General features: G+C 40.1%; 170 protein-coding genes and 2 tRNA genes (1 of these 172 cut by a window edge). 127 read left to right on the top strand and 45 right to left on the bottom strand.

What is annotated here, in order from left to right:
* Nucleotides 1–210: 210 nt before the first annotated feature.
* On the bottom strand, nucleotides 211–807 hold the full coding sequence (ruvC, locus tag ACS5PU_RS00005) for a crossover junction endodeoxyribonuclease RuvC (RefSeq protein ID WP_439457229.1): 597 nt from the start codon (nucleotides 805–807) through the stop codon (nucleotides 211–213).
* A 41-nt stretch (nucleotides 808–848) separates the two neighbouring features.
* Here ruvC and ACS5PU_RS00010 point away from each other — a divergent pair, with 41 nt between their 5' ends.
* Genes ACS5PU_RS00010 through ACS5PU_RS00020 form a run of 3 tightly spaced genes read left to right on the top strand, consistent with a single transcriptional unit; the run spans nucleotide 849 to nucleotide 4,082 of the window.
* A complete protein-coding gene (locus ACS5PU_RS00010; RefSeq protein ID WP_439457230.1) occupies nucleotides 849–1,826 on the top strand; it encodes a hypothetical protein in 978 nt (325 codons plus the stop codon).
* Nucleotides 1,804–2,940, top strand: a complete 1,137-nt coding sequence (locus ACS5PU_RS00015) for a glycosyltransferase family 2 protein (RefSeq protein ID WP_439457231.1) — start codon at nucleotides 1,804–1,806, stop codon at nucleotides 2,938–2,940. Before ACS5PU_RS00010 ends, ACS5PU_RS00015 begins: the two co-directional genes overlap by 23 nt.
* Entirely contained in the window at nucleotides 2,940–4,082 is a 1,143-nt protein-coding gene (locus ACS5PU_RS00020) for an ABC transporter permease (protein WP_439457232.1), read from the top strand. Before ACS5PU_RS00015 ends, ACS5PU_RS00020 begins: the two co-directional genes overlap by 1 nt.
* 471 nt (nucleotides 4,083–4,553) lie before the next feature.
* Here ACS5PU_RS00020 and ACS5PU_RS00025 read toward each other — a convergent pair whose 3' ends face one another.
* The 5 genes from ACS5PU_RS00025 to pgi form a co-directional block, all read right to left on the bottom strand.
* Nucleotides 4,554–5,003, bottom strand: a complete 450-nt coding sequence (locus ACS5PU_RS00025; RefSeq protein WP_439457233.1) for a ubiquinol-cytochrome c reductase iron-sulfur subunit — start codon at nucleotides 5,001–5,003, stop codon at nucleotides 4,554–4,556.
* Between the two features lie 38 nt (nucleotides 5,004–5,041).
* Nucleotides 5,042–5,986: a DUF5777 family beta-barrel protein gene (locus ACS5PU_RS00030; protein ID WP_439457234.1), complete on the bottom strand. Its 945-nt coding sequence runs from the start codon at nucleotides 5,984–5,986 to the stop codon at nucleotides 5,042–5,044.
* A 6-nt stretch (nucleotides 5,987–5,992) separates the two neighbouring features.
* Nucleotides 5,993–6,535: a YceI family protein gene (locus ACS5PU_RS00035; protein WP_439457235.1), complete on the bottom strand. Its 543-nt coding sequence runs from the start codon at nucleotides 6,533–6,535 to the stop codon at nucleotides 5,993–5,995.
* Nucleotides 6,536–6,573: 38 nt separating this feature from the next.
* Nucleotides 6,574–6,927: a hypothetical protein gene (locus tag ACS5PU_RS00040; protein WP_439457236.1), complete on the bottom strand. Its 354-nt coding sequence runs from the start codon at nucleotides 6,925–6,927 to the stop codon at nucleotides 6,574–6,576.
* A gap of 300 nt (nucleotides 6,928–7,227) precedes the next feature.
* Nucleotides 7,228–8,874, bottom strand: a complete 1,647-nt coding sequence (pgi, locus tag ACS5PU_RS00045; RefSeq protein ID WP_439457237.1) for a glucose-6-phosphate isomerase — start codon at nucleotides 8,872–8,874, stop codon at nucleotides 7,228–7,230.
* Between the two features lie 280 nt (nucleotides 8,875–9,154).
* Between pgi and ACS5PU_RS00050 the strand changes: the two genes are divergently transcribed.
* The 9 genes from ACS5PU_RS00050 (at nucleotide 9,155) to ACS5PU_RS00090 (ending at nucleotide 16,577) form a co-directional block, all read left to right on the top strand.
* Entirely contained in the window at nucleotides 9,155–9,664 is a 510-nt protein-coding gene (locus ACS5PU_RS00050; RefSeq protein ID WP_439457238.1) for a hypothetical protein, read from the top strand.
* Nucleotides 9,665–9,827: 163 nt separating this feature from the next.
* On the top strand, nucleotides 9,828–10,403 hold the full coding sequence (locus tag ACS5PU_RS00055) for a hypothetical protein (RefSeq protein ID WP_439457239.1): 576 nt from the start codon (nucleotides 9,828–9,830) through the stop codon (nucleotides 10,401–10,403).
* Nucleotides 10,404–10,922 carry an NHL repeat-containing protein gene (locus ACS5PU_RS00060; protein WP_439457240.1) on the top strand — a complete coding sequence of 173 codons (519 nt, stop codon included), beginning with the start codon at nucleotides 10,404–10,406 and terminating at the stop codon, nucleotides 10,920–10,922.
* A gap of 54 nt (nucleotides 10,923–10,976) precedes the next feature.
* Nucleotides 10,977–11,579 (top strand): DUF5034 domain-containing protein, encoded by a 603-nt coding sequence (locus tag ACS5PU_RS00065; protein WP_439457241.1) that lies wholly within the window; start codon nucleotides 10,977–10,979, stop codon nucleotides 11,577–11,579.
* Nucleotides 11,580–11,682: 103 nt separating this feature from the next.
* The gene (locus ACS5PU_RS00070; RefSeq protein ID WP_439457242.1) at nucleotides 11,683–12,987 is read left to right on the top strand and encodes an amidohydrolase; all 1,305 of its coding nucleotides are present in this window, start codon (nucleotides 11,683–11,685) and stop codon (nucleotides 12,985–12,987) included.
* Nucleotides 12,988–13,388: 401 nt separating this feature from the next.
* A protein-coding gene (gene prfB, locus ACS5PU_RS00075) for a peptide chain release factor 2 (protein ID WP_439457243.1) occupies nucleotides 13,389–14,463 on the top strand; the annotation gives its coding sequence in 2 pieces (ribosomal slippage) (nucleotides 13,389–13,448 and nucleotides 13,450–14,463; 1,074 coding nt in all).
* Nucleotides 14,464–14,520: 57 nt separating this feature from the next.
* On the top strand, nucleotides 14,521–15,066 hold the full coding sequence (locus tag ACS5PU_RS00080; RefSeq protein ID WP_439457244.1) for a hypothetical protein: 546 nt from the start codon (nucleotides 14,521–14,523) through the stop codon (nucleotides 15,064–15,066).
* Between the two features lie 2 nt (nucleotides 15,067–15,068).
* Nucleotides 15,069–15,980: an alpha/beta hydrolase gene (locus tag ACS5PU_RS00085; RefSeq protein ID WP_439457245.1), complete on the top strand. Its 912-nt coding sequence runs from the start codon at nucleotides 15,069–15,071 to the stop codon at nucleotides 15,978–15,980.
* A gap of 39 nt (nucleotides 15,981–16,019) precedes the next feature.
* The gene (locus tag ACS5PU_RS00090) at nucleotides 16,020–16,577 is read left to right on the top strand and encodes a hypothetical protein (RefSeq protein WP_439457246.1); all 558 of its coding nucleotides are present in this window, start codon (nucleotides 16,020–16,022) and stop codon (nucleotides 16,575–16,577) included.
* A gap of 34 nt (nucleotides 16,578–16,611) precedes the next feature.
* Here ACS5PU_RS00090 and ACS5PU_RS00095 read toward each other — a convergent pair whose 3' ends face one another.
* Nucleotides 16,612–17,739, bottom strand: coding sequence for a glycoside hydrolase family 18 protein (locus tag ACS5PU_RS00095; protein WP_439457247.1), 1,128 nt, complete (start codon nucleotides 17,737–17,739; stop codon nucleotides 16,612–16,614).
* Between the two features lie 12 nt (nucleotides 17,740–17,751).
* Nucleotides 17,752–18,615 carry a transglutaminase-like domain-containing protein gene (locus ACS5PU_RS00100; RefSeq protein WP_439457248.1) on the bottom strand — a complete coding sequence of 288 codons (864 nt, stop codon included), beginning with the start codon at nucleotides 18,613–18,615 and terminating at the stop codon, nucleotides 17,752–17,754.
* Between the two features lie 44 nt (nucleotides 18,616–18,659).
* On the opposite strand from ACS5PU_RS00100, the gene ACS5PU_RS00105 reads away from it, so the two are divergent.
* From ACS5PU_RS00105 to ACS5PU_RS00140, 8 genes are all read left to right on the top strand, one after another.
* Nucleotides 18,660–19,442: an O-methyltransferase gene (locus tag ACS5PU_RS00105; RefSeq protein ID WP_439457249.1), complete on the top strand. Its 783-nt coding sequence runs from the start codon at nucleotides 18,660–18,662 to the stop codon at nucleotides 19,440–19,442.
* A gap of 4 nt (nucleotides 19,443–19,446) precedes the next feature.
* Nucleotides 19,447–20,115: a DUF1345 domain-containing protein gene (locus tag ACS5PU_RS00110; RefSeq protein WP_439457250.1), complete on the top strand. Its 669-nt coding sequence runs from the start codon at nucleotides 19,447–19,449 to the stop codon at nucleotides 20,113–20,115.
* 580 nt (nucleotides 20,116–20,695) lie between these two features.
* The gene (locus ACS5PU_RS00115; RefSeq protein WP_439457251.1) at nucleotides 20,696–21,064 is read left to right on the top strand and encodes a BlaI/MecI/CopY family transcriptional regulator; all 369 of its coding nucleotides are present in this window, start codon (nucleotides 20,696–20,698) and stop codon (nucleotides 21,062–21,064) included.
* The gene (locus ACS5PU_RS00120; protein ID WP_439457252.1) at nucleotides 21,061–22,620 is read left to right on the top strand and encodes an N-acetylmuramoyl-L-alanine amidase; all 1,560 of its coding nucleotides are present in this window, start codon (nucleotides 21,061–21,063) and stop codon (nucleotides 22,618–22,620) included. Before ACS5PU_RS00115 ends, ACS5PU_RS00120 begins: the two co-directional genes overlap by 4 nt.
* A 9-nt stretch (nucleotides 22,621–22,629) precedes the next feature.
* Entirely contained in the window at nucleotides 22,630–25,077 is a 2,448-nt protein-coding gene (locus tag ACS5PU_RS00125; protein WP_439457253.1) for an N-acetylmuramoyl-L-alanine amidase, read from the top strand.
* Nucleotides 25,078–25,082: 5 nt separating this feature from the next.
* The gene (locus ACS5PU_RS00130; RefSeq protein ID WP_439457254.1) at nucleotides 25,083–27,458 is read left to right on the top strand and encodes an outer membrane beta-barrel protein; all 2,376 of its coding nucleotides are present in this window, start codon (nucleotides 25,083–25,085) and stop codon (nucleotides 27,456–27,458) included.
* A 14-nt stretch (nucleotides 27,459–27,472) separates the two neighbouring features.
* Nucleotides 27,473–27,703, top strand: a complete 231-nt coding sequence (locus ACS5PU_RS00135) for a hypothetical protein (RefSeq protein WP_439457255.1) — start codon at nucleotides 27,473–27,475, stop codon at nucleotides 27,701–27,703.
* Nucleotides 27,704–27,847, top strand: a complete 144-nt coding sequence (locus ACS5PU_RS00140) for a hypothetical protein (RefSeq protein WP_439457256.1) — start codon at nucleotides 27,704–27,706, stop codon at nucleotides 27,845–27,847.
* Nucleotides 27,848–28,451: 604 nt separating this feature from the next.
* Here ACS5PU_RS00140 and ACS5PU_RS00145 read toward each other — a convergent pair.
* Nucleotides 28,452–29,582 (bottom strand): BamA/TamA family outer membrane protein, encoded by a 1,131-nt coding sequence (locus tag ACS5PU_RS00145; protein ID WP_439457257.1) that lies wholly within the window; start codon nucleotides 29,580–29,582, stop codon nucleotides 28,452–28,454.
* Between the two features lie 705 nt (nucleotides 29,583–30,287).
* Between ACS5PU_RS00145 and ACS5PU_RS00150 the strand changes: the two genes are divergently transcribed.
* The 26 genes from ACS5PU_RS00150 (at nucleotide 30,288) to ACS5PU_RS00275 (ending at nucleotide 60,842) form a co-directional block, all read left to right on the top strand.
* Nucleotides 30,288–31,268 carry a deoxyhypusine synthase family protein gene (locus tag ACS5PU_RS00150; RefSeq protein ID WP_116169172.1) on the top strand — a complete coding sequence of 327 codons (981 nt, stop codon included), beginning with the start codon at nucleotides 30,288–30,290 and terminating at the stop codon, nucleotides 31,266–31,268.
* A 255-nt stretch (nucleotides 31,269–31,523) separates the two neighbouring features.
* Nucleotides 31,524–32,819, top strand: a complete 1,296-nt coding sequence (locus ACS5PU_RS00155; RefSeq protein WP_439457258.1) for a c-type cytochrome — start codon at nucleotides 31,524–31,526, stop codon at nucleotides 32,817–32,819.
* Nucleotides 32,820–32,867: 48 nt separating this feature from the next.
* The gene (locus ACS5PU_RS00160) at nucleotides 32,868–35,888 is read left to right on the top strand and encodes a TAT-variant-translocated molybdopterin oxidoreductase (protein ID WP_439457259.1); all 3,021 of its coding nucleotides are present in this window, start codon (nucleotides 32,868–32,870) and stop codon (nucleotides 35,886–35,888) included.
* Nucleotides 35,889–35,914: 26 nt separating this feature from the next.
* Nucleotides 35,915–37,387, top strand: a complete 1,473-nt coding sequence (gene nrfD, locus ACS5PU_RS00165) for an NrfD/PsrC family molybdoenzyme membrane anchor subunit (protein ID WP_147224653.1) — start codon at nucleotides 35,915–35,917, stop codon at nucleotides 37,385–37,387.
* A 2-nt stretch (nucleotides 37,388–37,389) separates the two neighbouring features.
* Nucleotides 37,390–37,926, top strand: a complete 537-nt coding sequence (locus ACS5PU_RS00170) for a DUF3341 domain-containing protein (RefSeq protein WP_412466272.1) — start codon at nucleotides 37,390–37,392, stop codon at nucleotides 37,924–37,926.
* On the top strand, nucleotides 37,898–38,503 hold the full coding sequence (locus tag ACS5PU_RS00175; RefSeq protein ID WP_439457260.1) for a c-type cytochrome: 606 nt from the start codon (nucleotides 37,898–37,900) through the stop codon (nucleotides 38,501–38,503). Before ACS5PU_RS00170 ends, ACS5PU_RS00175 begins: the two co-directional genes overlap by 29 nt.
* 16 nt (nucleotides 38,504–38,519) lie before the next feature.
* The gene (locus ACS5PU_RS00180) at nucleotides 38,520–39,743 is read left to right on the top strand and encodes a quinol:cytochrome C oxidoreductase (RefSeq protein ID WP_439457261.1); all 1,224 of its coding nucleotides are present in this window, start codon (nucleotides 38,520–38,522) and stop codon (nucleotides 39,741–39,743) included.
* Between the two features lie 69 nt (nucleotides 39,744–39,812).
* Nucleotides 39,813–41,045: a cytochrome c oxidase subunit II gene (locus ACS5PU_RS00185; protein ID WP_439457262.1), complete on the top strand. Its 1,233-nt coding sequence runs from the start codon at nucleotides 39,813–39,815 to the stop codon at nucleotides 41,043–41,045.
* A 116-nt stretch (nucleotides 41,046–41,161) separates the two neighbouring features.
* Nucleotides 41,162–42,949, top strand: coding sequence for a cytochrome c oxidase subunit I (locus ACS5PU_RS00190; protein ID WP_439457263.1), 1,788 nt, complete (start codon nucleotides 41,162–41,164; stop codon nucleotides 42,947–42,949).
* An 82-nt stretch (nucleotides 42,950–43,031) separates the two neighbouring features.
* On the top strand, nucleotides 43,032–44,090 hold the full coding sequence (locus tag ACS5PU_RS00195) for a COX15/CtaA family protein (protein ID WP_439457264.1): 1,059 nt from the start codon (nucleotides 43,032–43,034) through the stop codon (nucleotides 44,088–44,090).
* Between the two features lie 12 nt (nucleotides 44,091–44,102).
* Nucleotides 44,103–45,011 carry a heme o synthase gene (gene cyoE / locus ACS5PU_RS00200; protein ID WP_439457265.1) on the top strand — a complete coding sequence of 303 codons (909 nt, stop codon included), beginning with the start codon at nucleotides 44,103–44,105 and terminating at the stop codon, nucleotides 45,009–45,011.
* 15 nt (nucleotides 45,012–45,026) lie between these two features.
* A complete protein-coding gene (locus ACS5PU_RS00205; protein ID WP_439457266.1) occupies nucleotides 45,027–45,593 on the top strand; it encodes a cytochrome c oxidase subunit 3 in 567 nt (188 codons plus the stop codon).
* A gap of 31 nt (nucleotides 45,594–45,624) precedes the next feature.
* On the top strand, nucleotides 45,625–46,338 hold the full coding sequence (locus tag ACS5PU_RS00210) for a cytochrome c oxidase subunit 3 (protein ID WP_439457267.1): 714 nt from the start codon (nucleotides 45,625–45,627) through the stop codon (nucleotides 46,336–46,338).
* Between the two features lie 25 nt (nucleotides 46,339–46,363).
* Nucleotides 46,364–46,711: a cytochrome C oxidase subunit IV family protein gene (locus ACS5PU_RS00215; RefSeq protein WP_439457268.1), complete on the top strand. Its 348-nt coding sequence runs from the start codon at nucleotides 46,364–46,366 to the stop codon at nucleotides 46,709–46,711.
* On the top strand, nucleotides 46,711–47,406 hold the full coding sequence (locus tag ACS5PU_RS00220) for an SCO family protein (protein WP_439457269.1): 696 nt from the start codon (nucleotides 46,711–46,713) through the stop codon (nucleotides 47,404–47,406). The genes ACS5PU_RS00215 and ACS5PU_RS00220 overlap by 1 nt, the downstream gene beginning before the upstream one ends.
* A 72-nt stretch (nucleotides 47,407–47,478) precedes the next feature.
* Complete coding sequence (locus ACS5PU_RS00225) at nucleotides 47,479–48,021, top strand: DUF420 domain-containing protein (protein WP_439457270.1); 543 nt, start codon at nucleotides 47,479–47,481, stop codon at nucleotides 48,019–48,021.
* A gap of 223 nt (nucleotides 48,022–48,244) precedes the next feature.
* Complete coding sequence (locus ACS5PU_RS00230) at nucleotides 48,245–48,844, top strand: RNA polymerase sigma factor (protein ID WP_439457271.1); 600 nt, start codon at nucleotides 48,245–48,247, stop codon at nucleotides 48,842–48,844.
* A 61-nt stretch (nucleotides 48,845–48,905) separates the two neighbouring features.
* A complete protein-coding gene (locus ACS5PU_RS00235) occupies nucleotides 48,906–50,072 on the top strand; it encodes a FecR family protein (protein WP_439457272.1) in 1,167 nt (388 codons plus the stop codon).
* Nucleotides 50,073–50,411: 339 nt separating this feature from the next.
* Nucleotides 50,412–54,038, top strand: a complete 3,627-nt coding sequence (locus ACS5PU_RS00240) for a SusC/RagA family TonB-linked outer membrane protein (protein WP_439457273.1) — start codon at nucleotides 50,412–50,414, stop codon at nucleotides 54,036–54,038.
* 11 nt (nucleotides 54,039–54,049) lie between these two features.
* On the top strand, nucleotides 54,050–55,531 hold the full coding sequence (locus ACS5PU_RS00245; RefSeq protein WP_439457274.1) for a RagB/SusD family nutrient uptake outer membrane protein: 1,482 nt from the start codon (nucleotides 54,050–54,052) through the stop codon (nucleotides 55,529–55,531).
* A 5-nt stretch (nucleotides 55,532–55,536) separates the two neighbouring features.
* A complete protein-coding gene (locus ACS5PU_RS00250; protein WP_439457275.1) occupies nucleotides 55,537–56,967 on the top strand; it encodes a substrate import-associated zinc metallohydrolase lipoprotein in 1,431 nt (476 codons plus the stop codon).
* 10 nt (nucleotides 56,968–56,977) lie between these two features.
* Nucleotides 56,978–58,321, top strand: coding sequence for a DUF4302 domain-containing protein (locus ACS5PU_RS00255; protein WP_439457276.1), 1,344 nt, complete (start codon nucleotides 56,978–56,980; stop codon nucleotides 58,319–58,321).
* Between the two features lie 105 nt (nucleotides 58,322–58,426).
* The gene (locus ACS5PU_RS00260) at nucleotides 58,427–58,699 is read left to right on the top strand and encodes a hypothetical protein (RefSeq protein WP_439457277.1); all 273 of its coding nucleotides are present in this window, start codon (nucleotides 58,427–58,429) and stop codon (nucleotides 58,697–58,699) included.
* Between the two features lie 4 nt (nucleotides 58,700–58,703).
* Entirely contained in the window at nucleotides 58,704–59,102 is a 399-nt protein-coding gene (locus ACS5PU_RS00265; RefSeq protein ID WP_439457278.1) for a DUF983 domain-containing protein, read from the top strand.
* Between the two features lie 161 nt (nucleotides 59,103–59,263).
* A complete protein-coding gene (locus ACS5PU_RS00270; protein ID WP_439457279.1) occupies nucleotides 59,264–59,923 on the top strand; it encodes a DUF2461 domain-containing protein in 660 nt (219 codons plus the stop codon).
* Nucleotides 59,924–60,002: 79 nt separating this feature from the next.
* Nucleotides 60,003–60,842, top strand: coding sequence for an OmpA family protein (locus ACS5PU_RS00275; RefSeq protein ID WP_439457280.1), 840 nt, complete (start codon nucleotides 60,003–60,005; stop codon nucleotides 60,840–60,842).
* A gap of 260 nt (nucleotides 60,843–61,102) precedes the next feature.
* On the opposite strand, the gene ACS5PU_RS00280 is transcribed toward ACS5PU_RS00275, so the two are convergent.
* On the bottom strand, nucleotides 61,103–63,694 hold the full coding sequence (locus tag ACS5PU_RS00280) for a hypothetical protein (RefSeq protein ID WP_439457281.1): 2,592 nt from the start codon (nucleotides 63,692–63,694) through the stop codon (nucleotides 61,103–61,105).
* A 239-nt stretch (nucleotides 63,695–63,933) separates the two neighbouring features.
* Here ACS5PU_RS00280 and ACS5PU_RS00285 point away from each other — a divergent pair, with 239 nt between their 5' ends.
* The 4 genes from ACS5PU_RS00285 to ACS5PU_RS00300 all read left to right on the top strand — a co-directional run bounded on the left by ACS5PU_RS00285 (nucleotide 63,934) and on the right by ACS5PU_RS00300 (nucleotide 83,427).
* Nucleotides 63,934–77,403 (top strand): putative Ig domain-containing protein, encoded by a 13,470-nt coding sequence (locus ACS5PU_RS00285; protein WP_439457282.1) that lies wholly within the window; start codon nucleotides 63,934–63,936, stop codon nucleotides 77,401–77,403.
* Between the two features lie 36 nt (nucleotides 77,404–77,439).
* Nucleotides 77,440–78,441 carry a PorP/SprF family type IX secretion system membrane protein gene (locus ACS5PU_RS00290; protein ID WP_439457283.1) on the top strand — a complete coding sequence of 334 codons (1,002 nt, stop codon included), beginning with the start codon at nucleotides 77,440–77,442 and terminating at the stop codon, nucleotides 78,439–78,441.
* Between the two features lie 32 nt (nucleotides 78,442–78,473).
* Complete coding sequence (locus ACS5PU_RS00295; protein ID WP_439457284.1) at nucleotides 78,474–80,474, top strand: OmpA family protein; 2,001 nt, start codon at nucleotides 78,474–78,476, stop codon at nucleotides 80,472–80,474.
* Between the two features lie 139 nt (nucleotides 80,475–80,613).
* Nucleotides 80,614–83,427, top strand: coding sequence for a thiopeptide-type bacteriocin biosynthesis protein (locus ACS5PU_RS00300; RefSeq protein WP_439457285.1), 2,814 nt, complete (start codon nucleotides 80,614–80,616; stop codon nucleotides 83,425–83,427).
* Here the strand turns inward: ACS5PU_RS00300 and ACS5PU_RS00305 are convergent.
* Nucleotides 83,411–84,526, bottom strand: a complete 1,116-nt coding sequence (locus ACS5PU_RS00305; RefSeq protein WP_439457286.1) for a sensor histidine kinase — start codon at nucleotides 84,524–84,526, stop codon at nucleotides 83,411–83,413. The two genes, ACS5PU_RS00300 and ACS5PU_RS00305, sit on opposite strands and share 17 nt — an antisense overlap.
* Before the next feature lie 144 nt (nucleotides 84,527–84,670).
* Between ACS5PU_RS00305 and ACS5PU_RS00310 the strand changes: the two genes are divergently transcribed.
* The 4 genes from ACS5PU_RS00310 (at nucleotide 84,671) to ACS5PU_RS00325 (ending at nucleotide 85,580) form a co-directional block, all read left to right on the top strand.
* A complete protein-coding gene (locus ACS5PU_RS00310) occupies nucleotides 84,671–84,817 on the top strand; it encodes a hypothetical protein (protein ID WP_439457287.1) in 147 nt (48 codons plus the stop codon).
* 101 nt (nucleotides 84,818–84,918) lie between these two features.
* Nucleotides 84,919–85,065, top strand: a complete 147-nt coding sequence (locus ACS5PU_RS00315; protein WP_439457288.1) for a hypothetical protein — start codon at nucleotides 84,919–84,921, stop codon at nucleotides 85,063–85,065.
* Between the two features lie 101 nt (nucleotides 85,066–85,166).
* Nucleotides 85,167–85,313 carry a hypothetical protein gene (locus ACS5PU_RS00320; protein ID WP_439457289.1) on the top strand — a complete coding sequence of 49 codons (147 nt, stop codon included), beginning with the start codon at nucleotides 85,167–85,169 and terminating at the stop codon, nucleotides 85,311–85,313.
* 105 nt (nucleotides 85,314–85,418) lie between these two features.
* On the top strand, nucleotides 85,419–85,580 hold the full coding sequence (locus ACS5PU_RS00325; protein WP_439457290.1) for a hypothetical protein: 162 nt from the start codon (nucleotides 85,419–85,421) through the stop codon (nucleotides 85,578–85,580).
* On the opposite strand, the gene ACS5PU_RS00330 is transcribed toward ACS5PU_RS00325, so the two are convergent.
* Nucleotides 85,567–86,310, bottom strand: coding sequence for a LytR/AlgR family response regulator transcription factor (locus tag ACS5PU_RS00330; protein ID WP_439457291.1), 744 nt, complete (start codon nucleotides 86,308–86,310; stop codon nucleotides 85,567–85,569). The genes ACS5PU_RS00325 and ACS5PU_RS00330 overlap by 14 nt on opposite strands.
* Nucleotides 86,311–86,682: 372 nt before the next feature.
* Between ACS5PU_RS00330 and ACS5PU_RS00335 the strand changes: the two genes are divergently transcribed.
* The gene (locus ACS5PU_RS00335; protein WP_439457292.1) at nucleotides 86,683–87,057 is read left to right on the top strand and encodes a hypothetical protein; all 375 of its coding nucleotides are present in this window, start codon (nucleotides 86,683–86,685) and stop codon (nucleotides 87,055–87,057) included.
* A 24-nt stretch (nucleotides 87,058–87,081) separates the two neighbouring features.
* Nucleotides 87,082–87,576, top strand: a complete 495-nt coding sequence (locus ACS5PU_RS00340) for a type I restriction enzyme HsdR N-terminal domain-containing protein (protein WP_439457293.1) — start codon at nucleotides 87,082–87,084, stop codon at nucleotides 87,574–87,576.
* A gap of 762 nt (nucleotides 87,577–88,338) precedes the next feature.
* On the opposite strand, the gene htpG is transcribed toward ACS5PU_RS00340, so the two are convergent.
* The 6 genes from htpG to ACS5PU_RS00370 form a co-directional block, all read right to left on the bottom strand.
* Nucleotides 88,339–90,225, bottom strand: coding sequence for a molecular chaperone HtpG (gene htpG / locus ACS5PU_RS00345; protein ID WP_439457294.1), 1,887 nt, complete (start codon nucleotides 90,223–90,225; stop codon nucleotides 88,339–88,341).
* Nucleotides 90,226–90,404: 179 nt separating this feature from the next.
* A complete protein-coding gene (locus tag ACS5PU_RS00350) occupies nucleotides 90,405–90,797 on the bottom strand; it encodes a response regulator (RefSeq protein ID WP_439457295.1) in 393 nt (130 codons plus the stop codon).
* Between the two features lie 115 nt (nucleotides 90,798–90,912).
* Nucleotides 90,913–91,776: an N-acetylglucosamine kinase gene (locus ACS5PU_RS00355; RefSeq protein ID WP_439457296.1), complete on the bottom strand. Its 864-nt coding sequence runs from the start codon at nucleotides 91,774–91,776 to the stop codon at nucleotides 90,913–90,915.
* 350 nt (nucleotides 91,777–92,126) lie between these two features.
* Nucleotides 92,127–93,437: a TolC family protein gene (locus tag ACS5PU_RS00360; protein ID WP_439457297.1), complete on the bottom strand. Its 1,311-nt coding sequence runs from the start codon at nucleotides 93,435–93,437 to the stop codon at nucleotides 92,127–92,129.
* Between the two features lies 1 nt (nucleotide 93,438).
* Complete coding sequence (locus tag ACS5PU_RS00365) at nucleotides 93,439–96,549, bottom strand: efflux RND transporter permease subunit (protein ID WP_439457298.1); 3,111 nt, start codon at nucleotides 96,547–96,549, stop codon at nucleotides 93,439–93,441.
* 2 nt (nucleotides 96,550–96,551) lie between these two features.
* Complete coding sequence (locus tag ACS5PU_RS00370) at nucleotides 96,552–97,649, bottom strand: efflux RND transporter periplasmic adaptor subunit (RefSeq protein ID WP_439457299.1); 1,098 nt, start codon at nucleotides 97,647–97,649, stop codon at nucleotides 96,552–96,554.
* A 423-nt stretch (nucleotides 97,650–98,072) separates the two neighbouring features.
* Between ACS5PU_RS00370 and ACS5PU_RS00375 the strand changes: the two genes are divergently transcribed.
* The 8 genes from ACS5PU_RS00375 to ACS5PU_RS00410 all read left to right on the top strand — a co-directional run bounded on the left by ACS5PU_RS00375 (nucleotide 98,073) and on the right by ACS5PU_RS00410 (nucleotide 110,595).
* Complete coding sequence (locus ACS5PU_RS00375) at nucleotides 98,073–99,854, top strand: M61 family metallopeptidase (RefSeq protein ID WP_439457300.1); 1,782 nt, start codon at nucleotides 98,073–98,075, stop codon at nucleotides 99,852–99,854.
* A 216-nt stretch (nucleotides 99,855–100,070) separates the two neighbouring features.
* Nucleotides 100,071–100,664, top strand: coding sequence for an RNA polymerase sigma factor (locus ACS5PU_RS00380; protein WP_439457301.1), 594 nt, complete (start codon nucleotides 100,071–100,073; stop codon nucleotides 100,662–100,664).
* An 80-nt stretch (nucleotides 100,665–100,744) separates the two neighbouring features.
* Nucleotides 100,745–101,764, top strand: a complete 1,020-nt coding sequence (locus ACS5PU_RS00385; protein ID WP_439457302.1) for a FecR family protein — start codon at nucleotides 100,745–100,747, stop codon at nucleotides 101,762–101,764.
* Nucleotides 101,765–101,782: 18 nt separating this feature from the next.
* The gene (locus tag ACS5PU_RS00390) at nucleotides 101,783–105,274 is read left to right on the top strand and encodes a SusC/RagA family TonB-linked outer membrane protein (RefSeq protein ID WP_439457303.1); all 3,492 of its coding nucleotides are present in this window, start codon (nucleotides 101,783–101,785) and stop codon (nucleotides 105,272–105,274) included.
* Between the two features lie 11 nt (nucleotides 105,275–105,285).
* Complete coding sequence (locus tag ACS5PU_RS00395) at nucleotides 105,286–107,199, top strand: RagB/SusD family nutrient uptake outer membrane protein (RefSeq protein ID WP_439457304.1); 1,914 nt, start codon at nucleotides 105,286–105,288, stop codon at nucleotides 107,197–107,199.
* Nucleotides 107,200–107,223: 24 nt separating this feature from the next.
* Nucleotides 107,224–108,393 carry a DUF5000 domain-containing lipoprotein gene (locus ACS5PU_RS00400; RefSeq protein WP_439457305.1) on the top strand — a complete coding sequence of 390 codons (1,170 nt, stop codon included), beginning with the start codon at nucleotides 107,224–107,226 and terminating at the stop codon, nucleotides 108,391–108,393.
* A 22-nt stretch (nucleotides 108,394–108,415) separates the two neighbouring features.
* Nucleotides 108,416–109,471, top strand: a complete 1,056-nt coding sequence (locus ACS5PU_RS00405; protein WP_439457306.1) for a DUF4998 domain-containing protein — start codon at nucleotides 108,416–108,418, stop codon at nucleotides 109,469–109,471.
* A gap of 185 nt (nucleotides 109,472–109,656) precedes the next feature.
* Nucleotides 109,657–110,595: a hypothetical protein gene (locus ACS5PU_RS00410; protein ID WP_439457307.1), complete on the top strand. Its 939-nt coding sequence runs from the start codon at nucleotides 109,657–109,659 to the stop codon at nucleotides 110,593–110,595.
* 142 nt (nucleotides 110,596–110,737) lie between these two features.
* On the opposite strand, the gene ACS5PU_RS00415 is transcribed toward ACS5PU_RS00410, so the two are convergent.
* Nucleotides 110,738–111,202, bottom strand: a complete 465-nt coding sequence (locus ACS5PU_RS00415) for a hypothetical protein (protein WP_439457308.1) — start codon at nucleotides 111,200–111,202, stop codon at nucleotides 110,738–110,740.
* Nucleotides 111,203–111,458: 256 nt separating this feature from the next.
* Between ACS5PU_RS00415 and ACS5PU_RS00420 the strand changes: the two genes are divergently transcribed.
* From ACS5PU_RS00420 to ACS5PU_RS00475, 12 genes are all read left to right on the top strand, one after another.
* The gene (locus ACS5PU_RS00420; protein ID WP_439457309.1) at nucleotides 111,459–113,234 is read left to right on the top strand and encodes an AMP-dependent synthetase/ligase; all 1,776 of its coding nucleotides are present in this window, start codon (nucleotides 111,459–111,461) and stop codon (nucleotides 113,232–113,234) included.
* On the top strand, nucleotides 113,206–114,927 hold the full coding sequence (ggt, locus tag ACS5PU_RS00425; RefSeq protein ID WP_439457310.1) for a gamma-glutamyltransferase: 1,722 nt from the start codon (nucleotides 113,206–113,208) through the stop codon (nucleotides 114,925–114,927). The genes ACS5PU_RS00420 and ggt overlap by 29 nt, the downstream gene beginning before the upstream one ends.
* Before the next feature lie 142 nt (nucleotides 114,928–115,069).
* Nucleotides 115,070–116,788 (top strand): DUF885 family protein, encoded by a 1,719-nt coding sequence (locus tag ACS5PU_RS00430; RefSeq protein ID WP_439457311.1) that lies wholly within the window; start codon nucleotides 115,070–115,072, stop codon nucleotides 116,786–116,788.
* Nucleotides 116,789–117,007: 219 nt separating this feature from the next.
* The gene (locus tag ACS5PU_RS00435; protein WP_439457312.1) at nucleotides 117,008–118,330 is read left to right on the top strand and encodes a DUF6089 family protein; all 1,323 of its coding nucleotides are present in this window, start codon (nucleotides 117,008–117,010) and stop codon (nucleotides 118,328–118,330) included.
* A gap of 134 nt (nucleotides 118,331–118,464) precedes the next feature.
* Entirely contained in the window at nucleotides 118,465–118,899 is a 435-nt protein-coding gene (locus tag ACS5PU_RS00440) for a MarR family winged helix-turn-helix transcriptional regulator (RefSeq protein ID WP_439457313.1), read from the top strand.
* A 75-nt stretch (nucleotides 118,900–118,974) separates the two neighbouring features.
* Nucleotides 118,975–121,380, top strand: a complete 2,406-nt coding sequence (locus ACS5PU_RS00445) for a 3-hydroxyacyl-CoA dehydrogenase NAD-binding domain-containing protein (protein ID WP_439457314.1) — start codon at nucleotides 118,975–118,977, stop codon at nucleotides 121,378–121,380.
* A 134-nt stretch (nucleotides 121,381–121,514) separates the two neighbouring features.
* Nucleotides 121,515–122,690, top strand: coding sequence for an acetyl-CoA C-acyltransferase (locus tag ACS5PU_RS00450; RefSeq protein ID WP_439457315.1), 1,176 nt, complete (start codon nucleotides 121,515–121,517; stop codon nucleotides 122,688–122,690).
* A gap of 219 nt (nucleotides 122,691–122,909) precedes the next feature.
* Complete coding sequence (locus ACS5PU_RS00455) at nucleotides 122,910–124,703, top strand: acyl-CoA dehydrogenase family protein (protein ID WP_439457316.1); 1,794 nt, start codon at nucleotides 122,910–122,912, stop codon at nucleotides 124,701–124,703.
* A 312-nt stretch (nucleotides 124,704–125,015) separates the two neighbouring features.
* On the top strand, nucleotides 125,016–125,462 hold the full coding sequence (locus ACS5PU_RS00460) for an FKBP-type peptidyl-prolyl cis-trans isomerase (RefSeq protein WP_439457317.1): 447 nt from the start codon (nucleotides 125,016–125,018) through the stop codon (nucleotides 125,460–125,462).
* Between the two features lie 158 nt (nucleotides 125,463–125,620).
* Nucleotides 125,621–126,109 carry an FKBP-type peptidyl-prolyl cis-trans isomerase gene (locus ACS5PU_RS00465; protein WP_439457318.1) on the top strand — a complete coding sequence of 163 codons (489 nt, stop codon included), beginning with the start codon at nucleotides 125,621–125,623 and terminating at the stop codon, nucleotides 126,107–126,109.
* Nucleotides 126,110–126,112: 3 nt separating this feature from the next.
* Entirely contained in the window at nucleotides 126,113–127,021 is a 909-nt protein-coding gene (locus ACS5PU_RS00470; protein WP_439457319.1) for an FKBP-type peptidyl-prolyl cis-trans isomerase, read from the top strand.
* Nucleotides 127,022–127,168: 147 nt separating this feature from the next.
* Nucleotides 127,169–128,197, top strand: coding sequence for a hypothetical protein (locus ACS5PU_RS00475; RefSeq protein WP_439457320.1), 1,029 nt, complete (start codon nucleotides 127,169–127,171; stop codon nucleotides 128,195–128,197).
* A 100-nt stretch (nucleotides 128,198–128,297) separates the two neighbouring features.
* Here ACS5PU_RS00475 and ACS5PU_RS00480 read toward each other — a convergent pair whose 3' ends face one another.
* From ACS5PU_RS00480 to ACS5PU_RS00490, 3 genes are all read right to left on the bottom strand, one after another.
* Nucleotides 128,298–129,596, bottom strand: a complete 1,299-nt coding sequence (locus ACS5PU_RS00480) for a cryptochrome/photolyase family protein (RefSeq protein WP_439457321.1) — start codon at nucleotides 129,594–129,596, stop codon at nucleotides 128,298–128,300.
* A 62-nt stretch (nucleotides 129,597–129,658) separates the two neighbouring features.
* Nucleotides 129,659–130,198 carry a thermonuclease family protein gene (locus tag ACS5PU_RS00485; protein WP_439457322.1) on the bottom strand — a complete coding sequence of 180 codons (540 nt, stop codon included), beginning with the start codon at nucleotides 130,196–130,198 and terminating at the stop codon, nucleotides 129,659–129,661.
* A gap of 713 nt (nucleotides 130,199–130,911) precedes the next feature.
* Nucleotides 130,912–131,817: a TIGR01777 family oxidoreductase gene (locus tag ACS5PU_RS00490; protein ID WP_439457323.1), complete on the bottom strand. Its 906-nt coding sequence runs from the start codon at nucleotides 131,815–131,817 to the stop codon at nucleotides 130,912–130,914.
* A gap of 143 nt (nucleotides 131,818–131,960) precedes the next feature.
* Between ACS5PU_RS00490 and ACS5PU_RS00495 the strand changes: the two genes are divergently transcribed.
* The 4 genes from ACS5PU_RS00495 to ACS5PU_RS00510 all read left to right on the top strand — a co-directional run bounded on the left by ACS5PU_RS00495 (nucleotide 131,961) and on the right by ACS5PU_RS00510 (nucleotide 138,162).
* Nucleotides 131,961–133,235 (top strand): DASH family cryptochrome, encoded by a 1,275-nt coding sequence (locus ACS5PU_RS00495; protein ID WP_439457324.1) that lies wholly within the window; start codon nucleotides 131,961–131,963, stop codon nucleotides 133,233–133,235.
* A gap of 334 nt (nucleotides 133,236–133,569) precedes the next feature.
* Nucleotides 133,570–136,365 (top strand): 2-oxoglutarate dehydrogenase E1 component, encoded by a 2,796-nt coding sequence (locus ACS5PU_RS00500; RefSeq protein ID WP_439457325.1) that lies wholly within the window; start codon nucleotides 133,570–133,572, stop codon nucleotides 136,363–136,365.
* Nucleotides 136,366–136,455: 90 nt separating this feature from the next.
* Complete coding sequence (gene odhB / locus ACS5PU_RS00505) at nucleotides 136,456–137,682, top strand: 2-oxoglutarate dehydrogenase complex dihydrolipoyllysine-residue succinyltransferase (RefSeq protein ID WP_439457326.1); 1,227 nt, start codon at nucleotides 136,456–136,458, stop codon at nucleotides 137,680–137,682.
* 117 nt (nucleotides 137,683–137,799) lie between these two features.
* Nucleotides 137,800–138,162 carry a DUF2809 domain-containing protein gene (locus tag ACS5PU_RS00510; protein ID WP_439457327.1) on the top strand — a complete coding sequence of 121 codons (363 nt, stop codon included), beginning with the start codon at nucleotides 137,800–137,802 and terminating at the stop codon, nucleotides 138,160–138,162.
* Between the two features lie 170 nt (nucleotides 138,163–138,332).
* On the opposite strand, the gene ACS5PU_RS00515 is transcribed toward ACS5PU_RS00510, so the two are convergent.
* From ACS5PU_RS00515 to ileS, 5 genes are all read right to left on the bottom strand, one after another.
* Nucleotides 138,333–139,013, bottom strand: coding sequence for a 3-keto-disaccharide hydrolase (locus tag ACS5PU_RS00515; RefSeq protein ID WP_439457328.1), 681 nt, complete (start codon nucleotides 139,011–139,013; stop codon nucleotides 138,333–138,335).
* Nucleotides 139,014–139,067: 54 nt separating this feature from the next.
* Nucleotides 139,068–139,604, bottom strand: coding sequence for a DUF4269 domain-containing protein (locus ACS5PU_RS00520; protein ID WP_439457329.1), 537 nt, complete (start codon nucleotides 139,602–139,604; stop codon nucleotides 139,068–139,070).
* 464 nt (nucleotides 139,605–140,068) lie between these two features.
* Nucleotides 140,069–140,671, bottom strand: a complete 603-nt coding sequence (locus tag ACS5PU_RS00525) for a lipoprotein signal peptidase (RefSeq protein ID WP_439457330.1) — start codon at nucleotides 140,669–140,671, stop codon at nucleotides 140,069–140,071.
* Entirely contained in the window at nucleotides 140,671–141,054 is a 384-nt protein-coding gene (locus ACS5PU_RS00530) for a TraR/DksA family transcriptional regulator (RefSeq protein ID WP_039481375.1), read from the bottom strand. The genes ACS5PU_RS00525 and ACS5PU_RS00530 overlap by 1 nt, the downstream gene beginning before the upstream one ends.
* A gap of 30 nt (nucleotides 141,055–141,084) precedes the next feature.
* Entirely contained in the window at nucleotides 141,085–144,486 is a 3,402-nt protein-coding gene (gene ileS / locus ACS5PU_RS00535) for an isoleucine--tRNA ligase (RefSeq protein WP_439457901.1), read from the bottom strand.
* Between the two features lie 83 nt (nucleotides 144,487–144,569).
* On the opposite strand from ileS, the gene ACS5PU_RS00540 reads away from it, so the two are divergent.
* Both ACS5PU_RS00540 and ACS5PU_RS00545 read left to right on the top strand, forming a co-directional pair.
* Nucleotides 144,570–144,758, top strand: coding sequence for a hypothetical protein (locus ACS5PU_RS00540; protein WP_439457331.1), 189 nt, complete (start codon nucleotides 144,570–144,572; stop codon nucleotides 144,756–144,758).
* Nucleotides 144,755–145,027, top strand: coding sequence for an isoleucyl-tRNA synthetase (locus tag ACS5PU_RS00545; RefSeq protein ID WP_439457332.1), 273 nt, complete (start codon nucleotides 144,755–144,757; stop codon nucleotides 145,025–145,027). Before ACS5PU_RS00540 ends, ACS5PU_RS00545 begins: the two co-directional genes overlap by 4 nt.
* Nucleotides 145,028–145,126: 99 nt before the next feature.
* Here ACS5PU_RS00545 and ACS5PU_RS00550 read toward each other — a convergent pair whose 3' ends face one another.
* The gene (locus ACS5PU_RS00550; RefSeq protein ID WP_439457333.1) at nucleotides 145,127–147,478 is read right to left on the bottom strand and encodes an efflux RND transporter permease subunit; all 2,352 of its coding nucleotides are present in this window, start codon (nucleotides 147,476–147,478) and stop codon (nucleotides 145,127–145,129) included.
* Nucleotides 147,479–147,597: 119 nt separating this feature from the next.
* Between ACS5PU_RS00550 and recO the strand changes: the two genes are divergently transcribed.
* The 7 genes from recO (at nucleotide 147,598) to ACS5PU_RS00585 (ending at nucleotide 152,667) form a co-directional block, all read left to right on the top strand.
* Nucleotides 147,598–148,323 (top strand): DNA repair protein RecO, encoded by a 726-nt coding sequence (gene recO, locus ACS5PU_RS00555; protein WP_439457334.1) that lies wholly within the window; start codon nucleotides 147,598–147,600, stop codon nucleotides 148,321–148,323.
* Nucleotides 148,324–148,417: 94 nt separating this feature from the next.
* Nucleotides 148,418–148,495: transfer RNA gene (locus ACS5PU_RS00560), tRNA-Val, on the top strand.
* Nucleotides 148,496–148,643: 148 nt separating this feature from the next.
* Nucleotides 148,644–148,718: transfer RNA gene (locus ACS5PU_RS00565), tRNA-Val, on the top strand.
* An 849-nt stretch (nucleotides 148,719–149,567) separates the two neighbouring features.
* A complete protein-coding gene (locus tag ACS5PU_RS00570) occupies nucleotides 149,568–149,819 on the top strand; it encodes a GIY-YIG nuclease family protein (protein ID WP_439457335.1) in 252 nt (83 codons plus the stop codon).
* A gap of 282 nt (nucleotides 149,820–150,101) precedes the next feature.
* Nucleotides 150,102–151,013, top strand: a complete 912-nt coding sequence (locus ACS5PU_RS00575) for a UbiA family prenyltransferase (protein ID WP_439457336.1) — start codon at nucleotides 150,102–150,104, stop codon at nucleotides 151,011–151,013.
* Nucleotides 151,014–151,081: 68 nt separating this feature from the next.
* Nucleotides 151,082–151,708: a class I SAM-dependent methyltransferase gene (locus ACS5PU_RS00580; RefSeq protein ID WP_439457337.1), complete on the top strand. Its 627-nt coding sequence runs from the start codon at nucleotides 151,082–151,084 to the stop codon at nucleotides 151,706–151,708.
* A gap of 44 nt (nucleotides 151,709–151,752) precedes the next feature.
* Nucleotides 151,753–152,667 (top strand): NAD(P)/FAD-dependent oxidoreductase, encoded by a 915-nt coding sequence (locus ACS5PU_RS00585; RefSeq protein ID WP_439457338.1) that lies wholly within the window; start codon nucleotides 151,753–151,755, stop codon nucleotides 152,665–152,667.
* Nucleotides 152,668–153,119: 452 nt separating this feature from the next.
* On the opposite strand, the gene ACS5PU_RS00590 is transcribed toward ACS5PU_RS00585, so the two are convergent.
* Entirely contained in the window at nucleotides 153,120–154,574 is a 1,455-nt protein-coding gene (locus tag ACS5PU_RS00590) for an amino acid permease (RefSeq protein WP_439457339.1), read from the bottom strand.
* A gap of 397 nt (nucleotides 154,575–154,971) precedes the next feature.
* Here ACS5PU_RS00590 and ACS5PU_RS00595 point away from each other — a divergent pair, with 397 nt between their 5' ends.
* The 4 genes from ACS5PU_RS00595 (at nucleotide 154,972) to ACS5PU_RS00610 (ending at nucleotide 160,617) form a co-directional block, all read left to right on the top strand.
* Nucleotides 154,972–155,313, top strand: a complete 342-nt coding sequence (locus tag ACS5PU_RS00595) for a PadR family transcriptional regulator (RefSeq protein WP_439457340.1) — start codon at nucleotides 154,972–154,974, stop codon at nucleotides 155,311–155,313.
* Between the two features lie 11 nt (nucleotides 155,314–155,324).
* Entirely contained in the window at nucleotides 155,325–157,067 is a 1,743-nt protein-coding gene (locus tag ACS5PU_RS00600; RefSeq protein ID WP_439457341.1) for a PspC domain-containing protein, read from the top strand.
* 192 nt (nucleotides 157,068–157,259) lie between these two features.
* A complete protein-coding gene (locus ACS5PU_RS00605) occupies nucleotides 157,260–159,707 on the top strand; it encodes a TonB-dependent receptor domain-containing protein (protein WP_439457342.1) in 2,448 nt (815 codons plus the stop codon).
* A gap of 547 nt (nucleotides 159,708–160,254) precedes the next feature.
* On the top strand, nucleotides 160,255–160,617 hold the full coding sequence (locus tag ACS5PU_RS00610; protein ID WP_439457343.1) for a hypothetical protein: 363 nt from the start codon (nucleotides 160,255–160,257) through the stop codon (nucleotides 160,615–160,617).
* Nucleotides 160,618–161,620: 1,003 nt separating this feature from the next.
* Here the strand turns inward: ACS5PU_RS00610 and ACS5PU_RS00615 are convergent.
* On the bottom strand, nucleotides 161,621–162,697 hold the full coding sequence (locus ACS5PU_RS00615) for an FISUMP domain-containing protein (protein WP_439457344.1): 1,077 nt from the start codon (nucleotides 162,695–162,697) through the stop codon (nucleotides 161,621–161,623).
* Nucleotides 162,698–163,347: 650 nt separating this feature from the next.
* Here ACS5PU_RS00615 and ACS5PU_RS00620 point away from each other — a divergent pair.
* The 11 genes from ACS5PU_RS00620 to ACS5PU_RS00670 all read left to right on the top strand — a co-directional run bounded on the left by ACS5PU_RS00620 (nucleotide 163,348) and on the right by ACS5PU_RS00670 (nucleotide 184,068).
* Complete coding sequence (locus tag ACS5PU_RS00620; protein WP_439457345.1) at nucleotides 163,348–165,444, top strand: FUSC family membrane protein; 2,097 nt, start codon at nucleotides 163,348–163,350, stop codon at nucleotides 165,442–165,444.
* Nucleotides 165,445–165,964: 520 nt separating this feature from the next.
* Nucleotides 165,965–166,627, top strand: coding sequence for a GDSL-type esterase/lipase family protein (locus ACS5PU_RS00625; RefSeq protein ID WP_439457346.1), 663 nt, complete (start codon nucleotides 165,965–165,967; stop codon nucleotides 166,625–166,627).
* 672 nt (nucleotides 166,628–167,299) lie between these two features.
* Complete coding sequence (locus tag ACS5PU_RS00630; protein ID WP_439457347.1) at nucleotides 167,300–170,218, top strand: ligand-binding sensor domain-containing protein; 2,919 nt, start codon at nucleotides 167,300–167,302, stop codon at nucleotides 170,216–170,218.
* A 257-nt stretch (nucleotides 170,219–170,475) separates the two neighbouring features.
* On the top strand, nucleotides 170,476–173,622 hold the full coding sequence (locus ACS5PU_RS00635) for a SusC/RagA family TonB-linked outer membrane protein (protein ID WP_439457348.1): 3,147 nt from the start codon (nucleotides 170,476–170,478) through the stop codon (nucleotides 173,620–173,622).
* 10 nt (nucleotides 173,623–173,632) lie between these two features.
* Complete coding sequence (locus tag ACS5PU_RS00640) at nucleotides 173,633–175,162, top strand: RagB/SusD family nutrient uptake outer membrane protein (protein ID WP_439457349.1); 1,530 nt, start codon at nucleotides 173,633–173,635, stop codon at nucleotides 175,160–175,162.
* 86 nt (nucleotides 175,163–175,248) lie between these two features.
* Entirely contained in the window at nucleotides 175,249–176,655 is a 1,407-nt protein-coding gene (locus ACS5PU_RS00645) for a glycoside hydrolase family 30 protein (RefSeq protein WP_439457350.1), read from the top strand.
* Nucleotides 176,656–176,681: 26 nt separating this feature from the next.
* Nucleotides 176,682–178,433 carry a cellulase family glycosylhydrolase gene (locus tag ACS5PU_RS00650; protein WP_439457351.1) on the top strand — a complete coding sequence of 584 codons (1,752 nt, stop codon included), beginning with the start codon at nucleotides 176,682–176,684 and terminating at the stop codon, nucleotides 178,431–178,433.
* A gap of 19 nt (nucleotides 178,434–178,452) precedes the next feature.
* Complete coding sequence (locus tag ACS5PU_RS00655; RefSeq protein WP_439457352.1) at nucleotides 178,453–179,649, top strand: multiheme c-type cytochrome; 1,197 nt, start codon at nucleotides 178,453–178,455, stop codon at nucleotides 179,647–179,649.
* Between the two features lie 84 nt (nucleotides 179,650–179,733).
* Nucleotides 179,734–182,058 carry a TonB-dependent receptor gene (locus tag ACS5PU_RS00660; protein ID WP_439457353.1) on the top strand — a complete coding sequence of 775 codons (2,325 nt, stop codon included), beginning with the start codon at nucleotides 179,734–179,736 and terminating at the stop codon, nucleotides 182,056–182,058.
* An 11-nt stretch (nucleotides 182,059–182,069) separates the two neighbouring features.
* Nucleotides 182,070–182,876: a DUF4249 domain-containing protein gene (locus ACS5PU_RS00665; protein ID WP_439457354.1), complete on the top strand. Its 807-nt coding sequence runs from the start codon at nucleotides 182,070–182,072 to the stop codon at nucleotides 182,874–182,876.
* Between the two features lie 229 nt (nucleotides 182,877–183,105).
* Entirely contained in the window at nucleotides 183,106–184,068 is a 963-nt protein-coding gene (locus ACS5PU_RS00670) for a 2-hydroxyacid dehydrogenase (protein ID WP_439457355.1), read from the top strand.
* A 284-nt stretch (nucleotides 184,069–184,352) separates the two neighbouring features.
* On the opposite strand, the gene ACS5PU_RS00675 is transcribed toward ACS5PU_RS00670, so the two are convergent.
* From ACS5PU_RS00675 to mutL, 6 genes are all read right to left on the bottom strand, one after another.
* The gene (locus ACS5PU_RS00675) at nucleotides 184,353–187,082 is read right to left on the bottom strand and encodes a carboxypeptidase regulatory-like domain-containing protein (protein ID WP_439457356.1); all 2,730 of its coding nucleotides are present in this window, start codon (nucleotides 187,080–187,082) and stop codon (nucleotides 184,353–184,355) included.
* A 274-nt stretch (nucleotides 187,083–187,356) separates the two neighbouring features.
* Nucleotides 187,357–187,989: a nitroreductase family protein gene (locus ACS5PU_RS00680; RefSeq protein ID WP_439457357.1), complete on the bottom strand. Its 633-nt coding sequence runs from the start codon at nucleotides 187,987–187,989 to the stop codon at nucleotides 187,357–187,359.
* 504 nt (nucleotides 187,990–188,493) lie between these two features.
* On the bottom strand, nucleotides 188,494–189,603 hold the full coding sequence (locus ACS5PU_RS00685) for an endonuclease/exonuclease/phosphatase family protein (protein ID WP_439457358.1): 1,110 nt from the start codon (nucleotides 189,601–189,603) through the stop codon (nucleotides 188,494–188,496).
* Nucleotides 189,603–190,457, bottom strand: a complete 855-nt coding sequence (locus ACS5PU_RS00690; protein ID WP_439457359.1) for a rhomboid family intramembrane serine protease — start codon at nucleotides 190,455–190,457, stop codon at nucleotides 189,603–189,605. Before ACS5PU_RS00690 ends, ACS5PU_RS00685 begins: the two co-directional genes overlap by 1 nt.
* The gene (locus ACS5PU_RS00695; RefSeq protein WP_439457360.1) at nucleotides 190,450–191,181 is read right to left on the bottom strand and encodes a rhomboid family intramembrane serine protease; all 732 of its coding nucleotides are present in this window, start codon (nucleotides 191,179–191,181) and stop codon (nucleotides 190,450–190,452) included. The genes ACS5PU_RS00690 and ACS5PU_RS00695 overlap by 8 nt, the downstream gene beginning before the upstream one ends.
* A 262-nt stretch (nucleotides 191,182–191,443) precedes the next feature.
* A complete protein-coding gene (mutL, locus tag ACS5PU_RS00700) occupies nucleotides 191,444–193,279 on the bottom strand; it encodes a DNA mismatch repair endonuclease MutL (protein WP_439457361.1) in 1,836 nt (611 codons plus the stop codon).
* Nucleotides 193,280–193,908: 629 nt separating this feature from the next.
* On the opposite strand from mutL, the gene ACS5PU_RS00705 reads away from it, so the two are divergent.
* Together ACS5PU_RS00705 and ACS5PU_RS00710 are read left to right on the top strand one after the other, a co-directional pair.
* Entirely contained in the window at nucleotides 193,909–195,543 is a 1,635-nt protein-coding gene (locus ACS5PU_RS00705) for an amidohydrolase (RefSeq protein WP_439457362.1), read from the top strand.
* Nucleotides 195,530–197,347, top strand: a complete 1,818-nt coding sequence (locus ACS5PU_RS00710; RefSeq protein WP_439457363.1) for a serine hydrolase domain-containing protein — start codon at nucleotides 195,530–195,532, stop codon at nucleotides 197,345–197,347. The genes ACS5PU_RS00705 and ACS5PU_RS00710 overlap by 14 nt, the downstream gene beginning before the upstream one ends.
* A gap of 517 nt (nucleotides 197,348–197,864) precedes the next feature.
* Here the strand turns inward: ACS5PU_RS00710 and ACS5PU_RS00715 are convergent.
* On the bottom strand, nucleotides 197,865–198,827 hold the full coding sequence (locus ACS5PU_RS00715; protein ID WP_439457364.1) for an isopenicillin N synthase family dioxygenase: 963 nt from the start codon (nucleotides 198,825–198,827) through the stop codon (nucleotides 197,865–197,867).
* Between the two features lie 270 nt (nucleotides 198,828–199,097).
* Between ACS5PU_RS00715 and msrA the strand changes: the two genes are divergently transcribed.
* The 3 genes from msrA (at nucleotide 199,098) to ACS5PU_RS00730 (ending at nucleotide 202,127) form a co-directional block, all read left to right on the top strand.
* Complete coding sequence (msrA, locus tag ACS5PU_RS00720; RefSeq protein ID WP_439457365.1) at nucleotides 199,098–199,697, top strand: peptide-methionine (S)-S-oxide reductase MsrA; 600 nt, start codon at nucleotides 199,098–199,100, stop codon at nucleotides 199,695–199,697.
* Between the two features lie 194 nt (nucleotides 199,698–199,891).
* A complete protein-coding gene (locus ACS5PU_RS00725; protein WP_439457366.1) occupies nucleotides 199,892–200,245 on the top strand; it encodes a VOC family protein in 354 nt (117 codons plus the stop codon).
* Nucleotides 200,246–200,609: 364 nt separating this feature from the next.
* Nucleotides 200,610–202,127, top strand: coding sequence for a malate:quinone oxidoreductase (locus ACS5PU_RS00730; RefSeq protein ID WP_439457367.1), 1,518 nt, complete (start codon nucleotides 200,610–200,612; stop codon nucleotides 202,125–202,127).
* A gap of 445 nt (nucleotides 202,128–202,572) precedes the next feature.
* Here ACS5PU_RS00730 and ytxJ read toward each other — a convergent pair whose 3' ends face one another.
* Together ytxJ and ribH are read right to left on the bottom strand one after the other, a co-directional pair.
* Nucleotides 202,573–202,905 (bottom strand): bacillithiol system redox-active protein YtxJ, encoded by a 333-nt coding sequence (ytxJ, locus tag ACS5PU_RS00735; protein WP_439457368.1) that lies wholly within the window; start codon nucleotides 202,903–202,905, stop codon nucleotides 202,573–202,575.
* A gap of 324 nt (nucleotides 202,906–203,229) precedes the next feature.
* The gene (gene ribH, locus ACS5PU_RS00740; RefSeq protein ID WP_439457369.1) at nucleotides 203,230–203,721 is read right to left on the bottom strand and encodes a 6,7-dimethyl-8-ribityllumazine synthase; all 492 of its coding nucleotides are present in this window, start codon (nucleotides 203,719–203,721) and stop codon (nucleotides 203,230–203,232) included.
* Nucleotides 203,722–203,883: 162 nt separating this feature from the next.
* Here ribH and ACS5PU_RS00745 point away from each other — a divergent pair, with 162 nt between their 5' ends.
* Entirely contained in the window at nucleotides 203,884–210,249 is a 6,366-nt protein-coding gene (locus ACS5PU_RS00745) for an MG2 domain-containing protein (RefSeq protein ID WP_439457370.1), read from the top strand.
* 20 nt (nucleotides 210,250–210,269) lie between these two features.
* Here ACS5PU_RS00745 and ACS5PU_RS00750 read toward each other — a convergent pair whose 3' ends face one another.
* Together ACS5PU_RS00750 and ACS5PU_RS00755 are read right to left on the bottom strand one after the other, a co-directional pair.
* Nucleotides 210,270–210,944 carry a LytR/AlgR family response regulator transcription factor gene (locus ACS5PU_RS00750; protein ID WP_439457371.1) on the bottom strand — a complete coding sequence of 225 codons (675 nt, stop codon included), beginning with the start codon at nucleotides 210,942–210,944 and terminating at the stop codon, nucleotides 210,270–210,272.
* 317 nt (nucleotides 210,945–211,261) lie between these two features.
* A complete protein-coding gene (locus ACS5PU_RS00755) occupies nucleotides 211,262–212,770 on the bottom strand; it encodes a sensor histidine kinase (RefSeq protein WP_439457372.1) in 1,509 nt (502 codons plus the stop codon).
* 211 nt (nucleotides 212,771–212,981) lie between these two features.
* On the opposite strand from ACS5PU_RS00755, the gene ACS5PU_RS00760 reads away from it, so the two are divergent.
* The 8 genes from ACS5PU_RS00760 to ACS5PU_RS00795 all read left to right on the top strand — a co-directional run bounded on the left by ACS5PU_RS00760 (nucleotide 212,982) and on the right by ACS5PU_RS00795 (nucleotide 218,853).
* Nucleotides 212,982–213,329: a Spx/MgsR family RNA polymerase-binding regulatory protein gene (locus ACS5PU_RS00760; RefSeq protein ID WP_439457373.1), complete on the top strand. Its 348-nt coding sequence runs from the start codon at nucleotides 212,982–212,984 to the stop codon at nucleotides 213,327–213,329.
* Between the two features lie 68 nt (nucleotides 213,330–213,397).
* Entirely contained in the window at nucleotides 213,398–214,138 is a 741-nt protein-coding gene (locus ACS5PU_RS00765; protein ID WP_439457374.1) for a carboxypeptidase-like regulatory domain-containing protein, read from the top strand.
* 101 nt (nucleotides 214,139–214,239) lie between these two features.
* A complete protein-coding gene (locus ACS5PU_RS00770) occupies nucleotides 214,240–216,219 on the top strand; it encodes a M1 family metallopeptidase (RefSeq protein WP_439457375.1) in 1,980 nt (659 codons plus the stop codon).
* Nucleotides 216,220–216,325: 106 nt separating this feature from the next.
* Nucleotides 216,326–216,733 (top strand): RidA family protein, encoded by a 408-nt coding sequence (locus ACS5PU_RS00775; RefSeq protein WP_439457376.1) that lies wholly within the window; start codon nucleotides 216,326–216,328, stop codon nucleotides 216,731–216,733.
* A 13-nt stretch (nucleotides 216,734–216,746) separates the two neighbouring features.
* A complete protein-coding gene (locus tag ACS5PU_RS00780) occupies nucleotides 216,747–217,358 on the top strand; it encodes a class I SAM-dependent methyltransferase (RefSeq protein WP_439457377.1) in 612 nt (203 codons plus the stop codon).
* A gap of 20 nt (nucleotides 217,359–217,378) precedes the next feature.
* On the top strand, nucleotides 217,379–217,600 hold the full coding sequence (locus ACS5PU_RS00785; RefSeq protein WP_439457378.1) for a VF530 family DNA-binding protein: 222 nt from the start codon (nucleotides 217,379–217,381) through the stop codon (nucleotides 217,598–217,600).
* 187 nt (nucleotides 217,601–217,787) lie between these two features.
* On the top strand, nucleotides 217,788–218,186 hold the full coding sequence (locus ACS5PU_RS00790) for a hypothetical protein (RefSeq protein WP_439457379.1): 399 nt from the start codon (nucleotides 217,788–217,790) through the stop codon (nucleotides 218,184–218,186).
* A 208-nt stretch (nucleotides 218,187–218,394) separates the two neighbouring features.
* Nucleotides 218,395–218,853, top strand: coding sequence for a hypothetical protein (locus ACS5PU_RS00795; protein ID WP_439457380.1), 459 nt, complete (start codon nucleotides 218,395–218,397; stop codon nucleotides 218,851–218,853).
* Between the two features lie 13 nt (nucleotides 218,854–218,866).
* Here the strand turns inward: ACS5PU_RS00795 and ACS5PU_RS00800 are convergent, their stop codons facing one another.
* Nucleotides 218,867–219,772 (bottom strand): prohibitin family protein, encoded by a 906-nt coding sequence (locus ACS5PU_RS00800; RefSeq protein WP_439457381.1) that lies wholly within the window; start codon nucleotides 219,770–219,772, stop codon nucleotides 218,867–218,869.
* Between the two features lie 331 nt (nucleotides 219,773–220,103).
* Here ACS5PU_RS00800 and rpsL point away from each other — a divergent pair, with 331 nt between their 5' ends.
* The 6 genes from rpsL to ACS5PU_RS00830 all read left to right on the top strand — a co-directional run bounded on the left by rpsL (nucleotide 220,104) and on the right by ACS5PU_RS00830 (nucleotide 224,370).
* Nucleotides 220,104–220,517 carry a 30S ribosomal protein S12 gene (gene rpsL / locus ACS5PU_RS00805; RefSeq protein ID WP_008244597.1) on the top strand — a complete coding sequence of 138 codons (414 nt, stop codon included), beginning with the start codon at nucleotides 220,104–220,106 and terminating at the stop codon, nucleotides 220,515–220,517.
* Between the two features lie 17 nt (nucleotides 220,518–220,534).
* Nucleotides 220,535–221,002, top strand: a complete 468-nt coding sequence (rpsG, locus tag ACS5PU_RS00810) for a 30S ribosomal protein S7 (protein ID WP_025145241.1) — start codon at nucleotides 220,535–220,537, stop codon at nucleotides 221,000–221,002.
* A 130-nt stretch (nucleotides 221,003–221,132) separates the two neighbouring features.
* On the top strand, nucleotides 221,133–223,247 hold the full coding sequence (fusA, locus tag ACS5PU_RS00815) for an elongation factor G (protein ID WP_439457382.1): 2,115 nt from the start codon (nucleotides 221,133–221,135) through the stop codon (nucleotides 223,245–223,247).
* Nucleotides 223,248–223,385: 138 nt separating this feature from the next.
* A complete protein-coding gene (rpsJ, locus tag ACS5PU_RS00820; protein WP_008244591.1) occupies nucleotides 223,386–223,691 on the top strand; it encodes a 30S ribosomal protein S10 in 306 nt (101 codons plus the stop codon).
* 96 nt (nucleotides 223,692–223,787) lie between these two features.
* Nucleotides 223,788–224,033, top strand: a complete 246-nt coding sequence (locus ACS5PU_RS00825) for a hypothetical protein (RefSeq protein ID WP_439457383.1) — start codon at nucleotides 223,788–223,790, stop codon at nucleotides 224,031–224,033.
* A gap of 64 nt (nucleotides 224,034–224,097) precedes the next feature.
* Complete coding sequence (locus ACS5PU_RS00830; protein ID WP_439457384.1) at nucleotides 224,098–224,370, top strand: hypothetical protein; 273 nt, start codon at nucleotides 224,098–224,100, stop codon at nucleotides 224,368–224,370.
* Nucleotides 224,371–224,634: 264 nt separating this feature from the next.
* On the opposite strand, the gene ACS5PU_RS00835 is transcribed toward ACS5PU_RS00830, so the two are convergent.
* From ACS5PU_RS00835 to ACS5PU_RS00845, 3 genes are all read right to left on the bottom strand, one after another.
* On the bottom strand, nucleotides 224,635–224,829 hold the full coding sequence (locus ACS5PU_RS00835; RefSeq protein ID WP_439457385.1) for a YtxH domain-containing protein: 195 nt from the start codon (nucleotides 224,827–224,829) through the stop codon (nucleotides 224,635–224,637).
* 10 nt (nucleotides 224,830–224,839) lie between these two features.
* Nucleotides 224,840–225,217 (bottom strand): hypothetical protein, encoded by a 378-nt coding sequence (locus tag ACS5PU_RS00840; RefSeq protein ID WP_439457386.1) that lies wholly within the window; start codon nucleotides 225,215–225,217, stop codon nucleotides 224,840–224,842.
* Nucleotides 225,218–225,361: 144 nt separating this feature from the next.
* Complete coding sequence (locus ACS5PU_RS00845; RefSeq protein ID WP_439457387.1) at nucleotides 225,362–226,009, bottom strand: hypothetical protein; 648 nt, start codon at nucleotides 226,007–226,009, stop codon at nucleotides 225,362–225,364.
* A gap of 137 nt (nucleotides 226,010–226,146) precedes the next feature.
* Here ACS5PU_RS00845 and ACS5PU_RS00850 point away from each other — a divergent pair, with 137 nt between their 5' ends.
* From ACS5PU_RS00850 to ACS5PU_RS00860, 3 genes are all read left to right on the top strand, one after another.
* Nucleotides 226,147–227,490: a deoxyguanosinetriphosphate triphosphohydrolase gene (locus ACS5PU_RS00850; RefSeq protein ID WP_439457388.1), complete on the top strand. Its 1,344-nt coding sequence runs from the start codon at nucleotides 226,147–226,149 to the stop codon at nucleotides 227,488–227,490.
* A 276-nt stretch (nucleotides 227,491–227,766) separates the two neighbouring features.
* Entirely contained in the window at nucleotides 227,767–230,349 is a 2,583-nt protein-coding gene (locus tag ACS5PU_RS00855; protein WP_439457389.1) for a hypothetical protein, read from the top strand.
* Between the two features lie 5 nt (nucleotides 230,350–230,354).
* Nucleotides 230,355–230,686: the 5' portion of a gliding motility-associated C-terminal domain-containing protein gene (locus tag ACS5PU_RS00860; RefSeq protein ID WP_439457390.1), read on the top strand. The gene runs 172 nt beyond the window's last position; the window shows 332 of its 504 coding nt (coding positions 1–332); the start codon lies at nucleotides 230,355–230,357; its stop codon lies off the right edge, out of view.

A 230,686-nucleotide genomic window follows, 5' to 3' on the forward strand; every position in this document is an offset into this window, starting at 1 on the left:
GGCATAAAAACCTTGACGACATTTTAATGTGCCGCTACCGCTTTAGGTAATCTGATTAATAATTTAAGCAAATTAAATATTTGTAATCCTTAAAATAAAAGACCAATACAAATCTAAAGGACGACAACAAAAGGAGATGTCATTAAAATTGACTTCACGCCATTGCTTTAGCCCAGGCATCGGTCTGCAATAAGGAATTGAAGAAACAGCTTAACCTTTAAGCTTGCTATTTGCTTTTTTAACCCCGGTTACCTTGGTTTTATTATCACTAACAAAAGATTCCCAGCCCGAATAGGTTTTGGATTTACCCCCCGATGTAATTTTTTGGAACGAATGGCAAACGGCAACAGCCAGGCCATCGGTGGCATCTAAAAACTCTGGGGTTTCTTTAAAATTTAACAGGCGCTGCAACATGGCTGCAACCTGTTCTTTAGTGGCATTACCGCTGCCTGTAATCGATTGTTTTATCTTTCGGGGAGAATATTCGGTTACCGAGATATTTCTGGATAGCGCTGCAGCAATGGCAATTCCCTGCGCCCGCCCTAGTTTTAACAAAACCTGTATGTTCTTTCCATAAAAAGGGGCTTCAATAGCCAGTACATCAGGTTTATATTGATCGATCAGAACCACCGTTTTTTCGAATATCCGTTGTAGCTTAAGAAAAGGATCATCAAGATGGGTCATTTTTACCACCCCTAAACTAATCAGCTCCGTTTTATTTCCCTTTTCTAAAATTACGCCATAACCCATCACCGCTGTGCCTGGATCTATGCCCATAATAACCCGTTCCTTTTTTTCGTTCAACATTACAGCAATATTAAGCATATTTGCAAACTAAAAAGGTAATCTTGACAGGCAAGAACAAAAAAATATTATCACTTTTAATAAAAGCTGCAATTGTAATATTTGCTTTTTGGTTTATTTACCATAAGCTCGTTGCAAACAAAAATCTTCACAATTTTAGTACGCTGCTTACCGGTATTTCGCAGGTAGAAATTATTGCGGTAATCGGTTTGGTTGTACTGCTCATGTTTGTGAACTGGTTTTTGGAAGCCGGAAAATGGAAATACCTGATGAGCCACATCGAACCGATCACTTTTTATCGTGCTATCGAATCGGTTTTCTGCGGGTTAACGCTCGCCATCTTTACACCTAACAGATTGGGTGAATACGGTGGCCGGGTATTTTTCCTTTCGCCCAAAAGAAGAATTGTTGGCATTGTGGCCATGAGTGTGGGCAGTATCGGCCAGCTGGTGCTCACCAATGTGTTTGGCGCAATTGCCGCCTGCTTTTTTATATACCGCTTTATCCCGATTGACCGGGTACTTTTTATAGCAGTTGTTTTCCTTGCAGTGTTTTTCTGCCTGTTTTTCCTGATCTTTTATTTTAATATCCGATGGCTAAATGGCATTTTGCTATCGTTTAAGTTTACGCGGAAATACAAAAAGTTTTACAGCATCTTAGCCCGTTACCGCAAAAGAGAACTGTTTAAAATTATCATGTACTGTTTTGTACGTTATCTGGTGTTCAGCTCGCAATATTTTATCCTTTTTGTTTGGCTGGTGCCGGGCTTGCATTATGCGGATATTATCATGATGACCTGCCTGCTCTTTTTGGTCCAGTCGGCATTGCCATCGCTAGATCTTTTCGATGTTGGCATCAGAAGCGTTACTGCGGTAGAATTATTTAAGCATGTAACCGATCAACATGTAGCAGTTATTGCATGTACTGCAAGTATTTGGCTAATAAATATTATAATTCCTGCTATCTTAGGCACTTATTTCGTTTTTAAACTCAATTTTTTTGGAAATCTTAAATCTAATTAGTCTACTATCCGCTGCTTTAACCTTAATTTATGGTTTTTTGGTGCTTAACTTTATCAGGGGCTGGCATAGCTTAGTTTATTTCGTTCCCGAAAAATCAGATCCACAAACCAAGGTTTCTATTATTGTTGCTGCCCGTAATGAGGAGGCTAATATTGCCAAAACCATCAATGATCTGATTGCCCAGCAATATCCAAAAGCCTTAACAGAAATTATCATTATTGATGACCACTCTACAGACCGCACTGCTGAGATTGTAATTAGCTATGCAGCAGAAAAGGTTAAATTGATTAAGCTCAATGAAGATCGGGCCTTAAATTCGTATAAAAAGAAAGCCATACAAACCGCCATTGGAACCTGTTCGGGCGACCTCATCATCACTACCGATGCCGATTGCAGGATGGGCGAAAACTGGCTCGCTACCATTGTGGAGCTATATGAACAGAAAAAGTACAAGATGATTTCCTCTCCTGTAGCCTATTTTCAGGAAAAAAGCTTTTTTGAACGCCTGCAGTCTTTAGAATTTTTATACCTGATCGGTTTAGGTGCCTCAACCATTGGCAACAAACAGCCTTCCACCTGTAACGGGGCAAACTTAGCTTACGAGAAAACAACTTTTTACGAAGTGGGCGGCTTTCAGGGCATTGATGATCTGGCTTCAGGCGATGATGAACTGCTGCTGCATAAAATCGCATCCAAGTATCCGGATCGGATCGGCTTTTTAAAAAATAGGGAAGCCATTGTGTATACACACGCCAAAGAAAACCTGAGGGCCTTTATCCAGCAACGTAAACGGTGGGCATCTAAAAGTACCCGCTATAAAAATAAAGCCATTATTGTTTTGGGGGTACTGATCTGGATTTTTAACCTCAGCATCCTATCAAACTTTATTACCGGCTTATTTATTCCGGGTTTTTTAACCATTACATTTTACCAGCTATTGGTAAAAATGGTTTTAGAAACCTTATTTTTATGGAATGTGACCGGTTTTGCAAAAAGGCGCAGTTTACTCTTTTTAATTCCGGTGCTGAATGTGCTGCACATACTGTATATGGTTTATATTGGCATTGCCGGAAACAGCGGAAAATACGATTGGAAAGGCAGAATGGTTAGATAATGGATAACAGCCCATCAAAAAAAGTATGGTTAAAGTTTAAGCGCAATAAATTCGCTTTAGGCGGATTGGTGTTTATTTCACTTTTAATGGTGATGGGTATTTTGGGCTATCTGATTATGCCCGATGATTCGCCCAATGCAAATGTTCAAACCCTCCAGTTAAATAAGAAGAAACCCGGTAGCACATTTACGTTTTTAATTACCGGTACAAACCCAAAAATTGACCGGGTAAGTTTCTTTGAGAGGATGCTTTATGGGCAAACACCAAGCTTTAAAAGCATTCCGATTAGTTCGTACAGCATAAAGGACGGGGCGGTTTTTGTACAGGAATATATTGGCGATGATGAGAAAGCCAAAGCAACCAGATATGAACTAAAAGATTTATGTCCCAGCTGTATGCTTCCTGCTCAAAAAGGTAATATACAGGTCATCTTCGAAAAAAATAATATCTACAAACAAACCTATATTTTGGGTACCGATATTTATGGGCGCGATTTATTGAGCCGTTTAATTTTAGGTATCCGTGTTTCGCTATCTGTTGGATTAATGGCGGTATTGATATCACTTTTTATTGGGGTGAGTTTAGGTGCAGTAGCAGGTTATTTTGGTGGCCGTGTAGATGCTGCCATCAGCTGGTTTATGAATGTAGTGTGGTCTTTGCCTTCATTGCTATTGGTAATTGCCATATCGTTTGCTTTAGGGAAAGGTTTCTGGCAGATATTTATTGCTGTTGGACTCTCTACCTGGGTAGATGTAGCCCGCTTGGTAAGAGGGCAGGTAATGGCCTTAAAAGAGGTAGAGTTTGTAGAGGCCGCAAGGGCCTTAGGCTTTAGTACCAGCCGAACAATTATTAAACATATACTGCCCAATATTGCAGGGCCTATTTTAGTAGTAGCTTCTTCCAATTTTGCATCAGCCATCCTGTTAGAAACCGGCTTAAGCTTTTTGGGCTTTGGAGCACAACCGCCTATGCCCAGCTGGGGAAGCATGATTAAGGAACATTATGGCTACATTATCATGGATGCTGCTTACCTGGCCATTTTACCTGGTTTAGCCATTATGCTTACGGTATATGCTTTTAACGTTTTAGCTATCGGTTTATGCGATGCTTTCGATGTGAAGGGCCAAAATGTGACCGTTTAAGGGATTTTGGTTACAATATGCACGCTAAACCTATAATTATAGGTTTTCTCTCAATCAATATAACCGCCTCCGGTTCGTGTCTTCACGAAACGGAAGTGAACTGTTTTTGGTCATTTTTATCTAAATGTTCTTCTAATCTGCTATCAATAATATGTTTAAATCGGGCGTCATTCCCGCGTATGCGGGAATCTTTATGCGCAAGCGGGGTAGCGATCGTTTTAAGATTGCTTCTCCGAAAATCGGGAGCTGAAAAAGCTATTCCGATGAATCGGAATAGGTCCACGCAATGACTAGTTTTTGCAACCAATGAACTACATAAAAATTTGTTATTCATAGTGATTTTTATAAAATAAATTCAAGCTCATACTGACAAATATGCACATCTCCATGACTGGAGTGATGCACGTTATAACCATTAAAGAACCAACTTAGACTGTTTCTGAAATCTAAGTTGGTTAACAAAACAATTTATTATGTTATTGCAGTAAGCGTATTTCCTGTAACCGTAAGCGAATAAACCTTTAAGGCACTGGTGGTACCGCCATCATTCGGTTGCGCTAAAATGCTGCCTGTTGTAGTATACCTCGAGCTGTGTAAAGCACATTGTATATAATTGCTGGCCTGAATAAAACTTAAAGCACCGCCCTGGTGCGGGCAAGCAGCCTGGGTAGCTGCAAATGAAGTGACTGTGTTTCCTGAAGCAGTTCTGATAAATAGGATACCACTTACCACAACAGATGCACCCACCGCCAATATTTGCGTGCTCAGATCTACACTTGCCGTAGTTCCGGGCGTTACGCCGCCGTTTGGCTTGCTAGGCTCTGGCGAATCGCTCTTTTTGCCGCAGGCAGAAAAACAGGTTCCTGTACAAACCAAGGCAACGCCAAGGCCTAAGGATTTGATAAATTCGTTACGTTCCATAATTGTTCTGTTAGTTTATTTTTTTGGTTGAATTTGAGCTATTTTGCTTTTTTCTTATCAAAAGAAAACCTTCGTGCAATACTAAAGCCCCAGCGGTACTGCCCCTTAAGCCATGATGTATTGGTATCGGTAATAAACTGAGATTCCTGTATGGCTGTAGCATTGGTAAAGTTGAGGTGAAAAATATGCCCCCCGGTTTCAAACTCCAATCCAGCACCAAGGGTATTGTAAAACTGGTTGCCGTTAGTGCTTTCCAGGTAAGCCTTTTTATCCTTGTTCCTAAACGGTAAAGTATAATCGGCAACAAAAGCCATACGTTTGGTAAGCTTTATACGGCCACCTACTGATACCGCGAAAAGATCATTTTCATCGCCAAAAACAGTGAAATTGCGGTGTATGTACGATGGCATGATGAGCATGGAGAAGTTGGAATTGAATTTCCGGGCAATTACGCCTTGAACAATATATACCAACCGATCCTTAAATTCGCTAAAAGCATTTGCTGCTGTTGGATCAGTTGAGGCTTTCACTGCGGCAACAGTTGTACTGCCAAATAAAGTGATGGCTACAGGTATTTTTTCGTCTGCGGTTTGCTCCAACAGGCGGTATTTCAGATTCCCTTCGTAGAGTTGTGTAACCGTCCCCGAGCCTTTTGCCCTTGCAATACCTACTGATAGCTTATCGCTGATGCCGTAATCAAAACCGATGCGGATATCGGTCGATTGATCCAGTCCGAAAAAGTTCTTAATCCCTCCACCACTGCCTGCAATATCGCCAAAGCGGTGGTCTACCCTAAAATCCATTTCATTTTTGTAAATGGTTTCATTGGTTTGGATATTGATCAGTTTGGTTGCTTTAAAAGTAGCCTGCACATTCTTTTTTTCTATGGGCATCTGCAGCGCATTTTCTAACGAATCTTGTGCAAAAGCCAAAGATGGCAAGAGGGTAAATAGGTACAAAAGAGATTTTAGATAATATTTCATATGGTGTTATTTTTTAGGTTGGTAAGTAGCTGTCATTTTAACCTGTATGGTTTCTGCAATTTGTTTGAAAACAATGGTTGGGATTTTAATACCGTGATCAGCAAGTTTCACATTAAAGGCCGAACTGGCCTTGATTTCATCGTTGGCAACAATTAACGATGCCTTGGTTTGGTATTCTTTCGAAACGCCATGGATCTGCAGGTTCCCCTTTACCGTTACGGTATAGGTGCCCGGCTTTGTAAGGTCAACCTGCTCTACAATTTTCCCCTTAAAATCTGATGTGGGATATTTGTCGCTTTCCATGTAGTTTTCATTGAAATGTTCCTGCATCAGCTTTTTTTTAAACTGGAAAGAGCTGTTGTTGATCTTGAAAATTATTTCGTTGGTTTTTACGTTAATGGCCGAGGCGCCAGTTTTGCTCTGGGCATCTATATCTTCTAAAGGTGTAGAAGAAAAAAATGAAGCATTTACGGTTTTACTTACCCAAATCTGGGCTTTAATGCCTGTACAGAGCAACAGGGCTATAAGTGTGACAATTAATTTCTGCATCGGTTTTTGATTTAAGTTTTTGATTAGGAGGTTAATCCCTATTCGGGCATATTTTTATCAAACCATGCCTGCAATAATTCTCTTTCATTTACGGTTAGGGTGCTGCCCTTTGGCATTGTTCTGGCAACCAGCACGCTATTGGCTATACGTGTATCGCTCCTTACCGAAGCTAGGCCGTTAAATAACCATACTGTTCTGATGGGTGCATTAGGACCATGACAATTGGCACATTTGGTTTGAAAAAGTGCGCCAACAAAATTTGAATAGGTTACGTTTGCGGTGCTTACTGGTGTTGGGCCTGTTGGTTTTAATTCTTCTGCTTGTTTTTTTGAGCAGGCAAAAAGTAATGCGGCAAATACGGTTAGTAAAAAGATGGCATTTTGTTTTTTCATAGGTATTTATTTTAAGATTAGGATAAGCATCGTTTTGTGGTGGCGTAAATTGGCCATGTGGCATCGGAAAAAATAGTAATTGCCTGCTTTTTGATGGTCATATCCAAATGGCTTGGTTTTATAGTGGTTTGTTTCAGAAAACCTGTTATTTTTTATGATTAACTGATTTTAAACTTGAAATCTTAATCGATACGTATGTTTTTTAGGATAGGTTGCCTTGAAGAAAAAAAAACAGGCAAAAAAAAGCCGTTCCGATATTTATATCGGAACGGCTTTAAGCGCTAGACTAATGTTTTTATATTATCTCCAGACTTTATATTGATTAATCAAACCATTTGTTGAACTATCGTGACTGGAAACTTTTTCATTTCCATCTAATTCAGGAAGGATCTTTTTAGCCAGTTGCTTGCCCAGCTCTACTCCCCATTGATCGAAACTGAAAATGTTCCAAATAATGCCCTGAACAAATATTTTATGCTCATAAATAGCTACTAAACTGCCCAAGGTATACGGGGTTACTTTTTTCAATAGGATAGAGTTTGTTGGGCGGTTGCCTTCAAACACTTTAAATGGAGCAATCTTTTGGATTTCTGAATCAGATTTACCTTCTTTCTTTAATTCGGCAATTACTTCTTCTTCGGTTTTACCGTTCATTAAAGCTTCGGTTTGTGCAAAGAAGTTAGACAGCAAAATAGGGTGATGATCGCCAAGTGGGTTTAGGCTCTGCGCTGGTGCAATAAAATCAGCAGGAATTATCCGCGTGCCCTGGTGTATCAACTGGTAAAAGGCATGCTGACCGTTTGTACCTGGCTCGCCCCAAATAATTGGTCCGGTTTCGTAATCAACCTCATTACCATTTCTGTCCACATGTTTACCGTTACTTTCCATATCGCCTTGCTGAAAATAAGCGGCAAAACGGTGCATGTACTGGTCGTAAGGCAAAATAACCTGCGTTTCTGCGTTATAGAAATTAATATACCAAACACCCAATAAACCTAAGATTACCGGTAAATTGCTTTCAAATTCGGCTGTTTTAAAATGATTGTCAGCAGCATGTGCACCCGCCAACAGTTGTTTAAAATTATCAAAGCCAATGCTCAGTGAAATTGACAGACCAATTGCGCTCCATAAAGAATAACGTCCGCCAACCCAATCCCAAAACTCGAACATATTTTCGGTATCGATACCGAAGGCCGATACATCTTTCGCATTAGTAGATAATGCAGCAAAGTGTTTGGCAATGTCGTTTTCTTTACCGCCTTTTTCTAAAAACCAGGTACGTGCAGAGTGTGCATTGGTCATGGTTTCTTGCGTGGTAAAAGTTTTCGAAGCCACCAAAAACAAAGTAGTTTCAGCATTTAAGCCAGCTAATGTTTCTGCAATGTGGGTACCATCGATGTTGGATACAAAATGAATATTTAAGTGGTTTTTATAGTGCTTTAAAGCTTCGGTAACCATTACCGGACCTAAATCAGAACCACCGATACCGATGTTTACAATATCGGTAATGGCTTTGCCCGTATAGCCTTTCCACTCACCGCTGATAATGCTGTTGCTGAATTTCTCCATTTTGGCCAATACAGCATTCACATCAGGCATTACATCTTTACCATCAACCAGAATTGGGCTATTGCTTAAATTGCGCAAAGCGATGTGGAGTACCGAACGGTCTTCAGTTTCGTTAATCTTATCGCCATTGTACATCGATTTTATGGCTTCATCCAGTTTACACTCGCGGGCCAACTGGATCAATAGTGCCAGGGTTTCGGCGCTGATGCGGTTTTTGCTATAGTCCAGTAAGATATCTTCAAAAAAAACAGAAAATTTATTAAAACGATCTGCATCTTCAGCAAAAAGATCTTTAATGCTTTTTTGATTGATATCTATAAAATGATCGGCTAAATATTTGTAGGCCTCAGTTTCTGTAAAATTTACTTTAGGTAACATAATCTTTGGTTTTTTGTAAAAGTAATAAAGCAAAAAAATAAAACGGTCTTTTTAATGTTCAAAATCGTTAAGAAGCTATTAATTTTTTTACCCTTACCGTTTATATAGAAAAATTTGGGTTAATAAAGGGTTGTTGATAGCAGAATGCAGTTGTACCAGCAATCATTAAGTTTTTGTTAAATTTATTTTATCGGGCATTTTGGATTTTAATTGTCAGCTAAACCACTTAACTTTAGTATAACGTCCCTATTAATTAATTTTTACCATTAAACTAATTACTATGTTAGAAAACTTAAACCAATTGGTACGTGAAAACGTACAGGAAAGTGTTGTTAACAACGCTGCTATTCCAAACGAGAAAAACGAAGCCGTAATTCAGGCTGCCTCAGGTTCTATTTTCGACAGTTTAAAGGATCAGCTTTCATCAGGAAATATAGGTGCATTAACCGATATTTTTAACGGGAACAAATCCGAAGGCACCCAGGTAGCCACGCAGGCAGCCGGGAGTTTTGTAGATAAGTTGAGTGGGCTAGGAATTAATACCGATACGGCAAAATCATTGGCTTCGAGCATTATTCCTGGGCTTATTGCCAAGTTTACCCAAAAAACCAACGACCCTAATGATAGTTCCTTTAACCTTAAAGACGTTTTGGGAAGTTTAGGCGGAAGCGATGGCAAATTCGATGTCAACGATGTAATTGGCATGTTTGGCGGCAGTGGGCAGGCACAACAACCTGGGCAAACCGGTGAAAGTGGAATTATGGATAAACTGAAGGGGATGTTTGGGTAATGGAATAGCGGATAATTATTTAACAAATTCCGCTAAATAACTATCTTCGTGAAAATTTAAAAATATGTTTAGGACGCTCTCTCTTTTGGCAACATCTTGCCTGCTTTTTTGTTGTTTCTTTTTTTCTTCTTGTGAAAAGGAGGGGATAACTAAAATAGATACCTTGAAAATTATAGACACACTTGATGTGGATAGGCCTATAAATCTAAAAGCTTCAAAAGGTATTTACGGATCACGCATAACCATTTCTTGGACTCCTATGCCATTGGCCCAGAAATATCAGTTATATAAGTTCAACGATGCTACTCAAAAATATGTGTTATTAAAGGAACTTGCTGATACCACTTTTGACGATGTTACCATAGCAAAATCATTAACCAAAAACTTTTATAAGGTTAGAACATACAACAGCACCTCGTCATTCAGCAGGTTTAGCGATGCAGATTTTGGTTACACATCGGCATTTAACTATTATAAGGCTCTATCTTTTGGTTCGGAAGGAACGGGACCGACTCAATTTAACTTTAATATGCATGTTGAGGTTGATAAAAACGGGAATATTTATGTCAGCGATGACGGGTTGAATAGGGTTTTAAAATTCAGTGCTACTGGTAGCTTTATTGAACAGTTTTATTCAGGTTCTTCAGCCAGGGCAATGGCATTTTTCAGCAATGGAAATTATATTGCTACTAGAACTCAAAGCAGTAGCTATGTGCAAATATTTAACCCAAATAAGTAATTGATCAAAGAATGGGGTACTTATGGTACGGGCGACAGTAATTTTGGTAATATAGAATGTTTAACAATAGATGATGAGCAGAATATCTGGATTGTGGATGGTGTAAATCACCGGATTAAAAAATATGATCAGAACGGGAATTTATTGCTAAAATTTGGAAAGCAGGGGAAGGCTGAAGGAGATTTTGATGCCCCGTTTGGGATATGTTATTTTAAAAACAAGATATATGTTTCAGATACCAGAAATAACAGGATTGAAGTTTTTGATAAGAACGGCAAGTTCTTAAAAATTTTCGCGATAAAGGGATATATCTATGGGCTTAGGGCTTTTGGTGATAACATTTACCTGGCGAATTCGGGAGAAGGAGTTATTATCAAAACGGATGAGAATGGAGATATTCAAGAGAAAATAGGGGCTGGTTCATTTTTGAATTTGGTAGATGTAACTATTGCTCCGAATGGCGATGTGATTGCCTGTGATGTTTATGGTAGAAGGATTATCGTATTTAAAAAAGGTTAATAAAAACTTAAAAGCCATCTTCGGATGGCTTTTTTAATCCAATAAACGTTCCTCATGATTAAGAAGGTATTGTACATTTTGGGGTTAGCCTTAATCTCGCAACTTATCGTAGCATGTGTAAACTGTAATTGTCCGCCAACGCGGAACATTTATTTCACGAATAAAGCATTATCCCTTAAAAATATGGATAAGTCTCTGCCAGATTCTATGGTTACCAATTCCAGGATAATTTCCAATGCCAATTACGGTATTCAGGTGCGGCTGCAAACCACATTGCTCACAATGCGTAAGCAACAGCTTAATTGGGGATTAATGCAAACCGCTTACGCTTGCAGTTGCAATGATGATAACTTTATCGCCAAGGAGCGTGTTGTTTCGCTGAAGATAGTTTCAAATAACGATTTTGACGCCAGTCATCCTAAAAATACTGATCTCACCTTGTATTTTAAGGCAAGAAAAGGTGTTACGATGATTTCAATTGCTGATTACATTAAAACGGCTAATGAGCTTGGATATGATACCATGTATCCCTTTTATGAAGGTGTTTTTTTACAGGCGGCGCCCAGTATTAACAAGAAACATCAATTTAAACTAACCATTACTTTATCAGATGGTAGAATTTTAGAAGCTGAAACAACTGAGGTTGAACTGGCCTAAAATTTGAAAAACGACAGTTAGTTTCCCTGAATTTTAAAGCTTGATGGTCTTCACGATCAAATTGATTAGATTCGTAAATCCTTAAACTTAAACCAACCGCTTCATGAAAAAAGTATACCTGATTGTTTTTTCGCTAATTTCTATCCATGCGTATGCCCAAAAATCTGAGTTAAGATCAACAGTTGCCAAAAAAGCAGATGCCTTAGAACAAAAGGTTATTGCCTGGAGGCGCGATTTTCACGAACATCCGGAGCTGGGCAATATGGAAGTAAGAACAGCAGGTATTGTAGCGAAACATTTAGAATCGTTAGGGATAAAGGTAACCACAGGTGTAGCTAAAACAGGTGTAGTGGGTATTTTAAAAGGTGGTAAACCCGGGCCAGTGGTGGCATTAAGGGCCGATATGGATGGCTTGCCGGTTACCGAAAGGGTAGATGTGCCTTTTGCCTCAAAAGTAAAAACACAGTATAACGGGCAAGAAGTTGGCGTAATGCATGCCTGCGGTCACGATAGCCATGTGGCCATTTTAATGGGCGTAGCCGAGGTGCTGGCATCGATGCAAAAGGATATTCAGGGAACTGTGAAATTTATATTCCAACCTGCCGAAGAGGGTGTGCCAGCCGGCGACGAAGGTGGTGCGGCCTTAATGATTAAAGAGGGGGTATTGGAAAATCCTAAAGTTGATGCAATTTTTGGTCTGCACATTAATTCCCAAACCGAAGTGGGCGAGGTAACTTATCGCCCCGGCGGAACCATGGCTGCTGTAAACGATATGAAAATTACCGTTACCGGCAGACAGGCACATGGGGCTTACCCATGGAGCAGCATCGATCCGGTAGTTATTTCAGCGCAGATTATCAATAACCTGCAAACTATTGTAAGCAGAAATTTAAATGTTACCGAAAACCCGGGCGTAGTTACCATTGGTGCTATTAATGGAGGGGTGCGTTCAAATATTATTCCCGAAAAAGTAGAAATGCTGGGAACCGTCCGCAATTTTAGTAAAGAGGATGAGGCCATGTTTATCGATAGGATCAAAACCATCGTAACAAAAACGGCTGAAGCTGGCGGTGCAACGGCCGAAGTAAAAATCCCGTATAGCAACCATTACCCTGTTACTTTTAACAATATTGCCTTAACCGAAAAAATGTTACCGAGTATGCAGGCCACTGCCGGTGCCGACCACGTTAAATTAAAACCCCCGGTTACAGGTGCCGAAGATTTTTCTTTCTTTCAGGAAAAAGTACCCGGTCTGTTCGTTTTCTTAGGTGGAATGCCAAAAGGTAAAGACCCATTAAAAGCCGCCTCGCACCACACCCCTGATTTTTACCTTGATGAAAGCGGATTTGTGCTAGGCGTAAAGCTGCTGGCTAACCTCACGCTGGATTATATGGTAATGAAGAAGTAGTTTGGTTCATTAGTCATTAGTTCATTGGTCATTTGTTCATTGGTGACGGCAAACTACCTATTGCAAACTATATTAAGGTTAATCGGTTAATTGTTTAAACTGGTTAACTGTATTCCATGAGGAAAATTTTAAACTTAATGTCCTTAATTCCTTAATGGTAATTGTGGTTGCAAACTGCCAATAGTATCATGGTTAATGGTTAACTATTTTCCAAGAGGACAATTTTAAACTTAATGTTCTTAATTCCTTAATGGTAATTGTGGTTGCAAACTGTCAATAGTATTATGGCTAACTGTGGTCCATGACGATAATTGTAAACTTAATGGTCTCAATTCTAATCATGATCAAATCAACAACACCACTAAATGCAAAAGGGAGGTTAAATTTCCTATATTTGTTTCATGACCAAAGAACAGATTCAGGATTTAAGAGACAGGGTAACGTCTCTAAGGAGGTATCTTTGACGTTGATGAGCTACTTTACGCCATCCGCGAAGAAGAAAAATTAACCATGGCGCCCGATTTCTGGGACGACCCTAAAAAAGCAGAGAAAATTCTTGCCGAAATAAGTTCGAAGAAAAAATGGACTGATGGCTTCAACCAAACCAATAATGCGGTTGAAGATGCAGCTGTAATGTTCGATTTTTTTCAATCAGGAGATGCTTCGGAAGCTGAAATGAAAGAGCAGTTTGAAACGGCCAAACAAGCTGTAGAAGACCTCGAGCTTAAAAATATGCTGCGCAGTAAAGAAGATCAGCTTTCAGCAGTAATGCAGATTACGGCAGGAGCAGGCGGAACTGAAAGTTGCGATTGGGCCTACATGTTAATGCGGATGTACCTGATGTGGGGCGAAAAAAACGGCTATAAAATTACCGAACAAGATAGTCAGGAAGGGGAGATTGCAGGCATCAAATCAGTAACACTTCAGTTTGATGGCGATTTTTCTTACGGCTACCTCAAAGGTGAAAACGGCGTTCATCGCTTGGTGCGCATATCACCATTTGATTCTAATGCGCGGAGACATACTTCGTTTGCATCGGTGTATGTTTATCCTTTGGTTGATGAAACCATCCAGATTGATATTAACCCGGCAGATATAGAGTTTGAAACCTTTAGGGCCGGAGGGGCCGGTGGTCAAAATGTAAATAAGGTAGAAACTGCCGTGCGTCTTTACCACAAACCTTCGGGTATAATTATTAAAAACCAAGAGTCGAGATCCCAGTTACAAAATAAAGAAAATGCCATCCGTTTGCTTAAATCTCAATTGTACGAAATCGAAGAACGTAAACGTAACGAAGCCATTGCTGCCGTAGAAGGATCGAAGAAAAAGATAGAGTGGGGCTCACAGATCAGGAGTTATGTTTTAGATGACAGGCGAGTGAAAGATCACCGTACCAATTATCAAACATCTAATCCAGATGCTGTGTTAAATGGCGATATCAACGACTTTTTGAAAGCATATTTAATGGAGTTTTGATCTTGTGAAAACGAGAGCTGAGATTATCAAATAATACAATTAAGCAATCTTATTACTGTGCATATAGAAATTGAAGATCATAATGTTAAGCAAAATATGATTGAAGCAAGCAAACTGGTTTGGCATGTCCACGGAAAAAAGCTTTTAATTATTTCGTTTACATTTTTTGTATTGGGTATTATTTTTTGTGGGTATTTCTATAATATGATTGAAAATACCCCAAAAACTCAAGAGTTTGACAGGGAGATTGATCTGGAAATATTATTTATCTTTTGGATGATATCCTTATTGTTCCTATTTAGGTTTTTTAGAGCTAAACGTAATTTTTATACTCGGGTAAAGCGTGATCTAAATCTTGCTTTTAATCAGTCAAGTACCCGAAAAATTATCATTAATGATGAGGGAGTTGAAGGTATAACAGAACATTATAGGTCATTTGCTAAGTGGGAGATCATTAATAACTTTAAAGTTTACGATAAATACATTAGTATCACAAATTTATTGAATCCCTCACCGTTTTTTATTCCAATCCATTTAATGGCTGAGGAGGAATATAAATCGCTGTTGTTCTATCTTAGATCTAGTAAAAAAGAAATCAAATAGGTATGAAATTTAGTTTAACCCTGATCATAGTATCAATTTTAGTCATTCATGTGAAAGCACAAGAAGTAATCCCATTGTATGTTAATGAAATCCCGGGTGCTAAACCTACCCCCGAAAATTACGTAGAACATACCGAAGTACGCAGTAACGGAACACTGAGCATTACCAAAGTTTCGGTACCTACCATGACGGTTTTTGAAGCGCCTAAAGAAATTGCTACCGGAACAGCAGTAATTATTTGTCCGGGTGGCGGTTATGGTGCTTTAGCTTTTAGTCACGAAGGAACCGATGTAGCCAAACGTTTTAATGCCATTGGCGTAACCGCTTTTGTATTGAAATACCGTTTGCCGAGCGATGCAATTATGGTTGATAAAACCTATGGCCCCCTACAAGATGCACAGCAGGCCATTTATCTGGTAAAAAAGAATGCCAAAAAATATGGTATTAAAGCAAATAAGGTAGGGATAATGGGTTTTTCTGCCGGTGGGCATTTTGCCTCTACGCTGGTTGCCCATTACAACGATCTTAAAATTACCGATCCCGAAAAAATAAATCTGAAGCCTAGTTTTGCCGCTTTGATTTATCCGGTAATCAGCTTTGAAGAATCGGTACATACCGGTACCATGAAAAATCTTTTAGGTGCTGCTCCATCCGATAGTTTGAAACATTATTTTTCGGCCAATAAAAACGTGAACAAGAAAACGCCGCCTGTATTTTTTGTGCATGCAAAGGATGATAAAACGGTACCCTATGCCAATAGCGTTTTAATGAACCAAGCATTAAAGAAAAGCAAAGTTGATACCGAAATTTACCTGTACGAAAACGGCGGACATGGATTTGGTTTAATAAACAAAACTTCGGATGTAGATTGGTTTAACTTGCTGGCTGACTGGATAAAAAAAGAGAAGTTTTAATATATTTGCGGATATTTTAACGTCTTAACTTAAAACACAATGCAAAAAACGGTGAAATACCTAATGGTATCTCTTATTGCTATCCTCACTATAGCAAGTTGTAAAAAAGAAATTAACTGGAATGCACAGGGCCAAAATACCAGTCCGGGTGGCAACGGTAATACAGGAGGTGAGCAAAATTCTGAATATTATATTTCGTACAAAGCGAATGTCGAACAGATTTCGATAAAGGATGTGCTAGCTAATCGGAATGCAACTGAAAGCCCAAGAAAACTAATTGTATTTGGCAATAAGAACCTGGTCTCGCAGCCGAAATTTAAAATCTACAGTGAAGAATCCATAATCGGTTTTGAAAAAGGCCTTAATGTGGGCAATTCAGATTTTACAGCGCCAGGATATTATGTAGAATTTACAGATAAATTAGGTGTACTGTATTCTACTGCAAATGATGCCAAAGGGGTAAACTATTTTATTTCGGATATTTCATACAAAAAAGACGGCTTCGTACAAGGTACTTTTAGCGGGCAGGCTACAGCAGCTAATAGCGCCGTTATAAACATTACTGAGGGAAAGTTTAAAGCGAAATTTAGCGACTAACCGATAAACGCAATTCATTTCTAGGCCATTGATTTTACTTGGATCGGCTATCATTAAGCCCTTTCATCGTTTGATCAATAACATCCAGCAAACCATTGGTGTAGGCATCATCGGTAAGCTCCCAGAACATAATGCCGTTTAGCTTTCTATCCATTACATACTTGGTTTTTAATGAAATTGATTTCGGATCATCAAAAGTAGCCAGGTATTTTGTTTTGGGATTATAATAATAGGGTGCTTTAGCTATATCATCCCAATAATAGGTATAGCCATTTTGGGCAGAAAACTGTGTTTTAAAGTCCTTAAAAGAAACGCCCTGTATAAATTTTGTAGGCTGGTATAAGCCTTGGTTTGCATCAGTTGTATTTTCGAAAATGCGTGCGTAAAAGGCAGCGCCCAATGCTATTTTTTGGGCAGGAACGCCAAGACCTATCAATGCATTAACAGCATAATCGCCGGATAAATCTTGTTCTGCAGTGGCAAATAAAGGCGAATGGTGACCGCTTTTGGTTGCGTACCCGCTTACCAGATCGTAGCTCATTACGTTTACCCTGTTTACCAATGGCATTACCTTATCCCATTCGAAACAAGAATCGATACAGTTTTTGGTGCCGCCAGCGGCAAAGCTGATTTCGGCCTTTTTGCCTAATTTTTTCCTTAATTCCTTAATCAGTAGCGTAAAGTTGTGCTTATCATCAATGGTGTACCGGTGCCCCGGGAAACCCAATACCGCAGGGTATTCCCAATCGATATCTACACCATCAGCATGAAAAAAATCGAGTATTTCTTTGGTGGTTTTAGCAAATGTTTTGCGTCCATCAGCGCGGCTAAATACTTCTGAGCAATCTTTGCAGGCACTCCAGCCGCCCATAGCAATCATTATCTTTAAATCGGGGTTTCGCTTTTTTAAGCTTACCATTTTGGCAATCAATGCCGAATCTTTTGCCGATCTGATATTTAAACTATCGCCCTTTAAATGGCCAAAGCTGTAAATCAGGTGGCTTAATTTTTCTATCGGAAAGCTATCAATAACCGAATTTTGCCCAGTGTAATAGGCTATCACATTTGGCTTAACGTTTTTTTGCGCCTTTAACTGTAAACTCCAGATCGAGCATAAAACAATAGCGGTAATTTTGGTGGCGATAAGCGTTCTTCTGTGCATATTTCGGTAAAACTATTTTTCGGCAATAATATCCTGCAATTCGTTTAATTCTGCAGCTTTTTCAGTAGCTCCGGCATTTTCGTAAGCCGAAATCAAGTTTCTGATTACACGGCGGATAATATCGGTATTGCTGCAGGGTTTATAATATTCGGGCAAAGCTTCTAAATTGAGTTGGCGCAGAAACTGATCAACATCATGTTTGCCAAAAATATTGCCACGGTTAAATGCATTGATGTAAAACAGCACCCCATATTCATTGCCTTCCTGCTTGCTGTCGTCTATATAGCCTAAAATAAAGTGCTGCGGCAAATTAATCCCATACACAGGCAGGTCTAATTTTTGCGCCAATGTAGAATAAATAATCGCCAGTGAAATCTGGTTTCCTTTTTTGCTTTCCAGTACCTGGTTTAAATAAGAGTTCTGCGGATCGTGGTGGTTTTTGGTATTTCCCCCGAAGCCATATTGTTGATATAAAACGTGGTTAATCAGCTTTACTTTTTCTACCGAACTCATTTCGTATTGTAGGCCCAGCCAAATGTCCCTTTTTATTTCTTCTATCTGATTAATTACCTTCTGTTCGTCTAAGTCGGGGTATTGGTAACGGTTAATAATCAAAGCACCCTGCAATAAATCGAAGGCACCACTTAAATACCAAAGGTTTAAATCTTCTTTAACGGTTTTGAACTGAATTTGATGAACTATGTTTTCAATGCGTTCCTGCATCAGGCCATCGAACGATTGCTCCCAGGCATTTTCTAAAAAATGGATCACTTCACCACCATATTCCAGCAGTTTTTTCTCCACATGTTGGTATACTTCCTCGTCAGGATCGTCCAACAATTTTACTAAAGCACTTATCTCTGCGTTATTTTCCATAAAACATACATACGTTTGCGGTGTTTAATTACTTTTGCAATATTATGCTATTTCAATTTATTACAGATTACCTTAAACACCGTTTAACAGCAAAAAGCCGACACGGAACGCATTCGCCATTTGTGTACAAGCTAGCTGATGAGGTAATTTACGATTTTAACGACAAATCTGAATACAAAAACATAGAAGAACAGCGAAAAAAACTTTTTAATGACGATTCCATAATCACCGTTACAGACCTCGGTGCGGGCTCTCATCTAAATAAAAACCGCACAAAAAAGGTAAGTCAGATTGCAAAAAATGCACTTAAAAGTCCGCGCTTGGCCAAGCTGATTTACCGCCTGGCAAAAAATACCAACCCAAAAAGTGCGATTGAGCTTGGTACCTGCCTGGGCATTACCACGGCCTATTTGGCCAAAACAAATGCCAGCGCAGAAATTATTACGATAGAAGGTTGTCCGCAAACCGCCGAAGTAGCCAGAAAGAACTTTGATGCGCTCGATTTAAACAATATCGAATTGCATGTAGGCAACTTTGACGAAATTTTGCCCGATATTATTGCCAAGCAACCAAGTTTGGATTTTGTATACATTGATGGTAACCACCGTAAAGAGGCTACCTTAAATTATTTCCGCTGGTGCCTTCCAAAAGTTAATGAGGATTCGCTCTTGATTTTTGACGATATTTATTGGAGTGAAGGGATGAAAGAAGCATGGACCGAAATTAAGAACCACCCTGATGTTACCGTTACGATAGATTTATTTTGGATCGGTTTGGTTTATTTTAAAAAAGGACAGGCCAAAGAACATTTTAAACTTAAATTTTAAACACATGATAGTAGAACCGAAATTAAAAGGCATTCAGAAACGTTCGGCATTATATATTTTGCTGATCAGCCTTGTTTCGGGGATTGTGTTTTATCTGGCATCGCTCTTTTTAAAAATGGATGCCCTTACGCACATCATGTTTGGCTGGGATATATTCTGCTTGGTGCTGATTACCCTCCATTGGTATATGTTTTTTCATACTTCGGCGGCCGAAACGCATTTAAAGGCCAAAATGCAGGATGAAACAAGGGGCGAGATTTTTGCCATTGTTGTGGTTTCTACTTTTGCTGGCCTGCTCGCCGTGGTTTTATTGCTGATTAACAAAGACATTGAACCGCTTGATCTGGTTATTGCCATACTGGGGATGTTTTTATCGTGGTTTTTGGTGCATACTACTTTTACCATGCGTTATGCCCATCTCTATTATGGGGATAAAAAGAAAGAAAAATCGAAAGATGGTTCGGGCTTGGAGTTTCCGGGCGATGATGAGCCAGATTTTATTGATTTCGCCTATTTTTCTTTTGTGCTGGGGATGACTTTTCAGGTTTCTGATGTTGAAATATCTGACCGTACCATCAGGAGGTTATCACTTTTACACAGTTTAATTGCATTTGTTTTCAATACCGTAATTGTGGCCTTAACCATTAATGCGGTTGCAGGTTTAAGCAAGTAAGGAACTTTCACCTCGACCAATCTGCCAATGCTATGTCATCCTGAACGCAGTGAAGGATCTTTAAAATCGATTATTAACCACATTCCTATTTCTAACGTCGGCTTTAGCAAGCCGAATTTTTTTCAGAACAACTTCCAATACTTTTTTGAAAACGGATGGTTCTGTGCTTATGGCGGTTTTCAGTCCCGCTCCCGCTTCTGCCGATGAAGGATCGGCATCCCGCTTCGATCGGGTTTACGTACAGCGGTTCGTGCTTTTGGCCGCATGCTAGGAGCAGACCTTTCATTTTAAACCTGACAGCAGCGAACACGAAGTGCAACGGAGTAAAGCGAATGGCAGGACTACAGTTGCCAAGCAGTACTGCACATCCATTTCCATAACAAGAGATACCGTCATTCGCTCCTAGGGGAGAGCGCTACGCTATTCTTTTCTTCTGTCATCCTGAAAGCAGTGAAGGAACTTTATATTGTAATTGATTTTATTGCATTGAAAATCAGTTGATTAATATTTATAACTGAATTTTCAGTCGTTTAACTTATTTTATAGTTGTAAAACTGAAAAATAAGTTATAGATTTGGTTATGGAAGAATTAACCAAGACCGAAGAGCGCATTATGCAGGTTTTATGGAAACTGCAAAAGGCATTTGTAAAAGATATTATTGATGAGTTGGATGATGAGCCTAAGCCACCCTACAATACCATTTCTTCGATTGTCCGTTTGCTGGAGAAAAAAGGATATGTAAACTATAAGGCTTATGGCAAAACTTACGAATACTTTCCTGCCATTAGCAAAGATCAGTATGCCAAAACCACTTTCTCCAAATTGTTTTCGGGTTATTTTGATAATTCTCCAACCAGCCTTTTATCATTTATGGTGAAAGAAGAAAAATTAAGTGAAGCAGATATAGAAGAAATTAAAAAGATTATTAACCAAGATTCAAAGCCATGAGTTTAATCTATTTGTTAAAGGTTTCGGCCTGCACGGCTCTTTTCTTTGCAGCCTATCACTTTCTGCTGGCCAGGTTTACATTCTTCAACCTTAACCGTGCTTATCTTTTACTGATGCTGGTATTGAGTTTCAGCATTCCGGCGCTCACAATAGAAAGCAGCCATGAAGTAGTGAGGAGCAACCAGGAGGCGCCCGCTAAAATTGGGTACAGCAACGATGGTTTCACCGAACAGGATGCTGCTGTTGAACAAGATAATCACATGGCCGTTAACTGGAATGAGCTTATAACCTATGCTTATTGCAGTATTTTGGGCATGCTTGTGTTGAGGATGCTCTTTATGATGGGGCGCATCCAGTTGCAATTGCGCAAACAGGTAAGGGATAGGGATGGCGCCGTGCTTTGGGTAGATGGGCAATCGACCATCAAGAACTGTTCTTTTTTTAACCAGATCATTGTCGATTCATCCTTACCGGCCGAAGAAAAAAATATGGTGATCAAACATGAATCGGTCCATGTTAAGCAGTGGCATGCTTTTGATAAACTTTTGGTTAACCTGGTTACGGCTGTACTTTGGTTTAATCCGGTTATTTATTTCTGGCGCAATGCCATTGATCATAACCACGAATTTCTGGCCGATAGGGAAACCTCAAAAGTGGCTGATAAAAAGACCTATGCTTCGCTGCTTTTAAATCTGGCCATGCCCTGTCAAAATTTAGCAATCAACAGTTTTAGTAAACTTCCATTAAAAAATAGAATTATGATGTTGTACAAAGAACCAAATGCTAAGCTGCAAAAGCTGGCCTATTTAGCCATTATTCCTGTTTTAATGATCTGCTGCATGGCATTTATCAACCGGAAGGAAATTATTGTAGAAAAAACATCAGCGGTTAACCAGGCATCGGCCGATGCACCGAAAAGGCCTAACATATACGCCTTAAATTATTTAAAAAGTAATATTGCCGTTAACCCAAAAGCCCGGCCTGCCTTTAACGAAGTAGAACCTATGTTGGTAATTGATGCAGGGCATGGTGGTAAAGATGGAGCCTCAACCGCTTTAGATGGACAAAAGGAAAAAGACCTTAACCTGCGTGCTGTAAAGATTTTGAAAGAAGAAGCCGCCAAGCGGGGGATAAAAGTGATGTTAACTAGAACCGATGACCAGTTTTTGTCGCTTCGCGACCGCCTGCCCAGTCAAGAGGCTTCTGCCTTTATTTCCATTCATCACAATGCTAATTCGCCTGCCAGTAACCAAGTTCCTTTTGGCGGTGTAGAGGTATATGTTTCTAAATTGAACAGCAATATTAAAATGGCTGAAAACCTGGGAGCAGGTATTTTAAGCAAACTGAAAAACCTAAACGGTTTGGAAGTTAGAGATTCGTTAAAGGATGCAAATTTATTGCTGCTTAGAGAATCAAAAGTGCCGGCAGTTTTGATTGAGCTGGGTAATATCTCTGATAAAAAAAGTCTGGATTATATTAGCCAAGATAAAAACATTAGGCGGATATGTAACCTGATTTTAGATGGATTTGTATCTTTTTCGCAAAGTGGCTGCTAAATACTGGTTATGGAAAGCTTAATCTATTTGCTTAAAGTTACTGCTTGTACAGTATTATTCTTTGGTTTTTATGTGGTGGTTTTAAGAAAGTTGACCTTTTTTAAGGTTAACCGCTTTTACCTGCTGGCTACAGTATTACTTAGTTTCGTAATTCCGGCTTTGCAGTTCGAGGTTAAGCGCGTGGTAGTGGCAGCGGAAACAGATATCGTGTCCAACTTACCCCAAATAAAAACTGCTCAGGAGCCGGTACAGCTTGTCCAGCCTATACTGGTCGAATATCAACCTGAAATAAAGTCCGAAATAGATTGGTTAGGTTTAATTCCTTACTTGTATGGTGCTATAGCTTCGGTTTTCCTGCTTATTTGCCTTTGGCGGTTTTTCAGCCTGCTTAAATATACTGGCAAATACACCCAAAACAATGATGGTTTAAAGCTGATTACCAAAACTACTGGTTTTACCAATTGCTCTTTCTTTAATTATGTATTTATTGATGCGGATAAACTGAGCGATGCTGATTTGGCTGTGTTGCTTAAACATGAACAGGTACACGCCAGGCAGTATCATTCGGCCGATAAACTATTGCTCATGGTTGCTAAAGCACTGTTATGGTTTAACCCGGTAATTTATTTTTACGATAAAGCTTTAGAGCAGGTACACGAGTATGAGGCCGATGAAATTACTTCTGCCAGTTTTGGCAATCAGGCTTACGCGAACCTGTTGCTACACCTTGCGATTAGCAAAACCAACAATGCGCTGATCCACAATTTTGTAAAAAGCCCGGTTAAAGCCCGGATTAAGATGTTGTTTAATCAAAAAACTGCAAATATGAAGAAGTTAAGCTATTTTTTAGCACTGCCAGTTGGGCTGCTGTTAATTTGGGGTTTTACCATTAAAGTAACTCCTGTTTTCCTGGAAGAAAAGATGCAGGAAAAGACATTCACATTGGTTATTGATGCCACTCACGGCGGAGCAGACCAGGGCGCAATAGTTGGAGGCACAAAAGAGAAAGAATTAACCCTGGCCATTGCCAAGGAAATTAAAATAGCAGCAGAAGCCAAAGGCTTAAAAGTAATACTTACCCGAACGGCCGATCAAAATCCAAATATAGAGGAAAGGGCTGCTGTAAATGGTGATTTTTTGATTTCCTTACAATTAGGTGTGGATCGGGATACTGCTAAAAATGGATTGAAATTTCTCACTTCCGGTACTTATGAACGAGATTTTAAATTGGCCAAGGCTAATTCGATGACCTACTGGATTTACAAAAGTATTAAAAACATTGAGGGAGTAAACGTAAATAATAAGCCGCAATCGACAAAAAATGTACTAATAGACGGCAGTGCTAAACCGGGTATTGTGATTATGTTGGGGTATTTAACCAATAAATCTGATTTTAATTTTATTACGGATAATGGTAAACAGACTTTACTTGCCGGTAAAATTGTTGAAGGAATTATGCAGTATAAAAAATATACACCTTCAGACGAGGTACGTGCAGCGCGACAAAAAGAAGCAGATTCGTTTGGTAGAAGGTATGAATCATGGTTAAAGTCAGAAAAGTATAGCGCATTAAAAATAAAAGCAGCTAAAATAGGAAAACGAACCATCTCGGGTAAGATAGAGAGCCTACACAGCTTTGGAATGGTTAACCCGCGGATTGATGGTTTTATCCTTAATGCCAACGGAACCAAATACCGGGTATATATTAACCCTGCAATTATGAAAAAAACAGCTTATAAAGCAGGAGATGACTTTGTTGCGAAAATAAATAAAGCTGAAGTTTGGTTTGATTCGGATTATCTTGTTTTACAGCCTGATGTTAAGACCTTAGAAATCAAAACCGACGGAGCAACGCTGAATAAAGCAGTAGTCCCCAGAATTATTTCCTTTTCTAAAATTACAGGCGATGTGAAACAGAAGGTTTCTATAATGGAGAATGCTGTTATTGATATTGTTAACTGTAGGTTAACGGCAGAGTATGTAGAACTGGATAAACTTAATAATAAAATGACCGCCAAAAATGCTGTATTGAAACCTAATGAAGGTGGTTCATTAAATTCATCACTTATTGTTTTCGATCTAACAAACGGGAGCTTTAATGCCGAATCGGGTAGTGGAAAAATAGAGCTACCAAAGAAGCAAGCTGTAGGGGTGCAGCTAAAAGAAGTCCTCTTAGCGCAGCCAGTTAATGAAACTGAAGCAAAAGTAGAATACAGCGCCAACGATTCTGTTAAGATGAGCGAAGATAAAACATTGATTACACTTTATGGCAAAGCTAGATTCGGAAATAAAAAAATTTCTGTTTTAGCCGATGAAGTTACCATCAATAGACATACAAATGTAGTAACCGCGAAAAACCTTACTTTAACAGACAAAAATTCGGGAATAACGATAACTGGTTATTATGCTGAGTTCGATAAGAAAGGAAAGTTGGAAATCTGGCAGGATCATAAATAAGCTTAATGCGCATCTGCTTCATTTTTCTATTCTTTTTTGTAGTTCTCAATTGTAAAGCACAGTTCAGTATTTCGGGAAAGGTAAGGGATGATTATTCAAAAGCCCTGCCTTTTATAACCGTTAAAATTTCGGGCACCAACAACTCTACCAGCTATACCCAAAGCGATAGTTTAGGAAACTATTACTTCAATAAGCTGCCTGCAGGCAATTATATTATTGCGTTTTCTGCGGTCGATTTTAAAAACCTAAACCAACAGTTTACCTTAAAAAGGGATACGGTAATTGATATTCAGTTGCAGCCAAGTACTAAAAATTTGGCCGATGTTCAGGTCAATGCTAAAAAAGCACTGATTGAGAAAAAGATCGACTGGACTGTTTTTAATGTAGAAAATAGTATTGCTGCAATCGGGACAGATGCATTAGAACTTATTTCAAAAGTACCGGGTGTTCGGGTTTTGAACGATCAGGTATCATTGGTAGGTAAAGGCGGTGTGAATGTAATGATCAATGATAAACCTGTGCCGCTTGCTGGTGATGATTTATCAAACTATTTAAAAACCATTTCTTCTGATCTTATTGTCAAAATTGAGGTGATTAGCAACCCTCCTGCAAAATACGACGCACAGGGAAATAACGGACTGATTAATATTGTACTGAAAAAGGTTACTGCCGAAGGTTTTAAAGGCGCCTTAAATGGATCGCTTACCCAGGCTAGCCATCTCACAGGTGCTGCTGGAGGAAATTTCGGCTTCCGTAAAAATAGGATAACGATTAATACAAGCCTTAATTTAAGAAAGGGATCTGTAGTCCCTTTTGAGCAGAGCAATGTTTTTTATCCGGCACAAACCTGGAGTATTGTTAACAAAGACCGGAATTTTAGAACAGTACCCAGCGGATCGGTTGGGATAGACTACCAGTTGGCTAAGAAAACCTGGCTTGGAGTAGCTTATAATGGAGGTTTAACCAATTTCCATTCGGAAGAAAATATTAAAACCAATGTTTACGACAGAACAGGTGGTTTGGATTCGGTTTTGAACTCGGATGCAAATGCCCAAATCAGGTCGCATTATCACTCGGCAAATATCTACCTTAAAGAAGTGCTGGATACGGCAGGAAAACAGCTCTCCATCAATGCCGATTGGTTTACATACAGCGACGATAAGGATAGGTTTTTTAACAATACCAGTTTTTTTCCGCAGGGAGCAATTATCCCCAATTCATTTGCCGAATATTTATCAACCAGCAGGCAGGGTATCGATTTGTATACCTTAACCGCCGATTTAGATTTACCTTACAAAAGCTTTAAAGTGTCGCTTGGAACAAAACTTAGCTTGATCAGGAATCAGAGCGATCTGGCTTTTTATAAAATACGCAATGGCGCTTACGAAATCGATCCAAAGCAGACCAACCTTTTTAATTATCAGGAAAACACACAGGCTTTGTACGCTAATTTTAATAAAAGTTTAAAAAGCTGGGATTTTCAAGCGGGCTTAAGGGGAGAATATACAGAAATTGAAGGGCTTGCTATAAATGCGCAAAACACGAACAGTTATTTTAGGCTTTTCCCTACGCTTTATATTACTTATCGGGCAAATAATGAAAGTACGTTTTCAATTCACTACGGCCGCCGCATTAACCGGCCTGCTTACCGCAAGCTAAATCCTTTTCGCTGGTACAGCAATCAGTATGCCTACACCGAAGGTAATCCGTTTCTGCAGCCCTCTTATAACCACAACATAGAAGTTTCGCATGTTTACAACAGTATTTTCACTACTTCATTGTCTTTTGGTAATACTGTTAATGGCTTCAGTGATGTTAATTTTATCGATACGGAAACGCATATTCAGGTGGCCAAACCTGTTAACTTTATCAGGTCCTATCATTATCAAATCAGCAATGCTTTTGTTTTTAACCGGTTAACCTGGTGGAGCAGTACCAATGAGCTCGATGTTTATTATAATGTATCCAATTCCAGTATTACCGAAACCTTAAATAAGCTAAACGGATTTGGTGCCTATTTTTCTACCCTAAACCAGTTTGTATTTAACAAGCCGAAAACCATTTTAGGTGAGGTAAGTTTCTGGTACCAGTTTCCAGCTATTGATGGACTGAACAAAAATAAAAATCAGTATAATCTTGATCTGGGCATTAAAGCTTTATTGCTTAACAAAAAGATACAACTGGCTCTTACTGCTGGCGATGTTTTAAAAACAAATAAATACCGGTTTAACAGCTTGATAAATAACATTCGGCAAGATTACAATAACTATTACGATAGCCAACAGCTGCGGATTACTTTCCGTTATCATTTCGGAAATGAAAAGATTAAGCAACAGGATAGTAAGCCGGGCAATGAAGAGGAGCGGAAGAGGAATAATTAAGGTAAAAGGTAGAGATGGAAGATGGAAGATGGGAAAATGGTAGTAAATGGTTCGTGAGGACACGAACCATGGCATCCGAGATTACGATAACTATTACGATAGCCAACAGCTGCGGATTACTTTCCGCTATCATTTCGGGAATGAAAAGATTAAGCAACAGGATAGGAAGGCGGGCAATGAAGAGGAGCGGAAGAGGAATAATTAAGGTAAAAGGTAGAGATGGAAGATGGGAAAGTGGTAGGTAAATGGTTCGTGAGGACACGAACCATGGCATCCGAGATTACGATAACTATTACGATAGCCAACAGCTGCGGATTACTTTCCGCTATCATTTCGGGAATGAAAAGATTAAGCAGCAGGATAGGAAGGCGGGCAATGAAGAGGAATAATTAAGGTAAAAGGTAGATATGGAAGATGGGAAAGTGGTGGGTAAATGGTTCGTGAGGACACGAACCATGGCATCCGATTGTATTTACGGATATCGCCAAACCCGTGGTCTGTGTCCGCGCAGACCACCCATTAAACGATAGTATTTAATGTCACTATTGACAAAGTTCAACAGCAAGCTATTTGCGAGCAGGAATGCTAGCCCGTAGCAATTTGATCCGAGTATCTGTGCTTTAAAGATCCAAACCCGTGGTCTGTGTCCGCGCAGACCACCAATTATAACGATAGTATTTAATGTCACTATTGACAAAGTTCAACAGCAAGCTATTTGCGAGCAGGAATACTAGCCCGTAGCAATTTGATCCGAGTATCTGTGCTTTAAAGATCCAAACCCGTGGTCTGTGTCCTCACAGACCATCCATTATAACCATAGTATTTAATGTCACTATTGACAAAGTTCAATAGCAAGCTATTTGCGACTAGGAATGCTAGCCCGTACCAATTTGATCCGAGTATCTGTGGTTTAAGGATCCTCGACTTAATTAAATGGATTACAAATGAACAGAATGCTCAATTCTTTCTTTATTTCATACATCTTCCATTCCCCTAAAACGCTTCGGCTAAACTGATGTAAAATCCAGATTGACGTTTTTCATTCTGTAATTTTTCCCCTATACCATAATCTATCCGCACACTCAGGCCCTTTGCCGGATCGAAAAAGTAGCGGCCCCCAAGGCCATAGTTTGGTTTTAATCCATTGCCATTAAACTGGCCATTGGTAAATACCTTGCCTGTGCCCGCAAATGCCACAATACCGAAACGGTTCATAAATCGATAGCGGATTTCGGCCTGTGCAGCCATTAAATTTTCATCGCGATAACGCCCACTGTAATAACCGCGCATTACTTGGTCATTACCCATTTGCTGCAACAGGTAAAATGGTGTGCTCTTACTTTGAATGGTATAAAAAATACCCTGTACCCCTAAAACTACTTTTGGTGCCAAGCTGATAAAATTGCGTACATCTACTTTTATCTGCGATCCTGTGAAATTATCCCCTCCAAAAAAATCAGGCGCATACTGGTAGGTAACCCGTCCAAAAAAACCTTTGGTTGGGTAATTGTTGCTGTTACGGGTGTCGTAACTCTGCGAAGCACCAATCCAGGCCACGGAGCCACCATCTTTATCTGTAATTTGAGGGTTTGTGGTAAAAATGCCACCAATTTCCTTATCTGTAAAACGATGGTTCTCAAAACCTAAAGAAACACCTGTATAAGCTTTGGGCAGGGTGTTCATTTCTGCATCGAAAAGCATTTTTAATATTCTCTGGTTTAATTTGTCTTCATCCGTTTTTTGGGTACTGTTGCCCACACCATAAAAATTAAAAGGCTGGTCTTTAAAACGGACATCGCCAATAAAGTGGTATTTATTCCCTTTGGTCCAGGCATCGCCTTTTAAAGTAAGGTTAGCCGTTTTTTTGGTGGAGTAGGTGGTGTTCAACGAAAAGTTCGAACTTCTGTTCAATGTATCTTTTCTATCTACATAAAAAGAATAAATGGCGCCAACGCCAAATTCAAAACCTGTTTCCTGACTGAAACCAAAAGAGGGGATAGGTAAAAAACTAGCTTTGCGGGTAGTATCTTTTTCGTTAGAGAGCATTTTTCTGATCAGTTTCATCTGCGCAAAAGAACTTGCTGAAATGAAAAGCGATAAAATAACTAGACAGTGTTTTTTCATTAGCACAAAGAAAGGGAAATTAAATAATAGTTCATTCGTTCAATGGTCATTTGTTCATTGGTGAAGCAAACTGGCAGTTAATGGTTAATCGGTTAATTGTTGAAATTGGTTAATCGTTTCTAAACTAAAATAGTTCATTTGTTCACTGGTCATTCGTTCATTGGTGCAGCAAACTGCCAGGTATTGGTTAATCGGTTAATTGTTGAAATTGGTTAACCGTTTCTAAACTAAATAGTTCATTTGTTCAATGGTCATTTGTTCATTGACGAAGCAAACTGGCAGTTAATGGTTAATCGGTTAGTTGTTGGAATTGGTTAATCGTATGTAGCGACTCCAAAGACCCAGCTCGTCATCTCAAGCGTAGTGCAACGAAGTCGAGAGATCTATCCGTAGAGTACTTTTGATTAGATCTCTCCGCTCCGCCGTGCTCCGGTCGAGATGACAGCTTTTTTCATGGTATTGCAACTGCTTTCAAAATAAAAACAGATACTCATGACTGATCCCCATGAAAGATCCTGAAATAAATCCGATAGCTATCGGATCAGGATGAGGATCGCAAAGTTATACAGTAATAATTTGTACTGCTTAATTGGTGCTATGCCCTCAGCGCCATACGCCAAACACCAGCCCCCAAACGCTAATCGCTTTTACGTTTTAACCTTTCGGCCTAAATACCTATTTTTGCGGCAAACAATACAAAACGAAATGAGCAATACAAGAGGACCAATATCTCAGTTTATGGAGCGTAATTACCTCCATTTTAATGCTGCGGCAATGATGGATGCAGCTAAAGGATACGAAACGCATTTGGATGAAGGTGGTAAAATGATGATCACACTTGCCGGAGCAATGAGTACTGCAGAATTGGGCATTTCGCTTGCAGAGATGATCCGCCAGGATAAAGTGGCTATTATTTCTTGTACTGGTGCCAACCTGGAAGAAGATATTATGAACCTGGTTGCACACTCACATTATAAACGTGTACCAAACTACCGCGATTTAAGTCCGCAGGATGAGTGGGACCTTTTGGAAAACCACTATAACCGTGTTACCGATACCTGTATCCCTGAAGAAGAGGCTTTCCGCCGTTTGCAAAAACACATCCATAAAATATGGAAAGATGCAGATACTGCCGGCGAAAGGTATTTCCCTCACGAATTTATGTACAAAATGCTGTTAAGCGGCGATTTGGAACAATACTATGAAATTGACCCTAAAAACTCGTGGATGCTGGCTGCGGCTGAAAAGAATCTGCCAATTGTAGTTCCGGGATGGGAAGATTCTACCATGGGTAACATCTTTGCTTCTTATGTAATGAAACAGGAGCTTAAGGCAACTACCATGAAAAGCGGTATTGAATATATGGGCTGGTTAGCTGATTGGTATATTGCCAACAGCGGTGGCAAAGGAATCGGTTTCTTCCAGATCGGTGGCGGTATTGCCGGCGATTTCCCGATCTGTGTAGTGCCAATGCTTTATCAGGATATGGAAATGGAAAACATTCCTTTCTGGAGCTACTTCTGCCAGATCTCTGATTCGACTACTTCTTATGGTTCATATTCGGGCGCAGTGCCGAACGAAAAAATTACCTGGGGTAAATTAGATATCCATACGCCGAAGTTTATTGTAGAAAGTGATGCAACAATTGTAGCACCATTAATGTTTGCGTGGATATTAAAACAATAATCAGAAAAAATAAATAAACCAAATTGGTTTCTAGTATGCCCATTTGAGATAATGCATCAAAAATGGGCATTTTTATTGCCTGAATGGCCTGAAACGACATTTGTTTAGAATGATTATAAATTGTATTTCCAGTCACTATTATGTCATGGGATTTATTAATAAGTTATACTTTTGTTCAAGTTTTGGTGGGGCTACCCCTAGTTCAGCATCAATTTCACAACAAAAAGTAAATTAAATAAGTATAAAGTGTTCATTATGAGAGATATCTCGATGATTTTAAAAAGCGTTTGGAAGTCGTTATTCGTATTTTCAGCAATTTCCGTAATAGCGGTTTCTACCGCAAATGCGCAGGATGCTAAAGAAGGAAGAACGCTTTTCAAAGCAAAATGTTCTTCGTGCCATGCGTTAGATCACAAAGTTGTTGGTCCGGCATTAGAAGGAGTAAGCGATCGTCACCCTGAAGCGTTCCTGTTAAAATGGATTCCTAACAACGCAGCAATGATTGCTGCCGGAGATCCTGCAGCTGTTAAATTATTTAACGATAATGGTAAAGTACCAATGACTACTTTCCCTGAGTTAGATGAAGCAAAAGTAAAAGATATCTTAGCTTACATTAAAGAGGGCGAACCTAAGCCAACTGGCGATGCAGCTGTTGCTGCTGGTCCGAAAGAAGATAAAACTTCTGGCTTATCAATTGCAGGTATCGTTGCTATTGTGGTATTGGCTATCGTTATTTTAGTAATCTTAGGCCGTGCTTCTAAATTATTGGAGCGCTTAATTTTACAGAAACAAGGTATCGAGATTGAAGAAGATGTGCCATTAAAGGTAGGTGTGCGCAAGATGTTCAAGAACAAGAAATTTGTAATGTTCTTTATCTTGTGTTTAATTATCTGTTTAGGTTCATTCGGTTGGATGGGTATGTGGGAAACTGGTGTTCACACAGGTTATCAGCCAGTTCAGCCAATTAAATTCTCTCACGAGCTGCACGCTGGTATCAACCAGATCGATTGTCAGTATTGCCACTCTGGTGCATTCAAATCTAAAAATGCAACTATCCCTTCATTAAACGTTTGTATGAACTGCCACAAAGCGGTGCAGGCAAGAGATAAATATGATGGTGAGATTTCTCCTGAGATCAAAAAAATCTATAGTGCTTTAGGTTACGATCCTGAAACACAGAAATACGATGAAAGTAAATCGAAACCAATGGAGTGGGTACGTGTACACAATCTACCTGATTTTGCTTACTTCAATCACTCTCAGCACGTTGTTGTTGCAGAAGATGCGATCCGTAAAGCAAAAGGATTACAGCCAAATGAGCCTGTGTGTTTCGCTTGTCATGGTCCGGTTAATACAATGGAAGAAATTTATCAATATTCTCCATTAACCATGAAATGGTGTATCAACTGCCATAAAGAAACAGATATTTCTGGTCAGAAAAATAATGCTTTCTACGCTAAGGTTATCGAAGCGCATGAGAAAATTAAAAAAGGCGAGAAAATTACACCAGCGTTATTGGGTGGTTTAGAGTGTGGTAAATGCCACTATTAATAGATAGAGTTTAGTAAGAACGTTCGAATAAACAGTAATATAGCTTAAATGGAAAGCAACAAAAAATACTGGAAAGGCTTAGAGGAGTATAACAATACACCCGATTTTGTTAAAAACAACAAAAACGAATTTGCCGAGCCACTTCCAATAGAAGATGTTTTAAATGAAGCAGGGTTAAGTACCGTTACCCCACGCCGCGACTTTTTAAAGGCGTTAGGCTTTGGTTTAGGTGCAGTAACTTTGGCAGCCTGTCAAACTGCCCCTGTTCATAAATCTATTCCTTACTTGGTAAAACCAGAAGAGGTTACACCGGGTATTCCTAACTATTATACTTCGAGCTTTAATGGCCAGAGTATTTTAGTTAAAACAAGAGAAGGTCGTCCGATTAAAATCGAACCAAATCCAAATGCGGGCGAATTTAATTGCGGTACTGATGCAAGAGCACAGGCTTCGGTTTTAGATTTATATGATGTATCTAAATTAAAAGCACCGGTTCTTAAAAACGAAGAAACAACTTGGGCAAAAATCGACAGCTTTGTAAAAGGTGAGTTGGCTAAAGCACAAACTTCGGGCAAGAAAATCCGTATCGTATCATCAACAGTAAATAGCCCATCAACTAACGCGGTTATTGCACAGTTTATTACTAAATATCCTGCTGCCAAGTTGGTTCAATATGATGCCGTTTCTTATACTGGTATTATTCAGGCCAATCAGAATAGCTTTGGTAAAGCTGTTTTACCAAAATACAATTTCGATAAAGCCGATCTAATTGTAAGTTTCGGTGCCGATTTCTTAGGTACCTGGATCAGTGGTGAAGAATTTACTTCACAGTACACCGCCAACCGTAACTACAAATCGTTAGAAAACAAAAAAATGAGCCGCCACATTCAGTTCGAAAGTGGAATGAGCTTAACAGGTACTAATGCAGATACACGTGTTCCGGTTAAATTGTCGGAAGAAGGTCCTGCGTTAATTGCTTTATACAATGCAATTACGGGAAGTGCTTTACCTGGTGGAACATTGGGTAACAACACTACTGCTGATAAAGTAATTAAATTGGTAGCTAAAGAACTGGTACAAATAAAAGGTAAAGGCCTCGTGGTTTGTGGTTCGAACGATGTTTCTACTCAGATTTTGGTAAATGCCATTAACGCCGCTATCGGAAGTTATGGTACTACCATCGATTTAGATAATCCTTGCTACTTATATGCAGGTAACGATGCCGAATTTAACGGCTTAGTTGCTGAAATGAGCCGTGGCGAAGTAGGTGCTGTTTTATTCTTGAACAGTAATCCGGTATACGATTTTGCAAATGCAAAAGCATTTACTGATGCACTGGCTAAAGTTCCGGCTAAAATTTCATTCTCTGACCGTGCTGATGAAACAGCTTCGGTTTGTGATGCAATTGCAATTAACCACAACTATTTAGAATCGTGGGGTGATGCAAATGCCTACGAAGGATATTATTCAATCGTTCAGCCTACCATTAACCCTGTTTTCAACAGCCGCCAGGCAGAAGAAAGTTTATTAACCTGGGCTGATGCTCCTGTTAAAGATTACTATCAGTTTGTGCGCAGCAACTGGGAAGCTAAAATGTTACCAGCTGTTGGACTGAAATGGGATGAGGTTTTAGAAAAAGGTGTGGTTAGGGCAGCAGCAAAACCAGCTGCAGCATATAGCTTTACTTTATCATTGGCTGCAGTAGCTACTTCAATTGTAAACAGTAGCAAATCTTTAGCTAAAGAAGTAGAATTACAGGTTTACGAAAACATCCCAATGCGCGATGGTAAAAATGCAAACAATGCATTCTTACAGGAGTTACCTGATCCGGTTTCGAAAGTAACTTGGGATAACTATGTTGCCCTTGCTCCGAAATTCGCTGAGAAATTAAAAGTTAAAGAATTTGATGTTGTTACCGTAAAAGGTGGCAATGGATATTCAATAGATCTTCCGGTATTGATCCAACCAGGACAAGCACAAGGAACTGCATCTATCGCATTGGGTTATGGCCGTACCAAAGTTGGTAAAGCTGGTAACGATGTGGGTAAAAATGCTTTCCCTTTTGTTTCTTTCGTAAATGGAACAATGCAATATGCTACTTCAGTAACCATTACGCCAACTGGCGGTTATTATGAACTGGCTCAAACACAAACTCACCATTCTTTCGAAGGCCGTGCAGTAATTAAAGAAGCTACTTTTAAAGAGTATCTTAAAAATGCTGGTGCTGGTAACGAAAAAGGCGAGCACAAAAACTACGATCTTTGGGATCAATATGAGAAACCAGGGAACAACTGGGTTATGGCAATCGATTTGAATGCTTGTACAGGTTGTGGTTCTTGTGTGGTTGCTTGTAACGTAGAAAATAACATTCCTGTTGTAGGCCGTGATGAGGTTCGCCGCCGTCGTGAGATGCACTGGATCCGTATTGACCGTTACTATAGCTACGAAACACCTACAGGTGATGTAACCAGAGAAAAAGAAATTGCTAAGTTGGAAGATTTAGATCATGTTTCTGTGGTTCACCAACCGATGTTGTGCCAACACTGTGATCACGCACCTTGCGAAACAGTTTGTCCGGTATTGGCTACTGTACACTCAAGTGATGGTTTAAACCACATGGCTTATAACCGTTGCGTAGGTACACGTTATTGTGCAAACAACTGTCCGTACAAAGTACGTCGTTTCAACTGGTTCAACTACTGGAACGATTCACGTTTCGATAACTATTTAAATAACGAGTTTACCCAATTGGTTTTAAACCCTGATGTAACTACACGTTCACGTGGTGTTATGGAGAAATGCTCTATGTGTATTCAACGTATACAAGGTGGCAAATTGCAGGCTAAATTGGAGAAACGTCCATTAAAAGATGGCGATATTAAAATGGCTTGTCAGGAAGCTTGTTCAGCAAATGCAATTGTATTTGGTGATGCAAACGATCCAAATTCAGAGGTTTCAAAAGCATTGCGTTCTGAGCGTATCTACTACGTATTAGAAGAAATCAATGTGAAACCGGGTATCGGATACATGACAAAAATTAGAAATACAGATACAACAGTACAAGCGTAAGCTTTAGTATAAAGAAAATACAAATTATGTCAGGACATAACGAATCAATACTTAGAGAACCATTAATTACCGGCGATAATATCACGTATGCAAAAATTACGGACGATATTTTAATGCCGGTAGAAAACAAGCCAAACAAAGCTTGGTGGATTGGTTTCATCGTTGCCTCATTGGGCGCATTACTTTGGGTAGTAGCTGTAAGTTACACTTTCTGGAATGGTATCGGCTCTTGGGGTTTAAATAAAACAGTAGGTTGGGCATGGGATATCACCGGTTTCGTATGGTGGGTAGGTATCGGTCACGCCGGAACACTAATTTCGGCAGTACTTTTACTTTTCCGTCAGAACTGGCGTAACTCCATCAACCGTTCTGCAGAGGCAATGACCATCTTTGCGGTTATCTGTGCGGCAACTTATGTTGTATCTCACATGGGCCGTCCATGGTTAGCTTATTGGGTTTTACCTTTACCAAACCAATTCGGTTCACTTTGGGTAAACTTTAACTCACCATTGGTATGGGATATGTTTGCGATCTCTACTTACTTCTCTGTATCATTATTATTCTGGTACACAGGTTTATTACCAGATATTGCTACCATCCGCGACCGTGCAGTAGGTACACGTAGAAAAATTTATTCTATCTTCTCTTTCGGGTGGAGTGGAAGTGTTAAAACATGGCAACGTTTCGAAGCGGTTTCGTTAATCTTAGCCGGTATTTCTACACCTCTAGTACTTTCGGTACACACCATTGTATCAATGGACTTTGCAACTTCGGTAATCCCAGGATGGCACACTACCATCTTTCCTCCATACTTCGTAGCAGGAGCGATCTTCTCGGGTTTTGCGATGGTATTAACCTTATTATTGGTTGCACGTAAAGTATTGGGCTTAGAAAACTACATCACCATGTTCCACATCGAATCGATGAATAAAATCATCATCTTAACTGGATCAATCGTAGGTGTGGCTTATTTAACTGAGTTCTTCATCGCTTGGTATTCAGGTTCTGAGTATGAGCAGTATGCATTTATCAACAGATCTACCGGTCCTTACTGGTGGTCGTACTGGATGATGATGACCTGTAATGTAATCTCTCCACAGTTGTTATGGTTCAAAAAGATCCGTTTAAGCATTAAAGCGACCTGGATTTTATCAATCGTAGTAAACGTGGGTATGTGGTTTGAGCGTTTCGTAATTATCGTTACTTCATTACACCGTGATTATATTCCATCAAGCTGGGCCATGTTCTATCCAACTTGGGTTGATATCAGTGTATTCGTAGGTTCAATTGGTTTGTTCTTTACCTTGTTCTTATTGTTCTTAAGGGTATTGCCATCAATCGCTATTGCAGAGGTTAAATTATTATTAAAAACTGCAAGTGAGCAAGCTAAAATGAAACAGATTAAAGAGGGGCACGAGAATAAAGAATATGTAGCTGAATACATAGAGTCTTTAGAAAAATTTGATAGTGTTAAACAAGAAGATTACGCAAAAATATAACAATGAGTGATATCAAATATATTTTAGGCAGCTTTGGCGATCCTGACGAAATGATGCATGGCATCGAAAAACTTCAGGAAAATAACATCAGCATTTATGATGTATATACTCCAATGCCTATACACGGAATAGAAGCCAAATTAGGAATTAAAAGATCTAGGATCGATATCGCAGCATTTTGCTTTGGTATTACCGGTACTTGCTGTGCATTTGCTTTGATTTATTTCTGCGCAGTTATCGATTGGAGAGTAAACATTGGTGGTAAACCATCATTCGCATTGCCGGATTTTATTCCGATAATGTTCGAGCTTACAGTATTATTCTGTGCTTTCGGTATGGTGTTAACTTATTATGCATCTACCCACTTATTTCCAGGTAGAGCGCCAAGAGTAATGGATTTACGCGCTACAGACGATCGTTTTGTAATTGCAGTTGATGCAAAAGACAATGCGGAACATACTGTAATTGATGGATTATTAAAAGATGCAGGTGCTTTAGAAATAAAGTATAATGAAAGGAAGTACATTAGCTATGAATAAGAATAAATTTGTTTACACAGCGTTTTTAGCTATCGCTTTTGCAGCTACCTTTTCTGCTTGTAAAGATAAACGCAGTACTGGCTTAGAATATGCCAGAAACATGTATGATCCGATTGCTTACAATCCCGATCAGCCAAACAAAAATTTTAAAGATGGTAAAACGGCACAATTGCCACCAGCACATACCAAACCAGTAGGTTTTACAGAGTATGATGAGTTTCCTAATACCCTTGAAGGATATCAGGCAGCAGGTGTGAGCATGGTTAACCCTTTACCAGTTGATACGTTAAATTTAGCTCAGGGCAAGCATTTGTTCGACGTTTTCTGTAGCCCGTGCCACGGAACAAAAGGAGACGGACAAGGACACTTGGTTAAAATTGAGAAATTTAGTGGTGTACCATCTTACTTCTCAGGAAGTTCATCAAGAGGTGGAGATATGAAAGCACTTACTGCTGGTAAAATCTACCACACCATTACATACGGTGTAAATAATATGGGCTCGCATGCTTCACAGATTTCTCCAACCGATCGTTGGAAAGTAGTGATGTATGTTCAGGAATTACAAAAACAACAATAAGTAAAGCAGAATATAAATGGGAACTCACAATATTAATTTTAGTGAACAGTTTGAGTTTACAGGAAAAGTAAAAACCTTAAGTATAGTTGGCATCCTTATCGGTGCTGCAGCTGTTCTCTTCGGTTTCTTAGCTGGCGATAAAGTAATGCACGAGCGTACTTTTGCCAACCTGTTGCTTATGGCATATTACTTTGCATGCGTTTGTATGTCGGGTACATTTTTCCTAGCTGTTCAATATGTAGCTCAGGCAGGCTGGTCTGCTTCAATTTTACGTGTACCGCAAGCCATGGCAAAAACTTTGCCTATCGCAGCAGTTATACTTGTTGTTATTATCTCGGCAGGTTTATATACACACAACCTATATCACCACTGGCATGCTGATGGTTTAACTGTAGAAGGCAGCCCTAACTACGATGCAATTATTGCTGGTAAATCGGTATTCTTAAATGTACCTTTCTTTTTAGGCCGTCAGGTGGTATTTTTAGGTATCTACAGTATATTTTCGATCATGTTTGTTAAGTTTTCTTACAACGAAGATTTAGCAGGTGGTTTAAACTCTTACAGAAAGAGCTTTAAAAATGCCTGTATCTTCTTGGTAATTTACGGCTTTACAACACCGATCTTTGCTTTCGATACCATCATGTCATTAGAAGCACACTGGTTCTCAACCATGTTCGGTTGGTACAACTTCGCAGCCATGTGGGTAAGCAGTTTAGCAACTATTGCCATCATCATTATTTTATTAAGAAGAGCTGGTTATATGCAATGGGTTAACAACAGCCACTTGCACAACTTAGGTCAGTTCATTTTTGGTTTCTCTATCTTCTGGACCTATGTTTGGTTTGCACAGTTCTTATTAATCTATTATGCAAACATGCCAGAGGAGACTGTATATTTCTACAAACGTTTTGAATATTACAAGTTCTGGTTTTTCTTAAACCTAGCGATGAATTTCTTAGCGCCAGTATTATTATTAATGGATAGAGATAACAAAAGAACCGATGTTAAATTGTTGTTCGTTTCTATCGTGGTATTATTAGGTCACTGGGTAGATTACTACCAAATGATTATGCCAGGAGCGGTAGAAGATGGTCATAATGGTTTCGGTATTGTTGAAATTGGTACAGCAATAGGTTTTGTAGGATTGTTTACCTTTACGGTGTTAACATCATTGAGCAAAAAACCTTTGATTGCAAAAAATCACCCATTATTACAAGAAAGTTTGCATCATCAACTGTAGTGATGATAAGATAGAGCAAATATTTAATTATTATTATAATTAGCAGTACAGCGTACTACTTTTAAGAAAATGAGTTTAAGAAAGTTTATAACGAATAAAACGACCGCAGCTTTAGCAGTATTACTTACTGTTTTTGCAAACACTAGCGTATTTGCGCAAGATGCAGCAGCAGGAGCTGCCGCGGCACCGAAGGTTGATATGGGCGAGGTTTATAAATCAGTAATATTTTATATTCTGGTTTTCCTTGCCGTATGCTTATTCATTGCAATTATTGGTAAAGCAATAAGGGTATACGAATTAAGCCGCGAAGCACAGGGTAAAACTGTAGGTATTAACTGGAACAGGGTACATGCAAGTTTATTTGCCCTGTTTTTAGTAATAGGTTTATATGGTGTGTATTGGGAATATACAGTGCATGGGTCAATGTTACTTCCGGATGCTGCATCTGAGCACGGAAAGAAAATTGATGAGATGTTTAACCTAACATTAATCATCACTACAATTGTGTTTGTGGTTACGCACATCTTGTTATTCGGATTTTCTTATATCTACAAATATTCGGCAAAAAGAAAAGCTTACTACTATCCGCACAATAATACCATCGAAAAAATCTGGACTATTGTTCCTGCATTAGTATTAACGGTATTGGTATTGATGGGTTTCTTAACCTGGAGATCTATTTTCTTCAAAGTTGAAGATCCTAACAACAAACCGCTACAGATTGAAGTTACTTCAGAGCAGTTTAAATGGTCTATCCGTTATCCAGGAGCTGACGGTGTTGTAGGTAACAAAAACTACAAATTAACTACCGCTACCAATCCATTGGGTATCGATTTTAAAGATCTAAACTCTCGCGATGATGAGATGGCTGATGAAATGGTTATCCCTGTGGGTAAACCAGTTAAGCTAATCTTAACCAGTAAAGATGTAATTCACAGTTTTTACATGCCGCACTTCAGGGTACAGTTAAACACCGTACCGGGTATGAGAACATTTTTTGAGTTTACGCCTACAAAAACTACTGCAGAAATGCAGCAGGAAACAAACGATCCAAACTTTAAGTACCTTTTCTTCTGTGCTAAAATTTGTGGAGCCGGTCACTACAACATGCAAAAAGTGGTGCGTGTAGTTTCTGAGGCTGATTACAAAACTTGGATAGCTGAACAAAAAACATACTTAAACGACGATTTAAGAAAACAATTTAATTTGCCAGTGGCACCTGCACCTGTAAAATCAGTAGCAGATACAGCAGCTACAGATACAGCGGCTGCTAAAACTAACCAAATGGCTTTAAATAAATAATATTAAGCAGGAGCGAACGAATTATGTCAACAATAGCATTACACGACGAACACAATCACGATCACGCTGATCATGGGCATCATAAAGAGACTTTGATTTCAAAGTATATCTTTAGTATGGATCATAAAATGATTGCTAAGCAATTTTTGATTACCGGTATTATTATGGCGGTAATAGCAATGGGCTTATCCATTTTATTCCGTATCCAATTGGCTTGGCCAGATCAAAACTTCCCTTTCTTAGAAACATTTTTAGGTAAGTGGGCAGAAGGCGGTCGTATTAAACCCGATTTTTATTTGGCTTTGGTAACCATACACGGTACCATCATGGTATTCTTTGTACTAACAGCCGGCTTAAGTGGTACTTTTAGTAACTTATTAATTCCATTACAGATTGGTGCAAGAGATATGGCTTCGCCATTCTTGAACATGTTATCATACTGGTTCTTCTTTATGGCCTGTGTGATCATGATGTCATCGTTCTTTATACAAACAGGTCCTGCATCTGGTGGTTGGACAGTTTATCCGCCATTATCAGTTGTTGCTAAGGCAATGCCAGGTTCGGGCTTAGGTATGACATTGTGGTTAATCAGTATGGTACTTTTCGTAGCCTCATCACTTATGGGTGGTATTAACTACGTAAGTACAATCTTGAACATGCGTACTAAAGGTATGGACCTTTGGAAAATGCCATTACCAATTTGGGCTTTCTTCTTAACTGCAATTTTGGGTATCTTATCATTCCCAGTGCTTGTAGCCGGTGTGGTTTTAATGGTATTCGACCGTAGTTTTGGAACAAGTTTCTACTTATCAGATATCGTAATGGGTACTGATATTTTACCAAACGAAGGTGGTTCTCCTATTTTATGGCAACACTTATTCTGGTTCTTAGGTCACCCTGAGGTATACATTGTAATTATGCCAGCTTTGGGTATCTCTTCTGAGGTAATCTCTGTAAACTCGCGTAAACCGATTTTCGGTTACCACGCCATGGTTTACTCTTTAATTGGTATTACTGTATTATCGTTCATCGTTTGGGGTCACCATATGTTTGTAACGGGTATGAATCCATTATTGGGTGGTGTATTTATGATTACAACATTGATCATTGCGGTACCATCGGCGGTAAAAACCTTTAACTATTTAGCAACATTATGGCGTGGTAACATCCGTTTCACCCCAGCTATGTTGTTTGCTATTGGTTTAGTTTCATTCTTCATCTCTGGTGGTTTAACCGGTATTTTCTTAGGAAACGCATCTTTGGATATTAACTTACACGATACTTACTTCGTAGTGGCCCACTTCCACTTGGTAATGGGATCTGCAGCTATTTTTGGTATGCTTGCAGGTGTTTATCACTGGTTCCCTAAAATGTTCGGTAAAATGATGAACGCTAAATTGGGTTACTTACACTTCTGGTTAACTTTCATTGCAGCGTATCTGGTATTCTTCCCACTTCACTTCTTAGGTTTAGATGGTGTACCTCGTCGTTATTATGCATTTACGGAGTTTGAATTTATGAAAAAGTGGTTAACGGTTAACGTATTTGTAACATGGGCAGCTATTATGGCGGCACTTGCTCAGGTAGCGTTTTTGTTTAACTTCTTTTACTCAATTTTCAAAGGAAAAGTAGCTCCTCAAAACCCTTGGGAAGCCAATACATTAGAATGGACTGCACCTGTTGAGCACTTACACGGTAACTGGCCAGGAGAAATCCCTACGGTTTACAGATGGCCATACGATTATAGCAAACCTGGTCATGATGCTGATTTCATCCCTCAAACTGTTCCTTTCTCTCAAACCATGAGCTCTAACCTGCCTCACGATTTTGAAGGAAATGCAGAAGCAGAAAAAATACAGCAAGATTGGGAATTGGCTAATCCTGTTGAAGCAAACAAAGGCTAGTTTAAGCTTAAAATAAAATTTTAAAAGGGGTATCTGATTAAGTTTCTGCTTATCCGGATACCCTTTTCATCTTAATAGATATATGGTCAGCGGATCAGAACAACGTTTCATTAAAATTAATCTGATAACCATTGTAGTTACACTATTGGTTATACTTGCCGGAGGTATTGTACGCAGTACGGGATCGGGCATGGGTTGTCCAGATTGGCCAAAATGTTTCGACCGTTATATTCCACCAACCGATATATCGCAACTGCCTGCCGATTACAAAGCAAAATATGTGGCAGGTAGGCTTAAGAAGAACGAAAAGTTTGCCAAATACTTGGAAAGTATGGGTAAGGTGGCACTGGCAGATAGTATCAGACATGATAAAAGTATTACCATACCAGAAGAATTTAACCCAACCAAAACGTGGACAGAGTATCTGAACCGTTTGGCTGGTGTAGCTGCAGGTATATTTTTATTGTTAACCGCTATTTATTCTTTCACTTACCGAAAAACAGCTAAGCGGATTATCTTTTTGAGTATCCTTAATCTTTTGGTTGTAGGGTACCAGGGCTGGCTAGGATCGATAGTGGTATCAACCAATCTGGCGCAATGGGTGGTAACTGTACATATGCTGTTGGCACTGGTTATTTTAGCTATATCTATTTATACCTATAATTACGCAAAGCAATTAAATAAAGCGCCTTCTGTAATTATGTACCGAATACTGTGGTTAAAGGGCTTTTTGTTTTTTACGCTGGTGATCAGTATTGTTCAGATTGTTATTGGTACAGATGTAAGGGAAGCGGTAGATGTGATTGCAAAATCGCTTGCGTATGCCGGCAAGGCCAGTTGGATTGCCAAAGTGGGATCGGTATTTTCTTATCACCGCGATTTGGCCATACTCGTAGTGGTAACCAATGCCATTGTTTATAAAATGGTTATAGACCGTTTTAGCGGGAAGGCAGCGCCTTTGTTAACCGCAAGGTTTATATTAATTACGCTTCTCATTCAGTTATTAAGTGGTCTAGCATTGGCATACATTGCTTTTCCACCGGCAGCACAAGCATTGCATATATTGTTTTCTACGCTGTTATTTAGTTTACAGTTTTATCTGTACCTGTTGGTTTACCGTACAAGTACCTATAAACAATAATATTTAAGGAAATTGAAACAAGGTCTTTCAGATTTTTCTAAACTAATAAAATTCAGGCTATCGTTTACGGTAGTGTTTTCTGCATCCATCTCTTTTTTGATCGGACAGAAAATGCAGGTAGGCAGAGGGCACATTCCGAGTATAGACTGGGGAAATTGGTTAATTTTAATTGCTGGTGGCTTTTTGGTTACTGCTGCTGCTAATACCTTTAACGAAATCATTGAAAAGGATTTAGATAAGCTGATGTCGCGTACCAAAGACAGGCCTATGCCAGCAGGTAGGATGACTACCGGACAGGGTTTGATAATTGGTGTATTTATGTCTTTTGTTGGTACCTGGTTACTAGGCAAGCTAAATCTGGAAACTGGTTTATTATCTGTATTCTCTATTTTGCTGTATGCTTTTGCTTATACACCATTAAAGAGAAAATCGCCAATTGCCGTTTTTGTTGGCGCTATACCGGGCGCATTGCCACCACTTATTGGTTATTTGGCTGCATTTGGTAGTTTAAAGGCCGAAATGTTCCACGAAATTGATTATTACATCGCCGGCATATTATTTTTAATCCAGTTTGTATGGCAGTTTCCACACTTTTGGTCAATTGCCTGGGTGTTGGACGATGATTACAAGAAAGCTGGTTTTAGGTTATTGCCAACAAAGAAACGCGATAAAGCAACTGCTCTAATTACATTTTTAAGCACTTTGATATTGATACCTGTTAGTTTATTGCCAACCTTCTATGGTTTTGGTGGTTACTATATTGCAGCATTATCTTTAATTGCCGGACTTATTTTTAGCTGGTTGGCGCTTAAACTTTTACTGGACAGAGAACTTGTTGATGCAAAGCGCGTAATGTTCTGTTCGTTTTTTTATATACCAGCTGTACAGTTGGGCTTATTATTAAATTTTATAGCAAAATAACTTATGGTTATCACAATGGAAAAGATCCAGGATACATTTGATCCCAAACCCAGAAAGTTTATTGTTTGGTTATTTGTAGTTTCCTCTACAATTATGTTTGGGGGCTTTACCAGTTATTATCTGGTATTCGCAGCATCTAAGGGCAAGGGGCATGGTTTAGTGCTGCCAGATGCATTTATTTACTCGAGCATAGTTATTATAGCAAGCAGTATCACTTTATTTTTAGCCAGCAAGGCATTAAGGAAACTGAATTTCAGTTTACAGCGCAACCTGCTTTGGATAACCGTAATTTTAGCTGTTGCTTTTGGTGTAATGCAGTTCAATGCATGGGGCAGCATGGTTAGAACTGGTGCAACGCTGGTTGGAAACAACGCGGCAATTTCATTTATTTATGTGGTTTCGGGCATGCACTTATTGCACATTATTGCAGGTGTAGGCCTTATAATTAATGCATTAGCTGGCAGTTATAAAAATATTCCTGCAGCTAAAGGCCAGTACAGAATGGAAATTGCTTCTATTTTTTGGCATTTTATAGATATATTATGGATATATCTGTATGTTTTTTTACTTTTGAACCGTTAAATTTGTTAACAAACTATTATACTATTTCCAAATGAATGCAGTATCACAATTAGATCAAGTTAAAACCGGACCATGGAATGGTGGTCGTTCTCCGTGGTCGGTAGAATATGGTAAAATCATGATGTGGTTTTTCCTCTTATCAGATGCTTTTACCTTTTCATCATTATTGATCTACTACGGCGCTCAGCGTTTTTCTAAATTAACATGGCCAGCTCCAGATAAAGTTTTCCAATCTATTCCAGGTATTGCCGAGCATGGTGCACCATTGGTATTTGTGGGTATCATGACTTTTATTTTAATCATGAGTTCGGTAACCATGGTTTTGGCTGTAGAAGCCGGACACCGTCGCGCTAAAAAAGAAGTTATCGGCTGGATGGTTGCAACCATCATCGGTGGTTTTATGTTCTTAGGCTGTCAGGCAATTGAGTGGACTCACTTACACCACGATGGTTTCTGGTGGGGACATATCCCTTCTGCTGAAGAGTTAAAACACTTTTTCCTTAAACCAGAAGATGTTTCTTTAGTTGCTGCACAACAATTTGCAAACTTATTCTTCACCATTACCGGTTTCCACGGTTTCCACGTATTTAGTGGTGTAATCATCAACATTATCATCTTAATCATGACCATTAATGGAACTTTCGAGAAGAGAGGTCATTATCTAATGGTTGAGAAAGTTGGTTTATACTGGCACTTTGTAGATTTAGTATGGGTGTTCGTATTTACATTCTTCTATTTGGTTTAATTTATCATATCCTAAAAATATTTATATGTCAGAGCACGCACATACAGAACACGGACACGACGATCACGCAGGTTTATCAAAAGGTAAAATCTGGAAAGTTTTCGGACTCCTTTTGTTAATCACAGTAATCGAATTTATCATTGCGTTGGTGTTAATTCCAAAAGGATATATGACCCAACATATTGGTAACTACGTTTACATCGTTTTAACCTTGTTAAAAGCATTTTATATTGTAGCCTACTTTATGCACTTAAAGTATGAGAAACTGGGCTTACAGTTGGCATTAACCGTTTCATTTATTTTCATTATTTACTTTATTGTTTTAATGCTGATAGAAGGTGGGTTTTTAAACATCCACATGATGAACCATTAATGAAAAGAAGTCCTATAAAAAAGGTAATAATCCTGGTAAGCATTTTAGCTATACCGGGATTTTTGTTTTTTTACTTATTGCCCCACTTTGCCAAGAACAGGTATAAGAGTTTGCCCATTTTTGGAGAAAAGGTTGTTGCGGCAACTTTTCACAGTATAAAAGGGAAGAAAATTCCGGATACGATTTACCACCTTGTGCCCGATTTTAAATTGGTTAACCAACATCAGGATACCATAAGCTGGAAATCGCTTGAGAATAAGATTGTGGTGTTAAACCTGTTTTATGCCGATGCTAATCAGCAGGTAGCCAATACATACATTAAGCAGTTAGCTGATGGTTATGCGCAAAAGCCACTGGTTAAGTTTTTAAGCTTATCGGTTGATCCCTCAGATCAGGGAAAAATAAAAGATTTTGCGGCCAGTTTTAAAGCGAAAGAAGGCAAATGGGATTTCTTGGCGGGCGATACGGCACAAACCTATCCGCTTATTCGAAAAGGCCTGTTGCTCGATGTTATCCAAGATGATACCAAAGAAAAGCCTGCCTTTATTTTCAGCAATAAGATTTTGCTTATCGATAATCTGCACCGTATCCGTGGTATTTATGATGCCGATAACCCTGAAGCCAATGCCAAGTTGGAAGATGAAATAAAAGTGCTTATTGCCGAATATTTAAGAAATATTAAAGACGGTAGATAGATGAGCTTGGCGTTCAAAGCGCGCCTGCAACGCATAGCATAAATTATAAAATAAAAAAGAGATTAAATGCTCATGGAAAATACCCCGATTGAGAAGAAATATAACAAATGGATAATTATCCTTTCCATTTTTATACCAGTGGCTGTGGCGGTTTTATTTGTGGTTAAATTGAAAGATTTAGGAATTGATGCGCCTACGCTTCCTTTCTTGCCGCCAATTTATGCCACTATTAATGGTATAACTGCGGTATTATTGGTTGTAGCGGTTTGGGCCATTAAAAACGGTAAAGTTAACCTTCACCAAAACCTGATGAAAACGGCAATTGGTTGCTCACTGCTGTTTTTGGTCATGTATATTGCCTATCATATGACTACCCCATCTACCAAATTTGGTGGAGATGGTACTGTAAAATATGTATATTTCTTTATCCTGCTCACCCATATCTTATTATCAATAGCCATTATCCCATTGGTATTGGTAACTTATGTAAGGGCTTTGGCCGAGCGTTTTGACCGCCACCGGAAAATAGCCAAAATTACTTTTCCGCTCTGGTTGTACGTAGCCATAACCGGGGTAGTAGTTTACCTGATGATTTCGCCATATTATCAGTATTAAAATAATCAGCGTATTAAAAGAAATCCCTTCATCTGCAATAAGATTGAAGGGATTTCTTTTTTAACAGTTTTTTTGGTGGGTAAGATGTCTTAATCATTATATTTGGTTAAGAAGTTAAAAGCTAGCTAAATTGTTTTAGTTAATCTTTTATTTTTTGATAAATCTTTTTATTATTACATACCCTGAGCTAATAGATAACACAAAACTGATGTTTAATTAAATTATGGCGTTAAATATTGGAGACAAAGAACGTCAGTTGATTGATAAAATCGTAGATGGTGATGAGCAGGCTTTTTCAGTGCTGTTCTTCAAATACCTGCCTGTACTTCAAATATTCGCCACAAAATTTACAAAATCTGATGATGCTGCTGAAGAAATTATTCAGGATGCTTTCTTGAGGATCTGGCTTAACCGCGATAAACTTGCCGCAGTTGAGAATGTAAAAGCTTATCTGTATAAATATGTTTCAAACGAATGCCTCACTTATCTCCGGAAAAAACTGAAAGAAGATAAAATGGTAAATGCGTTTACCGCAAAACAGCCCGATAGTGATAACAGTACGGCTGATGTTGTGCATTTGAATGAAATTACCAAAATAGTAACGGTTGCTGTCGAAAAATTACCCGAACAGCGTAAAAAGATCTATCAACTGAGTAGGCGAGATGGTAAAACCATCCCCGAAATAGCCGAAATACTCAATATTTCGCAAAGTACCGTGAAAAATGCCTTGGTAATTGCGCTCAAAAGCATCAGAATGCACCTCAATCAGCATGGTGTTACCTTCATTTTGCCCATTACCTGCTTCTTTTTTAAAATAAAATAAAAAAAAATAAAATAGCAGTAGTCCTAATTTTCTTTTACTGCTTCTTAGTATCAGAATCTTTATGGAAGAACGTTTAAATTATCTCTTACAACAGTTTACGGCAGGCGCACTGAGCGAGGTAGAAAAGCAGGAGCTTTTAACTTTGGCTGAGAGTGAAGCTACAATGCTTACTGATGAAATCGTGAAAATGATTACAGCAGAAGAAAATTTTGCCGATACAGCGATAGACGATCAAAAATGGGTTCCAGTTCTGGATAAGATTTTAGCAGTGGATAAGCCTGTAAAAGCTCCACGCAAGCTGCTGTTAAATACCTTTAAATGGGCAGCGGCAGCTGTAGTACTGATTGCGTTTTCATTCACGGCCTACATTTCATTAAGTAAGAAAAAAGAACATGTTTTTGTTACGGATGTTGCACCTGGTGGAAATAAGGCCATTTTGACTTTGGCCGACGGCAAGAAAATATCATTGAGTGATGCCGCAAATGGCGACCTGATTGAACAGGCAGGTATATCGATATCCAAAACGGCTAACGGTCAACTGGTTTATCACATTGAAAAATCAGCCGGTGCCATTGATGATACTAAAGTAAATACCATTTCTACCCCAAATGGTGGCGAGTGGGAAATCCGTTTGCCAGATGGTTCGGTGGTATGGCTCAATGCAGCATCATCCCTACAATATCCATTAAACATTGCCACTTCTAAACAGCGGCGGGTTGAATTGACCGGTGAAGCCTATTTTGAGGTAGCTAAAGATAAAGCACACCCATTTATTGTTAAAACGGTTAAGCAGGAACTAGAAGTTTTAGGTACCCATTTTAACATTAACAGCTATATTGACGAAAATGTAACCAGAACCACCCTTTTAGAAGGCAGCGTGCGCATTTCCGATTTAAATAGCAGTGATACGCAATTGCTTAAACCGGGCGAACAGTCAGTTTTATCGGACAAAGGCATAGTAGTAAAAAAAGTGAATACCGATGAGGCAATTGCCTGGAAAAATGGCTATTTCATGTTTGATAATGAAAAACAGGAAAGCATTTTAAGGAAAATTGCCAGGTGGTATAATGTAGAAATCGAATACGCTGATCCGGCCGCCAAAGAGGTAATGTACTATGGAACGGTAAGCCGCTTTGAAAAAATATCGAAAGTACTGAGAAAGTTTGAGCAGACCGGCGAAGTACGCTTTGATATTAAAGGCAATAAAGTAATCGTATATAAAGAATAAGCGAGCATAGATGAAGGCGTAACTAACCTTTATCTCTAAAAAATAAACTAATTATCAACCTTAACCTAACAACTCATGAATAAACCTCGACAAAGCTCCTGACGATCCAAAAGTTGAACGCATAAAAAAGGAGTGCTTGCAACACCCCTCTTTTATTATCTGTTTAGCTATTCCGTAAACCGGAATCGATTAAAAATCAATTATTTCTTGGATAACCGCGAAACGCAATTTTGCGTCTAAACTTTCTTGCGCTTCGCACAAAAAACAGACTATTAAATGTACAAAATTTATATTAGAATTTTATGTACGCATCGCCGCTACATACCTAAATTGCTATTGATGATGAAGTTAATTACGGTCATTCTGCTTGCTTCCCTTATGCAGGTTAGTGCAGCATCATTTGGCCAATTGGTTACATTAAAAGAGAAAAATGTAACACTTGAAAAAATGTTCCGCGAAATCAGGCTGCAATCTGGTTACGATGTTCTGCTATCGACCAATAAGATTAGCAGTACCACAACCTTTAATGCCAACTTTAGCAATTCTACCATTGAGGAAGTAATGGCGAAAATTATTTCGGGCAATGATTTAACTTATACCATTGAAGATAAGACCATCTTGATCAAACCTAAAGATAAATCGATCATAGATAAGGTACTTGGCTATTTTGTAGCCGTAAAAATAACCGGAAAGGTAAGGGATAAAAGCGGTGCCGCGCTTCCTGGGGTAAGTGTTAGAGAAAAAGGTGCTGCCAATGCGGTTTCAACAAGTAGCGCTGGCGATTATACCATTTCTGTAAAAGAAGGTGCTGTATTATCATTCAGTTATATCGGCTATAAAACACTGGAAGTGCCAGTAGGTTCAAAAACAGTTGTTAACGTTACCTTGGAGGAAGATGCTGCCCAGCTTAAAGAAGTAAATGTGGTTTCTACAGGTTATCAAACACTTGAAAAAAAGACTTTTACAGGGGCTTCTACTTTGGTTAGGGCAGCTGATGCTGAAAGGGCAGGTGTTACCGACGTAAGCAGGATGCTTGAAGGGCAGGTTGCGGGTGTAACTATACAAAATGTTTCTGGAACTTTTGGAGCCGCACCCAAAATCCGCGTTCGTGGTGCTACCTCATTTTCTGGCGATAATAAACCGCTGTGGGTAGTTGATGGAATTATCCTAGAGGATGTTGTTAATATCTCTAATGAAGCATTAACTTCTGGTGATGCCAGTACCTTAATTGGTTCATCAGTTGCTGGTTTAAACCCTGATGATATTGAAAGTTTTAACATTCTGAAAGATGCTGCTGCAACTGGTATGTATGGGGCTAGGGCTATGAACGGGGTAATTGTAGTAACCACCAAAAAGGGTAAGATTACAGAAGGAGCACCGAAAATTAGTTATAGAGGTAATTTTACCACTTATTCAAAACCAAGTTATGCGGATTTCGATATTTTAAATTCAGCCGATCAGATGGCTGTGTTGATAGAAATGCAAAATAAGGGCTATGTTCAGATTCCATCTGAATCGAGGGGAGTAAATGGAGGGCCATTTTATAAAATGTACAACATGCTCTACAATTACGATCCAGTTACAAATTCGTATGCATTGAAGAATACTAGTGCAGATAAAATAGCTTTTTTATCAAGATATGCCAATGCCAATACGGATTGGTTTGATGTGTTGTTTAAAAATTCTTTACAACAGGAGCATTCACTAAGTATTAATTCGGGTACTGATAAGTTTAAGAGTTATGCCTCAACCTCTTTTACAAAAGATAACGGGGTAACTATTGGTAACAGTGTAAGTAGGTTTACGGGTAATTATCGTGCTAACTTTAATATGAGCGATAAGTTAAGTGCAGAGCTTTTAAGTACTGGATCTGTACGTAACCAACAGGCACCAGGTGCTACCGCATTACAGTCTGATCCGGTTTATGGTAACTATTTCCGTAATTTCGATATCAATCCATATTCATATGCTGTAAATACCAGTCGTATGCTTACTGCTTATGATGAGAATGGTAATTATGAATATTTCAGACAGAACAGTGCTCCTTTCAGTATATTGAATGAGCTAAACTCAAATTATTTAAAGTTAAATGTACTCGACTTTAAAGTTCAGGGAAATGTTACTTACAAAATTATACCAAGTTTAACCTATTCAGTTGATGGTGCTTATCGCTTTGTGAAATCTGAATCTCAGATTTCAATCTTGGAAAGCTCTAACATGGCTACATCTTTCAGAACTGTTGATGATGCTACATCGTCGCAAAGCAATGGTAATCTTTACACCGATCCTGATCTACCAGGCAGTTTACCTATCAGTGTGCTGCCAAGTGGTGGTTTCTATAAAACATCGACAGACAACTTAAAAAGTTACTATTTCAGACAAAATTTATTGTTCAATAAAACTTTTAACACCAAACACAATATTGTTGCTTTCGGTGCAATGGAAGTACGTTATATCGATCGTCAGAAAGAAGCTTTTGATGGTGTAGGTTACCAATTTGATAATGGTGGGCTGGTAACACCGTATTATAAATATTTTAAAGAAGCATCAGAAGAGGGTAAACCATATTTTAGCATGAGCAATGAGTATGAAAGATATAGTGCTTTCTTCGCAAATGCGTCTTATACCTATAATGAAAAGTATACGGTGAAATTTTCTGGTAGATATGACGGTTCAAATAAGTTGGGTAGAACGGCAACAGCCAGGTGGTTACCAACATGGAATATATCGGCCAGCTGGAATATTAGTGATGAAAATTTTTGGCCAAAAAGCGATATTTTAAGTGGAGCGAAATTACGCGGATCTTATGGTTTGGTAGCGAGCATTGGTAACGCCACAAACTCTGCGGCTGTGTTTTATAACCAAATTTCGAGAAGACCTAATTTGGGCGATCAGGAAGCACAGATTTTCATTTCTAATTTAGAGAACTCTGAGTTAACCTGGGAGAAAGCTAAGGATTTAAACATTGGTTTAGATTTAGCTTTGGTAAAAAACAGGATCAATTTTACGGTCGAATATTATAAAAGAAATATTTATGATTTAATTGGTGCAATACAAACTTCGGGTATCGGCGGTGAGTATACTAAAATTGCTAACTATGGCGCCATGTCTGGTAGAGGTATAGAATTAGCGATCACAGGTAAAGCAATTGATCGTCCGAATTTTAAATGGACAACCAACTTTAACTTTGGCTTTAATACCAATAAAGTGAAAGAGCTTGAAGTTGACCCTAATATTTTTAGATCTACTTCTAATAATGGTTCTGCGGTACTCAACTACCCTCAGCGCAGTTTATTCTCGGTACAGTTTGCAGGCCTTAATCATGATTATGGTTATCCGATGTTTGTTGGTGTTGACGGAAGAACTACAACCTACATTAATTTACAGGATGATAACTTGCTGAAATTAAAATACGAAGGACCGATAGACCCAACATTTGCAGGTGGTTTTTACAATCAGTTTAGTTACAAGAGCCTTACACTATCGGCTTTGCTGGGCTTTTCTGCTGGTAACGTAATTAGGTTAAATCCAAATATTAAATCCGATTTTAACGACATTACCTCAATGAGTAGAGATTTGTTGAACAGATGGGTATTACCAGGTGATGAAAAGTTTACTACAGTTCCTGCTATACTGGATCAGCTTTCTGCTTCTAAAATTGTTGATGCAAACGGAAATGCCGTGGATGTTAGAAATGCTTATAACTTATATAATTTTTCTACGGAAAGAGTTGCTTTTGGTGATTACATAAAACTAAGACAAGTATCGTTGACTTACAATTTACCAAAAAGCATTTATTCTAAATTAGGAATGTCTGCAGCTTCGGTAGCGGTAGTTGGTAATAACTTATTATTGCTCTATTCAGATAAAAAGTTAAATGGTCAGGATCCTGAATTTTACAATACAGGAGGTGTGGCCTTGCCAGTTTCCAGACAGTTTACTTTATCATTAAAAGTTGGATTTTAATTTATAAAACCATGAAAATCAATAAAATATCATTCAGCCTAGTTGCTGTTGCATTGTTGTTTTCAATGCCATCATGCAAAAAATACTTAGAGCAGACACCAGATAACAGAGCGGAAATCAATACGGTTGAAAAACTTTCTCAACTGGTTTCAACTGCTTATCCATCAAGAGATTATTTAACTTTTACAGAAATATCATCAGATAACGCTGAAGATAGGGGCGAGGGGTTTGGTACGCTATATGACGCTATTGAACTACCTTATGCCTGGCAGGATGTAATTGGCGATGCAACAAATAGTTCAACCGCTTATTGGAATGCCTGTTATGAAGCCATTGCTGCTGCAAATCAGGCACTGGAATCGATCGAAACCAATAAGTTGGGTAATGGAGCGCTACCATACAAAGGTGAAGCATTGGTTTGCCGTGCTTATGCACATTTTATGTTGGCTACTTTATTTGCTACACCATATAAAATTGATGGTGCAAACGATGCACCGGGCATCCCTTATGTTGATAAACCTGAAACCAAGGTAATACAGCCATATAGCAGGGGAACTGTTGCCAGCACGTATGCACGTATTGCAAAAGATCTGGAAGATGGTTTGCCTTTATTACAGGCATCGGCCTATAAAGTTCCAAAATATCATTTTACACCGGCAGCAGCACATGCTTTTGCATCGCGTTTTTATTTGTTTACCGGTAAATGGCAAAAAGTAGTCGACCACGCAAGCCTTACTGTTCCGGGTAATGATTTTGTAAACAACATGCGACTGATTTCTACTTCATTGAGAACGCTTACCTATCCTGAGTTCTTAACGAGCTTTATGGGAAGTGGTCAGAAGTATAACCTGTTGCTATTAGGTACATACTCTACCTATGCGCGTTTCATTACGGGTAGTAGCAATGCCCGCCATGGTTATGGTTCGAAAATGGCTACCATGTTTTCATCAGGAAAAAATGTTACCGGTAGAGCGCTTGCTTATAACGTTTTATCTTTTGGTGTGCCAAATTATACCACTTATAAGTTTAAAGAGAATTTTTTCAATACTACGCCTGATACTGGGTTCCCTTATCTAACTTTTGCAGGTTTTACAGTTGATGAAGCTTTGATGAACAGGGCAGAAGCTTATGCAGAACTTGGACAGACTGAGCTTGCACTTAAGGATATTAACGATTTCTACAGTGTAAAGATTGTAAATTATAGCCCAACTAACGATGCGGTTACCACAGGTAAAATAGCAAATTATTATCCTACGATTACTGATCCTAAACAAGGAATTATCAGAACAATTTTAGACGCAAAAAAAGCTGAATTTTTACAAGAAGGCCTAAGGTGGTTTGATGTAATCCGCCGTGATATCACAGTAGTACACAATACCATAGATATTACTGGTAAAGAAACTTTTGCCGAACTGAAGCCTGGTGATGCGCATCGCATTTTCCAATTGCCTATAGAAGTTAAAACCTCAGGTGTTGAACAAAATCCAAGATAATTAAGATGAAAAACATACTAAAAGTGACATCGTTTCTTCTGCTTGTTGCCTTGCAATTCGCTTGTCGTAAAACAGAAACACTCAATGTAGATTACAGTTCTTTTAACCCTGATGATCCGCGTACCAATACTTCTACCGATCAATGGTTAAAATCAACTTTTTTGGATGAGTACAATATTGATGTAATATACCGCTATAACAGGTATTACCATGGTAATACTGCCAATGTGGTACCCAGCAAGCTGGAAAACATCCGTCCAACCATGCAAATTGTATTAGATGGGTTTATTAGTCCCTACCGTAAAATTGCGGGCGAAACTTTTACAAAAACGTATATGCCTAAAGAGTGGGTTCTATTTGGATCATATTCTTATGCAAATACTGCCGATCCGGGAGTTGCAGGTACAGCAGCAGCAGGTAGACGCATTACTTTGTACGGGGTAAATGAATATCAACCGCTTCCGGCAGGACAGTTTTTTGCCTGGGATAGACATAGAATTATGCACCATGAATTTGGCCATATCCTAAACCAGATTATTCCTATTCCAACCGATTTCGAAGCGATATCAAAAGGGTTTTACAAACAGCCTTACACCGATACCCCAACCGATACTGCCCGTAGAAATGGTTTTGTTACCAGTTATGCAAGCGGTATATCTACAGAAGACTATGCTGAAACCATTAGCTGGCTACTGATAAACGGACAGGTCTGGTACGATGACTGGGCTAACTTTGCCAATACAGCAGGTAAAGCAAGGTTTGTACAAAAAGAGAATAATGTTATTAATTATTTTAATAACCTGGGCATTAGCTTTAAAGCCTTACAAAAAGAAGTACAGCAGTATATGATCGGTATTGGCCGCAACGAAACCAAGTTTGCCTACTGGTTAAATAAAGCGCGTACACCATTGGTTACACCAGCTCCAAATCCTGCACCGGCTGCAGTGCCCACTTTTAAATCTTTAACCATAAACCCTAGTGCTGATTATTACGTTAAGTACGGTGGTTCAACAGCCTTTAAGCAGATTTATGATGCTGCAGTTGCAAATGTACTGGCCATTGCCCCAGGAGGAAGAAAAATTAATTTCGTCAGATTTGACTTCCCTTCTACTTCCACCATTACCATGAACGTAAACTATACCAATTCGGCGGGTACTGTTTTTGACGCAAAGTACGCCTTTAATATGGCCATAACAGTTTCAACCGGCCAGGTAAAGTTCACTACGGGAACTGCAGGTGGAACAGATGCACCATGGGTTGCAAATGCGGCTACACTAGCAACAGCGGTAAAACCATTAACAGATTATTTAACAGGTAATACCTTCGTTGCAGATTGGCTACCGGTTAATGTTACTGCTGATGATTACATGAAGCTGGGTGGTTTTACAGTGCTAAATACCCCAGGAAATTATTTTTACGGACCATTGGCTTATTAATTTTAGGAAGATGAAAAGACTATTATATTTTATGGCAATCTTGTCTGTATTGATGAGTTGCAAAAAAACATCTTATGTTCCGGTGTTCGATAAAACACCTCAAGAGAGAGCAGCAGAGCAGATAAATCTGGTTTCGACAACACTTTCTAGCGCGCCAAACGGATGGATTGCAACACTTCCTACTTTGGCAGGTGGCGGTTATTCGTTTTACATTGCCTTTGATGGTAAACAAGGGGTTACCATGTACGGCGATATGACCACAGAATCGGCTGGTACAGTAGGTACATCTAATTATAGGGTAAAGCAAGATATCGGCACCGAGTTGGTTTTTGATACTTATAACTATATCTCAATGCTTGATGACCCAAATTCGGCTATTTTGGGCGGTGCATCTAAAGTTGGTTACAGCAGTGATATCGAATTTACTTTTGATAGGCTAAATGGAGACAGTATTATTTTTGTTGGTAAAAAATACAGGCAACCCTTCAAGTTAGTAAAAGCAACAGCTGCACAACAGGGTATTTATACAAGTGGTGGTTTTTTAACAGCGATTAATAAATTAAAGGATTTTTTTGTTACCAATAAGTATCCTTACATAGAAGTTGTTAGTGGTGCTGCAACCTTAAAAGTTGGTGTGAGCTTAAATGCAACAAATAATCTAACTGCCGGTAAAAGGGCAACTTTAACAGGTGTTTTAGCTGATGGCATAACCACCGCATCTGGAACAGGCAAGTTTTCTTTTAATTTAAGTGGAGCAGATATTTTAGGAGATGGCTTAGTTTATCAGGGGATTAAATTTGTTAGGTTTTTTTGGAAGGATGCTACTACTTTGGTAATGTATGATTCAGCAGGGAAAGAATACATTGTTAAAAGCAGCCCTACCCCAATAACCCCACTTTATTTATTGCTTGGATCTGGGTATGGCGTAGTTACTATACCGAATGCAACCACCTACCCTGGCTGGAGCGCTGATTATGTAACCAGAAGGGCAGATGCTGCGAATAAAATGTTAACAGGAGGATATGCCCTTCGTTTAGAGCAAACTACTTATACGTTTAACAACGTTGCCAAAAAACTTACTATCAGGGTAAATATGCCACAAAATACAACTCAGTATGTGGGAACAATAAACTATACCTATACAAAGTCTGATAGCGGAATATTTAAATTTACTTATGTAGATGCGGATGGTAATGGAAACATTATAGTTCCTTTTATGGCAGCCTTATTGGCACAAAGATTAAATGTAGATACGTTTACGGTAGACTACTTTACTCATCCAACCACCGGTGCTTTATTAGCACAGTTTAAAAGTATAGAACATCCTGATTTTACTTTTACAGGAGGGATATAATTTCATTCATTAACGCTATTCAAAAAACCTCACCCTAAAAAGTGAGGTTTTTTTATGACATAATTTTTAAACCGCCACGAACGTTTATGCTTATATTTGTAACGGATGAAAAAGAAATTAATTTTTGCACTATTTGTACTGGTATTCACATTTGCGGTAAGCTCAAATGTGAGCGCACAATGTTCAATGTGTACCATTAATGCCGAACAGGGCGTTAAAAACGGTAATACACAAACAGCAGGTTTAAATACTGGGGTTTTGTATCTTTTATCCATTCCGTATTTAATGGCCATTATTGTTGGGGTGGTTTGGTATAAAAAATACCGCAAAAAAAATATTCACCTCAACATGAAAAAAGAACCTTTTAATTTGAATTAAAAGCATGTCTGAGCAAACTACCTCAAAGCTGTATGCCATTGTACATTGTAAATGCCCGCATTGCCGTAGAGGAGATATTTTTACCGGCAGCATGTACGGCTGGAACATACAGCACACCAAAGAAATATGCGGGCACTGCGCACAGCGGATAGAAATTGAACCTGGATATTTTTATGCCGCCATGTACGTAAGTTATGCCATGAATGTAATCGAAATGCTCATGGCCAGTTTCATCACCTATTTAATTTTCGGACCACTTACTGATGATACTTTCTGGCATTATCTGATCGTTATTTTTGCAGGGTGCTTTATTCTCTATCCTTTTAATTACCGATATTCGAGAATTATCCTACTGCATGTTTTATCACCAAATATTAAGTATAAGCCGTATTACGATAAGTAGTAAAGGTTAACCGTTTAAATTGTATAAACTGGTTGATTGTGCTTGTATTTGCAAACCATTAACCGATTTAAACGGTTAGCCTCAATAAATTGCATGAATTGATTTACGGTTTGGTTTATCGGTTAAACAGTTAACCGATTTATACAGTTAACCCTATAATTATGTTAAAAAAAGAAACCCTAAATTTTATAAAAGATGTAGCGGAAAACAATAACCGCGAATGGTTTGCTGCCAATAAAGCTGTTTATGAAAATGCAAAGGCCGATGTTTTAGCACTTGTAACCAGCATCATACCCGAGCTGGCTAAAATAGACCCGGTATTGCCGGCTGATGCCGACCCCAAAAAAAGCCTGCTGCGCATTTACCGCGATGTGCGTTTTAGTAAAAATAAAGATCCCTATAAAAATAACTATGGCATATGGTTCTCTACCAAAAAGGGAGGGAATGAGCCTGGCTATTACCTCCATATCCAACCGGGAAAAAGCTTTATAGCCGGTGGATATTGGATGCCCGATGCACCGCACTTGAAACTCATCAGGCAGGAAATAGATTACAATATCGACGATTTCAAAGAAATTATTGAGGATAAAGCATTTAAAAAAAGCTTTAAACTGGGCGAGGACAATGCGCTAAAAAATGCACCAAAAGGTTACGATCCGGCCGATCCGAACATTGGGTTACTGAAATTAAAAAGCTTTGAAGCCACCATGAAAATAGACGACGAAGAATTTTTAAAACCAAACCTCGTTAATAAGTTGATAAGTTCTTTTAAAACGGTACAGCCTTTAGTTGCATTTTTACGGAATGCGATACATGGTTAACTGTATGAGCTGCATAAATTGGTTAACTGCTGCGATTAAACAGTTAACCGATTAACCAATTAACCCCAAAATTAAAACAATGAAAAATACCTTTTTAGCCTTTGCCGTTCTTTTATTTATTTCATCCTTAACTTCCTGTGTGGTATTATCGCCTAAAAAGTACAAAGCTTTATTGGGTACCAAAGATTCGTTATACACCGCTTTTAACGAAAGTTTGGTGAAGATAGAGAACCTCGAAAAAGAAGTAGCCAAACTTAAAAAAGATACCACCTTAATGGCCGAAGAGCTGCGCGACCTGCAAAGCAATTACAATGCTATGGATGCCAGTTATAAAAAACTTAAAAACAATTCTTCGAGCGAGATTACCAAGTTATCAGGCGATTTGGCTGCCCGCGAAAAGCGTTTAAAGGAAGTGGAAGAAGTATTGCGCAAACGCGATGAAGCAACCAATGCACTTAAAGAAAAATTGCAGCAGGCATTATTGGGTTTCACCAAAAGCGGCTTAACCGTAGAAATTAAAAATGGTAAGGTATATGTTTCATTAACGGATAAACTATTGTTTCCATCGGGCAGTATTATTATCGATGAAAAAGGTAAACAGGCTTTAACGCAGCTTGCTAATGTACTAAAGCAGCAGCCAGAAATTAATATTGCCGTAGAAGGCCATACCGATAACCAGAAAATAAACAACCTGGGGCAGATTAAGGATAACTGGGATTTAAGTGTACTCAGGGCAACATCGGTAGTGCGTTATTTAACCGAAAACGAGAAAGTTGAAAGTGTACGGATGACGGCAACCGGTAAAGGCGAATTCCAGCCTTTGGGTACCAATGCAAATGCCGACGGAAGAAGTAAAAACAGACGGATAGAAATTGTACTTTCTCCAAAATTGGATGAACTTTATAACCTGATCAAATAGCGTTGCAAAGATCCAGTTAATCAATTTTAGTTTGGAGCTGGGCGTTTGGAGTTGAGCGTGAGTTAACCGATTGAAACAGTTAACCGATTAACCAGTTTGTGTTCCTAATGAACAGATTAGTTTAGCGTTTGGAGTTGAGCGCCAGTACCGATTGAAACAGTTAACCGATTAACCAGTATAATGGGCAATTTGCAGTCCCAATCAGCAAATGACCAATGAACGGATGAACCAAAAGTCTTGCAATAACTGCAGGACTTTTTTTATAGGCTCTGGTGGCGGCGATAAGATTTTAAGATCTTAAAGGTGTGTTCAAATTCGCTGCCGCTCAGGTTTGCATAATCTGGCATAGAGAGCTTGTGCATGGTTAAAAAGTTGAGCAGCTCTTTAATTACGTTCGATACCTCTTCCGAATCTTCGGTATGTTTCAGCGTATCAATCTTATTGAGCAAAAGTGAAATTTCAAACATTTTGAAATCATTCTTCGCGGTATACTCCAGGCCAATATTGGTTTCTATAAGTGCCTGCTCATAGTTGTGTGTGGCGTTATAAAAATTTGCTTTGAGCACACAGAAACCTGTCATTATAAAATTGGTATAATAGGTATAATCGCTTTTGATAATTTTATCAACAAATTGGATTATACGCTGTGCTTTTTTAAAGTAATTCAGTTTAATATAGGTTTGACCCAGGTGCAGCAACAAAAACGGCGAAAATACCGAGTGCCTAACATAGAACAGGTTGGGGTACTTGCTTAAAATGGCCATAATAAAACGGTGGCATTCGGCATAGCTTTTCTGCGAGAACAAAGTAATCAGCACCATACGGTAAGACAGTATTTCGGCTGAGCTTATTTCTTCATTTCTTTGTGGCGTACTTCTGTCAATTTCCTGGCAAAGCCTGATGATCTTATCCTCAAGGGTTTTACTTTCGTTGGGTTTGTTAACCAGGTTATTGTACAAATATAGAATTAAATCGTAAGGGTTTATCGGAAAAAGTTCGTTCAGCCTCTTGTAATTTCTTTTAAGCAGCTGCATGGTATTGGCGAGTGCAACCTTATCTACATCAATAAGGTTTACATTACATTCAATTACATGCAGCATAATCTGAATGTCTTCGTTCAGTACATTTTCCGAAATGTTTTTGATGGTTTCCTTATACAGGCTGCTCATGGTTCTGCCCGTGGCCATAATATCGATAAAATCGATACCCACACTTAATTTATTGAAATTGGAGTTGGGTTTGCCCAGTTCGTATTTAGAAACATAGCAGATAAAATCGAAGGCACTGTTTTTCTCTGCGTTAGTAAAAGGAAGTTTAAAGATACTTTTAAGGGCAGCAATTTCATTCCTGTTGATGCAGAACCTGATAGACCAGTTCAAAATGTAATCTCTCAGGGTAGTACGGCCCTCAAAATTGTTTAAAATATATTCGAACAGCGATTGACTCGGTTTATATTCAAACTTATCGGTAATCTGGATAAACAGAAAATAGGTATAGATATCGTCGTTTAAGAAACGGACTATTTCTGTTGGTATGGTGGTGCTCAACCTTTTTTCTTCGATAATAATGCCCGAATGTAAAAGTTCTTCGTAAGCATCGGGGTAACAGTTAATGTAGCTGAGGATTTTTTCTTTGGCTACCCTCAATTTTTTGCTTCCTTCCGAAATGCAGTCGCTTATTTTTTTGAGGAGGAATATTTTTTCTGTGCTTTTCTTCGCCAGAAACACCCTTTTTTCTAAAAAATAATGAATTAATTCATAGCATAACAACGGATTGTTGAGTTCCAAATGCTGGTTCTCATCCTTAAGCTTAAAATAAACATGAAGCCAAAAAGGGGTTTTAAACTGTGCGAGCAGGGGAGGGCTCACGTCGGTTTTGTTAATGATCTTATTTTCTACATTGCTGAGGGTATACAATACTTCATCGGCATTTAAAGCAGGTACATTGCTTAAAGTATCGTCATCGTAAAACAAACCCGTGTACCAGGCCTTGGTTAACGATGCCGAACCGTGTATGGCCGGCTGAAGATTGATCCAGCTATTGGTGCGTAACCCAAAAACAAGTTTAACAAAGCTGTTTTCTTCTATACTGTATAAAAAATCGATAAAGGTTTTAAAGTAGTTGCTTTTGGCCAGCAGCTCATCTATGCCGTCTACTATAATTACAAAGCGGCCTTCGCGCTTATCGGGGTTCTTTTTAAAATAGGCAATTAATTCGGTAAGGCTGGCAAATTTAAATTCTTTTAAAAACCAGTCTTTTAAGGTGGCGCCACTTTGTACAATGGTATTTATACTGGTAGAGTTAACCAGCAGCACAATATCATTTTTATATATGGCATTTTCTGAAAAGAAAAAATACTCGACCATATGGGCCAGCAATATCGATTTGCCCTGGCCTGGCTGCGCACTTACTGTGGTAAACTGATAATTGTTTTTTAGAAAATAATCAAAATCAGGGTAAAAGAAATTCCTGTTTGCAGTGGCGTTAAAAGGAATGCCCGAGTTGTTTTTGCTCGCAATAAGCGATACCTCGGTAATGGCATGGGCCTTCAGTTTTAAATCCTGCCAAATGCTTTGAACAGAGGTAGTTTGATTTTCCTTGTCTTTACAGAACGAATCCCAATCGTTATAGCCGATATACTGCGATAAACTGTTCAAGGTAAACAACGAGAATTTATGCAAAGTATTGGCAAAGCCGAAGAAACGCTTGATTGTTGTTTCGCTTACGTAATTTTTAGTTTCTTGGAATACGTATTCGGAAATAATCTTGCAATGAGCTGGGTCGATATTTCGCAAACCAGATTTTATCAGGACAAATTTCCTAAGTTCGATAAGGAGATCGTTAGCGTTCATTAAATTCAGAGATGGGATGACTGGTGCTAATGTCATCATAATTTCACAATTGTAGAAATCTATTCATTCATAACGCAATGTATGAATAAAATGAATGAAATGGATTGCATAAAAATGAATAGCAATGGATAGAATAGCAAGCTAATCTAGATATAGATTTGTCATAATTATATAATGCACCAAAAAACATTTACCTAACGGCAGCATTCTACATAGTAAGTCTCTAAATAACGCCTGACATGATGAAAACTCATACTTTATCGTCCCGAACAGGGATATTACGCAGTACCTGTATTGCAATCATCATTCTATTAACGCTCTTCCACTCCAAATCGTATGCGCAAACCAAAGTTTTTGCCAACACTGTATCTGCACAGAGTAGAGTAGACAATGCAAACAATGCAACTTTAAACGATAATACCTTTGCCCAGGTAAATTCTTATGGTGGAATTGCTGTGGGTATTGGTAGCTACAGTGGTGAGCTTGAACTCAAGTATCCGGCAGCGGTTTCGGCCGGGGTTACCTCTTACATCCGGATCGATTTCGATGGCGATGTGCTGAACAGGTTACTGGGCGGTAGTTTAGGTACTTTACTGGCTAATGTGGGCGGAACGGTAGTTTTGGGTAACCACTCTTTCCAGGTTGGCGCCAGAAACGGTGCCACGGCAGTGCCGCCAGTGGGAAACAGTGTTGATGGCTTTTCTTCCGATAATTTAAGACTGGTTAAAGATGCCAATGGTTTCTTTTACCTGGCCATAACCCCTACACAGGCTTACGATAGAGTTTATATTAAAGATGTAACCAATGCGGTTTTATTGGGCGTTAGCAATAATACCAAAGTTTATTATTCATTTTATGTTTCGGGTACCGATCCTTGTGCGCAGGCATTTACCACAGGTTTTGAAGGTACAGGTATTACACTCGATGCTTTACAATTGGGCAGTTCGGGCGTAACCAATAGCGAAAGGGCAATTGATACCGATCCAAATAATTTTTCTCAACTCAGTTTAGGGGTACTTGGCGTAGCATCATCTATCAGCCAAAATTTTTATTTTACCACGCCATCCAATCCGGGCGATGATATTAACCTGAGATTAAGCACCACACAGGCATTGTTAACTGCTGGGGTTTTACAGAACATTTCGATAACAGCTTACAACGGAGGCACGCAGGTTTACACCGGTTCGGCCTCATCGTTATTAAATTTAGATTTACTTGGGCTGCTCAACAGCGGACAGCCTGTAACCATACCATTTTCGCCAGGCCCAGGTGTAGTGTTCGACCGTGTTAAGGTTTCACTGGGTTCGGTTTTAACCGTAAATGCTACCCAAACCATTAATGTTTATGGGGTAACGCGCTCGGCAGGCAGACCAACCTTTACCGCACCTGCAAGCAATGCAATTGCTGCATGCTACAATACAACCGTTCCTTTAACTGCTACTACACCAAGTACTAACGAACTGATTTGGTACGAGGCGATAGAAGGCGGAACGGCCTTACAAACCGTTGCTTATAACGGTACTTTTACCACGCCAGCCTTAACAGCCAACAAAACTTATTATGTTGCTGCCAGAAGATTAGGCTGTACGGCCGAATCGGTAAGGGTTCCGGTTGTAATTACGGTAAACCCACAGATTATTTTTAACGGCGCTACCTTAACCAACGCCACGGCAGGTTTTTCTTTTGCTAAACAGCTGGATGTAGCAACAGGCGGAACGCCAGGCTACACGTATGCTTTAGCTGCTGGAAGCACATTGCCAGCTGGCTTAAGCTTATCCTCAACAGGAGCGATAACAGGTACACCAACCGTAGCCAATACCTATACTTTCTCGGTTGTTGCAAAAGATACCAAGAACTGTACAGCTACAGCAAACTATACTTTAACTGTAACCGTTACGTTGGCGCTCACGCCAGGTGCTTTGCCTGATGGCATAACAGGAACGGTTTATCCAACACAAACTATTCCGGCGGCAACAGGCGGTACCGGTCCTTACACGTATTCGGCTACAGGTGTTCCTCCGGGCTTAACCTTTAACCCAACTACAAGAGAAATTACCGGAACACCAACGCAGCCTGGGGTATATACTATTCCGGTTACTGTTGTTGATGCAAATGGTAATACGCTTACTTCAAACTATACATTAAAAATTACTGATCCGTTGGTATTGCCAGCAGCAACTTTGGCTGATGGAACAACAGGAACAGTTTACACCACTCAGATTATTCCAAGTGCAACCGGTGGAACCACGCCTTATACTTATTCGGCAACTGGATTACCTCCGGGATTAACTTTTAATCCAGCTACCAAGGCCATTACAGGCACGCCAACCACTGCTGGTACTTATACTGTACCAGTTACGGTGACTGATGCTGATGGAAAAACGGTAACCACCAATTACAGCATTACCATTAACAATCCGTTGTTACTGCCAGCTGCAACCTTGCCTGATGGAACAGAAGGAGCCGTTTATGCTACCCAAACGTTACCAGCAGCAACAGGTGGTGTTGGACCTTACACTTATGTAGGCAGTGGTTTGCCTCCGGGATTATCTTTTAACCCAAGCACAAGAGAAATTACCGGTACGCCAACGCAGGCCGGTAACTACACTATTGGTGTTACGGTTACCGATAGCCAGGGTAAAACAGCAAGCAATACCTACGCAGTTAAAGTAAACGGTACGCTAACCCTGCCAACAAAAACTTTACCTAATGGAATTGTTGGAACCTCTTACTTACCGCAAACTTTGCCAGCGGTAACCGGTGGAACCTCGCCTTATACCTATGCGGCAACAAACCTGCCTCCGGGATTATCATTTGATCCAACCACGAGGGAAATTACCGGAACGCCTACGCAAGGTGGTACCTATAATGTTTCGGTAACGGCTACAGATGCCAACAACAACAAAGCCACTACTACATATACCATTACGGTAACTGTAAATGCACCAGTTGTAGCCTCTGCTACAGTTTGTTCGGGCAGTACGGCTACTTTAACGGTAAGCAACCTGCAAACAGGTGTAACTTATAACTGGTACGCTTCTACCGGTAGTACACCATTGGTAACCGGTAACAACGGTACTTTTGTAACACCAGCAGTTACTTCTGCAACGGTGTTCTATGTAGAAGCAGTTTCGGGTACAGCGGTTAGTTCAAGAACTTCGGTTAATGTTTCGGTAAATCCACCGGCAACTTTAGCCACGGTTACTACCAATAACCAGGTAATCAACTCAGGTCAAACTACAACCTTAACGGCCACTGCCGATGCGGGCAATACCATTGCCTGGTTCGATGCTGCAACAGCAGGTACGCAGGTTGGATCGGGAACATCATTTACCACACCAGCTTTAACAGCAACTAAAACTTATTATATAGAAACCACAAGTGCCAGCGGATGTAAAAGCGCAAGCCGCGTTCCGGTAACTGTAACCGTAATTAACGGTGGTGGTGCAACAGCCTGTAACGCTGCAAACAGCCAGAGCTCGGGTATTACCGGCATTTGTTTATTGTGCGGAATTACCGGAGCAGGAAACTCTACCGATGCTGATGTGGCTAACTTTACCCGCATAAACTTAGCGGTAGGTGTTGGTGCAACAGGTTATCAACAGTTAATTTTCCCATCGGCAGGTGTTGCTACTGATAGCTTACGCCTAGATTTAGCTTTACCGGGTGGTTTAGCTGATGTAGGCTTATTAAACAATATCACTGTTACGGTATTAAATGGTACAACAGTGGTAAGAACAGTGCAGGTTAATGCCGCGCTTTTAAATCTTCAGCTTTTATCTGGAAACCGTTTTGCAGCAACTGTTTTGGCAGGTGGTGTTTACGATAGGGTACAGGTAAGCTTTGGTGCGGTGGTATCGGCATTATCGAGCTTAGATATTTATGGGGCTACTGTTGTGTATCCAAACCCTACTTTTATTTCTGGTGCGCAGACCATCTGCTCGGGTACAACTGCAGCATTAAGTGCAACGGCCAACGGCGGTACAACCTTAGCCTGGTTCGATGCACCAACAGGCGGTACACAGGTTGGAACAGGTGCAAACTTTACCACTCCGGCGTTAACGGCTACAACTACTTATTATGTTCAGGTAAGCAAAGGATCTTGTTCAAATGCAACAAGGGTTCCGGTAACTGTAACTGTTAATCCGGCCATTGTATTTGCAGGTTCGACCTTAACCAATGCAACCATTGCATCGGCATATAGCAAACAGCTTCCGGTAGCAACTGGTGGTACACCAGCTTATACTTATGCTTTGGCATCGGGAAGTACTTTACCTGCAGGTTTAACTTTATCGCCTAGCGGTTTAGTAAGCGGAACCCCAACTGCAACGGGTAATCCAACATTTGCTGTAGTGGTAACCGATAGCAAAAACTGTACTGCAACTGCAACTTTTGCATTAACAGTAACACCAGCATTGGCTTTGGCTCCTGGAGCATTGCCTAATGGTATAACGGGTACACCATACACTACAAATGGAATTCCGGCTGCAACAGGCGGCACGGGTCCGTACACTTATTCCGCTACAGGTGTTCCTCCGGGATTAACCTTTAACCCTGCAACAAGAGAAATTACAGGTACACCAACCCAGGTTGGCACCTTCACCATTCCGGTTACCGTAACGGACGCCAATGGAAATACCATTACCGCCAGTTATACCCTTAAAGTAACCGATCCATTGGTTTTACCGGCAGCAACTTTGGCTAACGGTACAACCGGTACAGTTTACACTACACAGACTATTCCATCTGCAACAGGTGGTTCAAGTCCATATACGTATGCCGCTACTGGCCTTCCTCCGGGATTAACCTTTAACCCTGCAACCAGAGAAATTACCGGTACGCCAACACAGGCCGGAACCTTTACTGTTCCGGTAACGGTAACTGACGCTGATGGAAAAACAGTAACAACCAATTATTCAATTACAGTAGTTAATCCTTTATTGTTGCCAGCAGCAACCTTGCCTGATGGTACTGAAGGAACAGTTTATGCCACCCAAACCTTGCCATCGGCAACAGGTGGTGTTGGTCCTTACACTTATGTAGCTACTAACCTTCCTCCGGGATTAGCTTTTAACGCTGCGACAAGAGAAATTACAGGTACGCCAACACAGGCCGGAAATTATTCGATCGGTGTAACTGCTACTGATAGCGAAGGCAGAACAGCAAGTAATACCTATGCGCTTAAAGTAATCGGGGTATTATCTTTACCAGGAGCTACTTTACCAAATGGTATTGTAGGTACGCCTTATCCAACGCAGACTTTACCTGCGGTAACCGGCGGGACCGCTCCTTATACTTATTTAGCTACAAACCTTCCTCCGGGATTGAGCTTTAATACTGCAACGCGCGAAATTACAGGAACACCATTATTGGGCGGTACCTTTACCATTTCGTTAACCGCAACTGATGCAAATGGGAACAAAGCCACAACCGCTTACAGCTTAACTGTAACGGTTAGTGCACCGGTAGTTGCCGCTGCAACAGTTTGTGCAGGCAGCCCTGCTACATTAAGTGTTGGCAATTTGCAGGCAGGTGTAACCTATAACTGGTATGCTTCTACAGGAAGTACGCCATTGGCTACCAATAATACTGGTGTTTTTGTAACACCGGCCATTACTTCTCCAACTGTATTTTATGTTGAAGCGGTATCTGGAACTGCGGTAAGCACTAGAACGGCCGTAAATGTTTCGGTTAATCCACCGGCAACACCTGCAACGGTAACTACCAATAACCAGGTAATTAACTCAGGTCAATCTACTACCTTATTGGCAACGGCCGATGCGGGCAATACCATCCAATGGTACGATGCTGCCACAGGCGGAACACAGGTTGGCGCGGGTACTTCATTTACTACACCGGCATTATCTGCAACTACAACTTATTATGTAGAAACAACGAGCACTAACGGCTGTAAGAGCGCAAGCCGCGTACCGGTAACCGTTACCGTATTAAACGGTGGTGGTGCAACAGCTTGTAATGCAGCAAACAGCCAAAGCACAGGTATAAACGGAATTTGTTTATTGTGTGCGGTAACAGGTGCCGGAAACTCTACAGATGCTGATCCATCAAACTTTACCAGAATTTCATTATCTGTTGGGGTAGGTGCATCGGGTTATCAACAACTGATTTTCCCATCAGCTGGAACAGCCACCGATAGTTTACGTTTAGATTTGGCACTTCCAACCGGCTTAGCTGATGTTGGTTTATTAAACAACGTAACCGTTACGGTATTAAATGGTACAACAGTTGTAAAAACAGTACAATTAAACGGAGGGTTATTAAATCTTCAGCTTTTATCAGGCAACCGTTTCGCTGCTACAATTTTGGCCGGCGGTGTTTACGATAGGGTACAGGTAAGTTTTGGTGCGCTGGTTACGGCCTTAACCAGCTTAGATGTATACGGTGCAACGGTGGTTTATCCTAATCCAACGGTAACCGCGGGTGCGCAAACTATCTGTTCGGGCAGTACAGCTACCTTAACTGCAACAGCAAATGGCGGTACTACTTTGGCCTGGTTTGATGCACCGACTGGCGGCACACAATTGGCTACCGGCGAAACATTTACTACGCCAGCCTTAACCGCTAGCACAACGTATTACATTCAGGTAAGTAAAGGAACTTGCCCTAATACCACCAGGATACCTGTAACAGTAACGGTTACACCGGCACTTCCAACACCGGTATTGGCTACAATTGCCAATGTTTGCGAAGGTTCGTCGGCAACATTATCTGTTGCTAACCCTGATGCAGCAGTAACTTATAAATGGTACGATGCTGCAACAGCAGGTAATTTGATATTTACTGGTGCGGTATTCCAAACACCAGCATTAAGCACAGCCACTACGTATTATGTAGAAGCATCGCAGGGTAACTGCACCAGTGCGGCGCGTGCTGCGGCTGCGGTTTCAGTAAACCCACGTCCAACTTTACCAGTGGTTACTGCGAGCTCATCAACAGTGAGCGCAGGCCAGACGGCAATTTTAACCGCAACATCTGCTGATGCAACCAATACTTTTAACTGGTATACTTCTGCAACAGCAACCACGCCGGTTTATGTGGGTGCAACTTATGTTACGCCACCATTATTGGCTACTACAACTTATTATGTAGAATCGGTATCTACCAATGGCTGTTCGTCGGCCAGCCGTGTACAGATAACCATTACAGTTGATGGCAATGGATCTCCTAATCCGGTTCCTTGCGAGGCTGCCACTACACAGGTTGGTGGAGTTACAGGTGTAGCTTTACTGGCAGGTGTGTTTAATCCAACATTGGCTATTGATAACGATACCCAAACCGCCTCTTCATTGGTAATGCCGGTAGGAGCGCTTGGAGCATCTGTTTATCAAAGGGTAGGTTTTGGATCATTATCTAAAGTTGGCGATACGGTACGTGTATTGGTATCATCTCCAGGAAAACTATTATCGCTTGCCTTATTGGGCAATGCATCAATCACCACTTATGTTGGAACCAACAGTAATGGTGATGCTAGATTGCTAAACGATAACTTAATCAATATTCAACTGTTAAGCGGGAATACCCAGGCCTTGATCACTTTTGTTCCGACCAATGTTTTTGATGGAGTAGAGGTGAGGTTAAACTCTGGTGTATTGGGTGCTTTAACATCAATTAACTTAAATTACGCACAGCGTATTTTGGTTGCCCCAACAGTAACGGCAGCAAATGTTACGGCCTGCGTGGGCTCAACAGCTCAATTACAGGTGAGCAATCCTTCAGCAGGTTTAACTTATAGGTGGTACGATGCTACCGGCACTTACTTAACCGGTAAAGACGGCATTATATTTACTACACCAGTTTTAACTGGCGATACCAAGTTCTACGTGGCTGCAGTTTCTGCAACAGGCTGCGTAAGCTACAAAACAGTGGTTAACGTAACCACCAACCCGGCACCAATTACGCCTGATTTGCTTTCGGCATCAGTGAATACCTGTCCAAATACTTCGGTTACCTTCCAGGTTAAAAACCCAGTTGTGGGCACTACTTATAACTGGTACGACAGTGCAACTTCTACAACTGTATTGTTTACAGGTGATAACTTTACAACTCCGTTAATTACTGCGAATACCAGTTATTTTGTAGCAGCAGTAAACAGCTGTGGTACTTCATCTACCAGAACAGAAGGTAAAATTATATTGGGTACTATTGATGTTCCGGTAATTACGCCGCCATCAATTACCATTAGTGAAGGTTCGGTTGCCGTATTAAAAGCAACTTCGAGTACTGCAGGAGCAACCATTAACTGGTATACTACTGCCAACGGAACCGTTCCGGTATTTACCGGCGAAACTTTTGTAACGCCACAGCTGAGTACCACCACTACCTATTATGTAGAGGCTACCGTACCTGGCGGATGTACTGCAACGAGCAGGGCAACTGTTACGGTTACCGTTATCCCTAACGGTACACCGGTAACTACTCCATGCGGGGCTGCCACAGCAACTGTTGCAAGCGGTGTAACTGGAGTAGCTGTATTGGCAGGCGTGTACAACCCAACGTTTGCGGTTGATAACGACATCAATACAGGATCTAGTTTGGTTATCCCAGTGGGATTATTAGGTTCTTCTGTTTACCACCAGGTTGGCTTTACAGGCTTATCTAACGTAGGCGATACTTTGAGGGTAAAAATTACCACGCCTGGTACATTGCTTTCGGTAGCAGTATTGCCAAACTTAACTGTAACTACTTTCCAGGGTACAACCAGCAATAACGATGCAGTATCGGTTGCTAATCCTTTAATTAACTTAAAACTATTATCCGGTGGTACTTCAGCCATCTTAAGCTTTGTTCCAACCAGCAAATTCGGGGGTGTAGAATTAAGGTTAAGCTCTGGATTGTTGGGTGCATTAACTTCGGTTAATTTAGATTATGCTCAACGTGTAATTACCACACCAACGGTTTCATCGGCTACTGCAAGTGCTTGTCAGGGCTCGTCTGCAACGCTAAGCGTGCAGAACCCACAAGCGGGCGTAGTTTACAAATGGTACTTGGGCTCAACTTATCAGGCAGGTAAAGACGGATCTACTTTCACAACCGATCCAACTTTGGCAGCAGGTACCTATACTTATTCGGTAACTGCAACAGCTAATGGTTGCGAAACTGTAGGAACAAAAGTTGTGGTAACCATATTGCCTCCGGCAGTGCCACCAGTAGCTTCAACAACCAATCCGGCAACAACCTGTATTGGTACTTCGGCTACATTAAGCGTGCAAGCTGTTGCAGGTGTTACTTATAACTGGTATAACTTACCGGTTGGCGGAAACATGTTGGTTACCAACAACAGTAGCTTTACTACATCAGCATCATTAGCAGCTGGTACATACGATTACTATGTAGAAGCCGTAAGTGGAGCAGGTTGTTCAAATTCAACCCGTACTAAAATTTCTATTACGGTTAATCCGGCATCAACTGCTGCTGATTTAACCGTTACCGGAACTACTTCATTGTGTGCTTCGGGTACCGCGGTATTAACTGCGGCAAGTACTACAGTAACCAGTCCGGTATTTACCTGGTACACTGATGCGGCCTTAACGCAGGTGGCTTATGTTGGCGCGGTGTTTAATACCCCTCCAATTGCTGTAACCACTAAATATTATGTTACCGTTAGCGGCACCAATAAATGTGCAAATACACCGGGCAATGCAAAAGAGGTTACCGTAACGGTAAACCCTGTGGCTGGCCCAACTGATATTAACTTAGCTGGAACAAGTACTGTTTGTGGTGGCTCTACAGTTACTTTAACTGCAGGAAGCACAACGGTTACCAACCCAATCTTTACTTGGTACAGCGATGCTACTTTAGCCACTGTGGCCCATGTAGGTGCAAGCTTTACAACTCCTGCACTTACAGCTACAACCACTTATTATGTAACTGTTAAAGGCGATAATAAGTGCGAAAATACAGCAGCTACTGCGAAATCGATTACCATTACCGTTAATCCAACCGCTACCGATTCGGATGTGGCTGTTAACGGAATTACGTCAATCTGTAAAGGATCTACCGCTGCACTGTCTGCTTCAACAACAACAGTAATTAACCCGGTATTTACCTGGTACAGCAATGCCGCATTAACTACGGTTGCTTATGTAGGTGCAAGCTTTACCACACCTGTGCTTAACGCAACCACTACTTACTATGTAACTGTAAGAGGTGATAATAAATGTGAAAACCTGCCTGCAAACGCTAAGGTGATAACAGTAACGGTTAAAGAATTTGCAACATCGGCAGATATTGCGGTTAGCAATGCTAAAATCTGCTCAGGTTCTACTGTAATGTTAATGGCTTCGAGTACTACGGTTACCCAACCGGTATTTACCTGGTACAGCGATGCTTCGTTAACCAGTGTGGTATTTACTGGCCCAACGTTTACCGTAAATGGACTAACAGCCACCACCAATTACTACGTTACCGTTAAAGGCACAAACAAATGCGAAAACAGTGCTGTTGATGCGAAAGTGGTAACGGTTACTGTTAATCCTTTGGCTACTACAACCGATATTATTCTGAACGGAAGTACAACAGCATGCGCTGGATCGCCAGTGGTATTAAGTGCAACATCGCCAACTGTAACCAACCCAGTATTTACCTGGTACAGTGATGCCGCCTTAACCAACGTGAGTTTCATCGGGGCAACCTTTACAACTCCGGCCCTTAACGCCACTACTACATATTATGTTACTGTTAAAGGAGATAATAAATGTGAAAATGCACCTGGTACAGCTAGGGTAATTACCATTACGGTAAATCCGGTTGCAACAGCTGCTGATATCACAGCCAACAATGCTACAATCTGTTCAGGATCAGGTACTACACTTGCAGCCAGTACAACTACGGTTACCAACCCAACATTTACCTGGTACAACGATGCCAACTTAACTTCGGTAGCCTATGTGGGTACATCGTTTGTAACTCCTGTATTAACTGCAACAACAACTTATTATGTTACGGTTAAGGGAGATAACAAATGTGAAAACTCTAGAATTACGGCTAAAGTGGTAACCGTTACCGTAAATTCGGGCGCTACAGCTGCTGATATTACCTTATCTGTACCAACCCTGGTATGCGGATCAGGATCAGCGGTAATCAACGCCAGTTCAACCACGGTAACCAGTCCGGTATTTACCTGGTACAATGATGCTTCATTAACCAGTGTAGCCTTTACCGGCCCAATATTTACCACTCCGGTATTAAGCACAACAACCACTTATTACGTAACCGTTAAAGGTGCCAATAAATGCGAAAGCAGCGCTGCAAATGCTAAGGCCGTAACCATTACGGTTAATCCGGTTGCGGTTGCGAGTGATATCGTTGTAAATGGATCAACAAATATTTGCGGAGGATCTAAAGCAGTACTTGCTGCCACCAGTACAACAGTAACCAATCCTGTATTTACCTGGTACACCAACGCAGCCTTAACTGATGTAGCTTTTGTAGGTGCAGTGTTTACTACGCCAACGCTAACGGCCAACACCACGTATTATGTAACTGTAAAAGGTGATAACAAATGCGAAAATAGTGCTGCAACAGCTAAATCAGTAAGCATTGTGGTTAATTCGGTAGCTTCGGCAACTGATGTTACCGCAACAGATGCAACCATCTGTGCAGGTTCATCAGCAAGCTTAGTGGCCAGCACAACCACAGTAACCAATCCAATATTTACCTGGTACAGCGATGCTGCATTAACCACACCAGTATTTACCGGAGCAACTTTTAATACCCCTGCATTAACCGCAACAACTAAATATTACTTAACGGTAAAAGGCGATAACAGATGCGAAAGCTCTGCTGCAAATGCCAAAGTAGTAACCGTTAATGTAAATGCAGTTGCAACAGCGGCCGATATTACCTTATCTACGCCGGCTAGAATATGTGGTTCCGGAACTGCGGTAATCAATGCCAGTTCTGCAACAGTAACCAATCCGGTATTTACCTGGTATAACGATGCATCTTTAACCAGTGTGGCCTTTACCGGACCAATATTTACCACACCGGTATTAACCGCTACTAAAACTTATTATGTAACTGTTAAAGGAACCAATAAATGTGAAAACACTGCAGCTAATGCGAAAACAGTAACCGTTACTGTTAATCCAAATGCTGTGGCCACAGATATTACTGTAACTGGATCAACTTCAGTTTGTGCGAGTACAGCGGCAACATTAGCAGCAACCAGCACAACGGTTACCAATCCGATATTTACCTGGTATAGCGATGCTGCTTTAACTACAGTAGTATTTACAGGTACAGTGTTTACTACACCAGTATTAACGGCAAATACAACTTACTATGTAACCGTTAAAGGAGATAATAAATGTGAAAATACCGCTGCAACAGCAAGAGTAGTTGCCATTACCGTAAATGCATTACCAAACAACCCAGTAGTATCTGGTCCGAATGGTGGTGTTTGTGCAGGCGATGGAGCAACACTGACCATTACTAATGCACAGGCAGGAGTTACCTACGAATGGTACAATGCAGCAGTTGCCGGTAATTTATTATTCACAGGTACAACATTTAACACGCCAGCACTTAGCACCACAACCGATTACTATGTAATTGCCAATGGTACAGGCGGCTGTAGCAACAATGGTGGCCGGGTTAAGGTAACCGTTACCGTAAATGCTAAACCAACAGTGCCAACTGTAGCCTCATCATCAGTTAGTATTTGTACCGGAAGCCCAGCGGTATTAACCGTTTCAAACCCGCAAACAGGTGTAACTTACAACTGGTACACTGCAGCGGTAGGTGGTACAATTGCCGGAACAGGGGTTAACTTTACTACTCCGGCAGTGAATGCAAATGCCACTTATTATGTAGAAGGTGCAAACGGATCATGTATCTCATCAGCCAGAACGCCAGTAAATGTAGTGGCCCTGCCAGTACCAGTTGCACCAGCATCGGTAACACCGGCAAATGGAACACTTTGCGCAGGTAGTTCAACCATAATAACCGTAAATAACCCAGTAACAGGATTAATTTACAGATGGTACGCTGCAAGTTCAAATGGCCCGGTATTGGCAGAGGGCGTAACCTTTACCACACCAGCATTAAATGCCACTACCATTTACTATGTAGAAAGCATTGCAGTAGGTGGTTGTGCTAGTCCAACCAGAACAGCTGTTACCGTTACAGTACTTCCGGTATTGGAAAAACCAGTAGTAGTGGTACAAAGCACTACCGCTAATAGCATAACCTTTGCTTGGGCTGCGGTTACCGGAGCTACTGCTTACGAAGTTTCATTAGATAATGGTTTATCATGGATCAGTCCAACAAGCGGCTCTAGCGGAACAAGCTATACCGCCTTAGGATTGAAACCAGATCAGAGTGTTACCATTGTGGTAAGGGCCAAAGGACAGCTTGATTGCCAAACCAGTGCAAACTCTACTCCGGTTACAGGCAAAGCATCTAATCCTTTCGGAAACCAGGTTTACATACCAAATGCCTTTACACCGAACAACGACGGTAAGAACGATACCTTCTTAATCTATGGCAATACCATTGCAAGTGCTAAAATGAGTGTATTCACCCAATGGGGCCAATTGATATTCCAATCGGATAACGTAGCTACCGGATGGGATGGAACTTACAAAGGAGTTAACCAGCCGATCGGGGTTTATGTGTACATGGTTGAGGTAACCTTTACCGATGGAACAACAACCATGAAAAAAGGTACAGTAACGCTGATCAGATAAGAAGAGGATAATAATAAACAGATAAAATCATAGACCATGAAAATACTATCGGCTTTAAAAATATATGTTGCAGTGCTTGGATTACTGTTGTGTACAGCCAGATCCTTTGCACAAACCGACCCACATTTTTCACAATATTATGCATATCCGTTATGGCTGAACCCAGCCTTAACGGGCGTAATAGACGGCGATTACCGTGGCTCGGTAAACTTTAAGCAACAGTGGAGTGCACTTAACAGTTCGTTCTTAACCGGAGGCGCATCTTTCGATATCGCCCCGAAAAAGAACTTTGCTTTTGGTGCTACGGTATTGAACCAAAGAGCAGGCGAGCTGGATTTTAATTATCTAACTGCCCTGGTATCTGGATCGTACCGTTTAAGGTTTGGTAACGAAGGTTTGCAGATGATCAGTTTCGGTTTGCAGGCCGGTATCATCAACCGCAGTTTCGATTTTTCGCAGGCCAGGTTTGGTAACCAGTTTAACCCGATTTCTGGCTACGACGGTGGAATGATGAGCGGCGAAACCCTATCTTCTCAGTCTTCCCTAGTTCCCGATGTTAATGCAGGTGTAATGTTTTTTGATGGTAACCCGAATAAAAGTGTAAACGTTTTCTTGGGTGCAAGTGCAGCACACTTAACACGTCCAATGGATCGCTTCTCGGGCAGTAACTCGCGTATTCCGGTCCGCGTTACCGCACATGGAGGTGCCCGTATCCGTGCCTCGCAGCTGTTGGATATTGTACCCAATGCTTTGGTAATGTACCAAGGGAACACCAATGAAGTTTCGTTGGGGGGCTATGCACAGCTTAACGTTAATCAATCTGCCAATATTTTATTTGGTGGTAACTACCGTGTTAAAGATGCCGCAATTGCCTTTGTTGGCCTGCAGTTAAAAAACATGGTATTTGGCTTAAGTTACGATGTTAATACATCAAACTTTAACCGTGCATCTAACAGTAACGGAGGTTTAGAGCTTTCAATATCCTTAATCGGGCGTAACGGAATCATAGGTCCAAACTTCTTTTGTCCACGTTTATAATTATTCATCACATTGAAAACAAATTTATAAAGATGAAAAAAATATTACTCTTTTTGTTAGTGGCATTTGGCGGTTTTGCAAACGCACAGTATGTGGTAAATTATAAAAAGGTTGCCGATACTTATTTTGAAAATAAGGATTATTATGCAGCATCAACCTTTTATAAAAAAGCCCTTAAAATTACTGGCGATAGCACTTATGCCATTCTACCATATGGTAAAGAAAGAAAATCGGCTTCGGATGATAAAGTGATAGAAGATTATGAAGGCTCGATATACAACCTTGCAGAATCGAGCCGTTTATACCGCGAGTTTAACGAAGCCGAAAAGTACTATGGTGTGGCGATAACGTTTACCAATACCCGTTTCAGAAAAGCACTTTTCTATTATGCAGAAAGTTTAAGGGCAAACAAAAAGTTCAATTTGGCAATCGATGCCTTTCAACAGTACATACAGCGCAACCCGAACGATATTTTGGTTAAAGATGCCCAGAAAGAAATCGAATCGTGCAAATTTGCCATCGAAGAAATGCGTTTTCCACGCATGGTGCAGGTTAAAAAGATGCCGGCAAATGTTAACGGACTAGGTTCTAACTACGCCCCCGTTAAAATTAATGGCGATTTTTACTTTACCTCGTCGCGTCCTATTGCCGTAGCCAGTAAAAGAGATATTGTTAAAACCGATGCAGGTGATGTGCAGGTTTCTACCAAAAGCAACCCTTTTATCAATAACATTTATACCGCAAAAGGCGATCTCAATGCAACTGATATAGCTGTGAAAATGCTTGATGTCAATTTCCCGAAAAATATGGAAGTTGCGGCGGCTACTTTTACGCCCGATGGCAATACCGCCTATTTTACAGCCTGGAGAGATAAAGATAAGTACGCCATTTACACCGCTAAAAAAACTGGCGATAAATGGTCAGATGCACAACCCGTTGGTTTGCAGGTGAACAGTAAAGATTTTAACTCTGCACAGCCTTTTGTTACCAGCGATGGTAAATTCCTGCTTTTCTCATCCGATAGGAGCGGCGGCTACGGCAAATTCGATTTATGGTATTGCGCAATCCGCGAAGATGGATCGTTGGGCCAGCCGGTAAACTTTGGCCCGGGCATTAACACCGAAGACGATGAGCGTGCACCATATTACAATACCTTAACCAAAAAACTGTTGTTCAGTACCGATGGCCGCGTAGGTTTCGGTGGTCTTGATTTCTTTGAATCAGAAGGCGATCTGGTAACCTGGTCGAATCCAAAAAACCTGGGCTATCCCTTCAACTCTTCAAAAGATGATCTTTACTTTACCGCTACTGATGTATATGGAACAAAAGGGTACATCAGCTCTGACCGCGAATCGTCATGCTGTTTAGAGTTGTTTGAAGTTAAAAAAGAATACCTTTCTATCTCAGGTATCTTAACCGATTGTAAAACCAAACTGCCTCTGGCCGATGCAGCTGTAACGCTCACCAATGCAGAAGGGGCACAGAAAGTAACCACCGGAAAAGATGGTGTTTATAAATTCAGGGTCGATTCTAAAAGGCCAATTAAGCTGCTTTTCGCAAAAGATAATTATTTTGCCATCACCAGAAACTATCCTTACGAAGAACTGGCCAAAGCCGATACCCTGATATACAAAGATTACTGCTTAAGTCCGTTTAAATTGGGTATCCCAATGGCATTGGATAACGTTTACTATGAATTTAACAGCGCGGAGCTGACCGAGCCCTCTAAAAAAGTACTCGATTTCCTCATTCCGATTATGGAAGATAACCCAGAAATGGAGATCGAACTGGGCTCGCATACCGATAACATCGGAACCGACGAATATAATCTCGATTTATCAAACAGAAGGGCAAAATCTTGTGTTGATTATTTAGAGAGCAAAGGAATTGCCGCTTCAAGAATGACCTCTAAAGGTTATGGAGAATCGGTGCCGATTGCGCCTAACGAAATTGTTGTTAAACGCAAGAAAAAAGATAATCCGGAGGGAAGAGCAAAAAACAGAAGAACCGAATTTAAAGTAACCAAAAAATAAATACAATTAACATCCCGAATAAGCCGTTTTCTTTTTAAGGAAACGGCTTTTTGTTTTTATAATGATTTACGATCGGCAACTGTAAAACATCAACAGTTTTTAAATTAATCTTTGTAATTTTCGCCACCATTTAAATCCGATGAAACTGAATATCCAACCTTCCTTCATTTTTAGAACACCTAAATTTTCCTATCAATCTGAACTGTCTGATTGTTGGGAGGAGTTGAAGGAAGCCATATCGTTTTCATCGGCCGCTTTTTACGAAACCATAAAAGAAGTAAAGGCGAGCGAATTGAGCACCCTTCCGCCCAAGGTTTACTTTACCATTTGGAAGTATTTTAACCGGGCAAAATTCCGCTCTACGCCTTACGGTACTTTTGCCAGTTTTAGTTTGCTCAATCAGGGTATTCAACCTGGCGCCGGGCAGATTATAATCCAAGAACAGCAGCATGTGCGCACCTTGGTGGATTGGCCTTATAAGAATAACATCGAATTACCGGTGGCCGAACTGCTGCAAAAAAACTGTATGCTGTTTAGCAATAGCAGTTATTATTACACGGCCGATAGCATCCGCTACATTGCCTGTACCGATGGCATGTTCGAACTGGCAGAGCTCGATCACGATGATAACGTAAAAAAGATTTTGGATGCCTGCCTTTCACCCATTCGGTTAAACGATCTGGTGGAAGCGTTAAGTCTTGATGAGGCAGAAAAAGAAATCCTTTTCGGTCTGCTGTTGGATATGCACCAACTGCAGCTTATCTTCACCAATTACGATCCGAACATTATTGGCGATGATTATTTTGAGCGCCTTGGCATGGCCAGTGCCGGTGCATTGCCAAAATACCTGATTGCCCAACGGAACGTTAGCTCAGGGAATATTGATGAAGGGATACTTCAATCCATATCCCCGCTTATAAAGCTGATACAAAGCTTTTTGCCGGCTAAAGACCGCGATGCCCTTAGCCAGTTTACGGCCCGTTTTAAGAAAAAGTTCGAAGATCAGGAAGTACCTCTGTTGTTGGCCTTAGATCCAGAAATGGGCGTGGGTTACGATGAACTGGAACAGGCAGGACAGAATGATGATTTTATTGCAGCCTTAAATAATAAACCGGCAAAAAAAACAGTAGAACTCGAAGCGCTTAAAAACCTGTTGGAAGAAAGTTTATCCCCGCAGGGTTTCGAAAAGGGTAAAGCTATTTCGCTCAACCGGTTTTCACTTCAGCCAAATGAGCAGCCTGCGCCATTGCCCAACTCATTTAGCCTAATTATGTCTGTACAGGACGAGCTTATATTTACCGAGCAGATAGGTGGGGCAACAGCCAATGCTTTAAGCGGAAGGTTTACCATGGCTGATGAAGCAGTAGAAAATTATGTTAAAAGCATAGCCGATATAGAACAGCAGGCCAATCCGGAGGTGTTGTTTTTTGATGTGGCCTATATGGTAGAAGCCACGGTTGATAATGTGAACAGGCGTAAACTGGTTTATAAGCAACAGCTCTCTATTTTAAATTTCGATACCTCGGCACAGCCATTAAGTTTAAACGATATCCAGCTTTCCGTTCGTGGATCGGAAATTGTTTTGCGCTCAAAACGCTTAAACAAACGTTTAATGCCCAGAATGGCCTCTGCCTATAATTACATCCGCTCCGATCTTTCTGTGTTCCGCCTGTTGTGCGATTTGCAGTTTCAGGGCCTACATACCAACCTTTCCTTTCCGCTCGATGCCCTTTTCCCCGATCTAGACTATTATCCGCGCCTCCAGTACCACAATATTGTTTTAAGCCGTAGCAAATGGAAAGTGCAAAAGGAAGATCTGTTAATTGCAGACAAAAAGTTTTTCAGCATAGCCCAGTGCCGCAGCTATCTTCAAAATATAGGCGTAAGCGATTACTTTAAAGCTGGGATGTCCGATCAGACCTTATGCTTTGAACTGCAAAAAGATGAAGATATAAGTGCCTTTCTGCAGTACATGCAAAAACAGAAAAGCCTTTATCTCGAAGAAGCCAACGTGCCGGTAAACAGTTTGGTGGTAGATGAACAATCGAAGCCTTACCTGGCGCAGTTTATTTTAAGCATTACGCACAACGAACAGGTTTATGCCCCTGTAACGGCCAGTTCATCGCCCGTTGAGGTAACACGGGTTTTTCCACCGGGCAGGGCTTGGTTGTATTTCGAGATATTTTCACATCAGCAAAGATCAGATCAGCTTTTGGCAGAGGTAATAGCGCCTTTTATCCAAAATTATGCCGCGGCCATCAAAACCTGGTTTTTTATCAGGTACAACGAAAATGGCAACCATATCAGGTTTAGGGTATTGTTAAACGACACGCATCAAAACCAAACCTTAACCACTGGCCTGATGGATCGACTTGAGGTGTTCTTAAATACCGGATTGGTATCAGATGTTCAGATTAAAACCTATAAACGCGAGCTGGAGCGCTATGGAGCTGAGCTGATCGAAAATATAGAGCTGCATTTTGGCAACGACAGCGAATTTGTGCTATCGCTTTTCGAAACCGCGCCCGATCATTTTAGTAAATACAAAATAGCAGGAATGCTCGTTACCGAGCTGATCGGATCGCAATTGATGGATAAACAGGTTGTACAAAAAATGATCGGTGCAATTTCTGATGCATTTAACCGGGAGCACCTTTTAGAGGCGGCAGATTTTAAGCAGTTAAATAACCACTACCAACAGTTTAGAAAAACTGAGTTCAATGCATTAACCGAAGAGCAACAACATAAATTTAAGGAGTTTTCTGCCTCGTTTATCCATAACCTTAAACTTTGCCAGCCAGATAAACGGGCAAAATTATTTAGCGATTTAATGCACATGCATGTAAACAGGCTTTTTAACAAAGACCAACGTACGCACGAAATGGTCATCTATTATTTTCTGTTAAAAGATATTCAGCGCCAAAATGCGATGGCTGCTAGCGGTTCAGCTTAGCCATCGGGTTAACAATATCTACATCAATTTCGGTAATGTACCTGTTAAGCGGATCTTTATAGTACCTGAACAGATAATCAGTGCCATAAAAATTACTAAGCCGCTTGGCAATATTATCAATGCCTACATGGTGGCTTTCGGTTTGCTTGCCCTTATTATCGTTAATCATATTAATGGTGCTGATATTAAGGTTGTTGTTTTCGTAAATGACTTTGATGAGTGCAGGCTGGGTAGAGTGCGAAACATTACCGTGCTTGAAAATATTTTCAACCAGCGTTAATAAGATCAGGGGAGGGAACCTCAGTCCGAATAAATCGCCGGTTACCTCAAGCTCCAGGTTAATGGTGTTCGCCGTTCGGAGCTTGTGTAGGTTGATCAGGTGTTCAATCTGCTCAATTTCTTCGCTTAGAGGCACCATTTCAGAAGCTTCTGGACGTTTTAACGCATAACGCATCATTTCGGCCAGGTTCATAATGGCATCTGCTGCCATGGGCGCCTTTTTACGGGCATCGTTATAAATAAAATTTAAGGTGTTAAACAAAAAGTGTGGGTTGATCTGACTGCGCAGGTAATTGTTCTGCGATTGGACGAGGTCATTTTCTAAAGCCTGTTTCTCAATCTGAGTAACCAGGTTTTGTCTTTCCAGCGCTTCTACCTTTTTACGTTCTTCAAAAGATTTGTCGATAAACACATATCCGGTAGCAAAACCGATATATAATAAGGAGCGGTAAATACAATTTAAAACGAAGCCAATATTCAGCTCGAGCGGTGCCGTTACCTTAAATAATCCAAGCTCAACAAACAACAGACCCAGTAAATGAGTTGTTGCTATGTATACAAAAATAGCAGATAAGATGAGCAGGAAAATCTTTATGATTTTTAAGGTGCCTTTACCGTTTTCCAACACTTTTTTAAGGAAAAAAGAGTAGGTGTAAAAGACGGTAATATTGGTGAGGTAAATCAAAACATAAATACCAGCCGGTTTAAAAATTTTCGAAACCAAACCGAGGATAAACACCTCGTAAATGATGTAAATGCCCCAAACAATTAAGTGAAATTTATACTTTTCGTAGAAGGATTTTAAATTTAAAAAATTCATTTTTTCGCTTTTAATCTATTTAAAAGGGGTTTTTATCTCCCAAAACTGGGGGTTTGTGTAAAAAAGTAGTGGTAGTTGTTTTTGTGCCGCACCTTTACAGAAATTAATCACAACAATAAATCATATCATTAAAATAATAATATCATGAAAGCACAACACACAACTAAACTTGCAAAAAAAACAGTATTTGTTTATAAAAATATCAAAGATCAAAACAACTTCAATACTAATCCTATTACTGATCAAAGCCAAACTATCGCCACTAACGGTACCTGGATTTTTGCCCTGTAATTATTACCAATTTTTAGGTTACACTTCGTTACTCCTTAAAACCGAAGAAACATTTTACAATACTCAATTATAAAAAATCTAATAACGTAAATCATCATACCATGAAAGCACAACACACAACTAAACTGGCTAAAAAAACAGTATTCGTTTATAAAAATATCAAAGATCAAAACAATTTCAGTACTAACCCAATTACTGATCAAAGCCATACCGTAGCTACTAATGGTACCTGGATTTTTGCCCTATAATCATCAGCAATTTTAGGTTACGCTTCGTTACTCCTTAAAACCGAAGAAACATTTTACAACAATTCAATTATATAAAATCTACTATAATAAATCATCATATCATGAAAGCACAACACACAACTAAACTGGCTAAAAAAACAGTATTCGTTTATAAAAATATCAAAGATCAAAACAATTTTAACACCAACCCGATTACCGATCAAAGCCAAACTATTGCCACAAACGGAACTTGGATTTTTGCCATCTAATTGTCATCAGATTTTAGTAGTTTTAAAAAGTTCTTTGTATATATGCGGAGAAAAAAATATTTAACCATTTGTTAATTTAAATCCCAACATATTATTATCCGTTTTATGAAAATGCAACAAACCGCTAAATTGGCCAAAAAAACAGTATTCGTTTATAAAAATATTAAAGATCAAAATAACTTTAGTACCAATCCGATTACCGATCAAAGCCATACTGTAGCCACCAATGGTACCTGGAGCATTATCGTTTTTACTACTGGTTTCTAGTAGATTTAAGTAAACTGCTTTGAACATAGGCGAAGAAAGCATCTTTATAGCCTTCGCCAATTTGAATCATCTCATTGTTTACCAACCGGATAATATTTCCATCTACCTTTTTAATCGCTGATTTAGCCACGATATTTGATTTGTTAACCCTGATGAAAGCGTGTGTTTCAAGCGCCTTTTCAATCTCTTTTAACGTAAGGTAGGTAGTGTGGGTTTCAGATTTGGTAATAATCTGGATGTAGTTCTGTAAAGCCTTGATGTAAAGTATTTCATCAATAGCAATATTAGAAAAAGCATATTTATGATCGCCTTTAATGTACAGCGCAGCAACCTGATCAGTTTCTTTAGCCGCATTTTTGGCATTGTTTGCTTCTTTCTTCAAAATCCGGTCGATACCCAGTGCAAATTTTGCAAATGAAATGGGTTTTAATAAATATTGATCGGATTGAACATCAAATGCCTGCAAAGCATAATCGGGATGTGCAGTGGTAAATATCAGGTACTTAGCTTTCTCCCTGATGTTTTTAGCAAGTTCTAAACCATTAATTCCCGGCATATCAATGTCCATAAACAACAAATCAATTTCATCATCAATCTTGATTTCAGTAAGGGCTTGTACTGGGCTGGTAAAAGTCTTAAAAATGGTTAAGCCAGGCATTTCGGCAATGTGGTCAGTTAACACCTCAATTGCATGCTGTTCGTCGTCAATAACAACGCATTTTAGATTCATGAGTTTTAAATATGTTTGTTTATTTGATTGCAAGTTAAATAAAATTGAATTGATTTAACAATCGGTTAAAAAAAAAGTTCACCCGGGTTCATCTAAAGAATCTCGGGGTTTCGTGTAATATTCTGTGGGGTTCATGTAAAAAACTTAGCCGCCATACTTCTTTTTGTAATCTTTAAACTGTTTGCCAAAAACAAATAACCGAATGTGTAAAAACGAACGGTTAAAAAAACATCTGCCTGCCCAATCTTGTGTAGCCTGTAGATCAGAAAATTGAAAACAGGCCATACAATACTGGGTAAAGAGAATGATTAAAAACTGAAAAAAAAGAACTGAAAAACAAAGAGAACAACCCCTACATCTATCTACCGCCACATGAAACAGAACGAATACGAGTATTTACTTAATAAAATCTACTACAAAGGGATCCTCAAAAATCAAGGGGTGAACGCAGATATTTATCAAAGAATGCAAAATGAATACAGCAATCTTGATATGAGTAATCTGGTAAAAGGAAAATTAGACACTGAATACGCATTCAGAAAGTCTTTTTTGGTTGTTCGCAACTATGTTCAACAGGCGATTAAAGATGGGTTGAAAAGCTTTCAGTTTACCATGCAGGCAAGAGATATTACCAAGCTTACTTACATGGTGGAAATGCTGAACAGAAATTTCTTTGATAAACAGAGTTTAGATCAGATCATCATCACCGCAAATTCAGTATTTAACCAATACAATTTAAAAAATTAACTACCATTAAATAAAGATATAAACATGGAATTGAAAGACGAAATCGGGCAATTTGCCGTAAGAATTAAGAAAATGCTTCCACAAGTTCAATCTGAAGATTTAACAAGGAATGCCTTAGTAATGCCTTTTATCCAGATCTTAGGATTTGACCCTTCTGAGGTTCAGTCTGAAGCTGTTTTAGATTTTGGAGTTAAGAAAAGTAAAAAAGTTGATTATACCATTATGAAAGATGGTGAGCCAACAATCTTAGTTGAATGCAAGCACCATAACGATAACCTGGATATTCACGATTCTCGTTTATCTAAATATTTCCGTAAAACCAAAGCTAAATATGGTTTATTAACCAATGGTTTGGTTTATCGTTTCTACACAGAGAAAATGGTTAGATCTAAGAAAAACCAAGAGCCTGTGTTCGAGTTCAAAATTACCGATACCAAAGCTGCAACCATTGCTAAAATGATCGAAGATCACAAAGATTATTTCAACGTAGATCACAAGCACAACGCATTGGCTAGCTAAAAAATATTAATTTTAATCTAAAGAGTTCCCGAAAATTCTTGCCTAAAGTCCTGATGTAAATTAGGACTTTTTTTTTGTGTAAAAAACTGAACGTACAAGCTCGATTCTTTCAGCCTCTAATTTGATTGGTAATTTGCTATCACAGCATTTTGCTCATGATTTTCTAGTTTAGTGCCCCTCAACCTGATCCGTTAGCTATCGGATTTATTTCATGGTCTATCTAGCAGAAAAGATGCTGACCACGAAGTGGCTATTAATTTAGCTGCATAATCAAGATAACTTTGCTGCATGGACAAAATGATTTGGCTGCATAATTAAAAATGCCACATATACACAGATTGGGATGCTTTACTAAAAAAGATTCTTCACTGCGTTCAGAATGACAATTAATACACCGCTGTCATCCTGAGTCTGTCGAAGGATCTTTATCCCGGGATAACCGCAGAACTGTCTTTGCATACTCCGTGCCTTTATCTTTGCGTGCTTTGCGGTTAAAAATGCCATATCTGCACATATTGGATGCTTTACTAAAAAAGATTCTTCACTGCGTTCAGAATGACCATTAATGCATCTCTCTGTCATCCTGAGCCTGTTAAAGGACTTGCTTAAATTCTTGCGTGGTGTTTCGACTTCTCGTCCCGAAAATCGGGAAGCTCAACGTGAAAAATTTGGATCGAACTCGGGCTTTATTAAAATCGGTGCAAGCAAAAAAGGGAGAAGCCTCATCGGTTTCTCCCTTTTAATATGGCGTTTAAGCCTGGTTTAAATCAGTTCTACACTTCTGCTTACAAAAGCGGTTAGTTCTGCGCCGGTTAACATGCCCTGGGCCAATAAAGCCAAATCTACAGCTTGTTTAGCCAGGTTGCTCTGCTCTTCACCTTCTGCCTTTAAAATTTTGCTAACCAGTTTATGGTTTCCGTTAATGGCTACCTTGTAGTTATCTGGCATTTGGCCATAAAAGCCCATTCCGCCTCCCATAGCAGCCATATCTTTCATTCTGCGCATAAACTCATCCATTGTAATGGTCACAGGCAGCTCTTCTGGGTGCAGGGCCACAATTTCAACATGCATACCAGGTTTTGTAATGGCTTTTTCGAAAATAGCCGTTACTTCTTTAACCTGATCTTCAGTTAAAACATGCTCATTCTGCTCATCTTTCTCAATTAGTTTATCGGCAACACTAGAGTCGACACGTTTAATAGATGTTTTTTCTAATTTTTGCTCCAATTGATTGATAAAGTGATTGTCAATCGGCGAATCCAATACCAAAACATCGTAATCTTTCTTATTAGCCGATTGGATAAAGGCATCCTGTTTTGCGGCATCATTGGTATATAAATAAACCACAGTGCCGTTTTTATCCGTTTGCAGGGCAGATACCTTCTCCTTATATTCAGGAAGCGTGAAAAGCTCGTTCTTTGTGTTTCCAACCAAAGCAAAATCTTTCGCTTTATCGTAAAACTTCTCCTCGCTAATCATACCGTATTTTACAAAAAGACCTATGTCTTTCCATTTGTCTTCGTAAGCTTTACGGTCTTTCGCAAATAACTCACCCAGTTTATCAGCAACCTTTTTGGTAATGTAGTTGTTGATCTTTTTAACATTGCTATCAGCCTGTAAGAAACTACGCGATACGTTTAACGGAATATCTGGCGAATCGATTACACCATGCAATAGCATTAAAAACTCAGGTACGATATCTTTTACCTCATCGGTAATAAATACCTGGCGCGAATATAATTTGATTTTGTTGCGCTGCATTTCGAAGTCGTTTTTCAACTTAGGGAAATACAATACACCGGTTAAATTGAATGGATAATCAACATTTAAGTGGATCCAGAACAATGGTTCTTCGCTAAATGGATATAATTCGCGGTAGAAACTCAAATAATCCTCGTCTGACAAATCTGCAGGAGCTTTTGTCCAGATCGGGTTTGTGGTGTTGATGATGTTATCCACCTCAACATCTTTATGCTTTGCTTTACCTTCTTCATCAACACCATCTTCTACAGATTCTGTTTTGGTGCCAAACTTAATTGGTACAGGTAAAAACTTAGCGTATTTATCAAGTATTTCCTGGAGTTTGCTTTCTTCTAAAAACTCTTCCGAATCTTTGTTTACATGAAGGATGATATCGGTACCACGGGTTGTTTTGGTGCCTTCGGTAATCTCAAATTCAGTGCTGCCATCGCAAACCCAACGTGCAGGCTCTGCGCCATCCTGGTAAGATAATGTTTGGATTTCTACTAAATCTGCAACCATAAAGGCCGAGTAAAAACCTAAACCGAACTTACCGATGATTTCGTTGGCATCTTTTGCATCCTTAAATTTTTCTACAAACTCACTTGCGCCAGAAAATGCAACCTGATTAATGTACTTTTTAATTTCTTCGGCAGTCATCCCTAAACCGTTATCGCTAATGGTAATGGTTTTTGCGTCTTTATCAACAGCAACCTGAACCAATGGTGCGCCAACTTCTCCGTTAAACTGACCTAATGAACCTAGTCTTTTGATTTTCTGAACCGCATCTACTGCGTTAGAAACCAACTCACGAAGAAAAATTTCGTTATCAGAATATAAAAACTTCTTAATTATCGGGAAAATATTCTCGGTATGGATTGAAATATTTCCTTTTTCCTGTATGCTCATATGTAAATAAATTGTTTAATCTACAACGAGCCTATCAATGCCTGTTCCAAAGCATTTTATTTGCCAAATTGACAGTTAAGGGAAGTTTTGATAGAAAAATTTAAGAGAGAGATAGGTGGGGCATAAAAAAGCCAGGAAAGAGATGGTTTTCCTGGCTAAATATATATTGTTGTTTTTACTTAATTTAAATGGAAACTTGGCTGATCTTCTTCCAAGGATAAGATTTTGGCAATTTTCTTCAGCAGCACATCCATTTGGAAAGGTTTGGATAAAAAGTCATCCTGACCATAATTTAAGGTGGTAAAATCTTTAGGATCGTATAAACCCGAAATCAATAAAATTGGAATTTTGGAAGTGCTTTCTATAGATTTTAACTGCTCGCATAAAACCCTTCCGTCAATGTGGCCAAGAGAAATATCCAGTAAAATCAGATCAGGGTTAAAATGTTCAATTCTGTTAAAAATCTCTTCTCCATCATTCAGTGCCGAAACTTTAAAACCTCCGATTTCCAGGATCAATTGTATGGTTTCTAAAACCTCAATATCATCATCTACTACCAGTATTTTCTTCATATGTGCTAGCAATTTATTTGCTCTTTAAAAATATAACAAAAGTTGTGTGGTTATGTTTACAATCTTAAACATATTTTAACAATAAATTTATAGCGTTATCAAAATAGATTTTGATTTAACTGGCCTGTTGTACGATGCCTTCTTTGTGCAGGATGAAGTTGAAAAGTTCATCAATCGGCTTTTGTAGAATCTTGCCCGGTTCGATACCATTTTCTAGCAGCACCGAAATAAGCGAATCCTGGTAGTAGTAAGCAATTGAACCTACAAAATGACAGGGAACATTTTTGTGCTTAGGGTAATCTTTAACGTTGGTATCTACAAATTCCTGAAAGCCGCTTCTCAGAATATCCTGGATAAAGGGATGATCTTTGTGGCTGGCCATGAAACGGCTAAAACCTGCCAGGTAAATATTAGGGAAAGGTTTTTGGTACACGTTGGTAATAATCTGCTCTTTTTCTGCAGGGAAAGATTTTTTAAACTCTGCGGCCAAATTTGTAGGCATTTTGTTGTACAGGTAGCTTAGCAGCACTTTCTTGCCAAAAAAAGTACCCGATCCTTCATCGCCTAAAACATACCCCAGGCCATGGTGGCCATCGTGTATTTTCTTTCCATCAAAATAGCAGATGTTTGATCCTGTGCCTAAAATACAGTTTAATCCTTCTGCATTGCCGCATGTAGCATATACCGAACCCAAAAGATCGTGATCTACAGAAATAAAAGCTTTTTCAAAAACGGCCGATAAGCCGTTAGATACTACTTCGTGCTTATCGGGAGAGGAGCAACCGGCACCAAAAAAATAAATTTCCTTTACTTCGCCTGCATACTGCAATAAGGACTCATTTTTAGAAATCAACTTGGTTATTTCTTGTTCGCTTAAGAAATAAGGGTTAATTCCGGGAGTGCTAAATTTAATGGTTTCACCATTGTGATAGCCCATCCAATCGGTTTTTGATGAGCCACTATCTGCAACAAGTATCATGGGATTAAATATAAAAATTAATTATAGAATTTTATACTTGCAATAATTTCGTTACTTCTGTTAAACCGTTTTAGTCTGGAACATAATTAGTTAAAAAATGAATCAGCCAATGGGTAATCAACTATTGAAGGCCAATAATCAGCTTCAAACAGGCAGATTTTCCAATAAAAAGACTTCTTCTGCTTAGATTATGTAGAAAAGCTCCGCAAATTTAGTGGATTGAAGTTTTTTGGTATGAAAATCTATTTCGATCTGCATTTTTTATCTTTTTTAATCTGCTAGATAGTAATTACAGTTAGCATAGGGCCATCCAAACTATTTCCCAATACACAAATGACTATTGAACTGATTTAATTCCCCAAATCTATATTTCCACTGATTTCCTTTAATGTTGTTTCTGCAATTTTAGCCTGATACTGCATTTCAATAAAACGATTTTGTGCGTCTATGGCATTCCGTTGTGCTTCTCTTAGCTCTAAAGGGGCAATGCTGCCCAAACGGTATTTAGCCAAAGTAATGTCCAGGTTTTCTTTTGCAATATCAACATTGCGCTGTTCGAGCTTAATCAGGTCCAGATAGGTGCTGTAGTTCTGGTATGCGGTAAGGAGCTGCGAATTTACGTCCAGTTTTACCTTATCTAAACTAAGATCAGCATTTTTAATATCTATTTTAGCATTGCGCTCCTGTTGCCGTTGTAAAAAACCATTAAACAGGTTAATGCTGGCGGTTACCCCATAAGTAAAACCATTTGCAGCAAACTTTTGGTTAAAGCCTGTCGGACTGGTGCTGTTTGCACGGCTATAGCCCGAATTTAAACTTACCGATGGATAGCGTGCGCCTTTGATAGATTTTAAGGAGAGGGCTGCTATTTTTTGATTGATAAAGGCATTTTGCACATTGGGATTTTGCTGCTGGGCCATTTCAGCCAGTGTATTAAACAGTATGCCTTTATCTACATCAATGGTATTGGCCACCGAAAAATCGGTACCACTGGGCCTAACCATTAGCTGGTTTAAACGCACTTTTGCCACTTGCAGGGCATTCTTGCTTTGCAGGTAATTGGAAGTATCAGTATTGTAATCTACCTGTGCTGTTAACACATCGAGCTTTGAGCCGCGGCCCAACTGCAGTTTAGTTTTTGCAATATTGGTTCGCAGTACCGAAACATCCATGGCACTATCGGCTGCAATAACAAGTTGCTGTTGCCTCACAATATCGTAATAAGCGGCAATTACATCCGAAACAGTGGTCAAAATGGTCAATCTCGAATTTAATTCGCCCTGCTTTTGCAGTTCTTTTAAACGGTCGTAATTGGCAAACATGCTAAAACCATCAAAAATGGTCCAGTTTAAATCGGCACCATAGCTGTTATTGGTACTTTTGGCGCCAGTAATTACCCTATCAGCTCCGGTTGCGGGTGTTTGTCTGGTGTTTTGGATGCTTCCGCCATTGGTATAGCTTCCCGTTAAATTGGGCAGCATCCCTGCATTACCGATATTGGCATTGTTTTTTGCAATATCAATCTGGTTTTTGCTGATTTTGATATCGTAATTGTTCTGTAAAGCAATGGTTATGGCCTGTTGCAGGCTGAGCTTTTCCTGTGCAAAGCCGGCAAAGGAAAAGCATATCAATAGGCTAAATATTATTAATTTCTTGCTCATCTTATTCTTCTGTATGTAAAGCCTCTAGTTCAAAACGATGGGCGTCTTTTAGTTCTTTGTTCGGTTTGTATGGTTTTGCCCAGTACGAGTAAATGGCTGGGATTACAAAGAGCGTTAAAACCAAAGAGAACAAGGTTCCGCCCACAATTACAGTTCCCATGCTCATTCTACTTTTTGCCGCAGCACCCAATGCAAGCGCAATTGGCAGGGCACCAATAGCAATAGCCAAACTGGTCATTAAAATAGGGCGCAAACGCGAAACTGCAGCCTCGCGGATCGCTTCCGGAATAGGAATGCCCTTCTCTTTCAACTGGTTGGCAAACTCTACAATAAGAATACCGTTTTTGGTTACCAAACCAATAAGCATAATGGTACCGATCTGGCTAAAAATATTCCAGCTCTGGCCGCAGAGCCAAAGTGATAAAAATGCACCTGCAACGGCCATTGGTACGGTCAAGATAATGATAATCGGATCTTTAAAACTCTCGAACTGGGCCGAAAGAATTAAATAAACAAGTAGCAAGGCAAGGCCAAATGCAAAAAAGGTATTGGATGAACTTTCTTTAAAATCGCGCGATTCTCCGCTCAGATCAGTTGAGAAGGTTTCGTCGAGCACTTTTTTAGAAATGGCATCCATGGCATCTATTCCTTCGCCAATGCTTTTCCCGGGGGCCAGGCCTGCAGAAACGGTGGCGGCTATAAAACGGTTGTTCCGGTATAATTGCGGCGGACTGCTTTCTTCTTTAGCGGTAACCACATTATCAAGCTGAACCAGCTCGCCTTTATCATTACGTACATAAACGGAACTCAGATCCAAAGGATCTTTTCTGTCGCCACGGTCAAACTGGCCAATTACCTGGTACTGTTTTCCGTTCATGAAGAAATACGAGAACCTTTGCCCGCTTAGGCCCAGGTTTAAGGTTTGGGCAATGGCAGAAATGGAAACGCCTAAATTTTTAGCCTTATCGCGATCGATGGTGAGGTTGATCTCGGGTTTGTTAAACTTTAAGTTTACATCCGAAACCGTAAATGTAGGATCTTTAGATACGGCATCCATAAACAATGGGATTTTCTCCCTCAGTTTTTCAAAGTTCTGCGCTTGGATGATATAGCTGATCGGCAAACCGCCACGGCGGCCCACAGAAATGGTTGGCTGCTGGTTTACAATGGTTTTACCTTCGGTGTATTTCTTGGTTATTTTGGTCAGGTAATCGGCAATGTCCTTTTGCGAACGCTCACGCTGATCGGGATCTACCAGTCCCATCCTTACAAAACCCGAGTTTACCGACCCCGAACCACCAAAGCCGGGCGAGGTAATGGTAATGTTTACATTTTTTTCGGGTACCGAATCCATTACCAACTGATTCAGTTTCATGATAAACTTATCGGTATAGGCAAATGATGCACCTTCGGGTGTGGTGGCATTGATGTTGATGGCACTTCTATCATCATAAGGCGCCGTTTCTTTGGGTAGTACTTTCCAGAACAAGAAAATTAATCCCATACAAACTGCAATGATTGGGATAGAAAGCCACCTTCTATCTAAAAATTTGTTCAGGTTAGATTCGTACGAATCGTTTAACTTAACAAAATAAGGCTCTGTCCAATTGTAAAACCTAGATGGCTTATGACCACCTTTTTTCATCAGGTAGGCATTTAACATAGGGGTTAAAGTAAGCGATACAAAAGCCGAGATCAATACGGCAGCACCGATTACCACGCCAAACTCCCTGAACAAACGGCCTACAAAGCCCTGTAAGAAAATTACCGGCAGGAAAACGGCTGCAAGGGTAATGGAAATTGAAATTACGGCAAAAAAGATTTCGTTTGATCCTTTTATCGCTGCTTCGAAAGGCGACATGCCTTCTTCAACCTTTTTAAAGATGTTTTCGGTAACTACGATACCATCATCTACCACCAAACCGGTGGCCAGTACAATGGCGAGTAAACTCAGTACGTTTATCGAGAAACCAAAGGCGTACATAATAAAGAATGTGAACACCAGCGATACCGGAATATCAATCAGTGGCCTGAAAGCAATTGCCCAATCTCTAAAAAACAGGTAGATAATCAGGATTACCAGCACCAAAGATAAACCAATGGTTTCGGCAACTTCTGTAACCGAACGCTTAATGAATAGTGTATTATCAAGCGCTACTTTAAGCTTAATATCCTGGGGAATATCTGCTTTGAGTTTATCGAAACGCTTGTAAAACTCTTTGCTGATATCCAGGTAATTTGCGCCCGGCTGTGGAATAATGGCAATAGCCACCATCGGTCTGCCCGATTCGCGCAGAATGGTTTCCTCATTCTCCGGGCCTAAAACAGCGTAACCAACATCTTTTAACTTGATTACCTGGTTGCTGTCGGTTTTAAGTATGAGGTTGTTAAACTCGCTTTCATTGGTAAGCTTGCCTAAGGTTTTAACAGTAAGCTCGGTGGTTGCCCCGGTAATTTTTCCGGATGGAAGCTCTACGTTTTCGTTATCCAGTGCGGTAACAATATCCTGCGAGGTTAAACCGTAAGCGCTCAGTTTGTTGGGGTCCATCCAAATGCGCATGGCATATTTCCGCTGGCCCTGAATCTGTACACTACTCACCCCAGGTATGGTCTGGATCCTATCGGCGATTACATTTTCGGCAAAATCACTCAATTCAAGTGTATTTCTTTTATCACTCTGGATCGTCATCGATAAAATCGGATCAGAGTTGGCATCGGCCTTACTTACTACCGGAAGGCCATCAATATCTTTAGGAAGTGTTCTGGCAGCCTGCGAAACCTTATCGCGCACATCGTTGGCTGCTTCTTCGATATTTTTATCCAGGTTAAACTCAATGGTGATGTTACTGGTTCCCTGGTTACTGGATGATGAAATATTTCTGATCCCATCAATGGAATTGATCGATTTTTCCAAGGGTTCGGTAATCTGCGATTCGATAATATCGGAGTTTGCCCCTGGGTAGGAGGTTCGTACCGAAACCACCGTTGGATCAATGGACGGATACTCGCGTACACCCAGAAAGGTGTAGCCTATTACCCCAAAAAGGACAATAAGCAGGTTCATTACAATGGCCAGAACAGGCCTTTTTATACTCGTGGTGGAGATACTCATAATTATTCTTTAACCAAATGAACTTTAACAGGTGCATCTTTTTTCAAAGCCATTGATCCGGTGGTTAAAACGGTATCGCCAGCTTTTAAACCCGAGGTGATTACAATTTTTTCATCTGTACGTGTTCCGGCCTCTACTTTTACTTCTTGTGCTTTTCCATCTTTTTGGATGTAAACAATCTTTCCTTTTAATACTGGAACAACAGCTTCATTCGGGATAAGAATGGCATCCTGCAGCGTATTTAAGGCCAGTTTAATCTTCGCGAAAGAACCTGGTAGCAGGGCGTTATCTGCATTTGGGGCCAAAGCCCTAATCTGCAGGGTTCTGGTTGCGGCATTTATACCCGGTTCAATGGCATATACTTTTCCGGTGTTCTGTTTCGAAGAACCATCGGTGGTAAAGCTAATGATCGAGCCCATTTTAATCTGTCCTGCATATTTTTCGGGTACAGAGAATGTTATTTTAACAGGGTTAGTGCTTACCAGGTTGGCAATTACCGTTGCCGGGGTAAGGTAAGTACCTTCTGAAATGCTACGTAAACCTACTCGGCCGGTAAATGGCGCACGGATGGTGGTTTTGGCCAATTGCGCCCTGATTAATTGCGATTGCGCCTGTAGCGATTTCAAATCGGCCAGGGAGGTATCGTATTCTTCTTGGCTAATGGCACCTTTGGCCAACAGTTGCTTTGCCCTGTTTTCGTTTGTGCCCGAAAGCTTTTGTTTGGTCAGTGCCTCTTGCAATTGTGCCTGTATATCCCTGTCGTTTACCTTAACCAACATGCTGCCTTTGCTTACAGTGGTGCCTTCTTTAAAGTAAATACCGGTAACCAAACCCGATACCTCACTTTTTAATACCACCGATTCATTGGCTTCGATGGCGCCTGTTATTTCAAGGTCGTTATCAAATGATACAGGTTTTACTATAATTCCATCAACTACCAATGGCGCTGATTTTCCATCTTTGCCATCTTTTCCTCCTTTGCCCGGTCCGGCTGTTGTACCGCCTTTTCCTTCTAATTTTTTGTTGGCGTTAATTCTGTAATATACCAGATAGGCCAAACCCAATGCCAAAACAGCGTAGATAATGTATCTTTTCTTCATGTTATTATTTGTGTGTGCGTATTCAGAACATTAAAATAAAATTAATGTTCTGCAATTAGAGCGTAAAAATATCCAAATAGTTTAGTCCTAAATTTGTTGTATTAAGGATGTTACCGATTTTAGTCCGAGGGCCATAGTCGGAAGTTGGCAGTTTAGGCGCCAAATACTTTGCGCCAATCCACCATCATCCCGCAAAAACCGATAGATTGATGCTTGGCGCAGCTTAGGTGCTTAGGTTTTCTCCGCTTAGCCTCAATCGCCATACGCCACACGCCAGATGTACAGAAACAACTATTTTACACCACATTTAGCTATTTTGTTCTAAAACCTCATCAATAAATATAAATTTGCATCAAAACAGTCAATATCAATATGTTTAATAAAAAATCAATTTTAAGTTTAGTTTTACTACTAACGTGTATTATGGCAGCGAAGGCGCAGGTAAAAATAGGCTTTGAGGTTTCTTTTAAAGAGCCGCAGGCGCATTATGCAGAAGTTCAGATGAATATTTCTGGCTTGGCAAAAGATTATGTAGATGTAAAAATGCCGGTATGGACACCAGGCTCATACTTGGTTCGTGAGTTTGAAAAAAGTGTTGAGGAGTTTAAGGCTACGGCGGCTGGTAAAGCTGTTAAAGTAGAAAAAGTAAGGAAAAACACCTGGCGGATTTTCTCTGCCAAGGCGGCTAATATCCAGATCAATTACCGTGTTTACGCTTTTGAGATTTCTGTACGTACCCCTTTTATTGATGAGTCTCATGCTTTCTTATCGCCAACAGGCATTTTTATGCACCCTGACGGAATGATCAAATCGCCAAGTACTGTTAAAATTATTCCTTTTAATACCTGGAGTAAGGTATCAACTGGTTTAACCCCGGTTGCAGGTGAGCAGTTTACTTATAAAGCTTCTGATTTTGATATTCTTTACGATAGTCCGATTGAAGTAGGTAACCAGGATATTTTCGAATTTACGGCAGCTGGTGTGCGCCATGAGGTGGCTATGTACGGTGGCGGTAACTACGATAAAGAAAAACTTAAGGTAGATATGGCTAAAATTGTAGAGAAAGAAACTGCAGTTTATGGCGAAAACCCAAATAAATATTATGTTTTTATTGTCCATAATTTCTTAAAAGGCGGCGGTGGTTTAGAGCACTTAAACTCTACTACCTTAGGTGCAACCAGAAATGCCTACAATACGGCCGAAGGTTATAAAGGATTTTTAGGTTTGGTTGCGCACGAGTACCACCACTTGTGGAATGTAAAGCGTTTACGCCCTATTGCCTTGGGTCCGTTCGATTACGACAACGAAAACTACACCACCAACCTTTGGATTGCTGAAGGTTTTACTTCTTACTATGAAAATAAGTACCTGCACAGGGCCGGTTTTACCGATGTAAACGAATTTTTGAAAGATCTGGCAGGTGGTGTAGCTACCGTGTTAAATACACCAGGCGCAAAATATCAGTCGGCAGCTTCATCCAGCTACGATGCCTGGATTATCGGTTACCGCCCGAATGAAAACTCGAAAAATAACTCTATCTCTTATTATAACAAAGGTGAAGTAATCGGGATTTTGATGGATCTGGAAATCATTAATGCCACAAAAGGGGCCAAAAGTTTAGATGATGTAATGAAAGCCATGTACCTACAGTGCAAAACTTTAAAACGCGGCTATACCGATACTGAGTTTAAGGCGATGGTAGAGAAAGTTGCAGGCATAAGCTTTACCAATTTCTGGGCAAAATATGTTAACGGTGTTGATGATGCCGAATATGTAAAGTATTTTGGATATGCGGGTGTTGATGTTTCATCAGAAAATGCCACACCAGGGAAACCGGTAACCGGCGCAAACGGACAGCTTTTAAATAACGGCAACATTTTAATTAGCGGTACCACCAGAAATTCTGCAGCCTGGATTGCTGGACTGAACGTTAACGATGAGGTAATTTCTTTGGATGATGTAACCGTTACAGAGGCACTATCAACCATCAGGTTAAAAAGCCCAATGATATCGCTTGATGTTCTGCCTTTGGTGGCTAAGAAAAACATTGGCGATACGTTAAAATTAAAGGTTAAACGCGATGGTTTGGAAAAAGAAATCACGTTGACATTAAAAGAAAATACTAATGTTCGTTTAAAAGCAACTGTTAACGAAAACGCAACACCAGCTCAGAAAACAGTGTTGAAAAAATGGACTGGGGTTTAGTCGTTAGTCATAACTCTTGAGTCAATAGTTCAAGCATGAAAATCCCGTAAGATGAATTTCTTACGGGATTTTTTATGCCCCTACCACACGTTCTTCACTTTTGCAAATTCCGCATCATTAAGCGCTAATTTAAGATTAGGACTCAGGTGCTTTATTAAATAGCTTTGATATTCCACGGCTGATTAAGAATTGTGTTAAAAGGGTAAATTTTTTTACATGCAAAGTGCGGACTATCAAAAAGTATGGCTAAGCATCCGAATGGGTGATGAAAATGCATTATTTTCTTTATACAATGAGTTATATAGTCAATTGTATAGCTATGGCATGTACGTTTGCAATACCAGGGTAATTGTAGAAGATTGTATTAATGAGCTGTTTTTGGAAGTGTACGATAGGCGTGAAAAAATGCCTGAGGTGACGAATGTTAAAAGCTATTTCTTTACTTATCTGCGCAGAAAGATTTTAAAGGAGAAAAAGCAGGTTGAAAGGCCATTGCTTACGCACGATAATTTACAGCAGGTATTTGAAGAATCCATTTTGGAAAACATTATCCAGCTGCAAATGGAGGAAGAGGTAAAACAAAAAATTTTAAAGGCGATAAACGAGCTTAGTCCTAGGCAAAAACAGATCATAATCTTAAAATATTACGAGAACATTTCTTACGACGAAATTGCTACTCAACTCAATTTATCCTTACGCACTGTATACAATAACGCTTTTGAAGCCATACAGGTACTCCGTAACAACTCTACATTAATTTCATCAAGCGAGGTCTCTGCTTTTATTATTTTTTTTAAATTTTTGTTCTGATAATCAGATTGTTGCATTTTATTTAAAAAAATACCCGGTAAATTTTTCTTCGAAAATACACTATAGAAAAAACCATAAAAATGGGTAGTTTAAATAGCGTAAATTTTTCAGATCTCATTGCAAACGAATCGTTTGTAGCTTATTGTTTGGGCACTGACCAGCTTGCCATAAATAAATGGGAAAAGTTTATTGAAAAAAATCCGCAATTGGCACCCAAAATCGCCGAAATAAAGGGAGAGGTTGCTTTGGTACATGGTATTTTGCCTGCTCAATTGGTTAACAACAGGCTCGAAAATTTCAAGCGGCTTTTTTTTGAACGCCAACGGCTTAAACGGCAAAGAATAATATTTTTTAAAAGAACCCTGCGTGTGCTTTCTGCTGCCTGTATTTTGCTGGTCGCTAGTTTCTTCTATTTCTACCATAAACCGCAGGTTTCAGCAATTTATAGCTACAGCACTATTAAAGGGAAAAAAATTGGTCCTTTTGTGAACAGGAGATCGGATATTTTACTCGCCGATGGTACCACTGTAAGTTTATACCGCGGAAGCACAATTACCATTGCTGATGATTACAATACTGCCGACCGTAAAATTGTATTGAATGGGCAGGCCTTTTTTAGTGTAGCGCATAACGCAGCAAAACCATTTACCGTTTTTTCAGAAAATTTAAAAACCAGGGCCTTGGGCACTTCATTTTTGGTCAGGGATTTTAGCAGTTCAAATCCTACGGTATTGCTTCTTCAGGGCAAGGTAAAAATCAATCAGCCGTATAGCAGCACTAGCGATTACCTGGATCAGGGAAATGGGTTGATACTAAATCGCAAAACAAAAACCACTTCAAAAACGACAGTTAATATCAATGAACTCAATCAAATCTGTTTTAGCGAGCTCAAGTTCGACAATGCTTCAACTGAGGAGATTGTTTCGAAAGTAGAACAGTTTTACGGAGTTGAAATCCAGCTGAATTCGGTTCACCTGAAAAAAATAACTGGCGATTACTCCGAGCAATCTTTAGATCAGATCATTGCCTCAATCGCATACATCAATCACATTACATGGAAAGTAGAAAAGAATAAAATAACCTTCGAACCAATTAACTAAAAACCAAATACAAACTTTATGAATCAAAAACTACGAATCCCCAGATGGAATTCGGCGTTGCTGCTACTGGCTTGGCTTATCTTTTGCCCAGCTTTATTTTCGGCATCCAGCGCACAGGCAACCTCAGGGCAACTTGAAACAACAGTTTCATTGGGCTTTGACAACGAATCCATCAAAGCGGTCTTTGCCAAGATCGAAAAATCAACAAATTACAAATTCACTTACAGTGCCACTGATGTTAAAAATATCAAACCTGTGAGTATTGTGAGCGAAAAACGGAAACTGATCGATCTGCTGAAAGAACTGAGCAACAAAACCCAGTTGGATTTCAGGATCATTAACAACCTGATCTCGGTTTCTCCTTCAACCAAAAAAACAGTCAAATCTATACCTCAGCCTATTATAAAGGTGGTAGATACTTTGGTGCAGGGTATTGTGCTCGATTCTTTAAAGAAACCGTTGCCAGGGGTAACCATTTTTGTTAAAAGCAAACCTACGGTAGGCACTTCTTCCGATCTGAATGGAAGATATTCTATCAAGGTTCCAAACAATGCCATTCTGGTTTTCAAAATGGTGGGTTATAGAACAGTTGAAGTACCCGCTAACAAACCACTTATCAATGTAACAATGATTGAAGACAACTCTACTTTAGATGAGGTACAGGTTGTGGCTTTTGGTACCCAGAAAAAGGAAAGTGTGGTAGGAGCTATTACGACTATAAATCCGGAAAAACTTAAAGTCCCTTCGAGCAATCTTACCACCGCGCTATCAGGCAGAATTGCAGGGGTAATTGCCTATCAACGTAGTGGCGAGCCTGGAGCCGATAATGCCGATTTTTTTATTAGGGGAGCAACTACCTTTGGCTATAAAAAGGATCCATTGATTTTGATAGATGGGCTTGAGTTAACTGCAACGGATTTGGCCAGGCTTCAGCCCAATGATATTGCCACCTTTTCCGTATTAAAAGATGCAGCCTCATCTGCTGTATATGGTGCCAGGGCAGCCAACGGTATTATTATGGTAACTACCAAACGCGGTTACGAAGGGCGAGCCAAATTTAACCTGGAACAGAATTTTTCTAATTCAAGAGCTACGAGAAATTTAGATCTGGCCGATCCTATTACCTTTATGAAGCTGCATAATGAAGCATTGGCTACCCGGATTACTAATGGACCTACCAGCGAACGCTATTCATTAAATAAAATAGATGGTACAATGGCTGGTGAAAACCCAAATATTTTCCCAGCGGTGAACTGGCAGGATATGCTGTTGAAAAACAGTACATGGAACCAGAGAAGCAACCTAAGTGTAATGGGAGGGGGAAAGGTAGCTTCATACTTTGTTACAGGAACACTAAATCAGGATAATGGTATTTTAAAAGTAGATCAGCGCAACAAGTTTAACAGTAACATTAAACTGAAATCTTACTCGTTGCGTAGTAATGTGGATATCAACGTTACTAACTCCACAAGTATGGCCGTACGCTTATATGGTAATTTTGATGATTATAATGGGCCAATTGATGGTGGTACAGGGGTTTATACTAAAATTATGAATTCCAATCCAGTGCTTTTTCCGGCATTTTATCAACCGGATGAAGCCAACCGGTTTAATAAAAATATCTTATTTGGCAATGCCAACGCAATTGGTGGGATAGATGGAGCTTTGCCTACTGCTGCTTACCTTAATCCTTACGCAGATATGGTTAGTGGTTATAAAGATTCGTCAAGATCTTTAATGTTGGCACAGATTGAGATTAAACAAGATCTATCTTCCGTATTGCTTAATGGGTTAAAAGCGAGATTAATGGCCAGTACGCAACGTCGTTCATTTTTTGATCTGCAACGTTTTTATAGGCCATTTTACTTCAATGCACCAGAATCTTTGTACGACAAGGCTTCGAACACCTACACATTAGTGGCCTTAAATGAAACAACAGGGAATTCAACTTTAGAATATAGAGAGGGGCAAAAAGAGATTTCTACCGCATCGTATATGGAAACAGCCATAAATTATGATCAGGTTTTTGCACAAAAACACGCAGTTAGTGCTTTTATAGTAGGCATATTGCGCAACAGTATTGCAGGTAATGCTGGCAGTTTACAGGCTTCATTACCTTTCAGAAATATCGGTTTCTCCAGTCGCGCTGCTTATACTTTCGATAGCAGGTATGTTGCCGAAGTAAGTATGGGTTACAATGGATCGGAGCGTTTCTCTGAAGATAAACGCTTTGGCTTTTTCCCTTCGGCCGGCGTTTCATGGAACGTTAACAATGAAAAATTTTGGGAGGGAATGAGAAAAATAATCCCATTGCTTAAACTTCGTGCCACCTATGGCATTATTGGAAATGATGCTATTGGAGATGCTGCTGACCGCTTTTTCTATCTTTCTGAAGTTAACTTAAATTCAGCAGGCCGTGGTGCAGTTTTTGGTCAATTGTTTGATTATGTACGACCTGGTATAGCAGTGAGCAGGTACGATAATCCAAACATTACTTGGGAAACATCCAAAAGGCTAAACCTTGGTATGGATATTACCATTAAAGAGTTTACTATTAATGCCGATTATGCTACCAACTACACTACAAATATTTTGGATAACAGGGCTTTTATTCCAACAACTCTGGGTTTATCGGCTGCTACAAGAGCAAATACTGGTGAAGCCAAATCTAAGTCTTTTGAAACTTCTATAAACTATTCGCATGGTTTTATGAACGGTTTATTTGTGAGTGCTACTGGTAACTTTACTTATGCCACCAATAGATATTTCAAGAAAGAAGAACCCGAATATTTAGAAAACTACCGAAGTGTTGTTGGTCATCCTACCTCCCAATTGCAGGGCTATATTGCCGAGCGTTTATTTGTTGATCAAGATGATATAGAAAACTCTCCGGTACAAACCTTTGGCGAATATTTACCTGGTGATATTAAGTACCGCGATTTAAATGGAGACGGGCAGATTACACCAGCAGATCAGACTGGGATTGGTTTTCCTACCTCTCCAGAAATTGTGTATGGTTTTGGCTTCTCAGCAAGTTACAAAGGTTTTGATCTTTCAGCTTTTTTTAATGGACAAGCACGTAGCTCGCTATTTATAAGCAATAGCCAAACTGATGTGGATTTGGTAAAGAACAGAGATACTTCACCATTTATTAACGATAGCAGGGCTTTAATCCAGGCTTATGCCGATAGTCACTGGTCGGAAGATAACCGCAATTTGTACGCGTTGTGGCCACGTTTATCAACTACCAATATTGCAAATAATAGCCAGATAAGTACATGGTTTATGCGTAATGGTGCCTTATTGCGCTTAAAACAAGTTGAGGTAGGCTATACACTGCCAAGCAAGTTTACACAACGTTTCCATATACAAAAACTAAGGGTGTACAGCAACGGTAGCAATCTTTTAACCTTCAGTAAATTTAAAATGTGGGATCCAGAATTGGGCGGAGCAGCATTCAACTACCCGGTACAACGCGTTTTTAATTTTGGTTTACAAGTTAATTTCTAATCTCAATTACAATGAAGAAACTAAATTTAATCATTATAGGCCTGCTCATTACTTTTACCAGCTGTAAAAAGTATATAGATGTAGTGCCCGATCAGTTGCCTACCATACAGGATGCCTTTGCAAACCGTACGCAGGCAGAAAAATATTTATTTACCTGCTATTCCTATTTACCAAGAGAGGGCTCGATAACACAAAATCCTGCTATGTTGGGCGGCGATGAGCTTTGGTTATACAATGATATTAACCAGTTGGCTTTAAACTCATGGCAAATTGCCCGCGGTAATCAAAATGTAACCAGTCCACAGCTTAATTTTTGGGATGGCACAAATCAGGCTCAGGCCCTCTTTAGAGGAATTAGGGACTGCAATATCTTTTTGGAAAATATCGATCTGGTATTGGATATGACTTCTTTTGAAAGGAACAAATGGAAAGCTGAAGTGAAATTTTTAAAAGCATATTTTCACTTTTATTTACTTAGGATGTATGGGCCGATTCCTTTGATTAAAGAAAATTTACCAGTATCGGCTACGCCGGAGCAGGTAAGGGTGTACAGGCAGCCTGTTGATGCCTGTGTTGATTATATAGTTGGCTTGTTAGATGAGGCTGCCCCTAATCTTCCCGAAATTTTAAGTACTCCCATTACAGATTTGGGGAGAATAACCCGGCCAATAGATCTGGCCATAAAAGCTAGGGTGTTGCTAATGGCTGCAAGCCCACTGTTTAATGGTAATCCCGACTATACAGCTTTAAGGAATAACGATGGTACCCAGTTATTTAACCCAACCGTAGACCCTAAAAAATGGGAACGGGCACTTTTAGCCTGTAAAGAAGCCATAACTATGGCACATACTCAAAATGTATCACTATATACTTTTACACCTAATCTTACCACAGGACTTACCTTATCATCAGAAACGGCTAGGTTATTAAGCATAGGTGGTGCAGTAAGCGAAAGATGGAATAGAGAAATCATTTGGGGTGCTTCAAACAGTTTAGGAGGAACTATACAAAGTGCTTCACAACCTAGGTTTGATCCTACACAAGTTCAAAATGGTGGATTAGGTTCTTACCTGGCTCCAACCTTAAAGTTAGCCGAGCTTTTTTACACCAAAAATGGAATACCTATAAATGAAGACAATAGCTTTGATTTTACTAACCGATACAATTTACGTACTGCAACAGGTACAGGCTATGAAAAAGATTACATCCAAAAAGATTCTGCAACTGCCATTCTACATTTCGACAGAGAGCCCCGGTTTTATGCTGATTTAGGTTTCGATAATGGAAAATGGTATGGTATAGGTAAGTTTAGCGAAGCCGACCAGTGGTTTATAAGGGGTAAAATAGGCGGCCCATCTGGTAAGGTGCAATCTCAACTTTACTCAATTACAGGTTATTATCTTAAAAAGGCTGTGTATTATAACAATGTTATCCTGCCCAATAATGGAGGCTACCAAATTGTGCAATATCCGTGGCCTGTAATGCGTTTGGCCGATTTGTATCTGATGTATGCGGAAGCTGCAAATGAAGTTAACGGACCAACAGCAGATACCTATCTGTATTTGGATAAAGTTAGGGAAAGAGCTGGGTTAAAAGGTGTTGTAGAATCATGGGCAACTTATTCTAATAATCCTGCCAAGCCAACTACTAAACAAGGTCTACAGCAAATTATCCAGCAAGAAAGATTGATCGAGATGGCGTTTGAGGGCAGTCGTTTTTGGGATTTGCGCCGTTGGAAAACTGCTGCACAAACCATTAACAATGTGCCTGTACAAGGCTGGGATATACAACAATCCACAGCAGAAGGCTATTACCGAAGAAAAATATTCGAAATACAAAAATTTGGATTAAGAGATTATTTCTGGCCGATTACAGAATATAATATTACGGTTAACAGAAATCTGGTTCAAAATATAGGTTGGTAAATAATTAAAATTAAGATGAAAATATTGAAAAGAATTTTTCCCCTTGCGGTTATTTTATTGGCATGGGGATGTAAGGAAGATCTGGGGCTTACCAAACCATTTTCTGATGATAAAATTAAACCAGGAATAGTAGCTAACCTAGCTGTGGTTAATAAACCCGGAGCAGCAAGAATTACCTACAAAATACCAAATGACAATGACTTGCTTTACATTAAGGCCGTATACGAAATTAGGCCAGGCGTAAGCAGAGAGGTGAAAGCATCGTACAGTAACGATTCTTTGATTGTTGATGGTTTTGGTGCTGCTAAACCTTATGAAGTTAAATTATATGCAGTAGATAAGGCCGAAAATGCCTCCGATCCTGTAACTATAACTGTAAACCCGCTAAAACCGCCTTTTGTTAATACGCTAGAACAATTGGTATTAGCTAACGATTTTGGAGGCGTAAGTGTGGGTTTCAGCAACCCTACACAATCAGATTTAGGTATTGTTGTAATTACTGCCAATAAGAATAATGAAGAAACACCAGTGCAAACCTTTTACACCAAAACAAAAGATGGCAAGTTTACCGTAAGGGGTTACGAACCCAAAGTACGGCGTTTTAGTGCCTATATTAAAGATAGGTTTGGAAATTTATCGGATACCGTTTATAAAGATATTACTCCCATATTCGAAACGCTGTTGGATAGGTTTAAATTTAAAAAAGTTGAACTGCCCAGCGACCGCTTATTTTCTTATGGCTGGGTAATGGAAGGTATGTGGGATGATAAATATGGTGAGGCACAAGGTTTTCATACTGTTTTAGGTGCCGGCCTGCCACTTTGGTTCACTTTTGATCTGGGCGTAACAGCCAAATTGAGCCGATTTAAAAAATACGACCGGAGAGAGCCTTATGTTTTTAGCCATGGTAATATGCGTAAATATGAAATTTGGGGTATTGCCACGACACCACCAGCTGATGGAAGTTTTACAGGATGGACAAAACTAGGTAGTTACGAAGCCATCAAACCATCAGGTTTGCCTGTAGGACAAAATACCCCTGATGACATTAAGGTAAATTTGGCTGGAGAAGAAAACAACATCGATATCAATAATCCACCGGTACGTTACATCCGCATCAAAATGCTGCAAAATTGGTCTAATTCAGATTTTGTTCATGTGATGGAGATGAAATTTTGGGGCAATCCACAGTAATACAACGTAAACTAAAAACATTATGAAACAATTTAATTTCATCAAATATACTTCCTTGGCCGGTCTTTGCATTGTTTTATTGGGAGCCTGCTCAAAAATGGAAGATCCTGTTGCGCCATTTATTGTAGGAGGAGAAAAAATTTATGCCACCCGTGTAGATTCTTTAAAAGTATTGGCGGGTAGAAACAAGGTAAATGTTACTTGGGAACTTTCGCCCAATAGAACTGCAACACAGGCCATAATTACCTGGGATAATAATACCAAAACAAAAACGGTAGAGATAAATCCAACGGCCAAAAAATTTGAAACCATTTTAGATAACCTGCCCGAATCTAGCTACCTGTTTAATGTATATACCATTGATAAATTGGGTAATAAATCAGTGCCGCTTGTAGTTACAGGTTCTGCTTATGGCGATCTTTATCAAGGTTCTTTATTTAACAGGCAGGTTCCTTCGGCATACTCAACGCTTGAGAACGAGTTTTTTATTGTAAACTGGAGTATAAGTCAGGGCGATGTAGGTATTAGACTCTCCTATACGGATATCAATAATACCGCAAAAGTAGAAAACGTACTCAATACTCAATCCACTATTTCGTTCAACAACCTAAAATTGGGCAGTTCAATGGATTTTCAAACCTTGTATAAACCAGAACCAACAGCCTTTGAAATGTTTACTGTAGCTGAGAAAAAAACAATTGCTGTTAATCCATGGTCGGGCAAATACAATGCTGTTGGGGTAAGAATTAATTACGATGCAGCTGGAAATAAGGCTGGCGACCCTGTGGCCATTGGTAATGAAAAGGTATTTGTTAAGAAAGCAGGTACGCTTAATGTTTACGAAAGCACAACAGTTGCAAATTTGGCGCCTGCTGCTACCAATAAATTAGTGTTGACCCGAAATTCAGATAATACTGTAGAAGTTAGTGGATTTGTAGGTGCAGCAAGCATAAAAAATCATCGGTTATTGCCAAAAAGCAGGTACGAGCCAGCTACGGGTATTTTTTATCTTAATTATGAATATACCAACGCCGATGGTACATCTAGGTTAATGGAAGAGAAACTCTTACCAAAATAGGGCAGCTAGTATGCTTTTTTCTTAATATTTCAATACTTTTTCAAGGTGATTAAAAATTAATCCTAGTCATATTTGTTTTAAACAAATAAGGCTAACAACCAAAACTTTAAATGATTATGAACCATATCTGTAGATATTTATTCATTATAGCTTCATTACTAGCAGTTTCGTGTAAAAAAGAAACTTTGGATAAAATAAATGTTGCTGAAATTAATAAAAATAAACTTACGGGTGAATCAACTCAAGTAAATTTAGCATCAACATTTGAAGATAAACCTAAGCTAATGTTAGAGGGGTATTATAGCCCCTCCATCAATCAAGTTGTGATTACAACTACTATTTTATGGCCAAATGGAATTGAGCCTGAGGATCATAACTTATATAGAATTGAAACAGAATCAAAGGGAAGTCAAGCTACTAATGAGATATTTGAGAATAATAATAGTACTTATGTTCTTCCGTCTAATAGTAACAGCGACCCAATAACTGTTGAGGTAACTGCTAAGCTGATTAAGTCACCTTCACAACAAAATGTAGCAACGGCAACAGGTAAATTTTTAATTTTTCGAGATAAACCTAGTATACTCAATGCTGAAGGTAACTTTATATCTTTTGATACCCCAGAAATAACCCCCAATTTTTGGGTTACTTTAGGTAATGTTTATGTGCCCAGTGGGATAGTTAGGAATAATGAGCAATTATATTTATATGCATTTATATATAAACCTGTTTCGTTTCCAGGCTCTGTTCAAACATATTGGAGGACTACATACCTGGGGAAATCAGGAATATATGCAGGAGGGTTTTCCACTGACGTTCAGTTTCCTTATCATGATTATATCCCGAACGATGCTAAAATTTTAGTTTTTGTATCAAAACAAAATTTTCCTGATTACTATTTTACTACTCTTATTTCTAGCTTCGGTACAAATATTATGGATCAATGTTATCAACCTGGATTTTATTGGGTTGCATTAAAAGGAATGAGAGATGCTGTACAGCCAGATATTACATTACCAAACAGACTTCGAACAGAGGTAGATTATATGAATCTCACAATTCAAAACAATGTTTTATATTTTCAAAGCCTTAATTTATTTCCTGGAGGTATAATTGATCCTTAAGAAAAAAATATAACAACCATAAAAAATCCTGTAAGATTTAATTTCTTACAGGATTTTTTATATCACGTTTTTCGCTTAACGCAAAACACTGTGTGCTTGTAAACTTTGCGATTCACGCTTAGCGCTATGCGCCTAACGATTTCTAGAAAGTATATCTAAAGCCTAAACCAAATCTTCCGGCATTAAAATCGGAATCATTGCTGCCTAAATAAATTCTTGGTCTCCAATCTAAAGCCAATGCCAAAGGTGCGCCGTTAAATTTGTAATCTAAACCAACCATTGGAACTAAGAAAAAATTAGAACCACCATCGTACAATTGAATAGAAGGACCACCACCTAAGTACCAGTCTAATCCCCTTGCGCCTGGAATGGCTGAATTATACTGTAAAAAACCTTGGATAAGGGTAGAATTACCTCCAAATAATACATCGCCTTGTATCGCCGCTTTTGAACTGAAGTGATGTCTGATTGATGGGCCTACAAAGGTAGCGCCATCTCCAAAATCAATACCTAAACCCAATCCGGTTTTATAGTTTTGGGCTTTAACATTTGTTGTACTCAGGGCAAATAATGCAATGCATCCTAAAATTGTAAATAACTTTTTCATAATTTAAATGTTTTATTAAAATAATTATCAGCCTAACAACTTTAGTGCCGTTTATGTTTTTTTGGTAAAAAACCAAAATCAGAAAAAACAATGCTTGCATAGTAATTTTGTAATTGCTAAGTTTATTTAAATATTCTTTATTTGGTATAAATGCCCTGGGCAATTAATCAAATAGGTATTATTTTTATTTAAAAAGCATATAGGTATCAATCTTTATGTTTGATTTTTTAACTTAACCAAATAATATACAATTCATATGGCGGCAGAAATTAAACGGGTTTTTGATCTTTTGAAATATAGCCTCGAAAATCCTAAGCAAGAATTCATCAGTGGCAAGATAAAGGGTAAATGGATAAATTATAGTACAGCGGAATTTTGTGATACCGTTGATAATTTAAGCCGTGGATTGATTAAACTGGGCATTGGCAAAGGCGGCCGGGTGGCTGTAATGTCGCACAACAGGCCCGAGTGGAATATAGCCGATTTTGCCGCAAACCAGATCGGTGCCTACCAGATTCCGCTTTATCCAACACTTGCCGAACACGATATTCAGTTTATATTGAAAGATGCCGAGATATCGATTGTTTTTGTGGCCGACGAAGAATTGTATAAAAAAATTAAACCATGTGCCGATGCCATAAACCCCGATATCAAAATCTACAGCTTTAATGAAATTGCCGAAACAGAAAGCTGGAATACATTAATAACCCTTGGAAAAGAAAATTCCGATATTAATTTAGATGATTATCGTGCCAAGATCGAACCAGAAGATGTGTTAACCCTTATTTATACATCAGGTACAACCGGAACGCCCAAAGGTGTAATGTTGACCCACAATAACCTGGTGGCAAATTTTGTTAACTCAGCGGTGGTAATGCCCGAAGGTGTTAACAAAGGGCTGAGCTTTTTGCCCTTGTCGCACATTTTCGAACGGATGATCATTTATCTATACCTGTTTAATTATACCTCGGTTTATTATGCCGAAAGTATGGATACCATTGTAGCCGATATCCAACACGTAAAACCGAATGCCTTTTCTACCGTGCCGAGGCTGCTCGAAAAAGTGTACGATAAGATAATGGAGAAAGGGAAATCGTTAACAGGGATAAAAAAAGGCATCTTTTTCTGGTCGGTAGCCTTGGCCGAAAAATATACCGTAAATGCAGGGGCATGGTATAATTTTAAACTCGGCATTGCCCGCAAACTGGTATTTAAAAAATGGCAGGAAGCATTGGGCGGAGAAATTGTGGTTATCGTATCAGGAGGTGCTGCGTTAAACCCACGCCTGGCCAGGATTTTCTGGGCAGCTGGTATGCCGGTTTTTGAAGGCTACGGATTAACAGAAACATCGCCGGTAATTACCGTAAACCATTTTGGCGGTACCATGTTTGGCACTGTTGGCGAGGTAATTAAGGGGGTGGAAGTAAAAATTGCTGAAGATGGGGAGGTATTAACCCGCGGCCATCAGGTAATGAAAGGCTATTACAATCGACCTGATTTAACCAGCGAGGCCATAGATAAAGATGGCTGGTTCCACACCGGAGATATTGGTGAGCTGGTAGATGGACGCTTTTTAAAGATTACCGACCGTAAAAAAGAAATGTTTAAAACAGCCGGCGGTAAATATGTTGCACCCCAAATGCTCGAAAATAAATATAAAGAATCGATATTTATTGAGCAGATTATGGTTTTGGGCGAAAATAGAAAATTCCCTTCTGCCTTGATTGTGCCGAATTTCGAGACCTTAAAAACCTGGGCCGGAAGAAAAGGGATTAACTTTACCACCAACGAAGAAATTATCCAGAATGAACAGGTGCTTACCAAATACAATGAGGTTATAGAAGCTTCGAATATAGGTTTTGGCAAATGGGAGCAGGTAAAGCGATTTGCCCTTCTGCCTAAAGAGTGGAGCATTAACGGTGGCGAGCTTACCCCAAAATTGAGTTTAAAACGAAAGGTAATTACCGAAAAAAACAATGAGGTGATTGAAAAAATATATAAAGATGCAGAAAACTATAAAGCCGCAAATTAATTTTAAAAAACCGTTGATCGGACTGTTGGCAGTAGTGTTATTGGCCGGCTGTGTAACCGGTCAGTTAGGAAAAAACAACAGCGGTGAGTATAAAAATGGTATGGTGGTTTCTGCCCATCCCGAAGCCTCACAAGTGGGGATCGATATTTTAAAAAAAGGCGGTAATGCTGTGGATGCTGCTGTTGCCGTTCAATTTGCACTTGCTGTAGTGTACCCAAATGCCGGTAACATTGGCGGTGGCGGTTTTATGGCTTACCGAGGAGCCAATGGCGAAATAAATGCCTTAGATTTTAGGGAAAAAGCTGCTGCGGCTGCTGGCAGGGATATGTACCTCGATTCGGCAGGTAACCCAATTGTTGATAAAAGCCTTTATGGGCACTTGGCCGCAGGCGTTCCCGGATCGGTTGATGGCATGGTACAAGCGCATCAAAAATATGGCAAGCTTTCTTGGGCAGAAGTATTGCAGCCCGCAATAACACTGGCGCAAAATGGTTTCAAAATTACCAAACGTCAGGCTGGAGAGCTGAACAGTCTGCACAGAAAATTTATGGATTTTAATCCAGAAGGAACAGCCTTTGTAAATTTAGAACATACCTGGCAGGAAAATGATCTCTTGGTACAAAAAGAACTGGCCAACACCTTAACGCTGATCAAAGAAAAAGGAAGGGCTGGTTTTTACGAAGGTGCAGTAGCCGATTCGGTAGTGGCCGAAATGCAGCGGGGCAAAGGTTTAATTACCAAAGCAGATTTAAAAAATTACCATTCGGCCTGGCGCAAACCCATAACGGGATATTACAGAGGCTATAAAATTATTACCATGCCTCCAACGTCAAGTGGTGGTATTGCACTGATCCAGTTACTTCAATCTGTAGAACCTTATCCGTTAAAAAAATGGGGGCACAATGCCGATTCTACAGTTCAGGTAATGGTTGAGGCCGAGCGGAGGGTATACGCCGATAGAGCTACACACCTGGGCGATCCTGATTTTTATGCCGTACCACAACAACAGCTGTTACAGCCCGATTACAACAAAAACCGGATGGCCAACTTTAACTGGGCTGCCGCCACGCCAAGCAGTGCAGTACTTGCCGGCGAGGTAAAAGGAGCAGAGCACGAAGAAACCACACATTTCTCTATTGTAGACCGCGATGGAAATGCAGTTTCAATCACTACAACCTTAAACGGTTCATATGGATCGCTAGTGGCTGTAAAAGGAGCAGGCTTTTTACTGAACAATGAAATGGACGATTTTTCTGTTAAACCGGGTTCACCAAATATGTATGGCCTGGTTGGCGGCGAAGCCAATGCCATTGCGCCAAATAAAAGAATGCTTAGCTCTATGACGCCGAGTATTGTAGAACACGATGGCACATTGTTTATGGTGGTGGGTACGCCCGGAGGTTCGACCATTATTACGTCTGTTTTCCAAACAATTATCAACGTTATCGATTTCGATATGTCTATGCAGGCTGCCGTGGCCGCCAAAAAATTCCACCACCAATGGCTGCCAGATGAAGTATATGTAGAAAAAGATGCCATTGACAGCTTATCCACTCAAAAATTAAAGGCCAAAGGCTATAAGTTGGTTTCAAGAGGGGCAATTGGAAGGGTCGATGCCATTTTAAAAACCAAATGGGGCAATTATCAGGGAGGTGCCGATCCAAGGGGCGATGATAAGGCTATTGGGTGGTAGCAAATATCAGGCGTGTTTTATTGCGTTTAACTATTTTATAAGGATTGATAGAACATTATCTTCAATAAGTTACATGGTGATCTCATGGCGAATGCTCACTGTTTCTTTATATTGCGGTAGCTAAACAAAATGATCCATCGCTATGCGTAAACTATTCTTCCTGTTTTTATTTTTATCAGCTACTGTACAATTACAGGCTCAAACCAACGAAGCCAGTGTGGTAAGCCCGCTGATTAACCAATACCAATCAGACGAGACCATGCTTAACCGTAAATATTCGCTTAAGCGATCTGACGAATATTTTAGCCGGATGGAACGGTTTTACGCTGCTTGGCAAAAACAATTAAAGGCATTGCCCTTTAATAAGCTAACGGTAAATGAAAGGGTAGATTACCTTTTGCTTAAGCGCGATATCCGGTCAGATTCGGCAAGTTTGCAACAAAACTACGCTGAGTTTAAAGCCAATATTTTTACCTTACCTTTTGCCAAAACACTATTGGATTTTGAAGCGAAGCGAAGAATTGGGCAACAGCAGGATGGTAAAACCACACAACAGCAGTTTGAACAGTTAAAAGAAGATATCCGAAAAACAAGCAAAGCGGTAGAAAACAAAGAAATGGCTATTACGCCAGTACAGGCTTCTTGGGCACAGCAAACCGTTAATCAATACCTTACTGTATTTACCGAAGCCTATAAGTTTTACGATGGTTACGATCCGCAGTTTACCAAAGCCACCAAATCAGTTTACCCTGAAGTAGTAGATGCCGCCAAAGATTATGCAGCTGTACTGGGTAAAATTGCCAAACCCTCAAATGCAGTAGATGATGGTAGCGGCATTATCGGTAATCCGATAGGAAGAACGGCTTTATTGAGCAATTTAAAAGATGAGATGATTGCCTACACCCCCGAGCAGATTGAGGCCATTGCCATGAGAGAGTTTGCCTGGTGTGATGCAGAAATGCTAAAAGCCTCACAGCAGATGGGTTTTGGCAACGATCCGATCGGATGGAAAAAGGCACTCGAAAAAGTAAAAACCGATTACCCTGAACTCGGCAAACAGCCCGAACTGGTTTACCAGCTGGCAAATGAAGCCATAAACTTTGTAGAGAAAAACAAACTCATTGCCATTCCGGAGATGGCCAAAGAAGGTTGGCGCATGCGGATGCTGAGTCCGCAGGAACAAATGTATGCACCGTTTTTTCTGGGCGGTGAGTCTGTTTTAATTGCCTATCCAACCGAAGATATGAGTGAAGATGCCAAAATGATGACCCTTCGTGGCAACAACAGGCACTTCTCTAGAGCCGTTGTTTTTCATGAACTCATACCCGGACACAACCTTCAGTATTTTATGCAGAGCCGTTACAAACCTTACCGCAAAGTATTTGGTACACCATTTTGGACAGAAGGATGGTCGCTGTATTGGGAGATGTTGTTGTGGGACCAGAATTTTCCAAAATCTCCGGAAGATAAAATCGGGATGCTTTTTTGGCGCATGCACCGTTGCGCGCGCATTATCTTTTCTATGAACTACCACTTAGGCAAGTGGACACCTAAGCAGTGTATCGATTTCTTGGTAGACCGTGTGGGTTTTGAGCGTGCCAATGCAGAAGCTGAAGTGCGTAGATCGTTTACCGGGGGCTATGGCCCACTGTACCAAATTGGCTATATGTTGGGTGGCTTACAATTTAGGGCATTACATAAAGAATTGGTACAAAGTGGTAAAATGACCAACATCCAATTTCATAACCGCATACTGCACGAAAATAATATGCCGGTAGAAATGGTAAGAGCATTGTTAACCAACCAGCAGTTGCCCGAAAATTTTAGCACCCGATGGAAATTTGCCGGCGAAATCAAATAATGTAGCTTTCGGAAAACATGTTTCCAATATAAGGCATCAGATATTCAAAAAGAAAAATAAATAGCATTGGGCTTAATTGAGCGTTGTTTTTTCCAAAATAAAATGGAAATCATGAAGTATTCATGTTAAAAAGTTGATAAGTATTTTTACGGACCTGTAGTTTTTGGTATGGCTATTGCAAAGGTTAAATAACGCTTATCCAACGTTATATAGAAAAATATGAAATTACAACTACTCAAGATGCTACCAGTTGCAATGACTGGTCTACTAATCGGATCTGTTGCTTCGGCTCAAGAAAGCCCTACAACAACAGCAACTCCACTCAGAACTTGGTCAATTGGTGTTAATGCTGGTGTACTAACACCGCTTTCGCCGCTTGGTGGTAAAAACGATTTTAGCAACAACAAATCGAGCTTAGGTTACGGCCTATACATTAAGAAACAGTTTACCCCTTATTTCTCTCTTCGTTTAGATGGAGTTCGCGGTAAATTAAAAGGCGATAACACCGAACCTTACGAAAGTGGCCTGGTAAACAATTCTCCTGTAAAAGCTTTTGATACACAGTTATCGTATTCAGGTAGTTTAAATGCAGTAGTAAACATGTTCAATATCGATATGTTTAAAAAAGAGAACACTTTGCAGTTATATGCATCTGCAGGTGCGGGTATTGCTGCGTATCAGCCAACCATTACTACAGCTGCTGGTACTTCAACCCTTAATGGCGGTGATAACATTCACGAATTGATTATCCCGGTAGGATTGGGTGCTAAATTTAAAATTTCTGATGCGATTAATTTCGACCTAGGCTGGACAATCAACTTTGTTGATGGCGATAACTTAGATGGCTATTACAGAAACGGAAGCGACAAATACAATTACGCTTATGCAGGTTTAGAATTTGCCTTGGGTAGCGGAAAACAACTGGCTTTCCACAACCCGGTTGCTTTAACTTATGATGAAGCCTTAAAAGCAAAAGAAACTGCAGAAGGTTTAAAATCTGATTTAAATGCCCAAAAAGCCGATAATGCAAAATTACGTTCAGAGCTGAATGATTTATTGAAAGACAGCGATGGCGATGGTGTTGCAGATAAATTGGATAAATGCCCTGATACACCAGCAGGTACTGTTGTTGATGGTGCTGGTTGTCCGTTAAAAACACCAGAAAAAGTTGTAGAGAAAGTAATTGTAACCGAAGAAGACCGTAAAGTGGTTAACGAAGCGATTAAAAACCTAGAATTCGATTTAGGTAAAGCCACTATCCGTGCTAAATCTTTTGCTTCTTTAAACAGGGTTGCAGCTTTATTGATCCAGAAAAACTTCAGTTTAAAATTAGCTGGTCACACAGATAATACTGGTTCTAAAGAATTAAACTTACGTTTATCAAAAGAAAGGGCAGAATCTGTAAAAGCTTATTTAGTTTCTCAAGGTGCCAATGCATCACGTATTGAGGCTACAGGTTATGGCATGGGCCAACCAATTGCTACCAATAAAACAGCAGCTGGCCGCCAACAAAACCGCCGTGTAGAATTTACGCTTTACTAGTCGGTTTTAATAAAAATTTAGGAGCGTCCTGATGAAAATCAGGACGCTTTTTTTGTGACAAAAAATATTCAAATTGCTATTGCATTAACAAAATACATTCATTAGCTTTGTTATGCAAGCATAATAAATTCATAATGAAACAACAACAAACGATAGATTATCATGTTAAGTTTGCCTGGCAAAACATGTTTAATAAATATAACCAAATGGCCTCTAGTTTTGGTATAACCCAGGCTATTGGTTATATGCTCATCAATATTGATGATGCCGAAGGTACCGCTGTTTCAAATTTAGCAGGTTTGCTGGGCGTTAAAGCCACCAGTTTATCGCGCATGTTAAACAACATGGAAGAAGCCAACCTGATTTACCGCGAAACTTCTGCAGGGGATAAACGTTCGGTAAAGGTTTTCCTTACCGATTTTGGAAAGGAGAAAAAACAGCTCGCCAAAGGAGTTGTGCGGAAATTTAACGAATATCTGGATGAGCATTTCTCTAAAAAGGAGAAAGAAACCTTCATTAACCTATTGATCAAATTAAACGATATCACAGTAGCTTATGCTGTTGATTAATATATAATAGCTTATGGTGTAAATATTTTGCGCCACAAGCTTCGTCAGAACAATGGAAAGCAAATAAAATAAGTAATGAAACGAAGCATTAATAAAGTTGCTGTTTTAGGTTCGGGTATTATGGGTTCGCGTATTGCATGCCATTTCGCCAATATCGGTGTAGAGGTTTTGCTATTGGATATTGCCCCAAAAGAGCTGAGCCCTGAAGAGCAGGCCAAAGGATTAACCCTGGATAACCCCGCGGTAAAAAACCGAATCGTGAATACGGCTTTGCAAACAGCTGTAAAAACAAATCCATCGCCGGTTTATACCAAAAAAGCATTAAATAAAATCAAAACTGGAAATTTCGACGATGATATGCCGAAAATTGCCGGTTATGACTGGGTAATAGAAGTTGTGGTTGAAAACCTTGATATCAAGAAAAAAGTTTTCGAACAGGTAGAACAGTACCGTAAAGCAGGTACTTTAATTACCTCAAACACCTCTGGCATCCCAATACATTTAATGGCCGAAGGCAGAAGCGAAGATTTTAAATCCAATTTCTGTGGAACGCACTTTTTTAACCCGCCACGGTATTTGAAATTGTTGGAGGTTATCCCAACACCGCACACCAAGCCAGAAATTGTTGATTTCCTGATGCATTATGGTGATAAGTTTTTAGGAAAAACCACTGTGCTGTGTAAAGATACCCCAGCTTTTATTGCCAACCGTGTAGGTGTTTATTCAATTATGGCGCTATTGCATCTGGTTGAAAAACTGGATCTGACGGTAGAAGAGGTTGATAAATTTACAGGGCCAGCATTGGGCAGGCCAAAATCGGCCACGTTCCGTACTTCGGATGTGGTGGGTTTGGATACCATGATCAAGGTGGCCAAGGGGCTTTATGATAATTGCCCCGAAGATAAAGCGCACGAACTGTTCAAACTTCCAGCTTATGTGCAAAAAATGGAAGAGAACAAGTGGCTGGGCGATAAAACCAAACAAGGGTTTTATAAAAAAACGAAATCAGCTGATGGCAAAACAGAAATCCTGGCGCTTGATTTAAAAACACTTGAATATAAACCTCAGCAAAAGGTAAAATCGGCTACTTTAGAAATGACCAAGCCGGTTGAAAACCTGCGCGAACGCATGAAAATTTTTGCCAAAGGGAAAGATAAGGCCGGCGAACTGTTCCGCCATTCTTCTTTTGGATTATTCGAATATGTATCAGACAGGATTCCTGAAATTTCTGATGAGCTTTACCGTATTGATGATGCCATGAGGGCCGGATTTGGCTGGGAGCTAGGTCCGTTTGAGCTTTGGGATGCCGTTGGCGTGAAAGAAGGCCTTGAGGGCATGGAGCAGTATGGCAATAAAGCTGCGGCCTGGGTGCATGAAATGTTAGCAGCCGGAAATACTTCTTTTTACAAGATAGAAAACGGTGTTAAAAAGTATTACGATATCCCATCTAAAACCTATAAAGCTTTACCAGGTACCGATGAGTTTATCATCTTGGATAACCTGCGCGAAAATAAGACCCTTTGGAAAAATTCGGGTGTTTCCATTATCGATTTAGGCGATGGCATTCTGAATGTCGAATTCCACACCAAGATGAATACCATTGGTGGAGATGTAATTGCCGGAATAAACAAAGCCATTGATATGGCTGAAAAAGATTACCGCGGTCTGGTAATCGGTAACGATGGGGCCAATTTCTCTGCCGGTGCCAACGTGGGGATGATTTTTATGATGGCCGTAGAGCAGGAGTGGGATGAGTTGAACATGGCGATCAGGATGTTCCAGAACACCTCAATGCGTATCCGTTATTCATCTATCCCGGTTGTGGTGGCGCCGCATAATTTAACTTTGGGCGGTGGCTGCGAATTCAGTTTGCATGCCGATCACGTTCAGCTATCTGCCGAAACCTATATGGGCTTGGTAGAGTTTGGTGTGGGCGTTATTCCTGGTGGGGGCGGTACCAAAGAGTTTGCACTGCGCGCTTCTGATGAATATAAAGACGATCAGATTGTGCAGAATGCACTTAAAGACCGTTTCCTGACTATCGGAATGGCCAAGGTTTCTACCTCAGGTTACGAAGCCTACGAATTGGGTTATCTGCAGAAAGACAAATTTTCGATCTCGATGAACCGCAACCGCTTATTGGCCGATGCAAAAGCCAAAGCCATCGAACTGGCCGATGCTGGTTATACCAAACCTGTTCAGCGCAATGATATTAAAGTTTTAGGAAAACAGGGACTGGGTATTGTTTATGCAGGAGCCAACAGTATGTACGCCGGACATTTCATTTCTGAGCACGATAAAAAAATCTCGGAGAAATTGGGTTATGTAATGTGCGGTGGCGATTTATCTTCTCCAACAGAAGTAACCGAACAGTATTTATTGGATCTAGAACGAGAAGCATTTTTATCGCTGGCCGGTGAACGCAAGAGTTTAGAACGGATACAGAGCATTATTACGAAAGGTAAACCGTTAAGGAATTAAGTAGAGCTTTTTGCCGTCGTCACCCTGGATTTATTTCAGGGTCTTTGCAGGATAGTTGCTGAAACAAGTTCAGCATGGCGGGGCATAAAATAAAAAGAGAATATAGGCTTTAAGCCATAAGAAATACTAAAACAATGGAAGCATATATAATAGCAGGATACCGTACAGCTGTGGGCAAAGCACCCCGCGGTGTATTCCGTTTCACAAGGGCCGATGATTTAGCTGCAGAAGTAATCAGGGCTTTAGTGGCATCGGTTCCGAATTTAGATAACGAACAGATTGACGATGTGATTGTCGGCAATGCTACGCCAGAGGCAGAACAGGGCTTAAACATAGCACGTATGGTTTCGCTGATGGGTTTAGATACCGATAAAGTTCCGGGAGTAACCGTAAACCGTTATTGTGCATCGGGTTTAGATACCATTGCTACCGCGGTTGCCAAAATTAAAGCAGGCATGGCCGATTGTATTATTGCCGGTGGTGTAGAGGTAATGAGCGGAATGCCTTTTGGCGGTTGGAAATTGGTTCCAAATGCTGAGGTGGCCAAAAATAACCCCGATTGGTACTGGGGCATGGGTTTAACGGCCGAAGCCGTGGCCAAAGAATATAATGTTAGCCGTGAAGATCAGGATGCTTTTTCATTAAAATCTCACGAAAAGGCCATTCATGCCATTAAAAACGGTCATTTAAAAGATGGTATTTTGCCTATCACCGTAAATGAAAATTACCTTGATGCGAATTTGAAAAAGAAAACAAGATCGTACGTGGTAAATACAGATGAAGGGCCTCGTGCCGATACTACTTTGGATAAACTAGCCAAACTGAAACCTGTATTCGATGCCGTTGGAAGTGTAACTGCGGGTAACTCTTCTCAAACATCAGATGGGGCGGCCTTTGTGCTGGTGGTTTCTGAAAAGAAAATGAAAGAATTAAACGCAGAGCCTATTGCCAGGTTGGTAAGCTATGGTATTGCTGGTGTTCCGCCGAGGATTATGGGTATTGGCCCAATTGAGGCTATTCCGAAAGCCTTAAAACAGGCAGGACTAAAAAAGGAAGACATCGATCTCATTGAGCTGAACGAAGCCTTTGCATCTCAATCGCTGGCCGTAATCAGAACGCTTGATCTTAATCCAGAGGTAATTAACGTAAACGGCGGAGCAATCGCACTGGGGCATCCACTAGGCTGTACAGGCGCAAAATTGACCGTTCAGATTATGAATGAACTTAAAAGACAAAATAAAAAATACGGAATGGTAACCATGTGTGTTGGAACAGGACAGGGTGCAGCGGGTATTTTTGAATTGTTGTAACGGAATAATTGTGGATACAGTAATACGGATCTTTAAAATCCGGATTAGCCTGTTCGTCACCCTGATCCGATAGCTATCGGATTTATTTCAGGGTCTTTTTGACAAGATAGATGCTGAAACAAGTTCAGCATGACGAACTCAAAAAAATAACATTAATGATTTGGGTTTGGATTTGGGCAGGTCTCAAATCTCAAATCTCATTTCTCAAATCTCATAACAATGGAAACAACTGAAAAAAAGACAATTAAAGGCGGCGAATTTTTAATTAAAGATACCGTTTATCAGGATGTGTTTATCCCTGAAGAATTTGATGAAGAACAACAGATGATTGCACAGACCTGTCGCGATTTTCTGGAAGCAGAAGTTTACCCCAATTTAGATAAAATCGACAAACAGGAAGACCCTGAGTTAATGCCATCGCTTTTGACCAAAGCTGGTGAACTGGGTATTTTGGGTGTTTCAGTTCCGGAAGAGTACGGAGGCTTCGGCAAGAACTTTAACACTTCAATGCTGGTAGCAGATGTGGTAGGTGCCGGACACTCGTTTGCCGTTGCACTTTCTGCCCATACCGGAATTGGAACTTTGCCGATCCTATATTATGGTAACGACGAACAAAAGGCTAAATATATCCCTAAATTAGCTTCGGGCGAATGGAAAGCCGCTTATTGTTTAACAGAACCAAATTCGGGCTCTGATGCAAACTCAGGTAAAACCAAAGCCAAACTGAGTGATGATGGTAAACATTATATCATCACAGGCCAGAAAATGTGGATCACCAATGGAGGCTTCGCAGACGTTTTTATCGTATTTGCCAAAATTGATGATGATAAAAACTTAACGGCTTTTATTGTAGAAAAAGATTTTGGTGGCATTACCATGAATCCCGAAGAGCATAAAATGGGGATCAAAGGCTCTTCAACCCGCCAGGTTTTCTTTAACGATTGCCCGGTTCCGGTAGAAAATATGTTGAGCGACCGTGAAAATGGTTTCAAAATAGCGGTAAACATTTTAAATATCGGCCGTATTAAATTATCGGCTGCAGCTATTGGTGCTTCAAAAGCTACATTGAATACTGCCATCAATTATTCGAACGAGCGTATCCAGTTTGGCCGTCCGATTTCGAAATACGGTGCCATCCGCTTTAAAATTGCCGAGATTGCTGCTAAGCTATACGCTGTGGATGCCGCTAACTACCGCGCCGGACAGAACATTGATGATACCTACGATCAATTGGTTGCAGGCGGAATGGAATCTGGTAAAGCGAGATTAAAATCGGTTGAGCAATTTGCTGTAGAATGTGCAATTTTAAAAGTTTGGGGTTCAGAGGCCTTGGATTATACTGTTGATGAAGGGGTACAGATTTATGGTGGTATGGGCTTTAGTGCCGATGCTCCAATGGATAGGGCTTACCGTGATGCCCGTATCAACCGGATTTTCGAAGGTACAAACGAAATTAACCGCTTGCTTACGGTAGATATGATGTTGAAACGCGCCATGAAGGGCGAACTCGATTTAATGACGCCAGCTACTGCGGTGGCTGCAGAGTTAATGAGCATACCCGATTTTGGTGAAGAAGATACAACCCTTTTTGCTGCAGAGAAAAAAGTGCTTGCAAACCTGAAAAAAGCAACCTTGATGGTGGCTGGTGCTGCGGTACAGAAACTAATGATGACCCTGAGCAAAGAGCAGGAAATTTTGATGAATATTGCCGATATGGCCAGTTATGTATACGTAGCCGAATCGGCTCTGTTGAGAACGGAAAAACTGGTTGCCATGCGCGGCGAAGAGGCAGTAGCCGGTCAGCTGGATTTATTAAGGATTTATTTGGTAGAGGCAGTTGATGGGATTACCAAAGCCGGAAAAGAAGCACTATGGGCTTTTGCAGAGGGTGATGAGCAGCGCATGATGCTGGTAGGCTTACGCCGTTTTACCAAAATGGAGCCTTTTAATGTTAAGGACGCACGCCAAAGGGTTGCACAGCAACTGATTGAAGCCAATAAATATATTTTTTAAAGTTTAGATGAATCTTGCGAAGTCTCAGGGGCTAAGAGCCAGGTGACTTCGCAAGTTCTAAAACGCTGCTATTGTCCTCTATAATCCACATTAAAAATGTGGATCTCTTCCATTTTCGGTACAAACGAAGACGATAACGGCCTTGAAGATGTCGTAATTAATAAGGTACGAAGCAATCCTACTACCATGGGTTAGCATTCGCATAAATCATAAATAGCGTTCGCATTAAGATTGTACCCTCCAATAAACAAAAAACCTCGTTTCAAAAAACATAACCTTTAGCTTTATAAATTAAAAGCTTATTTTCGCGGCATGATTAAATTTAGATTTTTAACAGTACTCTTTTTATGTGTAGTTGCCGTTTCATCTTGTAAAAAAGACGAAGATCCAGAAAAGCAGATTACAGATTTTATTCAACAGAACAATATCAATGCAGTAAAGGATGCATCAGGCTTATATTATCAGATTATTAAGCCGGGTACCGGTTCTTTTACTTACCCAAGCAATACCCAAATTACCATCAAATATGAAGGAAGGTTATTAAACGGTAGTGTTTTCGATAATGGGGGAGGGAAAGAACAAACATTTCCGTTGGCCGGTTTAATCCAGGGTTGGAGAATAGGCATTCCTAAAATTCAAAAAGGTGGCGAAATCAGGTTAATCGTTCCACCAAGTTTGGGTTATGGTAGCAGTGCGGTAGGTTCAATCCCGGGCAACTCTGTATTGGATTTTACCATTCAGCTATCAAATACACAATAGGAAAAAAGATAAACACCAAAGCTGAGATAAGAGGACAAGGATCTGTACAGTCAACTTTCAATAGTGCGATTTGGTCTTTTTGTTTTTACCTTGTTGCCTTAAAATTGTTAAAATAGGTTAAAAATTGTAGCATCCGTATTAAAAGCTTATTTTTGCGGATGATGAAGTTTAAATACATTATTCTATTCCTATGTATTGCAGGATGTTTCGCCGCCTGTAAGAAGAATGTGCCTATTGATGATTCATATGATCCACTGCCGCAGTTTAAAACTGATACAACGGCAATAAGAGCATTTATCAAAACCAATAACATTCCGGCAACTAAAGATTCTTATGGTATTTTTTACCAGGTAATTGAACCAGGATCAGGCAGTGTAGTATATTCGGCTTCTACAAAGATTACTGCCGATTACGAAGGCAGGTTGTTAAATGGAACCGTTTTCGATAGTTCGAAAGGCACTCCCATATCTTTTTTACTGGGAAATGTGATTGTGGGCTGGCAGGTAGGGATACAAAAAATACAAAAAGGAGGCAAAATTAGGTTAATCATTCCTTCTTATTATGCCTACGGAACACAATCGCCATCAACTGCTGTTCCAGCAAATTCAGTGCTCGATTTTACTATAACACTTACAGACGTACAATAATAAATGAACAAATTTACTCAACTTAGCCTATTCACATTTTTGCTGGCTACTATCATTTTCAGCTCATGTAAAAAAGAATACGAGTCTATTGAAAGTATAGATGATGCTGCTATAAAATCATATATATCAAAGAATAATTTAACTGAAATGAAACCCGATCCTGATAAAACCGGATTTTATTTCCAGGCTACAAACCCAACTGACGGCACACTTTTTTTAAACCCCGATTCGATTTTGTACGATATTACAGTTAAATCGATGCAGAGCGGAACAACTTACCTGCAATCGCCTACAAATGGTAACCTGGGTACTTATGTGGGTTATTTGAATGGATTTTTTCAGTCTTCACTTTCTACAAGTATTACTTATAACATCCCGGCGTTAAGAACAGCTGCTTTGGCACTTAAACCAGGCGGTACTGCACGTATTTTATTGCCTTCTTATCTTGGCTTTGGTAAAAATGGTGCTGGTCCTATTCCTTCTAATGAAAACCTTGATTTTACCATCAAAAGTTATCCATACCGCAAGCAATGGCTGTTTGACGATTTTAAAATTAAGAACTATTTAACCAGTAAAAGTTTAACTGCTGTTAAAGATAATAGCAGGGTATATTATATTGTTGGAACTCCGGGTACCGGTGCCGATCTGATTACTAAAGAAAGCACACTTGTGATTAAATATACTGGAAGGCTTTTGGATGGTACCAGCTTCGATTCTTCTACAGACGGAACTTTCTCTACCACCTTAAATAGTGTTATACCTGGTTGGGGATTATTGACCAATTTTAGGGCAGGAACTAAAGTGAGGATTTTTATCCCTTCTGATCTTGCATATGGTGCATCGGGAAGTGGATCTATTCCTGCTAACGCGATATTAGATTTCGACATTGAAATCGTTAGTGTTACCAATTAAGCTAAAGCCTTTTTAGACACTTTTAAAACCCTTTCTCTTGCAAAAGTATGCTCAACCAATTGGTTGGGCATTTTTTTTAGTCTTATTTTTTTAACTTAATAATTAGTTGTATGTTTATTTGCGTAAGGAAAAACATACAATTATAATATGAAAAACAAAATTAAAATACGCAGATTAATACTACCTGTATTGTGCGTTATTTCGATTTCTTCTTGTAAGAAGGAGTCGGGTATTGAAAAATCAGATGTTAACAAAATATCTGAAGCTATTAATATAGAGAATGGATATTTAAAATTTAGAGATCAAAAATCTTTTGATTCATTAATCAATATTCTAATTAAGCCAGAAAATTTTAATGCTAGGCCTAACGAGCTGGCAAATTTTAAATCTTACAGAGATGTATTTCTTGAAATTGAAAAAGAATATGAGAATGTAAATACCGGCAAATCATTCGATGATTTTAAGAATAAATATTCTGATCTCGTGTATATTAAATCAGATAGTTCCCTAACATACAAATTTGGCACGCCATTATCAGCATTATTTATTAATGTAAATGGTGAGGTGAAAGTTGGTGATGTTACTACTGTTTACACCGAAGATAGCAGGATGATTTCTTATACCGGAAAACATAAAGATAAACAACAAATAATGAGCATTAGAAATACTGATGCAACTCAAGGTGTATTTGTCTCAAATATTTCAAAAAGTGCTTCCATTGCAATAACAGAAAATACATATGGACCGACTACAACAAGTGCTATTAAATCGGAGCTGTATTACAATGAAGATGGGAAAAGGAGGTTGTTTGTTGATCTTTGGAAAGAAAATACACCTAGAACAGATGGTTCTTGGACCCCACCGGAACTTCCATCTCGTGTTCATTACTACTTCACTTCAAAACAAGAGTTAAAGAAAACTTTCGGTGGATGGAGGACTAATGAAACAGATTATTATTTTTCTAATCTCAATTACTCTTATAGTTACTATAATCCTCCAATTGCAAATCCAGTAACCCATAATTTTAATTTACCTAGTTACAGTGTTGGTAACGCATCAGGTCCAATAATTATTGATGTTGGAACGACTGAAGGATTTCACACTGGAGGAATTAGCGGTACAGGCCGTTTTTTCACTGGCGGAGTGTCTAATGCACCTTCGTTTAACGTAAACTAATTTTTAATAAATTAAAATACTTTTTTCCTTACAAGATATGCCCAGTTATTTACTGGGCATGATTTTTTTAAACATAAGATGATTTTGCTTTCTTACCAAATTAAGCTAAAGCCTCTTTAAACACTTTTAAAACCCTTTCCCTTGCAAAAGTATGCTCAACAATTGGTTGGGCATATTTTTTTGTGCCAAACTCCGGAACCCATTTTTTAATGTAATCCAGCTTGGCATCAAACTTTTTGGTCTGCAGCTCCGGATTAAAAACCCTGAAATAAGGCGCCGCATCATTTCCCGATCCTGCAGCCCACTGCCAACCGCCAACATTACTCGCCATCTCATAATCTAAAAGCTTTTCGGCAAAATAAGCTTCGCCCCAGCGCCAATCAATAAGCAGGTGCTTGGTTAAAAAACTGGCCACAACCATGCGCACACGGTTATGCATCCAGCCGGTTTGGTTAAGTTGCCTCATGCCGGCATCTACAATGGGGTAACCGGTATTGCCTTCGCACCAGGCCTTAAATTCAGTTTCGTTGTTCCGCCATTTAATTTTATCGTACTGCTTTTTAAATGAACCGTTGGCCGAGTAGGGGAAATGCCAAAGTATGGTCATGTAAAATTCTCTCCATGCCAGTTCTGAAAGCCATACATTCGATTTCGCATCAATGGCATCGCGTACTGCTTTGCGTATGCTTAATGTGCCAAAACGTAAATGCAGACCAATGTGTGTGGTGCTATCCATCGCCGGGAAATCACGCTCTTTAGCATAACCATCAAGCTTGCTTTTGTAATCTATCTTAGGAAATTTAAGGCTGCTTTTTTCAAAGCCCATTTCCTTTAATGATGGTAGTGGGTGATTTTTGCTGGCTAACAGGTTCTTAAAATACTTTTCAGTTGGATAAGCTTTGGTGTAAAAGTTATCGAGCTTAGCCTGCCATTGTTTATAATAAGGGGTAAAAACCGTATATGGACTTTTATCTGCCTTTAAAATCTCGTCTTTTTCAAAAATTACCTGATCTTTAAAAGTTATAAAAGCAATTTTTTCGCTGGTTAAAAACTCGGCCATGTTATCATCCCGCTCTCGGGCATAAGGCTCATAATCATGGTTGGCGTACACCTCGGTAACGTGGTATTCATCCAAAATTTCGGGCCATATTTTTTCTGGCTTACCATACTTTACCAGTAGGTCCGATCCCTGCTTGTGCAGTAAATCTTTTAAATCTTCAATTGTCTGGTGGATAAAAGTAACCCGCGCATCATCTTCAGGCAGTTTATCGAGTATGTTTTTATCGAAAATAAAAAGTGGCAGTACAGGATGACCCCCTTTTAGTGCATGGTATAATGCAGCATTATCTGCTAAACGTAAATCGCGGCGGAACCAACAGATGCTGATTGTTTTCTTCATGTTAATGGCGTATGTTCAAAGGTAATAACAGCAGATGAGAAAGCTGGTTTGTTTCTTACACCTTATTTTGATTTTTTCTCGGAAAGGGAACTGCTGTGTTTCGATTTCCGCCACAGCCAGGGAGGGGTTGGGGCAGCATCCTGCCAAAGGCCTATTTTATTTTTCCGGGCTTTAAGTTCTAGGCCTGCGTATAACGGATCGGTAGAGTATTTTTTAAAATGCCAGGCCATGCCGCGTTTAACCATTTCCTGGTTAACCACCTGTTTCTTATTGTTCACCACTACGGCAATTAACCTACGGTAGCGGTCGTACTTTTCTACATAAATGGTTACCAGTTGTCCGAAGCATAAATCAGACAATGCTATTTTAGCATTATTGCCGAAGGGTTGGTGGCCTCTTTTCTCCGGACAATCGATATGCGCCAAACGTAATTTGGTAGGCACATTTTGATATAAGATCTCCATGGTATCGCCATCCATTACCCTAATTACCTTGGCGGTAAAGGTGTGGTTTTTTAAATCGCCGATTGGTGTGGCAGCCCAGTAATTGCCAAAAACAGGGTTAAATAATAAAATAAATATCAGTAGGTTTAATCTTCCCATCCACACAGTGTTTTGCCTTCGTTCTTCGCTTTGTCTAAAGTGGTTTTTACTATTTTATGCTGGCAGGTACTTAATCCTTTACAATCTGATTTGAGGTGGTACTTTTTGGCATTTTTGCTGTTGCAAAGATATACTGTTGTCGGATCTGGACAAGTAGTGTTGGATAAAAAGATGAGGAATTTAGAGCCTGCTTTAAAAGATTTCCTGCTGGTTTTGGAGAGTGTGCTTACATTTTAGCCCTTGAACCTATGGTTATTATGTTGGATAGGTGGCGTAGTGGATTACAAATCCACAATTCAGGGATCGGGATTGCAAATCCCGACCAGCTTTATAGTGTGATTCTCGGATGGTGCTCCGAGCCTCGTGAATGGTGCTCCGAACCTCGTGAATGGTGCTCCGAACCTCGTGAATGGTGTTCCGAGCCTCGTGAATGGTGTTCTGAACCTCGTGAATGGTGCTCCGAACCTCGTGAATGGTGCTCCGAACCTCGTGAATGGTGTTCCGAGCCTCGTGAATGGTGTTCCGAGCCTCGTGAATGGTGCTCCGAACCTCGTGAATGGTGTTCCGAGCCTCGTGAACGGTGCTCTGAGCTTCGCGGATGATGCTCAGAGCTTATCGATCCGTGTTTTCTGTGCCTCCGTGGCTAAATTAAACAAGCCAACCCAAGGGTTCTGTGCTTCCGTGGCTAATTAAAGTAGCCAACGCAGAAAATCTTAACGACCATAAAGCGCTGCTAATGCATCATCTAAATGTGTAAATTCAAATTTAAAACCTGCATCAAGTATTTTCTGTGCAGAAGTGTTATTGCTCATTAAAACTGCTTCTACCCGTTCGCCCAATACAACCGATAATACACTTTTAGGTACTTTGATCGGCCAGAACGGGCGGTGTAAATGCTTCGCAATTGCTTTGGTTAAGGCTGTATTGGTTACCGGGAAAGGCGCGCAGGCATTATAATTTCCTTCCATTTTTGGGTTTTCAACAGCTTCGATATACATTTCAACCATATCATTTATGTGCAGCCAGGGTGTCCATTGTTTACCTGTGCCCAAAGCAGCACCCACAAATAACCGCACGGCTTTATCCAGTTGCGGCAGTGCACCACCATCATTGCTGAACACTATTCCGGTACGCAGCTTAACAATGCGCAGGCTCAGTTTTTTGCCTCCATCTACGGCATCTTCCCAAAGCTTACAGCATTCGGCTAAAAAACCGTATCCATTCGGACTTTCTTCTGTTAATATTTCATCGCCGCAATCGCCGTAATAACCCACAGCCGATGATGAAATGAAAGATTTTACCTGATGTGCGGGGTTTGCTTTTAAGGTTTTGAAAAGCAGTTCGGTAGATTTTACACGGCTATCAATAATCTGTTTTTTGCGCTCGGCTGTCCAGTTTTTATCGGCAACAGCTTCACCGGCCAGGTGGATAATGGCATCCACACCGTTTAAACAATCGGCTTCAATGGTTCCTTGGTAAACATCCCAGGTAAAGTTGTTCGGATCGTTGCTCTTCTTGCGCGAAAGTGTATTCACGCCGTAACCTTTGCTTAATAATTGCTTTTTTAGTGCAGTACCAACAAGTCCGGTTGCTCCGGTAATCAAAATCTTCTTTGCCATGTATAATTAACTAAATACTGCTAATTTAGTTTGCCCATCAGCTTTTTTTGTTGGCTATTTGTAAAGAATTATTGATGTTTTTGGTAGAGCAGAAAAATAAGATAAATTTGCGTATCCGTTCTTACACCACTTTTCGATAAAAGATGTCCAAAAAAATTTTAGTCTGGTTTAGAAATGATCTCCGCTTGCATGATAACGAAATGCTGGTTGAGGCTATTGCTAAATCTGATTCGATTTTGCCCGTTTATATTTTAGATCCCCGTTTTTTTGGAGAAACAAAATACGGTACCCTAAAAACGGGGAATATCAGAGCTCAGTTCATTTTAGAAAGCGTTTTAGGTTTACGGAGTTCATTAAAACAGATTGGTGGCAATTTACTCATCGCCGAAGGTAATCCAGAAGACATTATTCCACAACTTGCTCAGGAATATGAAATTACAGAAGTTTACCACCACCGCGAAGTAGCCAGGGAGGAAACACACGTGTCTACGCTTGTAGAAAATGCACTCTGGAAATTACGCATCAATCTCAAACATTTTATAGGTCATACCTTATACAATAAAGAAGATCTGCCCTTTCCGATCAAAGATATTCCGGATGCCTTTAACCAATTTAAAAAGAAGATAGAACGCGATTCGATCATCAAGCCCTGTTTTATGGCACCCGATCGGATTAATGTAGCTGAAGTGATAGATTGGGGCACTTTGTCTTCGCTGGAAGATCTGAATCTTTTACCCCAGCAAAAAGACCAGCGTGCCGATTTTGAATTTACCGGTGGCGAGGCAGAAGGCTTGGTGCATCTTCAAAAAGTAATTGTGGCCATGCAACAGGCTGCCACCACCAAGAATTTAATTCTTGCTTCCAAATTATCGGCATGGTTGGCCATGGGCAGCTTATCGCCGCGCAAAGTATACTGGGAAATCAAGAAAATGGAAGGTGTACCCAATACGAAAGCCATGTTTAACCACATTTTACTGGGCTTATTGTGGAGGGATTATTTTCGTTTCATGTTTAAAAAATACGGCAATACATTTTTCAGTCCTGATGGCTTCGGAAGCCAGGGTTTGGTAGATGTTGCAAACGAGCCCGAAAATTTTAACAAGTGGAAAAACGGCCAAACAGGTTTTGCTGTAGTAGATGCAGTAATGACCGAGTTAAATCAAACCGGTTTTATTTCCAATATTGCCAGACAGACTGCGGCCCTGTACCTCATCAATAATTTGGAGGTAAGCTGGATTTTCGGTGCGGCATATTTTGAAGAAAAACTCATTGATTATAATCCCGCAAGCAACTGGGGAAATTGGGCAAATGTAGCCGGTGTAGGTAACGATCAAAAATCAAAAAGCGTTTTCGATTTGGATAAAAACATCAAAAACCTCGATCCAAAAGGAAATTACGCCTTAACCTGGGCATCATAATTGTAGTGATTGAATTATAGAGTGACCGGGTGTTGAATTATAGAATGATTGGATGTTGAATAAAGGAAATCTGCATGATTGAATTTTGAAGGATCGAATAGCTGTTTTCCATCAAAACGATGTGCTCAATTAGTCATTCGCCAATTAAATAATCGGTTTGCACACTACTAAAAAGATTTACCTATGCCATCATCTGCCATTTTATCATTCGCTTGCGCTATCAATCTCTCATTCAATAATTCTATAACTCAATAATTCTCATTTTAATCGAGATTTTTGCCATTTATATAAGGTAAAATTCTAATTTTGTAATGCTTATAGTAAATAGTTAATAATGGATAAATTATCTTATCTTAATGGCGCAAACGCCGAATATATAGAGTCTTTATATCAGTCGTATCAACAAGATCCTGAGTCGGTTGAATTTGGTTGGCAGAAATTTTTCGAAGGTTTCGATTTTGGAAGAGGATCGGAAGCCCCGGCAGTAACTGCAGAAACTCCTGAACAATTTTTAAAAGAGGTTAATGTTTTAAACCTGATTGATGGCTACCGTAGCCGCGGTCACTTGTTTACGCATACCAATCCGGTGCGCGAAAGACGCAAGCACCTGCCAACACTTGATCTTGCAAATTTTGGATTATCTGATGCTGATCTGGAAACTGTTTTCAACTCTGGAGTGGAAATTGGTATCGGTGCCGCAAAACTGAAAGATATTGTAGCTGTTTTAAAACAGACATATGCACATTCAATTGGTGCAGAATTTAAATTTTTACGTACACCAGAAGTGTTGAACTGGATTCAGCAGAAAATGGAAAGTGCACGTAACACGCCTAATTTCTCTATCGAAGAGAAAAAACGCATCCTTAAAAAATTAAACGAAGCGGTAAGTTTCGAAAATTTCCTTGGAACAAAATTCTTAGGTCAAAAACGTTTTTCGTTAGAAGGAGCAGAGGCTTTGATCCCGGCATTGGATTCGGTAATTGAAAAAGGTGCTGAACTTGGAATTGAAGAATTTGTAATTGGTATGGCCCACCGCGGACGTTTAAACGTGCTGGCCAATATCATGCAAAAAACCTATAAAGATATTTTTGCCGAGTTTGAAGGCAAGAGCTACAATCCGGATACCCCGTTTGGTGGCGATGTTAAATACCACTTAGGCTACTCTACCGATGTAACTACAAATGCTGGTAAAAGTGTTCACTTAAGTTTGTGCCCTAACCCATCGCATCTGGAAACAGTTGATGGTGTGGTAGAAGGGATGAGCCGTTCTAAAATCGATTTCAAATATGGTGGCGATAACAGCCGCTTAGCACCGATTTTGATCCATGGTGATGCTTCGGTTGCTGGCCAGGGTATTGTTTACGAAGTAATCCAGATGGCTGGTCTAGAAGGCTATAAAACCGGTGGAACCATCCACTTGGTGATCAATAACCAGATCGGTTTTACAACCAATTATAAAGATGCGCGTACCAGTACTTACTGTACCGATATTGCCAAAGTAACTTTATCTCCGGTTTTCCATGTAAATGGCGATGATCCGGAAGCATTGGTATACGCGATCAACCTGGCGATGGAATACCGTCAGAAATATAAAAACGATGTATTTATCGATATTCTTTGCTACCGCCGTTTCGGGCACAACGAATCTGATGAGCCGAAATTTACGCAGCCATTATTATACAAAACCATTGAAAAACACCCTAACCCAAGGGAAATTTATATCGAACAGCTAACCAAAGAAGGTAAACTGGAAGCCGGTTTGGCAAAAGAAATGGAAAAGGATTTCCGTGGTATTTTGCAGGAACGCTTAAATGAGGCCAAAGAATTTGTTGCAGGCAATACCGAAGTTAAATTTGGTGGAGCATGGGCTGATTTGCGTATGGCCACGCCTAAAGATTTTGAAACTTCTCCGGTAACGGCAGTTAAAAAATCTACTTTGTTGGAAATCGGTAAACGCATTACCACCTTGCCATCAAATAAAAAGTTCTTCAAAAAAATTGAGAAACTATTTATTGAGCGGAGTAAAATGGTTAACGATACCCAGGTTTTCGACTGGGCAATGGGCGAGCAGTTGGCTTATGGTACATTGTTATCAGAAGGTAAACGCGTTCGTTTAAGCGGTCAGGATGTGGAGCGTGGTACTTTCTCTCACCGTCATGCCGTACTTACTTTAGAAGATAGCGAAGAAGAATACGTACCGTTGGCTAATATTTCAGACCAACAGGCCCAGTTTGATATCTACAACTCACACTTATCCGAGTATGGTGTTTTAGGTTTTGAATATGGTTATGCGATGGCTAACCCTAACGCACTAACCATTTGGGAAGCACAGTTTGGCGATTTCTTTAACGGTGCGCAGATTGTGGTAGATCAGTACATTGCCAGTGCCGAAACCAAATGGCAACGCGAAAACGGTTTGGTAATGTTATTGCCTCACGGTTACGAAGGCCAGGGCCCTGAGCACTCTTCAGCACGTATAGAACGTTTTATGGAACTGTGTGCAGATTACAACATGCAGGTTGTAAATTGCTCAACGCCAGCTAACTTCTTCCACGTATTGCGCCGTCAGTTTAAACGCGATTTCCGTAAACCTTTAGTGGTATTTACGCCTAAAAGTTTGCTTCGCCACCCAGCCTGTGTTTCTAAACTGGAAGAATTTACTGAAGGTGGTTTTAAAGAAGTAATTGATGATGTAAATGCTAAAACTGCTGATGTAACACGTATTGTTTTCTGTAGCGGTAAAATTTACTATGAGTTACTGGAAAAACAACAGGCTGATAAAATTAAGCATGTAGCATTGGTTCGTGTAGAGCAACTGTATCCTACACCGGTTGACCAGATGGAAGCGATCCAGAAAAAATATAAAAATGCAAAAGAAATTTTCTGGGTACAGGAAGAGCCAGAAAATATGGGCGCATGGCCATACTTGTTCCGTAAGCTTTACAAAACGGCGTTGAAAGGTGTTGATGTAATTTCGAGAAGAGAAAGCAGCAGTACAGCAACGGGTTTTGCAAAACAGCATGCCAACCAACAAGCTTATATCTTGGCAAAAGCTTTAGAAATTCCGGTTACTGAAGATGTTAAGGATATAGCTAAAAAAGCCACAAAAAAATTAGTTCAGATAGATTAAGTGCTTGGCGCTAAGCGTTTGGAGCATAGCGTTTGGTAATTGACTATTGAAATTTGATCATTAGAAGATAAAAACATAACATTACAAAAAATGAGTTTAGAGATAAAAGTTCCACCTGTTGGTGAGTCGATAACCGAAGTTGTTTTATCACGTTGGATAAAAAACGATGGCGATGTTGTTGAAATGGATGAAGTTATTGCCGAATTAGAATCGGATAAAGCTACATTCGAATTAACCGCAGAACAAGCTGGAACTTTAAAAACCATAGCCGCCGAAGGCGATACATTAGCCATTGGTGCAGTAGTTTGTAAAATTGAAGATGGTGGTGCAGCTCCTGCAAAAGCTGATGCCCCAAAAGCAGAAGAAAAACCAGTTGTTGCTGAAGATAAAACAGCAGCTCCTGTTGCTGAAAGATCAGGCGAAAGCTATGCTACCGGAACTCCATCACCTGCAGCAGGAAAAATTTTAGCCGAAAAAGGTATTGATGCGGCTGCAGTAAAAGGTACTGGTGTTGATGGCCGTATTACCAAAGATGATGCTGTTAAAGCGGAAGCTGGTAAAAAAGCCGAAAGCCCTAAAGCAGCAGCTCCTGTTGTTGCCGCTGCTCCAGCTGGTGCACGTAGTGAACGTCGCGAAAAAATGTCGCCATTGCGTAAAACAGTTGCAAAACGTTTGGTTGCTGTTAAAAATGAAACAGCGATGTTAACTACCTTTAACGAGGTTAACATGAAACCAATTATGGATTTACGTGGTAAATACAAAGATTCTTTTAAAGAAAAACATGGTGTTGGTTTAGGTTTCATGAGCTTTTTTACAAAAGCAGTTACCGAAGCTTTAAAAGATTTCCCTGCTGTAAATGCGCGCATTGATGGTGAAGAAATCGTTTACAATAACTTTGCTGATGTTTCTATCGCCGTTTCTGCACCAAAAGGATTGGTGGTACCGGTAATACGCAATGCAGAAAGCATGAGCTTGGCCGAAATTGAAAAATCGGTATTGGCTTTAGCTTTAAAAGCACGCGATGGTAAATTAACGATTGAAGAAATGACCGGCGGAACTTTTACCATTACCAATGGTGGGGTATTTGGTTCAATGATGTCTACTCCGATCATCAACGCACCGCAATCGGCAATTTTAGGTATGCACAACATTGTTGAACGTCCAATTGCCGAAAAAGGTGAAGTGGTTATCCGTCCGATGATGTATGTGGCACTATCTTACGATCACAGAATTATCGATGGACGCGAGTCTGTAGGTTTCTTGGTTCGTGTGAAACAACTGTTAGAAGATCCGGCTAGATTGCTGTTAGGCGTTTAAATCTCGAAGAAATGATCACCCTGATCCGATAGTTATCGGATTTATTTCAGGATCTTTATCGATGATAGATAGAAATATATGGCCCCGATGTAGATCGGGGCTTTTTTGTGTTTTATTATGAAATTAACGTTTAGCTCAAAATTCCTTTTCATTTTCCTGGCGATTTTAATCATCGAAATTTTAATCGCCAAGTACCTGCACGATGCCTTTATACGCCCCTTCGGAGGTGATGTTTTGGTGGTTGTGCTCATCTATGCCTTCCTCAGGACTTTTCTGAAAACGAACAACAAGAAACTGGCTTTAGGCATCTTAGTTTTTGCCTGCCTGATTGAGTTGTTCCAAAAGCTACATTATGTGCGTTGGTTTGGCTGGGAACACAATAAACTGATGTGCACTTTATTAGGTACTTCATTTAGCTATTATGATCTTTTGGCCTATTTTGTTGGTTACTTGATAATCATAGTCACCCTGATCCGATAGTTATCGGATTTATTTCAAGGTCTACCTAGCAAAAAAGATGCTGCTCCCGATGAATCTGGACATGATATATTTATAAAGAATTCAAGTTTTTAATGTGCAATCTGCTTTAAAACTTGACTTCTTTTTTGTCCTAAAAAAATGAAATTAACAACTTTTATAAGTCGCGAAATCTATTTAGACAATGCTTTAATCGGCTTCAAATCCAGTTGCTTAAATTCTACTTCACTGCCTTCGGCCTGTAAGGCAATTTGCCCACTGTTTACTGTACAGTTTGTACCATAATTTACCAATGTACCGTTTACCCAAACTTTAACTTCGTTGTTTAAGCATTCTACTACCATGGTGTTCCACTCGCCCAATGGTTTTTCGCTATCATCGGTTAAGTTTTTAATGCGGCGGAGCTTATCACCGTTTACACCCCAGTTCTCTTTTGGTCCACGTCTGCTAACCATATCGGGTACGGTAATGTCTTCTTCAATGCACCAAAAATCGCCTGCATCTTTATGCTGCATCTGCACTTCCAAAGATTTTGGGAACATGCCATACAAGGCCCTTGGGGTTGATGCATGTACCAGAACGCCACAGTTGCCTGGCTTGCCTGCAAAGCGGTATTGAACGGTTAACTGGTAGTTTTTATAAATTTTATCGGTGATTAAATGGCCACCTGGAGTGCCCAAGCTTACCAATAGGCCATTGCGAACAATAAATGGATTAATGGTATCTGGCTTTTTGTCCATTGCAGGTACATCTACATGCCAGCCTTTTAAATCTTTGCCGTTAAAAAGGCTTTTTTGTGCAAATGCAGTGTAGCTCGAGATTAACAATAACAGGGAGATGGAGAGTAATTTCATTATATCTGGTTTTTGGTTTTTTCAAATATATGATTTTATTCATAAGCCTTGGGTTTAAACCCAAGGCTTATGAATCGGTTCCAGTTTCAATAATTCCTCATAAGCATTTCCGGCAATATCGAGCAGTTGTGCAAAGGCAGGTTCGGTTTTAATACCCTGATTTTTTAACCTGATAATTTCCTGTCTGAAGGTTTCTCCTTTTTCTAACAAAATCTGATGTTCTATTAGCATGTGGCGATAAGCGTTTTGCTGTATTGTTGGTATGGGTTGTCCGAAAATTTCGAATTCAAAACCAGCCATAAAAAAATTGGCTTTGATGGATTGAAAGGTTGGATTTTCAGAAATTATAAATCCTTTTTCGTTCTGAAAGTGATCAGTTAGTGTTTTAGTGAATGCTGTTTTATCCTGTACATAGCAGATGATATCCAGATCACTGCTTTCAATATCGATGTTTATCGGGATGGTGCCGGTAAGGATAGGGGTGAAGGCCGTTAATTTTTCTAGTATCTGGTGTGCAGTTAAAACCTGATAAGCTTGCTGTTGCTTTTCGTTTCCGGATTGGAGATAGGATATATTAAGGAAGTTGATCATTGGATTCAGGCAGTTGGTTAATTGTACTTGCTAAAGAAAATAGATTGTTTGGGTTAACAGATAGGCACTTCGCTTTTGGTTTCCTGCACTATCCAAAGTTAATAAACCCGATAGGATGAATGCCAATGTATTTTAGCATTATTTTGAGTTTTTTAGATCAATCGTAGTTAAAGCACAGGCCCCATTGGCAGTAAGGATAGCGGGAAGAAACTTAAATATTTGCTGCTGTACCTGCTTTCCAAATATTAACAAATAGTATCGTCTTGGAGAAGTATGAAGAAATCTTATAACTATCGCTATTAGGCATGCGCAATAAGATTGCTTTGTCGTTTTCTTCCCGCAATAACGGTTCTACAAAAAAAAGCCCATCTCAATTAAGAAATGGGCTTTGTGTATTTATTTAAAAGGTTTAAGATGCTGAAACAAGTCCGATAGCTATCGGACCAGCATGACGATCGGGGAGATTAATCCTCTACAATTTCGCTGTTGATGCTCACATCATCCTTAACATCTTCTTTAAAGTAGTTTTTTTGGAAGATAAGGATAAGGATTACACCTACTGATATTGCGGCATCAGCAAGGTTAAAAACCGGTCTGAAGAAAACAAATTCTTCGCCTCCCCATATAGGCAGCCAAGAAGGGAAATGCCCTTCGGCAATAGGGAAGTAGAACATATCAACTACGCGGCCATGAAACCAGCTTTCGTAGCCATAAATTTTACCATAAAATACCGAATCGATGATGTTACCCAATGCTCCCGAAAAAATCAAGGCCACATTCAGGATCAATCCACGGTGGTATTTATGTTTAATTAAATAGTGTAAGCCATAACCAATCCCGGCAACGGCTGCAATGCGGAAAAGCGATAAGGCTAATTTGCCAAACTCTCCGCCAAATTCCATTCCGAAAGCCATTCCATTATTTTCGGTAAAGTGGATAATACACCACTTACCGATAATGTGAAATTCCTGGCCAAGGTACATGTGTGTTTTAACCCAGGTTTTAATTAGCTGATCGGCCAATAAAACCAAAAAGATAACAATTAAAGGTTTTGTATAGCCTTTCATTAACCTTGCTTTAATTTAGCTTCCATACTTAAAGTAGCATGAGGTACCGCGCGTAAACGTTCTTTTTGGATCAGTTTACCGGTTTCGCGGCAAATACCATAAGTTTTGTTCTCGATACGCACCAATGCATTCTCGAGGTTATCAATAAACTTTTTCTGACGGGCAGCCAATTGATTGATCTGTTCTTTTTCCATGGTTGCAGAACCATCTTCCAAGGTTTTGTAAGCACCAGAAGTATCTTCTGTACCGTTGGCGTTAGGATTGCTTAAAGATGCTGTTAAAGCGTTAAGTTCTTCTTTCGCCATGCGCAATTTATCTTGAATTAACTCTTTAAATTCCTGTAGTTCACTGTCTGAGTAGCGCGTTTTATTACTATTTTCCATGTTTTTAATTTAGTTTTCTAATATATGGATTTATATTTTAGTTACTGAAATGCTTAACTCAACATCGTCAATCACGATTTTGTTTGCATTATTTACAGTATCTGTTAATTCTAATTCATCTGCCAAGATTTCGTCGCAAATGTAGGCTTTGTTCTTAGCAATTGCACTGGCTACCAAGTTATCATTTTGTAATGAAACTTTAATCCTATCGGTTACTTCAAAGTTCAATTCTTTACGTAGGTTCTGGATACGGTTAACCAGCTCACGCGAAATCCCTTCCTGTTTCAGCTCCTCTGTTATGGTCACATCCAAAGCAACGGTTAAACTGCCTAAATTGGTTACCTGCCATCCTGGAATATCTTCGGCAAAAATCTCTACGTCATCATTTAAATCAATGGCGTGCTGGAAATTATCACTTCCGAAAACATTGATATAACCATCCACTTCCAAACGTTGGATGTCGTCCTGCGTCATGTTCTCCAGGGCTGCTTTTACAGTGCTCATATCCTTACCAACCTTTTTACCCAATGATTTAAAGTTTGGCTTCAGCTTTTTCTTCACAATGCCATGCGTATCGGTAATGAACTCGATGTGCTTCACATTGGTTTCTGAAAGGATATAATCGGCAACTTTTGAAATCTTCTGCTCAAAATCTCCGTTCAAAGATGGGATTAAGATTTTTTGTAAAGGCTGACGAACATTGATGCCCGATTTTTTACGCAATGATAAAACCATCGATGAGATATCCTGGGCATAAAGCATCCTTTCGTTCAAGGCATTATCGATCAGGTTTTTATCGGCTTCTTTCCACAGGGTTAAGTGCACCGATTCTTCAGCATAAGCATCGGTAACGGTTAAGTTTCTGTACAACCAATCGGCAAAGAAAGGTGCCACAGGGCTCATTAACTGCGCCAATGTTTCTAAACAGGTATAAAGTGTTTCGTAAGCGGCACGTTTATCCTCTGTCATTTCGCCTTTCCAAAAGCGGCGGCGGCTTAACCTGATGTACCAGTTACTTAAATGTTCATCAACAAAGGTTTGGATGGCACGGGTAGCTTTAGTTGGCTCGTAAGTATTGTAGCTTTCATCAACCTCGCTGATCAGGTTTTGCAACAGCGATAAGATCCAACGGTCTAGCTCTGTTCTATCTTCAACTTTGCTTAAGTTGTTTTTATCGATTTCAAACTTATCAATGTTCGCATATAAGGCAAAGAAAGCATAGGTGTTATAAAGTGTACCGAAGAATTTGCGGCGCACCTCGTCTAAGCCTTCTAAACTGAATTTTAGGTTATCCCATGGCGATGCATTGCTGATCATGTACCAACGTGTGGCATCGGCGCTGTAAGTTTCAATCGTGCTGAACGGATCGACTGCATTGCCTAAGCGTTTAGACATTTTGTTGCCGTTTTTATCCAGCACCAAGCCGTTCGAAACCACGTTTTTAAAAGCAACACCAGGATTGCCTACTTTGGCGTTTACCGCTTTAATTTCGTCACTTGCTTCGCTCAACATCACCGCAATGGCATGTAGGGTAAAGAACCAACCGCGGGTCTGATCTACTCCTTCAGCAATAAAATCGGCTGCATAGGCGTTTTCAAACTCTTCTTTGTTTTCGAAAGGGAAGTGCCACTGTGCGTAAGGCATGGCGCCGCTATCAAACCAAACGTCAATAAGATCGGTTTCGCGGGTCATTTTTTCACCTTTTGATGAAGTTAAGATCACATCATCGACATAAGGGCGGTGCATATCCTTTAATTCGAAACCTGCAGGCATAAAACCAGCTTCGATGGATTTGGCAATTTCTGCATTCAGATCTGCGATAGAACCTATACATTTTTCTTCCAGTCCATCTGCTGTACGCCAGATCGGTAATGGGGTTCCCCAATAACGTGAACGTGATAAATTCCAATCTACCAGGTTTTCAAGCCAGTTACCAAAGCGGCCTGTTCCGGTCGACTCTGGTTTCCAGTTGATTCCTTTGTTCAGTTCTACCATTTTATCCTTAACCGCAGTAGTTTTGATAAACCAACTGTCCAAAGGATAATATAAAACAGGTTTATCGGTTCTCCAGCAGTGCGGATAAGTGTGCACGTATTTCTCTACCTTAAAGGCTTTGTTCTCTTCTTTTAGCTGAATGGCAATTTCTACATCAACAGATTTTTCTGGTGCTTCGCCATCCTTGTAGTATTCATTTTTAACATATTTACCACCATAATTTCCGCCTAGGGCAGCGATGAATTTTCCCTGCAGATCTACCAACGGAACTGCGTTTCCTTTTTCGTCAAGTACCAACATTGGCGGCACTTCTGGCGTAGCCAATTTGGCCACCCGGGCATCATCTGCACCAAAAGTAGGCGCCGTGTGTACAATACCTGTACCATCTTCTGTGGTAACAAAATCGCCAGAAATTACCCTGAAAGCATTTTCTGGGTTTTGGTACGGAAGTGCGTAAGGCAACAATTGTTCGTATTTTATGCCTACTAGATCTGCACCAACAAATTCTGCTAAAACGCTATAAGGTATTTTTTTATCATCAGCTTTGAAGTTATTAAAGGCTTCTTCAGCTTCTGCTAAAAAGTATTTTCCGGCAAATTGTTTGCCCACTAAGGCCTTGGCCAGAACAACCTGAATCGGCTCAAAAGTATATTGATTAAAGGTTTTAACCAGTACGTAATCAATCTTCGGACCTACGGTTAAGGCCGTATTGCTTGGCAAGGTCCAAGGTGTGGTGGTCCAGGCTAAAAAGTGAACCGTACCAAAGCCTTTTAACGCTTCAGGTAAGCTCGATTCGATGGTTTTAAACTGTGCAACTATGGTGGTATCGCTTACATCTTTATAAGTGCCCGGTTGGTTTAACTCGTGCGAGCTTAAACCGGTACCTGCAGCAGGCGAATAGGGTTGTACGGTATAACCTTTGTACAAAAAGCCTTTATCGTAAAGCTGTTTTAAAATCCACCAAAGCGTTTCAATATATTCGTTTTCGTAGGTGATGTACGGATTTTCTAGATCAACCCAGTAACCCATTTTTTCGGTCAGGTCGTTCCAAACGTCTGTATAACGCATTACCTCAGTGCGGCAGGCCTCGTTATACTTATCAACGCTTATTTTTTTGCCGATATCTTCTTTGGTAATACCCAATTTTTTCTCAACGGCAAGCTCAATTGGCAGGCCGTGTGTATCCCAGCCACCTTTACGTTTAACCTGGTAGCCTTTTAAGGTTTTGTAGCGGCAAAAAATATCCTTAATTGCACGTGCCATTACGTGGTGAATCCCCGGCATACCATTGGCAGACGGTGGTCCTTCGTAAAAAGTAAACGGATTGGATTCAGGGCGGGATGAAATGCTTTTTTCAAAGATATTTTCCTTTTTCCAAAAATCCAGTATCTCTTGCCCTATTTTGGCAAGTTCCAATTGTTTAAATTCGCTATACATCAATCAAGTACCTCAAAAAATTAAGGTTGCAAAGTTAACAGAATTGACTGAATTTTGGTAGTTTTGATGTAAATACTTTTAAGGTGAAATTATTTAATATTGGGCTTGCGATGATGATTGTAGCAGTAATTGCGCTGCCCATTGTTGCCTTAATAAATCCATTAAACCGCGATTTTGTGCTTTATGCATTTTATTTCTGTGGCCTGCTCGAACTAATTGGGCTAATCTTTGTTCTAATCCATATTGTAAAACTTAAAAGAAAGAACCCATGATAAAGCTCTTGAAATTACAGAAAGCCGTTTTCGTACTGGTAGCTGGCCTGCTTTCTTTTATTGCCTATAAAATTTTGGATGCTAATGATGTAAAGGGAAGTATCTATTTACAGATGTTGGCAGGCGTACTGATTATTGTTGGTGCTTTGTGGCTGCTATATCCAATTTTGTTTGCCAAAAAAGATAGTGATGGCAATGCCGAAATTATTACCGACCCAACGGTAGAAGTGCCAGAAGATGAAGAAGAAAAAAAGCCTGCTGCTGAGTAGGGTTTTACCAATATTTCGTAATGTTCTGGGTTTAAATTAATGCATTTTTTTAATTTAGGTATAAATATAGCCTTGCGTTTAAACCCAAGGCTATATTTATTAATGGTCAAATTCGCTGGCATTTTTCGCCGATTCCTCATCGGAAACCAATTTTCTTACTTTCTTTTTATCCAACCACAATACCAGTGCAGGCAGCAGGGTTAAATTGAAAATCAAAGCCACCAATAGGGTAATGGATAGGAGTAAGCCCAGTACTACTGTTCCGCCGAAAGTAGAGGCCGTAAAAATGCCAAAACCAAAGAATAGAATTAAGGCAATATGCGTCATACTAACCCCTGTTTCAGTGATCGTATCTGTAATTACTTTAGGTACGCTGAAATTTGTCAGGTTTAATTCTTGTTGGTAACGCGTTAAGAAATAGATGGTCTGATCGGAGGCCAGGCCAAATGCAATGGTAAAAATTAATATGGTTGAAGGTTTTAACGAAATGCCAAAATAGCCCATAATTCCGGCGGTAATAATCAGCGGAACAATATTGGGCAGCAGGGAGATGAACATAATGCCAAGGCTTTTAAATTGCGCTAACCTCAAAAGCGAAATCAATACAATGGCAAGGGCTATACTTTCTACCAGGTGTTTCAACATATAATCGGTGCCCTTAGAAAAAATAATGCTCGAACCGGTAAGCTCCACATCAAATTTAGCAGGCGGCAAAATACTGTCGATACGCGGCTTTAGTTCTGCCAAAATCGCATCCAAACGTTTTGAACCCACATCGGCCATTTGAAAGCTGATCCTGGTGCTCTGATTCCCCTTGCTGATAAAATTGGTTAACAAACTGGCGTTACCTTTGCCGCCATTGGCAATGTAAGCCAGGATAAAGTTTTTCTCCAGGTTATCGGGCAAGCGGAAAAATGTAGAATCGTTGTTGTAGAAAGCCTGTGTGGCATATTTTAAGCCCATGTTTACCGAAATAGAACGCGAAAACTCCGGATAAGAAGAGATCATCTTTTCCAGTTTTTCCATCCTTTTCAGGTTGGTTAGATTGAAGACCCCATTCTTTTTCTTCGTGTCCACACTAACTTCCAATGGTAAAATGCCTTCAAAGTTTTTCTCAAAGAATTTTAAATCCGTTAAAATCTCTGAGTTTTTGGGCAGATCATCTACCACGTAGCCATTAACATTGATTTTCATTACGCCGATAAAAGCAATGATGGATATTATGATGGTGCCGATATAAATCAGTCCGCTTTTATTTTGGACAAGGAGATCGGTTTTAACCAATAATTTATGCAGAAAACCTTCTTCAATATGTGTTTGCGCCTTAAGCTTGGGTGCAGGTAAATAACTGAATATAATCGGGATTAAGCACAGGCACATGAGCCAGGTAATCATTACATTGATAGAGGCTACGCTGCCAAACTGCATTAAAAGCTCACTTCCGGTAAAATAGAGTACCCCGAAGCCTATGGCTGCCGTGATGTTGGCAATTAAGGTGGTAATGGCAATCCTTTCTATCGTAGTACTTAAAGCTATTTGCTTATCTCCGTGTTTCCTTAGCTCATTCTGGTATTTGTTAAGCAAAAGGATACTGTTGGGTATGCCTATAATTACAATCAGCGGCGGAATCAAGCCTGTTAAAATGGTGAGTTCGAAGCCAAATAATACAAGGGTACCTATACTCCATATTACCCCCATTATCACAACCAGAATGGGAAAGAAAACAGCGTAGAATTTCTTGAAAAAGAAAAGCAGGATCAATGCAGAAACTAAAATCGATAAGCCTAAAAACAATACAAATTCGTTGCTTACCAGTTTACTTACTGCAGTACGGATATAGGGTAGGCCCGAAATGTGGACCTGGATCTTAGTGGCAGCTTGAAAGGCTTTTGCTTTTGTTTCAATTTCCCTTAAAATCGGATTGCGTTCTGCCGTATTTAAAATTTTGGTATCAAAAGTAATGGCCATTAGTGTGGCATTTTGCCGGTTGTATACCAAGCCTTCAAAAAATGGATTGCTGTAAATGGCATTTTTGATCGAATCCATTTCGGCATCCGTTTTAACAAGCCCACCAGGTAGCGGTTTTAAAATGAATTTTTGGTTTACCGTATCTTTTTCCAGCTGAAAAATCCGCCCGCTGGATAATACCTGCTTAATTCCTTTTAGCTTTTGGATGCTGTTAGATAGTTCAATCCATTGATTGTATACTTCTTTTTTAAAGATATCGGGCGATTGTATACCCACCACCATTACACTTCCATCTTCGCCAAAAGTCTTTTTAAAAGCATTGTATTTGATAAATGCGCTATCAGTAACGGGTAATATTTTACTTCCGGTATAAGAGAGTTTTACGTTTTTGGCCTGATAAGCCATAAAAATAGTTCCGAGAACAAAAAATAGAATGATTGCGATACGGTTCTGAAGAATAAATCTCGATAGCTTAATCCACATGCAGCTTAGTTTTAATAATAATATAACGGCAAAACTAATCTTATTTATAAATCAGGATTACTTTTTGCACAATTAAATTTGCACAAATAACATACTTTTGGAAAAATTGTTTTAAACGCATGTTGCACAAAGTTAGAGGCATAGTTTTAAAGACCACCAGTTATAGCGAAAGCAGTGTTGTTGTGCAGGTGCTTACCGATAAATTTGGCATGCAATCTTACCTGATTAATGGGGTTAAAAAGCCTAAGGCTAAGATTAAGATGAACATGCTGCAGGCACTGCATCTGCTCGATATGGTGGTTTACCATAAAGTTAATACCAGTATGCAAAGCGTATCGGAGGTGAGGCAAACGCCGGTTTTTAAAAGTATCCCTTACGATATGGTCAAAACCAGTATTGTTATTTTTCTTAATGAAGTACTGTACAAAAGTATCCGTCAGCAATCGGCCGATGAAGGATTATTCGATTATATTTTCAATTCTATTGCCTGGTTTGATGAAGTGGAAGAAATCAATCCAAATTTTCATCTTTCTTTTTTGTTAAAGTTAAGCCGGTTTTTGGGTTTTGCGCCCAACGAAAAAAGGAGAAACGATCAGGTTTATTTCGATCTGCAAGAGGGAGAGTTCTTTTCCAGGCTTCCAATTCACGCCAATTACCTTCAGTTGGAAGATGCGATGAGCTTTATTTCGCTTTTTAATACCCCGCTCGAAAAAATTTCTGAAATAAAATTGAGTAATGTACAACGGCGCTTTTTGTTAGATAAGATATTGGTTTTCTATACCTTACATACAGCCTCTTTCGGGGTAGTGCAATCGCATAAAATACTGGAGACTTTGTTAAGCTGAAAAAAAAGAAAAAAAGATTTGCAGAACAGTTTTATAGCGCTATATTTGCATTCCCAAACGGAGAGTGGGGCATTAAGTTTGACAAAATATAAAAGGGAAATTAGCTCAGCTGGTTCAGAGCACCTCGTTTACACCGAGGGGGTCGGGGGTTCGAACCCCTCATTTCCCACCAAAGCCTTTCAGTACACTGGAAGGCTTTTTTATAAAACTTTTGAAATACACCAAAAGGGAAATTAGCTCAGCTGGTTCAGAGCATCCCGACGTTATCAGTCGGGAGGGTCGGATCGAAAAGATGAGTTGATTCTTAACATTGCCAAAAAGGGAAATTAGCTCAGCTGGTTCAGAGCACCTCGTTTACACCGAGGGGGTCGGGGGTTCGAACCCCTCATTTCCCACACCGAAGCCTTTCAATATACTGGAAGACTTTTTTTATGGCTAAATTTTAGATTTTAATTTTGTTGTCCATCGGTGGGAAATCACCTCAGCTGGTTCAGAGCACCTTGTTTACACCGAGGGTCGTCCCGATGTTAAATCGGGATCATTTCCCACACCGAAGCCTTTCAATATACTGGAAGGCTTTTTTTATGGCTAAATTTTAGATTTTAATTTTATTGTCCATCGGTGGGAAATCAGCCCAGCTGGTTCAGATCACCTCATTTAAACCGATGGTCGTCCCGATGTTAAATCGGGATAATTTCCCACACCGAAGCCTTTCAATATACTGGAAGGCTTTTTTTATGGCTAAATTTTAGATTTTAATTTTGTTGTCCATCGGTGGGAAATCAGCTCAGCTGGTTCAGAGCACCTTGTTTACACCGAGGGTCGTCCCGATGTTAAATCGGGATCATTTCCCATACCAAGGCCTTTCAGTATACTGGAAGGCTTTTTTTATGGCTAAATTTTAGATTTTAATTTTATTGTCCATCGGTGGGAAATCAGCTCAGCTGGTTCAGAGCACCTTGTTTACACCGAGGGTCGTCCCGATGTTAAATCGGGATCATTTCCCATACCAAGGCCTTTCAGTACACTGGAAGGCTTTTTTTATGCTTAAATTTTTTGTCCATCAGGGAAATTAGCTCAGCTGGTCTAAAATATCTCGTTTACACGGTCGGGGTCGTCCCGATGTTAAATCGGGATCATTTCCCACACCGAAGCCTTTCCGTACACTGGAAGGCTTTTTCTTTTTACAGATAATCTGTAATTTTACATATCACATCCCAAAATAATTAATCAATTATCAAGAGATGTTTTATACCTATATCCTTTATTCCAAAACACGAAATAAATATTATGTTGGTTCAACGGTCGATCTTGTTGAGCGTTTAAAAAAACATAATTCAAATCACTCAGGCTTTACCGGCCATACCGGAGATTGGTGTGTTGTTTGGTACGAAACCTTTAACAACAAGAGGGAAGCAATCATTAAAGAAAAGCTGATCAAGAACTGGAAGAGCAGGCTTATGATCGAAAAATTAATTTCATCAGCGAGGTTGTAATATCTTGTTTTATTTATTAGATCGTCCCGATGTTAAATCGGGATCATTTCCCACCGAAGCCTTTCAGTACACTGGAAGGCTTTTTTTATCCAGATAAGCTGTAATTTTACGTATCACATCCAAGATAATCCACATATTGTAGGTTTATGTAATCTTATATGTCTTATATGGTTCATTTGATGTAAGGCTCCTAAGTCTTTCAACATAATCCTTTATATTTTAACTTGATTATTTACCTTATTCAATTATATATCCGAAATTGGCTGCAGAAAAACAGCTGCCATGCTCAGTAAAATCATTAGGTTCATATTTTTTGGGAATTACTTTGTTGGTATTCTGGCTGTAGCCTTAACCCTCGAAGCTACCTTTCAGTTAAGGGTGCCTTTTAACTCGTTAAATTATTATCTCCTGCTTTTCCTGGCACCAACTATTTATTACACCTATGCCTATAATAAAGTGTCAACAAAACCATCCACCACCAATCCGCGGAACCAATGGTATTTTAAGCACAAAAAAATTATTAACTATAGTCAGGCAGTGCTGTTTATTAGCTGTATGCTGCTCGCGGCAAACCTTATTTACCAGAATTTAGATCACTTTTTGGCCTTGCCGATTAGTTATTGGGTGGCCATACTGATTATTGTAACTGCCGGGGGGTTGTATTATGGCTTATTGCCCCGCTCATTTTTAAAATTCAACCTGCGTAATACAGGCTGGCTAAAAGCCTTTGTGATTGGTTTTGTATGGGCCTGTTGTGCAAACGTACTGCCACTTATTATGCTCAAAATCGAAACCGGTATAGGTTACCATGATTCTGTATTGTGGACCTGGTTATTTATCAAAAACTGGATGTTCTGCACGGTAAATGCCATCATTTTCGACATTAAAGATTACCCAACCGATGCCAACAGGCATTTAAGGACTTTTGTGGTACGTTACGGATTACGAAGGACTATTTTCAATATCCTGATCCCCCTGTTAATTATCGGTTTAATTTCTCTGGGCATATTTGCTAGTTATAAAGGCTTTGCCTGGCCATTGGTTTTTTGTAATGTGTTGCCGTTTATCTTTACCATTTACGTAGCTTATTCTATGCACCGGCGAAAAAACATACTCTATTATTTAATGGTTATTGATGGGCTGATTTTGTTTAAAGCCATATGCGGAATAGTAGGGATGCAGTTTGTAAGATGAGGGTTAACTGGTTAATGGTTAGGCAATACGATTAACCGATTTGTGCAATTTCAACAATTAACCAAGAAATGAACAACAACTACGATAAAATAGCCAATTATTACGATACCCTGAGCCGTTTGGTGTTTTTTAGGTCCCAGCTTAACGCGCAGATCAATCAGCTTCATTTTATCAAAAAAAACAGTAAAGTTTTAATTGTGGGTGGAGGTACAGGCTGGATTTTAGAAGAGCTTGCGAAGCTTTGTTCCGAAGGATTGAGGATCATTTATGTAGAAATTTCAGCTAAAATGATCGCGCTATCTCAAAAACGTAGCTACAAAAACAATACAGTCGAATTTATAAATCTCGGTATAGAAGATTTTGCAACAGATGAAGATTTTGATATCATTCTAACACCTTTTTTATTCGATAATTTTCCCCAGCAACGAGCAATTAAAGTTTTTGAGCAATTAAATGGTTATTTAAAAAACGGTGCCTTATGGTTTCTGGTCGATTTTTCGCTTCAGAAAAAGAAGGGCAAGTGGTGGAAATGGTTATTGCTAAAATCGATGTACCGCTTTTTTAAGCTTTTGGGCATTGTAGAAGCAAATCGCCTGACCGATATGAACCCTTATTTTTTAAAAAGGAATTATCAGATAGTTGAAGAGCGGCTTTACTACGGCGGTTTTATCACAGCAACAATCTTCAAAAAATAAAATGACATTTATTTAATGCAATAATGTTGCGTTTAAAGAAGTGTTTGTCGATTTTTGTTCACATGGATTTTGATGTAATTATAATTGGTGGCAGTTACACTGGACTATCAGCAGCCTTAACCCTGGCGAGATCGGCAAGAAAAGTATTAATTGTAGATAGCGGTAAGCCCTGCAACAGGCAAACTCCGCATGCCCATAATTTTTTGACACATGATGGGGAAGAACCGGCCGTTATTGCTGCAGCTGCAAAAGCTGGTGTATTAAAATATCCGAATGTTAAATTTATGGATGGAACGGTGATTTCGGCGGGAAGAAAAGCTGGTGGTTTTACGGTTAATTTAGCCAATGGAGCAAACTTCTCTTCCAGAAAATTGCTTATTGCAACCGGGTTAAAAGATATATTGCCTGCTATTAAAGGATTTGCAGCCTGTTGGGCCATTTCGGCTATCCACTGTCCATATTGTCACGGTTACGAAGTACGGAATGAAAAAGTAGGCCTGATGATGAATGGCGATAATGCATTCGAAATGGTCAAAAATCTTCAGGTTTTAAATAGCGACATTACGATATTAACGAATGGTAAATCGAAATTAACGGTAGCACAAAGCGACATACTTAGGGCCAAAAGTATTAAAATAGTTGAAGAGGAAATTACGGAGTTCGAGCATGTTAATGGAGAACTGCAACATGTGGTTTTTGGCAATGGAGAAAAGCTTGCTTTAAAGGCAGTTTATGTGCGGCCGGATGTTGAACAGCATTTGGATCTTCATGTGCAGCTCAATTTTGAACTTACAGAATTTAAAACGATAAAAGTTGATGAGCAGCAGCAAACTACTGCTAGTGGTGTTTATGCAGCTGGAGATTGCGCAACTATGTTCAGGTCGTTGTCTATCATAACGGCTGCAGGTACGCTGGCTGCGGTAATGCTAAATAAGGAAATGATCTCAGAAGATTTTTGATCTGACATCATCATTTAAAATAAAATTGCGCCAACAATTGTTGCAACAAACATAGCAATTATAACAATTCTATCTGCGTTGATCCATTGCTCTCTGCTAAGCGGTGCCGCTACTTTTTTTATGGTTTCGGTTTTATGCCTCGTAAGTCTGAAAACGGGGGTGTGTAATTTAATGAGCATGGGAATGAGTTTTATAGGTTAAAAACTATAAGGCAAAACCCAAGCCAAAAACTAAAAAAAATGTGGAATTGTGAATAACTTATGCAGATTTTGTTAATTGATTTACAGTTTGCCCATCTGTAGCTATAATGGTACTCTGAATTATGATTAAGCTGTACAGAAAAACGAACAGCTTAATCAATTCATGTGTATGATAATGAGTTTATTAGATGTTTACTTTAAGCGCCGTTTTAAGCCCTTAAATAAACAGTTTAAAGTGTGGGATCTACTGAATTAAGCAGCATCATCCACATCTTTTGAATGGTTTAGCTTGCTGTTCTTTTTACCATAGCAAAAGTAGATGGCTAAGCCGATAATTAACCAAACGGCCAGCCTCAGCCAGGTTTCCCAAGGTAAAAATACCATCATGGCAATACAGGTTAAAATACCCAATATCGGGATTAACGGTACTAAAGGAACTTTAAAAGGGCGTTTGGCTTCAGGGTTGGTTTTTCTTAAGATTAGGATGCCAACACAAACCATTAAGAAAGCCAATAAGGTACCAATACTGGTCATTTCGCCCACCACGTTCATGGGTACAAAAGCGGCAAAAAGACCAATAAATAAGCACAGCAGGATGTTCGATTTGTATGGTGTTTTAAATTTGGAATGAACTTCAGCGAACATTTTTGGCAACAAACCATCTTTACTAATGGAATAAAACATCCGCGATTGTGCCATTAAATCGATCAAAATTACCGAGGTATAGCCAATTAATATGGCTAAGATAATGGCTTGACTTAACCAGGCATAAGGTGTTTTTTCAATGGCAATGGCTACCGGGGCGCCACTATTGGCAAATTCTTTATAATTGGCCAGGCCTGTCATTACATGCCCGAATAAGCCGAACAATACGGTACAAACCAGCAACGATCCGATAATGCCTATAGGTAAATCGCGGGCAGGGTTTTTAGTTTCCTGGGCAGATGCAGCAACGGCATCGAAACCGATAAATACAAAAAATACCAGTCCGGCGCCGCGCAAAACACCACTCCAGCCAAACTGGCCAAATGTTCCGGTATTTTCGGGGATATATGGATGATAATTCGCCGGATCGATGTACTGCCAGCCCAAAGCGATAAAAACCAATACTACACCAACTTTTAAAAACACGATAATTCCGTTTACAATAGCCGATCCTTTGGTTCCCCTGATTAAAATGGCCGTCATTAATACAACAACCAGTGCCGCAGGGATATTGATAATTCCGTTTACGGTTGAGCCATCGGCCAGTTTTGCCGTTTCGAAAGGCGATAAGGTCAACTGTGGTGGCAGGTAAATGTGTAAACTGGCTAAAAACTTGGTTAAATACTGCGACCAGCTGATGGCCACAGTGGCACAGCCTACAGAATATTCGAGTACCAGATCCCAACCGATTATCCAGGCAAAAAGCTCGCCCATGGTAGCGTACGAATAGGTGTAAGCACTTCCGGCAACAGGAATCATAGAGGCAAACTCGGCATAACATAAGGCCGCAAAGCCACAGCCCAGCGCCGCAATTACAAAAGAAAGGGTAACTGCCGGACCCGAATGATTGGCTGCTGCTAAACCTGTTATCGAAAATAAACCGGCACCCAATGTTAAACCTACACCAATTAAAATGAGGTTAATTGGCCCCAAGGTTCTTTTAAGCGTTCCTTCGCCGCTTTCGTTTGCTTCAGCAACGATGCTGGCAATAGATTTTTTCATGAAAATAAGTTAAGACGCTGCAAAAATATTAAAATATATTAAATCTATCGAATTTATATGTTTTGTGGTTTGAACGGTTTATCAGCGAAAGGCCTGCTGTGCTATTTATCCAAAGCACCACAGCTGCACAGTTGCTGCCACATAAGCCCGATCGGAATGTAAAACCCGCAGCCCCAAGGGCGAGGATTTGTAATGGAGAGCGGGGCTGAGCTTACCGAAAAGTCCTGCATTTGCTTTCCAGTAAAGGATGAAAATCGCTGTCTTTAAGCAATTAATTTATAAATAGAAAATTTATTTTTAAATTATTGTATTGATAATCAATTGTTTGTGATTTTACTTTTATTTATTTTAGTACTATGTATTGCATAGTACAATATCAAACATATATCTTTGTATTATGATAGCAGAAAATACGCAAACACAAATGCGGAAGGGAATTCTGGAGTACTGTGTTTTATCAATCATCGCACGGGGCGAAATATATGCTTCGGATATTATTGCCGAATTAAGGTCGGCAAAGCTGTTGGTGGTTGAGGGCACATTATATCCATTATTAACCAGGCTTAAAAACAATGGTTTGTTAAGCTACAACTGGGTAGAATCTACCTCAGGCCCACCGCGTAAATATTATACCTTAACCGAAGATGGTCGGGGCATTTTATCACAATTAGATCAAACCTGGCAGGAGCTGGCTTATGCTGTAGGTATTTCACAAAAAGGAGCCAATTCATCATTATAGCAAAAAAGGAAATGGAAAAGACCATCATCATAAATATAGGGAACACGATTATTCATATTGAAGAAAGTGCCTACGAACTCTTAAAGGCATACCTGAATGAAGTGAAACAGCATTTTGTTAACCATGCCGATGATCTGGAAATTGTAACAGATATTGAAAACCGTATAGCCGAGCTGTTAACCGAGCAGTTGGAAGAGCAGAAAAAACAGGTTGTAGATGCAGCCAATGTAAATTCGGTAATTGCGCAGATGGGCAGGGTGCAGGATTTCGATACTGCCGAAGAAGGAGAAGAGGAACCGGTTAGCCACAATGCATATCAATATCAGTTTGCAGAGAAAAAGTTATACCGCGATATGGATGAGCGTGTAGTGGCTGGGGTATGCGCAGGCATAGCACATTACGTAAATATAGATGCCAAATGGATCAGACTGGCGGCCTTGTTAAGTATTTTTCTGGGCGGTTCGGGGATATTGGTGTATGCCATCCTCTGGATTATCATGCCTAAGGCGAAATCGCGTATCGAAAGAATGGAAATGAAGGGCGAGCCCGCCAACCTTCAGGGTTTTCAGAAAAACCTGGATGAAGAGCTGCAGGCTGTTAGAGAACGTCTGGGTGAGGTAAACAAACAGGCACAGCCCATATTTGCCCGTTTCGGCATCTTTATCGGAGAATTTTTTGAATGGCTGGGCCGCTTTTTATCAGGCACCGGAAAGATCATTTTTAAAGTAATTGCCGGATTTATAGTGGTTTTTGGTGTACTCTTTTTACTTACCTTAATTATCGGTACAGCAGCTTTTCAAGGTTTTTGGGACGCCAGCATTTATGAGTATTTCCCTTTCTCTATAATAAACGAAGGCAACCGTGGCATTATCTTATTTGGTGCTTTTGTTGTATTGTTTATCCCGATATTGGCTCTGGTACTGTTTTCTATCCGCGTGGCATTTAACAAACAGGCCATTAACAAAACACTTTCTTTTGCCCTGTTGATTATCTGGTTAGCGGGCGTGGCCATTACAGGTTACCAAGTGGCTAAAATATCATCGGAGTTTAAGCAGCATGCAGAATTAACGCAAACTGTTGATCTTAAATCTTTTTCTACTTATGTGATCAGTATCGATAAAAGCAAATATTTCAGTAAAGAGGATAGCATAGCTTACCACATTGATGCGAACAACCGGAACCAGATTGTGGTTGATGATTTAGAAGATGGGCCATTTGTTTCGCCGAACCATATCCGTATCGAAATTGAGAAGAGCGAAACAGGTGTAACGCGTTTGACGCAGAAATACGAATCGCAGGGTAAAACCTTTCAAAGTGCCTTGCAGAATGCACAGAACATTAGCTATACGTACCAATTGAAAGATTCAGCCCTGGTTTTTAGTCCGCGGTTTCAATTGAGAAAAGGAACCATTTGGCGCAATCAGGAAGTAAGGCTTACACTCGAAATTCCGGTAGGTACGAAGTTGATCTTAAAAGAAGATGCTTACAGTTACATTAACAATTACTGGACCTGGGGCTGCAACAACACCGAAAATGATCACAACGATTACAGTGTTTGGGTAATGACCGATGATGGATTGAAATGTGTTGCGGAATTAAAAGAAGAAGCCATAAAAAAGAAAAAGCTGCAGAGAGAACTGCTTGAGCTCGATTCGCTGAAAAAAGATAAACCAGGTGATGTGATGTATCAGGATTCGGTATCGAACCGGATTAATGAAGTGAAACAGGAGCTGGGCGTTGAGCCAGCAGAATAGCTAAAAGCCCATCATTTCGACCATAGACCTTGTCGTCATTTCGAGCGGACCCCATAGCTATCGGGTGTAACGGAGTCGAGAAATCTACTTATATAGATCTCTCCATTCCACTGCGTTTTCATCCGATAGCTATCGGATCGAGATGACGGTAAGGTGCGGAGAGATAATCGCTAAACCAAAAAAAAAGAAACCATGAAAACATTATTTACGCTAATTGCATGCCTTATGGCATGTGGGGTTTCCTTTGCCCAAAAATTAAATACCATCAGGGGTAAAATTGTAGATGAAAAAACGGTTCCGGTATCATTTGCAGTTGTTCGGGTGCTCAATTACCCTGATACTACGGTTGCGAAGAGTGTATCAACCAATATTGAGGGCGAATTTACAATCGATCAGCTTAAAAGCGGCGAATACCTACTGTCGGTCTCTATTGTTGGCTTTAAAAATAAAAGAACCAATCACTTTTTGCTTAAAGATGACCTGAACATGCCTCCAATCGGTATGGAAAGTTTAACCAAACAGCTCAAAGAAGTAAGTGTGCAGGGCAAGAAACCTTTTATTGAACATCAGATTGATAAAACGGTGCTGAATGTAGAAAACAGCATCACGGCTATGGGCAGCACGGCCTTAGAAGTGCTGGAAAAAGCGCCTGGGGTACAGATAGACCGACAGAGCGATCAGATTAAGCTGAACAACAAGAGCGGGGTGGTGGTAATGATTGATGGAAAATCGAACTTCTTATCGGGTGCTGATATTACTACCCTGTTGAGCAACATGAGCAGCGATCAGATTGGTACGATAGAGCTGATAACCAATCCATCGGCAAAATTCGATGCTGCCGGAAATGCCGGTATCATCAATATCAAGCTCAAACGCAATAAAGCTTATGGTACCAACGGTACGGTTTCTTTTAACGGCGGTCAAGGGGTAATGCCCGATTCGCCCAGCGATCTGTACCGTGCAGGTGTAAACCTCAACCTGAACCACCGCGAGGGGAAATGGAATATTTTTGGGAATGGGGCAGTGGCGCGGAAATCAAATTTCAACAATACTTTTTTAACGCGTACTACTTTATCGAACGGTTTGGCCAGTTCGCTCACGCAAAACTTCGACCGCAAAAATAAAGGCGTTGGCTTTCAGGGTAAATTAGGGGCTGATTATTATGCTTCGGAAAAAACTGTTTTTGGGCTAATGCTCGATGCCAATACCATAAATACCAAGTTGAGCAACTTTAGCAATACCGATATTAATGCCGTGCAGAACGGGGCTTCCAGTTTGAGCTATATCCTGCAGGATGCAAATTCGAGCTCGCCCGTAGGCAATTTAACGGCAAACTTTAACATCAAGCACGATTTTGACAAGAAAGGGAAGAGCCTTACTTTCGATATAGACTACTCTGGTTTCAGCAATAAGAAGAATGAAGGGTTTTTGGCCAATTACTTGAATGCCAGTGGCGCCTCTACCAACCAAACGAGCTTGAGGAACAATACCGATGCAGAAATTCAGGTATACGCGGCCAAAACAGATTTTACACTGCCCCTGGCCAAAACCATGAAACTGGAAACGGGTTTAAAAAGCAGCTACGTGGTTACCAACAACGATTTCCTTTCTGAACAGTTGGTGGCGGGCGTTTGGAAAAACGATGTGGGTAAATCGAACAACTTTGTCTACAAAGAAAACATCAATGCTATTTACGGTATTTTTGCTAAAGAATGGAAGGTATGGCAGGTGCAGTTGGGCTTGAGGGCCGAGCATACCCACTCTAACGGTACATCGGTTACGGATAATAAAGCGGTAGACCGCAATTATCTTTCACTGTTTCCAACAGTTTTTGTGAACCAGAAAATAAGCGAAAACCACAACATCCGTTATTCTTACGGCAGGAGGGTAGACCGTCCCAATTACCAACAGCTAAATCCTTTCGTATTTTATATGGATCCATTGGCGGTTGACCAGGGAAACCCTTACCTGAAACCGCAGTTTACCGATAACTATCAGATCAGTTACAGTTATAAGGAGGTTTCTTTCTCGTTAAATTATTCGAATACGCGCGATATGATTACGCAGATCAGCAAACAGGATGATGCCACGAGGGTAATCAGTGTAATCCGCCAGAACCTGGGCCGTTTCCAGAATTTCTCTGCCGATCTTTTTGTGCCGGTTAAGGTTGCCAAATGGTGGAACATGGAGAACAGTATAAACGTATATTACAGCAAGTTTAACGATGGCAACATAGAAGGAGCGGCCTATAGTGCAGGTAAGGCGGCGGTAAACCTGTTTACATCGAGCTCTTTTACCTTACCGCAAAACTTTAGCATCGAAATTAGTGCCTGGTTAAACTCGCCAAGGGTAAGCGGAGTAGAGCAAACAACCATTTATCAGGGCGCTTTAAATGCCGGAATCCAGAAAACTTTAATGAATAAAAAGCTAAAGCTGCGTTTAAATATGGACGATATCCTGCTGACCAACCACTGGGAAGGAAAACTGGTGTACCAGAACATCAACATGAATGTAGTGAACCGTTACACCAGCAGAAGGGCCAATTTTAATATCAGTTACAATTTCGGAAACCAGAATGTAAAATCGGCAAGATCGAGAAATACGGCTACGGATGATATTAAGGGAAGAGCAGGGGGATAGTGGAGTTTGGAGTTGAAAATGGGCTGCATAATTATTAACCAAATTTTTTGCGACCATTAAGAAGTTAAGAAAATTAAGGGCGATGTAGCGAACGATGATCTAGTCCCCCTTTGAAGGAGGCAGGGGGATGATTGGGTAACGCCCTCAATTAACCAATTAACCCCACTTTGTCATTCTGAACGCAGTGAAGAATCTTTTTAATTTTACAGCCAAGCGATAACCTCGTCCCCCTTTGAATGGGTCAGGGGGATGATTGGGTAATGCCCTCAATTAACCAATTTTAAACGGTTAACCGATTAACCATACTAAGCATTAACCAAATTTTTTGCGACCATTAAGAAGTTAAGGAAATTAAGAGTGATGTAGTGAACGATAAACTCGTTACCATTTGGGGATGATTGGATAACTCCTTATTTAACCAATTTGAACAGTTAACCGATTAATCATAGCGAACGATAATCTCGTCCCCCTTTGAAGGGGGCAGGGGGATGATTAGTGCCCCCCTAATTAACCAATTTAAACAGTTAAACAATTAACCCCATTAATCATGAAAAATAAAAAATATACACTTGCCATTTTACTTGCAGCTTTAAGTTTCGGATGCCGCAACAGCGGAGGACAACTATCGATAAGTGTAAAGGATACTGATGTAGCCTATACCTTCGAAACCAAATATGCGGCTGGTAAAACAGCCAAACTCGAAAAATATCTAGATAGTGCATTAAACAACGAACTTCCGTTAGATCAGCACATCGATTTGTTTGTTAATTTAAATGGCAGCGATAAATTTAACCTTAAAGCAAAAGAAGGCTGGATGGAGATCAATTTTGATAAACGGAACAGCTCTTTGGCTGGCTATATGCAAGTGAAGAAATTAGCTGAAGGAATTAAAGAGAAGTTAACGGAGTGAGTGTAATCCGGATGCTCAGTTTTGGTTTCTCCCGCAGATTACGCTAATTACGCAGATTCAAAAGGTTGCCAGTTTACAATTAACCGATTAACCAGTTTAAACAGTTAACCCTGCTTCGTCATTGCGAACTGAAGGGCAGGGTTTTGTGGTGGCGTGAAGCAATCATTTTAAGCGTTGGGCGTTTAGCGTGTGGCGGTTTTTAACCACAGAAGACACAAAGAAAAAGGTGCGGAGTACGCAGAGTAGCACTTGTCATAATCCTGAGAGAAAGATCCTTCGCTGCGCTCAGGATGACAGCGAGGTGCATTATTTGTCATGATGATCTAGTAACTATCGGATGCAGTGAAGAATCTTTTTATTCTGTTATTGCCAAGCGATAAACCCGTCCCCCTTAGAAGGGGGCAGGGGGATGATGGGTAATTTCTCTCAATTAACCAATTTGAACAGCTAACCGATTAACCATACTAAGCTTTAACCTAATTTTTTTGCGACCATTAAGAAGTTAAGGAAATTAAGAGTGGTGTAGCTAATGATAACCTCGTCCCCCTTTGAAGGGGGCAGGGGAATGATGGGTAATTTCTCTCAATTAACCAATTTGAACAGCTAACCGATTAACCATATTAAGCATTAACCCAATTTTTTGCGACCATTAAGAAGTTAAGGGCAATATAGCTAGCGATAAACCCGTCCCCCTTTGAAGGGGGCAGGGGGATGATGGGTAATTTCTCTCAATTCACCAGTTTAAACAGTTAACCGATTAACCATACTAAGCTTTAACCTAATTTTTTGCGACCATTAAGAAGTTAAGGAAATTAAGAGTGGTGTAGCTAATGATAACCTCGTCCCCCTTAGAAGGGGGCAGGGGGATGATGGGATATCCCCCAATTAACCCAATATTCCCTCTAAACAAAATCAACCGGAAACCTCTAAATATTTCCGGTTGATGGAGTGATTTCTGCCTTTTTTAGCTAGCGAAATCTGAGCATTATTGCGATACGGGCAATTAATCTTTTACCAACCTTACTGCGCAGCCAGTAGTTTTACTGTAATCGGTTACGCGTGGTTCGCTGTATTTGTTAAAATCAAGGTAATAAGCAAAGCTGTCGCCACTTGATTTGGTGCTGCTCGACCACCAGTAGCTTAGCCATATTCCGTATTTGAAAGATTGTCCGCCGCCATATTCGTCACCACCGGCGCTGCCATTGGTTAATAAATTAAGGCCTGAAGAATTATCGCCATTACCGTGTGCAAATTTGTATGAATCTTTTATATCCCAACCGGTGGTGCCCCTCATTTTTTTGCCGGCTACTTTCTCGCCACCCAAGGCCGAAATAAGCGTTAAGAATTCGTTGCTGCTGGGTACGTGCCAGCCTGCAGGCGCTAAACCACGCCGATCGGTAACTGCATAAAAGTTGTATAGTTTTCCGTATTTCTTTTCATTGCTACTGTCGAAATTAAGGTAGCAATAAGCGGGAATTTTTTCGCGGCTCACTTTTTCCCATTCTTTTTGATTGGCTGCATAATAAATCTGCTCGCCGTTTCTATAGGTGCTTACATTAAGGTTGGTGCTTGTCCATACCTGGTTACCAATAGTTACCGGACCGGTAATTTCTGGCGAAGCATTGTATATTTCTTTCAACTGAGCCGATTGCGCCGCATTGCAGCTCCATACAAAATTGCTGGGCTGTATGCCACCGCTTCTTTTTAAACATTCTTTGGTCGCTATTGCATCGGCCTCTTCTTTGGTTTTTGCTATGCCCCAGCCAAATGCGGTACCCACATTACCGTTTATGGTGCGGTAGGCTGCACAGCCCGTGCCGGAATAGGTTAATACAATACTGCAGGCGCCACCGCGTTTGTTACATTCGCTAACCGCCCGCTTCTCTGCTTCTGCCTGGCTTGGCTGATCGAACGAAAAACCATAATAAAAACCATTAGATCGATCTATGGCCAGTGCACCATATTTGGTTTTAACAGGAGCAGCTGCTTTGCTGGCCGGTTTTTTTACCTGCGCAATTAAATTGGATGTGGCAACCAACAGCACAAGTACCGCCATGAGGAGTAGTTTGTTTATTTTCATGCTTTTATTGTTTGTTTATGATGGCAAATCTCTCTATCGCACATCAGCCAGTCAATACCATGTATTGGGTATATTTATATGGGAGGGTTGGTGTGGTGGCGTGAAGCAATCTTTTTAAGCGTTGGGCGTTTAGCGTGTGGTGGTTTTTAATCACAGAAGACACAAAGAAAAAGGTGCGGAATACGCAGAGTAGCAATTGTCATAATCCCGAGATAAAGATCCTTCGCTGCGCTCAGGATGACAGCGAGGTGCATTATTTGTTATGCTGATCCGGTAACTATCGGATGCAGTGAAGAATCTTCTTTAATGTTATTGCCAAGCGATAATTACCAATTTGCATTTGCCAGTTTGCAATTAACCCACCAACAAGTTTATACAGTTAACCCTATAAACGTCATTGCGAACTGAAGGTCAGGGTTTAGTGGTGGAGTGAAGCAATCTTTATAGTAAAATATCCAACCCAACCTCTCCTTAGTGTTTAACGCAGCGTCACTACGGAGTAACAATGGCTAAGCCCTGTACTACAAACCAATTAATCTCCATAGTCCAAAGTACGATTCGGTATCCTGTCTTATGCAACCATTTGATATGCATGCATTATATTTATTACCTTTGCCGCGTTTCTAAATACTAAGGTTATTCATTAATACATGGGCAAAAACAGCATCCGCGCTACCATTGCATATTTCTTTTTAGGCGAGTATTTTTCTGATGCGCTGCGCACTACCATTACTGTGGTACTGCCCATTATACTGTTTTTTTACCTAGGCAATGCCGAAGCAGCAAAGGGCATTGGGGTGGGGGCGCTGTTAATCAGTTTAACCGATTTGCCCGATAACCGGCTGAACAAACTGAAAACGGCCTTGTCCAGTATTATCGTCTTTTTTGCGGCCACGCTCGTGGTTTCGTCGGTATTGGTTAATGCTTACCTTACTGCGGTGGTTGTAATTGTTGCGGCTTTTAGCTGTTCTATGTTGGCTGTTTACGGGCAGAAACTATCGCTCATCGGCACCATGGCGCTTATTGTGTGCACATTTGTAATGGGGCTTCATCCCGAAAGGCCGCTTTATTTTAGTACCTACATCTTAATTGGTGGGGTATGGTATTATATCATCAGCTTGATACAGATTTTGATCAGGCCTTACCGCTCGTTGCATCATGCCATTTTTGAATGTTTGATGAGCAGCGCGATGTTTTTAAGTGCCAAGGCCAAAAATTACGATGTAAGCATACCGCTCGATCTGCAGCAGAAAGAAGCCATAAAGCTGCACATTAAAGTAAACCAGAAACACGAGTTGATCCGCAATTTGCTGCTTACCGATAAGTACGCCATGAACCCCGATAACCCCAAAGGGCGCTTGCTGTTAGAAAGGGCCAGGTTGCTTATCGACCTGTACGAGCAGCTGAATGCCGTACACTACGATTATGGGCTGGTGCGCGAAACCCTGGCTACCGGACCAAGTTTAAAGCTGATTGCCGAATTAATTGAGCTGTTGGCCAAAGAACTGGAGCAGTTGGGCAGGCATGTGCGTTCGGCCAAGGCTTACAAAGGCGAGGTGGCTACTAATATGGCCTACTACCAAAAACGGGTAACCTTATTACAGGAAATGGAACGTTTAAACGAAACCCAGCGTAAAATTGTGCTGAAGGTAGTTTCGAACATGAACGATATTGTACGGATCATCGAAATGATTAGGGGGAACGAAAGTGCTGCGGCACAACACCTGCAGGAGCTTAGCGGAGCCATTTCTTACCCGCTTTTTATCACTGGCGACCGTTTTGCCATTGGTGAACACCTGAGTTTAAAATCGCCCATTTTTAGGTTTTCCCTGCGTTTGGCCATTTGTTTCCTTTTCGGCTTTGTGCTGATCTGGCAGCTAGAGCCAAGCAAATACAGTTATTGGCTTTTTTTAACACTGGTAATTGTGGCCCGGCCTAAATTTTCAATCACCTGGAAACGCAACCTGCAACGTTTAAAGGGGAGCCTGGGCGGGGTAGTAATCGGGTTGGTAATCGTATACCTGGTGAAGAGTCCGGCGGTGCTGCTTTCCTTTTCTGTAATTTTTCTATTGGGTTTTTATGCCTTTAACCGTTTAAATTATACGGTAAGTGTGCTGTTTATTACGCCTGCGGTAATTTTAACATTGGGCAGTTACCAGGGGCATTTTGATCATATTGTACACGATCGGATTATGTTTACGCTGCTGGGCTGTGCAATTGCGATATTGGCTACTTACCTCTTTCCGGTGTGGGATAGCCGGCAGTTGAAGGCCAAAATAAGTCAGACCACAACAGATAGCCTGCATTATTTGCAGGTAGCCATAGAAAGGAAAGAAAACCTAGGCGAGAACATTTCGCGCATGGCGCGGAAAAATGCCAACCTGAGTTTATCGGCTTTGAGCGAAGCAATTGAATCGGCCAGTCAGGAGCCCATGCAAAAACGGATCGATTTTAATGGACTATACGGTGTGCAGTCTACCATTTACCAGATCAATGCCATTATCACCTCTATTTATCTTTCAGTTAACCATAAACCCGAACAGGCCGACCCCTTGTTGGTAAAGCAGATTGCCGCCAATTTAAGTGCTGGGTTTGAGGGGCAGGATATTGCTCATTCACCTGCGGAAGCATTGGACAAAGCTGCGGTATTTGCCGATAGCGATCATTCTACCAAGCAGAAACTGGCGCATATTGCAGCGCTATCATTGGATTTTAGGCAGTTTAGTACTGCTTTTAATGGCAAGTAGTTTCTCCTTGCGATAACTCGTCCCCCTTTGAAGGGGGCAGGGGGATGATTTGGTATTACTTTCAATTAACCAATTTAAACAGTTAACCAATTAGCCATTTTTCCTTTGAAGGGGGCAGGGGATGATGGGTAGACGAGGTTTGTTGCAGTTTCCTTTCACTATAGCCCCGATAGAACGGAAAGCCCGGAACGAAGTGGAGGCTTGTAGGGAAAGCGGGACAGAGCAGCAGCCAAGAACTACTAACGTTCCGCTCCAAAACATTAAGTTGTTTTTTGAAAGTATTTACAATCGGATCAGGGTGACTGTTTGGTGGCTCGTCCCCTTTTGAAAGGGATCAGGGTCATGATTCGGTAGTACTTTCAATTAACCAATTTAAACAGTTAACCAATTAACCATTTTTCCTTCGATGGGGGCAGGGGGATGATTGGGTATCGCTTCCAATTAACCAATTTAAACAGTTAACCAATTAACCATCTTGTAAAATTGGTATATTGTGCGCTTTAATTCATTCCATTGCATCATGAAAAAATCATTCCTAAGCCTATTTTTTGTCGCGTTTTTAACACTTGCAGCATCTGCACAACAGAAACCCAACTTCTGGGACGATGTACAAACCATCAAGAAATACGATCAAATGTACAAGCCACCTGTGCACCCGGTGTTGTTTATAGGAAGCTCATCTATCCGTAAATGGGACGACTGTACGCAGATTTTTGCCAAATACAATGCCCTAAACCGCGGTATAGGCGGTGCCGTAATTAACGATATAACCTATTACTTAAACGATGTGGTTTTTCCATATCAGCCCAAGCAGATTGTATTGTACGTAGGGGAGAACGACCTGCCAAGCGATAACGTAACACCTGATACCGTTTTAAACCGGACAATTAATTTGTACAAAGCCATTAGGGCAAAGCTGCCAACGGTGCCAATTGTGTACATTTCGATTAAGCCAAGTCCGAGCCGCGATAAATTTAAAGAAAAGGCAGTAGCCTCAAATGCACTTATTCAGCAGTTTTTTGCCAGAGAGGCCAACACTAAGTTCGTTAATATTTACCCTTTAATGTTAACCAAAGATGGAAAATTAAGGCCCGAGCTTTTTGTGGGTGATATGTTGCACATGAATGCTGCCGGTTATGCCATTTGGAGAAAAGCAGTTGAAAAACATTTGTTGAAAGACTAAAGCAGAAAGAGTAAAGCAAAAAGACTAAAGCAGAAAGAGTAAAGCAAAAAGACTAAAGCTGAAAGTAGGAGGTACGGCAATTAGGTACTCGCGGAATCTTACATCCGCTAAGACGTGTAAGGTGGTTAAAAATTGATAGGTTTGATTAAACGGTTAAATCGTTAAGCTATTTCTGCAATAATTTTTCCTCATGCGCTGATCCGTGGCCCTTTGAAGGGGGCAGGGGATGAAGGGGGGAGTAAAGATTTCCGTGCTTTTTCTGGCGAAAATCTCCTAGGCCAATAGCAGGGCGCAGATTGCAAGGCGCTGATAGCAGGGTACATAGGCTATCCTACCATAACTTATCATCCTGGTCCTGATAGCTATCGCAGGCAGAGAAGTATCTCTTTGAAAAGGTTTATTGAACATTACATTGAACTAATCCGTCATTCTCGCGTAGGCGAGAATCATAATGCAATACGCTTAAGGTTTTCCAAAAATCTAGGCTGAAAAAACCGTCTCAAAATTACGACCTTTCACATTCCGCTACATTCCCCAAAACCAAGCCACTTCATAAGTATTTCTTAAGCAGTTTAATACCTTATCATCATTGGCATGCCTGAATGGTGTAATTTAATAAAGAATTAAAATTATATATTTATTATTGCGTTCTTATCATCCCGTCTAACCAGAATGAAGAAAACCTTACTTGCACTAGCCTGCTTTTTAACTACTTATTGTGCGCATGCACAAGGACTTTTGGGCATTCCGCAAATTGTAAATTATAACAACGAACAATACAATGGCGGTATCCAGAACTGGGATATTAAACAGGATAAGAACGGAATACTTTATTTTGGCAACAACGAAGGGCTTTTGAGCTTTAACGGCAGGTACTGGAACCTTTTCAGGCTGCCCAATTATACTTCGGTACGTTCGCTGGGCATCGATTCTAAAAACAGGATCTATGTTGGCGGTCAGGATGAGTTTGGCTACTATTACCCCAATGCAAATGGTGTGCTCAAATACACCTCTTTGCTTAACCTTTTGCCCGAAAACCTGCGCAAGCCTGCCGATATTTGGGATATTTCGGTATTTAAGGATGAGGTTTTCTTCCGCTCGGTAAATACCATTCTACACTATAAAGATGGCGTACTTAAAAGCTATAAACCCAGCACCAGCTGGTTGTTTTTGGGCATGGCCAACAATAATATTTTTGCGCAGAGCAGAGATCTGGGCCTAATGGTGTACGACCACGAAATGTGGAAACCCTTTTGCACCGATACCATTTTAAAGCAATCTACCATTTCTGCTGTTTTACCTTACCATGGAGATACCCTCCTCGTATCTACCTTAAAAAAGGGCTTTTTCCTTTTGGTTAATCAACAATTAAAACCTTTCAGCACCAAGCTGGATCAGGTTTTTTTGAACGACAGGATTTATTTTGCCAACCAGATCAATGCACAGCTGTATGGTGTGGCCACTACATCGGGCGGTGTGTACATTATGAACAAAAGGGGCGAGCTGGTGCAGAAATACAATTACCGTGAAGGCCTGCAGAACAATAACGTAAGGGCTATTTTGCTGGATAGGGACAAGAATATGTGGCTGGCCCTTGACGATGGGATTGCCTATGTAGCGATAAACAGCGCCATTAAAAACATTATACCCGACCGGAGCAAACAGATTACCAGCTATGCTTTTAGGAAATTTGACCAATCTATTTACATTGGTACCTCAAATGGCCTTTACAGGGCCAAGCTGGATAGTGCCATACCGGATTTAAGTTACGCTACAGCCAATTTTGAGGAAGTAAAAAATACCAAGGGGCAGGTTTGGGGCCTCGATGAAATTAACAACCAGCTGTTAATGGCCCATGAGGAAGGTACCTTTGCCGTTAAAGATAATGTGGCCAAACCGCTTTACAATTTGCCCGGAACCTGGATGTACCAAACGCTTGATAACGTTTACCCCAGCAATGAAGTAATTGCCGGTACCTATTGGGGCCTGCAGAAATTAAACTACAATGGCAGCAGCTTTAGCAATGGCGGCAAAATTGAGGGCATTACCGAAACACTGCGCTTTATCGTATCTGATAATAATAACCCCGATCACATCTGGGCCTCGCACCCTTACCACGGCGTATATAAAATAGAGCTCAAGCCCGATCATAAGGCTATACTCCGTACCACCATGTTTACCGATAAGGACGGTTTACCCTCTAAACTCTACAATTATGTTTACCACATTAAAAACAGGGTGGTAATTGCTACGGTAAGCGGTGTTTACGAATACAACAGCGCCAGCAAAAAATTTAACCGCTTAAAACTGCTTGGCCAGGCGCTAAACGGCACTTCGATACAGTATCTTAAAGAAGATAACAATGGCAATGTTTGGTTTGTAAGCAATAAAAAAGTTGGGGTAATCGATTTTAGTAAACCATCGGGAGCAAATGCATTCAGTATTTTTTACCTGCCCGAACTCGATGGAAAGGTAGTAGGCGGTTTCGAATCTATTTATGCCCCCGATAGTAAAAATATATTTATCGGTGCCAATAAAGGGGCTTACCACATCAATTATGATAAGTACATAGAAAACATAACCAAACCCAATGTTGTGCTGGGCATGGTTAAACTGATGGGCAAAAAGGATAGCGTGGTATTTGGTGGCTACTTTGTTAAAAACGGGGCCATTACAGCCCAGCAGGATTTGAAAGAACTGCCCGAGTATACCAACAATTTAAATTCTATCCATTTCGAATACGCTTCTACACTCTTCGAGCACGATAAAAACATTAAATTCAGTTATCAGTTGATCGGCTTTGATAAAGAATGGTCGGCATGGAACATTAAAAGCGAAAAAGATTATACCAACCTGCCCGCCGGGAAATATGTTTTTAACATTAAAGCCCGTACCGATGTTGGCAACGAATCGGAAATGGTAAGCTATACCTTTGTGGTTTTACCGGCCTGGTACAATACCATATGGATGAAAATTTTGTACATGGTGCTTATTGTGCTGCTCATCAGACTGATTATTAAGTGGCAAAAGCGTAAACACATTAAAGAGCAGGAAAGGATGAGCTACCTGCACCAACTGGAACTGGATAGGAATGAGAAGGAAATTGTGCGCCTGCAGAATGAAAAGCTCGAAGCCGATGTAAACTATAAAAACAAAGAACTTTCTACCATGACCATGCACCTGGTGCAGCGCGGTAAAGTGCTGGCCAAAATAAAGGAAGTAATTTCGGCGGTAATCAAAAACCACGATATTAACGAGAGTTCGCCAAGCTTCAGGCACTTGATCAGGCTGATCAGGGATGTAGAAAAAAAGGATCAGGAACTGGATCATTTAAGCGTTCATTTTAACCATGTAAATACCGAATTCTTTAACAAACTGAAAGATCTTTATCCCGATCTGAGCCAGAACGATCTGAAGTTCTGTGCCTACCTATCTATGAATCTTTCGTCAAAAGAAATGGCGCAGTTGATGAACGTAACCATTAAAGCCATAGAAGTGGGGCGGTACCGGTTAAGAAAGAAGCTTCAGCTTAAGCCCGAAACCAATTTATACGAGTTTCTGATCGAAATAGCCCGTCAAAAAACACTTTAAATCGATGTTTTTGTTACAATACGGTTATTTTTAGTTAAAATATTTTAATCGTTTGAATTTCAGTATTTTAATATCTCCTTGTAGGGCTTATGTAGGCCTTATTTTCTTCTTTTTGGGGTAAATGAGGGCTTCTGTATGGTTGGTGTAGTAGCGCTAAATTGTGCTATTGTATTGCGCCTCTATAGATTTGGTTCATGAAGCAGTTACCAAAAACTGCTGTCGTAAACTAACCAAATATTAACTTAAAACTAATTTCTATGAGAGGAAGATTTACACTCGTATTCTTCATTTGCTGTATGTTGGTGTTTCCATTTGCTTTATGGGCACAAGACATTCCCGTTACAGGAAAAGTTACAGAACAAAATGGCGCTCCTTTACCTGGGGTAACGGTTAAGCTCGATGGAACAAGCAGAGCAGCATCAACTGATGTAAACGGCGTGTTCAGTATCCAGGCACCGGTAGGCGCAAAATTAACCATCAGTTTAATCGGCATGGCGCCACAAACGGTAACTGTTCCAGCAGGAGGCCGTATCAATGTTACGCTTACTACCGATTCGAAAGATTTAACCGAGGTGGTGGTAGTAGGTTACGGTACACAAAAGAAAAGTGTGGTAACAGGAGCTATTTCCAGTGTTAAGGCTGCCGATTTGGAGAACCAACCTACCACTACACGTTTGGAGCAGGCTTTACAGGGCCGTACATCGGGCCTAACCATTGCGGCACAGTCCGGTCAGCCAGGTTCTGCATCTACCGTACGTTTAAGGGGCTTTACCTCTTTTGGCGGTAAAAATAATCCATTGTGGGTAATTGATGGGGTTGTGGTTGACAATGGAGGGATTGGCTATTTAAACCAGTCCGATATCGAATCTATCGAAGTGCTAAAAGATGCCGCTTCGGCCGCCATTTATGGCGCAAGGGCAGCATCGGGTGTTATCATCATTACCACTAAAAAAGGTAAACTGGGCAAGCTGAACCTCAGCTACAACGGCTATTATGGAGAAGCAAAAGCAGCTAAAAAGTTAGATTTACTTAACGCTACAGAATATGCTACTTTAAGAAATGAAGCCTATACAAACGATTTTGTGCCCGGCCCGGGCGTGGTTTTTACCCTGCCTTACGCCAATCCAGCTGCTCTGGGCGAAGGAACGGACTGGCAATCGTACATTTTCAACAATAGCGCAGCCCGCCAAAACCACGAGGTTTCTATAAACGGGGGCAATGAGAAATCTACTTTCTATTTATCTTTCGGCTATTTTAAGGTTGATGGTATTGTGGCCACCGAGATTTCTAAATACAACAGGGCCAATATCCGCATCAATTCTCAGCACAAACTTTACAAGTGGTTAACCATTGGCGAAAACCTGGGCTACAGCCATTCGATCACAAACGGTATAGGCAATACCAATAGCGAATTTGGAGGCCCTTTGAGTTCGGCCATTAACTTAGATCCGATTACACCGGCCATAATTACCGACCCGGCGGTTGCTGCAACCTATAACAGTTACCCTTACCCGGTATTTAGAGACCCTAACGGAAATCCTTACGGAATATCTACAAGGGTAGCACAGGAGATTACCAACCCTTTGGGCGATATCAGAAGAAGAATAGGCAATTACGATTGGGACCATAACATTGTGGGTAATGCATTTTTGGAAGCAGAACCAATTAAAGGTTTGCGTTTCCGTTCTACCTTAGGTTCAAAACTGGCCTTTTATGGTGGTGATGGCTTTAACCCGATTTATTACTTAAACTCATCTACCTCGAACAACAGAACCCAATTTGCCAGGAACATTAATTATGTAATTACCTATAACCTCGAAAACACGGTTTCTTACACAAGGGCATTGGGCAATCATAATTTAACCTTGTTATTTGGACAGGGATCGTATAGCGATGGTTTTAGCCGTAGCGTAAGCACAACTTTTTACGATGTGCCCGCACAGGATTTCTATTCAGCATCGATGAGGTTTAAACCAGTTGCGACCAGCAGAACATCAGATGGTAGTGAGGGTACCGACCATAAAGTATTTTCTTTGTTTAGCCGTTTAACCTACGATTATAAAGAGAAATATTTGTTCTCGGCACTGATCAGGAGAGATGGTTCTTCGCGTTTCGGAGCCAACAATAAATACGGGTACTTTCCATCCGGACAAATTGGATGGGTACCAACCAAAGAGGATTTCTTTCCGCAGAACAATATTGTTAATTTCTTGAAAATTCGTGGTAGTTATGGGGTAACAGGTAACGATGGTATTGGCGATTTTGCTTACGTACCATTGGTGGCCAGTGGAAGAAACTATACTTTCGGCAACGAAAACGTGGTTAACATTGGTTATAGCCCTGCAGCATCTGCCAACCCTGATTTGAAATGGGAGGAAACCAGACAGACCAATATCGGTATCGACGCCACCTTGTTCGATAATGTAAGCTTGGTTTTAGATTGGTACAAAAAGAAAACTGTAGGTATTCTGCAAAACCCACCTGTACCCGGATACATTGGTAGTGGTAGTCCGGCAGCCAACATTGCCGATATGTCTAACTCTGGTTTCGAATTTGAACTGGGTTACCGCAAAAAATTTGGCGAAGTGAGCTTCGGTATCAGTGGAAATGGATCATTCTTGAAAAACACGATCGATAAATTAAGCCCTGGTGTTAATTTTATTGATGATAGTCAGGCCAGTTTCCAAACCTTGGGTAACATTACCCGTACGCAGATCGGCCATTCGTACAATGAATTTTTCGGCTATGTAAATCAGGGTATATTTCAAACACAAGATGAAATTAATGCCTACAAAGGTCCAAACGGAACTATTTTACAGCCCCTGGCCAAACCGGGTGATGTTAAGTTTGCCAACCTGAACAACGATGAGGTGATTGATGTAAACGACAGGGATTTTATCGGCAATGGCTTGCCTAAATTTACTTACGGTTTAACCCTTAACCTGGGCTACAAAAACTGGGATCTGATCGCCTTCGGTAGCGGTGTTGCCGGCAATATGATTTTTCAGGGACTGAGACGTTTAGATATACCAAATGCGAATTACCAAACCAGCAGATTGGACCGTTGGACACCATCTAACCCATCTACAACACAACCAAGGATAACCGATAAAGACCCTAATAAAAACTTAACCAAATTCTCTTCGCTGTATTTAGAAAAAGGTGATTACTTCAGATTAAGGACTTTCCAGATTGGTTACACCCTGCCTAAAAACATTGTAGGAAAAATAGGACTTCAAAAATTCAGGGTATATGTTTTATCTGAGAATCTGTTTACGGCCACAAAATACAGCGGTTACGATCCAGAACTGGGATCGAACAATAGCGGTAATGCTTTCAGTATTGATAGGGGGCTATATCCTCAGGCAAGATCATTTGTATTCGGGGTTAATGCTAATTTTTAATTAAATTATTATGAAAAGAAAAATAACATACGCAATTGTAATCCTGGCAGGTTTGCAATTATTGGGTGGATGTAAAAAATATCTGGAGATCAATCCACAGGAACGTATCCTTTTGGATAACTACTATAAAACACCGGCAGAGGCTAAAGCTGCCCTAATTTCTATTTACGATAGGTTCGGTTTTCAGTCGGGTGGTTTGTATGATAAGGTGGCCATCATGAACGCCGCCTCCGACGATCAGATTGCTGGTGGTGGTGGCCCTTCGGATATTAACGACCTACAGGTGGTTAATAATTTCACGCTGAATTCTACCACAGGGCCTCAGGGCTATTTATGGAACAAAGGTTATGCGGGGATTTTTAGGGCGAATATCTTTTTATCAAAGATCGGCGACATTGCCATGGATGCCACAACCAAAAATTCTTATATCGCAGAAGCGAAAACCTTACGTGCCATATTTTATTTTGATCTGGTACGCTTCTTCAAAAACATTCCGTTATTAACTTCGGCAGTCGATCCGAAAGATATTTACAATGTATTACAGGTGCCTGCAACAGATGTTTATGCTTTGATTGAGAAAGATTTAACCGAAGCTATTCCGGGCCTGCCCAATACCGTGGTGGCCAAAACAGATGGCGGTCGCATTACACAGGGCGCTGCAAGGGCCATGTTGGGCAAGGTTTATCTGCAACAAGGAAAAAATGCCCAGGCAGCAGAGCAGTTTGCACTTGTAAATGGTGCAACGCCCGGACAGGTTAATCCGGTTTATGGATATAAGCTTTTACCTAATTTTGGCGATCTTTTTAAGGTGTCAAATAAATTCAATTCAGAATCTATTTTAGAAATTGTGCATGCCAACTCTTCAAACGGGGGCTGGGGCGATGCAGGTGCTTCTGAAGGAAACCTGTTGAATATTATTGTAGGTCCACGGGGTTACAAACCAGGTCCGGGTGCACCAGATTACTATTCTGGTTATAGCTTTTTGTTATTTACCAAAGAGTTCTTCGATTTTATCCACTTCGACCCACGCAATAAGGCTACAGTTGCCAATCTGGATAGTTTAGAGAAGAATGGTATTGCTACTTACGAAAAAGGCTATCAAAATACCGGTTATTTCTTAGAAAAAACAATTGGTAGGGTGGCCGATAAGGCGCCAACCGGACAAACAGAACTGAACTTTCCTCAGGATTCTTATGAAATCCGCCTGGCCGATACCTATCTGCTAGAAGCTGAAGCCTTATTGGCCAGTAATGCCGCCGTAGGTACAGGCAGCCGTGCTTACCAGTTGTTAAATGCCGTGCGGGCACGAGTAGGCTTAAACCCTGTTGCCGTAACACTTGATAATATTATTAAGGAAAGAAGGCTTGAACTGGCTGGTGAAGGGCATCGTTTTCTGGATTTGGTACGCTGGGGCAAGGCCTCAACGGTTTTGGCCTTCAAAGGTTTCAAAGCGGGTAAAAACGAAATTTTCCCTATTCCGCAGGCCGAACTTGCCAATACCAAAATAGAACAGAACAAAGAATATGGAGGTAGTAAATAACATCCCGAATATATATGCTTAATTGTTACAGGGAGGAAGTTAAATCTTCCTTCCTGTTTTTTTAGTACCAGATCATCATTTATATAATGCCATTATCCAAAGCCCTTAACCTTTTTATCACCTGCGCCCTTAGCTGCTCTCCGCTTTTGGTATCTGCTCAATCGCAACCCGAAGTGTGGCTTACCAAGGCCGACCGCTCTGTACTGTTTGCCAAACAGCCAGCAGGTTTAAACTTTAGCTCTACTAAAAAAGAACTGCCAACCATTACCGTCAACGATAAGGAAACTTATCAAAGCATAGATGGATTTGGATTTGCCCTTACCGGTGGCAGTGCGCAGCACATAGTTAAAATGTTGGCCCCGGCCAGAGCCGCGCTGCTTAAAGAACTGTTTGCAACTGATGGCAATAACATCGGCATAAGCTACATCAGGTTAAGTATTGGTGCATCAGATTTAAACGAAAAAGTATTTTCTTACAACGACCTTCCCGAGGGGCAGACAGATTTGGAACAGAGCAAGTTTGATCTGGGACCAGATAAAGTAGATATTATTCCGGTAATGAAGGAGATCCTGGCCATAAACCCGAAAATAAAAATTATGGGTTCGCCATGGTCTCCTCCCTTATGGATGAAAACCACTTACGATGCCAGGGGCGGGATGCTTAAACCCGAATATTACGGTGCTTACGCCAAATACTTTGTTAAATATGTACAGCAGATGCAAAAAGAGGGCATCCCGATTGATGTAGTTACCGTACAGAACGAACCCCTGCATCCGGGCAACAACCCAAGCTTATTGATGGTAGCACCCGATCAGGCCCTGTTTGTAAAAGCATACCTGGGCCCAGCTTTTGCAAAGGCAAACATCAAGACTAAAATTGTGGTGTACGATCATAATGCCGACAGGCCCGATTATCCTATTTCGATTTTGGATGATGCAGCAGCCAGAAAGTTCATAGATGGATCGGCCTTTCACCTCTACGGAGGGAAGATAGAAGCCTTAACCGATGTACACAATGCTCATCCCGATAAAAACATTTACTTTTCAGAACAGATGGTGGTAGAACAGCCCAACGCTGCGCTGATCAATATCGTTAATCCGGTTAAGCGCCTGATTATTGGAGCTACCCGGAACTGGAGTAAAAACGTACTCGAGTGGAACCTGGCGGCCGATCCGGAAAATAAACCTTATACCGATAGGGGTGGCTGTTCCATGTGTCAGGGTGCCGTAACCATTGATAAAGATAACTATAGCCGCAACCTGGCTTATTACGCCATTGCCCATGCATCTAAATTTGTCCGCCCAGGTGCAGTACGCATAGGCTCAAACGATTTAACCGATCTGCCCAATGTAGCTTTTAAAACACCAGCAGGTAAACACGTTTTAATTGTGGCAAACAGTGGCAGGGATACAGCTGCCTTTAACCTGAGCTACAATGGTAAAATGATGGAGGCAACGCTCGATAAAGGATCTGTAGCCACATATATCTGGTAATTATCTAATTTCCTAACCTTAGTGATATGTATTTCAAAAAATCTATCTTATTGATCTTTCTCTTCAGCGTCCTTTCGCTCAATGGCTTTGCACAGGGGTTTTTAAAAACCAGTGGTACAAAAATCGTAAACGAAAAAGGAGAAAATGTGCTGCTCCGTGGCATTGGTTTGGGCGGTTGGATGTTGCAAGAGGGTTATATGCTTAAAATTAACAAAGAAGCCCAACAGTACCGTATCCGCGAAAGGATAGCAGAATTAATGGGGCCAAAGCTAACACAGGAATTTTACGATGCCTGGCTGGCTAACCACATGCGCAAAATAGATGTCGATTCGATGAAACGCTGGGGCTTTAATTCTATCCGTTTGCCCATGCATTACAACCTGTACACCTTGCCTGTTGAAAAAGAACCTATAGCCGGTAAAAATACCTGGCTGGAAAAAGGTTTTGCTTTAACCGATAGCTTATTATCCTGGTGCAAGGCCAATAATATGTATCTGATTTTAGATTTGCATGCAGCGCCTGGCGGGCAGGGAAACGATGTGAACATTGCCGACCGCGACCCCTCAAAACCTTATCTTTGGGATAGTGCGGCCAATCAGGAAAAAACAGTTGCCCTTTGGAGAAAACTGGCCGAACACTATAAAAACGAACCATACATTGGGGCCTACGATATTTTGAACGAGCCCAATTATGGTTTCAGCAATCCAACAGAAGATAAAAACGGCACCAAAGAAAAAGTGAATGCCCCACTAAGAAAACTGATGGTCGAAATAACCAATGCCATCCGCGAGGTAGATCAAAAGCACATCATTATTGTTGAGGGCAACGGCTGGGGCAATAATTACAACGGTGTTTTTCCGGTTTGGGATAAAAACATGGTTTTAAGCTATCATAAATATTGGAATTATAACGATGATTCCTCTATAGCGCACATTATTAAGGCCAGGGATGAACAGCAGGTTCCGGTTTGGCTGGGCGAAACGGGCGAAAACTCGAACGTTTGGTTTACCGATGCCATTCGGCTTTTAGAGAAAAACAACATTGGCTGGTCTTGGTGGCCATTGAAAAAAATAGGTGCCAATAACCCGATGGAAATTAAATCGAACCCCAATTACGATACGCTGGTAAAATACCTGAACAATGGGGGCAACAAACCTAAAGATAGCAATGTGTACAGCGGTTTAATGGAGCTGGCCATTTATTCGAAACTGGAGAATACCATTATCCACCGCGATGTTATTGATGCCATGATCCGCCAGCCCTTTAGCAACGCTACCAAACCATTTAAAGCCAATTTAATAGGCGATAAGCAGATTATTTATGCTGTTGATTACGATCTGGGGAAAAACGGCTATGCCTATTTCGATACCGATACGGCCGATTACCACACGTCGACCGGTAAACGCAGCGCCGGTAACCGTGGCCGCATTTACCGCAACGATGGGGTAGATATTGCCAAAGATTCTACCCAGTACGAAAAATATTATGTGAGCAATATCGAAAAAGACGAGTGGCTGCAGTATACCGTAAATGTTGCCAAAAAAGGTACCTATACTTTGAAAATAAATGCCGCGGCCGATCATGTTGATGGCCGCATAGCCATAGCCGTTGATGGAAAAGTAATAGCCAAAGATATTGCCATCCCCAATACCGGCAGTGCCAAAAAGTTTGCAACTTTTGAGGTCGATAATATTACGCTTAAAGCCGGCTGGCAAAAAATTAAGATCATAACTGCAACTGGAGGTTATAATTTTAGTTATATTCAGTTCGTAAAATAAAACTAACCAAAACATCATCTTGAAAGGAACAAAACGTATTCTCCTAATTTTAGGTGCAATGGCAGTGGTAATCACTATCCTTTCAAGATGCATGAATGCGGCCGATCAGTTACCTGTTGATGTGCGTGGCGAAGCCTATACCGGAGCAGCTACCTGCCAAAAATGCCATAAAAGTTTATCCGAATCGTATGCCCATAGTCCACATGGCTTAACCTCTAAACCTGTGGTAGATGCCCAGCTATTAAAGGTTTTTGCAGCAGATTCGAACAGTTTTTTATTTGATACACACCACAAGGTATTGATCGAAAAACGCGATAGCGGTATTTTTCAGGTGGCCTATCAAGATGGTAAAGCAGTGCGCGCACAAAAGTTCGATATTGGGTTCGGATCGGGCGAGAAAGCTTTCACCTATGCTTACTGGCAGGGTAAAAAACTGTACGAACTGCCATTGTCGTATTTCTCGGCCATTCAAAACTGGGCCATTAGTCCGGGTTTTCCAAAAAACACCTATTATTACGATAGGGGAATAACCAGCCGCTGTTTAGAGTGCCATGCATCTTATGTAAATGTTAAGCTCACGCAAAAATCGGCCTTTGCCATGGATGAGGAAATGGAAAAGGGTAGCATTATTTATGGGATAGATTGTGAGCGCTGCCATGGCCCGGGCAAGCAGCATGTTGTTTTTCATATGGAAAACCCAAATGAAAAAAAGGCCAAATTTATAACGCTTTATCAAACACTTACCCGGAAACAAAAAATGGATGCCTGTGGGGTATGCCACTCGGGCAATACCTTAACCGCACAGAAATCGGTTTTCGGTTTCCAGCCCGGCGATAACATAGACGATTATTATGCACAGGATTTTGTGGGCTTTGGCGGCGGTAACCCCGATGTGCATGGTAACCAAACCAGTATGTTAATGGGCAGCAACTGTTATATAAAAAGCGGAACCATGACCTGCCAATCCTGCCACAATACACACGAAAACATAAAAGGCAACCTGAATATTTATTCGCAGCGCTGTATCAGTTGTCACAAAACCGTTAGCCATACCCAAAATACTTTGGCAAAGGGAGCGCTTAGCAGCAATTGTATCGATTGCCATATGCCTAAACAATCGTCCAAACTGATCAGCTTTCAACAGGCCGGGAAAAATGATTTGAGTGCTTATATGCTGCGCTCACACCATATTGCCATTTATCCCGTTAATAAGTAAACCAAACGGTAAGAAAATAGCGGCGATCGGATAAAAGGACTGGATTTCGTACATTTGGTTTCCATCACATTTATTTTAGCCGATATGCTCATAAAACACTACTTAGCGTTATTTATTCTCTTTTCTTTACACACTGCCGTTTTTGCCCAAAATAAATTTACCCTGAGCGGTACCATTCGCGATGGGAACACCGGCGAAACCTTGATCGGTGCCACGGTAAAAGTTTCGGGCCCGGCAACAGGTGCAACCCTAACCAATGCCTATGGTTATTTTGCCTTAACACAGGTTGAAGGCAGTTATACCGTAACCGTGAGCTATACCGGCTACGCACCAGTGGTTAAAACCATAAACTTAACCAAAGATACCAAGCTGAATGAGGAGCTGAAAAGCGCCATCGATTTGGCCGAAGTAACTGTTAATGCCAATAACCGTAAAAATGAAAATGTTAAAAGTGCGCAGATGGGGTTAGAGCGCATTGATATGAAATCGCTTAATTCTATTCCCGTACTGCTGGGCGAAAAAGATATCTTAAAAACCATCCAACTGTTGCCCGGTGTAAAATCGGGCGGCGAAGGCAACACTGGCTTTTACGTGCGCGGTGGTGCTGCCGATCAGAATTTAATTATCCTGGATGAAGCCGTGGTGTACAACTCATCGCACCTGCTGGGCTTTTTTTCTACTTTTAATGCCGATGCCATTAAAGATGTAAGTTTATACAAAGGGGGAATGCCCGCACAATACGGTGGCCGTTTATCATCAGTGCTGGATGTGAAAATGGACGATGGAAACAATAAGGAATTTAAGTTTCAGGGCGGAATAGGCCTAATTGCTTCGCGCTTAAAGGCCGAAGGGCCCATTGTAAAAGATAGAGGTTCTTTTATGGTGAGTTTCCGCAGAACTTACATCGACCTGTTTTTAAGGGCTTCGCCTGATTCTTCCGTAAACGGGAGTACCTTAAATTTTTACGACATCAATGCAAAGGCCAACTATAAAATAAACGATAAGAACACCATTTATATTTCGGGCTATTTTGGTAAAGATAATATCGGTGTAAAGGATTTATTCGAAAATAACTGGGGCAACGTAACCACCACCATCCGGTTGAACCACATTTTTAACGACCGCTTGTTTTCGAACACCTCCTTAATTTACAATAACTATAATTATACCGTACGCCTGCTCAACGATGCCACAAATTTTAAGGCAACCTCGCTGGTCAGGGATTTTAATTTCAAAGAAGATTTTCAGTATTTCAGTAACAAACATATTTTAAGGTTTGGTTTAAATGCCACACAGCACCGTATTTCGCCTATTGATATTGATAGCGACGGCTCATCGCAGGTAAACTCGCTTACGCAGGAAAAAAGATATGGTATTGAATCTGCCGCTTATGTTTCGGATGAGTGGGCCGTAAACGAACACTTAAACTTTTTATATGGGGTAAGGCTTTCTGCCTTTTCGCTTATGGGGCCGGGTAACTTCAGTACTTACGATAAGGATGGCAACATCACATCGACTACAAATGTGGCCCGTGGTAAGTTTTATAAAAATTATTTCAATTTAGAACCGCGTTTCTCGGTAAGTTATCTTTTTAACGAACAAAATTCGATCAAAGCCTCTTATAACCGCAATACACAGAACGTACATATTTTAACCAATGCCACCTCTAGCTCACCAACCGATCAATATGTGCTGAGCAGCAATAACATCAAACCCGAAATTGCCGATCAGGTGGCGTTGGGCTATTTCAAAAATATGGATGAGAACAATTATGAGCTATCTGGCGAAATTTATTATAAATGGCTTCAAAACCAGATCGATTATAAAAATGCGGCCGAACTGCTCGCCAATTCGAATGTAGAATCGGAACTGTTGTATGGCATTGGCCGTGCCTACGGGCTCGAGCTCTTTTTTAAGAAGAAATTTGGTAAGCTAAATGGCTGGGTGGGTTACACCCTTTCGCGCACCGAACGTAAGTTTACAGAGCTGAATAACGGAAAATACTTTCCGGCCAGGCAAGACCGCACACACGATATTTCGGTGGTTGGTATTTACAACATGACCAAAAGATGGACTTTTTCTTCGAGCTTTATTTACAGTACCGGTAATGCCGTTACCTATCCCGCCGGAAAATATACCATTGGCGGACAGGCGGCATATTATTACACACAAAGAAATGCAGGTCGTATGCCTTATAACATGCGTTTAGATGTGAGTGCAACTTTAGAAGGCAAGAATAGGGGTAAGTACCAATCGAGCTGGAATTTTGGGATTTATAACCTGCTGGCCCGTAAGAACCCTTATGCCATAGAGTTTATACCCGATCCGAACGATCCGAACAAGACAGCAGCCGAGCAAACCTCGCTGTTTGGCCTCATCCCATCCATTACCTGGAACTTTAAATTTTAAGGAATTATACCATGAAAAAACTAATCATATATTTTTCTTTTTTTGCCTTGGCATTCAGCTCCTGCAAGAAAATTATTTCTATTGAAACCGAAAATGCTGCCCCTCAAATTGTAATTGAAGGCAAGATTAACGATACGCTGGGCGATCAACAGGTTAAGATCAGCAAAACAATCGGCTATACCGAAAGCAATGTTTTTCCTAAAGTTTCGGGCGCAACCGTTACCGTTACCGATAGCAGGGGCAATAATTTTATTTTTAAAGAAGGCACTACACCCGGCACGTATATCAACAGGATGAAAGGTGTTCCAGGTATAACTTATCATTTGAATGTTACCGTAGAGGGACAGAGTTACACCGCAAGCTCCAAAATGCCCAATGTGGTTAAAATGGATTCAATTGGTATAATAAAAAATGTTTTTTTTGGGCGTGAGCGCAAAACAGCGGCTGCCTTTTTAACCGATCCGGCTAACGAAACCAATTTCTACCACTTTAACCTTTATGTAAACGATGTTTTATCGCAGCGCTTTTATGTAAATAACGACCGCTTAACCAATGGCAATGATTTAAGGATTCAGCTCTTCTTTAAGGCCAATAACGATCACGACAGCGATGAACTGAACAGCAACGATAAAATTAAAGTAGAGATGGAATGTATAGATGCCAATATTTTCGATTATTGGTATGCGTTGAGCCAACAATCCAACAGGGGCCCAAACCAGGGCACTACACCGGCCAATCCAACTTCCAATATCTCTAACCAGGCGCTGGGTTATTTCAGTGCCAATACCTATCAGTCGCTGAGTGCCACGGTAAAGTAGGCGATTTGAAATGAGCTAAAACAACCTAAAATTTTTGCGGTTAATTTAATATGAAGCTGAGTTCTATTATTAATCTGCGAGTCAGTCAGCCTGATCCGATAGTTATCGGATTCATTTCAGGGTCTATCTAGCAGGAAGGATGCTGAAACAAGTTCAGCATGACGATCACATTAGCCATACGGATTAAAAATTGGTCATTACATATAAAAATATTAATCGAATTCAGGTTATGAAGGTATTTATAAGTGGCAACATTGCTCCAGTTGGTTTAAAGCAATTGGAAGAAAACAACATTTCCGTAACACAGTGGCGGGAAGACAGGCAGATTACTGCTGAAGAACTGATCGAAGCCTGTAAAGATGAGGATGCACTGATCAGCGTTGGCCCGAACAAGATTAATGCTGCATTTTTGGAGGCCTGTAGCCATTTAAAGGTTATTGCTCTGCATTCAGTAGGTTACGATCAGGTTGATGTAGCGGCAGCTAAACGCTTAAATATTCCAATTGGCAATACACCAGGGGTTTTAAGCGGCGCAACTGCCGATACTGCATTTCTATTAATGTTAGCTGTATCGAGAAAAGCATTTTTCTCTCACCAAAAAATTATTAAAGGGGAGTGGAAAAATTACGAACCTACGCAAGAGCTGGGCATAGAATTGAACGGGAAAACCTTAGGGGTATTTGGCCTGGGAAAAATTGGGCTGGAAATGGCTAAAAAATGTATGGGCGCTTATAAAATGCCGGTCATTTACCATAACCGATCCCGCAACGAAGAAGCTGAAGCAGAAATCGGGGCCAAATATGTATCGTTTGAAGAACTTATCGCACAAAGTGATGTGTTATCGGTACATACCGCTTTAACGCCCGAAACCAAAGGAAAATTTACCTTGGAGGTTTTTGAACAGATGAAGCCCAGTTCAATTTTTATCAATACCGCCAGAGGTGGCATACATAACGAAACCGATTTAATTAAGGCCTTGGATAGAAAGCTGATATGGGGCGCCGGACTAGATGTAACCAATCCTGAACCGATGGATAAAAGCAATCCTTTGTTATTTATGGAGAACGCTGCGGTACTGCCGCACATTGGCTCGGCCACCGAAGAAACCAGGGATGCTATGGCTAAAATTATTGTACAGAATATTGTTGCCGGGTTAAAAGGGGAGAAGCTACCTTACGAGGTGAGGGGTTAAAGTGGATAAATTAAGATGTAGAGGGATGAGAAGTTATCCCTTGGCTAATGGTTGATAGCTCATAGTCTGATAGCCAACATGTAACTTCCCATCTCTCGCTCAGGTTTAATAGATTGGAGTAAAATTCATCCTATTTATTGCAGCTTCTGGAATGCTTAAAGCCTCATATTAGATTGAAATTAACTTGCGCATGAGCTAATGACAATTAAACTCTTGGTTATGAACTATCGGCTATCAACCATGATCTATTAATCCATTGACCATAGAATCATTATACATCCTTTCTATTTTACTATATACTTAAACACCGATCGGCCTAAGTTTCCGTTAGCATCTATCCCTTCGATAATTACTTTATACTGTCCTTTGCCATCGGCATTGTAATACTCTATAGAAGCATTTCCGGCTGCGTCGGTTACTACTTTCGGGTTCCAGTAAATGGTTGTTCTTAAATCGTTACGGTTTAAATTGGCGGCTACATCATACCTTGGCGAGTAAAACTGCTTTTCTTTGTTATAACCCTGTGGCGAAAAGGTTAACTCGTAATATTTTGGCAGCATATCCATTAATTGTGCCTTCGATATTTTGGTGCCTTTAGGGGCTTTTTTCTGGTTAAATACAATTACGCCGTTTACATTATTTGCGCGGTTAACCAAGCCCAGTTCATCCCTTAAAAATACCTCAACAGATTCGAGCTGGTTGCCATCCAAAGTATTGATCTGGTTAACATCTACATTCATTCCGTTTATGAAAATACCCATCGGAATTCTTTTTCCCTGGTTGTAATCGCGGGTGACGTAAAAATTATTATCGGCAAAAGTAACACCGGCCAACATGCCCTGTAAACAGTTGACCAATAAACCACCACAACCTTTTAAACGGTCGCCGGTAATTTCATGATCGGCCATTTGGCTTAAACCCGATAGGGCAGGGTAATCTTTATGGCTTACTTTCGGAACAACAGCGGCCTTAATATTTACATCTTTTAAGGTATGCAGGTAAGCATATTGCCTTTTGCTGTTATCCAGATAAGTAGTTAGCGCACTATCAATATTCAATACTTCTTCTGCCGCACTGAAATTTCTGGTTAAGGTAGGTACTGGCGCACCATTTAAGCTTAAGGTCATGTTTTTGTAGTTCACATTATACTTAGCCGTTACGGTAACCTTTGATGAATCGTTAAACACCAGGTTCGAAAATTTAAAGTTCCCAACCGGATCGGTGGTGCCTTCTAAATTAAAACGTTTATCCGGAATGCTTAACAACAATGCACCTTTTCTAACCGGAATACCGTTGTTCTGCCTTAAAATACCCGAAATTTCGATACCCTGCTCAGGTAAGAAATCTATTTTAGGAAGCTTATTGGCAATAATATCGGTGTATTTATAGCTGCGGTAGCCTTGGGTCAATAATAAAACATCTAAATCTGCATTCTTTTTCGCATCGGGTGCATTGAAATAGTAGTTTGCCTTTTCGATATAACCTTTAACATCGCTGCTCAGTAAAAGCCCGGTTAAGATGGTACTGGTTGCATCCTCGCTCGAAGGCACTTTTGCTTCATCAACCACTGCAACCGAGAAACTGCCTTCTACAGGTGCGCCATCTTTCTTGGCCGCAACATTAATTTTAACCTTTTTCTTTACGCCATACGCAGTTGTAGCGCTGGTTAAGGCCACCGTCATGTTGTTTTTATGCTGTACAAAAATCAATCTTTCACTAAGCGGTTTTCCCGATTCGTTAAATAAGGTTAACTGCGCAATACCATTAGGGAATTTAGTTTTCAGTATGGTAGAACTATATTCTTTATTGGATAGGGCTGTTTGTGCGCCGTAGCAGATTACGCCTTTGCTCTGCGCAATCAGGTATAGTTTTTTGCCCTGGTACTGCTCAAAAAAAGCATCGTTGGCTACAATTTTAATTACCACATTATCGGCGTTGCTGTTATCAACATTTATGGCTGCGCCATTGGCTGCTACGGCCGGTAAATTATAGCTCTGGCTCGTACCATCGGTATAGGTAACAGTTGCTTTATAGGTTTTTCCGGACTCGGCAAGTAGGTTAAAACTGCCCATGCCCAAATGCTGGTCGGTAAATGTGGCTACGGTTTTGCCATCGCTATCGGTTACCGTACCTTTTGATCCAATGCCTAAACCATCACTTTTAATGGCTTTAAAGGCAACTTTAGTGGTTAGTCCGGCAATCAAACTTCCTCCCTCAGGAAAAAATTGAAAATCTTTACTTAAAATGGCGTTTTTAAGTGGGAACAAACTGCTGGCAACATCTTTATCGGTAGTGTTGATGCTGGTAATCAATTCTCCTTTTTGTAACTGATATTCTGCTTTTTGTGCATTGCTCATGGCAATGGTTAAATATCCATTGGCATCTGTTGTACCCCTGCCTTTGGCAATAACGGTATAACTTGTTACCACCTGCCAACTTACATTTCTGTTGGCGTAAGGTTTGTTGTTGGCATCCTTAAACTGTACCCTGGCATCAATTTTTTCCAGTTTATCAGTCGAGGTGTTTTTATAGCTGATGTGGGTTTTAACTTCCTTATCAATGGCTTCGCCAACATAAAATGTTTTGTTAAAATAAGCTGGGTTGTCGCTGTTCAGCATCCATAGCGTATAGGCCCTGATGTGGTAATTGCCCTGTTTATAGTTGATCTGATCTAAAGGGAAACTGCCATAGGCAAAACCACCGGTAATAGGGAGCTTTAACGTTTGGATTAAAGAATCTTTTTGGTTAATTACATCTACGTAAATAATTTTACTGATGCCTGATAAGAAATTCTGGTTTTCTGTAACATAAGCCTTAAACCAAACAGTATCGGCAACAGCGTAATAAGGTTTATCAAAATGAAGGTAAATCTTTTCGGCAGGGTAATCGTTTAAAACCTTATTGGTTTTGCTAATAATGGTATTTATACCCACTGTATCGGTTTGTGCTGATGCATAAAAAATGGATACGGATAATAGTGAAAGTATAATAAACGATAATCTAAAAATCTTCATGAACTGGATATTAAATGCTAATCCTGTAAATATATCCAATTATCAATAGAGCGCCTAAATTGTCATCAGGTTTAACACTTTTTTACAAAAGATTAAGGTTCAATTGTTCGTGCCTATGCCCGTTTCTTAGCAGGCGTGTAAGTAATTTAGTGTTTTTAACGCGTTTTTGCGATAGAACCGCAGAGCTATTGCTCCGCAAAAGCTAAAACCAAACGTCTAAAACAAAAAAGAGCCGCATATAGCGGCCCATTTTAAATATATTGGTGTTTGCCTCTTATTTAAATTCGATTAAGAATTCTTCTTTAGGTGAACGTACTTTTTTAAGGTTAACCAACCAATCGCCAGCTTCATCTCTGTTTCCTAGTGGCAATAAAGTAACGCTTTTTAAGCCTTTTTTATCTAAGCCCAATAATTCATCTAAAGCTGGTCCGTTAAAGCCTTCCATTGGTGTAGCATCTACTTTAAGTAAAGCGGCCTCAGCAATAGCAATACCGAAACCGATATAAGCCTGGCGTGCTGCATGGTTGAAGTTCTCTTCAGCAGTTTTAGCTAAAAGCATACCTTTTAACTGAGCTTTGTAAGCATCGGTAGTATTTTCAGGCAAGCCTCGTTCAGCATTCATTCTGCTAAAAACAGCATCAATACCTTCTTCTGTATAGTTTTCGTTTGCTGCAAAAATTAACAGGTGCGACGAATCAATAACCTGCGACTGATTGAAAGCAATTGGCGCAATTTTCTCTTTTAACTCCTGGTTGGTTACTACAATAACTTTAAAAGGCTGTAAGCCAGATGATGTTGGTGCCAAATGTGCAGCAGCAATAATTTTATCAACCTTTTCTTGTTCAACCGGTTGACCATTCATTTTTTTAACGGCATAACGCCAGTTTAGGGCATCTATTAAACTCATATGCTTTGAATATTTTTTTAAATTTTATGAAGCAAATATGGGCATAAGCCATAAACCTATTGTTGATGTATGGTAAGAAAAAAAATAACGAGTGATTCAGTCGTGATTAGGTAGCGTTGCGCTCCAAATTAATAAAAGCAAAGCCTCACTGACCTGATAAAATATATTTACTGTTAATGAAATTAGGGAAATGAACGGCTTGTGGTTCTTGGATGCTTCAGTCCTGCTTTCCGCTTTATTCCGTTGCACTTCATGTCCGCTTCAATCAGGTTTACGAACAGCGGTTAGTGCATCCTGCAACCCCGAAAATGGAAAACTGTTTTGGCCTTTAGCCCCGGTTGAAGCGTTACCCTGCAGCGACGAGGTACGAGGAAGCGAAGCTTAAAAGCAAAAAACGGGAAGAAACGTATGGTTTTGCACAGGCGTTGCGCTCCAAATTAATAAAAGCAAGGCTGCTCTTTGATTTTTAAACTATCGGTTGGTGTCTCAACGATCAAGATAGAACTAATCTACAAACCTCAAATCGCTGCGAACAGGGAAATGATCGGATAATTTAGCCTGTGTAATTTTGTAGTTCAGCACTTCGAGCGCTTTGGAGGTGGCAATATAATCGATCTGGAAATTTGGGAATTTGCCATTATAGGTTTTGCCAAAACCGTTGCCTTTTTTGATAAAACTGTTATTCAATCCGGCGGTAATTTGGGTAACCACGTACGAAGCTGGTGTATCGTTAAAATCGCCTGCAATTAAATAAGGTGTTTTACAGGTGGCCATTTCCTTTTTCATAATATCTACCTGACCGCTACGTTTTAAGAAAGCACTTTTAAGCATCCTTAAAATGCGTTTAGAAGGCTGCAGCTCTGTATTCATCTCCTTCACCTTATCGAGGTACTCATAATCCTGCTTTTCGAAAGAAATGGATTGAAAATGTACATTGTAAATCCTCAAGGCTTTCCCTTTAATGTTTAAATCGGTATAAATACTCATGTTGCCCGGAAAGCCTTCTACAAACGGTATTTTGCCAGAACTTTTGATCGGGAATTTGGAGAATATGGCTAGGCCAGTAGCTTCGTAATCATTTTTATTGGTTGGAACGAAGTAGTAATATTTGGTATTTAATAGTGCTTTTAGGCTATCTACGGTATCAAAAGCGCCTTTATAGCGGGTAAAAAATTCCTGAAAGCAAATAATATCCGGGTTTTGGTCTTTCACCACCTGAAGCATTTTTTCTTTTACCGATTCTGTATTGTCTTCTCCATATAATTTAAAACTATGCACATTATAGGTCATCATGCGGATGCTGTTGTCTGCTTTTTCGGTAGCGCCCTCATCACCACCAATGGCGAAGGTTGCTTTTAAGGTTTTGGCACCAAGGGCAATAACTAGTATGGTAGCGATGGCAAAGATCCATTTTTTGCTCAAAAACCACCAAACCAGAAAAATTATATTGATAAAAAGTACAAATGGGTAGGCCAAACCAAAGAAAGCAATAATGGCATGTTTCCGTGGGTCCATATTTCCTGCAAGCACCCCTAAAAGCAAAGCTATTGCCAGTAAAACGGCAATGGGCAGTAGGAGTTTATCCAAGAAATTATACTTTTTCTTTTTGGCCATTAATCTTTACTTGCTTTAAAAAGTTTTTCTTTTTCTGCTGCCGTTAGCTTATCGTAACCTGAGGTAGATATTTTATCCAAAATGGCATCAATTTCCTGTTGCGAAACACCGCCTTTAAATTCGGGTTTTTTAACCGGTTTAACATTTCTTACAACTTTTAATTTGGGCTTACGCTCAAACAGTTTGCTCCAGTCTCTGCCACTTTGCAGGCTTTTGATGTATAAAAAGCCTAAAAGTGCCCCGCCAATATGGGCTAAGCTTCCTCCGGCATTTACTGAGCCAATGGCAATAAAATCGAGGATGAAGTAGACTATCGCAATCCACTTGATTTTAACTTCTCCGAAAAAAAGCAACATTAGGGAATAGTTGGGTACCAGTGTGGCCGATGCAAAAATGATGGCCATTACCGCGGCTGATGCACCAACAATACTAACATCTGTTAATCCGCCCGAGTAAACCGGGAAAATATTCAATATGGCAACGGCAAATAAACCGCCAACCAAACCTCCAGTGATGTATACAAAATGGAACTGCCTGCTTTTTAAGAAATTCATGAATATACTTCCGAACCAATATAGTCCGAGCATATTAAAAAGGATGTGGAGAATGCCGTCATGAATAAACATGTAGGTAAAAACCGTGTAAAACCGTTCAGGTAATTTAGAAATGCTTGCTGGCAAACCTACATATTCCCTAATCAACAGACTCAAATCGATCGGGATGCGGCCTAAGAATATAACCACCCCGATAATTGCCATTATTAAAAACAGCATTACATTTATGCCAATGTAAAAAAACAATGGATTGCCAGATTGGAAAACCTTGTATTTTAAATCTTTGAAAGTATTATTCATAGAGCGTATAAAATGTATCGTTCTTATCTTTCCATATTTTAACGAGTATAAACCCGATTAATGCACCACCAAGGTGGGCATAATGTGCAACCGAATCGCCTTCGAACTGCGCAACCCCTAAAGATAGCTCTACTAAAATATAAAATGGTATAATGTATTTAGCTTTTACAGGTACTGGTATAAACATAATTAACAGTTCTGCATTGGGATAAAGCATACCAAATGCAACCAATAGACCAAAAATAGCGCCAGATGCGCCTACCATTCCGCCAAAGTAAATGCTGCGAAGTGTTAAGGCCTGTGCCATGGAGAGCTGTTTCGTGTTAAACTCGCCCTGCAGTAAAGCCGCCAGATCTATTTTACCGTTATTGGTTACGCTGCCAATAATTTGATGTACCTCGTAAGCTTGTACTGCCCATTGTAAGGCCAGTGCACCCAAACCGGTAATGAAATAAAAGATGATAAATTTCTTTCCGCCCCATCTTGATTCTAACAAACTACCGAAAGAGTAGAGGGCAAACATGTTAAAAAAGATGTGTGCAATGCCACCGTGCATAAACATATAGGTAATGGGCTGCCAAAATCTATATTTAGGTGAATCAAAATAAAAAACACCAAAAAGATCGTCTAAATGCAGATTGGTGAGTAAAAAGGTTGCTGCAAAAAATAAAATATTAATAATCAGTAGGTTTTTTACTACCGGTGGGATATATATGTTGTTCATTTAATTTTTTAAAATTGGTTAACTGTTTTTAAAGGTTTAACTGGTTAATCGGTTAATTGTTTAAAGCGGTTAACTGTTATTTTATCATATTTAACATCAAAATTTCGGATTTAGTCTTCAACATAGATTTCTCTACTACGGTCGAAATGACGATTTCCGTTTTAAGCTTTGGTCTGAACATTTTCGACTTTCTGACCTCTAACTTTATGCTATCTTGCTTTCAGCTCCTAGTCTTCTGACCTCTGACTTTCCGACCCCAGACTTATTTTTCAAACTTCTTATCCAGCTCTGCTAATGTGATGGTTTGGATAATTGGTTTGCCGCTCACGCTAAAGTTAGGGGTTTTGCAGGCAAAAAGCTCATCAATCAGGGTATTCATTTCTTCTTGTGCAAGGGTTGTACCAGCTTTAATGGCGCTGTTTTTAGCCAAACTTCTGGCCAAGCTATCGCGTTTGCTTAATTTTAATTCCTGCTGAGAATTTTTAAAGCCCTCAATCAACTGTTCAAATAACTGCGTTTCGTTAATGTTGCTACTGCCCAGATCAACCGGAACGCCTTCTACAACCAACGTATTTTTACCGAATTCGCGTACATCAAAGCCTAAACTTTTTATATCATCCAGTAAACTTTTAGCCAGTTCAAAATCATTGGCGTTAAGGGTAATGGTTTGCGGGAACAGGCTCTGTTGCGATGCGCCTTTGCGGTCATCAAGATGTACGAGAAAACGTTCATAAAGGATCCGCTCGTGAGCCATTTGCTGATCGATAACCATTAAGCCCGATTTGATCTGTGAAACAATGTAACGGTTGTGCAATTGCATATACTGCTTTTGCTTGGTTTCTAAAACGCTTTCATCGGCATAAATAGAAGTCTGTTCTACAACAGGCTGTTCCGTTATATCGTAAAGTGAACCCCAGTTTTTTGCACTTGGTTTGGCATCATAGTTCCTCGGCGATGAAGCATAACCCGAAACAGAACTGCTATCGCTGGCAAATGGATTAAAATCAGGATTGAAATTAATGCTGGGCGGAACGATATCCTCAACCGCTTTATGCGTAATCATATTACTGAAACCCGTTTCCTGATCAAAATCTAATGTTGGCGCAATGTTATAACGGCCAATAGAACGCTTAACCGCCGATTTTAAAATGGCATAGATGGATTTTTCGTCCAGATATTTAATCTCTGTTTTGGTAGGATGAACGTTTACATCAATTTTTGAAGGATCGATTTCGATAAACAGGACGTATAAAGGATAACTGTCTTCGGGCAATAAATCTTCAAAAGCAGAGCTTACCGCGTGGTTTAAGTACGGATCTTTAATAAAACGGTTGTTTACAAAAAAGAACTGCTCGCCCCTGGTTTTTTTTGCGAAGGCAGGTTTGCCGATATATCCTTTTAGGTTGATAATAGTCGTTTCTTCTTCAACCGGAACCAGGCGTTCGTTATAGTTGTTGCCAAAAAGGTGAACAATGCGCTGCTTCAAATTGCCTTTTGGCAGGTTGAATATTTCAGTACCATCGTGGTGCAAACTGAAAAATACACCTGGGTGTGCCAAAGCTACACGCTGAAATTCATCCAGGATGTGGCGCATTTCTACCGGATTACTTTTAAGGAAATTTCTTCGGGCAGGTGTATTGTAGAACAGGTTTTTTATCGAAATCTGCGTGCCTGGCGATGTGGCTACGGGTTCTTGATTGGTAACCTGTGCACCTTCTATCGAGATGCAGGTGCCGATTTCATCTTCATGCCTGCGGGTTTTCATTTCTACCTGCGCAATTGCCGCAATAGAGGCCATGGCTTCGCCACGGAAACCCATGGTGCGGATGGCAAATAAATCTTCGGCCTTTTTCACTTTCGAAGTAGCGTGGCGCTCAAAACACATCCGGGCATCGGTAACGCTCATTCCACAACCATTATCAATAATCTGAATTAATGCTTTGCCCGCATCTTTTACTACCAGTTGGATTTTATCTGCACCGGCATCTATCGAATTTTCGAGCAATTCTTTTACCGCAGAGGCAGGTCGTTGAACAACTTCCCCGGCAGCAATTTGATTGGCAACAGCATCAGGCAATAAGTGGATAATATCAGTCATGTATTAAGGCAAAGTGAATTCGCTAAATTATGCAAAATAAGCTAAATGAACCCGATTTGTTTAAAACTCAACATGTAAATGACTGTAGTTAAAAAGAATTGATTGTTTGAGCCCAGGTTTGTTTTGCACCGTACGCAACTGAGAATCCTATAGTGGTCTGTGTGGACACAGACCACGGGTTGATGGTTGTGCTGCTATTGACCTTAGATCCGTGATAATCTGTGTTTCTGTGGCAAAAAAAATCTAGTTTAATCTTAGCGAAATGTTAAGACGGTGAATAGAAATGGCAAAGTGGTCTGTGCGGACGCAGACCACGGGTTGATGGTTGTGCTGTTATTGATCTTAGATCCGTGATAATCTGTGTTTCTGTGGCAAAAAAAATCTAGTTTAATCTTAGCGAAACGTTAAGACGGTGAATGGAAATGCCATAGTTGTCTGTGCGGACACAGACCACGGGTTGAGCGAAAGCCAAGACGAGGAATAGAAATGCCAAAGTGGTCTATGCGGAGACAGACCACGGAGGAGAAAGCTTAACAATCTTTGACTCCGTGTCAAAAAACTCAAACAAATCATCTCTGTAAAGCTGAATTTACAAAACCAAATGGTTTCAATTTTCTATCTTTATCAACATGAAATCCATTCTCTACAGCCTTTTTGTGGCTTTATTATTTTCTTCATGCACCAAAAAAGAAGAAGTTGATATTCTGGTTTATCATGCTAAAGTTTATACCGTAAATGCTGGCTTCGATACCGTTGAAGCCTTTGCCGTAAACAATGGTAAAATTTTGGCCTTAGGTACAAGCAATGATATTAAAGGGAAATATAAGGGAAAAGAAGAGATTGATGCAGCAGGAAAAGCCGTTTATCCGGGCTTTATAGATGCACACGCACATTTTTATGGTTATGGACAAAGTTTGCAAACAGCCGATTTAAGGGAAACAAAATCCTGGGCTGAAGTACTTACCCGTTTAACCGATTTTGCCAAAACACATCCCGATGGCTGGCTGATCGGTAATGGCTGGGATCAGAACGATTGGGCAGATAAAGCTTTTCCGACAAATGAAAAACTTACTGCAATTTTTCCTGGGCGGCCGGTGTTTTTAAACCGTATTGACGGTCATGCGGCCATTGCCAATCAAAAGGCTTTGGATGATGCCGGAATTAAAGCTGCGCAAAAACTGGTAGGTGGCGATATGCTAACTGAAAAGGGAAAACTAACCGGGGTTTTAATCGATAATGCGGTGGCCCTGGTAGAAAGTAAAATCCCATCGCCCGATGCTAAATTGGCTGAGAAAATTTTTACCGATGCCCAGAGAAACTGTTTTGCAGCTGGATTAACCACCATTGATGATTGCGGTCTGAGTTATTTGGCGGTAGAATTTATCGAAAAGCTACAAAAAGAGCGTAAACTTAAAATGAGGCTTTATGTAATGCTCTCAGATGATCCGGATAATTACAAATACCTTTTTAGCCGCGGACCGATTAAAACCGACCGCTTAAATGTGAGGGCGTTTAAGGTATATGCCGATGGTGCTTTAGGCTCGCGTGGTGCCTGCCTGCTGCATCCATATAGCGATATGCCCAATAAAACCGGGTTTCTGTTGAGCGATCAGAAACATTTTGAAGAAGTGGCCAAAAAGATAGCAGAAAACAATTTCCAGATGTGTACCCATGCCATAGGCGACTCGGCCAACAGGGTAATACTGAATATTTATAACAAAATTTTAAAAGGTAAAAACGACAAACGTTGGCGCATTGAGCATGCCCAGGTGGTAAATGCCAACGATTTTAATTTATTTGGCAAAGCCAGTATCGTACCTTCGGTTCAGCCTACGCATGCTACTTCCGATATGTACTGGGCAGGGCAGCGTTTAGGCACTGAGCGGTTAAAAGGTGCCTATGCCTACAAACAATTGTTAAAGCAGAACGGTTGGATTCCTTTGGGTACCGATTTTCCGGTGGAAAACATTAATCCATTATTAACGTTTTATGCAGCAACAGTGAGAGAAGATGCAAAAGGTTTCCCGAAAGGCGGTTTCCAGATGGAGAATGCGCTATCGCCAGAAGAAGCACTGCGCGGAATGACCATTTGGGCGGCAAAGGCCAATTTTGAAGAGCAGGAAAAAGGAAGCTTGGAAAAAGGCAAGTTGGCCGATTTTGTAATCTTAGACCACGATATTTTAAAATCAACCCCACAAAACATATTAAAAACCAAAGTTTTAAAAACCTACCTGAACGGAGAAAAAGTATATGAAGCGAAATAGATTGTATATCCTGGCTGCGGCAAGTTTCTTTAATGTTTTATGCCTAATGGCCTGTGCGCAGGAGCATACAGCGAACGAGAAAAAATTATCTGTTGCCAATGCCATTGTGGGTACAACCGTATTATTGAATAACCAGGACGACGTTGTGCCCCTAAAATCGCTTGAGAAAAAGAATATTGCATCGGTAAGTTTAAGCTTTGCCTATAGTACCGTATTCGATAGCTTGGCCAACAAATACGATAAGGTTACGCCTTTTTCTGCCGATTCGTACAAAGACAGTGTAAACCTGAACGATTTAGAAGACGACCTGAAATACTTTAATACGGTTTTGATTGCCATTGATGATCAAAATGTAAACAAAGCGAAATACATTAATTTCATCAACAGTATCAGCAAAAATAAGCAGGTTATTATTTCCTTTTTCGGTAATGGACCGGGCTTAAAATCTTTCGATCTGTTAAAATCGCCAATTATTTGGACAGCCCAGAACAATGCAGATGCCGCTGCAATTGTACCACAATATATTTTTGGGGGTATTGCCGCTTCAAATAAGCTAACCACGGCATATTCTGCCCGTTACACCATGGGCTCGGGCTTTACCACAACGGTTACGCGCTTAAAATATACCGTACCCGAAGATGCTGGGATAAATGCCAATAATTTAAAAGAAATTGATGCCATTGCTTCGGAAGCCATCAGCCAGAAAGCAACGCCTGGTTTAGTGGTTTTGGTGGCTAAAGATGGTAAAGTAATTTTCAACAAGGCTTATGGAACGCATACCTACGATACCAATGTGCCTGATAAAGTATCCGATATTTTTGACCTGGCCTCGGTAACCAAGGTAACTGCAACCACGCCTGCGGTAATGCGGCTGTTTGAAGAAGGGAAGTTAAAGCTGGATACCAACATTGGCGCTTATATCCCCAAGGCCCGCACTACGCCGATGAACAACATTCAGGTGCGCGAAGTGATGTTGCACCAGGCAGGTTTTATTCCTTACATCCCTTTCCATGATTATGTAAAAACAGGCGATTACAGCCGAGATTCTTCTGCCGCTTATCCTACCAAAGTGGCCGATAACTACTACATCAAAAAGGGATTTTTTAAGGATTTTATGTGGCCTAAAATGCTCAATTCGCCAATTAAAACACGAGGTAAATATGTATACAGCGATATCAGCATGTATGTGATGAAAGATATTGTAGAGCACATCAGCCAAGAACCCTTAAATCAATACACCTACGAGAATTTTTACAAACCATTGGGCATGCAAACGGCAGGTTTTTTGCCCCGAAACCGGTTTAAGCCAGAGCAGATTGTTCCTACGGAAGATGATAAGTATTTCCGTAAAACCTTATTGGTAGGTTATGTGCACGATCAGGGTGCGGCTTTGGCAGGTGGGGTTTCAGGTCATGCAGGGTTATTTGCCAGCGCTAACGATCTGGCTATCATTTATCAGATGTTATTAAACCGTGGTACATATGGAGGTGTTGAGTATTTCAAAAATTCAACTGTTGATATGTTTACATCTAAACAATCGAATGTGAGCCGCAGGGGCTTGGGCTTCGATCGTTGGGATCCAGATACCACCAAACATTATCCTTCTGATCTGGCTTCGCCACAAACCTACGGGCATACAGGTTATACGGGTACTTGTGTTTGGGTAGATCCATCGCGGGGCTTGGTTTACGTATTTTTATCAAACCGTGTAAACCCAACAGTAACCGATAAATTATCGAACCTTAAAATCAGGGGCAGGATAGAAGATGTGGTGAACAAAGCTATTGATGCAGCTAAGAAATAAACTGAAACACAATTAACCATGAAAAGTATCCAAAGGCTCGCTTTTTTGTTGCTCCTTGTTGGGGTAGTGGCTACAGTGATGGTGAAACCATTAACAATAAATTAAGGGCATTAAGGTTTTCTGCGGAAATCGTTTTGGATGTGCAGGAAACCATCTTTCATTTTACATTTCCCACGTTACATTTGCAAGCTGTTGACCATTAAGAAGTTAAGGTGTTAAGGTTTTCTGCGGAAATCGTTTTGGATGTGCAGGAACCATATTTCATTTACATCTCCTACGTTACGTTTACAAGCTGTTGACCATTAAGGAATTAAGGGTATTAAGGTTTTCTTCGGGCATCTTTTAAATCTGCGGGAAATCATATTCAATTTTACATTTTTCTGTAATTAACTTAATGAAAATGCGCTAAAAAGTCGAGAATCTAAAAAACAAAAGCACCGGTTTTAGCCGATGCTTAAATTTTGGAAATAGATTGCCACGTCTCTACGAAGGATCGAGCCTCGCAATGACGTAGTTTTTACTTCTTCAATCCAATTTCTCTCAGGCGTTCATCTAAATACTCACCAGCCGTCATATCGCTATATACTTTAGGGTGCTCGGCATCAATGGTTGATGGCAAACTGGTCAGGTCCATATCGCTGCGCGGATGTAAAAAGAACGGTACCGAAAAGCGCGAAGTTTTCATCAGCTCGCGGGGCGGATTTACCACCCTGTGTGTGGTCGATTTTAATTTATTGTTGGTTAAGCGCTGTAGCATATCGCCAACATTTACCACGATATCGGTATGGTGTGCCTTAATTGGCAACCACTCATTGCTGCGGGTGAGTACTTCAAGCCCATCTGCACTGGCGCCAATTAATAAGGTAATCAGGTTAATGTCTTCATGCGCACCGGCACGTACGGCATCATCAGGTATAATTTCTGGATTTTCTATCGGGAAGTAGTGGATGCCCCTCAAAATAGAGTTCCCATTGTGAACATGTTTGTCGAAATAATTGATCGGCAATTCTAAATAAGTAGCAATGGCACGCAACAGGTGTGTTCCGTTTTCTTCCAGCTTTTTATAAATTTCGCCAGTTACAGCATTAAATTCCGGAAGTTCTTCTAAAACTTCATTATCAGGGTATTCATTTTTAACCGGATCGCCATCGGTAACTTCCTGTCCAATTTGCCAAAATTCTTTTAAATCAGGGGTTTTAGCGCCTTTTGCGGTTTCTTTACCTGCACTGGTGTAACCACGCTGACCTGCCAGTTCTGGTTTCTCGTATTTCCTTTTTGTTTCAACCGGCAAAGAAAAAGCAGCTTTAATGTTTTCGTAAAGCTTATCTATTAATTGCTGACTTAAGCCATGATTGGTAATGGTAACAAAACCAGAGTCGTTAAAGGCTTTACCCAATTCATCCGAAAATTTTTTACGTTCTTCTGCTGAACCATTGATGTAAGAACCTAAATCTAAACAAGGGATATACGGTGTTGACATAATTTTATATTTAATGTTGTACGAATTTAAAAAGAATTGTTAATAACTGCATTTGGGCTGTCAATTATGTGTTTAATAAATTAATATACAGCTTTTTAAGTTATTAACAAAATTGAGGGATGGAGTTTCTTGGCAATTGTCACGCTAAATCCATTATAATTTAAACACAAACTACAACCTGTTTTATTTCGTATAATTAGCTATAAAATATCCTGTAGGTGTAAGGCTTAGGGATTATTTGATACCAATCAGTAAACACAAAAACACAAAATGAAAAAGATAATTTTAATCCTATTATCAGTCTTAGCGCTGAATCAAACTTTCGCACAGGGTAAAAAAACGGAAAAGGCAACTTTTGGTATGGGCTGCTTTTGGTGTACAGAAGCCATATTCCAACGTTTAAAAGGAGTAGTATCGGTTAAATCCGGTTATGAGGGCGGTACTTTAACCAATCCAACTTACGAAGAAGTATGTACAGGTGCTACTGGGCATGCCGAAGTTTTGGAAATTACCTATAACCCGCTTGTAATTTCTTACGATGATTTATTGGAGGTTTTTTGGAAAAGCCACGATCCTACAACCTTAAACCGTCAGGGGGCAGATAGCGGTACACAATATCGCTCGGTGGTTTTTTACCATACACCAGAGCAAAAGGCATTGGCAGAGAAATATAAGGCCGAACTGAATAAAACCAATGCTTACGGCAAGAAAGTGGTAACTGCGATTGAAGCAGCCAAACCATTTTATGTTGCAGAAAATTATCACCAGAATTATTTCAATAAAAATGGAAGCGAACCGTATTGTAGATTGGTTATTCTCCCTAAAATTGAAAAACTGGAAAAAGTATTTAAAGCAAAGCTTAAAAACTAATTTTTAAACCTGAGCGTTTGTTTCATAAATGTGAAATCTGATCAGAATTTATCATCCTTTGTCATCCTGAGCCTGTCGAAGGACTTACCTTACCTGAATGTGCACAAGCGTTTCGACAGGCTCAACGTGACAAATTTAGATGGAGTTTACTCATTAACATGCTGCATTCTACAGTTTGAAATTTCTAAGCTTATATGGTAAAAAGAATCGTATTTAATATAGATACCCCTAAAATTGCTGATGCAGCTGCTTTCTACAAAGATATTTTAGGCTTGGATGTAATGATGGATCACGGTTGGATTGCCACTTACGGTAAAGTTGGCCAAAAAATGGATGTGCAGATCAGTTTCGCTTCCGAAGGCGGATCCGGTACCCCAACCCCTGATTTATCCATAGAAGTTGAAAATGTTGATGATATTTTAGAGAAGGTAAAAGCTGCGGGCTATCTTATTGAATATGGTCCGGTTAATGAAACTTGGGGAGTTCGCCGTTTTTATACGAGAGATCCATTTGGAAAGCTAATTAACATTCTGTCGCACTTAGATTAATTGCCTATAAAAGCCATTTTTACAGGCGAAAACCTCTCCACTAGGCGTGTTAAATTATTTTTGAGCTTGGATTATCATAATTTCTTATCGAATTTTCAAACGTACGGCCATTTGCATGCGAAATTGTAAATATTTGGCGCTAATAATGCCTTGTTTTACTAGATTGTTAATGATGTGTTAAGTCAAGCTGAAATCGTTTTTTCAATTATATCTGAAGATCATCAATTTTGGATTAAAATTTGAGTAGAAGCTGTCAAAAAGAATGAAGTATTTCTAATTTTTTAGCAATTTTTTCAGATTTAAATGGCCTAAAATTCGCAGGTTGTTTAAAATCGTTTTAAATTTGTAACTCCTTTAAGATAAGATGACAAAAAAGAAAAAGACAGTTGGTAAAACTGACGCTGATGTAATTTTAATAGGGGCCGGCATCATGAGTGCAACCCTTGGTGTTTTATTAAAACAATTAGAGCCCAATTTAAGTATAGAAATTTACGAACGTTTAGATATTGCAGCAGCAGAAAGTTCTGATGCATGGAACAATGCCGGAACGGGACACTCTGCTTTTTGCGAATTAAACTACACGCCCGAAAAGAAGGATGGTACTGTTGAGACCAAAAAAGCGATTCAGATTGCTGAACACTTTGAGGTTTCTAAACAATTTTGGTCTTATCTGGTAAGCAAGGGATTGGTTTCCGATCCTTGTAATTTTATCCGCAACATTCCGCACATGAGTTTTGTTTGGGGTAAAAAGAATGTCGAATATCTTAAAAAACGCTACGATGCATTAACAGAATGCGATCTGTTTAGCGATATGCAGTATACCGAAGATACAGAACTGGTAAAAAGCTGGGCACCATTGATTATGGATGGCCGTAAAAAAAGCGAGAAAGTTGCTGCAACAAAAATGGATCTGGGTACCGATGTTAATTTTGGTACGCTTACCCGCGATATGTTTAACAACCTTAAACAGCAGAGCAATGTTAGCCTTTATTTTAACCACGAAATCCGCGATCTGAAAAAGAATAAAGACGGTAACTGGATAATCAAGGTTAAGGATTTAGAAAGTGGCGATAAACGCAAGCGCGTTGCCAAATTTGTATTTATCGGTGCAGGCGGTGGCTCTTTGCCGCTGTTAGAAAAATCTGATATTCCAGAAGGAAAAGGTTTTGGCGGTTTCCCGGTTAGCGGGCAATGGTTAAAATGTACCAATGAAGAAATTATCAAAAAACACCACGCCAAGGTATATGGTAAGGCTGCAGTAGGGGCACCGCCAATGTCGGTTCCGCATTTGGATACCAGGATGATTAATGGTAAACAGGCCTTATTGTTTGGTCCTTATGCTGGTTTTTCTACCAAATTCCTTAAAAATGGTTCGTTTTTGGATTTACCAAAATCGATTAAATTCAACAATATCCGCCCGATGATTTCTGCCGGACTGCACAACCTTGATTTAACGAAATATTTAATTGAGCAGGTTAGGCAATCGCCAGAAGATAGGTTGGAAGCCTTAAAAGAATACTTACCAACTGCCGAATTAAAGGATTGGGAGTTGGAATATGCCGGTCAGCGTGTTCAGGTAATTAAAAAAGACGAGAAAAAGGGTGGTATTTTAGAATTTGGAACAGAGGTGGTGAGTGCTGCCGATGGTTCTATTGCTGCATTATTGGGCGCTTCGCCGGGTGCTTCTACAGCCGTTTCTATAATGCTCGATCTTTTAAGCCGTTGTTTTGCCGAAGATTTGGCTACAGACGAGTGGCAGGCCAAAATCAAAGAAATGATCCCTACGTATGGCAAATCGCTTGCTCAGGATGCTGATCTTTGCAAAGAAACCAGAAGTAAAACTTCAAAAGTATTGAAAATAGAAAATGCTGTTGTAGCTTAACAAAAAGCAGCTATAAATTTTTGAAGGTTCTGATGCAAATCAGGACCTTTTTTGTTTATCCGATCCTCGGTCTGTGTCACCACAGACCGAAACCATAAATCTAAATATACGAAACGTTCCTATGGAACGACACAAATAATAAATTATCTGTGTCTACCCATGAATCGTTCCGATGGAACGATAAATCTGTTTCTGATATCCATACAAATCGAAATGTTATCAATGTCATTGTTCCTCTCATGAAGATGAGTTCTGCGTTCCAGAGGAACGATTTATGGGTAACATTAAGAAGAAGAACGGATTTTTTCGTTCCGTAGGAACGTTTGGTGCTTTCTTTCGCATCTATGCATCAATAAATCTGCTGTAAAAACAGAAGATCACTTTTTACACAAAAAAAAGGTATCCAATTGCTTGAATACCCTTTCGTTTATAAATTCTTTTATTGTTAAACGGCAATCACTTCTGCAACCTCTTCAGCAGAAATATCGCTGTGCGATGCCTCTAATACGCAATCTCCGTCTTTAATTAATAAAATCTGTGGCGATTGGTGTGCTACCTGGAATATTTCGGCAATCTGGTTTGAAATGTCGCGGTAGCTGATCAGGTCTAAAAAGTAAAGTTTGGTATCTGCCGGAATAACATCCCAATCAAATTCGAAATTCTTTTTCGCCATTAAACTGATAGAGCAACGTGTACTGTGCTTAAAAATAAGGCTGTAACCGCTTGCGTTTTTGATTTCATCAAGCTGTTCTATTGAAGTTAAGTTAACCCAATTCATGATTTATTGATATTGTTTTACAGGGTAACAATCGCAGTTGAATAAAGTTCTGCAAATGACCTGAATATGAAGATTGTAGATAAGAAAGCTTAATTTCTTCTGCGTTTTCCTTCTGGATAAGATCCATAAGCAGGACAAAGCTTAGAAGAACAAGATTCTAAAATGGTAATGGTGCAAAACACCGCCAATAGTAAGATGGCTACTTTTTTCATCTGTATAATTTTGTTTTCGAGGATGATCAAGCTATCATGAAAAACATGCTACTTGCATCGGATCTGGTAAATTTTAAACTTCTAAGTTACAAATAATTATTAAAACGCAAGTTTAAATCTGAGCAGAAAAATCAGCCATTTTAATTGCTGTAATAGCTGCTTCATCGCCTTTATTGCCATGTTTACCACCAGCACGGTCTTGCGCCTGCTCTAAATTATCGGTAGTTAAAACACCAAAAATTACGGGTTTACTGTATTTAATGCCAACATTGGTAACACCCTGGGCTACGGCATCGCAAATAAAATCGAAGTGTTTCGTGTCGCCCTGTATTACGCAACCTAAACAGATTACGGCATCAATATCACTTCTTTTGCTCAATAAAATTTCTGCACCGCCCGTTAATTCGAAGCTTCCCGGTACTGGTAAAGAAATAATGTTTTCTTCTGCCACGCCATTTGCCAACAATGTTTTTAATGCACCATTGTACAAAGCACCGGTAATTTCGGCATTCCATTCGGCTACAATAATTCCGAATTTATAGTTAGCTCCACTCGGAACGGTAGTGTGAGAGAAATCAGATAGATTTTTTAATTGTGTTGACATGGGGCAAAGATAATGTTATGCTTTGAATGTTTAAAATGCTTAATGTTTGCTGCTTGTAACATTTAATTCGGTAATGCTTAAATTCGTAACCATCAGATAATAATTAATCACTTATGGAATTTCAGTATCCGCCTCATCTCACTTAAAACGATAAGCTATTTTATGAATCTATCTATACGCCTTTCAGTCTTACTTCTATTTGCCCTTGTGTTTTCTATCGGAGCTTCTGCTCAATATAAATATACCTTTGATGATTTTTACAGGGTAGATTCTATAGCCAACCGATCTCAACCTAAAGATGCACTTGCACTTATCGAAAAAATAAATGAATACGCACATCAACAGCGCAACACGCCTTTATTGATAAAATCGGTCATCTACAGGATGATGTTTCAGAGTTACCTCGAAGAAAATGCCTTCGATAAAATTTTGAGCAATTTGCGGAAAGATATCAGCGATGCTAAACAGCCTGAAAGAAGCATTTTACAATCGCTTTTGGCCGAAACCTACTGGAATTATTTACAACAGAACAGGTGGCAGATTGGTGGGCGTACGCAGGTGCAGGGCGATACAAACGATGACATTAAAACCTGGAGCATTAAAAAGTTAAACGATGAAACCGTAAAATACTACCTGCTGTCGTTAAAAGAAATCCAGCTTTTGCAGCAAACCAAAGTAGATACACTTGATGCCGTTTTGGCCGGCGATAAGAAATACAGAAATTTCAGGCCCACTTTATACGATCTGCTAGCCCACCGTGCCATTGATGTTTTCAGTAACCCGCAGGTTAGCCTTACACAATACGATGATGAATTAATTGATATGGGCAACACCGATTGGTTTAAAAGCAGAGAAGTGTTCGTAAATATTAAAATACCTGTTGATAGTTCTTCATTTAAGCCCCAAGCTTTGCAGCTGTTCAAAAACATGATCATCTTCCACCAAAAAAGCAATAATTTTTCTGCCCTGGCCGATGTTGATTTAAAAAGGTTAAAGTTTGTACAGCAGTATTTTACCAGCGAAAACCCAGAATTGTACTACAATGCGTTAAGTAAATTGGCGGTCGAAAGCAAAAATACCGAGGTTTATGCCGATATATTGTATGAACAGGCCCTGTTACGTAAAAATGGTACTTTAACAATTGATACCAATAAACAAAATCTGATTGCAGCAATTGTACTCGCCGAAAAAGCAATTGGTGCTTACCCAAAAAGCATTGGTGCAGAAAATGCCAGGAATTTAATTGAAGAGATTAACGGCAGTTCCTTATCGGTTAAAACGAAAGAATTTGTGCAGCCCGATAAACCCAGCCAGTTGCACCTATCATACAAAAATATCGATAGCGTACTGTTAAGGCTCTATCATACAACTGAAATTAAAAACGATGAGCAGTTTAATAACAAAACAGCGTTTTTAAGCTTTTTAAAAAAGAACAAGGCTGCTAAACAATGGACGGTAACCGTTCCAAAAACAAACGATCATCAACTTCATAGTTTAGTTGATAAGATAGATGCGCTGCCCCTTGGTGGTTATACCTTAATTGTACAAGCCGTTAACAGTAAACAAACCGACACACTGTACAGCAACATTAATTTTAAGGTTACGGCAATGGCAGTAAGCAATAGGCGCAATACCGATAAGCAAGAGTATTTTGTTACCCAGCTTGCTAGTGGTGCACCTTTAAAGAATGTAAAGATTAAACCGCGGAGGTATGATTACAATGCCCGTAAATATTTTGAAGGTACCACATTAACCACCGACGAAAATGGTTACGCCAGCACAGCACAAATCCAGTCGGGCACAAATATGGCATTGGTAAGCTTTGGCAAAGATGAATTGAGCATCAACCTTAATTATTACAACAGTTATCATAATGGGGATGATGAGGAAAAGGAGCGGACAATTTTATTTACCGATAGACCAATTTACCGCCCTGGGCAAACCATTTATTACAAGGGTTTGTGCTTAAAGCTAGTAAAAGGAGTAAACAAAATTGAGGTGAATAAAATAATCGACGTTTATTTCAAGAATGCCAACGGAAAGGAAATTGCTACAACTACTGTTAAAAACAACGATTTTGGCACTTTTCAAGGTTCTTTTACCATCCCAATGGGGAAATTAAATGGTATGATGGAAATCGAAACTGATGATGGCAGTGCCTATGTTCAGGTTGAAGAATATAAACGCCCTACGTTTGAAGTACTTTTTGATAAACCGGGCCAGCACTATAAATTGAATGATAGCATTAAAGTACAGGGCAAAGCCAGTGCATTTTCGGGATATTCGGTAAGCAATGCCAAAGTAAATTATAAGGTTTTTAGGCGGGTAATGGACGAGTATCGGCTAAGCGCAGCACAGCGCAGTGCCATTTATGGTTCGGTTATGTATGGCGAAAGGAAACAGATTGCCATTGGCAAAACAAGTACAAAAGCAGGGGGCAAATTCGATATCAAATTTTTTGCAAAAGCTACCGATAGCCGACAGCAATACAGCTATGAAATTGTTGCCGATATTACAGATCTGAATGGCGAAACCCGCTCTAAAAGTACCAGTATAAATGTGGGCAAAAAGGATATTGCACTCAACGTTGGTGCCGAACAGGTAATTTATGTCAGTAGCAAAACCGACAGCATTCCTTTTTCGGTAACCAATTTAAACTACGAACCGATTAAAGCGGATGTTAAGGCCGAATGGAGTTTGCTCAAAGCCCCATCAAGGTTAATGAACAAAAGCCCTTTTTATGCCGAGAACTATGCCATGGCGAAGGATGAGTTTATTAAATATTTTCCGGATGAGGATTATGACAATGAACTCGAAGTAGCTAAATGGCCGGTAAAATCGGTAGAATTTAAACAAAGCTTTCAGGCTAAGAACGGTCGCGGAAATTTAATTTTTAGCCAGAAAAACCTCAAACCAGGGTATTATCAAATCAGTTTATTGGCGGTAAATGCACAAAAGGATACCGTTAAAACCAATAAATATCTAGTGGTTTATAACGAACTGCCTGCAATAATCCAATCCAATATCGAATGGATTGCCCCAGAAGTAACGGTGATTAAACCAAGCGAAAGTGCCGTTTTCCGTTTAGCAGGATTAGCTGAAAATACCAAGGCTTACTATGAGGTTTACTATCGCGATAGCATAGCTGAAAAAGTGTGGATCAACCTATCGCCGAAGCAACGTATCATTAAAATTAAACCAAAGGCCAATTACGAAGATGGTTTTGCCGTACAGTTTACCATGGCTTACCAGGGCACGGTATACAATTCATTGCAACAGGTTAGTATCATCGATCCACAAAAAGAATTAAATATTAAGTTTTTAACCTTTAGGAACAAGCTGCAGCCCGGTGAGAAGGAGAGCTGGAAACTGCAGATCAGCAACAATAATGGCGAAAAACAGATGGCCGAAATGGTGGCCACACTGTACGATGCAAGTTTGGACGATCTGAAAAGAATGGACTGGAGCACCAATTTGCAAACCAATTTTAACTATAATTTTTATAACTGGAATTTCAGTGTAAACAATATTGCCAACCCACAATATCTGTGGTTTTTAAGGTATGATAGAGGTTTTGCATTGGCCACGCGTAATTACGAAAACCTTAATCTTTTTGGTTACAACTACTATGGAGGGTACAATTATGGCTACCGTAATTACATCAGCAATCTGCAACGGAACAAAAGAAAAGGTTTATCACCTGAAGCAGTGAAGAAACTGGCCGAACTGGAAAATGGTAAACTGGTTTATGGCGTAGTGTTCGATAGCCAGGGAGAGCCCATTCCAGGGGTGTTGATTAGATCTGGTAAGGCGACCACGAATACCAATGTTTTTGGTGTTTATAGCATTGATGCCAAAGCAGGGGAGACTTTAAATTTCGCTTACCTTGGTTACAAGGCTTATGCGGTTAAAGTGGCGAATAAAAAACGTATTGATGTAACCTTGAAAGAAGATGGCCAAGCCCTGAATGAGGTAAGCGTTGTTGGCTTTGGCACACAGAAGAAGAAAGATCTAACCGGATCAGTAGTACAGATTAGAGGCGTATCAACTTTGAAAGCAAAGGCAGCTGGTTTGGATACAGATGCAATTTATGGCAGTAGATCTGCTGATACTTTACTATTTGCTATGGCTGGCGAAGACAAATCGCCATCACTTCGCCAGGAATTAGAGGCAATTAAAAACAAAAAAATAGCGGTTACGCCCCGTACCAATTTTAATGAGCTTGCCTTTTTTTATCCGCAGTTGTTAACCGATGCCAATGGCGAAATCAAGATCGAATTTACCATACCTCAAAGTTTAACCCGGTATAAAATGATGGGTTTTGCCCACACCAAAGATTTAAAAACTGCATTTATTGCCAAAGAGCTGGTTACCCAAAAACAGCTGGCCATAGCCATTAATGCACCACGTTTTTTCCGCGAGGGAGACACCATTTTATTAAGTGCGAAATTGAATAACCTGGCAGGTAAAAACCTTCTTGGCCACGCAAGTTTAACACTTACCGATGCCTTAACAGGAAAACCGATCCAGATTTTCGCTACGAATGAAAAAGCAGAAAAAACTTTCGGCATTGAAAATGAAGGTAATACAGTGTTAAAATGGACACTGATTATCCCTGCTGGCATTAACGCCATTACCTACAAAGTTTTGGCCCAGAGCGGTAAGTTTAGCGATGGTGAAGAAAATACCGTTCCGGTTTTGGCCAATTCAATGCTGGTTACCGAAAGTATGCCGATAAATGTAAGGGGCAATACCAGCAGAACATTCGATTTCGAAAAACTCGAAAAATCTGGCAGTTCTAAAACCTTGCGCAACCAAAGTTTAACTTTCGAGTATACCTCAAATCCGGTTTGGTATGCAGTGCAGGCCCTACCGTATTTAATGGAATATCCGTACGAGTGTGCCGAACAAACTTTTAGCCGCTTTTATGCCAATAGTTTTGCAACGGGAATTATTAATTCATCGCCCAAAATAAAAACCGTTTTTGAGCAGTGGCAAAACACCAATAACGGCGAAGCACTGTTATCCAATTTGGAGAAAAATCCCGAACTTAAATCCATCCTGTTAGAAGAAAGTCCGTGGGTGCGCAATGCCGATAACGAAAGCGAGCGTAAAAAGCGTTTGGCCGTGCTTTTCGACCTCAACAGAATGACTTACGAACTGAAAGATAATTTCGACAGGCTGGAGAAAATGCAGTACAATAACGGAGCATTTCCGTGGTTCACCGGCATGCGCGAAGACCGCTACATTACACAGCACATTGTTTTGGGAATGGGTCAACTCAAAAAACTGAAAGTAATTGATGAAAAAGCCTTTCCAGGTTTTAATACCATGCTGAATAAAGCAATTGCTTATTTAGATGCACAACTGGTTAAAGATTACAGAGATGAAGTGAAGAACAAACGTTTTGCTTATCTGCCATTGCATTACCTCTTTGCCCGCAGTTATGGCAATCAGAAAAATAACAACGCCGAATTTGTAAAAGCAAAAGAGTTTTACCTCAAAAAATTAACCGCCAGCTGGAAAACTTTCGATACCTATCAATTGGCACAAGCTGCACTGGTATTAAATAGAAATGGCAACAGTATCGAAGCAAAGAAAATTATAACCCTTTTAAGCCAAACCGCACAGCAGAATGACGAACTGGGGATGTACTGGGCCACAAATAAAGCAGGCTGGTGGTGGTACCAAAGCCCGATAGAAACACAAGCTTTGCTGATTGAGGCTTTTGATGAAGTGGCCAATGATAACAAGGCGGTAGAAGAAATGAAAATCTGGTTGCTTAAAAACAAACAAACCAACGATTGGCACACCACTAAAGCCACAACTGCCGCCTGTTATGCCCTGTTAATGAAAGGTTATAACCTTTTGGCCGAAAGCAATGAGCCCGAAATAACCATTGGTGGACAGAAATTGGCAGATTTACAGCAACCCAACGCCAGCAAAGAAGCAGGCACCGGTTATCAGAAAGTGAGCATTGCAGCTGCAGATGTAAAACCTGAAATGGGTAAGGTTACCGTTAAAAACAACAACCAAACCATTGCCTGGGGAGCATTGTACTGGCAGTATTTTGAGCGATTGGATAAAATAACCCCGGCCAATACAGGTGTTAAGATCAAAAAGCAGCTGTTTATCCAGAAAGCAAGTACCAAAGGCGATATTTTAACTCCACTTACAGCCAGTAATATACTTGTACCAGGCGATTTATTGAAAGTGCGTTTAGAGATTTACTGCGATAGGGATATGGAATATCTTCACCTGAAAGATATGCGTTCATCGGGTTTTGAGCCTGTAAATGTAATTTCCCGTTATCAATATCAGGATGGTTTGGGTTATTACGAAAGCACAAAAGATGCATCAACCAATTTCTTTATCAATTACATGCCAAAGGGAACTTACGTGTTCGAATATCCATTAAGGGTAACACACGCCGGGAATTTTTCTAATGGCATTACTACCTTGCAGAGTATGTACGCACCCGAGTTTACTACCCACTCAGCAGGTATAAGGGTTAACGTTAAGCCCTAACAGTTTGGTAATTGTGCTGGCTAAATAAGCTGTATCCCGGTGTAGGTAGCACCAATGGGGATTATTTTTTCACCTATCCAGATTTGGCTGCGGTCAAATTTGGATATTTTGTTCTTGGCTATTATAAAAGTTCTGTGGCAGCGGATAAAATCTGCTTTAGGTAGTAGATCTGCCAAATCGTTTATGGTAATCCTTGAGCTCAGCAATTTGTTTTTAAGCTGTATCTGCGTGTAGTTTCCAGAAGCTTCAATATAGAGAATATCATCCAGTTCTACCTTAATCTGTTCGTACCCATCTTTGATAAAAATGTGCGTGGCTTTTACTTCCTGTTTCTCGTTTCGCAGGTTAAAAAGTTCGTGCGCCTTGTTGCAGGCCTTTAAAAAGCGCGAAAGTGAAAATGGTTTTAACAGGTAATCAACCGCATCGAGTTCAAAACTTTGTACCGCATGTTCAGTATAAGCCGTGGTAAAAATAACCATGGGCGGTTTGCTCAAACTCTTTAAAAAGTCGATACCACTGATATCGGGCATTTTAATGTCGAGAAAAATTAAATCTACCTTATTGTGCAGGAGGTATGCAATGGCTGCAAAGGCATCGGTAAATGTTTCCTGTAAGGCTACAAACGGAACTTTTGAAGCATGAGATTTTATAATCTCTAGGGCAATCGGTTCATCATCTATAGCAATGGCAATCATTTTTTATTTTATTTCTTGTGTCTTGTTTCTGCTGTCATGCTGACAAAGGAAGCATCTTAATTTATCATTCACTGAACCCAATAGAATGCTTGTCATTGCGAGGAGGAACGACAAAGCAATCTATTATGCTTGCAATCTTTCCTTGAAAATTGTTTCCCCGAAAATCGGGCAGGCTGTTGGCTGTAAAAGCCTTCTCGCAATAAGGATGCAACCAATGAACTGCCAGGAAATCTTTCAATAATAAGCATTTTTATAAATAAATCTTTGGTCAATCAGATTTTCGCTAACAGTTATTTTTCTGGCAGACTTAATTCAAATTAATCCAACTGCAACGTTAAATGAACAAAAAATTCTTTGGCACTTTCTCTTATAATCAGCTCGTGTTTACCAATATACAGCATAGATAAGCGCTTTTTCACATTCTCTAACCCAATACCACTTTTAAGCTTTTCGGGGTCATTTTCTGCCTTTGTGTAAATACTGTTGCTCACATCAAAGTATAGGGTACTGTCTTTGGTCTGCAAACTGATTTTAATATACGAAGGCTGTTGAAGGCTTATGCCATGTTTAAAGGCATTTTCTACAAAAGGGATCAGCAGCATGGGGGTAATCTGCAATACGCCAAACTGTTGTTCAATATGTGTTTCAATATTGATGTCGGCAGAACGTGAAGTCCTGAGTTTTTGCAGATCGATATAATTGCTAAGATACTCTACCTCGCGTGCAAGCGATATTTTATCCAGTGTATTTTCATGGAGCATAAAGCGCATCATATCCCCTAGTTTCTGAATCCCTTCACCTGTGCGTTCAGCATTTTCCTGCAATGCAGTGCCGTAAAGGGTATTCAGGGCATTGAATAGAAAATGAGGGTTGATCTGCGATTGAAGAAAACTCAAAGTGGCATCAGATTTACCTAATTCTGTTTTCAAAGAGGTAAGCTCAGCATCGTTCACCATCCTTCTTTTATAGAGGTACCATGCCAGTGGCGCGCTAATCAGTAACTGGGTTGGTAAATGAAAAAGAATCACCACAAAAGGAGCCTCGCCTCGATGGTTAAAAACAAGTAATGAAATGATGGCAATGGGAATGCAGATCAGTAAACTGGCCAGTATGATTTTAAAAAGGTAGTTTTTGAATTTTTTTCCTTCACTTAAGGTTTTTGGGATCAGAAAGTATATGGAGTAGATTACAATGCCTATGCTACTAAAAATTACGAGCGACCATACCACACAAATTTCATAAGCTGCATCCGAGATCAGGAGGAACAACATCCCAATTAGCCAGAATGCTAAGCCCAGAGCAGTATCCGCTTTGATTTTGTTCTGCGTTTTATTCAGTTCATCGTTGTTGTTAATCAGGCTGGTGATCAAAGATTTGATCAGGATATAAACGATAATCGAAACAACAACCAGAAACGAATTGTAAAAACTTTTGAAAAAGATATGGTTGTAGGCATGCTGTAACGATTTGTAAGCAACCAGCTCGTAAGCAAAGCTATACGTGCGGCAAATGCCAATGGTTAACGTGGTGGCTCCGATCAGAAGTGCAACCGATAAATAAGGCAATATGGTTTTCTCTTTCTTGATTACCAATGGGATAATAAAAAAGTTCAGCAATAAAAAGTTGAGGTAAATTGCCGTAATGCTGAACAGTTCGGGAACAAAATAATTGGTAAAGCTGGAGTACGAAATGTGCTCATCGTAAAAACGGTACCAGTTTTCATTATGGTGCTGATTAACGGTATTGGATATTAACCTAATAAAAAGGAACAGGTAAATGATAGTAGATACCCAGAATTCAACTTTGTGTAAATCTTTAAGTTTCATTTTAGCGATATTTGATGGTGCAATGTTAATCAGCCCAGTTCAAAATATTAATAAAATGTGATGGATGGATTGAAAAATGTGATGAATGAATAGTGTTTTTAGGATTGTGTGATTTTAAGAGCATGCCCGTGGTTCCCTCCTCCATCTTACATCTTCCATTTTTTACTATCTTTGAACAGCACATTTTCTATCTTACATTATTATCAATCACATGACCGTTTACGGAATTCCAAATTGCAATACAGTTAAAAAATCGCTCGATTGGTTAAAAGCAAACCACATTGATTTTGAGTTTCACGATTTTAAGAAAAAAGGCATAACCGACGAAAAATTAAACGAATGGTGCAATATTTTTGGCTGGGAAACCGTATTAAACCGCAAAGGCTTAACCTGGAAAAAACTAACTAAAGAAGAGCAGGCCAAAATTAACAATCAGGATTTAGCCGTAGCTTATTTAAAAGAAAATACGAGCGCAATTAAACGACCAGTTATCGAAAAAAACAGCAAAGCCGTGTTAATTGGTTTTGACGAAGATAATTATTTAAAAACACTAGCGTAGTTCATTTGTTCTAATGTTAAAGTTTGTTAAAAGCAGATTTTAAATGTCGAACTAAGTTACTTTTGAGCATGTACAAACTGATCATTTTTTTATTGCTTGCTTTGCCCATTGGCCTTTTTGCACAAACGGTAACAACAGGTACTGTGTTCGATTTTTCTAAAAAAACAATCTCTTTACCTGGGGTAACCATCAGAAACCTGAACAGTAAAAAATCTACCAGCACCAATAAAGAAGGGAAGTACACCATTGCGGCCAATATTGGCGATTTACTCGAGTTTTCTGCCGTTGGTTACCATACCGACACTTTATACCTGACCAATTTATTGAACAGAACCATCTATCTGCCGGTTAAAACCAATAGCTTAAATGATGTAAACGTTAGTGCGGTAAGAATGAACAGCCAGATTACCGATGCCAAAGATCCACTAGCGGAAAAATATACTTTGCTCAGCACAGGCGGTAACCTTAACCGTAAGCGTATGACAGATAAAGTGGGCGGTTTAAATTTAAACCTGGGTTACGGAAAATATAAAAGACAGCAACGCAAAGAAGCCGACTTAGAGGAAAAAGAAATGTACCTCGAAGAAATCGATGATAATTTTACCGCTAAGGCCATTACAGATTTAACTAAACTGGAAGGCGAGGAGCTTAAAAACTTCATGATTATTTACAGGCCTTCGGTAGAGCAGGTTAAAGCAGAAAGACCCTACAGATATACCTATTATATTTCGAGAGCTTTTGTAGCGTGGAAAAAATTAAGTCCACAGGAAAGAAAGCTTCAGGATTTGCCCAAATTAAAGGCAAATTAAGTCAGCATTTTACTTATTGGTAACATTATAACCACATATAAATCTATATGTGGTTATTTTTTATATTTACAGCCGTATTACAACCTTATTATATCATGAAAATGAATAAACTATTAACTTTTTGTATGGTTTGTTGTGCTTTTGCTTTTTCTGCATCAGCCCAACAAGCTACAACCACGGCGCCAGCCAGCAATTATAACCCTGCTGAGGCATTTGGCCCGTTATTTTATACCCAGAATGGAAATGAATTCCGCTCCGCAAACGGTGCCCCTGGACCTAAATACTGGCAAAACCGTGTAGATTATAATATTACGGCTAATCTTGATGAAACCAAGAATATGGTTAGCGGTACCGTTACCATCACGTATAAAAACAACAGTCCTGATAAATTACCTTATTTGTGGTTACAGTTAGATCAGAACACCTTTAAAGAAACCTCTCGTGGTTATGCCATAACCCCATCACGCAGCCGTTATGGTGCGCAGGGCGAAAAATTTGATGGCGGATATAAAATACAGAACATCAGTGTATCGCAAAAGGCAGGAGCGGTAAAATTTACCTCACTGATAGAAGATACCCGCATGCAGATCCGTTTAGATCAGCCTTTGGCGGCTAACGGCGATATCGTTACCGTGAAAATGGACTATTCTTACATTGTACCAAAAGAAGGATCGGACAGGACCGGGCATTTAACCACAAAAAATGGTGAAATTTTTGCCATTGCACAATGGTTTCCACGAATGTGCGTTTACGATGATGTAATTGGCTGGAATACTTTGCCTTACTGGGGCGGTGGCGAATTTTACTGTGAGTATGGCGATATCAACTTTTCCATTACAGCACCTGCAAGCCACATTGTAATGGGATCGGGCGAGTTATTAAACCCTGCCGAAGTATTTACACCACAACAGTTACAAAGATGGAATGCTGCAAAAACCAGCGATGCAACAGTTCATATCCGTACTGAAGCTGAGGTTACAGATCCAAAATCGCGCCCAGCGAAAGATAAATTAACCTGGAAATTTAAAATTTTAAATGCACGCGATGCAGCTTGGGCTTCATCTAAAGCTTTTGTGCTGGATGCAGCAAGATATAAACTGCCAAGTGGAAAAACAGGTTTAGCGGTTTCTGCACAGCCTGTAGAAAGCAATGGCGTTGATAGTTATGGCCGTGGGGTTGAATATGTAAAATCTACTATCGAACATTATTCGTCTAAATGGTTCGAATACCCATATCCAATGGCTGTAAACGTTGCCACCAATATTGGTGGTATGGAATATCCTGGCATCGTGTTTTGCGGATGGACGGCTAAAAAAGGCAGTGCATGGGGCGTTATCGATCACGAATTTGGCCATACCTGGTTCCCGATGATTGTGGGCTCGAACGAGCGTAAATACGGCTGGATGGACGAAGGTTTTAATACTTTTATCAACGGTATCTCTAAAAAAAGCTTCAATAATGGTGAATATGCCAGTCCAGCTACCGATTTAAATAAAATTGGTAAAGCAGTTATCGGCAACCCGATTTACGAAAACATTATGCTGATGCCTGATGGAATGGCTGAAAGAAATATCGGTGTTAACCTATACAGCAAACCAGGCTGGGGACTTGACCTTTTAAGAAACCAGATTTTAGGCGAAGACCGTTTTGATTATGCTTTCCGTCAATACATTAAAAACTGGGCATTTAAACACCCAACGCCGTTTGATTTTTTCCGTTCGATGGAAAATGGTGCTGGCGAAGACCTGGCTTGGTTCTGGAGAAGCTGGTGGTTAAACAGCTGGAAAATGGATCAGGGAATTGCCAGTGTGGAGGCCGTTAAGAAAGACGATAAACTTGTTGGCTATACCATTAAAGTGGTAAACCTCGAAAAAATGCCAATGCCTATTATCCTTCAGGTTAAAACCAAGAGCGGAAAAACCGACATGATCAAAGTTCCTGTTGATGTTTGGATGAAAAATACAAGCTGGTTGGTACGTTATCCATCAACAGAAGAGATTGAATCGGTTACTTTAGATCCAAATAAGGTATTGCCAGATTCGAATCCTGATAATAACACCTGGACTGCTACAGGCAATTAAAATAGTCTGTATCCAACTTCATATAGCCTTCCGATGTAAAAACCGGGAGGCTTTTTTATTACAAATTCCCGACGGTTTGGTATTTTTGATCAGATACATTCGCAATATGGAAACATCTTCTTTTGAAATCACCAATCCCGAGGGGATATACGATCCGCGTCCGCACGGCTATTCGCATGTTGCAGCCATTTCGGCCTGGAGCCAGCTGGTTTTTGTAGCGGGACAGGGCGGTAGTAGGCCCGATGGCCTTTTAAGCGCAGATTTTCGCACACAGGTAGCTATTGTTTTTGAGAATATTGCAATTGCTTTGGCCAGCAAGGGCTTAGGGATGGCTAATGTTGCCAAATTGACCACTTTAGTGGTAGATTACGATGATGAAAAACACCAGGTCTTAATTGAAGAATCGACCAAAATATGGCCCGATTTAAAGTTTCCGGTAAATACGCTTATTCCTGTAAATAGGTTAGCACTAACCGGAATGCTCATTGAAATTGACGCCACCGCTGTTGGATAATCATAATTGTGCTATGGAAAAGGGAGAAAGTAAAAATGTTTATCAGGTTTACAATAAAATTGCCAGTTGGTATGCAGAAAACCAATATACTGGTTTAATGGAAAAGAAATATCTGGATGCTGTGCTTAAGCATTTGCCTGCAGGTGCAGATATTTTAGATTTGGGCTGTGGCAACGGAAAGCCCATAATGGATTACCTGCTTAGTCAAAATATGGCGGTTTTAGGGGTTGATGCGAGTGTAGAGATGCTCAATATGGCCAAAGCAAACTGTCCGGGAGCCAGGTTTTTACTACGTGATATGCGTAACCTCCATTTAGCCGAAAAATTTGATTGCATTATTGCCTGGCATAGTTTTTTTCATCTTCCGGCAGATGATCAGCCCAATATGTTCAGCATTTTTAGGCAGCACCTTAAGCCAAATGGCATATTGCTGTTTACCTCAGGTACTGAAAGGGGAGAGGCTTGGGGGATGAACGGGGGCGAAAATCTGTTTCATGCCTCTTTGGCTGCGGACGAATATCATTCACTATTGGGCCTAAATAAATTTGTGGTGCTTCAACATCAAATAAATGATCCAGAATGCGGTGGCGCAAATGTTTGGATGGCACAGTACCAGCCTCAATAATTTTAGCTTAACTTTGCATCATGGCCGAACAGCAAAAAAACAACCCCTTACATGGTATTACTTTAGAAAAAATAGTAACCGATCTTCAGGTGCATTATGGCTGGGAAAAATTAGGATCGCTGATTAGGATAGATTGCTTTAACAATAATCAAAGCATAACATCGAGTTTAAAGTTTTTAAGGAGAATGCCCTGGGCCAGAAAAAAAGTGGAAGATTTATATGTTGATACGTTTAGTAAATGATTGAATGATTGAGTTTTGAATGAGCGCATGTTTAGGAGCTAAATTTACTTCATTTCCCAATCAATCTATCACTCATTCCATCAATTAAGTACTCATTCAATCATTCACTCAAACACTCCTTCTTTAATTAGCTTCCCATGCAACCTTTCCCTGAAAATTATCGTCATCCTAATCTAAACCTTAACGTATGAAAAATATTTTCTATTGCTCCCTGGTGATGCTTGTTTTAAGCAGCTGTGCCCTTTCAACCATGACAACAGTTTATTCTATGTCGCGGGGTAAAATTGATGTTCCTCAAAAGGAAACTTATAACGTAGTGTACCGGGCAAATTTTGGCGAAGGTTTAACTGCTGATGTAGCCTACACCGATGAAAGTGGAAAACAGACCGAACTAAAAAAAGTGAGTGGCAATTGGGAAAAAACAGTTACTTTAAAAACAGGCACACATGTACTGCTAAAAACCTTTGCTACAGCAAAAGACAAATCAAGAGGTGAGTATAAAATCCTGGTAGATGGAAAGGTAGTTTCTGAATATATTTTAAGCGGTAAAAGGCTAAATTATACTTTTGCTTTCGACCTGCCATAGCGCTGATTTTTCATTCACTCAATCCCTAAATCGCTCAGCTAAAGCTTAAAAATGGAAGTCTTTCAGAAAAAAACTGGAAGACTTTTTTTATGTCTACTTGAATTACAAAATCACCAAAACGTGTTAAAAAAATGAAAGAAGCAATCCATGCAATACCCTTAACTAAAATGGCTAAGAAATAATATCTTTGGAAGTAAAATCCATCACTATGAGTAAAACTTTACTGCTAATTTCCTTATCTGTTACCCTATTGGCCTTTTCGGGATGTAAAAAAAGCGGCATCACCAATTTAAACAGCATTGGTTATGGTTCTTCTTTTGGCATGTGCATAGGGTACTGTACCAATAACCTGCTCGTTAGCGATTTGAAGCTTACTTTTACCAAATCTAAGAACGGGCAGGCACCAGATACAAAAACCTGTAGCAAAACTATTTCTGCCGACGAAATAAATGCCATCAAAAACGAGTTGAATATCGAAAAAATCTCATCCCTTCCAGAAGTAATCGGCTGCCCCGATTGTGCAGATGGAGGAGCAGAGTGGATTACCATCAACGCCGATGGCAAGCAATATAAGGTTACCTACGAATATGGTAAGGCACCAAAAGAGCTCGAAGCAGCTGTTGCTAAATTAAGGCTGCTTAAAGAAAGTTTTAAGGATTGTAATTAGGCGTTTTTAACCGTTAATTTCCCCCTAAAATAATAGGGGCACTTTTGCCATTGCCCATAATAATAACTTTTGAGTTTGGTGATTTTGCAATTTCTTTTTGAGCCAATATAGATTCATACTGAAGCTGTCTATCGCTCAATCCTGTTGAAAGAATGCGTTGGTAATCGGCAATACCCTGTGCTTCCACTCTTTTGCGTTCAGCTTCCTGGCGTTCCTTTTGAAGTACGAAGGTCATCTTTTGTGCATCCTGTTCTGCATTGATCTTAGATTCGATACTTGCTTTTACAGACGCGGGCAGCGTAATGTTGCGCACCAAAAGCTGCTCCAGTTCTAATCCTCTTTTGGCAAAACTTTTCTCAATAGTGTTGAATATTTTAGCCTGAAATTCATCCCGCTTACTCGAATACAGGGCAACGGCATCATAAGCTACCGCATTATCCCTAATGGCGGTACGGGAAACCGGGCGGACGATTTTTTCCAGGTAATCGGTTCCTATTTCCCTTAGGATATTGGGCGCAGCACTTCCTTTTACCCTGAACAGTACAGAAAGATCAATAATTACTTCCAGCCCATCTGCCGATAAAACCCGCAATGCATCGTCAGTTTGTTTATTGCCTTCATCATGAACGCCAGACATGGTATAGTTTTGGGTTTTAACATCAAACGTCGTAATTACGGCAATAGGGTTAATCACGTTTAAACCGCTATACAGAACATCTTTGTCTACTTTTCCAAAAACTGTTTTAACGCCAACCTCACCAGCATCTATTACTTTAAACATGGAGAAGGATAAACCTATAATCACCAACACTACACCTATAATTTTGGCAAAATTGCTGTAGCGGCCAATAGCATTGTTTTGGTTAGAAACTGCGAAGCCAATAAAAATGATAATAATTCCGATGATGCTTAAGAACATATAATTTAGATTTTTACTAAAGATATAGTATTTCAAACAATCTTTTATACGCGTGTGAAAAGAACTTTGTGGGTCAAAAGTTAATCAAGAGGACGATCATTTTAAGGTATTGACTAATGGCAAGCTGCCAGCCGAAAACTAAAAACCGCAAAAGCCGTCGCAACTTCTTAATTTCCAACTGAAAGCTGGCAATTGCAAACTGAAAACTTTTTACGCTAACCCCTTGATTTTTAAAAAGAATTGTTCTACTTTTGCAGTCCGTTTTATGGGCTATCTGTAAAGATGCCGGGGGAGCGGTAAATTTTTTAATAAAAAAACATAAAAAAGCACAATGCCAACCATTCAACAATTAGTTAGAAAAGGTAGAGTAGCACTGGAGTTCAAGAGTAAGTCTCCAGCGTTGGACAGCTGTCCACAGCGAAGAGGTGTATGTACACGTGTGTACACCACTACCCCTAAAAAACCAAACTCAGCAATGCGTAAAGTAGCCCGTGTTCGTTTAACGAACGGTAAAGAGGTGAATGCTTACATCCCTGGAGAAGGTCACAACTTACAGGAGCACTCAATCGTATTGATCCGTGGTGGTCGTGTTAAAGATTTACCAGGTGTACGTTACCACATCATCCGTGGTGCATTAGATACATCAGGTGTAGCTGGTCGTAACCAACGTCGTTCTAAATATGGTACTAAACGTCCTAAACCAGGTCAAGTAGCTGCGGCGCCAACTAAAGGTAAAAAGAAATAATCGGGAGGAAATAAGAAATGAGAAAGTCAAAACCAAAAAAGAGAATTATTCTTCCTGATCCAAAATTTAATGATGTTCAGGTGACTCGTTTTGTAAACAATATGATGTACGATGGAAAAAAATCTATCGCTTACTCAATCTTTTACGATGCTGTTGAAATTGCTGAGAAAAAAGCAGGTGAAAACGGTTTAGAGGTATTTAAACGCGCTTTAACTAACATTATGCCAGCTGTAGAGGTTAAATCTCGTCGTGTTGGTGGTGCTAACTTCCAGGTTCCAACCGAGGTTAGACCAGAGCGTAAAACAGCTTTAGGTATGAAATGGTTAATTTTATATGCTCGTCGTCGTGGAGAAAAAACGATGAAAGAGAAATTAGCTGGTGAAATCGTAGCTGCTGCTAAAGGTGAAGGTGCTGCTGTTAAGAAGAAAGAAGATACGCACAAAATGGCTGAGGCTAACAAAGCGTTCTCTCACTTCCGTTTCTAGTGGTTTATTACAAATTAGTAAGATTACACAGATTTAATTAGAAGATTATACTGATTAAATAAATTACACCGATTTGTTTTTAACATAATCGGTGTAATCATTTAAAATCAGATAAATCAAAAAAAATACAATGGCAAGAGATTTAAAATTTACAAGAAATATTGGAATCGCAGCTCACATTGATGCAGGTAAAACTACAACAACAGAGCGTATTCTTTATTATGCTGGTGTGAGTCATAAAATTGGTGAAGTGCACGAAGGTGCTGCAACAATGGACTGGATGGCACAAGAGCAAGAGCGTGGTATTACCATTACTTCTGCTGCAACTACAGTTAACTGGAAATACAGAAACCAGAACTACCACATGAACATTATCGATACACCGGGACACGTGGATTTTACCGTAGAGGTAAACCGCTCGTTACGGGTATTGGATGGTTTGGTGTTCTTGTTCTCTGCTGTTGATGGTGTTGAGCCTCAATCAGAAACTAACTGGCGCTTAGCTAACAACTATAACGTTGCCCGTATCGGTTTCGTTAACAAAATGGACCGTTCTGGTGCAGATTTCTTAAAAGTTGTTAAGCAGGTTAAAGATATGTTAGGTAGCAATGCAGTTCCTTTGCAGTTACCTATCGGTTCTGAAGATCAGTTTAAAGGTGTGGTTGATTTGATCAACAACCGCGGTATCGTTTGGAATGAGCACGATAAAGGTATGACCTTTACCGAAGTTCCAATTCCTGATGATATGATTGATGAGGTTGCTGAGTGGAGAGAGAAATTATTAGAATCAGTTGCTGATTATGATGAATCTCTAATGGAGAAATTCTTCGAAGCTCCTGAAACCATCACTGAACGCGAAGTATTAGACGCTTTACGTGCAGCTGTTTTAGATGCTAAAATCGTACCTATGGTTTGTGGTTCATCTTTCAAAAACAAAGGTGTTCAAACCATGTTGGATTACGTAATGGAGTTATTGCCTTCGCCTTTAGATTCAGAAGGTGTTGTAGGTACTAACCCTGATACTAACGAAGAAGTTTTATTAAAACCAAGTATTGATGAGCCATTTGCAGCTTTAGCATTTAAAATTGCAACTGACCCATTCGTAGGCCGTTTATGCTTTATCCGTGTTTACTCGGGTAATTTAGAAGCTGGTTCTTATGTTTACAATACACGTTCAGAAAGCAAAGAGCGTATTTCACGTATCTTCCAGATGCACGCAAATAAGCAAAACCCAGTTCCTAATGTAGCTGCTGGTGATATTGCTGCGGTAGTTGGATTTAAAGATATCAAAACTGGTGATACGCTTTGTGATGAGAAAAACCCTATCGTTCTTGAATCGATGGTATTCCCTGAGCCGGTTATCGGTTTAGCTATTGAGCCTAAAACTCAGGCTGATGTTGATAAATTAGGTATGGGCTTATCTAAATTGGCTGAAGAAGATCCTACGTTCAGGGTTCAAACAGATCAAGAAACTGGTCAAACAGTTATCTCTGGTATGGGTGAGCTTCACTTAGATATCTTAATCGACCGTTTAAAACGTGAGTTTAAAGTAGAAGTTAACCAAGGTGCGCCACAAGTAGCTTATAAAGAGGCTATCTTCGGTACTGCAGAACACCGCGAAGTTTATAAAAAACAATCAGGTGGTCGTGGTAAGTTTGCCGATATCAAAGTTGTAATCTCTCCAATTGATGCAGACTTTGAAAAAGGTGGTTTACAGTTTGTAAACGAGATTGTAGGTGGTTCAATTCCTCGTGAGTTTATCCCTTCAGTTGAGAAAGGATTTGCTTCTGCAATGGCGAACGGTGTATTAGCTGGTTATCCACTTCCTGATATGAAAGTACGTTTGATTGATGGTTCATTCCACGCAGTCGATTCAGATGCTTTATCATTCGAGCTTGCTGCCCGTATGGCATATCGCGAGGCTTTACCTAAATGTAGACCTTCTTTGATGGAGCCAATCATGAAAATCGAAATCTTAACCCCTGAAGAAAACATGGGTGATGTTATCGGTGATATGAACCGTCGTCGTGGTCAGTTACAAGGTATGGATACCCGTAATGGATCTCAAGTAATCAAAGCATTGGTTCCACTTTCAGAAATGTTCGGTTATGTAACTCAATTACGTACCATCACTTCAGGCCGTGCAACTTCTACAATGGAATTCGATCACTACGAACCAGCGCCTAAAAACGTACAGGACGAAGTAATTGCTAAGTCAAAAGGCAGAGTAAAATCTGAAGACTAATTAAGGTATAAGGTAAAAGGCGTAAGGCAAAAGGTTTTTAACCCTAAGCCTTACACCTTAAATCCTCCACCTTGGTAAAAGATAAATCCGGTTTCTGTTGTTAATAGCTCTAACAGGAAGCCATAATTAAAATAAAAGATGAGCCAAAGAATCAGAATTAAATTAAAATCTTACGATTACAACTTGGTAGACAAATCTGCTGAGAAAATCGTAAAAACTGTTAAACCTACGGGTGCAGTTGTAAGTGGTCCAATTCCACTTCCTACAGAGAAAAAAATCTTTACTGTATTACGTTCTCCACACGTAAACAAAAAAGCTAGAGAGCAGTTCCAATTATGCGCTTACAAACGTTTATTGGATATTTATAGCTCTAACTCTAAAACAGTTGATGCTTTAATGAAACTTGAATTACCTAGCGGTGTTGAAGTTGAAATCAAAGTTTAATTGATTTTAAATGAATTGAAAGTCCCGATGAAAGTCGGGACTTTTTTTATGCCTTTAATTTTGGAAACAAAAGCAGTTTTTCGGGGTTTAAAGAGTATGACAAAGAAAGAAACTACTGATCAAAAAATGCCTGTTGAAGGGCAGGATTTTGCTGATCCACAGGAAGAAGCAAAACGAAAGCCCTCATCGCACGGTGAAGTGGCCAATCAAAAAGACGGCGATTTTTCTGATCTGGAAAAAAGCAGGATGGAAAACCCGCCAGAACATAGAGACGAAAATGGATCGGATAAAAGTGATGTAGATAGTGATACCGAAATTAACCAAAGTAAGGGAGTTAAATAAGGACTAAACCTTTTTGCTTTAACAATTGTTCTATATACAAAAACATCTGCTAAATGTTAATAAAATGGAAATAAATGAGAAAAAGAATGTCGATCCCAAACTTGGGGTAGACCGGGATGAGGATATCGAATGGGATAATGGAGAAGCAACCTATGGCCATAAACGCCCTGATTTTAAGCGCAAGGATGAACCAGATGAAGAACACTTGGCCAAGGCCCAAAAAGATGCTGAACACGATGTGAACAATGATTTAAAACATACCAATTTAAGTCAGGGTGAGGATATAGGCAATAGGAACAAGACAAATAATAAAGGGCTAAAGGGGAAAGATTTATAGTTAAAAAGGGACCAGTCTCGTAAGAAGAGTCCCTTTAAAATACTTCATGCTTTTCCGGTAGATGGAAATTTTTTAGGACTCCACAACTGAAATGCGTTAATCAAGTAGCAAATGCCCTTAAATTGTTTAGTAGTTATAGTTAATGTTTGTCGCGAATCCTAATGCGCCGCAAATGTCTCAAACATATCATCAACATACAAGTATTAATTAATTAATATGTTGATATATGTCAATTTTCTTTGTCTATTTCAGTGCTGTAGAATGTCAGTATAAATCACTGGTTTGTGAGTAATCCTGCTTTACCCTTTCGCCGTAATTTTTTAACCTGTCTACATATTCAGGGGCTTTCGCTTTAAAATCATCAATTAACGATTTGCCATCTGAAGTTCTTTTCTTGGTTGCATATTTAAGTCCATAAACTGCTGCCGCGCCTAAAATGGCGTATTTTAATAAGCTCATAATTGTCTGTTTATATTCCTGTATTTAAGGCGTGGTCTTCGTCGGCTTCGTTAATGCCTTTTTTAGTATCGAAATCGCTTGATGAGCTGCCCGTCTGGCTTGCTGCACTATCAATTGTGGGATGTTTATCTTCGCTATGATAAGCATCGTCACTTAGCGAATCACATCCCTGCGTACCGGTATTATCAAAACCATCGCGCGCCTTGATGTTTTTTTCATTTAACGTCTGGGCATTATAATCAGCTATGGGCTCTCTACCAAAACTGGTTACTTCATTGCCATTGTTTCCAGCTTCGTAAGCTTTTTGCACATCAGATTTTTCAGTGCTTTCGCCTTTCCCTACGTAGCCTTCCAAATGTTCGTCTTTATTATATATGCTAGTTTTCATAGTATCAATTGTTTACATGTAAAACAGCTGATAGGTAAAATAGTTTGTTAAACCGTAAAAGTTGGCTCCTCATTAAGCATGGCGTCTTTAATGTGGGGAAGTTAATAGCAACAAAAAAGGCAGATATTTCTATCTGCCTAATGTTTAACTTTTATATGGAAAGTTTCGTGATATCTTTCGCATCATCCGTTCAACCATATCATCGGTCGAACTCATTATTGTATCGTCCATGGTTTTAAAGAAGCGCCATAACAGCTCGCCGTCGGCTCCGTTGTTGATGGTTAAAAACATAGTACCAGTACCCGATTTTCCGCCAAAACCTCCAAATAAAACTGCAGAGGCAATCGCACCAGCTTCAGATTTAGTCTGTTCGGTTTCAAAGCGTCCGCCGATTACAGCATCAACACCTAATATTTTAGCCAGTTCATCTTTGGTTGTTTCATCAAGTTTGCCTAAAACACCCGCTTTTTTTAATAGAATATTGGTTTTGTCAACATCCTGAAAAGAAACCGTATAATCAGATGCTTTTCTCAACAAGAAAGTATACATGCTGGCCTGGATTGATTTAGCCATTGATTCTTCCTGGGTTTTGTTGCCCTCGGCACTGAAGTTTTTAGGTTGTTTGCGGTAAGAGATTTTAACTTCGAAAGGTAAAATAGCCACAATTTTTTGGGTTTTAATGGTTTCCTTTAGTTTAGGACTTTCAAAAATTTGCTTCGAGCCTTCAAATTGCGCTTTTGTTAACATGGTAAAGCAGCACAAGATAGCGAGCGTTAAAAAGATTTTCTTCATTATTTTGTTTGTTTAATTTGTAGCGAATATAAATAATCTTTCAATAATTGTAATCTAAATTTTACTTCGAATTTTATGCAAAACCATTTTCGTGTTTTGCTTAACTTGCGCCCAAATTTTAAATGCCAAAGGGATAAATGGAGTGGAAATATTTACTATCGAATAAAAGGTACGGACAAGAACAGTATGGTGCCAGCACTGACAGGGCACGTTCTGATTTTCAGCGCGATTACGACCGGTTGATTTTTTCTTCCCCCTTTAGAAGATTGCAGAATAAAACCCAGGTATTCCCATTGCCAGGAAGTGTTTTCGTTCATAACCGCTTAACACATAGTTTGGAAGTAGCCAGTGTAGCCCGTTCTATGGCCAATATATTTCTGAAGAATGTTGAAGAACATCAACCCAACCTGATTAAAGAGGTTCCTTTAATTAACGAGGTTGGAAATATTGTAGCAGCGGCAGCACTTGCCCACGATTTGGGTAACCCGGCATTTGGACATTCGGGGGAGGCTGCCATTTCAAGATATTTTACTGATGGTGATGGTAAAGTTTACCAAAAGGAAATGAGCGATTCGCAATGGCACGATCTGATTAACTTTGAAGGTAATGCAAATGCGATCAGAATTCTAACCCATCCGTTAAAAGGAAAAGGTAACGATGCCTATGCCTTAACTTATTCTACACTGGCTTCGATTGCAAAATACCCCTGCGCTTCAATTGCCGGTAAACAGAAAGGCTTACTCCACCGAAAAAAGTATGGCTTCTTTCAGTCGGAAGAAGAAACCTTCAAAAGAATTGCTACCGAACTTAAACTCGAACAGGAAGAAAGCGAATTTCTTATTTACAAACGCCATCCTTTGGTTTACCTGGTAGAGGCTGCCGATGATATTTGCTACAGCATAATCGATTTGGAGGATGCCCACCGGTTAAAAATCCTTTCTTACGAAGAGGTAAAGAATTACCTGCTCCCTTTTGCCAATTCGAAAACCATTGAAAGCCGTTTAAAAAACGATTACGAAGATGATGATGCAAAAATTGGCCTGCTCAGGGCCAAAGCCATCAATACATTAACAAATGAGTGTGCCAATATATTTTTCAGGGAGCAGGAAAGCTTGCTAAAGGGAACCCTGAACCAGAGTTTAACGGATTTAATTCCTGAGCCTTATATTGCTGCATGGAAAGCCGTAGAAAAAATCTCAGTAGAGCGTATTTATAATTATTCATCTGTAATACAGAAAGAAGTGGCCGGGTATAAAATCATGGCAGGGCTTTTAGAAGAATTTGTACCTGCACTTATCCATAATAATACACATTATTATAAAAAGCTGGTTAAGCTTATCCCTAAACAATACCATACTGATTTAAGCGATATCTACTCGCGCACGCAAAGTGTTTTGGATTTTGTTTCTGGAATGACTGACCTGTATGCTGTAGATCTGTACCGCAATATAAAAGGGATCTCTTTCCCATCAGAAACCTAAATTGTTAGCAAAGCCATAGTCAAATCAATGCCTTAGAAGGCTATTGGTGCACTTTTTCTTTTGAATTATGCCTGCAAATAGGGCTAAAATATGGTGTTGGTGTAAAATTGTAGAATAAAATTTTTTGTATTCTATTGATTGTCAATATTTTATGTGTCTTTTGGTCTTTTAAAATAGGCTTTCGTGTAAAGTAAAGGTTAAGGGATATACTAATTATTAGATTTGAGAGTTAGGCCAATTATTTTTTTGCCTAATATTTAGATCTCATCCCGATTCATGAAAAAACTTTTACTAATCGCTCTGCTAAGTGTTGGCTTAGCTATGGCTGTTAAAGCACAGGCTCCACAGCAGTTTAATTATCAAGGTGCAGCTAGAAATGCCAATGGTTCACCTTTAGCTAACAAAAATATATCCCTTCGCATCAGTATCCTCGACGGAACATCAACCGGAACCGTTCAGTATAGTGAGGTAAGAAATGTTATAACCAACACCAATGGTCTTTATGCAGTTTCTATTGGGAGCAGTGGTGCCACTTCGGTAAGTGGAAGCATAGGCGGGGTTACCTGGGCCAGTGGTTTAAAATTTGTAAAAGTAGAAATCGATCCTGATAATGGCACAAACTTCAGTTTGGCCGGAACAGCTCAGTTATTGAGCGTTCCTTATGCCTTATATGCAGCAAATGGCCCAATTGGTCCAAAGGGAGATACAGGTGCTACAGGTCCCGCTGGACCGCAGGGTGCAACTGGCAGTGCAGGCCCTCAAGGACCAACCGGCTTAACCGGTGCAACAGGCCCTCAAGGACCGGTTGGTGCAACAGGTGCCCAAGGCGTTAAAGGAGATGTAGGGGCAACGGGGGCAACCGGCGCTCAGGGCATACCAGGAGCAGCTGGTGCAAAAGGTGATAAGGGCGATAAAGGTGATGTAGGGCCAGTAGGTCCGTCAACAGGTGTAGCGGGTGGAGATTTGAGCGGAAATTATCCAAATCCAACACTAGCCAATATTCAGGGAAAAACCTTAAATGCAGCATCGCCAACCAATAATCAGGTGTTGCTGTTTGATGGTACTGCCTGGAAACCGGTAACCTTAGATGTTAGTCAACTGGCTGGGGCCAAAGCTTTAACCTCAACAGATCTTTCTATCAGCGCTAACGGGAGTACGGCATTATTAAAGGATGTGGTGATCGATATCAATGCGGGTGCCGTTACCACCGTAAAAGTGGCCGACGCCGCCATTACGACTTCAAAAATTGCAGATGCCTCGGTTACCACACCAAAATTGGCTGATGGGGCAGTTACTTCAATTAAAATTGGAAGTAAAGAGGTAAAGAATATCAATATTGATGACGCAGCAGTGAATACCTTACAGCTTGCCGATGGTTCGGTAACTACGCCAAAGCTGGCCAATGGAGCCATTACTTCAGTTAAAATTGGAAATAAAGAAGTGAAGAACATCAACATTGATGACGCTGCAGTGAATACCTTACAGCTTGCCGATGGTTCGGTAACTACACCTAAATTGGCCGACGGAGCAGTTACTTCGATTAAAATTGGGAACAAAGAAGTTAAAAATATAAATATTGATGATGCCGCAATTAATACATTGCAATTGGCCGATGGTTCGGTAACTACACCTAAATTGGCCAATGGAGCAGTTACTTCGGTTAAAATTGGAAATAAGGAGGTTAAAAATATCAATATTGACGATTTAGCGGTTAATACATTACAATTGGCAGATGGCTCGGTAACTACGCCTAAACTAGCTGACGCAGCTGTTACACTGGAAAAATTAACTACTGATGGGGTTAGCGATGCAAATAAGGTTTACATTACCAATGCGATAACCGGTAAGCCCGAATTGATCAGCCGTACACTATTTGCCAATGCAAATGCCTGGGCATTGAGGGGCAATACAGGGAATGTAGACCAAACGAGTAATTTTTTGGGCAATACCGATGATGTTGCAATAAATTTTATGGTCAACGGACAAAAATCTGGCCGATTGGGCAGTTCAGCTGAAACAAATATTTCTTACGGATACAAAACCATTTCGGCCAATGTATCTGGTTTTTACAACAGTGCATTTGGTAAAGAAGCACTCTCGGTAAATATTTCTGGTTATGAGAATAGTGCTTTCGGTTACATCGCTTTGCAAAGAAGTTTTAGCGGCATCAATAACAGTGCTTTTGGTTCGCAGGCTTTGAGTGTAAGTACGGTAGGCTCTAACAATAGCGCATTTGGTGCACATACTTTAATGGCCACGGCAACAGGAATTAACAATACAGCCATTGGTAGTTTAACATTAGAGGCCAGTAATGGTGATAATAATACGGCCTTAGGATACTCAGCCGGGTCAAAAAATAATGGTTCGGGCAATATTTTTATCGGCAGCAATGCAGGTAGTACCAATACAGGCCTAAACAATAGTCTGATTATCGCGAATACTAACACCACATTCCCCTTAATTTCTGGAAGCTTTACGGCAAATGGTGGATCACTAACCTTGAACGGAACTACTGCTGCAAGCGCTACAGCGTACGCGCCTGCAAATAACAGCACCCTGAATATTAATGGTTCTGTTTCGGCCAGTATATTAACCATTACAACAGCCGGTACTTTAACACTCGATGCAAGCCATTATACGGTTAGGGTAAAAAATGTAGGCGCTGCAGTAACTTTAAATCTTCCAACGGCTGCTAGCTGTAAGGGGAGAATCTATGTTATTGTAAAGGCATTATCATCGGGTGATGTGACGCTTAACAGTCCGGTTTTATTAAACGACGATTCGAGTACCACCACCATTACCGGAGCTAAAACATATACCATTCAAAGTGATGGTTCGGCTTGGATCTCTTTAAACTAAAGGCTATGGGAAAAGTATATTATATTTTTATTTTCCTGGCCGTGTTGCTTTTTAGCAGCAGGGCAAAAGCGCAAAGTTTACCTTATACGGTTAATGCAGCGAGTGGCTCGGGCAAAATCAACAATCAGCTTTACGATTTTAGCATCGGGGAAATGGTATTGGTGCAAACTTTTCAGGCAAGCAATACAACGCTCACCCAAGGCTTTCTACAGCCTTTTTTAATCATAGAAACTACGGCCAATGTAAGCGTGGTAAATAACATTCTAACGCCTAATGGCGATGGTAAGAACGACTTTTTTGTGATCAAGGGTTTAGAGAAATATCCCAATAATAAGCT

This window comes from Pedobacter sp. GSP4, from assembly GCF_051857575.1.
Lineage (GTDB): Bacteria > Bacteroidota > Bacteroidia > Sphingobacteriales > Sphingobacteriaceae > Pedobacter.

What these genes read in the sequence shown, in the direction of transcription:
- ruvC (WP_439457229.1), bottom strand. Translation starts at nt 807, where the DNA reads ATGTTGAACGAAAAAAAGGAACGGGTTATTATGGGCATAGATCCAGGC.
- ACS5PU_RS00020 (WP_439457232.1), top strand. Translation starts at nt 2,940, where the DNA reads ATGGATAACAGCCCATCAAAAAAAGTATGGTTAAAGTTTAAGCGCAAT.
- ACS5PU_RS00025 (WP_439457233.1), bottom strand. Translation starts at nt 5,003, where the DNA reads ATGGAACGTAACGAATTTATCAAATCCTTAGGCCTTGGCGTTGCCTTG.
- ACS5PU_RS00030 (WP_439457234.1), bottom strand. Translation starts at nt 5,986, where the DNA reads ATGAAATATTATCTAAAATCTCTTTTGTACCTATTTACCCTCTTGCCA.
- ACS5PU_RS00035 (WP_439457235.1), bottom strand. Translation starts at nt 6,535, where the DNA reads ATGCAGAAATTAATTGTCACACTTATAGCCCTGTTGCTCTGTACAGGC.
- ACS5PU_RS00040 (WP_439457236.1), bottom strand. Translation starts at nt 6,927, where the DNA reads ATGAAAAAACAAAATGCCATCTTTTTACTAACCGTATTTGCCGCATTA.
- pgi (WP_439457237.1), bottom strand. Translation starts at nt 8,874, where the DNA reads ATGTTACCTAAAGTAAATTTTACAGAAACTGAGGCCTACAAATATTTA.
- ACS5PU_RS00050 (WP_439457238.1), top strand. Translation starts at nt 9,155, where the DNA reads ATGTTAGAAAACTTAAACCAATTGGTACGTGAAAACGTACAGGAAAGT.
- ACS5PU_RS00065 (WP_439457241.1), top strand. Translation starts at nt 10,977, where the DNA reads ATGATTAAGAAGGTATTGTACATTTTGGGGTTAGCCTTAATCTCGCAA.
- ACS5PU_RS00070 (WP_439457242.1), top strand. Translation starts at nt 11,683, where the DNA reads ATGAAAAAAGTATACCTGATTGTTTTTTCGCTAATTTCTATCCATGCG.
- ACS5PU_RS00085 (WP_439457245.1), top strand. Translation starts at nt 15,069, where the DNA reads ATGAAATTTAGTTTAACCCTGATCATAGTATCAATTTTAGTCATTCAT.
- ACS5PU_RS00090 (WP_439457246.1), top strand. Translation starts at nt 16,020, where the DNA reads ATGCAAAAAACGGTGAAATACCTAATGGTATCTCTTATTGCTATCCTC.
- ACS5PU_RS00095 (WP_439457247.1), bottom strand. Translation starts at nt 17,739, where the DNA reads ATGCACAGAAGAACGCTTATCGCCACCAAAATTACCGCTATTGTTTTA.
- ACS5PU_RS00100 (WP_439457248.1), bottom strand. Translation starts at nt 18,615, where the DNA reads ATGGAAAATAACGCAGAGATAAGTGCTTTAGTAAAATTGTTGGACGAT.
- ACS5PU_RS00105 (WP_439457249.1), top strand. Translation starts at nt 18,660, where the DNA reads ATGCTATTTCAATTTATTACAGATTACCTTAAACACCGTTTAACAGCA.
- ACS5PU_RS00110 (WP_439457250.1), top strand. Translation starts at nt 19,447, where the DNA reads ATGATAGTAGAACCGAAATTAAAAGGCATTCAGAAACGTTCGGCATTA.
- ACS5PU_RS00115 (WP_439457251.1), top strand. Translation starts at nt 20,696, where the DNA reads ATGGAAGAATTAACCAAGACCGAAGAGCGCATTATGCAGGTTTTATGG.
- ACS5PU_RS00120 (WP_439457252.1), top strand. Translation starts at nt 21,061, where the DNA reads ATGAGTTTAATCTATTTGTTAAAGGTTTCGGCCTGCACGGCTCTTTTC.
- ACS5PU_RS00125 (WP_439457253.1), top strand. Translation starts at nt 22,630, where the DNA reads ATGGAAAGCTTAATCTATTTGCTTAAAGTTACTGCTTGTACAGTATTA.
- ACS5PU_RS00130 (WP_439457254.1), top strand. Translation starts at nt 25,083, where the DNA reads ATGCGCATCTGCTTCATTTTTCTATTCTTTTTTGTAGTTCTCAATTGT.
- ACS5PU_RS00135 (WP_439457255.1), top strand. Translation starts at nt 27,473, where the DNA reads ATGGAAGATGGAAGATGGGAAAATGGTAGTAAATGGTTCGTGAGGACA.
- ACS5PU_RS00140 (WP_439457256.1), top strand. Translation starts at nt 27,704, where the DNA reads ATGGTTCGTGAGGACACGAACCATGGCATCCGAGATTACGATAACTAT.
- ACS5PU_RS00145 (WP_439457257.1), bottom strand. Translation starts at nt 29,582, where the DNA reads ATGAAAAAACACTGTCTAGTTATTTTATCGCTTTTCATTTCAGCAAGT.
- ACS5PU_RS00150 (WP_116169172.1), top strand. Translation starts at nt 30,288, where the DNA reads ATGAGCAATACAAGAGGACCAATATCTCAGTTTATGGAGCGTAATTAC.
- ACS5PU_RS00155 (WP_439457258.1), top strand. Translation starts at nt 31,524, where the DNA reads ATGAGAGATATCTCGATGATTTTAAAAAGCGTTTGGAAGTCGTTATTC.
- ACS5PU_RS00160 (WP_439457259.1), top strand. Translation starts at nt 32,868, where the DNA reads ATGGAAAGCAACAAAAAATACTGGAAAGGCTTAGAGGAGTATAACAAT.
- nrfD (WP_147224653.1), top strand. Translation starts at nt 35,915, where the DNA reads ATGTCAGGACATAACGAATCAATACTTAGAGAACCATTAATTACCGGC.
- ACS5PU_RS00170 (WP_412466272.1), top strand. Translation starts at nt 37,390, where the DNA reads ATGAGTGATATCAAATATATTTTAGGCAGCTTTGGCGATCCTGACGAA.
- ACS5PU_RS00175 (WP_439457260.1), top strand. Translation starts at nt 37,898, where the DNA reads ATGAAAGGAAGTACATTAGCTATGAATAAGAATAAATTTGTTTACACA.
- ACS5PU_RS00180 (WP_439457261.1), top strand. Translation starts at nt 38,520, where the DNA reads ATGGGAACTCACAATATTAATTTTAGTGAACAGTTTGAGTTTACAGGA.
- ACS5PU_RS00185 (WP_439457262.1), top strand. Translation starts at nt 39,813, where the DNA reads ATGAGTTTAAGAAAGTTTATAACGAATAAAACGACCGCAGCTTTAGCA.
- ACS5PU_RS00190 (WP_439457263.1), top strand. Translation starts at nt 41,162, where the DNA reads ATGGATCATAAAATGATTGCTAAGCAATTTTTGATTACCGGTATTATT.
- ACS5PU_RS00195 (WP_439457264.1), top strand. Translation starts at nt 43,032, where the DNA reads ATGGTCAGCGGATCAGAACAACGTTTCATTAAAATTAATCTGATAACC.
- ACS5PU_RS00205 (WP_439457266.1), top strand. Translation starts at nt 45,027, where the DNA reads ATGGAAAAGATCCAGGATACATTTGATCCCAAACCCAGAAAGTTTATT.
- ACS5PU_RS00210 (WP_439457267.1), top strand. Translation starts at nt 45,625, where the DNA reads ATGAATGCAGTATCACAATTAGATCAAGTTAAAACCGGACCATGGAAT.
- ACS5PU_RS00215 (WP_439457268.1), top strand. Translation starts at nt 46,364, where the DNA reads ATGTCAGAGCACGCACATACAGAACACGGACACGACGATCACGCAGGT.
- ACS5PU_RS00220 (WP_439457269.1), top strand. Translation starts at nt 46,711, where the DNA reads ATGAAAAGAAGTCCTATAAAAAAGGTAATAATCCTGGTAAGCATTTTA.
- ACS5PU_RS00225 (WP_439457270.1), top strand. Translation starts at nt 47,479, where the DNA reads ATGGAAAATACCCCGATTGAGAAGAAATATAACAAATGGATAATTATC.
- ACS5PU_RS00230 (WP_439457271.1), top strand. Translation starts at nt 48,245, where the DNA reads ATGGCGTTAAATATTGGAGACAAAGAACGTCAGTTGATTGATAAAATC.
- ACS5PU_RS00235 (WP_439457272.1), top strand. Translation starts at nt 48,906, where the DNA reads ATGGAAGAACGTTTAAATTATCTCTTACAACAGTTTACGGCAGGCGCA.
- ACS5PU_RS00240 (WP_439457273.1), top strand. Translation starts at nt 50,412, where the DNA reads ATGATGAAGTTAATTACGGTCATTCTGCTTGCTTCCCTTATGCAGGTT.
- ACS5PU_RS00245 (WP_439457274.1), top strand. Translation starts at nt 54,050, where the DNA reads ATGAAAATCAATAAAATATCATTCAGCCTAGTTGCTGTTGCATTGTTG.
- ACS5PU_RS00250 (WP_439457275.1), top strand. Translation starts at nt 55,537, where the DNA reads ATGAAAAACATACTAAAAGTGACATCGTTTCTTCTGCTTGTTGCCTTG.
- ACS5PU_RS00255 (WP_439457276.1), top strand. Translation starts at nt 56,978, where the DNA reads ATGAAAAGACTATTATATTTTATGGCAATCTTGTCTGTATTGATGAGT.
- ACS5PU_RS00260 (WP_439457277.1), top strand. Translation starts at nt 58,427, where the DNA reads ATGAAAAAGAAATTAATTTTTGCACTATTTGTACTGGTATTCACATTT.
- ACS5PU_RS00265 (WP_439457278.1), top strand. Translation starts at nt 58,704, where the DNA reads ATGTCTGAGCAAACTACCTCAAAGCTGTATGCCATTGTACATTGTAAA.
- ACS5PU_RS00270 (WP_439457279.1), top strand. Translation starts at nt 59,264, where the DNA reads ATGTTAAAAAAAGAAACCCTAAATTTTATAAAAGATGTAGCGGAAAAC.
- ACS5PU_RS00275 (WP_439457280.1), top strand. Translation starts at nt 60,003, where the DNA reads ATGAAAAATACCTTTTTAGCCTTTGCCGTTCTTTTATTTATTTCATCC.
- ACS5PU_RS00280 (WP_439457281.1), bottom strand. Translation starts at nt 63,694, where the DNA reads ATGAACGCTAACGATCTCCTTATCGAACTTAGGAAATTTGTCCTGATA.
- ACS5PU_RS00285 (WP_439457282.1), top strand. Translation starts at nt 63,934, where the DNA reads ATGATGAAAACTCATACTTTATCGTCCCGAACAGGGATATTACGCAGT.
- ACS5PU_RS00290 (WP_439457283.1), top strand. Translation starts at nt 77,440, where the DNA reads ATGAAAATACTATCGGCTTTAAAAATATATGTTGCAGTGCTTGGATTA.
- ACS5PU_RS00295 (WP_439457284.1), top strand. Translation starts at nt 78,474, where the DNA reads ATGAAAAAAATATTACTCTTTTTGTTAGTGGCATTTGGCGGTTTTGCA.
- ACS5PU_RS00300 (WP_439457285.1), top strand. Translation starts at nt 80,614, where the DNA reads ATGAAACTGAATATCCAACCTTCCTTCATTTTTAGAACACCTAAATTT.
- ACS5PU_RS00305 (WP_439457286.1), bottom strand. Translation starts at nt 84,526, where the DNA reads ATGAATTTTTTAAATTTAAAATCCTTCTACGAAAAGTATAAATTTCAC.
- ACS5PU_RS00310 (WP_439457287.1), top strand. Translation starts at nt 84,671, where the DNA reads ATGAAAGCACAACACACAACTAAACTTGCAAAAAAAACAGTATTTGTT.
- ACS5PU_RS00315 (WP_439457288.1), top strand. Translation starts at nt 84,919, where the DNA reads ATGAAAGCACAACACACAACTAAACTGGCTAAAAAAACAGTATTCGTT.
- ACS5PU_RS00320 (WP_439457289.1), top strand. Translation starts at nt 85,167, where the DNA reads ATGAAAGCACAACACACAACTAAACTGGCTAAAAAAACAGTATTCGTT.
- ACS5PU_RS00325 (WP_439457290.1), top strand. Translation starts at nt 85,419, where the DNA reads ATGAAAATGCAACAAACCGCTAAATTGGCCAAAAAAACAGTATTCGTT.
- ACS5PU_RS00330 (WP_439457291.1), bottom strand. Translation starts at nt 86,310, where the DNA reads ATGAATCTAAAATGCGTTGTTATTGACGACGAACAGCATGCAATTGAG.
- ACS5PU_RS00335 (WP_439457292.1), top strand. Translation starts at nt 86,683, where the DNA reads ATGAAACAGAACGAATACGAGTATTTACTTAATAAAATCTACTACAAA.
- ACS5PU_RS00340 (WP_439457293.1), top strand. Translation starts at nt 87,082, where the DNA reads ATGGAATTGAAAGACGAAATCGGGCAATTTGCCGTAAGAATTAAGAAA.
- htpG (WP_439457294.1), bottom strand. Translation starts at nt 90,225, where the DNA reads ATGAGCATACAGGAAAAAGGAAATATTTCAATCCATACCGAGAATATT.
- ACS5PU_RS00350 (WP_439457295.1), bottom strand. Translation starts at nt 90,797, where the DNA reads ATGAAGAAAATACTGGTAGTAGATGATGATATTGAGGTTTTAGAAACC.
- ACS5PU_RS00355 (WP_439457296.1), bottom strand. Translation starts at nt 91,776, where the DNA reads ATGATACTTGTTGCAGATAGTGGCTCATCAAAAACCGATTGGATGGGC.
- ACS5PU_RS00360 (WP_439457297.1), bottom strand. Translation starts at nt 93,437, where the DNA reads ATGAGCAAGAAATTAATAATATTTAGCCTATTGATATGCTTTTCCTTT.
- ACS5PU_RS00365 (WP_439457298.1), bottom strand. Translation starts at nt 96,549, where the DNA reads ATGAGTATCTCCACCACGAGTATAAAAAGGCCTGTTCTGGCCATTGTA.
- ACS5PU_RS00370 (WP_439457299.1), bottom strand. Translation starts at nt 97,649, where the DNA reads ATGAAGAAAAGATACATTATCTACGCTGTTTTGGCATTGGGTTTGGCC.
- ACS5PU_RS00375 (WP_439457300.1), top strand. Translation starts at nt 98,073, where the DNA reads ATGGCAGCGAAGGCGCAGGTAAAAATAGGCTTTGAGGTTTCTTTTAAA.
- ACS5PU_RS00380 (WP_439457301.1), top strand. Translation starts at nt 100,071, where the DNA reads ATGCAAAGTGCGGACTATCAAAAAGTATGGCTAAGCATCCGAATGGGT.
- ACS5PU_RS00385 (WP_439457302.1), top strand. Translation starts at nt 100,745, where the DNA reads ATGGGTAGTTTAAATAGCGTAAATTTTTCAGATCTCATTGCAAACGAA.
- ACS5PU_RS00390 (WP_439457303.1), top strand. Translation starts at nt 101,783, where the DNA reads ATGAATCAAAAACTACGAATCCCCAGATGGAATTCGGCGTTGCTGCTA.
- ACS5PU_RS00395 (WP_439457304.1), top strand. Translation starts at nt 105,286, where the DNA reads ATGAAGAAACTAAATTTAATCATTATAGGCCTGCTCATTACTTTTACC.
- ACS5PU_RS00405 (WP_439457306.1), top strand. Translation starts at nt 108,416, where the DNA reads ATGAAACAATTTAATTTCATCAAATATACTTCCTTGGCCGGTCTTTGC.
- ACS5PU_RS00415 (WP_439457308.1), bottom strand. Translation starts at nt 111,202, where the DNA reads ATGAAAAAGTTATTTACAATTTTAGGATGCATTGCATTATTTGCCCTG.
- ACS5PU_RS00420 (WP_439457309.1), top strand. Translation starts at nt 111,459, where the DNA reads ATGGCGGCAGAAATTAAACGGGTTTTTGATCTTTTGAAATATAGCCTC.
- ggt (WP_439457310.1), top strand. Translation starts at nt 113,206, where the DNA reads ATGCAGAAAACTATAAAGCCGCAAATTAATTTTAAAAAACCGTTGATC.
- ACS5PU_RS00430 (WP_439457311.1), top strand. Translation starts at nt 115,070, where the DNA reads ATGCGTAAACTATTCTTCCTGTTTTTATTTTTATCAGCTACTGTACAA.
- ACS5PU_RS00435 (WP_439457312.1), top strand. Translation starts at nt 117,008, where the DNA reads ATGAAATTACAACTACTCAAGATGCTACCAGTTGCAATGACTGGTCTA.
- ACS5PU_RS00440 (WP_439457313.1), top strand. Translation starts at nt 118,465, where the DNA reads ATGAAACAACAACAAACGATAGATTATCATGTTAAGTTTGCCTGGCAA.
- ACS5PU_RS00445 (WP_439457314.1), top strand. Translation starts at nt 118,975, where the DNA reads ATGAAACGAAGCATTAATAAAGTTGCTGTTTTAGGTTCGGGTATTATG.
- ACS5PU_RS00450 (WP_439457315.1), top strand. Translation starts at nt 121,515, where the DNA reads ATGGAAGCATATATAATAGCAGGATACCGTACAGCTGTGGGCAAAGCA.
- ACS5PU_RS00455 (WP_439457316.1), top strand. Translation starts at nt 122,910, where the DNA reads ATGGAAACAACTGAAAAAAAGACAATTAAAGGCGGCGAATTTTTAATT.
- ACS5PU_RS00460 (WP_439457317.1), top strand. Translation starts at nt 125,016, where the DNA reads ATGATTAAATTTAGATTTTTAACAGTACTCTTTTTATGTGTAGTTGCC.
- ACS5PU_RS00465 (WP_439457318.1), top strand. Translation starts at nt 125,621, where the DNA reads ATGATGAAGTTTAAATACATTATTCTATTCCTATGTATTGCAGGATGT.
- ACS5PU_RS00470 (WP_439457319.1), top strand. Translation starts at nt 126,113, where the DNA reads ATGAACAAATTTACTCAACTTAGCCTATTCACATTTTTGCTGGCTACT.
- ACS5PU_RS00475 (WP_439457320.1), top strand. Translation starts at nt 127,169, where the DNA reads ATGAAAAACAAAATTAAAATACGCAGATTAATACTACCTGTATTGTGC.
- ACS5PU_RS00480 (WP_439457321.1), bottom strand. Translation starts at nt 129,596, where the DNA reads ATGAAGAAAACAATCAGCATCTGTTGGTTCCGCCGCGATTTACGTTTA.
- ACS5PU_RS00485 (WP_439457322.1), bottom strand. Translation starts at nt 130,198, where the DNA reads ATGGGAAGATTAAACCTACTGATATTTATTTTATTATTTAACCCTGTT.
- ACS5PU_RS00490 (WP_439457323.1), bottom strand. Translation starts at nt 131,817, where the DNA reads ATGGCAAAGAAGATTTTGATTACCGGAGCAACCGGACTTGTTGGTACT.
- ACS5PU_RS00495 (WP_439457324.1), top strand. Translation starts at nt 131,961, where the DNA reads ATGTCCAAAAAAATTTTAGTCTGGTTTAGAAATGATCTCCGCTTGCAT.
- ACS5PU_RS00500 (WP_439457325.1), top strand. Translation starts at nt 133,570, where the DNA reads ATGGATAAATTATCTTATCTTAATGGCGCAAACGCCGAATATATAGAG.
- odhB (WP_439457326.1), top strand. Translation starts at nt 136,456, where the DNA reads ATGAGTTTAGAGATAAAAGTTCCACCTGTTGGTGAGTCGATAACCGAA.
- ACS5PU_RS00510 (WP_439457327.1), top strand. Translation starts at nt 137,800, where the DNA reads ATGAAATTAACGTTTAGCTCAAAATTCCTTTTCATTTTCCTGGCGATT.
- ACS5PU_RS00515 (WP_439457328.1), bottom strand. Translation starts at nt 139,013, where the DNA reads ATGAAATTACTCTCCATCTCCCTGTTATTGTTAATCTCGAGCTACACT.
- ACS5PU_RS00520 (WP_439457329.1), bottom strand. Translation starts at nt 139,604, where the DNA reads ATGATCAACTTCCTTAATATATCCTATCTCCAATCCGGAAACGAAAAG.
- ACS5PU_RS00525 (WP_439457330.1), bottom strand. Translation starts at nt 140,671, where the DNA reads ATGAAAGGCTATACAAAACCTTTAATTGTTATCTTTTTGGTTTTATTG.
- ACS5PU_RS00530 (WP_039481375.1), bottom strand. Translation starts at nt 141,054, where the DNA reads ATGGAAAATAGTAATAAAACGCGCTACTCAGACAGTGAACTACAGGAA.
- ileS (WP_439457901.1), bottom strand. Translation starts at nt 144,486, where the DNA reads ATGTATAGCGAATTTAAACAATTGGAACTTGCCAAAATAGGGCAAGAG.
- ACS5PU_RS00545 (WP_439457332.1), top strand. Translation starts at nt 144,755, where the DNA reads ATGATAAAGCTCTTGAAATTACAGAAAGCCGTTTTCGTACTGGTAGCT.
- ACS5PU_RS00550 (WP_439457333.1), bottom strand. Translation starts at nt 147,478, where the DNA reads ATGTGGATTAAGCTATCGAGATTTATTCTTCAGAACCGTATCGCAATC.
- recO (WP_439457334.1), top strand. Translation starts at nt 147,598, where the DNA reads ATGTTGCACAAAGTTAGAGGCATAGTTTTAAAGACCACCAGTTATAGC.
- ACS5PU_RS00570 (WP_439457335.1), top strand. Translation starts at nt 149,568, where the DNA reads ATGTTTTATACCTATATCCTTTATTCCAAAACACGAAATAAATATTAT.
- ACS5PU_RS00575 (WP_439457336.1), top strand. Translation starts at nt 150,102, where the DNA reads ATGCTCAGTAAAATCATTAGGTTCATATTTTTTGGGAATTACTTTGTT.
- ACS5PU_RS00580 (WP_439457337.1), top strand. Translation starts at nt 151,082, where the DNA reads ATGAACAACAACTACGATAAAATAGCCAATTATTACGATACCCTGAGC.
- ACS5PU_RS00590 (WP_439457339.1), bottom strand. Translation starts at nt 154,574, where the DNA reads ATGAAAAAATCTATTGCCAGCATCGTTGCTGAAGCAAACGAAAGCGGC.
- ACS5PU_RS00595 (WP_439457340.1), top strand. Translation starts at nt 154,972, where the DNA reads ATGATAGCAGAAAATACGCAAACACAAATGCGGAAGGGAATTCTGGAG.
- ACS5PU_RS00600 (WP_439457341.1), top strand. Translation starts at nt 155,325, where the DNA reads ATGGAAAAGACCATCATCATAAATATAGGGAACACGATTATTCATATT.
- ACS5PU_RS00605 (WP_439457342.1), top strand. Translation starts at nt 157,260, where the DNA reads ATGAAAACATTATTTACGCTAATTGCATGCCTTATGGCATGTGGGGTT.
- ACS5PU_RS00610 (WP_439457343.1), top strand. Translation starts at nt 160,255, where the DNA reads ATGAAAAATAAAAAATATACACTTGCCATTTTACTTGCAGCTTTAAGT.
- ACS5PU_RS00615 (WP_439457344.1), bottom strand. Translation starts at nt 162,697, where the DNA reads ATGAAAATAAACAAACTACTCCTCATGGCGGTACTTGTGCTGTTGGTT.
- ACS5PU_RS00620 (WP_439457345.1), top strand. Translation starts at nt 163,348, where the DNA reads ATGGGCAAAAACAGCATCCGCGCTACCATTGCATATTTCTTTTTAGGC.
- ACS5PU_RS00625 (WP_439457346.1), top strand. Translation starts at nt 165,965, where the DNA reads ATGAAAAAATCATTCCTAAGCCTATTTTTTGTCGCGTTTTTAACACTT.
- ACS5PU_RS00630 (WP_439457347.1), top strand. Translation starts at nt 167,300, where the DNA reads ATGAAGAAAACCTTACTTGCACTAGCCTGCTTTTTAACTACTTATTGT.
- ACS5PU_RS00635 (WP_439457348.1), top strand. Translation starts at nt 170,476, where the DNA reads ATGAGAGGAAGATTTACACTCGTATTCTTCATTTGCTGTATGTTGGTG.
- ACS5PU_RS00640 (WP_439457349.1), top strand. Translation starts at nt 173,633, where the DNA reads ATGAAAAGAAAAATAACATACGCAATTGTAATCCTGGCAGGTTTGCAA.
- ACS5PU_RS00645 (WP_439457350.1), top strand. Translation starts at nt 175,249, where the DNA reads ATGCCATTATCCAAAGCCCTTAACCTTTTTATCACCTGCGCCCTTAGC.
- ACS5PU_RS00650 (WP_439457351.1), top strand. Translation starts at nt 176,682, where the DNA reads ATGTATTTCAAAAAATCTATCTTATTGATCTTTCTCTTCAGCGTCCTT.
- ACS5PU_RS00660 (WP_439457353.1), top strand. Translation starts at nt 179,734, where the DNA reads ATGCTCATAAAACACTACTTAGCGTTATTTATTCTCTTTTCTTTACAC.
- ACS5PU_RS00665 (WP_439457354.1), top strand. Translation starts at nt 182,070, where the DNA reads ATGAAAAAACTAATCATATATTTTTCTTTTTTTGCCTTGGCATTCAGC.
- ACS5PU_RS00670 (WP_439457355.1), top strand. Translation starts at nt 183,106, where the DNA reads ATGAAGGTATTTATAAGTGGCAACATTGCTCCAGTTGGTTTAAAGCAA.
- ACS5PU_RS00675 (WP_439457356.1), bottom strand. Translation starts at nt 187,082, where the DNA reads ATGAAGATTTTTAGATTATCGTTTATTATACTTTCACTATTATCCGTA.
- ACS5PU_RS00680 (WP_439457357.1), bottom strand. Translation starts at nt 187,989, where the DNA reads ATGAGTTTAATAGATGCCCTAAACTGGCGTTATGCCGTTAAAAAAATG.
- ACS5PU_RS00685 (WP_439457358.1), bottom strand. Translation starts at nt 189,603, where the DNA reads ATGGCCAAAAAGAAAAAGTATAATTTCTTGGATAAACTCCTACTGCCC.
- ACS5PU_RS00690 (WP_439457359.1), bottom strand. Translation starts at nt 190,457, where the DNA reads ATGAATAATACTTTCAAAGATTTAAAATACAAGGTTTTCCAATCTGGC.
- ACS5PU_RS00695 (WP_439457360.1), bottom strand. Translation starts at nt 191,181, where the DNA reads ATGAACAACATATATATCCCACCGGTAGTAAAAAACCTACTGATTATT.
- mutL (WP_439457361.1), bottom strand. Translation starts at nt 193,279, where the DNA reads ATGACTGATATTATCCACTTATTGCCTGATGCTGTTGCCAATCAAATT.
- ACS5PU_RS00705 (WP_439457362.1), top strand. Translation starts at nt 193,909, where the DNA reads ATGAAATCCATTCTCTACAGCCTTTTTGTGGCTTTATTATTTTCTTCA.
- ACS5PU_RS00710 (WP_439457363.1), top strand. Translation starts at nt 195,530, where the DNA reads ATGAAGCGAAATAGATTGTATATCCTGGCTGCGGCAAGTTTCTTTAAT.
- ACS5PU_RS00715 (WP_439457364.1), bottom strand. Translation starts at nt 198,827, where the DNA reads ATGTCAACACCGTATATCCCTTGTTTAGATTTAGGTTCTTACATCAAT.
- msrA (WP_439457365.1), top strand. Translation starts at nt 199,098, where the DNA reads ATGAAAAAGATAATTTTAATCCTATTATCAGTCTTAGCGCTGAATCAA.
- ACS5PU_RS00725 (WP_439457366.1), top strand. Translation starts at nt 199,892, where the DNA reads ATGGTAAAAAGAATCGTATTTAATATAGATACCCCTAAAATTGCTGAT.
- ACS5PU_RS00730 (WP_439457367.1), top strand. Translation starts at nt 200,610, where the DNA reads ATGACAAAAAAGAAAAAGACAGTTGGTAAAACTGACGCTGATGTAATT.
- ytxJ (WP_439457368.1), bottom strand. Translation starts at nt 202,905, where the DNA reads ATGAATTGGGTTAACTTAACTTCAATAGAACAGCTTGATGAAATCAAA.
- ribH (WP_439457369.1), bottom strand. Translation starts at nt 203,721, where the DNA reads ATGTCAACACAATTAAAAAATCTATCTGATTTCTCTCACACTACCGTT.
- ACS5PU_RS00745 (WP_439457370.1), top strand. Translation starts at nt 203,884, where the DNA reads ATGAATCTATCTATACGCCTTTCAGTCTTACTTCTATTTGCCCTTGTG.
- ACS5PU_RS00750 (WP_439457371.1), bottom strand. Translation starts at nt 210,944, where the DNA reads ATGATTGCCATTGCTATAGATGATGAACCGATTGCCCTAGAGATTATA.
- ACS5PU_RS00755 (WP_439457372.1), bottom strand. Translation starts at nt 212,770, where the DNA reads ATGAAACTTAAAGATTTACACAAAGTTGAATTCTGGGTATCTACTATC.
- ACS5PU_RS00760 (WP_439457373.1), top strand. Translation starts at nt 212,982, where the DNA reads ATGACCGTTTACGGAATTCCAAATTGCAATACAGTTAAAAAATCGCTC.
- ACS5PU_RS00765 (WP_439457374.1), top strand. Translation starts at nt 213,398, where the DNA reads ATGTACAAACTGATCATTTTTTTATTGCTTGCTTTGCCCATTGGCCTT.
- ACS5PU_RS00770 (WP_439457375.1), top strand. Translation starts at nt 214,240, where the DNA reads ATGAATAAACTATTAACTTTTTGTATGGTTTGTTGTGCTTTTGCTTTT.
- ACS5PU_RS00775 (WP_439457376.1), top strand. Translation starts at nt 216,326, where the DNA reads ATGGAAACATCTTCTTTTGAAATCACCAATCCCGAGGGGATATACGAT.
- ACS5PU_RS00780 (WP_439457377.1), top strand. Translation starts at nt 216,747, where the DNA reads ATGGAAAAGGGAGAAAGTAAAAATGTTTATCAGGTTTACAATAAAATT.
- ACS5PU_RS00785 (WP_439457378.1), top strand. Translation starts at nt 217,379, where the DNA reads ATGGCCGAACAGCAAAAAAACAACCCCTTACATGGTATTACTTTAGAA.
- ACS5PU_RS00790 (WP_439457379.1), top strand. Translation starts at nt 217,788, where the DNA reads ATGAAAAATATTTTCTATTGCTCCCTGGTGATGCTTGTTTTAAGCAGC.
- ACS5PU_RS00795 (WP_439457380.1), top strand. Translation starts at nt 218,395, where the DNA reads ATGAGTAAAACTTTACTGCTAATTTCCTTATCTGTTACCCTATTGGCC.
- ACS5PU_RS00800 (WP_439457381.1), bottom strand. Translation starts at nt 219,772, where the DNA reads ATGTTCTTAAGCATCATCGGAATTATTATCATTTTTATTGGCTTCGCA.
- rpsL (WP_008244597.1), top strand. Translation starts at nt 220,104, where the DNA reads ATGCCAACCATTCAACAATTAGTTAGAAAAGGTAGAGTAGCACTGGAG.
- rpsG (WP_025145241.1), top strand. Translation starts at nt 220,535, where the DNA reads ATGAGAAAGTCAAAACCAAAAAAGAGAATTATTCTTCCTGATCCAAAA.
- fusA (WP_439457382.1), top strand. Translation starts at nt 221,133, where the DNA reads ATGGCAAGAGATTTAAAATTTACAAGAAATATTGGAATCGCAGCTCAC.
- rpsJ (WP_008244591.1), top strand. Translation starts at nt 223,386, where the DNA reads ATGAGCCAAAGAATCAGAATTAAATTAAAATCTTACGATTACAACTTG.
- ACS5PU_RS00825 (WP_439457383.1), top strand. Translation starts at nt 223,788, where the DNA reads ATGACAAAGAAAGAAACTACTGATCAAAAAATGCCTGTTGAAGGGCAG.
- ACS5PU_RS00830 (WP_439457384.1), top strand. Translation starts at nt 224,098, where the DNA reads ATGGAAATAAATGAGAAAAAGAATGTCGATCCCAAACTTGGGGTAGAC.
- ACS5PU_RS00835 (WP_439457385.1), bottom strand. Translation starts at nt 224,829, where the DNA reads ATGAGCTTATTAAAATACGCCATTTTAGGCGCGGCAGCAGTTTATGGA.
- ACS5PU_RS00840 (WP_439457386.1), bottom strand. Translation starts at nt 225,217, where the DNA reads ATGAAAACTAGCATATATAATAAAGACGAACATTTGGAAGGCTACGTA.
- ACS5PU_RS00845 (WP_439457387.1), bottom strand. Translation starts at nt 226,009, where the DNA reads ATGAAGAAAATCTTTTTAACGCTCGCTATCTTGTGCTGCTTTACCATG.
- ACS5PU_RS00850 (WP_439457388.1), top strand. Translation starts at nt 226,147, where the DNA reads ATGGAGTGGAAATATTTACTATCGAATAAAAGGTACGGACAAGAACAG.
- ACS5PU_RS00855 (WP_439457389.1), top strand. Translation starts at nt 227,767, where the DNA reads ATGAAAAAACTTTTACTAATCGCTCTGCTAAGTGTTGGCTTAGCTATG.